The sequence below is a fragment of the Methanocaldococcus sp. FS406-22 genome (assembly GCF_000025525.1).
GTDB lineage: Archaea > AGJL01 > Methanococci > Methanococcales > Methanocaldococcaceae > Methanocaldococcus.
The window spans coordinates 113,381-344,066 of sequence record NC_013887.1; the positions used below are offsets into that span (position 1 = coordinate 113,381).

Here is a 230,686-nt window from a genome sequence, read left to right on the forward strand (position 1 = left end):
AAAAAAGGCAAATAAAGGAGAGGAGCTTATAGTTAAGGAAAAGGCTGAAACAAACTGGGATTATGGCTGTAATCCATATGAAAGAAAGATAGAGGATTTGATAAAATATGGTGTTGTTGTTATTGACAAGCCAAGAGGGCCTACCTCTCATGAGGTTTCAACATGGGTAAAGAAGATTTTAAAGTTGGATAAAGCTGGACATGGTGGAACATTAGACCCTAAGGTTACTGGTGTTTTGCCTGTTGCATTAGAGAGAGCTACAAAAACAATACCAATGTGGCACATCCCACCTAAGGAATATATTTGCTTAATGCATCTACATAGGGATGCTTCCGAAGAAGATATATTGAGAGTTTTTAAAGAATTTACAGGAAGGATTTATCAAAGACCACCATTAAAAGCAGCTGTTAAAAGAAGATTGAGAATAAGGAAGATTCATGAGTTAGAGTTATTAGATAAAGAGGGTAAGGATGTTTTATTTAGAGTTAAATGTCAATCTGGGACTTATATAAGAAAGTTATGTGAAGATTTAGGGGAAGCGTTAGGGACATCTGCCCACATGCAAGAGTTAAGGAGAGTTAAAAGTGGATGCTTTGAGGAAAAAGATGCCGTTTATTTGCAGGACTTAGTTGATGCTTATGTATTTTGGAAAGAGGATGGGGATGAGGAAGAGTTAAGGAGAGTTATAAAACCAATGGAGTATGGATTGAGTCATTTAAAAAAGGTTGTTGTTAAGGATTCTGCTGTTGATGCTATTTGCCACGGAGCAGATGTTTATGTTAGAGGAATAGCTAAATTGAGTAAGGGTATTGGTAAAGGGGAGACAGTTTTAGTTGAGACTTTGAAGGGAGAAGCTGTAGCTGTAGGAAAAGCTTTAATGAACACAAAAGAGATTTTAAATGCAGATAAAGGTATTGCTGTTGATGTTGAGAGGGTTTATATGGATAGAGGAACTTATCCAAGGATGTGGAAGAGGAAGAAGTAGTTTTTAGAATTACAGAAAATTTAACATAATTATTTTTTTGGTGTGATTATGAGAGTTGGGATCACAGCAATAGTTCCACCTGAAATTATTTACTCAACCAATCATATTCCTTTGGATTTAAACAATTTTGTTCCCCAATCTAATGTACATCCTAAAAATAAACTGTGTGCTTGGACTGCTTCATGGAGAGAGTTGATTTTAGAGGATAAAATTAAAATTAATAAATTAATTGTTGTTGCTGGAGGAGATTGTCAAAATTCCCTTGTTGATGCTGAAAAGATAGAATTGAAGAAAAAAATTCCTACGCATTATTTCTTTTATCAATTTGGAGATAAAGAACATTTTGAAAATGAAATAAAAAAACTTATTGATTTTTTAGGAGGGGATGTTGATAAAGATATTTTAAGAGAAGTTTATAAAATAAAAAAACTTGCAAAAAAAGTTGATGAATTGTGCTATAAAGATAAAATAAATGGGAAGGATGCATTTTATACCACAATTTCTGCAAGTGATTTAAAAGGAAACCCAAATGCATACAAAAAAGAGATTGAAAATTTATTAAACAATGAGGAGAATGTTGAATATAGGTATAGAATTGCTTTAATTGGCATACCACCAATTTTTAGTGATTTTTATGAATATCTGAATGAAATAAATGTGCATTGTGTTTATAACGAATTACCTTATGAGTTTGTGAGGATGGGAGGAGACTCAATAAAGAGTATAGTAGACACCTATTCAACATACACGTTTGCCAACCATATAACTAAAAGAATAAAGATTATAAAGAGAGAATTAAAAAAGAGAAAGGTTGATGGAATAATCCACTATACACAAATGTGTTGTCATCATAAGTTAGAAGATGAAATCCTCAGAGAATTTATTGATTACCCTATGCTGACAATAGAGGGAGATATTCCCCAAAAAACACCCGAACAAGTGAAGTTAAGAATAGAAGCATTTATAGAGATGTTGGGATAGCTATGATGGGTATTGACGTTGGCTCAACACACATAAAAATTGCGGATGGGAAAAGTTTTAAAAAATATCCAATAATTAAATTAAATGAAATATTAAAAAAGTACAATAACGATGATGTTTTTGCAACAGGATATTTTAGAAAGAGGTTTAAAAATCACATAACTGAAATTACTGCTGCTATATATGGAGTTGATAAAGAAATTGATGTTATAATTGATGTTGGTGGGCAGGATACAAAGATAATAAACACAAAAACATTAGAGTTTGTGATGAATGATAAATGTGGAGCGGGGACTGGATTATTTTTACAAACCATAGCTATGTATTTGAATGTCCCTATCGAAGATTTTGGTAAGTATTATTCAAAAGATCCCTTAAAGTTAAATAATACTTGTGCTGTTTTTTCGATTTCTGAAATCATCAATTATCTTGTAAATGGTTATAGCATTAAAGATATCATAGCATCTGTAAATTACACTATAGCAAAGAAAATAGCCAATATGAATCCATATGAATGTGAAACTATTGCTCTAATTGGTGGAGTAGCAGAGAATAAGGCATTTGTTAAGTATTTTAAAGAAGTTACTGAGAAAGACGTTTACATTCCTAAAAATCCACAGTTTATAAATGCAATAGGGGCGAGAAAATATGGAATTGAACACTCAGCAAAAAATAATCTTTGAAATTTATGATTTGTATAAGAGATTTGAGTTGATGATAAATAACAATAGAAGCAAAACCAAAAAACAAATAGAAAAGATTAAAAATGAAATTATAGTTAAGGATATTAATGATGTTAGTTATGTTGATAGGGTTCAGGAAATTTTGTTGAATTATAGAGAGATTTGGGGTTTTGTTCATAAATCATCAATAAAACAGTGGATTACAACTTCTAAAACTATAAGTGTAGCTGGAATGTTTCATAAAGACAATTTAATTGGGGTTATGGTTTATGGGGAAAAACCAAGTTACCTCAAAATTAATTATATTGCAGTTAATAAAAGATTCAAAGACAATTCCCTTGGAGGATATTTTATCTCATTTTTAGAGAAAAAAGCTAAAAAATTACAAAAGAAGAAAATATATGCTGAAGTTCCAGGAGATAATGAGGGAGGATTGGGATTCTTCATAAAAAATGGATTTATAATTGAGGGTATTTTGAAAAATCATACAAGAGGTGGTAAAGATTTAGTATTAATGGCTAAATATTTAGAGGGATAAACATGGTAGAATTTTTTGCATCATTAACGATTTCTGCAGGAGAAATTAAAAAAATGGTTGAACTTTTAAAGAAACATGAACCAAAAAAATGGGTTTTTGAAAATGTGATTTTTACACCTTTGGTTTCATCGGAAAGTACTATAAAAGAAATTAGAAATTTAAAGAGAAAGTATAAAACCACTGTTATGTTTGATAGTGGAGGTTATTATGTTCAACAAGAAAAATTTGAAATATCTCAACTATTCTCGTTTTTAAGGGAATTTTATAGAACTAATAAATGGGGAGATTGGTATGTCTTACCAGATTCTCCACCAGTTTCCTCTGATGCTGTAGATACTGCCTGGGGTAAAGTTTATGAAACTGTATATTTTGCGAAAAGTTTTGCTGAAGAATTTAATGGGAAGATGGAGAAAAAGTTTATCCCTGTTGTTCAGGGCGTTAATAGGGATATGATTCATTATTGTGTTAAAAATTATGCTGATTTAAATGTTAGAAGAATTGGCTTTGGAAGTTTTGGAACTTGTGGGAAAAGGAATCAAATTAATAGACTTACAAAAGACAGTTTAGAAAATCTAAGATATTTATCCAGGTTAGCAAAAGAATATGGATTCGAGTTGCATGCCTTTGGTATTGGTGGGGGAAGTTCTGTAAATAAAATTAGGGATTATGTAGATAGCTTCGATAGTAGTAGTTGGGATAAAGCAGGGGGATTTGGGGATATATTTTTCCCAAATTCAAGAACTATTAATATAACTGGAAAATCTCCAAGAACTTCTTCAAAAAATTATATTGGATATAAGTACCTAATTGAAAAATTTAGAAATGGGCATAAATGTTACTTTTGTGAAGATTTAAGTAAGTTAAAAGAGTATAAAATATATAGATCTTTACATAATATTATAGTATTGTATGAAATGGTGAAAGAATGAAAGGGAGTTACCATATTCAGCATAATGCTAAACCAGAAATTATAAGGAAACTAATTGAATATAACCCAAATGCCAAAAAATCAGAACTAAAAAAAGCATTTCCTGAGATAAAATCAAGTATAATTGATGATAATTATACAATTATGAACAAACTCATAAACGTTAAAGATAAAAATGAAATTGAAAATATTTTAAAGATGGATGATGAAATGTTCAATAACTACCTCCATTATAAGCTTTACTCATCTAAACTACCAATTGGATGGTCTTACAGGTGCGTAATAAACATATTGTATGAAGAATATAATGGTAAAAAAATTAACTATAATGATATTGAACAAAAAGTTAAAGAAAAAGCGTTTGATGAAGAGCTAGGAGGAATATCATTTAGTAGTAATAGCGTTCGTGGGGCGATTAACTTTATAAGGTCTTTATCCCCTTCACCAATTGACGATAATAACGTTTTCAATCTTAGAGATTATTGTCAGCCACATCTATTATTGTGGGGGGTGGACTATCTTTATAAAAAACAGTGGGGAGAAGACTATGGATCATTAATGCTTTTGGATGAGGAGAAAGTTGAAGAACTTTCTAAATTTTGTTTAATTAAAGATGATATATTAGATGATTACCTAAAAGAACTTGATTTTATGTATGATTTTGTCGAAATATCTATAAAAGCGTTTGGAAGATATGTGAGATTGAAAAGAACATGGAATTTTAGTGATATTTTATAAAAGGGGGAGGGGTATGGATTACATTACACTAATAAATTACATAAAGAGAAATTATTCCTCTAAATTCTTAACTGATAGTCAAAAGGAAGCATATAACAAATTAAAAAAATTTCTTTTATTTGATAATGTTGTAAATCTTTATGGAAAAAGTGGGGTTGGAAAAACGTTTTTAGGATGGGTGTTTGCAAAAGATAATAACTTTATTTATTTTAAAACTGAAGAAGAGTTCAAAAAATACAAAACAACAAGAAAAATGAATGTAATTATTGATAATGGTGAACTAAATGATGGAAGAAATATTAGGAGGTTAATTTCTCTAAAGGCAAATAAGGCAATTTATATTTCAAAAGGAGAAACTTTAGATTACAGTGTAAAGCTAACATTGAACTGGCGTGATGTTGAACATGTTTTAGAGAATATCTCTCCAATTATTGAGAAAAATAAAAATATATATATTGACAACTTTTTTGATAGTGATTTAAATTTATGGAAAGTATTTAAGGTGATGACATATGGATATTAGCTTATTGGAATACATAATAAATAAGAGTCCTGTTATAGACACCTATTCTGCTGAAAACTTAATAAATGAACCAAATTTAGTTGTGGATAAATATGAAAGCCACTTAAAAACATATATAAAGGTTGATGATGAGGAATTTGATAAAAGATTTATAAGGGAAATTAAAAAAGGAAAAACAGTAAAAGGCTATATTTCAGCTCCTTATGGTTATGGAAAGACAAGTAAAGCCTTGAGTTTGTGGGATTATTGTAAGAAAAATAACATCCTTGCAATTCCTCCATTTAAATTCGATGGAAAACTTGATACAATAATGGATGCAGTTTATGGTTGGACAAGATATGTTTACAAACTTAAATATCCTGAGTATTTAGACAAAATTGAGAAAATTTATAGAAAATATAAGGGTCTAAGTATAGAAAAAGAAATTGAATATTTAATGAAAAATAGAAATTTAACGGAAAATGAAGCTAAAGAGATAGTTTATGATCTTTTAAATAGGGGGAAATTAATTGTATCAATTACACCAAAAGATCTAATGAATTTCTTAAAGGAAATGAATGAAATCATAAAAGAACATTTTGAAGGTATGGCAATTTTCGTTGATGAAGTTCAGGGAATAAAAAATATGGAAATTATAAATAACTTAAGAAACTTTATTTTTGAGTTAAGCATTAACAACATAGGTTTAGGTATTTTGTTTATAATTCCTGATTATCAGGAGGAAGATTTAAACATAAGAGCTGGAGATCTAATTGATAGACTACGAAAAGATGGATTTTATTTAAATTTAGTAAATATATATAGTGTCAATTTCGCAGAGGACTTATGGAAAAAATACGGAGAACTTTTACAATTTAACCCCTATGATATCATAACAGAAGATTGTTTAAGAAGTATTGGAGAGATATCATCAAGAGAAGATTTAGGAAAAGGTCCAAGAACAGTTATAGGAGCGTTTAAATGTGCATGTATGAAATATAAAGAGAAATTTGAACCATATACAGTGTTTGATTTTATTAATGATATCTTAAATGGAGAGATTAAGTTTATACACCAAAAGTTTTTAGATGCTTTAAATGAAGGACTATCATTAAAGAAAGTTGATTCAGACAAAAAGAGAAAGGTTATTAAACTTGTAGGAGCATTTCCAAGAGGAATTTCCGAAGAAAAAATAAAAGATTATGGATTATATGATGAATACGAGGAATTGTCAAGATTTTACTATGGAACAGAAATCGTTTATGCACTTGAAGGATATACTCTAAAAGGTCTTCTAAAAGGTGAAACAGCTACATATGTTGAACAGCATATAAGAAAATTTAGAAGCATATTTAATGAGTCTTGGGAAGGAGAAATGATTGACGCATTCATAACTTATATATTACCTGAGATATTTCCAAGGAAAAAAGGAAGTCAAATCATGGGTTGGAGAATAGATGAAAAGTATCCTATAGTTGGGGGGTATTATCACCAATTAACAGGAACATTTAATCCGAAATATCCATTTAGAACTATTGGAGTTTATTCCTTACGATATGATACTAACGAAAAGGAGAATACATTGGTAGATGTTGAATTTAGGTTTATATTAGATAAAAACTGTAAGAATAATGATTTAGTTATTGATTATAGAAATGGCGAAGTAATTTTTAGATTTAATGTTTTAAAGAAAGTTGGAGAAGATAAACTTCCAGGAGATCTGAAAAAACTCCAACAATATGTTAAACCGCAAGAAGTAACCCCAATGTTTATGCTATGTCTATTAAATTATTTTGACAAGATAAAAGAAAAAGAAGATGAATATGCAAAGCATGAAAGTGAGATTAATGCACTAAAATCAATTCTAATAAGATATTTGAAGAGATTTTTGTTTTCTGATGATTTGGTAGAGAAATATAATTTAAGAAAACGACAGGAAAAAATCGTTGAAGAAGTATTTAACAGAATTTGTGAATATAAATTTAGAGATTACAGCACACTAATACATTCCCCTAACTGGCATAAAGATTTGGAGAGATATAGAATTTTATTAAATTCATTATCAATTTCGAAAAGAAGAGGAGAAGAATTTGAAACCACTAAAAAGAAATTGGTTTCTATATTAACAGGTAGTAAAAATCCAAATGTTGCAGGATTTAAAGAAGAATGTGAATACGGTAAGTGGAAGGATTTAATTAATTTAAAACATTGGGGAAAAGATGAAAAAATTAGAGTAGAGTTGAAGAAACATCCACTTGAAGAAATGATATTAAAAGAATTTATTGAAAAGTGGATACAGCCAATAAGTGTTGATGAAATAGTTAGTTATGGAATGAGTTTAGGATACATCCCAGAAGAAGTTGAAGAAATTTTAAAAATCCTTGAGAGTAGAAGATACATTGAAATTAACAAGGGATATGTCTTCAAATCTAGAGAAATAACAAATACTGATGTTCTAAATAAATTTGATGAAGTAGAAAATCTTGCAAAAAAAGTAGTGACTCTCTATATGAAGTATGGGAAAAACGTTCCTAACATACTTGTTAAACATTCAAAAAGAGAAGAGATCAAACAACAAACTGATCCTGATTTGTTATATAAAGAGCTAGAAATTATTGAGAGTTGGGAGAAGTCATTAAAGGAATATCTTAAAACTATAGAGAATGAAATAAAAAATGATAAAGAAGAATTGATAAATAAAGTGCTAAAAATAGGGGAAAAAATAGATGACCTGAAAAATAAAATAGATAACATAAAAGAAGAGATTATTAAAACTCACTATTCATTGGGAGGAATCGTCAGGCATTTGGAAGAGCAAATAAAAATAACAAAAAAGAAATGCAACAAAATATCAAAAGATCTACTAATACTGAAAGAAAAAATAAATTCTACAAGAGATCTTGAACCTCTTGCTGAATGTCTAAATGAAGCAAAGAAAACATTTAAAAATCTGAATTATGAGTATGAGGATGTTCTTACAAAATACAATAAATTTAAATCATGGTTAGGGATTTTAAGAAAATTGGAAGAATTATATGAAAAAATTGATGTTTATAGAGATTATATTGACATCAAAGAAGAACATGATAAATTCAATGAATTGATAGAAGATATAATCCAAGGATTTGCAAGAGAAGGGGCAGATTATTTAGATATGGATAGAGACGTAGAAGAGGACATAAAGTTAATAGACGAGAATATAAAGAAAAAAGAAAGAAATCTAAGAAATGAATTTAATAAGATACAAGAAGAAATAAGAACGAAAATGAATATATTAGCTCAAACGTTAAAACCATTGAACATTCAGCATTATTCATATAGGGAAGCATTCAGTATTGAAGATAGAGAGACAGCATATCAAAATCTAGTAAGAAATGTAAAATCATATATAAAAGAAGTTGTAGATAAGTTAAATGATCAAGTTAATCATCTAAAAGCAGAAGTTGAACTTAGATTAAATAATAATGAAAACTATATCTCTAAATTGAAAGCAATAGGAGAAGAAGTAGAGAATATAGATATCGAAGTTATAGATAAAGACAACTTAATGGAATCTGTTGAAGAAATAAAATCCAAAATACTTGATATTTGGGAAAATTTAGAAAAAGTTAGAAAAGAAATAAAAAGAGAGATCATTGAAAGAAGTAAATCAGAAAAATCTGAGGAAGAAATAAAAATAATTGAAATATTAAACAAATATGGTGAGATACCAATTGAAAAACTCTCAAAATATTTAAATATGGATATTGAGGGGACTTTAAAATGGTTATTAAAAATGGAAAATGTAGAAATAATTGTAAGGAAGAAATAAAGAAAATAAAAACTCCTTGTTACTTGAAAATAAAACATAAACTTTCTCTTCTATTTTTTGATTTTGAAGAAATATCTTATGATGATTTTTGGAGTATGATTGATGATCCAAATATTGAAATTGAATATAAGAAGTACGTAATATTGGACAAATTTGATGATCGACTACCAATTTATGAAATAGATCATAATCCTTTTACAGGGGAATTAAATAAAATCTTGAAAGAAAAATATCATCTAATTGAAAATTATATCAAGACACAAAAAGATGTTAAAGAGATTATAATCTCTAAAGTAAACAAAAGAACTCCAAAAACAGTTGTTTTATATTTAATAGATGGGTTATCTTATGTTGATTATGTCGAAGCACAAATTCCTTATGAAGGAGAACCAATATTCGTTAATGGAGAAACATCAACTAAAAATGGTTTAATGAATATCATTTATGGAAAAAATAACATTCCAATTGCAAAAGAGCTCCAAAAATTTGGATATAGGTGCTTTGGACAGACATATTGGAATAGGAAAAATGAACTAACAGATATTTTGTTTAGATATTTTAATGAAAAATACATTTTTCACAGTGATGAAGAAATCTACAATGTAATAAATAAATACAGATCATCAAAAAAATATATCCAGATATATAGGGGAGGGTTGGATGAGTATGCACATAAATTGAGAGACATTAGTAAAAAATCCATAATTAACAAAATAAAAGAGATATTTGAAGATATAAATAAGCTAAATGATATTTTAAATAACATAAAAGAACCATATTTAGTCGTAATTACTTCAGATCATGGTATAAAGTGGAATTTTGAAGATCCTCATAAAAAAGGCAACCATAAAGAACTTACATTTGAAACGTGTTTTGTGCCTTTAATTATAATTGAGGGATAGTATGCTATTCATAGGAAGAGAAAAGCTAAAAGACAGATTAGGCAATGATATTTATATAGATGCCTCAAAATCCCATGCAATTTTTATTTGTGGTAAAAGAGGTAGTGGGAAGAGTTACACATTGGGAGTTTTAGTCGAAGAACTTCAAGAAAAGTATCCAGATTATTTAAAAATTATTATCGATCCAATGGGGATATTTTGGACTATGGTAGAACCAAATGAAGAACAAGAAGAAGAACTTTGGGATTGGAATTTGTATGCTGAAGGATATCCAGTTAAACTAATAGTTCCCGGAGAAATAGAGGAAAGGTTTGATGAAGATGTTATAAGAGAGTTAGAAAATAGGGGAATAGAGTTTAAAAAACTTCTTTTAAATCCTTCTGATATCTCAGCAGAGGGGTGGTGTGATTTATTCAATTTAAATATAAACGAAATGATGGGAATAGCCTTGTATAGAGCAATTGATAATATTGAGAAAGATTTTTTCACAATAGACGATATTATTTATGAGGTTGAAAGAGATACAAAATCAAAGGAATCTACAAAAGAAGCATTAATAAATCGTCTAAACATGGCAAAAAAATGGGGAATTTTTTCAGATGAATACATCCCAATAGAAGATATTTTTGAAAGAAATGCAATAAATGTAATTGATTTAAGTGTTATTGAAAGCGGAAGATATGGACTGAGAGATTTAATAGTATCGATAATTGCAAAATATTTATTTAATCAACGATTGAAAGCAAGAAAAAAAGAAATGCTAAATTTACAATCAAAAATGCCAAAAGTTTGGTTATTTATTGATGAAGCCCATAATTTCATCCCTTCTGGGAAATCAACATTATCAAAAGAGATTCTAATAAGATGGGCAAAGGAGGGAAGACAACCAGGATTGAACTTAGTTATAGCTACTCAACAACCATCAGCAATAGATAATGAAGTTTTAAGCCAATGCGACATCATCTTTGCACATAAAGTAACAAATAGAGAGGATATAAATGCATTAAATAAGCTCAATCAAGAGTATATGGGAAAAGAGTTAAAAGTATATATTAAAGATCTAAATAAAGGAGAGTGTGTTTTTATTGATGATGAAAAAGAATTCTTAAAAATTATAAAAATAAGGCCAAGAAAAAGTAAACATGGAGGAGGAGAGAAGTAAAATATATCGGAATTTCTATGAAAAATGCTATTATGTATTATATATGGTGATTAATAATGAAATTCTTCAATAGAGAGAAAGAAATCAAAGAAATTTTATCAATCTTAGAGGGAGAGCCAAATTTAATTTATTTTATCTACGGCTCTATAAATTCTGGTAAAACTACATTAATAAAACATATCATAGAAAATAGACTAAATGATAATTACAAAGTTTTCTACATTAATTTCAGAACCTACTTAATATCAGAAAAGAGGGAGTTTATTGAAGCTATTTTCACCACTAAAAAAGATGATTTCTTTGAAAAAATAAAGGATAAATCAGAGGTTTTAAATTTGATAACCAAAGGAGCTAAGATTCTAACTGGTATTCCAATTCCTGAGATTGAATTTGATAAGTTATTTGAAGAGAAGATAAACGATGTTTTTCAGTATTTAAACAGTTTATTGTTAGCGGTTAAAAAGAGTGGGAAAAAGCCAATCCTAATATTAGATGAATTACAAATGATTAAAGATGTTGTGTTAAATGGGCAGAAATATTTATTAAAAGAGCTATTTCAATTTTTAGTATCTTTAACAAAGGAACAACATCTATGCCATGTTTTTTGTCTAAGTTCTGATAGCTTGTTTATTGAGTATGTTTATAACGCTGGAGAGTTAGAAGGAAGAGCTGATTATATTTTAGTGGATGATTTTGATAAACAAACTGCTTTAAAGTTTATTGATTTCTTAGCAAGGGAGAATAATATGGAACTTTCTGATGAGGATAAGGAATTAATCTACTCTTATGTTGGTGGAAAGCCAATTTTAATAATAAAGGTATTTGATAAGCTAAAAACAGAAAGAAAATTAAAAGATATTTTAGATACTATACTTAAAGAAGAAGCACAAAAATTAAGATACTTTTTAAAAGATCTGGACTATATAAAACCAAAAGTTAATATTGAAGATGAAGTTATTGAAATTAAAAAAGAAGACATAATTGAGGCGTTAAGATTGTTTAAAGATAACTATGAAATTAGCGATGATAAAATTCCAAAACCAGTTTATATTTATTTAATTAAAAGAAACATTTTATTCTTAGACCCTATTGAAGGGACTCTAAAACCGCAATCATTTTTAATCTGGAATGCGATAAAAAGGATTTTATAATCTTAGAATAACTGAGAGGCATTGCCGAGCAAAGCGAGGCAATGCATCGGGAGTATAACAATAGAGGGTTTCCCTCTATGCCTGCGAATGCTATAAAAAGAGTGCTATAATATATCAAAAACGGTTATGGAGGGATAACAATGAAGATAGAAATAAATGAAAACTTCTGTAAGGGATGTGATATATGTATTGTAGTATGTCCAAGAGGAGTGTTTGAGAAATCAAAAAAGTTGAATAAAAAAGGTGTCTATCCTCCAATCCCAGTGAATGCTGAAAAATGCACAAAATGCAACCTCTGTATATTACAATGTCCAGACCAAGCTATATCTATAGAGGAGTAATTAAATTTTTTAATACCCACTACACAAACTTTTTAATGGATAATAATAAATAAAACCATACTGAAGTTAATTATTTACTATACTACTTATACTACTTTTACATAAATTTTGGAAGAGATGGGAAAATGATTCAAATAACAGTAATTCAAATAGACAATTACGGACCTTGGACAGTTACACCAAATCCAAGGAGAGAGAGTGATTTACAAGCTCTGCAGAGCAGATTATATGCTGATTTAAATCTCATGTTTGGGGCTCATAAGGGATTGGTGTTTTATACAAGATTTGATAATTTAATAGCAATAACAAATGGTATTGATTTAATTACACACAAAAGAATTCAGGAGAGTATAAGGAATAGGTATCCATTTACAGTTAGTATGGTTATTGCCTCTGCTGAAACACCTTATGAAGCTCAAAAATTAGCTACTGAAACACTTCAAGAGTATGGAAGTGCCCAGGATGAGAATAGGAAAGAGGTTTTAGATGTTGCCAATGAGTTAGTTGTTGATGGATACGTTCAGATTGCCCACATTGATATAAACAACATTACAGGAACTCTTACAGATATAGTGAGTGCCTATGACACCTATCTAAATGTAAATAAAGTTAAATTAGCATTGATGGAAGAGCTTTTAAAACATAATGCTTTGTTGTTTTTTATAGGTGGAGATAACTTCATGTCTCCATCAAATGGAATGAATGAGGAAGATTTCTTGGATATTTTCAACAGAATCAATAAAAAGTATAAGATAGAGCTAAAAGCAGGAATTGGGATAGGAAGAACTGCTGAAGATGCCTCAAACTTAGCAGATATTGGATTAGAAAAAATTAGAGGAAAGTTGGTTGATAAGAATGTATGCACTTTAAAGCAGGATGACTTTTTAGAGCAAAATATAACAACTGGAAGATTATGTGGATTACAAAGGTGATTACATACTATGAACAAAAAAATAGAAGAATTAAATGAGTTAGATAAAAAAGTTGTCTTAGCTCCAATGGCAGGCATTACTGATGGGGATTTCTGCAAAAAATTTAAGGATTTGTTTGCCATTGTTACCATTGGTGGTTATAATTTAGATACTGCAACTTATAAAGCAAGTAGGGAGATAGAGAAAAGGGGAAGAAAGGAATTTTCTATAAATTTGGAGGAGTTCAACAACTATATAATTGAGCAAATAAAAAAGGCAAGAGAAAGCAATGCCTTAGTTTCAGTTAATGTTAGATTTGTTAATGTTGAAGAAGCTTATGATAAATTATTAACCATTGCCAAACATGCTGATGTCATTGAACTTAACTGCCATTGTAGGCAGAAGGAAATAACTTCATTAGGTATAGGGCAAGAGTTAATGAAAAATAAAAATCTTCTGAAAGAATTTTTGACTAAAATGAAAGAGTTAAATAAACCAATTTTTTTAAAAATAAGGTTAAATTACATCCCATTAAAAGAGTTAATAGATAATTTAAACTATGTGAGAGATTATTTTGATGGATTGCACGTTGATTGTTTTTATCCAGGAAAACCTTATGCTGATTTAAACTCATTAAAAACCTTAGCAGAAGAATTTAGTGATAAGGTAATAATTGGAAACAACTCAATCGATTCATTAGAAAAAGCTAAGGAAATGCTAAGATACTCTGATTTTGTATCTGTTGCAAGGACTGTTTTAAAAGGTAATGTTAAATGGATAAAAGAGCTAAATGAAAGAGACATTTAATTTTTATTTTTACTACCGAGTTTTTTAAATTCTTTGGCTAAGCACTCAAAAACCTCTTTATCTTCCACATTCTCAAATATCTTTATTATATCGTAAATTATCCTTTTACACAATGCCTTTGAAAAATCTTCTAAAACTTCCTCAACAGATTTATTTTTATTCTTTAATATCTTTTTCGCTTTTTCAACTTCCTTTTTTCTTACATTTTCAATATACTGCCCAAGTTCTTTTATTGCAGTCTCAAATTTCATTTTATCAAGAAGTTCTTTTAACTGCTCCATCTCCTCACAAATAATCATCTCAACCTTTGGAATTTCTCCTTTCCTCTTCTTTAAATTTTCCTCAGCAACTAACTTCAAATCATCGATTGTAAATAAAAAAATATCTGGCAACTCTCTAATATCATCAGTTGTATCTCTTGGATTGGCTATATCTATAATAATTGTCTTTCCAGCATTTTTTAATCGCTCTTTATTTAAAATTGGGTGTGGGGCCCCTGTTGCTGATATAACTATATCGGCATATCTTAAGGCTTCTTCCAATTTATCAAACTTTATAGCCATTCCACCAAGTTCTTTAGCCAATTTTTCAGCTTTTTCATAAGTTCTGTTTGCTACAATAATTGCTTTAATGTTCTTTTCTTTTAATGCCTTTATAACTAAATTTGCCATCTCTCCAGCTCCAATTAATAAGACATTTTTCCCTTCTAATCCAAAAATCTTCTCTGCCAATTCAACTGCCGCAGAGCCAATTGAAACTCCCCCCTCATTAATCTTTGTTTCAACTCTTGCCCTTTGTCCAGTATGTATTGCTTTTAAAATAATCTTCTCCAATTTCTTAGAAATTTTCCCTTTCTCTTTTGCTTTTAGATAGGCATTTTTTAACTGCCCAAGTATTTGGTTTTCTCCAACAATCATTGATTCCAAGCCAGAGGCAACTCTAAAAAGATGTTCTATTGCTTCATCTCCAAATAGAATATCAAACTTTTCTAAATCTATATTTTCAATTCCTTTAATCTCTTCTAAGCTATCTGCATCAAAGATTATCTCAACTCTGTTACATGTTTGTAATAATATGGCATTGTCAAATGTCTCATAAAATTTTTCTTCATCCATTCTAAGCTTTTCTAATTCAGAAACGTTGTATTTCTTATAATCAGCTTTTAGTATTATCATTCTCTCCCTTTAGTATATTTTTTAAATATTTTTTGGTTTCGCTTAAAAATATATGTCCTTTGTGAAGTAAATCTTCAGCTTCTTCTTTCTTTATTTCAATGGTTGCGTCATAATCAGCAGTTTGCCCTATAATCATACGCTTCGGTTATATATTCGAACAATTCGACACTTAACTCATTAGTTTTTATAAATTCTTTTGCAAACATTTTTAAAATTCCACTATGTTTTTTAGGGCTAATTTCTTTTGTTAATAATAAAGCCTTAGCACAATAAAACATTGAGTAATATATTCTTGAAACAGCAAAATCATAAAATTCGCATATTATAAAGATTTTCTGATGCTTTTATGGATTTTTCTGCTTTTTCTATCAATTTTTTAATCTCTTTTTTATATTTCAATTCCATAACTTTCAACCTCATCAATAAAAGATGTTCTTATAGTTTTTTTGTAAATTATTGGGCTAATTAAAATATCATATTTTAACGAATATCTTGAAGCAATTTTAATAATTTTTTCTTTTTCTTTAAGAGTAGGCATTTCTTTAACCAAAATTAAAATATCAACGTCACTCTCTTCATCATAATCTCCTCTTGCATAACTTCCAAATAAAATGACTCTATCCAATTTATCTTTTAAAATGGTTAATATATCCTTTTTAAACTCCTTTATAATTTCAATGATTTCCATTTTCCCACTTCTCTATTAATCTTTTTAATTCTTCTCTAAATTTCTTATCTTCAAAAATCTTTTTTAATATTTTTTCTCGGTCTCTCTGTTTAGGAATTGTCTCTTTTAAAAACTCTCTCATATATGCCATCATATTTATGTCAGTTGATTTTAGATAGTTTTCAACAAAAATTCTTATATGCTTAGCTATTAAAGGGCTTTTTCCTTTTGTGTATATGCTAAATATTACCTCATCAACTTCTGTATAGGCAGGGATGATAAAATTAACTCCTTCTGTCTTTGTTGAGGAATTTACAAATTTGTTTAACTCTTTAGCTAATCTAACTATCCTTTTATTAATTTTATCATTGATGGCCGTTACTATGAAATCATAGCCCATTATAATATTTTTTAACTCTTCATCGTCTAAGCTTTCAACATCAATTTCAATTAAATTTAGGTTTTTATTATTTTCTTTTAATTTTTTTATTTCTTCATCAAATTCCTTAGAGTAGATATCAACAATTCCCCCACTTTTTAATATTTTCTTAGCCCTTCTCTTTCCTACACTTCCACAACCAAATACTGCAACTTTTTTTCCTTCAAAAGATAACAAAACAGGAAGCAAATTAATCACCTATAATTTTTCCTTCTAAATACTTTTCATAAGCTTTAATTATTTTAACTTTCTTTGTTTTTCCAATAAATTTAGCTCCATCTTTAACAACAACCATTAATCCGCTATCTGGAAGATAGCCAATAGCATCTCTTTTATTTCTAAAGTGTCTTTCTGATATTATAACTTCTAAAACTTTTCCTACATATTTTTTCTTTATCTCTAAATTTATTTTATTGGCTGTTTCTCTAATTAGTAAAGAATGCTTGGTAATATTTGGCTTAAAATTTTGAAATGCAGACATCGGCAGAGGTCTAAATTTATAGACAGTTATTTTGTCAATATATGGTTTAATCTTATGCATAAAATTAACTGTGTTTTTTGCAGTATCTTTATTTTCTCCAGGTAATCCATAAATTAAATAGACCTGAGCTTTTAAATTATATTTTTTTGCTATTTTAACAGCTTTTAAGACATCATCTGGTGTTGCAGGTCTTCCTAATAATCTGCAATGCTCTTTATCCCCACTCTCACAACCAATATAGATTGGGGTTTTTAGATATTTGCTAAATATCTCTGCCACTCTTTCATCAAACAAATTTGCCTTTATATTCTCAATTAATATGTTTGCATTATATTTATCAGCCAAATCTTTGCAATTTGATAATAAAGATTCAATTGCTTCATAGTTTGGTTCTGGGAAGTTAGGATTTATTAATCTCTCCCCTCTTTCATAATCTAAAAAATCTGGGGCAGAAAGAACTATTCTTTTAACTCCTTCCTCTAATAAAGATTCAACTTCTTTTAATATATCTTCTTCATCTCTACTTCTTGCATATCCAAAGACAGAAGGGACGGAGCAGAAACCACAACCAGGATTTATATTTAAAGGGCATTTTAATGTTCCATTTTCACATAAGTTACATTTTTTGTTAGTGCATAGTAATAGGGGTCTTTTAAAATTGCTACAACCTCTAACAACCTCAACATAAACTCTCGCAGAGAAGTAATTTTTATAGTCTTTAATTTCTGTTGATGGAGTTATTAGCTTTAAATCAGTTAAAATCTCTCTCAAAGGGTTTATTTTTAATTCATCTTCATTATAATCCCAATATGTTGTTCCTTTAACATCTTCAGCATCAAAGTCCTTTTTTATCAATTCCCTTATTGTTATCTCCCCCTCTCCAACTATGCTTATATCTGCCTCTACTTTTTCTAAAAGGTTTATATCATTAGCTATTGGCCCTCCGACAATTATTTTACTGTTAGTTTTTAATCTAATTCTTTCAACTAATTTTTTAACACATTTAAAGTCAGAAGTCATTGCACTAATAAAAATTAGATTGTATTTTTTAGCATCTTTAATATCTAAATCTTCTACTGGTGTTATCTTAGCTTCAACTCCCTCATTCTGCAAAATACCTTTAACTGTTCTCGGCCCAGCTCCAATAACGTCCCTTGCTAAAATTCTTTTTCCATCACCAGAAGCTAAACAATCAATAATTAATGCTTTCATTTTCTCACTTATAAAAAATCTAAGATTTTTTAGAGATAACAATTCATAAATATTCTAACTAACAGAAAATATTATGTAGGCAATATTTAAAATGAAGGGGGAAATTTATGGAAATCATACATCTAAGTGAAATTGATTCAACAAACGACTATGCTAAAGAGTTAGCAAAAGAAGGAAAGAGAAACTTTGTTGTTTTAGCTGATAAACAAAATAATGGGAAAGGAAGATGGGGAAGAGTTTGGTATTCTGATGAAGGAGGGATGTATTTTTCAATAGTTTTAGATTCTAAACTATATAATCCAAAAGTTGTGAATCTATTAGTCCCTATTTGTATCATTGAGACATTAAAAAACTATGTAGATAAAGAGCTTGGGATAAAATTTCCAAATGATATAATGGTTAAGGTTGATGGTGGTTATAAAAAACTTGGAGGAATATTAGCTGAGCTAACTGATGATTATATGATTATAGGAATTGGAATAAATGTGAATAATCAAATAAGGAATGAGATTAGAGAGATAGCAATCTCTTTAAAAGAAATTGTTGGGAAAGAGCTTGATAAGGTAGAGATATTCAATGATTTCCTAAAGACATTTGAAAGTTACTTGGAAAAACTCAAAAATAAAGAGATAGATGATTATGAGATACTAAAAAAATATAAAAAATACTCAATAACCATTGGAAAGCAGGTAAAAATCTTTTTATCAAATAATGAAGTTATTACAGGAAAAGTTTATGATATTGACTTTGATGGTATTGTTTTGGGAACTGAAGAAGGTATTGAGAGAATCCCTTCTGGAATTTGCATCCATGTAAGATAAAAATTACATCAAATTAGGATGGTAACCATGAAAATAATAAAAACTGAATATGACAAAATTAAGCCCTACATTACCAAAGATGGCTCAATAATTAGAGAATTAATGCATCCAAACATTTATAAAAATGTAAAACAAAGTTTAGCGGAGGCAATAGTTCCTGTAGGTTCTAAAACTTTATTACATAAACATCACAAATCTGAAGAGATATATTATATCTTAGAGGGAAAGGGATTAATGACATTGGGTAATGAAAAATTTGAAGTTAAAAAAGGAGATGCCATATTAATTCCTCCTGAAACTCCCCATAAAATTGAAAATATTGGTAATGTCCCTTTAAAGATATTGTGTTGCAGTTTTCCACCATATTCTCATGAAGATACTGAAATATTAGAAAAATAATTTTTATTTTATTCTTATTCCAAAAGCAAATAAAAACATCCAAACAATCATCAATATTGCTATTAATACAGAAAGAATCATCAAACCTGGGGAATTTCCAAAGACTATAGGAATTGGCCCAATCATTATAATCCCAGAATATTCAACATTATTCTCCTCAGTTTCTTGTTTTTTATAATTTTCTTGAGAACTTGGCAGAATCATTCCTAAAGTTATCATAAAAAATCCAATAAACATCAAAATAATGCCTAAAAATATTAATATTGGCTTCATAACCATCCCTTTTAAAAAATAAATATTATTTTCCTAAAGGATAGTTAGGGGGTTCATTGGTAATAATGATGTCATGTGGATGGCTTTCAACGAAAGGGCTTCTCCCCTTTTCAAACCCCAAGGATATCTCCGAGCGAAGCGAGGAGGTATAAAGAAGTTACTTACCTAGTGGGTAATTAGGGGCTTCGTTAGTTATAATAATATCGTGTGGATGGCTTTCAACTTGTCCACTTGGTGTTATAATTACAAATCTTGCCTTTTCTTGCATTTCTTTTAGATTTTTAGCTCCGCAGTAGCCCATTGAAGCTCTTAAACCACCAATTAGCTGGAATATAACCTCACTAACAGCCCCTTTGTATGGGACAGCTCCTTCAACTCCTTCAGGTACTAATTTTACATGTTTCATATGACTTTTTGCTGATTGGAAGTATCTATCAGCTCCTGCTCCAACTCCTCCAGTCATAGCTCCTAATGAACCCATTCCTCTATACTGCTTATACTTCCTTCCATTGATAACCATTAATTGCCCAGGGGCTTCGTCAGTTCCAGCTAATAATGAACCGAGCATAACAGCATCTGCTCCAGCTGCTATAGCTTTAGCAATATCTCCACTGTATCTTATTCCCCCATCTGCTATAACAGGAACTCCACGTTCTTTAGCGACATCAGCCACTTCGGCAACGGCTGTTAATTGCGGAACTCCAACTCCGGCAACAACCCTTGTAGTACAAATTGAACCTGGCCCTATTCCAACCTTTAAAACATCTGCTCCTGCTTTAATTAAATCCTCCGCCGCTTCTTTAGTAGCTATATTCCCAACAATTAATTTTGTGTCAGTTCCCTCCAACATCTCTTTAAATTTCTTTACATTCTCAACAACCCTCATGTTATGAGCATGAGCACAATCAATGGCAATAGCATCGACCTCTGCCTCAATTAATGCCTTAGCCCTCTTAAAATCATGAGGACCGCAGGCAGCTGCAACTAACAATCTTCCTTTTTTATCCCTTGCAGCCTGTGGATACTTTCTCCTCTTTAAAATATCTCTTAATGTTATAATACCAATTAATTTATTTTCATCATCAACTATAGGCAATCTTTCTACTCTATTTGCATACATCAACTCTAAAGCTTCTTCTTCTTCAACATCTTCTTTAGCACAAACGACATCTTTAGTCATCACATCTTTAACCTTTTTTGTCTTGTCTTCAACGGCTTTAACATCTCTGTGTGTTATAATTCCAACTAATTTATCTTCATTATCAACAACTGGCAATCCGCTGATAGAGTATGTTTCCATAACATTTATTGCATCTCCAATAGTATCATCTGGAGATACCGTGATAACATCTTTAATAACTACTTCATCAGCTTTTTTAACTGCCTGAACTTGATGAACTTGCTCCTCTATGGACATGTTTCTGTGTATAACTCCCAAACCGCCTAATCTCGCTAAAGCAATGGCCATCTCTTTTTCTGTTACTGTATCCATTGCCGCAGAGATTATTGGAATATTTAACTTCAAACCTGCTAAATCTGTAGAAACATCAGTATCCTTTGGCTCAACCCATGAGGCATTTGGAACTAATAAAACATCATCAAAAGTATATGCCATCCTTGCCTCTGTTAATTTCTTTAAAAACAAAGTCTCACCTTATAACCTTTTTAACTATATTTAGAAGAGGGGTATTTATACTTTTTACATGATGCCCTTGAGTATATGATTATTTAAATAGTTTTTATGAAACTTACATTTTCAACAAAAATAAAAGTTAATATATAAATATCGATAATAAATATAAAAATAAGAAATAATTAAAAATTGATATTCTTGAAGATTAGGTGATTGGATGACAGATAAATCCTCAGAAATTGCAAGATTTTCAGGAAAAGGAATATTGCTCACACCAAAAACTTTAGAAAAACCATTATTAAAGTGGGAAAAACTGGAAATAATACTTTATAAAGATAAAATTGTATTTGAATTCGTAGATAAGACAATTGAGGTGGGGGTAGAAGATATTGAAGACGTGGGGGCAGAATTACCCAAAAAAGTTCTTGAGATTGCTAAATCTACATTGGAGGACATCACCTACCATTCATCAATAATCATCAAATCTAAAGAGTATGGTAGTGTAATGGTGGGGTTTGCTCCAGAGACATCAATCTATGGTAAAGCTCCAATAGACAATTTTTTAAGGAAATTGTTTTACATCTTATTGAATAAAAAAGAAGTAAAGATATTATACAATGCAGGGGAAGATAAAGATGCTAAATGGGAGGAGGGATTTTTAACATTTATTAAAAAACGTATTAAAGATGGATTGATATCAAAAATAGAATACAGGTTAGTAATAGAGGTATTGGTGAACGGTGACGCTAAAATATACGATATATTTAGTAATATAAAGGATGTTGAAATAGAGGAAAAAGATGTAAATGGAGAAATAGAACCTGTGTTAAAGATACAACAGTTAAAAGAAGGGAAGGATGTGATATCATACTTATACACTAAAGATAAAAGGGTGAGATTATTTATACTCAGATACCTGGTAATATTGTTAGATTATAAGCATGTTGGAATTTTGCGTTATCTTCAGGAAACGGTGGAATAGATGAAAATGGGGGTATCAACAAGCTTGTTTTTAGATACCGATAAAAACTTATCTGATGCCCTTGAGATTTTAGAGAAAAGAGTTAAATACGTTGAAATAGGATGTGACGGGAATCTAAACGTTATGTTAGATGGTAATGTTGAATTAGCTCAATCTTATGATTTAAACTATACCTTACACTGCCCTATAACAGATTTAAATTTATCTTCTTATAGGGAGAAGATAAGAAAGGTTAGTTTAGATTTTGTTAAAGATATTTTAGAGATAGCTACTAAAATTGATGCCAAATTAATAGTTTTACATCCAGGATACTGTGTCTTTAAATATGATTATGAAAAAGCATTGAATTCATTAATTAAGAGCTTAAAAGATTTAAACAATATCCAAGAAGAGTTTAGTATTCAGATAACTATTGAAAATATGCCCTCCTATGATATGTTTATGTTCAGAAAGCCAGATAAGGAGGTTATTGAGAACTTAGATGAGCTAAAAATAACCTTCGATATAGGACACTCTTTTTTAAATAACAATATTGAAGATTTTTTAAAAATCTCTGATATGATAGCTCATATCCATATTCATGACAATAATGGAGAGTTTGATGAACATCTATGCATTGGCAAGGGAAAAATTAACTTTAATAATTTTAAAAAAGATTTAAAAAAGATTAACGCCATAAAGATGATAGAGTTGCAGAACAAGAGCATCAATGATTTAGATTTATGCATAAATAATCTAAGAGAGCTTTTGAGGTAATAGCATGATAGAAAGAGTTTTAGAGATGGATGATTGGAAAGCCTACAAAATCCCTCACACAGTTGAGATTGAAGATGATGTTGAGAACACAAAAACCTTGGTAATAGAGTTTGAAAATAGGAGGAGGGTCTTATCAACAAGAGAAGGGTTTAAAGAGGTCAAATATGTAGGAAATCACTCAATTCCAGTTCCATTTTGGGATAAGGTTCATAACTATAAAGATTATGAAAGCCAAGTTTTAAATAAAATTGGCATTAAAAAAGAGGATATAGCTTTGTTATCAACTGGGGCAAATATGGACAACTTAGCTGTAGCAAAAGAGGAGTTTGATGAGTTTTATGTTGTTGCTTTAACAACTGCTGGAGCTAAGCATAATGCCATAAGGTTGGGAGATGAAGAGGCAGATTATATAGAGAAGGATTTCAAAACCTACAAGATAGTTGATGGAAAGATTGTGCCTAAGGAAGAGGTTGGAACAGTCAATATAATATTAATAACAAACGCTAATCTAACCGATGGAGCTATGGCAAGGGCAATAATAACCATTACAGAGGCAAAAACTAATGCCTTCCAAGAGTTAAATATAAGAAGCACAAAGCATCCAGAACTTCAAGCTACTGGGACTGGAACAGACAATATAGTTGTTGTTAAGGGATTCGGTAGAGGGGTTAATTACACTGGAGGACATACAAAGATTGGGGAGATGATAGCAAAGGCTGTTAAAAGAAGTGTTATCGAAGCTTTGATAAAACAAGATGAAATAAAAATATAAAATTTAAAAATTAAGCACCAAACTTCTCATTTCTTCCAGTTAAATCCAATAATATTTTCATTACATGCTCTCCTCTAATCCAATGCAAAGCCCCTTTAGCACATGCAAATTCATTAAACTCTGTAACGTCATCAACTCTGACACTCTTTCCCCAGATAACTATTGGAACTGGGTCTGCTGAGTGGTCTTTCATCTCTATTGGTGTTGAGTGGTCTCCAGTCAAAACAAAATAAACCTCATCTTTATTTATATGCTCAAACACATAGGCAAGCATTTCATCTATCTTCTCCAAAACCTCTTTTTTGAGCTCATAGTTACCATCATGGCTTGCCTCATCAGCACCTTTAACATTCACTAAGACAAAATCATATTCCTTTAAAGCTTCGACTAAAGCCTTTGCCTTACCCATGAAGTTTGTTTTTGGTGTTCCAGTAGCCCCTTCAACCTCTATAATATCTAAACCAATCATCTTAGCCATTCCCTTTATTAACCCAGTTCCGCAGATACAAGCCCCTTTCATCTTATACTTTTCATAAAACTTCTCTATCTTTGGAACTACTCCAGCACCTCTTGGCAATATTATATTAGCTGGAGGTAGACCTTTTTTCCTCCTCTCCTCATTTATTGGGTGGTTGTTTAATTTCTCATAGACTACTTTTAATAATTTATTTAAAATCTCAGCAGTTCTTTTTGCTTCTTCTGAATCATCTAAAGGTTTTATCTCACTAACTTTAACCCCCTCTTCATGTGGGTCTCCATCGCTAACTCTACATGATAGCCCTTCTCCTCTCAAAACTAAAACTCCTCTATATCCCTTTGAAGATTTAAAGATAACCTTAACTCCATCAATCTCCAAGCCGTCAATCTCTTTCTCCAACTCCTCAGCTTCTTCTGGGCTTATTCTTCCAGCTCTCCTATCTAAAACAACAAAGTTTTCATCAACAGTGGCAAAGTTACATCTAAACGCTATATCTCCCTCTTTCAAATCTAAGCCAACACCATAAGCTTCTAAAGGTCCTCTACCAGTATAAACCTCGTAAGGGTTGTAGCCTAAAATAGCCAAGTGAGCAGTATCGCTTCCTGGTCTCACTCCAATATCTATAGCATTCATTAAACCGCAAATCCCTTCTTTAGCAATTCTATCCATTGTTGGAGTTTTTGCCTCTTTTAGAGGAGTTAATCCCTCCTCGTTAGGCCTATCTCCCAATCCATCTATAATGAATATCACACACTTTCCCTTTCTCATCTTCCTCCCTCATGCAATTATAAATCCTCCAAAAGTATTATATTCTTTATCCTTTTTATCCTCTTCATTTTGACTATAAATACTTTCTGTTTTACTGCTATCGTCGTTTGCAACTATGATATTTGTCTTTATTAAACTTTCCTTTTTTGTCTCATCATTCTTTTCATATTGCTTTTGTTTGTCCTTCCATTTATCATTTTTATCAACATCTGCTTTACTCAACTCTTTCTTTATATAGTATTCAAAATCATATAAGATGTTTAGATAGCTCGCATACGCATCAAAAGGCGTGTCAAAGTGGCTGAAGTAGTTATGGACACTCATATCACTGAGCCCCTTAATGGATTGATAATAGAAATTATCACTTGTTTGTAAAACTTTGTACATCTTATATATTTCATCAAATTTATTAACTTTTTTTAGTTTCTCTGCGTTTTCTTTTATGAATTTTCCAATATCTTTTAACTTTTCAAATGATATTCTTTGCATCTTATTTCCCAGCCATGCACTTACATCTCTTTCAGTATCAGCCCACGAGATTGTGGCAAATTCATGCACATAAATCTCTCCTCTTGGCTCTAATCTATCAACAACCTCACTGACATTAACAACCTCCAAATGCTCATGCTTGGCTATCTCTATAGGAAGATATCTTAAAAATTCAAATATTCCAGTTTCTTCCCAATGATGCTCTCCAAATGTCTCATAATCCATATAGATGTTTATAACCTCTCCAGGGGTTGAAGCTAACCACATAGCATATTTATCAGCCATCAATGGATACTGGTCCCAATCTCTCGCTGAAAATCTAAAACCAATATCGTCACTCAATCTATAATTTCTTAGCATAATTTTCATACCATCTGGAGATTGGTAGAGGTAGTTTGGAGACCTCCAACCTAAAATTTTCTCAATACCTTCTGTAAATATCGCCTTAAATCCTAAATCTTTTGCTATCTTTGCTATTCTGTTGTTGTATATTAGCTCAGTATTTCTAAACACCTTAGCTTTAAAGCCAAATATTTCTTTATACATCTTCCTATGCAACTCAATATCCTCAATAAATTCCTCTTCAGTTTCAAATAGACTTGTTAATGAGTGATGATACGTCTCACCAATCAACTCAACATTTCCAGTTTTTACCAAATCTTTGAATAAATCTAACACGTAATCATTAAACTCCAATGCCTGCTCTATAAAAACCCCAGTAATTGAGTAATTAACTTTAAAATCATATTCATCGATAAGCTCTAATATCAATTCATTCGTAGGAATGTAGCATTTATTAGCCACTTTATTAAAAACCTCTTTATTTAATTTTGTGTCTACATACTTCTCCCAAAGAGAGGCTCCATTTTGGTTTATCTCCTTATTTAGTCTATGTGGTTGATGCACTTCAAAATTAAACGTTATTAGCATGCTATCATCTCAAAAATTTTTAATTTATGGTATTATGACATTATCATTTTCATACACATAGATGAGAAACATTGCATTGCTCCAACCTAAAGGGATGGCGGACATTGGAACCCCTAACTCTTTATGTATCTGTTCTGGAAACAACCCATTAAAGCTGTATTTCATCACCCAGTTAAACAACCTCTTGGATTTTTGTAGATAAATATCTGCCCTGTTATCTTCTTTTTCTTTTAAAACATTATATAACCTTCTATAATACAAAGACAGCCATAATGTAGTTATAATCCATGGATTTCCTCCAAAGTAAATATCTTCTGGATATCTTCCAATCCCTCCAACCTTATATTTGAAAGCTTTTTCAATTGCTTCAGCTGTTTTTATCATCCTTTCATCATCAACATCAATTAAATTGAAAGGATAACTTAAACCTAATATGCTTGTATCTATAGTTTTATCTAAAGGATTTATTGATTTAGCAAACCTTTCCTCATCTTCTAAATAAAATCTCTTTGGAACTTCATGTTTTAAAAATTCTATGGTTTTTCCCCAATCTTTAACTTTATCCCTCTTATTTACTGCCTTACTCATGCTATACGCACATTTTAATCCAGCGTAAATAGCTCCCATTGTATAAGCAAAAACTCCAAACTTTTCCTCCCATAAATCAAAGCAGGGAGTGAAGTTTAAAGCTACCAACCTTAAATAGTTGGCAGCTTTCTCTATCATATTCCAGTATCTTTCAACAAACGTCCTATCCCCACTCAATCTATAATGCACATCCATTGCCCATAATATAGAACCAATCTGGTCAATCTGTATTGCTGTCAATCGTGGCTTTCCATTAACGTAGTAGTTTTGTAGCCATGAACCATCTGCATTCTGAATCTTTGACATGAATTCAAAGAATCTATCTGGAATATTCCTTATACCAAATAAATCTAAGGCAACTGATATATATGCCCCATCCCTTCCCCACACATATCTGTAATCGGGATGTAAAGATGGAGCAGCTATAATCCCCCCTTCCTTATCACATAGCATTAAAAGTGTCATTAAAGCCCTTTTGGTTATAGAGTATATCTCTCTATTTTGCCTAAGTTCAGGATGTATAAATCTCTTTATATCTCCAATAATGTTTTTCCAATAATTCATTGAGAGATTTTTAATGTTTTCACTGTTGTTCATTATAATTCTTAGTTGTTCAGTTATTATTGAAAAATCCCCATCAAATCTTTGTGGAAGTATGTAGATGTTGAATGCTAAACTTCTTTTTTCATCAATTTTAATATTCCATGATATGGCACTGTCAGTTAATAGTCCAGAACTCTCTTTATGCTCTTTTAATATTCCATTTTCTATGTCTATATAAGCACTTGTTTTGCTGTATCTATTTCCACACTGAAATGAATCTATTTTTTTATCACTTCCAATACAGAAAATATATTTCCCATTGTACTTAACAATACATCCATCTTCTAAGAATTTAACGGTATTTGTTATTGGATTTTCACCAATCCTCAAATTTTCGTAAAAAAAGAGCTTGAAATTTAATTTTTTATCGAGTTTATTTTTTATATATACTCTTCTTATAAGAACGTTGTGAGAAATCGGCACAAAATCTTTAATAGTTAATATAATTTTATCATCTTCTAAGATAGTTTTGAATATGTTCGTTTCCTCAATGTATTTTTGAGAGATGTCCCAATCCTCATCCCAATGCCACTTTACTTTTTTGTCATAAACTGCTAATGCAGAGTCAAAGAAATGAGTTTCATAACCAACTTGGGGATAAAAAAGATATTCAATCTCCCCATAATCTCCAATTTTGGCTAATAAACTATTGTTCCCAACGATTCCGCCCATATAAATCACACATGAAGTGCTTTATAACAATCTATTTATTGCATTCCAGATTAAAAAGCTTTGAGGTTTTAAAGTTCCTTTTTGTGGATTTAAGAATAAAACATTATTCCTAATTAAAAACTCTCTAATTTTTTTATTTATTGCAGTATCTTCAACTTCGTAATTATCTTTAAATAATTTTAATGCTTTAACAACTTTTTTATAAAGCTCTTCATCTTCCTCTTTAACATCTTCCAAAAAATACTTTAACTTCTGAGTTTCATCCCTAAGCATTGAATTTAAAATCTCTTTTAACTCTCTATATCTCATCTCATCAATCACATTGTAGATGTATAACGGCTTCCCCCCTACATAGTTATAGATAAGTTCTTTATCTTCATCAGAGAGTTTTTTATTTAAGATTTCTTTAGATAGGAAATCTATAAACTTTAAGGTAGTTTCTTTATCAAAATCATCAACTAAAATGTATTTAGCCCTCCCCTCCAACTCTCCAGCATTATAAACATACTCAATAAATAAGCTATCAGAGCTTAAGCAGAAAACATGGCATAGATGTTGTTCTTTAGTTAGAGATACTAAGAATTGAAATAGTTCTTTTAATAAATATTTCTGCCCATTTAACACAACGTCTTTAATCATCTGCAGTTCATCAAATATTAAAATTGGCTTTTTCCCACTCTTTTTAACCGCTAACAATAAACTGTTTAAGTATTGGAAGGCATCGTTTATCTTCTCCTCAAATAGTTTACCAAATTCAATTTCAGGAATTGGAATACCAGTTAAAATCTTAGCTCCTTTAGTTATTAAGTTCAAAACCTCTGATTTATCCTTTATTTTTTCAAAGAAATCATCTTTTTTAGTGGTGAAAATAGCTTCAATAAACTCCCTCTTTTCTGATATTAAGTAGGTTCTGAAATTAATGTAGAAAACTTTGTAATTATCATTTAGTCTATTTTCTATGATATGTTTTATTAATGTAGTTTTACCAGAATTTATAGAGCCGTAGATAAAATAAATTAAATTTGGCTCTCCCTCTAAGATTGATAAAATTTCTTTGATTTCTTTTTCTCTATTAAAGAATTTCATTTAACCACCAAAAATAGTTAAATTTATTTCAGCTTAATTACCCACTTTTTGTCATCTTTTAGTACAAATATCTTATCTTCCCTTGCTAACCATCCTATAGCCATCTTTACAACATTTGAGTTATAACCCTCTTTTCTTAAGATTTTCTCTATCTGAGAGAGGGATTTTTCTCCTCCCTCTAATAGATGATATATTTTTCCAGCAGTTTCTCCTATTTTTCCCCACATGTCTTCCATATTATCCCTCCAAAAATCTAATAATTATGGTATTCAGATATTAAAATTCTTTTTATTTTATATTATCTTTAAAGCAAACTTAAAAAACAATACCTATCGTCCCATCATTTCCATAGCTATTTTATAGACATTTACTGTCTCTTTAGCTATATTATCCCAACTATATTTTTCATACACATCCTTTTTAGCATTATTGACTATATATTCCTTAAATCCCCAATCCGATAAAACCCTATCCACACCCCAGGCAATTGAATCAGGATTTTTTGGATAGACCCAAACTCCATTGACCTCATGCTGTATAATTTCCATCAATCCTCCAACTGAGCTAACAACAACCGGTGTGCCAGCAGCCATAGCTTCTAATGCTACTATGCCGAAAGGTTCATAAACTGATGGAATTACAACAATATCTGCAGATTTATAGAGTTTTTTTAACATATCTCCATTAACAAATCCTAAAAACACTACCTTATGTCTAACACCAAGCTGATAGCATAAATCTTCCAAATAACTTCTCATATCCCCAGAACCCGCAATAACTAATTTTGCATTATGCCTTTCGAGGATTTTTGGCATTGCTCTTATTAAATACTCAACCCCTTTTTGATATGTCAATCTTCCAACATATAGTATCATCTTTTCATCATCTTGAACTCCTATACTCCTCCTAAAGTTTGTCTTCTCTTCCCAGCTTAAATTAATATCAAACTCCCATGGGTTTATTCCATTGTAGATAACTTTAACTTTATCTTCTGGGGTATTGAATATAGAGCAGATTTCTTCCTTTAAAGATTTACTTACGGTTATTACTTGGCAGGATTCATAAGTTGAGAGATACTCCATTGTATGTATAGCTCTTGAGTCATCTGAATACAACCCCCCGCACCTTCCAATCTCCGTGCTGTGTATTGATTGAATATACGGCATTCTGCAGATATGTTTTAAATTAGCCCCAACAAAGTGTGTCATCCAATCATGGCAATGGATAACGTCATATTTATCAATCCCTAAAATCCCCAACTTTTTTTCCATTTCTTCAGCCATAAATGTAGCCCAGGTTAAAAAATGTGGATGAGTTATTGGCTTAACCCTATAAACATTCACCCCACTTATATTTTCATACTCAGGTAAGTCGTAACCAACGGTTATAACATCTACTTCATGCCCATTCCTAACTAATCCCTCAGCTAACCCTTTACAATGAATTGCCAGACCTCCAACAATCCTTGGGGGGTATTCCCAAGTTATCATAGCAATTTTCATAGTCTCATCATATAATATCTTGTACGTTGTAGTAAGGTTTAAATAATCAATAAGATATTTTAAATTATATAATAGGTAATATAAAAATATTGTGATAAGTATAAAACATAAAATGTGGTAATCATGAAAATAGCCATTCTTGCTCCAACAATAACTCCTATTGTCTCCTATGGAGGATTGGGGGATGTAATGAGAGATTTGCCAAAATTTTTAAAGAAAGGTAATGAAGTAGTTGTTCTAACTTTAAACCATTATAACAGGTATTTTAACATCCCTTATGAAGTTATTAAGAAAATAACTGTAATCTATAAGGGGGCTAAAATTACATTTGATGTTTTGAGAACAAAACATCCGACGACAGGGGTTGATTTAATTGTATTTAGTAATGAAAGTGTCAATAACTTAAACGTTTGGGATCCTATTAAATATGAGATTTTTGCAGATTTGGTTGTTACTTATTTGGATGATGTTAAAGATATTGATGTAGTGTCTGGACATGATTGGATGTGTGGTTTGGCTATAGCTAAATGTAATGATATCTTAGATTTACCAACAACTTTAACTATACACAACGAAGCTTTTAAGGGAGGGGTAGTTGAGTATAAAGGGGAAGTTATGACATTTTTAGAGTTAGGGATTAAACATGCAGATGCTGTTAATACTGTAAGTCCCACACATGCTGAGGAGATAAAGAACTGCCCTTATATAAAAAAATATTTAGATAACAAGCCATTTTGTGGGATTTTGAATGGGATAGATATCGATGAATATGACCCCATGAAAATAATAGAGAGGATGTTTAATCTCTCAAATAACAAACTCGACCCGAGAAATTATGGTTATATATCTCCTTACTCAGCTGAGGATGCTTATGATATAAAGCCAAAGATAAAATATTCATGGTTTTATAGAGAAGGGATATATGAGTATGTAGAAGATTGGAATAAGATTGATAAAGAAATATGGGCTACTGATGTAGAGGTTTATGGTGGAATAAATGGAGGTATAGAAACTCCATTGATTGGTTTTGTTGGAAGGGCAACACATCAAAAAGGTTTTAACACTATGTTTGAGGCCATTCCTGAGTTGTTAGAAAAACATGATATAAGATTTGTATTTTTAACAAAGGGAGATAGGGATATTGAAGAGAGACTAAAAAATCTTGCAAATGAATATGACGGAAAAATCTTGGCGTTGATAGGCTATAGCCTTCCACTTTCGTCTTTGGTATTTGCTGGGAGTGATTGGATAATTATGCCATCATACTGGGAGCCGTGTGGTTTGGTGCAGATGGAAGCTATGGCATATTGTACTCCAGTTATAGCTACAGAAACTGGAGGGTTGAAAGATACCATAATTCCTCTCCATCCAAATCCTTATGAGCACCCAAATTTTGACAAAGCAACGGGTGTTTTATTTAAAGTTCCAGATAAAGCGGGATTTATGTGGGGGGTTGAACATGCACTAAATTGGACATTCTATAAACTCAATGAGATATGTATGTTTATGCAATACATAAGATACAAATGCCCTAAGCATCCTTACGATGAAAATGCCCCTCTCTCTATGATGATGAAAAACTGCTACTACCATGTGCTTAGAAACTTAAGCTGGCAAAACTCTCCATCTATAAGAAAATATAAAGGCTTATTTGGTGGAGCAATTTATAAGCATTTTTTATAAGTTTTACTAAAAAGTTTTGGGGGGAAATATGCTGAGTTATGATTACAAAAATGCGTTAGAAGTTGGAGAAATAAGCTTTGAAGATATCAGTAGAGTAGATTTTACTAATGCATATTCAAAGTTAATGGAGAAATTGGACAATGGAGTTGTAGGATTTAGAGAGGCTATATATGATGAGAGTTTAGATAAATATGAATCACTTAATGGATACAAAAATGTTGTAGTTGTGGGAATGGGAGGTTCTATATTGGGAACAATGGCTATTTACTATGCAATTTCACCATTTAATAATAATGCCTATTTTATAGATAACAGCGACCCTGAAAAAACCCTCTCAATACTAAAAAAAGTTGATTTAAACGAATCTATAATTTATATTATTAGTAAATCTGGAAACACTTTGGAAACTTTGGTTAATTACTATTTAATTAAAAAAAGGATTGAAAAGCTAAATTCATTTAAAGGAAAAGTTGTTTTTATCACCAACGGTGGAAAATTAAAGAGAGAAGCAGATAAAAATAATTATGATACATTTTCAATCCCTGAAAATGTCCCTGGAAGGTTTTCAGTCTTTACTGCTGTTGGATTAGCCCCTCTATGTTCCTTAGGAATTGATATATCAAAAATACTGAAAGGAGCAAGGGAAATGGATAAAATCTGCCAAAATGAAGATATTCTAAAAAATCCTGCACTTTTGAATGGTGTTATACACTATCTGTATGATAAGAGAGGGAAGGATATTTCAGTTATTATGAGCTATGTTGAAAGCTTGAGATATTTTGGAGGTTGGTATAAACAACTTATTGGAGAAAGTTTAGGAAAAAATGGAAATGGGATAACTCCACTATTATCAATTGGAGCTAAAGACCAGCACTCTTTATTACAGTTGTATATGGATGGAAAGAAAGACAAGATTATAACGTTTATAGTCGCTAAAAAATATAGGTTGGATGAGGAAATAGAATTTGAAGACATAAACGATGAGAAAATCTCTTGCAAATATTCAGATATTATTAAACATCAGCAAAAAGCCACAGAAATAGCTTTAACAAACAATGGAGTCCCAAATGTTAGAATAACCCTTGATGAAATAAACGAAATGGCTATGGGAGCTTTGCTATATATGTATGAGATGCAAGTTGGTTTTATGGGGGAGCTTTATAATATAAATGCCTACAATCAGCCAGCAGTTGAAGAAGAGAAAAAAATTTGTTGGAGATTAATCAAACAGCCATAATTATAATTTTTTATTTATTGAGTGTGATAATATGGAAATAAAAAAATTCATTGAGACAATAAAAGAAGCTAAGCTTTTTACAGCATATAACACAAACGTAGATGCAATAAAATATTTAACAGATAATGATGTCCAAAAATTAGTGGATGAATTTAATCATGAAGATATCATAAAAAGGATGGAAGAATATCCGAGAATTATTGAGGAGCCTTTAGATTTCGTTGCAAGATTGGTGCATAGTATAAAGACGGGAAAACCGGCGGAGGTTCCAGTAAAGGATGATAAAAAGTTACATGAGTGGTTTGATAAAATTAAATATGATGAGGAGAGAATGGGGGGACAGGCAGGGATTGTTTCTAATTTAATGGCTACCCTACAGATAGATAAAATAATCGTCTATACTCCATTTTTATCAAAGAAACAGGCAGAGATGTTTGTTGATTATGACAACCTGCTTTATCCTTTGGTTGAAAATGGAAATCTTGTATTAAAAAAGGTTAGAGAAGCATACAGAGATGACCCAATAAAGATAAACAGGATATTTGAGTTTAAAAAGGGGCTAAAGTTTAAGTTGAATGGAGAGGAAATAGTAGCTAAGCAATCTACAAGGTTTATTGTTGCATCAAGACCTGAAGCTTTGAGGATTGAAGTAAGAGATGACGTCAGGCAGTTTTTACCAGAGATTGGAGAGAGTGTGGATTGTGCATTTCTATCTGGCTATCAGGCAATTAAAGAGCTATATAAAGATGGAAAAACAGCAAAATATTACTTTGAGAGGGCTAAAGAAGATATAAAATTATTAAAAAAGAATAAAAACATCAAAACTCACTTAGAGTTTGCATCTATATCAAATGTAGAGATTAGGAAGATGGTTGTTGATTATATTTTGAGTAGTGTGGAGAGCGTTGGAATGGATGAGACAGAGATAGCCAATGTCTTGCATATCTTGGGCTATGATGATTTAAGCAAAAAGATTTTAAAAGATAGTTTAGTTGAAGATGTGATTGAAGGAGCTAAAATTTTACTGAATAAGTTTAAAAACTTGGAGGTTGTCCAAATCCATACTATCTATTATATATTATTTGTTTGTAGGGCTGATAATCCACTATCTAAGGAAGAGCTTGAGGAATGTTTGGAATTTTCTACAATATTGGCATCAACAAAGGCAAAACTTGGGAACATAAAGGTAATAGATGACTTATATGAAGGTTTAAAAATTCCTCACAACAAGTATGGTGATTTATTAAAAGAGATTGCAGATAAGTTTAACGATGATAATTATAAAATAGCCTTATCTCCTTCGAGGTATGTTGAAAAACCAAAATCTACAGTTGGTTTGGGAGACACAATATCAAGTGGGGCGTTTGTTTATTATGTATCTTTATTAAATAAAAAGATAAGGGAAAGCTAAATTAATTTTATTTCTTTAGTGTTTTGACTCCTTTTTTAGTTCCAACTAAAACTTTATCTACTCTTGTAAATATTCCATTTTCAACAACTCCGGGGATGTTATTTATTTCTTTTTCAAGCTCTATGGCATCATCTATATTCATAAACACATCTATAATCATGTTGCCGTTATCCGTTATAACTGGCCCTCTTTTTCTATCTCCTAATCTAATTACTGCCTCTCCACCCATGTTTGATAACGCCCTCATCACAACCCTATAGGCTGAAGGAATAACCTCTACTGGAATTGGGAATTTCTCTCCCAACTTTTTAACTAATTTGCTCTCATCAACTAAAACAACAAACTCATCTGCGTTGTAATCAACTATTTTTTCTTGAGTATGGCATCCTCCGCCTCCTTTTATTAAAAATAGGGTTTTTTCTTCAACTTCATCAGCTCCATCAAATGCAATATCAACATCATACTCATCCAAGGTAACTAAGGGGATTTCATACTGCATGGCTAACATTTTAGCTTCGAATGATGTAGGGATTCCAAAGACTGTTAGCTCTTCCTCTTTAATCCTATTCCCAAGCTCTCTTATAAATAAAGCCGCTGTTGAGCCAGTTCCTAATCCAACAACCATTCCATCTTTAACTAACTTCACGGCTTCCTTAGCTACTTTTAGCTTTAAATCTTCATTTGACACCCTATCCCTCTTCCATGGCTTTGTGGTTTGTTATTGAAATATTAAGAGTGTTATAAAAAGTTTTTGTAATTTATAAATTTGAGAATATAAATTAAAGTAAGCAAAAAGAAATAATCCATATCTTAAAGAGCATGATTATAAAACTACAAAATCTTTTCATCCTCCAAAGAGTTCAGGATTTTTTAATCTAAATTGTAATAATTTTTAATACTGGTCGAAAAATTTTCTCGGGATTTTCTCTCTTTTGGTATTACTAATTTAAATAGTTTGTTGTATATTTAGATGTGTGAGTATTACTGAGTTTAAGAATAAAAATAGCTTTTTACTTTTGATTTTAATGGTTTAAAAAGAGAATAAAACCTCTAAGAGGTCTGATTTTAACCAGAAGTTCCAATAGTAACTCCAGACGGTAACGTTTCCATCCTCCAAGAGGTCTGATTTTAACATGTATAATAGTAGTAATGATGCATTTAGATGCATGTTTCCATCCTCCAAGAGGTCTGATTTTAACAAATCATAAAGAATGTAAAAGCTGAAGTGAAAAAACTCAAGTTTCCATCCTCCAAGAGGTCTGATTTTAACCTAAAGAAATTTTATACTTTGCTGTTTATGATGAAAAGTTTCCATCCTCCAAGAGGTCTGATTTTAACACATCTGTTATACCACTTACATACTTTAGAACATCTTTGTTTCCATCCTCCAAGAGGTCTGATTTTAACCTTAATGGAACAATATATGCAACATTTGTTCCAGCCATTTGGTTTCCATCCTCCAAGAGGTCTGATTTTAACCAGATTTATCATTCGAAACACCAACAATCAAACAATTTTAGTTTCCATCCTCCAAGAGGTCTGATTTTAACAAGAACCCAAAAGGACGGACGCACCAATATTAAAGGTTTCCATCCTCCAAGAGGTCTGATTTTAACTTGCATGATAAGCTCTATTGGGTTTTGATTGTTGTGTTTCCATCCTCCAAGAGGTCTGATTTTAACAGTAGGTATGATGAACCATCATTAAACACGTTGTGGAGGTTTCCATCCTCCAAGAGGTCTGATTTTAACATGCTATAAAATTTCTGATTATCCCTATTCGTTGCTGTTTCCATCCTCCAAGAGGTCTGATTTTAACGTTAAGGTTGTCAGAAGTTGTTGAAGCGGTTGATGCAGGTTTCCATCCTCCAAGAGGTCTGATTTTAACAGGGCAATCATCGACAATATAATTTTAATCACTCTTCTAATATTTAAGCTTTTCGGAGGTATATTTTTCTAAGGGCAAATAACTACCTTTATTTATAAACCCAACGCTATATAAGCTTTTCCATCATCAATAAAATAGAGCATTTTTATCTTTCTAAATTTGAAAATTTAACTTATTAGTTAGAGAAATCCCATTTAGCTAAATATCCAATCTTAATTTCTAAAAATCTAAATAATTCAATAAATCTAAACATTCCAAATAATTAAATCAACAAACCCTTAGAAATTAAATTTAAATCCTCTAAATCCTTAAATACTAATTAATCATTAACCTTATCAAATTCTAAACACATTCAACGAGACAAACATAACAACATATATCCCTAAATAACACAAATAATAAATTTGTAAAGTTATTTAAGCTTTTTGAACAGGACTTTTAAGCGTATATATACATCATTAATTTTTTGGTGATGCAAAATGTTTATTGGTATTGATGACACAGACAGCCCAAATAAATACTGCACTACCTATATAGCAACGTTATTAATAGAGGAGTTAAAAGGCAATGGATATAGCGTAGATATGCCAAAACTCATTAGAATGAATCCAATGGTTAAATATAAAACAAGAGGTAATGGAGGAGTAGCAATACATGTATTAGATGAGCTGTATTCAAAAGATAAGGAAGAGATTAAAAATATAACAATTAGTTTAGTTGAAAAATATACTGATTTTGAATGTGAAAACACAAATCCAGGTATTGTATTTTTGGATGAAACAAAATATAAAGAAAATAGGGAAAAGCTCAACTACTACTATAAAAAAGTTCTCTATGATATTGTTAGCATTGATTATGCTGAAAAATTCATTTTAAAGGTTGGAGGGGAGTTTATAAAGTATAAATTGGGCAGAGGGATAATTGGAGCTTTAGGGGCTATATCATCAACTCCACCTTATACCTACGAGCTTTTAGCTTACAGAAAGAAGGAGATGTGGGGAAAGAAGAGAGAAATTGATGAAAATAGTGTTATAAAAATGGATAAAGAAACATTCCCTTATACATTTGACAACTATGATTATGAAAACAATAAGGTTTTAATAACACCAAATACTCCATGTCCTGTTTTATTTGGAATTAGAGGAATTGATGCTGAAATTTTAATAAAGGCTATGAACATGATTGAAGGAGAAAAACCGGAAAGGTTTATGATTTTTAAAACAAATCACGGCACAGATGTGCATTTGAGAATGATGAATATTAAAGATATTTATCCAAATACTGGAGTTATTGTTTATGGTAAAGTTATAGAAGAGCCAAGAGACATAGAAGGAGGGCATGTAATATTCAGATTATCAGATGGAACTGGAGAAATCGACTGTGTAGCTTACGAGCCAACAAAAGGATTTAGAGACATTATAAGAAAGCTTATAGTTGGGGATTATATAGCTGTCTATGGAACTGTTAGAGAAGAGCCATTAGGAATAAATATTGAAAAGATAAAAATCTTAAGGTTAGAGAAAAAGTTTGTTAAGGATAAGAGATGCCCATACTGTGGAGGAACATTGAAAGCAAAGGGTAAAAAAGCTGGTTACAAATGCAAAAAATGTAAAAAATCTATTGCTTATGATGAAATTAGAAAGATAGAAGTTGAGAGAGATTTGAAACCCGGATTTTATGAAGTGCCAGGTTCTGCAAGAAGGCATTTAAGTAAGCCAATACAGTTGATTGATTTAATTTAAAACTTTTAAGAGGTTTTTAACATGGATATAGCATATACATTAGCAAGTTATAGAATTTGCTCACCAGAAGAGACCTTCGAAAAAATACAGGAGGCATTAAAAAAGATAGAAACAATAGAGATTAAGAATATACAGCATTTAGATAAAGTAAATATCCCTGTTTATTATTTAAAGAGGAGAGTTGTTATAGATGGGAAGGAAGGGATTGCCATACACTATGGAAAGGGAGCAACTGAAATTCAAGCAAAGGTCTCTGCATGCATGGAGGCAATAGAGAGATTTTCAGCAGGTTATGATAAAAATAAAGTTAAAGAAAAGGCAGACAACCCAATAAACATTGAGGATTTAATACTGCCTCAATATGCTGACAAAAACGTTAAGGAATGGGTTGAAGGTATTGATATTATTAATAATGAAGTTGTTGATATCCCAGCAGATGCTGTTTTTTATCCAACATCTGGAAAGCTGTTTAGAGGAAACACCAACGGCTTAGCAAGTGGAAACAACTTGGATGAAGCTATTTTGCACGCCACTTTGGAAGTTATAGAGAGGGATGCGTGGAGCTTAGCAGATTTAGCAAGAAAAATCCCGAGAAGAATAAATCCAGAGGATGCAAAAAATCCATTAATTCATGAGTTGATTGAAAAGTATGAAAAAGCTGGAGTTGAGATAATCTTGAAAGATTTAACATCAGAGTTTGAGATTCCAGTTGTTGCTGCTGTTAGTGATGATTCAAGCAAAAACCCATTGATGCTGTGTGTTGGTGTTGGCTGCCATTTGCATCCAGAGATAGCTATCTTAAGGGCTTTAACTGAAGTAGCCCAAAGTAGAGCCTCCCAATTACATGGATTTAGGAGAGATGCTAAGTTGAGAGAAGAATTTACTTCAAAAATCCCTTATGAGATATTAAAAAGAATACATAGAAAGTGGTTTGAGTATGAGGAGGAGATATCTATATCTGATATGCCAAACAACGCAAGTTATGATTTAAAAAAGGATTTGGAGTTTATTAAAGACAAGATTTCAGAGTTTGGCTTTGATAAATTGATATATGTGGATTTAAATAGGGTTGGAGTTGATGCAGTTAGAGTTATAATTCCAAAAATGGAAGTTTATACTATAGATAGAGACAGATTATCAAAAAATGCCTTTGAGAGAGTTAAGAAATTGTATTATTAAATTTTTTCTTAATGAGAGAAGTGCTTCAATTCAAAAACATTGAGTTTTTTGTTTTTTTCATTAAGAAAATCTTCTAATATCTTTCTCTCTTTTAGTAATCCAACAGCATCGGCTCTACACTGCCTACAAGCTCTAAATTGTGGGATGTATTTTTCACACTCTTCCCTAACCTTTTTTAGCTCTTCACATGTTGGAGGTCTTAGATTGCTCATCTTATACAATGGGATTAAAGGAATGATGTTTTGCATATAAACAAAGTCCTTTAACTCTTTAGCAATATCAACAACATGGTTCATATTTATCTCTGGGATTAGGACAGTATTTACTTTTATTATTAAGTCCTCATCATAAGCCTTCTTTATCCCATCTATCTGGTTCTCTATCAATATCTTAGCCCCTTCAATGCCGTAATGGACTTTTTTGTCATAATAAACCCACTCAACTATATCCTTCAAAATCTCTGGGTCTATGGCGTTTACTGTTACAGTTACAGTCTTTACGTTCAAATCAGCCAATTTTTTGTAGTATTTATTTAACAACAAACCATTTGTAGAGAGGCATTTTATAAGGTTTGGAAACTTCTCATCAATGATTTTTAAGGTTTCAAATGTCTCCTTATTAAATAAACTATCTCCAGGCCCAGCTATTCCAACAACTTTAATGTTTGGCATATCTTTTAATACTCTGTTTAAATAGCTCTCAACATCCTCTGGTTTTAAGACAGATAAAGCTACTCCTGGTCTATGCTCACATGCCTCTTTACCCAAACTCCTTCTACAGAACTTGCATGCAATATTACATTTTGGAGCTACTGGTAAATGGACTCTTCCGACTTTATCATGAATCTTTTCATTAAAGCACGGATGAACCTTTGTTATATGGGCAAATTTTGACATCTTCTTTTTATCCATAGTATCACATTATTCTGTTTAGATTTAATCTATTTTATAATATTAGTTTATATTTAAAACTTTCTTTGAAGCTAAATCAAATTTAAATGTTCTATAATTGGATGGGAGATTGTGTATAATCCAATCAATATAATTATTCCTCCACTTATTAAAGGAAGTTTTGATACCTTTTTATTTCCAATGTATTTTTTAATTAATTCCTTACTTTCAACAAAAGCTACTGCTAAACCAGTTAATGAAATTGCCAATCCAATGCTGAATATTGCAACATAAACTAAACCATCAAATAAATTTCCTGATGCTATTGACAATAACAAAACTGCCAACGCCGCTGGACATGGAACTAAACCAGCCGATAATCCTAAAGCAATAATTCCCTTTTTTGTATCTACTTTATGCTCATGTGGATGGAGATAATTTTTAACTATCCAAATCCCCACAGCAATTAGAATTAATCCTCCAACAACACTCATCATGTCATGAACAACATTTACATTTAAACTTTCTAATAAATAAATTGATAAAATTCCTAATAAGAATATTACTGCTGTGTGAGATATCGTTATAGTTACCCCTAATAAAATAGCATCTTTTAAATCAGCTTTTGTTCCTAAGATATAGGCTGCTACAACACTCTTTCCATGTCCTGGTTCTAACGCATGCAACATTCCGAGTATGAATGCTGTGATTGTGTATATTAGCTCCACGAAAATCACCATAATAACTACTTTTTATATATCTGCTAATCTAGTAATACTTAGTATTATCTAAGATGCCTTACTATTTAAATAGTTTATTACTAAAAAAGAAAAATTAATCAATACTAAAAATGTCTTTAATTAAAAGTAATAATAAAAAATAATAAAAAACTAAAAAATTCGTTAAAAATAATACAATTAAAGCTTATTTTACCACTAATAAAACACCGTTAAATTTATATAAGATAAAGAATACTGTAAAATTGTTAAGTTTCCTTTAATTTTATTTTGGGGTGATAGCTTGCACATAATGGAAGGATATCTTCCCCCAATGTGGTGTGCATTTTGGTGGATTGTCTCCGGGGTTGTAATGGCTTATGGAGTAATTAAACTAAAAAAACTGCTTGAAGAAAGTCCAGAAATGAAGCCATTGGTTGCAATATCTGGGGCATACATGTTTATCTTAAGTTCTTTAAAGATGCCATCAGTTACAGGAAGTTGTTCTCACCCATGTGGTAATGCTTTAGGGGCAGTGTTATTTGGTGTTCCTATAACTGCTGTCTTAGGGGCTATAGTTCTATTGTTCCAAGCGTTATTCTTAGCCCATGGAGGTTTAACAACACTTGGAGCAAATGATTTTTCAATGGCAATTGTTGGACCTACTGCTGCAGTTATCGCATATAGGTTATGTATAAAAGCAGGCTTAAACTCTTCAATTGCAATATTCTTTGCGGCATTGTTTGGAGATTGGCTAACTTACGTTACAACCGCTATTCAATTAGCAATTGCATTCCCAATACCTTCATTCACAGCAGCATTTACTAAATTTATTGTAATTTATGCATACACTCAAGTCCCATTAGCAATTGCAGAAGGTTTATTAACAGTTATAATTTGGGATTACATTAAGAAACTAAGACCTGACTTGTTGTTAAAGTTGGGAGTAGTTCCAGAAGAAGAGTTAAGACCATATTTAAGCCCCTCTCCCGCAGGAGGTGAGTAAATGGAAACAAAACATATAATCTTATTAGGTTTAGTTGCCTTAATTATTGCCTTACCTTTAATAATGTATGCAGGTAAAGGTGAAGAAGAAGGGTATTTTGAAGGTTCTGATGATATAGGTACTGAGACAATAGAAGAGACAGGATATCATCCATGGTTTCATCCAATATGGGAGCCACCAAGTGGAGAAATTGAAAGTTTATTATTTGCCTTACAGGCAGCAATTGGAGCAATAATTATTGGGTACTATGTTGGATATTATAAGGCAAAAAGAGAAATAACTGCTTAAATCTTTTAATCTTTTTTAGCATCTTAAATTTTAATTTTAAAATTTTTAAGGTGAATTTTATGAAGCACAACACCGTTGATAATATTGCTTTTAGTAATAAGTTGAGACATGTAAATCCAAAATTAAAGGTTATATTTTCACTATCCCTACTTTTAATCTCTGTTTTTTCACAGTCAGCAATAGTCCCATTGTTGATATTTTTTATAATCTCTCTCATACTGTTATTTAAGGCAAAAATTCCTAAGAAAATTTATGCCGTGTTTATAGGAGTTCCATTAGGGTTTGGAATATTGAATTTAATAATGTTTGCCTTTTTATTTGGAACAGTTGAGTGGTTTAAAATAAACATCTTTGGATTTGGAATTCCTGTATATAAGGACGGGATTGATTTGGGATTTTTGTTATTGGGAAGAATGCTTGGGGGAGTTAGTAGTATGTTGTTTTTGGCTTTTACAACACCAATGGTTGAGTTATTTTACATATTTAGAGAGTTGAAGATGCCTGATGTCGTTGTTGATATGATGATGCTAATATACAGGTATATTTTTGTTTTATATGAGGAGTATGAAACAATGAAATTTGCCCAAGAGTCAAGATTGGGCACTTCAAACTTAAAATCAGCCTATAATTCACTTGGGGCTTTAGCCGCTCATTTATTTATCAGGGCATGGGAAAAAGGAGAAAAACTAAATATTACAATGATGTCAAGATGTTATGATGGAAAATTAAGATTATTGCATGAGATAGAAAACCCATCAATCAAATATATCTTATTTATTGCAGTATTTGATATATTTTTAATAATATTGGCATATTTAACAAAGGATTTCAATATAACCTCATATATAAAAATTTAAGGTGAAACAAATGTATATGATTGAAACAAGAGATTTATATTTTAGATATCCTGATGGAACAGAGGTTTTGAAAGGCATAAATCTTAAAGTAAAAAAAGGAGAGATGGTCTCTATACTTGGTCCTAACGGAGCAGGAAAATCAACTCTATTTCTACATTTTAATGGAATTTTAAAACCATGGAAGGGGGAGGTTTTAATAAAAGGAAAACCAATAAAATATGATAAGAAAGGCTTAATAGAAGTTAGAAAGACCGTTGGTTTAGTTTTTCAGAATCCTGATGACCAAATATTTGCCCCCACAGTTAAAGAAGATGTAGCTTTTGGACCTTTAAATCTTGGCTTGCCTAAGGATGAAGTTGAGAGAAGAGTTAGAGAGGCATTAAAGGCAGTAGGAATGGAAGGATTTGAAAACAAACCTCCTCACCATTTGAGCGGAGGACAGAAAAAGAGGGTAGCAATTGCTGGCATCTTGGCAATGCAACCAGAGGTTATTGTCTTAGATGAACCAACATCTGGTTTAGACCCTGTTGGAGCATCAAAGATAATGAAACTTTTATACGATTTGAATAAAAAAGGAATGACTATAATAATTTCAACGCATGACGTTGATTTAGTTCCTGTGTATGCTGATAAGGTTTATGTTATGTATGACGGGAAAATTCTAAAAGAAGGAACACCAAAAGAAGTTTTCAGTGATGTTGAGACAATAAGAAAGGCAAATTTGAGATTGCCGAGAGTTGCTCACTTAATTGAGATTTTGAATAAAAAGGATAACATCCCTATTGAGTGGGGCTTTACTATTGGAGAAGTTAGAAGGAATTTAGCTGAATATTTAAAAGAGAAACGTTAATTTATCATCTTACATTTAAAAATTTTTACATTCTCCTTGTTTAGCATCTTTATTAATTCTTTTTCTTTCTCTTCATTAACTAAGATTATTACACAACCCCCTCCTCCAGCTCCAGTTAATTTTGCTCCAAAACCAAATCTATTTCCAATATCAACAACCCTATCAATTTTAGGGGTGGAGATATTTAGCTTTTTTAACAATTCATGGTTTTTAGTCATTAATTTTCCAAATTCTTCTTTGCTATTTACTTTTAGAGCTTTATCAATAATTTTATCAATCTCTTTAAATATCTCATCTTTATTTTCAATTTTGGCAACTTCATTAACTAATTCTGCAGTTTTTTTCTTCCTTTCCTCAACATAAACAATTAAAAATTTACAGCTTTTTAAAAATTCTTCAAAATTTCCTTTTATTTTTTTGGGTTTGTTGTTTTTTATCTCTAAGATACCTCTGTAGGTTATTGTTGAGGTATCTGTAATACTCGCCTTTCCTTGGATTTCTTTCTCCACTGTATAGCCAAGTTTTGCAATCTCATTATCTTTGAGCTCTTTATCATAAAATTCACTAACAGCCCTTATAGTTCCAATTGTTATTGAGGCAGAGCTACCCAAACCACAACTTATTGGAATTTTTGAGCTAATATTTATCTCAAATCCGGTTTTTGGTTCTATATTAATATAATTTAGTGTGTTTTTTATTGCACAAAGGCAGTATTTGAAATCACCAAAGTTATTTGGGTTGATATTTTTTATATCCTCTAAATTCAACCTTAAGCTTTTGTTCAAGTCATTTAAATTCAAAATTATTTCATTTCTATCTATTTCTCTAATTTCTATGGTTGATGTCAAATCAATAGCCATAGATATAGCCCTATAACCATAAACAACTGCATGCTCTCCAAATAGTATAACCTTTGATGGTGTTTCAATTATCATATTAAGCCCCTATTTCAATAACTCATGTTTTAAAATAAACTTATCAATATAGTCTAACAATTTCGGTAAATCTTTTATTAAATCTTTAACCCCTCAAGAATGTTATTAATTTTTTCAATTCAGAGTCAGGATTTTCCCACACTATCAAATCATCCCAAATAGTGTGGTCATCCTCAGGAACGCCCTCTTCTTCAATTTTTTCTTTCAATTTTTTAAACTACCATATTTTATTTCAAATGTTTTAATCATAGCTTCCAATATCTTCTTACGATGATTGAGATATTCTATTAATGAGTTTATTGTAGCAGTGGGAATGGTAGTGTTCAGGATAATCACCTTAATTTTATATATTCATTAAATGCCTCTCTTGTAGTTCCTACAACAACTCTCTTATATTTTTCTCCATTTTTATTAATAACTTCTTCTAACTTCCCTCTTGCTACAATTTCCTCTCCATTAAAGCACTGTCCAGCGTAAGTGTGAGTAAATGAAACAACCTCTTTTATATTCTCATCATCATAGCACTCAATTTTATAAACTGCAGGATTATCAAAGGCAAAATCATCGTTTAAAACCCTTCCCTCTATTTTTATGAAACCTAAGTTTTTGTATCTTTTATCTCCATATTTCTCATCTATTTCTTCCCATTCTCTTGTGAATAATAAGTCAAACATCGTGTTATCTACAATTCCTCTGTTATATTTTCTCCTCTCATAAAATACAAACTCTTCATAGGTTAAAGTTCCATCTTTAATCCTCTTTTTATAGGCTATCTTCCAAAAATTGTCTGACAGAGGTTTTAACTTATTATCTTCAAATGCCTGTTTTAATGCTTCTCTTCCTTTTTTATGCATATCTTTTCCATAAATTACAAAATCAATATCTGAATTTTTGCTATTCAATTTTAATAAGAGAGAGCCACTAACTCCCATACTTTTAATTGGAACCCCATAATCCTCCAAGATTAAAGCCAATTTTCTACACTTCTCTTCTAATTCATTTAAATTATTTTCCTCATTAATAATCTCTTTTAATCTATCTTTTGGTCTTAGTATCCTTTTAACATCTTCTTTTGGGATAGCATGCATTAGAACATTGTTTATTTCATCATAGAATAAATATTTATTGAATTTCTCTTTTAAAAATTTGTAAGCTTTATGAGTTTCAGCCATTTTTACATATCTTTTTCCGTTAATCTCTCTAATGTTATTCCCTTCTATCTCAAAATCTACAAACTCATAAGGAACATATCTTAAAAATGCAAAAACTCTATCTTCTGGATGACAATAAGTATTTACAGCAAAATACAATCCTTCAACTGTTTCTATAAAATCCCTTATCCTCACCTTCATGATACCACATTTGCTTTTATCTTTTCAATTCTTTTTGTAACCAATTCAGTATATAACTTTCTCAATAACTCAATATCCAAATTAATCTCCCCATTTTCAACTGTGAATGGGATAATATACTCTTTAATTTCTCTATGAGATAGTTTTGGGTCTTTTATTACATAATCTTTAAATGAGGCATTGCTTATAACTAAAGCACCAAAGTTTTTGATGTATTCAATTATAAGGCTATAAGCTTCATCTTCTGAATCACTAATTTTGATGTTACATTCGTTAGCTAAAAATCTGCAGATATCTTTTCCTCTGATTTTATAGTATGTTGCCTTATCTATCACTGTAATAATATTCTTAAATCCAGCATTTTTAATCTTTTTGATTAGGCTTTCTACAGAGTTTGGTGAGAGGTTATGCATATTATTTAAAACGCTTATGGCATCTATGATAACGATTCTTCTTGATGGTTTTGGTGGATAAATTCTTCTAAATATTTTTTCCTCTTTAAGATATTCTCCAAGATAAGAGATAATCTCGCTATTTTCTAAATATTCTTCTAAATCATCTACTGTTGTGAATCTTGTGGAATACCATGAAGGTGATGAAATATTGGCAAGCTTATTTAACATATCTTTTTTTATTTTCATCAACCTTTCTTTTTCTTTTAGTTTGTTGTATAAATCTTTTAATGTTATTTCTCCATCAAGCTCCATATCCATCAAAACTTTCAATAAATATCCCTCTTCGAAAGTTTCCAATCCAAAGTTTTCACAAATCCTCTTTAGCTGCATGTATTCTTCAAGTTCCTTTTTGCTACCAACTCCTATAGCTTTTGCTATTCTATACTCTTCTGCATCTTTAAACCCCTTACTTAGTGCATCGTTGTATTCATAAGCATCCTTAAATCCTCTTTCTAAGGCATCTTTATATTCATTAGCATCTCCAAAACCTGCCTTTAATGCATTAAATAGCTCGTCAAAATCACTGAAACCCTTTTCTATTGCAAAATAGTAGAGTTCAGCATCATTTGAAAAGGTCTCTTCCTCTAAAATTCCATAAAAGAGGTATTCTATGCAATATTTATCATCTACTTTTCTTGCAATACCTTCTTTTACAAGTTTTTCAAGCCCACCAATAAATCCAAGTTCTTTAGCTTTTTTATACTCCTCTATAGATTTAAATCCGGATGACTTGTATTTTTTATATTCTTCAATGTCTCCAAGCTCCAAGTATTCATAATACTCCTCAGCACTCAGCCCTAAAGATTTTGCATTAATCAAGTCAAATAATGTTTTAAATCCATCAGAAGGGATGTAAAATATAACTCCATTATCTACAAAGAAAAATATTTGCTCAATATTATCTACATATCTACAAATTACCTGCTTTCCAAGAACTCTAATCGCTTCAAGAAATTCTTCCACACTTTTGACTTTAACTCTTGGTAAATCCTCAATTTCCTCCACATCTACATATTTTATTAGATTTGCCCTTATTTTTAAAATATTAATCTCTTTATTTCCCATAATATCCCAATAAATTTTGTTAATTTGCTTTTTTGTTACTTTTTATTAATTATCTTATCAATTATCGCATTTTTCATAACTTCTATATTTGGCTCTACACCAGTCCATATTTTAAACGCAACTGCTCCTTGATATATCAACATACCCAGCCCATTTATTGTTTTTGCATTAACTTTTTTCGCCTCTTTCAATAAAACTGTTTCTAACGGATTATAGATTAAATCCATAACCACCATATCTTCTCTCAACTTCTCTGCTTTAACTATTGGTTCAACATCAACATTCGGATACATTCCAATTGGTGTTGCATTAATTATTATATCAATTCCATCTAAATCTATATCTAACCCACTAAATTTAACTTCTTCACCAAATTTCTTATTTAATTTTTCAGAAATTTCTTTTGCTAATGCTTCTGCTTTTTCAACTGTTCTATTGGCTATTATAACATTGTTATCTTTTGCTAATTCAAATGCCACAGCCCTTGCAGCCCCTCCAGCCCCAAATATAACTATATTTTTATCTTTAACTTTTCCAATTTCTTCCTCTAAAGCCATTCTCGCCCCAATACCATCTGTGTTGTAGCCAATTGCCTTCCCATCCTCTATTTTTATTGTATTCACAGCTCCTATTAGTTGAGCATCTTTATCTATCTCATCTAAATACTTCATAATCTCTATTTTGTGTGGAATAGTTACATTAAATCCAACTATTCCAAGAGCCTTAGCCCCATCTATCACATACTTTAAATTTTCTGGCAAGACATCAAAGGCAACATAAACATAATTTAATCCTTTATCTTTAAAAGCAGCATTGTGCATAATTGGTGAGAAAGAATGCTCTACAGGATGCCCAATTAATCCAATAACTTTGGTTTTCGCATCTATCATGCTATCACGTAATTTAGTTTTATTTACAAAGAAAAAGAACAAAAATAAAATAAAATTTCAAAAACACTCAAATTATTTTATTTTTTAATTAACTTAACAACTTCAGCTATCTTTTTACCCAAGTTTCTTGCTGTTTCTAATCCAATGTCATCATTTTTACAATCTCCTGGACTTTTTCCTACACCAGTTCCTCCATAATGGGCAGTTGGGTCATTATCTCCAACAACTATCATTGAATGTATTAAGAAAAAGTTGTGTATCTGTTGAATTGTTGTTTCCTGCCCACCATTTCTACTTGCTCCAACTGCTATAGCCCCACCAACTTTATTTCTTAATTGAAAGCCTATTCTTAGAGGCCTTGACCTATCCATCAGCATCTTTAACTGAGCTGAGACTCCTCCGAAGTAAACTGGTGAGCCGAGAATAATTCCATCGGCTTCTTTCATCTTTTCCAATATCTCATCAACATCGTCAATTATTTGGCAGCTTCCTGTCTCTTTGCACATATTACATCCAATACATGGATTTAATTCCTTATCAGCCAATGATATAAATTCTGTTTCAATTCCTTCCTCAGCAATAGCATTTAAAGCCTCTCTAACTAATAAGGTTGTATTTCCCTCTGGTCTTGGACTACCACTTATTCCTATAACTTTCATACTTCCCACCTCATAGCGATATTATTATCAATTTACTTTTATTAAAATAGCTTTAATAATTTTTCTCATTTCTGCTTTCTCTAAAATAGTTAAGCCATTTTTTAACATTCTGATACCAATCATCCAACAACTCTTCAATAATATCGCTCACTTTATCTAACTCTACGGCGTTGTATATATATTTATACCCAACTTTTTCTGTTACTTTTTTTCTACTAACTAAACCACAATTCATTAGGCTTCTCAAAGCCTTCTGCACTGTAGTTCTGTCTCTATTAACTCTTTCAGCTATCTCCAACACACTTCCTTCTCCATTCTCCAAAAGGTCAAAATAAACTCTTATTTCAATCTCCTGCAATCCTAAAATACACCTCATTAAATCTTCGATGGTAAATTTTTTTAGCCTGTTTATGATAAAATCCTTCATAGTATCACAACAATATAGTTATTATTCTTTATCAGCCAATATCTTTACATAAAACTCTCTTCTTCTCGGTCCATCAAATTCAGCAAAAAATATCCCTTGCCATGTTCCTAATAGCGGTTTTCCATCTTTAATAATAACGGTTTGAGAGCATCCAATCAAAGAGCTTTTTATATGGGCGTCTGAATTTCCCTCTAAGTGTGTAAAATTCCAATTTTTTGGGATTAAATGAGAAAGAAAGTTTATTATATCATGCTTCACTGATGGATCGGCGTTTTCATTTATAGTAACTCCAGCAGTTGTGTGAGGGACATAGATAACGGCTATCCCATCTTTAACCTTTGATTCAGAGATTGCTGAAACTATTTGAGGAGTTATATCCACCAACTCTTCTCTTTTATTTGTTTTTATTTGATATCTGAATAACATTTTATCACCATTTGATATAAATAAGGCAATTTTTTATGTTTATAAGATTTTCTTTAAAGAAAGTATGGCTACATCTTTACTAAAATTTTAAATATGATTGTAATTTGAATATTAAATTTAAGGCTATTATAGTTTTTGCAGATATCTTGAATAAGTAGACACTTATGAACGCCATCCAAAGGAGCGTTCAAATTTTCCTTTCTTAATTTTAATAAGTTTTGCAAAAAACTTTTATAGTTTAAAGCAAATATGGAGGGAGATTATGGATATCAAACATAAAATACCAATTTTATTATTAGTTTTATATATTATTCTTGGAGTGTTTATGCAATATAACGGGATTTCGGAGTTTAAATCTCTGCCGTCTCCAATATACGGTGGAGATTATTACTATCAGATGGGGGTTATTTGGCATATTAGGGAAGGAGGAAATCCATTAGAGAGTTCTTCAATGCTTGGAGGAATGCCTGGTTATCTCCCATTGTATGCATATATATGTGCTAAGTTTTGTGATTTATTTAATTTAGATACAATGGAGGGAATGTTTTATTTCTCAATAGTGTTATTTATTGTAGCGAGTGTTATATGGTTCTATCTATTTAGAGTCTTATTTAAAGATGATTGGATAGCTTTAATTGGAGTAGTTTTAGCAAATGGAGTAAGTGCATATCCTATACTAAAATACACAAACTTTACCCATCAAATTATGCTACCGTTATTTATCCTTACTCTATATTTGGCATTTAAAGAAAGAAAAATAATTTATTATGCATTATTAGGATTTATTTATGGATTATTAACATTATCTCACATGGTTGCATTTGTTGGGGCAACTTTAATAATCTTAACCTTTGTTATTTATGAGATTTATAAAAATAAAAATAGAATACTGGATTATCTAAAAGACAATATCAAAAATTGGGGAGTTTTTGGAGCAATTGCATTACCCATATTAATGCTCTATTGGTATAAGCCAATATTTATTTATCATTTGCATAGACCTTATGATAGATTACATATGGATATTATTGACTTTGGGAGATTAGATGTGCAAATAAACTTTTTATTTAATACGATAAAAACATATTTGTTTAATTTTAGCTCAATTGGAGGATTGATTAATTCTATATTAGTGTGGATTGGTTTGTATGCATTTTATACATCAAAAGAAGATACATTAAAAGAATTCATAAAAATATTTGGAATTGGTGCAATATTTGCAACATTTTGCTATTTCATAACTGAGCCATTATTGAAGATAAACTTTATTCCAACTTACATGCATTGGTTCTATTTGTGGGTAACTGCGATAATTGTTGGATTGTATGGATTAAACTACATAAAAGAAAATCTTAACTTAAACGAATTAAATAAAAAAGTTGTAGTATTTGGTTTATTATTCATTATATTATTTGCAAACTCCAGTTATGCATTTGTTAATTATGTAAATAATGATAGATGGGCAAATGTTGGAAAATACCCAATGCCTGAAATGTATGTTTCTTTACAAAATTATCTATTAAAAAATACAAATGTAAATGATGTAATCCTATCTACAAAGGAGTTAAGCTTTGTAATAAATGCAATTAGCGGAAGGAAGGTTATGGTTAATAGATGGGCCCAACAAAATGACCCATATATGAATTTGCCTCAAAGAGATATGGATGCAGCAGTAATATTATATGGAAATGATACAAAGAAAAAATTAGAGTTGATAAAAAAATACCACATAACATATCTGTATTGGGACTATAATTGGATAAATTCAGAGTTCCAATTTGATAATAATGGTAGAATAGTTGGGATTTATGACCCTTTAATGACTTATGATACAAAAGAAAACAGAAAGTATTTGGATAAATATGGCGTGAAATATATCCCAATGTATTTCTGGATTGACCCATCAGCAAGAAATAACTACATTAGAAAATACCACCTCCTTATAATCTCTCCACAAAACTATTACAACTTTACAAATCCTTGGAAGCCTGATTTAAATAAATATTTGGTTGAAGTTTGGAATTATACTTATAATGGACATAAAATAGCTGTGCTATATAAAATCAAGGTGGATTAAATGGGTTCAGACATAAAGAGGGTGTCTATCATAATTCCAGCATACAATGAAGAAAAAACTATAGAAAAAATTTTAAAAAAGGTTTTAGATGTAAAATTACCATTAGAAAAAGAAATCATCGTTGTGAATGATGGTTCAACTGATAGAACGAAAGAAATTGTCGAACAATTCATAAAAAATCATCCTAACGAAAACATTATACTCATAAATAAAAAAATGGGGGAAAGGGGAGTGCATTAAAATTAGGGATTAGACATTCAACAGGGGATATAATAATCATTCAAGATGCGGATTTGGAATATGACCCAAATGACTATCCAAACCTAATAAAACCAATATTAGAAGGAAATGCTAAAGTTGTTTATGGTTCAAGATTAAGAAAAATGGGGAATAAATTTTCACATTTATCATTTTTAATTGGGGGATTGGTAATAACATTAGTTACAAACTTGCTTTATTTTACATTTTTAACTGATGAACCTACATGTTATAAAGTATTTCATAAAGAATTAAAAGATATTTTGATAAATGCTGAAGGAGATAAATTTGATTGGGAGCCGGAAATTACTGCAAAGATTTTGAGGAAGGGCTATAAGATTTATGAAGTGCCGATAAGCTACTATCCAAGAACTTTAAAAGAAGGTAAAAAAATACGATGGAGAGATGGAGTTGATGCAATTTTAACCCTTTTAAAATGGCGATTTAAAAAATTTTAGAATATATCTTATTTTATTTCTATAATTGTGATGTTATTTTTGCTATATATCTTTTCAAAGTAACTATTATTTTCGAAGAATTTATAATTTATTTTAAGATTTTTTGAGATGAAAACATAGCTTATATTATTGGTTTTGCAAAAATGAATAAATTTATTGTAGTTGTTATGCCAAGTATAGTTGATTATTTCATTTGCTGTAACATTATTGAATTTATTATAATTTCCCCAACAAAAAACACATTTATTATTTGTAAATATTGGGAGGAATTGCCCACTATCCTGTCCAAAATTTAAAAATAATTCGTTAGATATGTTGTTTTTATTTATAAAATTGAATGCATCTATTTCATCACTTCCTACTAAATAAAATTTCCAATAGAATTTTGGATGAGTGGAATATATTGTGTAAGCATTATAACCTAACAAAATGATGATACCAGCAATAATTAAAAATTTCTTTTTTGTAGAGGTTGTTCTTTCTGTTATATAATACAAACCACAACCATAAAATACAGGCATTAAGATTTGAAAATTATAGAGCCATCTTATAGAATTGTATAACGCACTGAAAAATGGTATTTTAAATCCTATAAGCTGGTTATTTAGTAACCAAAGTATCATAAGCAAAATATAAAACACAAAATACCCTTTTCTATTTTTTATTAAGAAAATTGTCCCAATGATGAACAATATTATATAGATAGATGAAACTAAAAGATACTTTATAAAAAGGAAAAATGAAATTTGATGATTAGATAATAAAGCTATGGCTATATTAGTAGAAGTGCATGTCCCTACACCACAAAATATTGAAATAATCACAATATATACTTTGTAAAGATTTATATTATTGACAACATAGGAAGTATTAGAGTAGGATATTACATCATTGATAAGCTTGAAGTGTATAATTACAAGAGAGCAAAGTATTGAGATGGAAAAAAATTTAATGTAGTTAAGCATGTCTCTGTATTCTTTATAAATAATGTCCCAGAATATTAATGAAGCTAGGAATAAAATTAACATTAAAAATGGAAATGTATGTGTAAATATTAAGCTAAATACTCCAAAACTGAAGAAATAAAGGTAAATATTATTTTTTGTGCTTTTGTATCTCAACAAAAAGGCAATCAATATCAAAAATATGCAATATCCTAATGCATTTGGATATATCGTTCTTAACAATATTCTATAAAACTCATAGTTTAATGGAACAAATAAAGCAGTATAAACCCCAATCCCCTCTTTTATACATTCTCCAATATAATAATGGGAGAGAACAAACAACATTATTATAAAAATTTCTATAAAGTATATTGTAGTAGGTATATCCTTAACATCAGATGCTAAAAAATAGGCAAAAGAGTGAAATCCTGATGGATAGTGCCAATATCTGATATATTCTTGATTTTTATAGAATATGGAATCTTCTATCATTATAGCTTTAACTTTGAACATATGGAATTGGGAATCCCACATCTCACATGGATATTTTGGAAATATGGCATAACCTATGAATAATGAACATAATAGAGTAAATATTAAAATTAGAGACTTTATTAAATTTAAGTTTAAGTTGAAGAATAACTTTATACTTAGATTGCCTTTCAATATTAACAGTATAATTATTAAAAGTAACGGGAGAATATATAATATTTTATACATTGGAATACTTAAAAATGATAATAAATACGATGTTCCAATTATATAAAAAATAGATACGAATGGAGTTGTGATAATTTTTTCTTCATCTTTTAGTGGATTTATTAGGTAGATTAAAAACAAAACTATTACAAATAAAAGTATGTCCATTTAACTCACCAGTTATTTAACGATTCACATACTTTATAATATTTATAATTAAAATCTTGTTTATATATTTATATACTAACCTATGTTAAAGTTAAAAAATAAATAAGATATAAAATAACCTGAAAGTGATTATAGTAACTAAAAGTATAATAAAAAGTGAAACAATGCTAAACCTTCCATATTTAATTTTGGGCATAATCTGCGGAACTATAACTGGTTTATTTCCAGGCATTCATCCAAATAACATTGTTGCTTTATCATTCTTAATTCTGCCTTATTTTGGAATTAACAATTATGTTCCATTTTTAATTGGTTTAGTTATTGCCCACTATTTCATAAATTTTATCCCATCTGCTTTTTTAGGAGTTCCAGATGATGAAACTGCTGTCTCCGCTCTTCCTATGCATAAATTAACTTTAAACGGAAATGGTTATGAAGGAATAGTTTTAGCAGGATTTGGGAGTTATTTGGGAGTTGTTTTTTCAATAATTATATCTCTATTTTTAATATCAATTTTGCATTTCAATGTTAAAGCATTTTACTGCTCGATTAAAATATTTATTCCTCTTATTTTAATTGCTTTTGTTATATATCAAATTTTTACAGCAAAATCAATCTGGGAGGTTTTAGTTATATTTCTATCAGGAATTTTTGGAATTGCCGTATTATATTGCAGTGAGGCATTTAATATAACCTTAACAGCCATATTTACGGGGATGTTTGGGATTCCTCTACTTATAAATAATTTAAAAATATACAAAATAAAAAGTCAGATAATAACCATCCCAGAATTTGAGTTAAAGTTTTTAAAGTCATCCTTTTTTGCATCTGTGGCTGGATTTTTTAGAATATTTTTACCAGGAATAAGTGGGAGCCAGTTAAATTATATTTTAAGTAAGATTTTAAATGAGAAGGATTTAAAGAACTTTATAGTGTCTCAGGGAAGTATCATCTTATCTAACGAAGTTTTTTCAATTCTATCGGTGATTTTTATCGGAGTTGGAAGAAGTGGAGTTGCGAGGGCAATACAACTTTTAAATGCCAATATTGATATAAACACAGCAATATTTTCTATTTTGGTGTCTTCCACAATATCCTTGATTATCTTGTTAAAGTTATCAAAGTATCTTTTAATTTTTATAAGAAAAGTTAATTTTAAATTCTTATCGTTGTTTTTTATTATGTTCTGCTCACTTGTGGTAGTTATTGGGAGCTACAACACTTATTTAATCCACCATATTGCTGTTTATATAACTTCAATATGCATAGGGCTTTTGGCATTAAAAAGTAACTCCAATTTATCAAATATGATGAACGTTTTAATATTTCCGACGATACTGTATTTTTTAGGGAGATAGGATGGATTTAAAAGGGCAAATTTTAAATAAAAGGACAATAGTTTCTTTTATCCTTTCATTGGGAATAATTCTATATATCTTTTCAAAGATAGATTTGGATAAATTAATATTAATCTTAAAAAACACGAACATTTTTTATTATTTTTTTGCAGTAGCAATGTTTTATCTTTCAATCTTAATTAAAAGCTACCGTTGGAGAATCTTTTTAAAAAATACTGACATTGATTTAAAATTAAAAGATGCATTTGTAATATATTATCTTTCAATGTTCGTAAATTCATTAGTTCCAGCGAAGTTAGGGGACATTTATAGAGGGTATTTATTAAAAAAGAAAACAAATAAATCAATATCATTGGGAGTTGGGACGGTTTTTATTGAAAGAATTTTTGATTTAGTAGCAATGATTAGTTTGTTATTTATCTCTGCTTACTTATCATTTAAGTCAGATATTCCAAAGGAAATTCTTTATTCAATTAAATGGGGAACTATCATCATATTGTTTTTAATCATTTTAATTTTTGGTTTTTTATTAGTTAATAGCAAGATAAATTTAAAAAATAATAAAATAGAGAGAATTTTAATGAATTTTGAAAAAGGTTTAAGGGCTGTTAAACTTAACACCCTTCCTCTCTTAATAATTTTGTCATTTGTTGGATGGTTTATTGAAGGGCTAACTATTTATTTTATATTTTTAGCATTAAATCTAAATTTAGAAATCTTATTTGGAGTATTCTCTGATTTGGCATCTTCATTATTAACAGCAATTCCAATAACTCCTTCTGGATTGGGAATTGTAGAATATGCGTTAATTTATATATTGAAACTAAAAAATATAGATTATAGTGGAGCTTTTGCAGTCCTTATTTTATATCGTTTAATATCATATTTCTCAATTGTTTTGTTTGGGGCGATAATGTTTTATATCGTTGAGGGAAATATTCTAAGAGAATCTAAAAATGGATAATCTTAAATTAAATTACGTTTTCAAAAACACAATATAAAACATAAATACCTAATTATCACCATTCACTATTTAGGATAAAACAATAAAAATGTTATTGCTGACCCCCTCTCCGAGCTGAAGCTCGAGCTTTCATAGCAACAAAAAATGGTGATAGTAAATGAAACTTACCTTTGATTTAGATGGAAAGATAATATTTAGTAAAGAGTTAAGTGAAGAGGCAAAAAAGGTTGTAGAGGAGATTTTAAAAAATGCAGATAGCATATTTTTAAGAGGAGTTCCAAAGGGAAAAGAAGATGAGGCATCAAAAATAAAAAGCTATGAGTTTGAAGGGAACACTTTAAAATTAAAGATTGTCTCTGGGACTTACACAAGAGCCCATGAAGGTTTAATTAGATTAAGAAAGCCATTAGCTGAAAAATTAGGAAGAAACTTTAGAATTGGAGTTAGAGGAATTGAAATAGATAATTATGTAATAACAATTGAAACAGATGAAGATAAAGCTAAAAAATTAGAAGGCATTAAAGTTCCAGAGTGCGAGGCAAAGGTTGAAGGAAACAAAATTATATTGACATTTAAAGACATTGGAGAAAGCGAGCTAAAAAGAAACATTATTGATAGAGCAATAAAGTTTGTAAAAACAGAGTTAGAAAAAGAAGAAGAGGATTTGACATTTAAAGTTTGTAAGATTCCACCAGGAACAATAGTTAGTGAATATAAGGCAAAGAGAAAAATAACCTTTGACAAAGATCCAACAGATGTAGCTGAAAAACTTGGATGGGTTAAAAAATTCCCTGGAAGAGGGCAGTGGTTTTATGCTCCACCAATAACAGCATTATTTAGGGTTTTAGAGGAGTTGATAGTTGAAGAAGTTGTTAAAAAAATTGGATTTCAGGAATGTTTATTCCCAAAACTTATCCCATTGGAAATTATGTATAAGATGAGATACTTAGAAGGTTTGCCAGAGGGAATGTATTATGTGTGCCCACCAAAGAGAGAGCCAGAGCTTTTTAAAGAGTTTGTAAATGAGATGATGATTAAGAAAGAGATTCCAATTGAAAAATTAAAAACTCTACTTAGAGACCCAGGTTATGTGTTAGCCCCAGCTCAATGTGAGCCGTTCTATCAATTCTTTGAAGGGGAGGTTATAGATGTTGATAAACCAATAATGTTCTTTGATAGAAGTGGATGGACATACAGATGGGAGGGAGGAGGAGCGAGAGGTTTAGATAGAGTTAATGAATTTTTAAGGGTGGAGTGTGTTTGGATTGGAAGTCCAGAGTTTGTTGAAGAGACAAGAGATAAAACATTAAAATATGCTGAAAAATTAGCTGAAAAGCTTGATTTAGAATATTGGGTTGAGGTTGGGGATGACCCATTCTATTTAGAGGGAAGAAAGAAAGAGGATAGAGGAATAGAGTTCCCAGATGTGCCAAAGTATGAGATGAGGTTGTGGCTACCACACATAAAGGATGAGAGAAAGGGAGTTGCTGTTACATCAGCAAATGTCCATGGAACACACTTCGTTGAAGGATTTAGAATTAAGGACTATAAGGGTAGGAAGGTTTGGACTGGATGCACTGGATATGGAATAACAAGATGGGTTGTTGGATATTTAGCTCAATATGGTTTTGATTTTGATGACTGGCATCCAATAATAAAGAAAAAGATTGAAAAGCTTCCAGAAGTTCCTCAATTGATAACTTGGCCCAAGAAGGATTAACTAAAGGTGATATGAATGATTGTTATCTTAGACAACGGAGGGCAGTATGTTCATAGAATATACAGGAGCTTAAAATATATTGGAGTTAGCTCAAAAATAATTCCAAACACTACTCCATTGGAAGAGATTGAAGGTAATGAAGAGATTAAAGGTATTATATTAAGTGGAGGGCCAGATATTGAAAAGGCAAAAAATTGCATAGATATTGCCTTAAATGCCAAGCTACCAATATTGGGGATTTGTTTAGGGCATCAACTTATTGCTTTGGCTTATGGTGGAGAGGTTGGAAGAGCTGAAGCTGAAGAATACGCATTAACAAAGGTTTATGTTGATAAAGAGAATGATTTATTCAAAAATGTTCCAAAAGAGTTTAATGCATGGGCTTCACATAAAGATGAGGTTAAAAAAGTCCCAGAGGGCTTTGAAATTTTAGCTCACTCAGATATTTGCAGAGTTGAGGCGATGAAGCACAAAACAAAACCAATCTATGGGGTTCAGTTCCATCCAGAGGTTGCTCACACAGAATATGGAAGTGAGATTTTAAAAAACTTCTGCAAGGTTTGCGGTTACAAATTTGAATAGAAATTTCGCAGAAATATAATAATAATGTTGTTATTGGATATTGATACCTTTAGACATATAATTCTATAAATTTTAATATATAAACTGTGGGAAGTTATTTGGAAAATAAAAGAATAAAGCATTTATATAAGTTGATGGCAAATCTGCTATTATAAAAATTTTAAATTTTTTGGTGAAATTATGTCATTATTACTAATTGTTGTTGGTTTAATTATTATATTGATTGTTTTAGGTATTGTGATTTATGCTATCTCAATATACAACAGATTTCAAACATTAAAAAATGGGGCTGAAGCAACATTGGGGCAGATAAGGGTTGCTTTAAAAAAGAGATTAGACATGATTAATCAACTTGTTGAGGCAGTTAAAAGCTATGCAAGCTTTGAAAAGGAAACCTTAACAAAAATAACTGAGTTGAGAAGTAGTGTTCTAAAAGCCAATACTGCTGAGGATATACAAAATATTGACAGAGAGTCAAGGAATATCTTAGGAAATATCTTAGTTGCTGTTGAAAACTATCCAGAGTTAAAAACCTCTGAGACAGTTAAAGAGCTAATGGATGCAATAAAAGAGATAGAGGATGAGATTGCAAGGCATAGGTACACTTACAACAACATAGTTCAAGAATTTAACACTAAAATAGACACCTTCCCTTCAAACATTATTGCCAGTATGTTTGGATTTGGAAAGATGGATTACCTACAGTTTGAAGAGGAGATATACGAAAGGCCTAAGATTAACTTTTAAATTAATTTTAGGGGATTTTTATGAGAGAAGAGAAGAAAATTATTATTTTTTGTATCTTTGTTTTTGTTGTTGGAGTTGTTGGAGCTTTTTTAGTTACATCATCTAATGGAGTGAACTATACCAATATTGACATTAAAAACTATAAGGCAAATTTGTATATTGAAAAAAATTTAACATTAGAGGAGAGCTATACTTATGAAATCTTGGAAAATAAAAGATATAGAATGTTATATAGAGATTGGAAAGTCCCATTAGTTTATAATAGCAAGTTAGATGTGCCTTATGTGGAGGTTTTAAATCTCTCTGCTTCATCAAAAGATATGATAGGATATGTTGTAGATTATAAGGGAGATATTTTTGTTTTTAGTAATAATACTTGGATAAAAAAGAGTGTAAAAAATCTTGTATATGAATATGGGATAATAAATGAAGTTGGATTTTATAATCCTTATAGATATGATGCTGGAATTTATACAACAAAATACAAATTCATTATATATCCACCAATTGAAACAGATAATAAGGTTTATCATATAAATTTAAAGCTTGCAGATGAGCATCTCCCTTATAAAAACGTTGAAATTAATATAATAGATAGAAATAGTAGCATACTAAACCTATTTGTCTATCCATCAACATTCAAAGTTCATAAAACAGATATTGGATATGTTATTGAGGGAAGTAGCCCAGAGGATGAACCAATTGAAGTTGAAATGCTTTTAAAACCAAATAGCGTTAATGGATTTGTTAAATATATGGAAAATGTTGAAGAAAAGACAATATCTGCCTATAAAAGATATATCCTTATAAACTACATTATAACAGCCCTAAAATATCTATTAATAGCTACAATCTTATTGTTTCCACTGATTGCCTACCTTATCTATCTAAGATTTGGGAAAGAAAAATCTTATATAGTCCCAGAGTATCTAAGCTATGTTCCAAACAAAAATAGAAAGCCATGGATTGTTAATCTTATATTTAACGGAGAAGTTGGGAAATTTGATAAAAATGGATTTTATGCCACTTTGTTAGATTTACACAATAGAGGATACATAAAAATAATAAAAGATGGTGAAGACATAAAAATAAAAATCTTAAAGAGAGATGATAATTTAGATATTTATGAAAAAGAGGTTATGAACTTTTTAATTAGACATTCTAAAAATGGTGAATTTAATCCAAAAGACCTTGAAAATGCTGTTTCTCATTGGACTGATGAATATGAAATTAAAAGATTATGGAATGAGATTAATGGAATTATGAACAATCCTCTGTTTTCCTCAACATTAACAAAAAGATTCTTAGAAACTAAAGGGAAGGATATACTCTGGATATCTTTGGTAATCTTCATAACATTGACATTAATTTTGTTTGGAATATCGATGAATTACTCTAATTATTACCCAACACTTAAGGATGTATTCTATCTCTCAATCATTTTGGTTATACAAAACATAATATTGATATTAACTCCAAAATCTCTATTTGGAAGATGGAAAGATGATTATTATAAAGAAAAACTTGAATGGGAGGCATTTAAAAACTTTTTATCTGATTTAGCAATGATTAAAAAATACTCTCCAGAGGATATATCAATTTGGAAGGAATGGCTTATTTATGGAACTGCCTTAGGAGTTGGAGATAAGGTTGTTGAGGCGATGAAATCATTAAATATAAATATTCCAGAGGTTGATATTGCCCCAGCAGTTTATATTGCATACAATTCAATGTATTCCCATATAAATAACGCTTACAGTTCTGTTGTGGCAAGCTCCTCTATGAGTTCTGGTGGAGGATTTGGAGCAGGAGGAGGTTTTGGTGGCGGTGGAGGAGGAGCAAGGTAAAACAAGAACAAGAGGAGAAATAATGAATAACGATAGAAAAGTTATAATTGTTGGAGCAGGGCCAGGAGACCCAGAGTTGATAACAATCAAAGGAAAAAAAACTATAGAAGATGCTGACGTCATAATATATGCTGGCTCTTTAGTTAATGAAAAGCTCTTAGAATACAGCAAAAAGAACGCTGAAATCTACAACAGTGCAAACATGAACTTAGAGGAGATAGTTGAGGTTATGGTTAAGGCAGTTAATGAAGGAAAAAAGGTTGTTAGGCTTCATACTGGAGACCCTTCTATCTACGGGGCTATAAAGGAGCAGATTGATGAATTGGCAAAGCATAATATAGATGTTGAGATAATTCCAGGAGTTAGTTCTTTATTTGCGGCAACTGCCTCATTGAAGGTTGAGTTAACTCTTCCAGATGTCTCACAGACGGTTATTATCACAAGACCAGAGGGAAGAACTCCAATGCCAGAAAAAGAAAAGCTTAGAGATTTAGCTAACCATCAATCAACAATGGCTATTTTTTTAGGCGTTTCAATGATTGATAAAGTTGTTAAAGAGCTAATTGAGGGAGGTTATAAAGAAGATACTCCAGTGGCTGTTGTATATCATGCCTCATGGTATGATGAGAAAATTATTAGAGGAACTTTGAAGGATATAGCTGAAAAGGTTAAAAAAGAAGGAATTAAAAAAACTGCCCTAATTATTGTTGGAGAGGTTTTAAATCCGAAGTACTATGCATATTCAAAGCTTTATGATAAGGATTTTGAACATGGATATAGGAAAAAGGAATAATTATTTACTCTTTCTCTCCTCAATCTTCTCAAGTAATATCTTTAAATCTGTTTTTTTGGTTATATCAGTTTCTTTTTCCAATAGCTCTTTAGCTTTCTGCTCAAGTTCCTCTAAGCTTTCAACATTTTCAAATAACTCTCTAATAAACTCTATATTTGCCATATAAGGCAGAACATCATACATTAACAACTCAATCTCTTTTCTTTGGTTCATATCTATCCCTTATGGCAATCTCTCTAACTATGTGTGTTATCTGCCTCTCCAAGGCGTCAATCTTAGCATACAATCTATAAATTAAATAGAATAGAACAACTATCGATATATACATAAGTGCATCAACTCCCCTTCCAACACCCAAAAATTCTGCAACATATCCAAAAAATTCTGGGAATATTAAAAATATCACAACTAAACTCCAAATAAAAATCCAAAACAATCCTTCATTAAAGCTTATACTTCTCCTCTTTAATTGCAACACAACTCTTGACAATGCAAATAATGCAAATATAACCCCAACTATTTGGATTAATTCCATAAGTTTTTCCTCCAAAAATTTTTATAAGCATAGGGCTTTGCCCTTATTCCTATGAAACTTTTAGAAAAAGTTTCATCAAAAATTTATATAAATTTACTAATAGAAATTATCATTTTGGTTCGATTTTTTGCTATATCACTAGCACCTCCGAGCATAACGAGGAAGGGTAAATTAACAAATTGTTATTAAGTTATTAATTTGTTATTTTGAAGGACACATAATATTTCTCTCCAAAATTTTTATAAACTTCTTAATTTATTATTACTCTACAAGAGTCATATATATTTTTGGTTAGGGATTGTTATGAGGCATCTAATTTCAATGAAAGATATTGGAAAAGAGGAAATTTTAGAGATTTTAGAAGAGGCTAAGAGGATGGAGGAGTTTTTAAATACAAAGAGGCCTTTGAAGTTATTAGAAGGGAAGATATTAGCAACTGTTTTTTATGAGCCATCAACAAGGACACGATTGAGTTTTGAAACAGCCATGAAAAGATTGGGTGGGGATGTTATAACAATGACTGATTTAAAAAGCTCTTCTGTTGCAAAGGGAGAGAGTTTGATAGACACGATTAGAGTTATAAGTGGCTATGCCGATATAATTGTTCTAAGACATCCATCTGAAGGAGCGGCAAGATTGGCTTCTGAATATTCTCAAGTTCCAATTATAAACGCTGGAGATGGAAGTAATCAACATCCTACACAAACTCTTTTGGATTTATACACAATAATGAGAGAGATTGGCAGAATAGACGGGATAAAGATAGCGTTTGTTGGAGATTTGAAGTATGGAAGAACTGTTCATTCTTTGGTTTATGCCCTCTCTTTATTTGATAACGTTGAGATGTATTTTATATCTCCGAAAGAGTTGAAGATGCCAAGAGATATAATTGAAGATTTAAAAGCTAAAAACATAAAATTCTATGAAAAGGAAAGCTTAGATGATTTAGATGAGGATGTTGATGTCTTATATGTAACAAGAATTCAAAAGGAGAGATTTCCAGACCCTAATGAGTATGAAAAGGTTAAAGGTAGCTATAAGATAAAGAGAGAGTATGTTGAAGGAAAGAAATTTATAATTATGCATCCACTACCAAGGGTTGATGAGATTGACTATGACGTTGATGATTTGCCTCAAGCAAAGTATTTCAAGCAGAGTTTTTATGGAATTCCTGTAAGAATGGCTATTTTAAAGAAGTTAATTGAGGATAATGAAAGGTGAATAATTTTGAAAGATATAAAATATGTTGATGCCCACTGCCATATAGAGGATAAGGCATTCAATAAAAACAGAGATGAAGTGATTGAGAGAGCTAAAAAAGAGAACGTTATAATAGTAACAAGTGGAGCAAGCTTAGGAGGTTGTTTAAGAGCTTTAGAGCTTAGAAAGAAATATGGGATATATTTAACCCTCGGCTATCATCCTTCAAGAGTTAAAGCAGATGATAAGGTTGTGAATAAGGTTTATAATCTAATTAGAGATAATAAGGATGAGATTTTGGCTGTTGGAGAGATTGGAATGGATATTAAAGATGAAAACTATGAGAGGCAAGAGATGATATTTAAAAAGTTTTTATCATTAGCAGAGGAGCTTAACAAACCAATTGTAGTTCATGCAAGGGGCTTTGAGAGGAAGATATTTGATATAGCCAAAAATAAGGCTAACATCATGTTCCACTGCTACAGTGGAGATGTAGAGTTAGCTAAAGAGATTGGGAGAGAAGGGCATTTAATATCTATCTCAACACTTGTGTGCTTTTCAGAGCATCATAAAAAATTGGTTGAGAGCTTAGATTTAGAGTATTTAACAACAGAGACCGACAGTCCTTATCTATCTCCAATCAAAGGAGCTAAGAATGAGCCAAGAAACGTTAAATTAGTTGTTGAAGAGATAGCTAAAATTAAAGAGATGGACATTGAAGAGGTAGCAAATATTATTTACAAAAATACATGTAAATTCTTTAAGAGGAGATTGTGATGTATTATCTAAACCCTATTGGAGTTGTAGAGCAGAATAACGATTATACAGTCCTAAATATATTTGATGAGTTTTTAGATGGGTTGGATGGTTTAAAAGAGGGAGATTATATCATTGTCTTAGTCTGGTTCCATAAAAATGATAGTGAAGAAAGAAGAAAGATTTTGAAGGTTCATCCAAGAGGAGATATAAACAACCCACTAAAAGGAGTTTTTGCTACCCGTTCTCCTTATAGGCCAAATCCTATTGGAAAATACACAGTAAAAACCCATAAAATTGATAAAAATAAGATTTTCATTGATAAAATTGATGCTTATGATAAAACACCAATAATTGATATAAAAATATTTTCAGAAGAGTTGGATTGCCCAACAAGATGATTATTTTCTTTTTCTATTTCACTTTGCCCAATCTTATATTTACAATACGTAATGTATAAATATAGGTTTATATAAAAATAACAATTGTTATTTTTTTATAGATTTAAAAGAAAGGGAAATTATGTTTGATATGGATATATTTGGTAACAGCAAAAGTAAAAAAGGCCCAAAGACAGCACGAGGAATGATAAATAAGATGCTAACTGGAGACGGTAGAAAAAAGCCTACCTTAGAAAGAATACTTGGTCTTGAAGAACCAAAAAAGAAAAAGAAGAAAAGCTCTTCTAAGAAGAAAAAGAAATAAATGCCACCGAATTATTTTCTATTTTTTGGGTGGGAGTGTGTTAGGAAAGCATCATCTAAGCATCACTACTGGATTTTTTATACCCATATTGGTTTTTGGAGTTTATGAACTTCTTAATGGTTCTGTTGAATATTTTTATTATAGTATTTGTATCCTACTCTTTGCATCTATTGGCTCTCTCCTTCCAGATGCAGATTCTGAAGGAAAAGCAACGTTATATTATAGATATAGGTTGATATACTACCCAATGGCTTTAATTCATGAAATAATAATATTGTTATTTAACAATCAGAAGATAAAAGAAAAACTGAAAATAGGTTATACTATCGAAAAAAGACATAGAGGAATACTTCACACACCAATAGGAGCATTTTTATCATCACTTTTATTAACAGCGATATTTTTTATTGCTTATGTGTCTATAGCTATTTATTTAAACATTAATGTAGATTTGCTAATTATATTGTCAGTGTTTTTAGGGTTATTTTTTGGTCAAATAATGCATTTAATTGAGGATTCATTTACAGTTTCGGGCATAAATTGGCTATTTCCGTTTGGAAACAAAACAATAAATGGAAAAATATACACTTTTGAAAAAGTAAAAGGGAAGGTTGATATTAGGCCAGATTTGTATGCTTGGTTTTATCAGCTTAGTGGGGTTATATTATTGGTAATTGTATTGTTTTATAGCAACTATTTGCCTTCAAGCATGATATTTGAAATTATAGGACTTGGTATAGTTATAAATCTTATGGCTTTAATTGGGATGTATTTTATATCAAATACTAACATGAATCTATGGCTTGTAGATAAAAGAACATGGAGAAAAATACAAAAAAACAAGTAATAAATTAATAAAAAATTTTGAAAGAGCAAGCAAATCAAGAAGAAAAGGGTTTTAGATTTATTTTCTATCTCCATAATATATCTTTAAAGCCTCTTCCAAGCTTTTTCCTTCAATGGTTATTGCATATATTGCATTGCACATCCTTACAGCATCATCTAATGGTTTTTGGTGGATATTTCTTCCAGTTGCATTTCCTCTTGCTCCACTGATATTAATTTGCTCCCAAATCTGTTTTAAAAATTTCTCTGGTTCTATGCTCTTTCCTCCAGCACATAAAACTCCAGTTCTTCCAGCGGCTAAAACCGCCTCTTTAAATCTCTCTGCTGGGTTATCACACTTTGGGTAATTAACCTTAACAAAATCTGCTCCTAAGCATGCAGCAACTCCAGCAGCTCCAGCTATTATGTGAGGGTCTTTTTCATCTTTAACATTTTTACCTCTTGGATAGCTCCAGATTATTGCAATTAAGCCATGTTTATGAGCCTCTAAAATAACCCTCGAAGCCTCCTCAAACATGATATGCTCATACTCACTTCCGGGGTATATGGTATAACCAACACCCAATATGTTCAATCCAGAGTTTTCTTTAAGCTCAACAACATCTTTAACTGTAACTAAAGCCCTACTTATAGGGTCTCTTGTTTTAACCAGATGAGTTTTTGAATTAATCTTCACAATATAAGGAACTTTTTTATAATCCATTCCATACCTTGCTATTAAACCGAGTTGTGTAGCAAATCCGCAGATTTTCCCTTTACTTGCTATATTAAATAGATGCTCTGGAGATGCGTCCTCTTTAGCAATCCCCTCCCCAAAGAAATCATCATTTAAATGCTCAATCCTCTGGTCTCCAGCAAATATCATAACATTTCCAGTTCTCTTTGTTAGCTCTAAGTAGTTTTTGATATACTCCTCTTTCATATCCTCTGGAACAGTTAATGGCACTTTCACATCTTTCTTTTTAAGCCTTTTTACCATAAAAATCCCCACAATAAATATATGAAACCAATTACAAAAATAGTTTATGTAAGAAGAGATATTAATAATTTCCTATTTGGTGGGAGTATGGAGCTATTTAGTATTTTAAGAGAAAAAATCAAAGAAAAAGAGGTTATAACACCAAAAGAGATGGCAATTATTGATGATAATGCTGAGTTTTTGGGAGTTCAAAAAATATTGTTAATGGAGAATGCTGGAAAGGCAGTTTATGAAGAGATTAAGGATATTGATGCTGAAGAATATATCATCTTCTGCGGAACGGGAAATAACGGGGGAGATGGGTTTGTTGTTGCAAGACATCTTGGAAAAGGGGAAGTTGTATTGATAGGAAAGGAGACAGAAATAAAAACCTACGAGGCAAGAGAAAACTTTAAAATACTAAAAAATCTGTCAGAGTTTGGAAACATAAAGATTAGAGAGATTAGAAGAGCTGAAGAAGTTGAAGACATATTTGAGAGATTAAAGGATAAAAAAGCCATCATCATAGATGCGATGATTGGAACTGGTGTTAAAGGGGAGTTAAGAGAGCCATTCAAAACTATAGTTGATAAAATCAATGAGTTAAAGAAGATAAACAAAGAAATCTTTGTTGTAAGTGTAGATGTTGAAACTGGAGATTTAAAAAGCGATATAACCATAACCTTCCACAAGAGAAAGACAATAAATAAAGATAACGCCATTGTAAAAGAGATTGGCATCCCAAAGGAAGCAGAATACATAGTTGGTTGGGGAGACTTAAAAGCATTAAAAAAGAGAGACAGCAACAGCCATAAAGGGCAGAATGGAAAAGTTTTGATTATTGGAGGGAGCAGAGATTTTTATGGAGCTCCTATATTGGCTGGTTTAGCAGCTTTAAAAATAGCTGATTTGGTTGGAATCTTGTCAGTTGATAAGGTTATAAATAAGCTAAATCATCCAGAATTTATTTTGTATAAGGTTGAAGGAGATTATCTAAGCTCCCAGCATGTTGATTATGCCTTAGATATAGCTAAAAAATACGATGTTGTCGTTTTAGGAAATGGTTTATCAGCTAATAACAGAACTAAGGCATTTGTAAACGAATTTTTATCAAAATATAAAGGAAAGGTTGTAATTGATGCCGATGCCATTAAAGTTATTGACTATCATGGCTTTGAATTCTCTGAAAATTATATCTTCACCCCACATAAAAGAGAGTTTGAATATATGAATATTGATCTAGATAATATTGAGAAGATAAAATCAACAATCGTGTTAAAAGGAAGATACGACATAATCTTCAATGCCAACAATCTAAAAATAAACAAAACTGGAAATGCTGGTTTAACAAAGGGAGGAACTGGAGATGTATTAGCTGGTTTAATTGGAGCTTTGTTTGCTGTTAATGAGGCATTTTTATCAGCATGCTGTGGAGCTTTTATAAATGGCTATGCTGGAGATTTGTTGCTTAAAGAGAAGGGCTATTGCTACACCCCATTAGATTTGATTGAGAAAATCCCGAATGTTTTAAAAATCTTTGAATGAAACTTTTAGTAAAAGTTAAACAAAAACTCAAATGAGTTTTTGTAGCCCGAAGCTAACGCTTCGGTTAAATAAAAACTCTTCGAGTTTTTATAGCCAGAAAGCTTCGCTTTCTGTTGAACAAATCCTAACGGATTTGTAGCCCGAAGCTAATGCTTCGGTTTCATCAAAACGTGTCCATTTAACCAATTATCAAAGTTTTAATTGTTATAAGGAGATTCTAAATATTCTTTAATAGATAGTATTCCTCTGATAATTGGTTATAAGTTGCTCCTTAACAGGGGCAATTAATGTCTATTCAGGAAAATAAACAGTAATTAGGAGGGATTATGAAGGCAGATTTACACATACACACAAAATATTCGGGCATTGGAAAATTTTGGAAACTTAAATTTCCAGATTCTGTAGAGGAGCCAAGAAATATCTTAAAGGTTGCTAAGAAAAGAGGTATTGATATTATAGCTATAACTGACCATAATACCATTAAGGGAGGGATTGAAACAAAGAAATTAGAAAAAGAGTTTGGAGTTGAAGTTATTATAGGTAGTGAAATTATGACAACTGAGGGAGAAATTATAGGATTATTTTTAAATGAGGATATACCTAAAGGCTTAACTCCAGAGGAAACTATAGAACTAATTAAAGAACAAGGTGGCTTAGCTGTAGCTCCTCATCCTTACAGCCCAATATGTAAAGCTTTAGGGGATAGGATATTTGATTTGGATTTGGATGGAGTTGAGGTTTTTAATGCCTATCACAGAGATGGGATAGTTAATAACATAGCCTTGAATAAGGTTATAAAAAATTATCACAAAAAGCCGTTTGCATTTATTGGAAGTAGTGATGCCCATATAGCAAGAATGGTTGGAAACGCCTATACACTATTTGAGGGTAATTCTGCCGATGATTTATATAAGGCAATAATAAAAAAGAGAACATCATTTAATGGGAAACCAACACCTTTATATCAAGCGATACTATGGAGTTATAACGTTGTTTATGAATCAGAGAAGAAATTAATAAAATCTTTAATCTTTAAGATAGATGATAACACCATAAACTCAATAAAATTTTATAAAAAGATTTTAGGTATTTTTGGTGGGTTTATTTATATATTCACTCCTTTACCAATACTTTCAGGATTTTTAGGAAATTACTACCTTAAAAAGAAAGCAAAGGAAAAAATGAAAGAAGTCTAAGTTTGAGAACATGATGGCTTTACAGATATTTATAAAAATACTTCCATTAATGTTTTTTGGGATTCTTTTGGCAAATCTCATGTATCATCTAAATATTTTATACAAACTTCAAAAATACATAAAAAATAACTACTTCCCTATAATTGCAGTGTTCTTTGTTAGCTCAACATCAGGTAGCTTTTTATTAAAAAATTTACTGAAAAATAATGAAATCTCTGAAAATGATATTATCCCTCTATACTTCTTAGGAATGTTTATCTTTGGAATCCATATAATTTTGTTTTATGCTATACCTATGGCTGTGAGCTTAGGTTGGTATGTTGGAGGCATCTATATCTTAATAAAATTTTTGGTAACTCTCAATTATTTAATTATAAGTGTTTTGATGCTTAAAAGAAGAGGATGTAATATAAGAAATATCGAATTCAAATCTAAATCTGGAGGGTTATATAAAGCTATAAAAGAAACATTTAAGCAGTATTTTAGAGTTTTAGCATCATTTGTTCCTTCTGTTTTGATAATAACTTATCTTATTGAGCATGGTTTATTGGATGTTGTTGAAAATTTTGCTGGCTCTCTATTGAATACTTTAAACCTATCTCCCACAATCTTAGTTATAGTGCTTACTGGGTTAGCTACAATCTCTGGGGCTATAGGTATTGCATCTGGGCTTTTGGATGAAAATATTCTATCTCCAAATGAGATTATATTATCTCTAATTATTGCAGAGTTTTTGAATAGGATAGTTCTTTATTTGAGAAAGTATCTTCCAATACAGTTGTCAATTTTTGGTAAATTTGGGATAAAATTAGCAACTCTACATTTAATTGTTTATGAGATATCTCTTTTAGTTGTAATTGTTATCTGGTATTTCTTCTTCATCCTTTAAGGAATTTTTTCAGGGGCATAAAGATGCCCACTTTAATATATAATACTGCGTTTATAAACCACCATATCAATTTTTTTGATAACTAAATATCCATTAGATTTCTTTGCAAAAAATTTTTTATAAGTAGAAATTTTAAATAAAGCATGATATTTTGCATAGACCATATTAAAAAATCTAAAATGGTGAGGAGATGAGAATCTCTCCATTAATAGCTGGGCTGATAGGAGGTTTCATAGCAGCAATGTTGCAGGCACTGTTTAAGGTTTTCCCACCACCAGCTTATGGTATCTGTATAGCATGCCACACAAGAGATTTGGTGAATTGGATTGTTAATCACTTATTTGGCACTTCATTAGGAATGGCTCCAGTTTCAAAGGCATTTCCAGTTTTAACTGTTGTTGGTATTTTTATTGGAGCTTTGATAGCTGCATTTATGCATAAGGAGTTTAAGATAAAGCAAACTCACAATCCTGCTGTTGGTTTTGTTTTAGGGATTTTGGTTATAAACTTTGCCCTGTTAATGGGGGGCTGTCCAGTTAGAGAGACTTTAAGAACAGCCTATGGGGATATTATAGCGTTTATAAGCTTAATAGCAATGTTTGTTGGTGTAGTTGTAGCAAGTGAGGTCTATCTAAAAAGAAACCTCTAAAAAATTCTAAGGTGATTTTATGGATTATCTTCCAGTGATTGGGACATTCATATTTGGGATAATTTTGGGCTATTTGTTCCAGAGAGCAAGAATGTGTTTCATTGGAGGGATGAGAGATTTTTATCTAATAAGAGATACCTGGCTAATTAAGGGTTTGTTTGGATTCTTTGCTGGAGCTTTAATTGGATTTATAATATTCTCCGCAATTGGTAATATTTCCCTATTTCCATGGCTCGCTGTTAAGGGGGTTTTACCAATTCCAGGAGACCCCTTAGGAGCAAGTGGAACTTTAATGGGACATTTAATATTGGCAATTATTGGTGGGTTTGGAGTTGGATTCTTCTCAGTAGTTCAAGGAGGTTGCCCTCTAAGAAACTATGTCATGGCTGCCGAAGGAAACAAAACAGCTATAGCCTATTTATTCGGTTTGGCTGTTGGAGCAGTTATCTTCCATAAGTTTGTAGCCCCAATGGTTAAGACGATAATGACCTAAATCTTTTTAATAATTTTTATTTTTGGAGGGATAGCATGAGGAAATTTCTGGGAATATTTATTGGAATTTTGGTTGTTCTATGTCTATGCGGTTGTATAAACAGCAATAAAGAGACTGTAAAGGAAGAAAAGATAACCTTGGCTGGAGGAACTGCTTTAGTTCCAATTATGGAAGAGGCAGGAAAGGAGTTTATGAAAAAGCATCCAAACGTTAAAGTTATTGTCTCTGGAGGCGGCTCTGGATTTGGAATTAAGCAGGTTGGAGAGGGTTATGTTGATATTGGTATGGCTGGGAGGGACTTAAAGCCAGAGGAGAAGGAGAAGTATCCAAATCTAAAAGTCTATAGAATTGGTTATGATGGAGTAGCTATTGTTGTAAATCCAAAGAATCCAATTGATGGTCTAACAAAGGAACAGGTTAAAAAGATATTTGCTGGAGAGATAACAAATTGGAAAGAAGTTGGAGGAAAGGATGCTCCAATAAACATTTACACAAGAGACCCAGAGAGTGGAACAAGGGATACATTTTGGAGATTGGTATTAGATAAGGGAAATATAACCAAAAAAGCCATAGTTGTTGCTTCTAATGGAGAGATGAAAGCAAAGATAGCTATGGATGAAAATGGTATTGGTTATTTATCCGTGGGATATGTTGATAAATCAGTTAAGGCTATAAAGCTGGATGGAATTGCCCCTACTCAAGAGAATGTTATGAAAGGCATTTATAAGGTATATAGACCTCTAAATCTAATAACAAATGGAGAACCAAAGGGAGTTGTTAAGGAGTTTATTGACTTTGTTTTAAGTGATGAAGGACAGAAGATTGTTGAAGAGAAAGGGTTTATCCCAGTGAAATAAATGAGGGGAACCAATGAAATCATTTATAAAGTTATTTTTACTAATTTTTTGGTGAATTTATGAGAAAAATTAAAGAAATTATTATAGAGCAAGTTATGAAGATATTTGCAATATTTTCAAGTATTGTAGTTCTTGGAATCATCTTTCTCTTATTGGTTAATGGACTACCTATTTTTAATTATGTAAGTCCTATAAACTTCATTTTTGGAATGAATTGGAATCCAGATACTGGAGATTTTGGAATATTCCCAATGATTATTGGAAGCTTTTGCATAACTATTTTGGCATTGTTATTTGCCGTTCCATTGGGAGTTGGATGTGCAATATATTTAGCTGAAATCGCTTCTGAAAAGGTTAGAAATGTTCTAAAACCAGTAGTTGAAATATTAACAGCTATCCCGTCAGTAGTTTATGGTTTTGTAGGAATGGTTTTGTTAGTTCCTTGGATTAGAGAAATACTCAATGTAAATCCAGGATATAGTTGGTTTGCCGCATCTGTAATATTATCGATTATGATTTTGCCAACAATCACATCGATATCTGAAGATGCCATAAGAAATGTCCCTCAAAGCATAAAAAAAGCCAGTTTTTCATTAGGAGCTACACATTGGCAGACAATAAAATATGTCATCCTTCCACATTCTTTCAGAGGGATTTTGGCGGGAATTTTCTTAGCCATGGGTAGAGCTGTAGGAGAAACGATGGCTGTTTTAATGGTTGCAGGAAACTGCCCACTAATTCCAAAATCCATATTCGACCCCGTAAGACCTTTAACCTCTCACATAATTCTAAACATAAAAGAAGCTTCTGTTGGTAGTCCAGTTTATTATGCTATGTTTGCATGTGGAATAATTCTCCTTTTCATAATCGTTGTACTAAATATCTGTATTAGGATGATTGAGAAATAGTGATACTTATGGTTAATCCAAAATTAGAGGAAAAGTGAGTTTAGTGTTAATTTTAGATATTTGTTTATATAATCGGCGCCACTTTATCATTCTGACTTTAAGAAACTCCCCAACGTAGCCTTGTTGGGACTCCTGTCTTCCTGCTATATTGTCCATATTTGGCTACGTTGGGAGAACCTCGTTAAAACTGTTTAACTGTTCATAGACGATTATGGACATTGGATATTTTTATATTCAAAATTTTTATATATTGCTTTATGTAATATTTTAAATTTGTAGGATGATGCCTCTGATGAGGGTGATACTGAGGATCTAGGGGAGGCAGACTTTTTAGATTTAAACTTGTAGGGGGTTGAGATTCTTTCGGGAGCAAAGCGACGAGAACTTAAAAACCGTTAGATTTTTATGTCCATGTCCATGATAAAGGGGCAAAGACTAATGACCTGCTCCCAATGAACCCAGAGGGGATGAGATTGATGACGCCCAAGTCCAACTAGATGTATAATATATAAAGGGGACTGTATCGACGCACTTGTTAGAGTTTTAAAATGGGATATGCGATATTCCAAATGGTACATCGAAATGGAAATTGATGGGGCTATTAAGTTATATCCCCAACTTGGTAGAAAAAGCCTGTGATTATGTGACAGCCCCAAAAAGAAAGTTATTGGTACAGTAGGGTCACAAAGGGCACATATTACTATGACATAACCCTTAGATAACATCCGCCAGGTGAGAAGCAGATGTCCAGACTGGTAGCTCTTTTTATAATTCCCTTGCTCTTTTTCTGGGCCCCATCGGCCTTCGCTTCCGCCGATTCAGGATACAGAATCATCGGGGCATATCCTCTCAACGAAGAGGTGGCGTTCGTAGTCATGAACGAGTCTTCAAACGTTCTGTACTTGGTGTTCTATAATGGAAGCTCTTTCAGGGCTGAAAAGCTGAATATTTCTGAGGAATACCACATAGTCCACTGGAACGGAAACAGTTGGCTGCTACAGAAGGGAGAAAGGGGAACTGTTGGGCTTTACATCTACAATGGCACTCTCGAACATGTTAAAACGTTCAAGAATGGTAGCCTCTGTACCGACAACGACCTCCAAATCAGATGGAACGGAAAGGAGTACCTGATAACCTTCCTTGGAAAGGGCCGTGAAGACCTATCAACCGGGGAGTGCATATTTAGGTTCAAAAATTACCTACTGTCTGGTGACAGGCTAATTCCCCTAAATGCAACGGGATCAGGGATGTGGGTTCCGGGACTCAACGCTTGGCTGGTTGGGGAATCCCTTGTTGACGAGAACGGGAGGGTGATTGGAAAGTACAACTTCAGCAAAACGGGTGTATACTCGGTAGGTCTGGCGGTTGATGGTAACAAGACCTTGGTTGTGGTATCTTCGGATGGAGGCTGGATTAGAGTGTTTGCCCTTGAGAACTCTTCGCTGATCTTGGTGTATTCCAAGAAGCTCGGAAAATGGGAACTGGGAAATGATCCACGGCCTCCGAACATATGGACTGGAAAGCCTATACTGATTGGATACGAGTCTGGCGACACTCTAGTTCCTACCCTCTGGCTCTTCAACGGCACCGACTTCATGAAGATTAAAACCGAGTTCAAAACTTCTACTTCTCTTGATCCGATTTTCTGCTCCGACCAGGGATACATCCTTGCCAGCACTCCTGTTAACGTCACGAAAAGGGGAGGTTTACTCCACCTTGAGCTGTATACGTTTAAGGACTCTTCACTTTCCAAAGTGAGTTCGCTTGAAGTCAAATGGGGATATGTCAGAGTAATAAATGCGGCAGAGTTCTGGGGATTCCCGGTCCCGGAAATTGAACGGGGAGAGATCCTTGTAGTTTCAAATGGGGACTATATTTTCCTGTTCAATTCCAGTCACGCGGTGAATCTTCTTTCCGGTATGGTCTTCAAGCTTCCAGAACCCCTTCATGATGGGAGATACTGGGTGGCACCTTACTGTGGTGGATGGATTGTCTTCAATGAAGAGAAAGTGTATTTCTTTAAAAATGGTAGATTTAGGGATATAACTCAAGAAATGCTTTCAGCGCTGCATGGAAAGAAGAACAGGGTTTCTTTGACAGCAGTCATTTTGGGGGGCCTTGTTCTCGTGGCAGTCGTTCTGATAGTTGCTCTGAGAAAGCGAGGCTAATATAAGGAGTGGGATTATGAAGGGGGCGAGAGGTAATTTTTTAAAGTTTTCACAGGACTTTTTATTGCTTTCATGATCTTGCTGGTTTTACATGCGGGAAGAGTTGCAGGAACAAGGGTAAGTCTTCTTCTGGAATATGCTCCAATAACTGATGTTGATAGTCACATAATCACATAAAAGAGTATTTAAAGGAACATCCAGATTTAATCCAAGTTCTATAAGGATTTATCTTTATCATTATTATATTCCTGTAGATAAAGTTTATGATGTCAAGGCATTGATTGAAAATAATGATATATGAGTTATTCTCTAAAAATATGGGTTAAACCAGAGCCAAAGATTAATAACATGGAAAGAATAAAATATCTGTATTAGGATGATTGAGAAATAGTGATACTTATGGTTAATCCAAAATTAGAGGAAAAAATTGCATTTGCTTTATTGAAATCTTGTGGGTTAGTGGTAGTGTTAATTTTATTTACTATAGTTGGATATTTGTTTATAAACGGTATTGGTGTCATAAACATTACATTTTTCTTTGGAAATGCAAATCCCATAGATGTTATTCTTGGTAAAGAGGTAGCTTATGATGGAATTTGGTATGCAATATTAGGAACTCTGGCTTTAGTTACATTAGCAGTTTTATTTTCCATACCCTTTGGAATTTTAGGGGCAATTTATCTTCATGAATATGCTGAAGATAGCAAGGTTGTAAAAATTATAAGATTCTCTATTGATTGCTTAGCTGGGATTCCCTCAATTGTTTTTGGTTTGTTTGGATTTTCAATTGCAGTTGCTACAAAACTTGGACCATGTCTGTTAATTGGAGGATTAACTTTATCCTTTATAATACTACCTACCATAATGAGAACTACAGAAGAGGGCTTAAAAACAGTTCCACAAGAATTAAAAGAGGGATGTTTTGCATTAGGGCTACAAAATGGCAAACAATAAGGCATGTTGTGCTACCAATGGCTTTTCCCCAAATAATAACTGGAGTTATTTTAGGCATTGGTAGAAGTGCCGAAGAAACAGCGGCTATTGTGTTTACCGCGGCAACAGCGTTTTCATATTCTATTGGCTTATTTGACCAAATAGAAGCACTACCTTATAAATTATATATCTTAGCAACCGAATATTCTTCTCAGAAAGAATTGCAGATGGCTTATGGAGTAGCATTGGTTTTAATTACCATGATGTTTATTATATTTGGGACCGCAAGTTATCTTAGGAAAAGATACACAATAAAATACTAAAATCTAAAGTTATTAACTCTTTTAATAACTCCTGAGTAATTAAATTTTTTTCCAAATAACTTTATATACTACCATTTTAAGAAAAACCAGTGATTTTATGTAACTTAAATTATTAAAAATACTATAATTATAATTCAATATATATTATTAAATCATTAGTGAGATTATGAAAGGGAAAAAGATAGCTATTGTTGCCCACTGCATATTAAACCAAAATAGTGTTGTTAATGGGTTGGAGAGGGCTGAAGGGGCTTTTAATGAAGTTGTTGAGATTCTTTTAAAGCATAACTATGCGATAATCCAACTTCCATGTCCAGAGCTGATTTATTCGGAGTATAATAGAGAAGGAAAAACAAAGGAAGAGTATGATACAAAAGAATACAGAGAGCTTTGCAAAGAACTTTTAAAACCAATAATTAAATATCTTGAAGAGTATAAAAAATATAACTTTAAATTCATTCTAATTGGGATAGAGAACTCTCCAACTTGTGATATTTTCAAAAATAGGGGAATTTTAATGGAAGAATTATTAAACGAGGTTGAAAAATTAGATATTGATATTAAGATGATAGAATATCCAAAAGAGGAAGGGAATTACAAAGCATTTATAAAAAATTTGAAGAAGATGATAAAATGATTTTGGGAATAGATATTGGCTCAACAACAACAAAAATGGTTTTAATGGAAGATAACAGGATATTTTGGTATAGGATAGAAGATGTTGGGGTGGTTATTGAAGAGGATATCTTATCAAAGATGATTAAAGAGATTGAGCAAAAATATCCAATAGATAAAATCATAGCCACTGGATATGGAAGGCATAAGATTAGCTTTGCAGATAAGGTAGTTCCAGAAGTCATTGCCTTAGGAAAGGGAGCAAACTATTTCTTTAACGATGCAGATGGTGTTATTGATATAGGAGGACAAGACACAAAGGTCTTAAAGATTGATAAAAATGGTAAAGTTGTAGATTTCATCCTATCAGATAAATGTGCGGCTGGAACTGGAAAGTTTTTAGAGAAGGCATTGGACATCTTAAAAATTGATAGAGATGAGATAAATAAGTATAAATCAGATAATGTTGCCAAGATATCCTCAATGTGTGCCGTCTTTGCTGAAAGTGAGATAATAAGCTTACTATCTAAAAAAGTCCCAAAGGAAGAGATTTTGATGGGAGTTTATGAAAGTATAATAAATAGGGTTATCCCAATGATAAATAGGCTTAAAATACAAAACATGGTGTTTAGTGGTGGAGTTGCTAAAAATAAGGTTTTAGTTGAAATGTTTGAGAAAAAATTAAGTAAAAAGCTTTTGATTCCAGAAGAACCACAGATTGTTTGCTGTGTTGGAGCTATATTAGTATAATTTTTATTTTTCACTCATAAATAAGGGTGGAAGTTTATCATCAACTCCCGGAATATAGCCAAAAGTATCTCTAACTTTTAATTGCATTCTGTGGAAGATATAAGCTAGGGGGATGTCCATTGGGCATGCATCCTCACATTGCCCACAGTTTATACAACTCTGTCCGATATGACTTAACCTAACCCCTTGGAATATTAATGGATTTGGTGGGATTTTGCCTTTCTCGTCAATATAATCTTTTTCTAACCTACATTCAACACAGAAGCAGAGTGGGCAGTTATCTCTACAACCGTAGCATTTTATGCATCGGTTCCAATACTTCTCCCATTCTTCTAAACTTGGATACTCTGCCTCTAAGTGCTTCTTCTGGAATTTTTTAGCTAGTTTTATCATTATATTTTCAATCTTTTCTCTAATTTGTATAGCCTTCTCTGAGGGTTGTTTGATTTTGATATATCCCTCTTTTTCGGCATCTTCAACAAGCTTTCTCCCCTTCTCTGAACAAATCTCAACAAAAGTCCAGCCCTTCTCAGCCCCCCAGTTCCCACAGGCTAAATCAGCCATTCTCGGAACCATTACCTCACATCTCTGACAATTCTTCCTCCTACCAAAGCCTTTTTCCTCCAACTCATCTATTTTGATAGCTTTATGCTCCCCACTCTTTAATTCGATAATAAACTTCCCCTTATCAATCTCCTCCTTAACAACATCTAATGGATTGACTTCATAAAATAGTTCAATCATTTTCATAGCCGTAATCGGGCTAATAGTCCCCCCACAATTCAAACCAATCATATAAACGTTATCTAAGTTAATCTGGTTTAACTTAGCTAACTCCCTAATTGCCATTGCATCACACGGTTTTGTTGGAACGGCTATTTTTTTATCAGCTAAGTATTTTGCTATCAACTTTCCAAAGTTTACAGGAGCACAGTGTAAAGACCCAGCAGTTTCTATTAACTCATCAGAATTCGTTATAAACACTGGAATACCATCATAAACGTCCTCACCCCTCTTCAAAGCTAAAACACCATCAACAAGCTTTTTATCTAATAAGTATTTAAATAAAGCAGTAACAGCCCCACCACACTCAGCCTTCTTCAAAATCTCATTATCAGTAGCTTGAATTAGAGCATATTTCATGATATCACCTTAATAACTTCTTTTTGGATATCTTCTAATGAATTAAAGCCTAAATCAATCCCAAGCTTTTCAGCTAAGTTTTTGATTATCATCCAATCGTCCATCGCCTCTCCGGGAGGATTAACTGCCTTATTTATCTTCTGCACTCTTTTATCTGTATTTGTGAATGTTCCTTCTTTCTCAGCCCAGCATGTTGAAGGTAAAACAACATCAGCTAATTCAGCAGTTTCAGTCCTTATAATATCTTGAACAACTAAAAACTCAGCATTTTTTAATGCATCTTTATCAATTAAAGCTGGATTCTCTCCCATTATGTATAAGAACTTTGAGTTTTTCAATAACTCAAAATATTCATCCTTATTCAAAGCAGGGATGCCAATAAGTGTTGCTCCAACTGTATTGCAATGCTTAGCTATAGGCAAAACCTTGGCAGTTTTAGCTAATTCATCAACGTTTATTGGAGCATTAATTATAACTATGGTGTTTTCATCAACATTACCTAAATCAATATTTGAATAATCATCAACCTTCACAAACTCATCAGCATTTAATTTTAGGATTTCTTTTTCTTCTGTATTAAAAATTGTTACCTTAGCTCCTTTATCCTTTGCCCTAATAACCTTTCTTCCAATTAATGCATGCTCAGAAAAGACATCACCAATAATTATAATGTTTTTTGCATCCTCTATGTGATCAATACTTGTAGAGATTTCAGCATAATTAACCTTTGGAGAGTTGCAGATACAATGCCCAATCTTAGCTTTTAAGCTATCAGCCAACTTTTTTAATGCATAGTTATCTTCATTTGTGCATCTTCCAGAGGCAATAAAGGTTATATCATCACCATTATAGCTCTCTATCTTTTCTACAATAAAACTTAGTGCTTCATCCCAAGTAACCTCAACAAACTTTCCATTCTTTTTAATCAATGGCTTTTTTAACCTCTTTTCATGATATATAATCTCATAACACTTCTTTCCATTTATGCAGTTCTTACCCTCATTTATTGGATGTCTCTTGTATGGATATGTGCCAACAACTTTGCTATCTTTAACTATCAAATCTATTCCGCACCCAACACTACAACCCGGGCAAATAGTATGAACAACTCTCACGTTATCACCTTAAATATTCATGCTTTAACAATGATATTAAAAAATCCTGCCATTTTTAAATTGCCTATATTTCATGTATTTCCTGCTCTAATCCATATTCTAACTCTAAGGTTTGATGTTTGGACTCTTTTCCTGTCTTTACTACTTTCAACTTTTGATGCTTATTTTCATATTAATACCAATTATGATATTACCTAAATGTTAATATCATCTTTCATTTTTGTATATAAAATTTACTACTTAATTCAAATTATTGTTATTATAGTAAGATAAAATTTTAAAAAGTATTACCAAATAGGTAAAAAATATAGTGGTAAGTATTAAATTACAAAAACTCTTTAACCTTGCTGATAATTCTCTTTAAAATCTCTCTATCTGGCAACACTCCCTCTGGTGGGTCTATAACCTTCTTCAACTGAATTGGAATTCCATCCATCCTATAGGCAGTCCCCTCTGCCTCTACACCAGCAATTGCTGGGGGAATTATAATGTTTGCCAACTCTGCCGTTGGTGTGTCGTGTGGGTCTATGCAAATTAATGGAATTTCTGCCATTCTTTCAACTGCCTTCTGTGGGAAGTGAGCTCCAGGGTCTGAGGCTATGTTTAGCATGGCATCTGCCTCCTTTCTCATCAACAAATCTGTTACACTCGTATCTCCTGGATTGAATCTTGGATATCCTCTTGAGAAATCTACACACAATGGAAAACCAGTAACCCACGTGCATACCTGGTTAAAGCCATTAACGTTGTAATGCCCTCTCATTGGGATTAGAGTGAATTTAGTATAGGCGTTTAAATCAATAACTAAACAAATGGCGTTATCTATATTCCTATGTTTACTTCCAGATTGAGTAACCCCCATACCAAAGAATAAACATCCAAATTGAGCGTTTTTGCAAATCTCTACTGCCTCATAGATTAAATCAACTGGAACTCCTGCAACTTTATCTACTTGCAATTCAAAGCCTTTTAATACAGCCCTCATTGCACTAATTAACTCATAATCCTTATGAGGCTCAACCTGCAAATGCACGTCTGCCAACTTTGCAGTATCAGTCTCCCTTGGGTCAACGACAATTAAAGTCCTATCCTCTCTACCCCTCTCTCTGAAAAATCCTCTCGCAAATACTGAGTATCTACTCATATGCCTTGGGTGAGCGTGCATTGGATTTGAACCCCAATAAATGATTACATCAGCTCTGTTTTTAACCTCCCCCAATGTGCAGATTGGATAACCAACATCTTGCAATGCCCAAACACTCGGTCCATGGCAAACTTCTGCGGTGTTGCTAACAACTCCTCTAACTAACTCAGCTAACTCTATGCCATAGACATGTGCATGACATTCAGTTGCAGAAAAGCCATAGATTAAAGGCAAATCTGCCTCAACTAATATTCTTGCAGTCTCTTCAATGGCAGTGTCAATATCAACCTTTTTAAAATCATCCTTCTTGTTTTCTCTCATTAATGGCTCTCTCCATCTAACTGCCCCTTCGAAGTGCATAAACTTGGCATGTCCTATTCTACATGCATTTCTTGTTCCTATAATATGCCCCTCATTATCCACAATAACCACAACATCATCACACAATGTTCCACAGAATGGGCAAACTACATTTTTTATCTCTCTCATGCTATCACCCTATAAAAAAATAATTTAGGCAGGGTCTCTGAATGCTCCTTCAATTTGTTTATATAGTTGAATTGTTTTGAAGTGGTTCTGCTCCAATGCTCCACTTGGACATCCAGCGGCACATGTTCCGCATCCTTTGCATAACGCGGCAATAACTTCACAAACCAATCTACCATCTTTCTCGACTAATCTTGGAGCTCCATATGGGCATTGTTTTACACAAACTCCACAACCTCCACAGATTTCTTCATTTACTGTTGCTACAATTGGCTCAACCTCAACCTCTCCTTTGGCTAATGGAATAGCAGCCCTTGCAGCAGCTGCAGAACCTTGAGCTACTGATGCTGGAATATCTTTAGGCCCTTGACAGGCTCCAGCTAAATAAACTCCATCTGTTGCTGTATCAACAGGTCTCAATTTTGGATGAGCTTCCATGAAGAATTGGTCTGGTGTTCTTGAAATTCCCAAAATTCTTTGAATTTCATCAGCTGATTTTGTTGGCACCATTCCAACTGATAAAACAACTAAATCATACTCCTTCTCAATAATCTCTCCTAATAACGTGTCTTCTGCTCTAATGATTAGGTTCTTGGTTTTTGGGTCTTCTAAGATTTGGGCTGGTCTTCCTCTTATGAAGTTAATGCCATACTGCTTTGCACTTCTTTCGTAAAATTCTTCATATCCCTTGCTGAATGCCCTAATATCCATGTAGTAGATATCTATCTCTGTATCTGGAGATTTTTCTTTGATTAACTGGGAGTTTTTCATTGCATACATACAGCACACATTGGAACAGTATTTATTTCCAACTTTAGCATCCCTTGAACCAACACATTGAATAAATGCAATTCTTTTTGGTTTTTTGCCATCGCTTAGCCTAATAACCTTTCCTCCTGTTGGGCCAGAGGCGTTAATCATCCTCTCTAACTCAAGGGCAGTTATAACGTTGTCATAAATTCCATAGCCATATTCTTCTCTAACTGTTGGGTCAAATGGGTCATAACCAATGGCACAAATTATTGTTCCAACCTCAACCTCAATGAACTCTGGTTTTTGATTGAAATCTATAGCTTTGGGGCCACAAACCTTGGCACATAAGCCACATTCTATGCAATGCTCTTTATCAATTGTATATTTTGATGGAACTGCCTGTGGGAATGGTTTATAGATAGCTTTTCTCATCCCTAAGCCCATATCAAACTCATTTGGTACTTCTATTGGGCAGACTTCAGCACATTGCCCACAACCTGTGCATTTTGTTTCATCAACATATCTTGGCTTTTTCATGATCTTGACTTTAAAATTCCCAATGTATCCTTGGACATCTACAACCTCTGAATATGCATAGAGCTTTACGTTTGGATGCTTTGCAACATCAACCATCTTTGGAGCTAATATACAGATAGAACAGTCATTAGTTGGGAAAGTTTTATCTAATTGAGCCATCCTTCCTCCAACAGAAGGAGATTTTTCAACCAATATTGTCTCAAATCCCATATCTGCTAAATCTAAAGCAGCTTGAATTCCAGCAACCCCTCCTCCAATAACCAAAGCCCTCTTTGTAACTCCAACTTTGATAAACTCTAATGGCTCTAACAACCTTGCCTTTGCAACAGCCATTCTAACCAAATCTTTTGCCTTTTCTGTAGCTTTCTCTGGTTCATGCATGTGAACCCATGAACAATGCTCCCTTATGTTTGCAAACTCAAATAAGAATGGATTTAATCCAGCTTCAGCAACACATCTTCTAAATGTTGGTTCATGCAATCTTGGAGAGCAAGCTGCAACAACAACTCTGTTTAGGTTGTATTCTTTAATATCCTTCTTAATCATCTCTTGCCCCGGGTCGGCACACATATACTTGTAGTCCCTTGCAACAACAACGTTTTTTAATGTTTTAGCAAATTCTGCCACTGCTTTGCAATCAACAACTCCTCCAATATTTACCCCACAATGGCACACATAAACACCAATTCTTGGCTCTTCCATATTACCACCCTCGATATGGCAATTAGATTTTCTAATAGGTTAAGGAATAATATTATAACGATACATTTTAATACACAAAATTTACTTCAATGCTAAAACCTTCTTCTCTTTCTCAGCTACACTTAAGCAGAGTAAGCACATTACGCAGTAGCCTTTTAGTGGTAGTTTGCCTCTTGATAGTCTTAAAGTCTTCATTGGGCAGACTTCTACACATTTTCCGCATTTGTCACATAAGTATGGGCTGAATTCGATTCTGTTATACTCTTTACCGTTATGTTCTATCTTACCTAATTTTAAAGCTCCGGTTGGGCAGGCTACAGTACAAGCTCCGCAGACGATGCACATTCTGACTTCTTTTTTATCCTCATCGACTACTATTGCCTCAGTTGGGCAGACTGAGGCACATTTTTTCAAAACCTCATAGTCCTCTTCTACGATGACTAAACCTTCATCGGTTATTGGGTGTGGTGAGCTTAACTTAACCTCTAACTCTAATGCATTGACTGGGCAGGTGTTTACACAGAGTTTACAAGCTGGACATGATTTTGGTGGGATGACAATCATATTTTCTTTATCAACCTTAATCATATTCCCTGGACAGACTTCGACACACTTTAGACAGTAGATACACTTCTCTGCATTGACTTCGAACTTCTTAACCTCCTTCCTCCTCTTCTTAGGTATCTTACCAGCTACGAATATGGCATTCCATGGACATGTTTGAGCACAAATACTACAGTAAATACACTTACTCTTATCAATAACTGCCTTCCCATCCTCTAAGGTTATTGCACTTACAGGACACTCAGGAACACAAATTCCACAACCAACACAAGCCTCTGTAACTACAATCGGTTCCTTCGGAGCCTTAACCTCCCTCTTAGGCTTATCAATAACTCCAGGCAAGGAGATGATTTCAATCGGACAAACTTCAATACATTTTTGGCAAAGGACACAATGTCCTTTTGAGTAAGGGAAGTCATCATCAACCTTCTTTATCCCAATAGGACAAGCCTCAGCACAGTTACCGCATTTCTCACACTTATGAGCCAAATAACTAACCCTCTTCAACTTCTTTCCGTTGATTTCTATTTCTTCCTCAACCAAAGCCCCAGTCGGACAAGCCTTAACACACTCCATACACAAGTTACACACGTTAAAATTATCTATATCTATTGCTTTGGTTGGACACTCCGCCTGACACGCATAACACACCAAACAAGCATCCCTCTGAATTGTTATCCCATTCATGGCTATCCCATTATTTTCTTTGATAATCTATTTCCTTGAAAGATTTCTAAGGTTAAATGACCTTCATTACCAATTATGTGAGTTGCACATGATAGGCATGGGTCGTAGGCTCTGATAACCATCTCCATGTAGTTTAAAACTTGAGGAGTTGCATCTTCTGGAGATTTTATGTATTTTTCAGCAACTTTTCTAACTCCAATGTCCATAGCTGGGTTGTTTTGCACTGTTGCAACAATCAAATTAGCTTCGGTTATTATTCCATCTTCATCTGTTTTGAAGTGATGAATTAAAGTTCCTCTCGGAGCTTCAACACATCCAACTCCTTCTCCCACAATATCTTCTGGCTCTGCTCTAATATCAGTATCAACAATCTTATCGTTCTCTAAAAGCTCTTTTACCTTTTCAGCACTTGATAAAAGCTCTATCAACCTTGCATAGTGGAAGAGCATTGGGTAGTGGCATGGTTTTCCAAATTCTTTAATAAATTCTTCATAATACTTCTGTGCCAATGGTGTTGCCATCTTATCAGCAACATTTAATCTCGAGAGAGTATTTACCCTATAAATTCCTTCTTCAGGGCCTTTATCTTTAAGATATGGGAATTTCAAATAAGAGTAGGGCTTAACACCCTCAGCTATATAGTTTAAATACTCTGATGGCTCAAATTCATACTCAACTTTTCCTTTTGGATTTATTACTCTTAATGTTCCATCATAGAGTTCATGAACTCCATCATTTACCATTCCTAAATGATATGACTCAAAGTAGCCAATATCTAACAAATCATTCTCTTTTAAGTTTTCAAGGAGTTTTTTACCAATTTCAATAGATTTTTCTGACAACTCTATAGCTCTTTCAGATAGTTTTAATAACTCATCTCTTTCCTCTTCTTTCAACGGCTTTGACTGCCCCCCAACAACTGCCGTAACTGGATGTATTGCCCTTCCTCCAACAACTTTAACAATTGTCTGCCCTATCTTCCTCAACTCTATAGCCTCTTTAACAATCTCTGGATGTTCTTTAGCTATGCCTAAGATATTTCTTCTTAAAACATCATCTGTTGTTGGAAACATTAAATCTGGAGCAGCTAAGAAGTAAAAGTGTAAAGCATGGCTGTGGATTGTTGCTCCTTGATGCATTAAATTTCTTAAAAGCTCTGCTGTTTCTGGGATTTTTACTCCAAACACTTCATCAACAGCCTTAGCACTTGCTAAATGGTGGGCTACTTGGCAGATACCGCAGATTCTTGGTGTGTAGATTGGAGCATCCTCTATATACCTTCCTTCTAAAAATTTTTCAAACCCTCTAACCTCAACAACATGAAAATGAACCTTATCCAAATTTCCATTTTCATCAAAGGATATGGTTATTTTTCCATGCCCTTCAACCCTTGTAACCGGCTCAACTGATAATTTTACCATTTTACCACCTAAGTTATCTTAATTTTCCTGGAATTAAGGCACTTGGAAGGGTAAATTTATAAAAACTTCCAATCTTATCTTTTATTGATTTAGGTAGGGCAGTTGGGTCTGTTTCTTTATCTTTGTCTATTCCAAAGTCAGAGCATAGGGCGGAAATCATCTTAGCCCCTTGGTCTATAACCGCATCTGTCGGCCCATTACAGCCACTACATGGCACGCCAGCTCTTGGGCAGAGTGCTCCACAGCCAGCCCTTGTTACTATACCGAGACAGAGATAGCCCTGCTCTAAGAGACATCTTTCTGGGTCTGGTTTCCCTTCAAATTTTCTTTTTATTTTACCTATAGAGATTCCATTAGTGCTTTTCTTCCTTGGACATTCATCACATAGGTTTTTCTTTGGCAATTCTGGTTTTTTTCCTTCTAATAGTGCTTTTAACACTTTAGCTATCATCTCTGGATTTGGTGGGCATCCTGGGATGAAGTAATCGACATCAATAATCTCAGAGAGTGGTTTAACCCTTGAAGTTAATGGAGGAACTTCTTCACTTGGAATAATGCCCTCATCATTCTTTGTTGATAGAGTTGTCTTATAAACTTTCTCTAAAATCTCTTCTTTTGAGTATAAGTTTCCTAAGCCAGGGACTCCTCCAAAAGTGGCACACGTTCCAAAAGCAATAACTATTTTGGCTTTATTTCTCATTTCTTTAGCTATTTCTTCATTTTCTTTATTCCTAATTCCACCTTCAATTAATGCAATGTCTATTTCATCAGGAATCTCCTTAACATCCATTAATACAGGGCAATGGATAAGTTCAACATTCTCCAACAAGTTTAAAAGCTCTTCATGCAAATCTAACAAGCTTATATGGCATCCAGAACAGCAACACAACCAAGTAGTTGCTATTACCATTAAATCACCTTATTCTTTTAATTTTTCATTTAGTTTTAATGGACCTAATGCTTTTATTGTGTTATAGAACTCTATCATTGTCTTTTGGAATTTTTCTCCTTCAGATGCAGAAATCCACTCAAATCTAAATCTCTCTGGCTCAATGCCAAATTCTGGAAGCAATTGCTTTAAAAAGATAGCCCTTCTTTGCCATTTGTAGTTTCCAGAATCATAGTGGCAGTCTCCCAAGTGGCAGCCTCCAACAAAAACCCCATCTGCTCCCTCTCTAAACGCCTTTAAAATTAGGGATGGCTCAATTCTTCCAGAACACATAACTCTAATTATTCTTATGCTTGGAGGATACTGCATCCTTCCAACTCCTGCTGTATCTGCTCCTCCGTAAGTGCACCAGTTGCAACAAAAACCAATGATCTTTGGCTCCCATTCCATCCTCTCACCTATTAGAAAATCTAATATGCATATTGCTTTATCTGATATTTGGTTGGCACAACCAATATTTAAAGCATGCTATTAAACTCAAATAGAAAATTTTATAAAGGATATTAGAAAATTCTATATCATAGATTTAAATATATAGTATTAGTTTTTTTAATATCTATTAGGTAATTAGAAATTCTACAGATAAGGTTATTAACTCCAAAATACATTTTTTAAAGAGAAATAATGGTAAATATTGAAAATATATTAGAAAACCTAATAACTAAATGGCTATTAAGTTTGGTGATATGATGCAATTAAAGGCAATTGAGAAGTTGATGCAAAAGTTTGCAAGTAGAAAAGAACAACTCTACAAGCAAAAAGAAGAAGGCAAAAAAGTCTTTGGAATGTTCTGTGCCTATGTTCCGATAGAGATTATCTTAGCTGCAGATGCAATTCCAGTTGGTTTGTGTGGAGGGAAGAATGATACAATCCCAATAGCAGAGGAGGATTTACCAAGAAACCTCTGCCCCTTAATAAAATCATCCTATGGATTTAAGAAGGCAAAAACTTGTCCATACTTTGAGGCATCAGATATAGTTATTGGAGAAACCACCTGCGAAGGAAAGAAGAAGATGTTTGAGTTGATGGAGAGATTAGTACCTATGCATATTATGCATCTCCCTCATATGAAAGATGATGCCTCCCTAAACATATGGATTAATGAAGTTAAGAAACTAAAGGAATTGGTTGAAAAAGAAACTGGAAATAAAATAACAGAAGAGAAATTAAAAGAGACAGTTGATAAGGTAAATAAAGTTAGAGAGTTGTTTTATAAACTCTATGAGTTGAGGAAGAATAAACCAACTCCAATTAGAGGTTTAGATGTTTTAAAGCTCTTCCAATTTGCTTATTTATTGGATATTGATGATACTATAGAGATTTTGGAGGATTTAATTAAAGAGTTGGAGGAGAGAGTTAAAAAAGGAGAAGGTTATGAAGGTAAAAGAATTTTAATAACTGGCTGTCCAATGGTTGCTGGAAATAACAAGATTGTTGAGCTTATTGAAGAGGTTGGAGGAGTTGTTGTTGGTGAAGAGAGTTGTACAGGAACAAGGTTCTTTGAAAACTATGTTGAGGGCTACAGCATAGAAGATATAGCAAAAAGATACTTCAAAATCCCTTGTGCATGCAGATTTAAAAATGATGAGAGAATTGAGAATATAAAAAGATTGGTTAAGGAATTGGATGTTGATGGAGTTGTTTATTACACTCTGCAATATTGCCACACATTCAACATAGAGGGGGCTAAGGTAGAGGAAGCATTAAAAGAGGAAGGTATTCCAGTTATAAGAATTGAAACTGATTACTCTGAAAGTGATAGGGAGCAGTTAAAAACAAGGTTGGAGGCATTTATTGAGATGATTTAGATTTATTCCTTTTTTTAATTATTAGAAAATCTAATATGCACTTTTATATATTTTAATCTCCTACTATTTTTTGTGGGAGCATGATAGGCATCTGCATGCGTTCTAAGGAGGGATTTATGTTTAACAACAAGTTAATAGATTGGGGCTTGCACTATAACCCAAAAATTGTAAAAGATAACAACATTATCGGCTATCATGCTCCAATTTTGGATTTAGATAAAAAAGAGAGTATTCCAATTTTAAAAAACATAATTAAAGAGATTAGAGGAAAGAGCTATTTAACAATTCACTTACACAATGGAAAAAACAGAGAGATTGATAAAGAGGCATTAATTGAAAATCTATCGATTGTCAATGAATTTGCTCAAGAAAATAGCATAAAATTATGCATAGAGAATTTAAGGCAAGGATTTTCATCAAATCCAAATAATATAATTGAGATAGCGGATGAAATCAACTGCTTTATAACGTTTGATATTGGGCATATTCCTTATGATAAGAGAGTAGAGTTCTTAGAAATCTGCTCAGACAGAATTTATAACTCCCACGTTTATGAGATTGAAAAAGATGGAAGGCATTTACCACCAAAAAATCTCAACAATTTAAAGCCAATACTGGATAGACTCTTAGATGTTAAATGTGAGATGTTTTTAATTGAACTAATGGAGATTAAAGAAATTTTAGCTACTGAAAGAATGTTGAGAGATTATTTAGAAAAATATTGGTGATGGGCTATGATATTTAACCAAAATATCCCAAATTTCATTGATTTTAAGAAGTCATTTAAAGAACTAACCTTATCTGATGAAACATTTAAAATAATTGAAGAACGTGGAATAAAGCTAAATGAGATTGCTATTGGTGAGTTTTCGGGTAGAGATAGCGTAGCGGCAATAATCAAAGCTATGGAAGAAGGTATCGATTTTGTTTTGCCAGTTGTTGCATTTACTGGGACTGATTATGGAAATATAGCAATTTTTTACAAAAACTGGGAAATAACAAACAGAAGAATCAAAGAAATTGATAAAGATAAAGTTTTACTGCCTTTGCATTTCATGTTTGAGCCAAAGCTTTGGAATGCGTTAAATGGGAGATGGGTAGTTTTATTATTCAAAAGATATGGTTATTACAGCCCATGTATTGGATGCCATGCATATTTGAGGATAATTAGAATTCCATTAGCAAGGCATTTAGGAAATAAGATAATCAGTGGAGAGAGGCTCTATCACAACGGAGATTTTAAAATTGACCAAATAGAGGAGGTTTTAAATGTTTATAGCAAAATCTGCAGAGATTTTGATGTTGAGCTAATTTTGCCTATAAGATACATAAAAGAGGGTAAGAAAATCAAGGAAATTATAGGAGAAGAGTGGGAGCAGGGAGAAAAACAATTTTCATGCGTCTTTAGTGGAAATTATAGGGATAAAGATGGAAAGGTAATTTTTGAAAAAATAGGAATTTTAAAGCTGTTAAATGAATTTATCTACCCAGCTTCAATTGAAATTTTAAAAGAAGGCTATAAGGGAAACTTCAACTATCTAAATATTGTTAAAAGAATCATTTAGTGATAGAATGAGAGCTATTTTAATCCTATTGGATGGTTTAGGAGATAGAGGTTCTGAAATCTTAGATAATAAAACTCCATTACAATTTGCAAACACTCCAAATTTAGATAGATTAGCTGAAAATGGAATGTGCGGCTTAATGACAACATATAAAGAAGGCATTCCTCTGGGGACGGAAGTAGCTCACTTTCTACTTTGGGGCTATTCCTTAGAAGAATTTCCGGGAAGAGGGGTTATTGAGGCTTTAGGAGAGGATGTTGAGATTGAGGAAAATGCCGTTTATCTGAGAGCATCATTGGGTTTTGTTAAAAAGGATGAAAATGGATTTTTGGTAATAGATAGAAGAACTAAGGATATTAGCAGAGATGAAATTGAAAAATTAATAAGTGATTTCCCTACTTTTGTAGATGGATATGAGTTTGAGCTTATCTATTCTTACGATGTTCATTTTATATTAAAAATTAAAGAGAAAAATGGCTGGATTTCAGATAAAATCTCTGATTCAGACCCATTCTATAAAAATAGACATGTTATGAAAGTTCAAGCAGTAAAAGAGCTTTGTAAAAGTGAGGTAGAGTATAACAAAGCAAAAGACACTGCAAGGGCTTTAAATAAATATCTTTTAAGTGTATACAAAATCCTACAAAATCATAAAATAAACAGAAAGAGAAGAAAGTTGGAGAAGATGCCAGCTAACTTTTTATTGACAAAATGGGCTTCAAGATATAAAAAAGTAGAAAGCTTTAAAGAAAGATGGGGAATGAACGCTGTTATCTTAGCAGAAAGCTCACTATTTAGAGGATTAGCCAAATTCTTAGGCATGGATTTTATAAAGATTGAGAGCTTTGAGGAAGGAATAAATTTAATTTCGGAGTTGGATTATGATTTCATCCATTTACATACGAAAGCTCCAGATGAAGCCGCACACACTAAAAATCCATTAAATAAGGTTAGAGTTATTGAAAAAATTGATAAACTTATAGGCAATTTAAGGCTAAGGGATGATGACTTATTAATAATAACTGCAGACCACTCAACACCCTCTGTTGGAGATTTAATCCATTCTGGTGAGAGTGTTCCAATCCTATTTTACGGCAAAAATGTTAGAACTGATAATGTTAGAGAGTTTAATGAAATTGCTTGCTCAAATGGGCATTTGAAGATAAGAGGAGATGAACTAATGCCTCTAATTTTAAACTACACTGATAGAGCTTTATTATATGGATTGAGAGCTGGAAATAGGTTAAGGCGTTACATTCCAAAAGATGATGACATAGAACTATTGGAGGGATAGTTTGATAGGAAAACTAAAAAATTTATTTAAATTAAAAAAAGAAACAAAAAAAGAAAAAGAAAGCTTGGAGGGAAAAGGACTAATAATATTTGAAAATACAAAGGATGCCATGAAGGCTGAAAATATATTAAAAGGCAAATATAAGATTAAGGTTGTTGCTCCACCGGCAGAGATTAGAGAGGGCTGTGATTTGGCAATAGAGTATGAGTTAATAGATGAATTTGGGATTAAAAGAGAATTGGAAATTAATGGAATAAAGCCTTTAAAATTTATCTCTTTAAGTGATTATTCTTTAAAACCATTGGAGTTGATAAAGGTTAAAGAAGTAGATGGCTTTATCTTAGTTAGATGTGGAAATATGAAGATAACCATTGATAAAGAGGGAAATATCGTTAATATCTCTGGTGGTGGCTGTCCAGACGTGCCTTATTTAGCATTAAAATTAAAGGGAAAGAATATTAAAGAGATTAAAGAGGAAGAAACTCCAAAAAATTTGGGTTTTACTTTGTGTGCATACACATTACATAAAGCTTATGAAAAGGCAAAAGAGTTGGTTAATGAATAAGTTAAAGGGATTATTATGATTATAGCAGGAACTATGCCAATAAAAGGATTGGATTTGGTTATTGGAAAAGCTACACTAAAAGGGGATAAAATAATAATAAATAACAAAGAGTTTCCAGTGTCCATGGGAACAGGGGCTTTAATAGGGGCAGTTTTAAAAACATTAGAGTATTTTGGTGAAAAAGATGTTAAGATAATAACTGCTGGAGATATTGGAGAAGGAGATGGAAGCTTAAAGATATATAACGCATTGAAGGAGATTGACGATGACTTACTTATAATACATTATATAAAACCAAAGATTTCAAAAATTAAGGAAATTGATTTCTCACCAAAGATTATTGCAGATGCTGGAGGCATGTATGCGGCAAAAGCAGCAAATATAGGGGATAAATTTTACCTATTTCTTCCAGATGTTGGTGAATTGGCATTTTTAGCAGATGAGAAAGCTACACATCCTGCCTATGTGAGAGGATTTATATCTGAGATAGACGATAAAGAAGTACCAAAACTTATTGAAAGAGCTTATAAACTAAAAATGCCTAAATATATGGTTGTTAAAGGGGAAACTGACTATATTGTTAAAGAGGGAGAGATAACTAATACTATAAAAGAACCAAAAATAGAAGCAATGGAGTGTATTGGAGGGACTGGAGATACTTTAACAGGGATAATATCATCTTTAATAAGTGTTGGTTTTAATGCTGAAGAAGCTATGAGTTTAGGGTGTAAAATAAATAGAAAACTTGGAGAAGTAGCTAATGCTAAGCCAAATACACAGGTTATAGAGATTATTAGCACTATCCCAAAAGCTTTAGAGATGACATTGAAACAAATAAAACAATAAGGTATTTATATAATAATCTTCACAAACTTTAATGATGTAAAATGAGAAATATCAAAGGTCGAGAACATGAAGATATCCGTTTATGGAGCGGGGAATCAAAATCTATATATAAATCAATTAAATCTGCCAGAGAAGTTTGGTGGAACTCCTCCTTATGGCGGTTCAAGAATGGCTATTGAGTTTGCACAAGCTGGGCACGATGTTATTTTAGCAGAGCCAAATAAAGATATAATGAGCGATGATTTATGGAAGAAAGTTGAAGAAGCTGGAGTTAAAGTAGTTAGTGATGATATTGAGGCAGCAAAACATGGAGAAATTCATGTATTATTCACACCATTTGGTAAAGCAACGTTTAGGATAGCAAAAACAATTATTGAACATGTCCCAGAGAATGCAGTGATATGTAACACTTGTACTGTTTCACCTGTAGTTCTATATTATTCCTTGGAACCAATTCTAAGGACAAAGAGAAAAGATGTTGGAATTTCGTCAATGCATCCAGCAGCTGTCCCAGGAACTCCACAACATGGGCATTATGTTATCGGTGGGAAAACAACTGATGGAAAAGAATTGGCTAATGAGGAGCAGATAAAAAAAGTTGTAGAACTTGCTAAAAGTGCGGGAAAAGAAGCTTATATTGTTCCTGCTGATGTCTCTTCAGTTGTTGCTGATATGGGAAGTTTAGTTACTGCAGTTGCTTTATCAGGAGTTTTAGATTACTACACAGTTGGGAGAAAAATCATAAATGCTCCTAAGAAGATGATTGAACAGCAAGTTATTATGACTCTGCAAACAATGGCCTCTCTTGTAGAGACATCTGGGGTTGAAGGATTGGTTAAAGCATTGAATCCAGAGTTATTAATAAGAAGTGCTTCATCAATGAAGTTATTAGATAAGCAGAAAGATTTAGATGCTGCTTTAGAAATCCTCAAAAACTTAGACGAAACTTTGAAAAAAGAAGTAGAAAAAGCAGAAATAAAGCCTACAACACTTGTAGCAGCCCAGTCATTAGTTAAAGAGATAAAGACTTTAATAGGAGGGGCTGCTGCTGAAGGGGCAATAAAAAGAAGTGCAAGAAAATTGTTCGAGCATTAATATGGGACTTTTGCAGTTAATTGTATTTTATTATACATTTTTAGGGGAGATTCATGAAAAAAGACGAGATTAAGGTTGTAGTAGTTGGTTCAAGTGATGTGGGGAAAACAACATTGATGGAAAATATGATTGGCAAAATTGGAAAAGTTGAATATAAAGGGATTACAACAGCTATTGACTATGGTTCATTAACAATAAACGATAAGAAAATTCATTTCTTTGGAACACCTGGGCAAAAAAGATTTGAGTTTATGAGAGAATTGGCATTAAAAGGGACGAATTTGGCTTTAGTGGTGTTGGATGCATCAAAAGGAGTAACTAAAGAAGATGAAGAAATAGTAAAATTGTTAGAATCTAAAAAAATCCCGTATGGGATTTTTATAAATAAAACGGATGTTGGAGATATTGATACATCTGAAGTTTATAACTTCTGCAATCCAAAATTCGTTGTTAAAGGTTGTGCAACAAAAAAAGATGGGCTTGATAAGCTTATAAATGAAATTATAGTTTTTTGCAGGTCATGTTAAAATTAAGAAGGAAAATCTGAATACTTTAAAATAGGATAAAATAGGAGATGACCCTATATATATTATTTAATTCCAAGATATTTTAGCAAAAAACTATATATCTCATACCTCAAAAAATTTAAAAAATTATATATAGCAAAAATGCATAATCTACATAAGCCAGAGCATAAGGGTGAAAATATGATTGATAGGGTTTTGTTGGAGTTGAATAAGACTGAGGGTATTAAGGGTTCTATGGTTGTTGGTAAGGATGGTTTGGTTATTGCCTCTCAGTTGCCTGGGAATGTTGATGCTGAGTTAGTTGGGGCTATGGCTTCAGCAGCATTTGGGGCTGCTGAAAGAACAGCAGCAGAGATTGGCATGGGGGCTTTAGAACAAACAATGATTGAAGGAGAACATGGTAAAACCCTAATGGTCGATGCAGGAGAAGGAATCTTAGTAGTCTTAACAGATGCAAAGGTTAACTTAGGATTAATCAGAATAACAATGAAAAGAGCCGCAGAAAAAATAAAAGCAATGTTATCATAATATAGATTGTAATGTCACAATGATTTCATTGATGACTTCTTTGTTTAATTCAGAGACATCAATTTTCTTTGTTTCAAATACAATTCCATTTTTTAAAATCCTCTCGTAGTTCGGGCAGATTGTTGTTATTGATTTTTTGTTGTCTAATTTTATTAAACTGTTGATTTTTTTAGAGGCATTTTTTGGATTATCACATTCGATAAATACTGATATTCCTTCATATTCTTTGAAATAGGCATTTTCAATTTCATTTTTAATTATTTTATTTGCCATAACATATTTTTTATATACTTTTTTGGCATTTAATAACTCTTCTTTTAAAAGACCAAAATAATTTACTGTTTTATATGTTTTAGATAAGATTTTAATATCATTTAAAGCATTGCCGAGTTTTTCTTCAGTTTCTTTACTTATCCCTAAGAAACCACCATATTCACAGTTCAATATCTTTGGGCTTCCTGTGGAACAAACAACAATATCTCCATATCCACAATCTCCCCCAATTTTTCCTGAAATATCCTCAATAAATAAAACCTCCCTCTCCTCACATAATTTTTTTATTTCTTTTAATGGCTGTGGAGCTAAATATCCAGCTAAAGATGTTAAAATAAATGATGAGTTTCTTCCTAAATATTTATCTAATTTTTCCACGTCAATAATTCCCAAATTTGTCTCTACCATATTAGTTTTTAGATTTAATACTTTAGGAAACTTTAAAAATCCCTGCCAACCTCCCATATCTGGGATTAAAATCTCATTGCTATAAATTTTTGCTATCCACATTGATAAAAACACTGCGGAACTTCCAGAAGGGAGGAAAGTTATTTTATAATCCCTATTTAATAAATCGTTAATTATTATTTCAACCTCTTCTTTACTCCCCTCTTTATTCATTAATCCATATATATTTGGTCGTCTATGCCTAAGAATCATTTTATATTACCTCCACTTTTCTGTTAAAGGTGGTTCAGATTACCGCCACTAAAATAAAGTAATCATAATGATATAAATTTGCATAATCGAATAGCTCCCGAGATACCTCACTTCCGAACTCCACAAAATTAGAACTAAGAATATTGATAGAGTAAATTTTAATAAAAATTAAGTTTAAAAAAGAGTTAATATATATTTTCCCCTCCCCAATTGTAGTTTAAATTTTTAGTAAAAATTTAAAAAATTATAAGAAGTTTGAAATTAAATAACAGCCTCTTCTGGATAAGCTGGCATCTTGTGCTCTGCCAAGTCCAATCCCATTTTCTCTTCTTCTTCACTAACTCTTAATCCACCGAGGAGTATTCCTACAATCTTAGTAAGTATGAATCCTAAACCAGTTCCGTAGATGAAGCAGAATATTGAAGCAATTATCTGGTCTATTAAACTTACATCACCAGTTCCTCCCAACGCAGTCATTCCAAAGATTCCTGCCCCTATAGCTCCAACAACTCCTGCAGTTCCATGAACTGGAACGACACCACAGACATCATCTATACCTAATCTTTCTATAAGTCTATATACTATTGGAACCTGTAATCCTGCTGCCAATCCAATTAATAATCCACCAATTGGACTTACAATGTCTGTTCCTGAACAGATTGCAACTAAACCTGCAACAATTCCGTTAGCTGTAAAGAGGACATCCTTTCTTGAAGCAATTAAAGCTCCAATTCCTCCTCCAGCCATTGCTAATGTTGTGGTTGCACAAACAAGTCCTGATATATCTCCTAAAGCCAATGAACTTCCTACGTTAAATCCATACCAACCAATAGCCAATGCAAACGCCCCAAACACAGCCATTGGGATATTGTGCCCCAATATAGGAACTGGCCTACCATCGACAAATCTTCCAATTCTTGGACCTAATGCTAAGATTGCCCCTAAAGCCAAGAATCCTCCTAAACCGTGAACAACTAAACTTCCAGCATAATCATGCCATGGAACAATGCTTGCTCCCCAAGGACCTAAATACACAAATAACGGATACAAGAACGCTGTAATAATCAATGATATCAATACATAAGCACCAAACTTAATTCTCTCCGCAACCCCTCCAGAGACGATTGTTGCTGCAGTAGCACAGAAGACAAGACCAAAGAACCAGTTAGCTAACTCTAAACCATTATCAACTAAGAAAGGTGATGCTGAAAATATCTTACTCCACCAATTAATGAAGTCAGCTGGGTCTATTGAAGTACATAAAATTCCACCAATTAAAAGCCAAGAAACACAACCAATCAACCAATCAACCATGTTTTTCATCATAACATTGTTAACGTTTTTCTTCCTAACTTGCCCACCTTCTAACATTGCAAAGCCCCACTGCATCATAAAGACCAAAACTCCCATCACAACAAGGAAATAAACATCCGAAGCGTTTGCAATTTTTACTAAAGCTTGCACTATGTTAGTGATTCCATCGGTATTTATTCCAACTGAGTGCATTGATGCAATTGTTGCATTTACCAAAGTTTGATTTATCAAATCAGCGGTAGCCATGTTTTTCACCTCACAATTTTATTTCCCTAATTTAGAGCACATCTCTTCCTTCTTCTTTTGTTCTTACTCTTACGACTCTTTCTACTGGTATGACGAAGATTTTTCCGTCTCCTGGGTTTCCTGTTCTTGCATTCTCACAGATAATGTCAATAACATTATCAACATCCTCCTCTCTAACAACCAACTCAATCTTAACTTTTGGAATTAAATCAACAATATACTCTCTTCCCCTATACCTCTCAACTATTCCTCCCTGAACTCCCCTACCCTTAACTTCACTAACAGTCATTCCAACATACCCAGCATCAGAAAGAGCTTTTTTAACAATCTCCAATTTCTCAGGCCTTATGATTGCCTCAACCTTTCTCATTTTTTTCATCCTCCATATACCATACTTGGAAACGGAAATCTTGTTCTTAGGGAAAAGGAAATTACATTCCTAACTACTCTAAAAAATTGTATAAAAACTTTTCGGTAATCTATAAAATAAAATATAAAAATGTAAAATAGATGAATATAGGATTTTCATAATTTTATATATTCTTTAGAAATAAGCAATAAAAGCGCAAATTCACAAATAGATTATATTTTTAATTTTAGGGCTGAATGGATGAGAGTCTCCGCCCTAAAGAGCGGTGCTTTCTTAGCGACGATTAATGGTAAATACTTAATATTTTATGAGGTTACGAAAAGTTTATATCCTACGCTGAAATTTAATTATAATAATTATAGTATATATTAACGAAATTCATAAAATAAGGGGACTAAAATCGCACACTATTAAAATTGGGGGAGGGGGCAGGTATGGAAATGAACAATGAAAGCATTTTATGGGATGAATATTTCAATGCACTTGAAAATAAGAACTACGAAAAAGCTCTTTATTTAATAGATAAAATCTTAGAGATTAGAAAAGCTCCAGACATCTATGTAAGAAAAGCAAAAATATTAAGAACAATGGGAAAAAATGACGAAGCATTAGAGTATTTTGATAAAGCATTAAAAATAAAGCCAAAATATATCTTAGCAAATTTCTTAAAAGGAGCTTTATTGGTAAGTTTAGGTAGATTGGAAGAAGCAAAAGAGATATTTTTAAAATTATATAGATTAAAAAAATCTGATTTATCTGTTAAATATGCAATCGCCTTTATACTAAAAAAACTTGGGGAATACGACTCTGCATTAAAAATCCTTGATGAAGTATTAAAAAAGTATCCACAATCAGCTATTGCTTGGGCTGAGAAAGGAGAGATATTATATAAAGAAGGAAAACTTAAAAAATCTTTAGAATGCTTTGATAACGCTCTAAAAATAAATCCTAATGACTGTCAATCCCTACAATACAAAGGAGAGATATTATTTAAACTTGGAAGGTATGGGGAGGCATTAAAATGCTTTAAAAAGGTTTTTGAAAGAAATGATAAAGATATACGTGCGTTAATGTATATAATACAGATTTTAATTTACCTTGGAAGATTGAGTCAGGCTTTGGAATATACAAAAAAAGCTTTAAAATTGAACCCAGATGATCCATTACTATATTTATATAAAGGAATTATCTTAAACAAACTTGGAAAGTACAAAGATGCAATAAAATATTTTGACAAAGTATTGGAGATTAACCCAAATTTCCCAGAAGCTTGGAATGGAAAAGCTGTAGCTCTCGAAAAACTTGGAAAAATCAATGAAGCTATAGAGTGCTACAATAGAGCACTTGATATCTATGAATAAATTCTTATATTTTAATTTAGGTTTAACATTACCGTAAATTATATATATATGGAAGTAGGAAACTTACTTCCAGAATTATTCAATCAAATTGCATCGGGGGATGGAAATGAACGTCGAACAAGCAATAGAATATGTAAAGAAGAACAATGTTAAGTTCATAAGATTCCAGTTCGTAGATATCTTAGGATTCCCAAAAAATGTTGCATACCCTGTAAAGTCAGGAGAAAAAGGAATTGAGGAATTAAGAGAAATATTTGAAAATGGAGTATGGTTTGACGGTTCATCAATTACAGGTTTCGTTGGTATTGAAGAATCAGATATGTTATTAAAACCAGACTTATCAACACTCTCTGTTTTACCATGGAGACCAGAAGAGAAAAGTGTTGCAAGAGTTATCTGTGATGTTTATAAGGATGAAAAGACACCATTCGAAGGAGACCCAAGAAGCAGATTAAAAGCTATTTTAGAAGAATTAAAGAAGGAAATGAATGGAGAATACTTTGTTGGACCAGAGCCAGAGTTTTTCTTGTTGAAAAGAGACCCACACGACCCACACAAGTGGGTTCCAGTTGATGATGGAGGATACTTTGATGTTGAGCCATTAGATGATGCTCCAGACATTAGAAGAGACATCGTCTTAGCTTTAGAAAACCTCGGTTTCCATGTTGAGGCATCCCACCACGAAGTTGCTCCAGGACAGCATGAGGTTGATTTCAAATTCGACAATGCTTTAAAAACAGCTGACAGTGTTATAACATTCAAGATGACAATTAAAAACATTGCTAAGAAGCACGGTTTAAGAGCTACATTCATGCCAAAACCATTCTTTGGAATGAACGGAAACGGAATGCACTGCCACCAGAGTGTTTGGTTTAACGGAGAGCCATCATTCTACGATCCAAATGGACCTTACAACGGATTAAGTGAAATATGTTTAAGCTACATTGCTGGAATTTTAGAACACGCTAAGGCATTAGTTGCTATAACAAACCCAACAGTCAACTCATACAAGAGGTTAGTCCCTGGTTACGAGGCTCCAGTTAACATTGCATGGGCTAACAAAAACAGAAGTGCTATTATCAGAGTCCCAGCTGCAAGAGGTAAAGCAACAAGAATCGAGTTCAGAGCTCCAGACCCAACATGCAACCCATACTTGGCATTTGCTTGTATGTTAGCAGCTGGATTAGATGGAATTAAAAGAAAACTAACAGCTCCAGAACCAGTTGAGAGAAACATCTTCAGAATGTCAGAAGAAGAGAAAAAGCAGTTAGGAATTGAGTCAGTTCCTGCAAACTTAGCTGCTGCATTGGATGAGTTAGAGTGTGATGAGGTCTTGCAAAAGGCATTAGGTAAGCACATCTACGAAAACTACATGGAGATTAAGAGAGCAGAGTGGGATGATTTCAGAACAGCTGTTACTGACTGGGAGACAGGCAAATACTTAATCTACTAAGTTCCTAACTCTCTTTATTTTTTTATTTTCAGTAAATTCCAAAGATTCCAATTATTCAATGTAAATTGTTTATAAACGATAAAAATTGAAGAGGACGATACTATGAAAGCGATAACTGTTTTAAGTGGGGGATTAGATTCTACAGTAGCTACATTGATAGCTAAGGATTTGGGTTATGAGGTTACAGCAATAACATTTAACTATGGACAGAGAGCGGCTAAGAGAGAGATTAACTCAGCAAAAAAGATTTGTGAGATATTAGGGATTGAGCATATCGTTGTAGATTTGCCATTTGTTAAGCAGTTTGGAAAAAGCTCTTTAGTAACTGAAAAAGAAATCCCTACATTAAAAATGGAGGAATTAGATAGTGAGAAAGCATTTGAGACTATGAAAGCAGTATGGGTTCCAGCAAGGAATGTAATAATGTTTGGTATAGCAAGTGGCTTTGCTGAAGCGTTAGATGCAGAAAAGATATTTATCGGGATAAATAAAGAGGAGGGTGTTACTTTCCCAGACAACACAATAGAGTTCGTTGAGGCATTTAATAAGGTTTTAGAGTATGGAACATTAAATAAAGTTAAAATAGAAGCTCCTCTATATGATAAAACAAAGGAGGAGATTGTTAAATTGGGAGCTGAGTTAGAGAAGAAGCTTGGTGTCGAAGTTTTGAAGTATAGTTACTCATGCTATAGAGATAATGGAGAGGACTTTTTACATTGTGGAAAGTGTGAAAGCTGTATGAGAAGGAAGAGGGCATTTTTAATGGCTGGAGTTGAAGATAAGACAAAGTATATTGAATAATTAGTTATTACAAGTTAATTTTTTTGTTAATTAATTTGTGGTATCATGACAAATAACTGGCTAAATTCTTTATACAAATATTGGCTTAAAGGATGTGAATTTTACAATAAGGGGGATTATGATAAAGCTATAGAGTATTTTAACTTAGTAAATAAGATTTTTAAAGAGAATACCATAGAATATGATTATTATGAGCTTAGAGAAGATGCATATAAAGAGATTTTAAACAACAACATTGAGGAAGGGATTAAAAAGTTTGTGTGGTTTGTTGAGGGAATTTTAGCAGATAGGGATTATTATGATTTAAGTGGAGAGTTATTGACAATTGCATCAATATTTGCAAAGATTGGGAGATTAGATATTGTCAGATGTTTTTTAAATAGAGGAGCGGAGTGGATTTATAATGACGATATTAAAAATGCTAATCCAGAGGAGGTTTTAAAAAGTATTTTAACTGATGCATTTAGTGATGATGAAAGGGAAGAAATATTAAATAAAGAACCAAATTTAAAAAAGCCATTTGAGGATATAACATATTACTTCAATTTAGATTTCTTTGATTTTATGATGAGCTTTTTTATAGGGGCAGGAAATTGGAAGAGATTTTTGAAGGTCTATGAGGAATTTAAAAATAAAATTAAAAACTGCCAAATATCAGAAGAAACTGCCAATAAAATTATTGAAAGATTTGATGAACCAAGAAGTGATTTATTGGCTATTGCCCATTTATTAAAAGGGAACTATGAAAAATGTCTTTATTGTATTGAATTGTTTAAAAAGTCCTTTAATTTGGATGAATTTGATGAAATTTACAAAGAAGAAATTAATTTCATTGAAAATATTGCAAATAACTTAAAAAATGGAGTTATTAAAAAAGAAGAATGGTTAAATAGGTTAAATGAGATTTATGCAGATATTTTAAACCAGCCACTACCAAAAACTTATAAAGAGGCTTATCACAATCATTTTTTAGATGAGATATTAATGTATTGCATTTTAAAGGAATTTATTGAAAAATTATAGTTAGTCCTTCTTAACTCTCTTTCTTTTCAATTCAGCAAGCTTTTTAACAGCATCTAAATCAACGTTCTCATCATAGGTTATATAACCATTATAAACAGCCCTCTTAAAGAATCCTTCTCCCCACTTGTTTCTTATTAAGACAGTTGAATAGCCCTTTTCAGTCCCTACGTTACCAACTGAAATATCTGACGTTAAGCCAGTGAAATCACCACAAACCTTACAACCATTTCTCATTGCAAATTCAACATCCTTAAGCTTATATTCCACAGTGTTTCCATTAATTAGGGTTATCTTTAACTTACTAGCCTCAATATCCATCTTTTTAACTTCCCATGGTTCTATACCATCCTCACTTAATTTTTTAATCATCTTGCTGTAATCATAGGTTTCAAAACAGAACAGGGCAATTTTTAATCTTATTGCCTCTCTAAATGGTTTTAATAGGTCGTTATCTGATGATAATATCTGATATATGGCATTTATAACACATGGAGTTCCAACAACAGCTAATTTTCTTAGCTTTTTCTCCATAACAGCAGTTTTTAAAGCCTTTAATATAGGCCCTTTCCATAAGTATTTGCTACCAGCTGATTTTAAAACATCCTCTTTTGATAATGCCAAATAAGATTCTGGCTCTAAAGTCCATTTATCATCAATCATTACAATAGCCCCATCTATCAACCCTTCATCAAATGCATTTGCCAATATAGCTGTTACAACCCCACCATTTTGGGCATTCTTTATCTCTATTGATGCCTTAGCTCTAACAGCTTTTAATATATTCCCTAATCCCTTTGGTTTAGGAACAGCAGATTTTTTTATCCTTGGACAGGCATCATAGCAAGCTCCGCAAGGGACATCATAAACTACTGTCTTACAAAACTCAGCTGAGATTGGATGCTCCACGATATCTGCTGGGACTATAATACAAGAGCATTCATCGCACTCAAACTTTACCGGACTTTCCTCTCTAAAGTATAGGTTGTTTACTGGACAAACTGCAACACAAGCTCCACAACCACTACATCTATTTGTATCCCAAACTTCCTCTTTTAGATTCTTGTAAGATTTCATTAATCTCACCTAAGACTTATTTTAAGTGTTTCTTCTCAGATAATTTTAAAAAATTAAAAATTGATAAAAATTTGTATTAAATTACATCAGGTCAGGAGTATAGAGTTTTCCGAACGGTCTCTTTGATATTGGAGCAATCTTTGTCCATTTTGAGTTCAACAACTTGTTTTTAACATCCTCCGGCAGATTAAACCACTTGCAGAATTCTTCAATGTGTGGCTTTATCTTCTCTAAATCTTCTTCAGTAAATTCTTTTATATCTGCAGCAACTCCTAATTGGTCTTTATCTATCTCCCCTCTGATATAAATAGCCCCTCCATGGATTCCAGTTCCTATCATTCTGCCTTTAACCTTTCCTAAGTCATTACCCTCTTCATCAATGTTTAAAACAATTATAATACCTCCCGCCATATACTCTCCTAAAAAATCCTTTGCTCTTCCTCCAATTACAAGGACTGGGACTTTATCTTTATAAGCTTTCATGTGAATTCCACTTCTATAACCAACATCCCCTCTAACAAAAACCTTTCCTCCTCTCATTGAATGAGCGGTTACATCTCCACTACTTCCATAGATAACTATTGTCCCATCATCCATAGTGTTTCCTGGGGCAAATTCGGCATTTCCATGGACTATTATTGTAGGGCCGCTCATGAACATTCCTAAATCTCCACCAGGAATGCCGTAAATCTCTATAGTTAAATCCTTCTTCTGCAATCCATTCCCAATAAATCTCTGTCCTAAAACATTTTTTAAGATAATTTTTTTAACATCTGGATTTTCTTTTAAAATTTGATGAATTTTTTCATTTAGCTCTTTATAGTGCATATCCTTTGCATCTATAACAACCTCTTCCATGCCTTTCACCTTTAAAAATTAAAAATTATTCTCCAGCAGCCTTTATTCCTAAGACTCTTAACTCAACTTCATTTAATCCAACTCCCCTCAATCTATCTCTGTTTCCTCTTAAGCTTTCAATTGAGTTAATTCCAGCAGCTCCTAAGAGTTCTTTAATCTCATGTGTCCATGCTTTTATTAGGTTAGCTACCCTCCTTGCCCCAACTTCTGGGTCTAATCTTTTAACTAACTCTGGTCTTTGGGTAGCTATACCCCAAGCACACAATCCAGTGTAGCATCTTCCACAAACTCTACAGCCAAGAGCAACCATTGCTGCAGTTCCAATATATACAGCATCTGCCCCTAAAGCTATAGCCTTAAATACATCAGCCGCACATCTAATTCCTCCACTTGCTATAATGCTTATCTCATTTCTCAATCCTTCCTCTCTCAATCTTTGGTCTACAGCTGCAATAGCCATTTCTATTGGAATTCCAACGTGGTCTCTAAACACTTTTGGAGCTGCTCCAGTTCCTCCCTTGTATCCATCAATAACAACCGCATCTGCATCACTTGTTGCAATTCCTACTGCAATAGCTGGAGCATTATGCACTGCTGCAATTTTAACAAACACTGGCTTTTTCCATCTTGTAGCCTCTTTCAAACTTCTAACTAATTGAGCTAAGTCCTCAATTGAGTAAATGTCATGATGAGGAGCTGGTGAGATAGCATCACTTCCCTCAGGAATCATTCTTGTTGCTGATATCTCTGCTGTAACTTTCTCTCCAGGTAAATGCCCACCAATTCCAGGCTTAGCCCCTTGTCCTATCTTAATCTCTATTGCAGCCCCTTTCATCAAATACTCTTCATTAACTCCAAATCTTCCACTTGCAACTTGAGTGATTATATGGTCAGCATATGGGTAGAGAGCCTTTGGCAATCCTCCTTCTCCAGTTCCCATGAATGTTCCACATTCTTTTACTGCCTTAGCAAATGATAAATGGGCATTTAAAGATAAAGCTCCATAAGACATGTGGGCAATCATTATTGGTGTATCCAACTTCAAGTTTGGAGCAATCTTTGTTTTTAACTTAGCTTTTTTAATCTTCTTACCATCAATCTCTTCTTCAACAAATTCAAACTCTAACTGTTTTGGCTTTTTACCTATATAGGTTCTTAATTCCATTGGCTCTCTCAATGGGTCGATAGATGGGTTTGTAACTTGACATGCATCTAAAACAATCTTATCAAAATAGATTGGATGTTCTTTAGCATTACCCATCCCACTTAGTAAAATACAGCCGGTTTTTGCTTGATTGTAGATATCAACCCTTGCATCAATATCCCATAATGGGTGGGTTCTCCAAGATATTGCATTTTCTTTGATTGTAATGGCATCCCTTGGACACATTACAACACATCTGTGGCAAGCTCCACATCTGTTTGAGTAGCTGATTATTCTATCTCCTTCTCTTCTATGAACTCCCCATGAACATTCTACTGTGCATCTCTCGCATAGCATGCATCTGTTTGGGTCTACCTCAACCTTATACTTTGGTGGAACATAGCTGGGAATCATGATTTCACTTCCTCAGTTTTTTGTTTTATTTACTTCCAAGGTCTTGCTATAACTGGAACTCCAGCATCAGGCATCCAAACTCTGTCTAAGTCAGGACAGATTCTTCTTATAGCAGATTCCTCACTTGAAACAAATATCATATCATCCTTTTCAGCAGCAATTAATGGTCTCAACTTAATCCTATCTGTTAGACCGAACATGGTTGTTTCTTTTTCAATATCTCCATTCATAAAGATTAAACCTTGAGGGGTTCCAACTGCAATAGCAAATGGCCCATTGAGCATAGCTCCTCCATAGGTTAATCTTATTGCAGTATGCAATTCTCTCTCTTCTTCTGGCATCTTATCTATTTCATCCCAGAATCTTGGAGCTAAGGCAGACAATGCATATTCAACAGGGATTTTGTGCTTCCTCATTAGCAAATCCAATATATAGGCAACTACTTCAGTATCAGTTAATAATCTACACTTATAACCAAACATCTCTACAAACCTTTTATTTGTTCCATAGCTTGTTATCTCTCCATTATGCACTACACTCCAATTTAATAAATTGAATGGGTGAGCTCCTCCCCACCATGCTCTTGTGTTTGTTGGGTATCTTGCATGAGCTAGCCACATATAGCCCTCATATTTATCTATTCTATAAAACTCAGCAACTTCATTTGGCCATCCAACGGCTTTAAAAACACCCAAATCTTTTCCACTTGATATAACAAAAGCTCCATCAATCTTGTCATTTATTTCCATAACTATATCTACAACAACATCTTCCTCTCTATCGGCAAATTTTTCATCAACTTCATAGAAGTATCTCCAAGGTATTTGTGTTTTTTCTATAATTCCATCTTCTGTTGGTATTTCCTCATCTTTAACTATAGTTCCATACTGCTCTAAAACATTCTCAACTTCTACCTTTATCTTTTCAAACTTTGGTGTGTTGTCAATTAAAATATGGAAGGCATAACAATCTTTATACTTTGTTGGATATATTCCATAACCAACATAACCAGAACCCTTTCCGTTTCCTCTCTCTTTTAGGCTATCTAATGCTAAAGCTATCTTATCCCCTTTTATCATTCTTTTTTTTCTACTCATAAAACCGATAATTCCACACATAAACAACCCTCCGTAGAGATATAAAAGAGATAGTTTTCTGGGTTTTCTAAATATTGGTTGAAGTTATATTTAAATAATTATGGTTTGAGACTTATGTTTTGGAATATTGTAATAGTTGAATATTATGTAGTTTTGAAAATAGAACTAAAGTATAAAGTATGGTGTTTTCAAAAGTAATTAAAATTTTAATGGAATTTTAATATAAACCTAATTTATGGGCTTATAAATACCTTGTTTCTTCATTTAAGTTTTGAAAAATACTATATAAAAATACTACGGTGTCCCAAAATTTTGTTATTGTATATTGACAACCAAAATTAATGTATAAACTGCAAATTAAATCTCTGGTGTTGGGGGCAAAGTTCTTTTATGCTCATTCTTTTTAATTAAATCAAATACATACTCAATAGTTTCCAATGGAATGTTTGTCTCTTTATGAATCTCCTCTGGAGTTTTACCCTTCTCATAAAGCTTTAATATCTCATCCAATGTCTCATATTTGATACCAAGCTCTCCTTCATCTGTCTGCCCTTCCCATAATCCAGCTGATGGTGGTTTTTCAATAATCTCTTTAGGAACCCCTAAATATTTAGCAAGCTCTCTAACCTCTGTTTTAAACAAATTACCTATAGGTCTTATATCGCATGCAATATCTCCATGTTTTGTCCCATACCCAACATAAATCTCTGATTTATTGGAAGTTCCAGCCACTAATAGGTTGTATTTATTTGCAAAGTAGTAGAGGAGGCACATTCTAATCCTTGCCTTTAAATTTCCGTCAGCCATCTTGTCAAACTCTTTTGTAGGAACATAGCCACCAGCACCAAAGGCTTTTAGAATATCTGTTATATCTGATATGATATATTTTATTCCTAAATTTTCTGCAACCATCTTTGCATGCTCAATATCCCTTGGATTTGTGTGCTTTTCTGGCATTATTAAGCCGAGAACTTTATCTTTCCCAAGGGCTTTAACGCATAGGTAAGCAGTGACAGAAGAATCAATCCCCCCACTTAATCCAACAACAACACCGTTAGCTTTTGCTTCTTCAACATTCTCTTTGATAAATTTTGTAATCTTATTAACAATCTCTTCCATACTCTCACCTCATAATATTAGGAAATATCTTTCCTTTTTTGATATATAAAAATAGCCATTAATGTATTGCAATATAATAGATCCATATATTTAAAATAGTTAGAGTAACTTGATATTAAATAAAAAATAAAAAGATTTACTCTTCACCAGTGAATAAAGGAGGCATTCTGTTGTCGATTCCTGGAATATAGCCAAAAGTATCTCTAACTTTTAATTGCATTCTGTGGAAGATATAAGCTAGGGGGATGTCCATTGGGCATGCATCCTCACATTGCCCACAGTTTATACAACTCTGTCCGATATGACTTAACCTAACCCCTTGGAATATTAATGGATTTGGTGGGATTTTGCCTTTCTCGTCAATATAATCTTTTTCTAACCTACATTCAACACAGAAGCAGAGTGGGCAGTTATCTCTACAACCGTAGCATTTTATGCATCGGTTCCAATACTTCTCCCATTCTTCTAAACTTGGATACTCTGCCTCTAAGTGCTTCTTCTGGAATTTTTTAGCTAGTTTTATCATTATATTTTCAATCTTTTCTCTAATTTGTATAGCCTTCTCTGAGGGTTGTTTGATTTTGATATATCCCTCTTTTTCGGCATCTTCAACAAGCTTTCTCCCCTTCTCTGAACAAATCTCAACAAAAGTCCAGCCCTTCTCAGCCCCCCAGTTCCCACAGGCTAAATCAGCCATTCTCGGAACCATTACCTCACATCTCTGACAATTCTTCCTCCTACCAAAGCCTTTTTCCTCCAACTCATCTATTTTGATAGCTTTATGCTCCCCACTCTTTAATTCGATAATAAACTTCCCCTTATCAATCTCCTCCTTAACAACATCTAATGGATTGACTTCATAAAATAGTTCAATCATTTTCATAGCCGTAATCGGGCTAATAGTCCCCCCACAATTCAAACCAATCATATAAACGTTATCTAAGTTAATCTGGTTTAACTTAGCTAACTCCCTAATTGCCATTGCATCACACGGTTTTGTTGGAACGGCTATTTTTTTATCAGCTAAGTATTTTGCTATCAACTTTCCAAAGTTTACAGGAGCACAGTGTAAAGACCCAGCAGTTTCTATTAACTCATCAGAATTCGTTATAAACACTGGAATACCATCATAAACGTCCTCACCCCTCTTCAAAGCTAAAACACCATCAACAAGCTTTTTATCTAATAAGTATTTAAATAAAGCAGTAACAGCCCCACCACACTCAGCCTTCTTCAAAATCTTACTATCCGTAGATTGGATTAAAGCGTATTTCATAATATCACCTAAAATTTTAGAATTTTATTTAGGCAGTATGCTTTATAGGATGTTTAGCAGAGGATATTTCGCCAATCTTTACTTTTTCAATCTTTACAGCACACACTTTAAATTCTGGAATCTTACAGTATGGGTCAAGGGCTGTGTTTGTTAGCATATTTGCTGCAGTTTCAGCGAAGTGGAATGGCATAAATACCACACCTTCTTTAATATCTTCAGTGATTCTTGCTTTTACAACAACCTCTCCCCTTCTTGAAGCTACTCTAACAAACTCCCCATTTCTAATGCCTAATTTTTTAGCATCCTCTGGATTTATCTCAACAAATCCTTCATTTATCTCTTTTATTATGTGCTTACATCTTCTTGTCATCGTTCCAGTGTGATAGTGGAATATTATCCTCCCAGTGGTTAAGATGAATGGATATTCTTTATCTGGTAATTCTGCTGGCTCTTCATACTCAATTGGAGTTATTTTCCCTAAACCATCTGGTGTTGCAAACCTCTTAACATGCAGTATTGGAGTTCCTGGATGATTTCCATCTGGGCAAGGCCATTGTATTCCATCGACTCCTAATCTATCATAGCTAATGCCAGTATATTGTGGAGTTATCTTCCTAATCTCCTCAAATATATCTCTTGGCGAGTTGTAGTTAAATTTATCTCCATATTCTATTTTTTCAGCTAATTTCTTAATTATCAGCCAATCTTCTAAGGCCTCTCCTGGTGGATTAACTGCTTTTCTTATTAATTGAACTCTTCTCTCAGTGTTTGTAAACGTTCCATCCTTCTCTGCCCAACATGCTGCTGGTAAGACTACATCAGCCAATTGAGCAGTTTCAGTTAGGAAGATATCTTGAACTACCAAAAAGTCCAATGATTTCAAAGCATGTTCAACATGCCTAATATCTGGGTCTGAGACCATTGGATTCTCTCCCATTATGTAGAGGCATTTTATATCCTTTCCAGCCTTTTCAATCATTTCTGGAATTGATAAACCAATTTCATGATTTAATTCAACTCTCCAAGCTTCTTCAAATTTTTCATAAGCAACATTTACCTTTTGATATCCTGGGAATACATCTGGTAGGGCTCCCATATCACAAGCTCCTTGGACATTATTCTGCCCTCTCAATGGATTAACCCCAGTTCCTCTCTTTCCTATATTTCCAGTAATTAATGCTAAGTTACAGCAAGATTTAACGCTATCCACTCCATGAGTAAATTGTGTAACTCCCATACAGTATAGTATAGAGGCTCTATCTGCACTTCCATACATCCTCGCTGCCTCTACAATCAACTCTTTATCAACTTTGCAAATCTTTGAAACATACTCTGCAGTGTATTTTTCAACAACCTTCTTTAGCTCTTCAAATCCTTTTGTTCTCTTTTTTATAAACTCCTCGTCAATTAGCCCTTCTTTTATAATCACATGCATCATTGCATTTATTAAAGCTACATTAGTCCCTGGAACTATCTGGAGATGTAAATCAGCTTGCTTAGCAGTCATCGTCTTTCTTGGGTCTATAACAATAATCTTAGCTCCCTTCTCTTTAGCTCTAATAACTCTTCTTGCAATCAATGGGTGTTGTTCAAATGTATTAGAGCCAATTATTAGTATGCAGTCAGCTTCTTCAATATCTTCAATTGAATTTGTCATGGCACCGGACCCAAAGGCCTCCCCTAAACCTATAACAGTTGCTGAGTGTCAAAGCCTTGCACAGTGGTCTATGTTGTTTGTTTTTATAACAACCCTTGCGAATTTTTGTAGGATGTAGTTGTCTTCATTTGTGCATCTTGCTGATGAGAAGAAGCCAATCTCCTCTGGAGCATATTCTTTCAATCTCTCTGCAATTAATGATAATGCCTCATCCCATGTAGCTTCGACAAACTCTCCATTCTTCTTAATCAGTGGTTTTTTTAACCTATCCTCTCTGTGTATAAACTCATAGCAGTAATTCCCCTTAATACAGAGTTTCCCCTCATTTACAGGATGTCTTTTGAATGGATAAACTCCAACAACCTTTCCATCCTTTACAACTAAGTTGATACCGCAACCCGTCCCACAGTATGGGCAGATTGTATGGACAATCTTAAATTCGCTCATCATCTCACCTTTTCGCTATGATGCAATCTTTTGGGCAGAAACTGTAACTTGTGGGAAATCCTTAAGGTCGATATCCCTATCCCTCGTTAGATTTACCATATTTATTAGAATCTGAGCCATGTTATCTAAGATACACTGCGAGATATCATCTGAGATTGTGGTAATGCCATTTTCAAACTCTATAGTACCTTCAACGGTAAATGATATGGGAAATTCATTATCAGTTTTTAGTTTGCAGGTGTAGTTTAGTGAGTTGTCATCTATCCTCTTATATTCAATGCTCCAAGATAGATTTAACTCTAATTTCATATTTTTTGGGTTTTCCTTTGGTCTTTCAAATTTTAGCCTTTCAATGGTTATTTTTATATTCATAATTATCACTGCTCTTAGTTGGGAGGCCTTTGGGTCTTTTTTCGCCACCTGCTCCCTAAATAAGGGTTCGCAGAATGGCGGGTGCCATATGTTGAAATTTTAAGTATAAAGTTAAACAGGTTGATAATATAAAGTGATATTCAATAAACCGTCCGTCATTTTTTGAATAGTGGATTATATCTGAATTGTAAGTAAAAAATTTAGGTAATATCAATTTTAGTATCAGCCCATAAGGGCCTCATCCAAATAGCTTAATTTAGCTTTTTGACACCTATTCCATAAATTTTTGGTTTCCAGAGTTTTGGAATACCTATGAATCCAAAGAATTTGTAATGTTTTGTTACGACTCCATAAACTTCGACCCTATCTCCTATTTTAACATTATCTGGGGGAGGAACAATCAGATTTACATATATGCTACCGGTGTCATCTTTAACCAATATTGTTGGTTTTGGAGATATTCCATAGATAATTTTTTCAATAGTTCCCATTATCTTAACTCTCTCATTTAATCTATCTTTGGTTATTTCTCCAATTTTTAGTAGAGGAGCTTCTTTTTGATAAATTGGAATCAAAGTTTTTGAAAGATTTTTATTTATTATTGAGATTTTGTATGGAATATACACCAATCCCAAGAGAAATGGAATTGAAAGAACTGCTATCCAAAAGTTTTTTGAGATTAGGGTTGCAAATACTACCATCCCTCCCCAAAAGATTAAAGATATTGTTGCTGAGGGCATAGATCTTGCAAACTTAACTAACTCCTTTATTTTAGACATCTTTACCATAGGCATACCAATACACCATTGCCACGAATATCACTGCCCCAATGATATTTCCAATTGTAGCTGGAAGTTCGTTCCAAAGCCACCAATCGACTGCAGTTACCTTAGCACCCAACAACATTCCTGCTGGGATGAAATACATGTTCGCCACACAGTGTTCAAACCCTGAAGCAACGAATGTCATGATTGGGAACCAAATCATGAAGAACTTTCCAATAACGCTCGATGCCGCGAATGAACCCATGACTGCAAGATTAACGAGCCAGTTACAGCCAATACCTTTGATTAGACATGAAAGCCAACCCATAGCCCCTCCAGATATGTATGGGAGGACTTTTACCTCGGCAATCTTAATTGCCGTCTGTCCAAATGAATTAACGACCCACTCTCCATTTTTAAATGTTCTTAGAGGCCCATAAGCCATGATTAGTGCGTATATTAGAGAGCCAACCAAGTTTCCAATATACACCCAGAACCAGACCTTTAGCAGTTGAGCAAATGTTGCTTTTCTTTTCAATATTGCCAATGGCAGTAGCATCATATCTCCAGTAACAAGCTCCATTCCAGTTAAGATAATTAGAATCAGTCCAACTGGGAAGACAGCTCCTCCAATGAGCTTTGCCACTCCAACACCCAAAGTTTGAGCCACTCCAGTTGAACAGACAGTGCATAACCCAGCTCCCATTGCAATATAGGCTCCTCCCATTATCCCTCTAACAAACAACTGATTCCATGGGAGATTCGCCTTGTATTCTCCAGCATTCGCCGCCATTTCAACAGATTTAGCTGGTGGATTGAACATTGCCATTACCTCCAATGATATTATTGTTTTGTTGGTTGTGGTCTTGTGGGGTTCTAATCTCACATATGTAATTTGTCATTATAAATAATTAACGATTTATCCTAAACAAAAAAGAATAAATATCAAATTACCATGGAAGAGAAAGCTTATCTATTGAGATTAACATAAATGCAATGAAAGTAACCAAAAATAATTACAAAAAGTGACAAAAAAATAAATATATTAATCTTTATAGATTAATATACTGCCCACTGGCTCTTGATAATCTCGAATCCACTTCCATAGCCTATAAGTTTTATCTTCCCCTCTTCAACAACTGAAACAATCCTAAATCCCAATATTCCATCTAAATTTTTTGCTTTAACTTTTTCTTTCATTTTAGCTATAAGTTCTTCAACGTTTGTTCCTTCAATAGCTTCAAAAATAACATCTTTTAGGCATATCTCTATTCCTGGGATTTCGTGTGTTGTTGTTATGATTATTTCTTTGCTCATACTAACACCCCTTTGTGAGGTTCGAACCCCACAAGACCACAAATATAATATTAAATTTGGTGATATATATAATTTGTTATTCCATAGGGAGGAGTATGTGGAAAGCACTTCCTTTTCCTAATTCACTCTCAACCCATATTTTTCCTCCGTGGGCTTCAATAATGCTCTTACATATTGCCAATCCTAAACCAGCACCATCTCTCTTTATCTTTGGGAAATTCACTTGATAGAATTTGTCAAATATCCTCTCCAAGTCTTTCTTGGGAATTCCAGGGCCGTAGTCTTTTATAATTATATGGGCATAGTTTTTATCTCTAAAAGCATGTATCTCAATAACTCCCTTTACTGGAGAGAACTTTATGGCATTCTCAATTAGATTTATTAAAACTTGGATAATTCTATCCTTATCAACCTTTGCAGTTAAATTATCTTCAATATCACATTTCACTTCAATGTTTTTCTCCTTTGTTAATGGTTGTAAGGAGTTTAAGACCTCATTTATCATGTCTTTAACCTTTATATCTTTGATGTCAAATTTTATAGCTCCACTCTCTATCTTCGAGAGGTCGAGCATGTTGTCAATTAATCTTTTCAACCTATCAATGTTATTTTTTGCTATCTCAAGACACCTTCTCTGATTTTCATTTAGCTCTCCCATTAAGCCATCTAAGACGAGTTCTACATATCCCTTTATTGAGGTTAGAGGAGTTCTTAGCTCGTGAGACACTATTGAGATAATCTCAGACTTCAACCTATCAACTTCCTTTAGCTTTTCATAGGATTCCTCAAGCTCTTTTGCATGCTTCTTAAGAGCTTCATGAGATTTCCTTACATCCTCAGCCATTTTGTTAAATGCCTTGGCAAGCTCTCCAATCTCGTCATTGCTATTCACATTCACATAGATATTATAATCTCCAGAGCTAATCTTCTCCGCAGCACTCTTTAGCTTTTTTATTGGGCTTATTATGGTTTCACTCAAAACAAAAGAGACAATCAACGCCAAAAGTATGCTTAAAAATCCAATGAGAATTGTGTGGGATTTAATGTTTTGCTGTAACTCTATGAATGGCTGTTCTGGCGTTCCTACGAATAGCATTCCAATAATCTCTCCATCTGAGTTGTATATTGGCTTGTATGAAGTTAGGTACCACTTATCCACAACAAATGCCCTTCCTTGATAAATCTCTCCCTGCCTAACTACCTTGTTATAAACCTCCTTAGATACAAGAGTCCCTACAGCCCTTGTCCCATTTTCGTTTTTTACATTTGTAGATACTCTAATACCATCTAAAAATATGGTAACAACGTCTCCAGAATGTTTGCTAATCTCATCTACAAGCTTATAGTCTTTATTTAACACATCACAAACTAATATCCCACCTATAACGTTGCCGTTTTCATCAAGTATGGGTTTTGCAGACACCAAACCCAAAGCCCGGGTTTCAATGGTTTTATTAACCTCTATTGAATGCTCAGTAATGGTTATTGGAATAACGGTTTTGTTAAATAAATTTTCGTTTTTTAGGGTAGTTTCATCAATAATTTCAATGCTATTTATCTCTCCCCCAGATAGAACTTTTTTAATTATATGTTTAAGGTCTATATACCCAGTTTTATTGTTGTTTGAGCTTGCCAATACTTTACCATCTTTATCAAATATTATCACAAAGTCAGAGTTTGTCGTGTTTTTCAAATTCAATGCAATGGTTTTTAAATCACTTAAGTTTTTGCTTTTGATTGATAAAGCAATGTTATCAGATACCAACTCCAAAGATTTGGATAAAAAATTTAATCTTTGATTTAAAATGTACTCTGCAATTTGAAGATCGGTGTTTATCTTCTTTTGAGCCTCTTCATCCATAGTTTGTATGGTATTTTCTACAGAAACAGCTCCCAAGATTGCTACTGGGATAATTGAGATTATAATGGATAGTATTAATAATTTTCCTCTAAGTTTGAGCTTTTTCACCATATCTATCACTTAATAATATAGTTAATTTCTCTTATCAACTCCTCCCTTGAAAACGGCTTTGCAATGTAGCTTTCAACGCCCATCTCCTTAGCTTTCTCAATGTCGCTCACTTGTGTATATGCAGTTAATACAATAACTGGGATGTCTTTCCATTTATCATTATTTTTAATTATCTCTAAAAACTCCCAACCGTTCATATTTGGCATCTTAATGTCTAATATTATTAAAGATATATCGTCATTGTCTTCCAATGCCTTAATCCCTTCCTCTCCATCCTTAGTCAATATCGTTGAATGTCCCTCCATGTCTAAGATTATTTTAATGAGATTTAATATATCCTCTTCGTCCTCAACAACCAGAATTTTCGCCATATTCATCCCACCGTAAGACTTAATAATAATTAAGTTTAAACCTAATCTACACATCTAATCTAATACTTTTATACCAATAAATGTTTTTAATATTTTCCATGTGAGTGGTTAATATGAGGTTTATAGAGTTTGGGTGGGGGTATTCTAATGACGACAATCCATTAAAATCTGGGGCATATGCGGTTACAGAGGCGTTAAAAAATATTGAAAATACCAAATATATAAATTTAGCGTTTTTATTTTCATCTCCAGATTATGAGCCGGAGGAAGTTTTAAATGGCGTTAAGCTAATATTGGGCAACAATATTCCCATTGTTGGAGGGAGTGCAAGATACTCAATAATTAACGATGAACTACATAGTGGAGTGTCTGTTGGTATCATATCATCCAAGTATATAGATATTGGGATTGGTGTAGGTTTAGGAGTGTCTATAAACCCAGAGGAGTGCGGAAAAAAGGCTATAGAAACGGCTATAAAAGATTTGGGTATGGCTCCGAAGTTAGTTATGGTGTTCATGGACTGTTGTAACTTTGAAGAGGAGGTTTTGGATGGCATTATTAAAAAGCTTGGGATGAGCGTCCCTATATTTGGGGGGGTAACAAGCGATAACTTTGAGTTTAATAGGGCTTATCAATACTGCAATGATGTCTATGTTGATAGCGTTGTCTGCGTTGCATTTGGTGGAGATATCGTTCCAAAGATAACTGTGGGTAGGTTTAGTGAAAATGAGTTAAAGAGTAAGAGGATGAAGGGGCGAGTTACTGAAGCTAATAAGCGATATGTGAGCAAAATAAACAACATAAATGCCTTAGATTACTACATATCTGTTTTTAACTATGAAAAGTTAGATGAGATAGCAAAGGATAGAGAGTTTTATTTTACACATCAATTTGGAATTTTAGATTTTAACAATAAAAAGATACACATAAAAGGGCCGGTGGCAATAAAGAATAATGTGCTGGTCTTTGGTTCTAATATACGTGAAGGAGTTGAGTTGATTGACTATGAAATAGATAAAGACAAAATAAAGCATATTTTTGAAGAGATTAGCAAAAATATATTAGAGACTCCCCCTTTCTATCCACATGCATTTAGCTTTTTAGCATTACCAGTTTATTTGGCTGAGATTGGAAAAGATAAGGTAAATGAATGGTTAAAAATCTTGGGAGATTTATACCCTCTATTTGGATTTTCCTCTTATGGAGAGATAGTGTTTAGTGAATATAACAATTACACTATTGCCCTATGCTCAATTCTCCCAGATTTGGCTAATATCTGTATAAAAGAAGGTATCTCCATGATTACTAAGTATCCAGCTACAAAAGAGACTATAAAGAAGATTTATGAAATGGGAGGGTCTGTGAAAATAGAAGAACTTGCTGAAAACTTGGGAATACATAGGAGAACTGCCTATGATAGAGTAGAACCATTATTAAAATATGGATTTGCAAAAAAAGATGGGGCTAAGGTAGAGTTGACAGAGTTAGGAAAGCTGCTGTTAAAGAAATTTATTTTAAAGTTTTAAATTTACTTTTTTCTTTATCGCTTTCATGAGTCGATATATTTAAACATTTTTAACTCTTCTCATTTTGTAAAATGCAGCAAAATGTATTTAATCTTAATCTATTGTCAAAATAAAATATTATTGAGGTGTCTATGAGCTTGGAGCATATATTTTATTGATAGTGGCAATAGTAGGGGGATTTTGTTCTTTAGGCTAACCTACAAAATATTGAGATATTTGGCAGTTAATACAATCGTTGGTTTAATTTTGGTAGGGATTTTTAAACCTTCTTGGAGTGGCGCATATTGACTTAAATTTAATAAAGTTGCTAATCATAGCAGTTGGGTATTATTGGAGTTTTTATATTGATTTTGCTTTAAATCTTGTAAGACTTTTAACTATTTTACAACACATAAATTCAAAAATATAAATTAATTGATTATAGAAAAGTTTTTATAGAACTTCATAAACATAAAGAAAGTGAGAACTTTAAGTAATAAAAAATGAATATAAATTAGCAATATTTGAACAAAATGTAGGAGGGGAAATTAATGGACTTTGCCTTAGTTCTTGGAATTCTTTCGGCAATGGGATTTTTAGTATTTTTAGGGATTGGAGGCCATATCCTTTTAGGGTATGAGATAATAAGAAAGATTAGCAAAGCTTATGAAAAAGGGGAAGATGTAAAAGAACTTGAAAGTAAAATAATAAATAAGAGTCACTTAACAAATACATTAGAGAAAATAACAACATTCACACTGACATCAATATTCCTCTTCGAGATGGAAAAGTACAGATATGTGATTGATGTAGGATACATGGTTTTGTTCCTGGTAACTTTAACATTATACTTAGTACCAAATCTCAGCCTACTTGTATGGGCTACGTTCTTTGGAGTAACAATTTTTATGATAATGTTGTGGATTTGGAGATTTATGGCTTTGAAAGAATTCAACAAGGCATTTATTGAAGAGCTTAAATGAGACTTTGCAGTTATATATTAAATTTGGAACTTTGACGCTAAAAGGCGTTATTGTGTCCAATAAAAATTTATTCCCACGAAAGTCCTATTAAATAGAAGAACTTTCACAGACAAAAATCTTAAAGGAATAGCAGATTGAATGCACTTATAACTCTAAATAAAGAATCTTTGAAGCTAAAAGCTTCAATTATTTAATAAAATGTTACTTCTGTATTTTCTGTATTCGACCTGTTAATTGATGCCTAAGGGCATATCTAAGTCATAAAGTAAATATATAAACTGAGAAAATCCAAATAATAAAACAATAAAATATCCAATATAAAATTGAAATGAGGTGATATATTGTTCTTAAAAAAGAGACATTTAGAAATATTAAAGAAGATGAAAGAGACAGAGATGCAGAATGAGATAGAGAAAGCACTACCAGAAGAGTTTAAAACAAGAGCTTTAGAGCTGTTTATCTTAGGATTTGCTGAATTAAAAGAGAATAAGATAATATTCACTGAAGCTGGTAAAAGATTGATGGAGATTGTTGATAAAATTGATTTAGAGAAAATCCCAGATGTGTTTGTTGATTCTGAGATTATAAAAATTATGGAGTTGTTGGAGGAAACTGGAAATGTTCCAGAAGAATGGATGACAATATTAAAAGAGAGATTCTTAGCAGATGAAAATGGATTAACAGATATTGGAAAAGAGATTTTAAAGATATACAGAGAGACACATCCAGTAGTTTATCTAACTCCAGAGATATTGGCATTTATAAAGGACATGCCAAAGATTGGAGTCTATGATGAGCTAATAACCTACAAAAACACCAAAAAATATGGAGACAATATAATCAACGCACTCCAAGCTATGAGATTGCTTTTAATTTCACCAAAAACAGAAAGTGGAAAGGCATTTGCTACAACAAAAGCGTTAAACTATGTTTTAAAAGTAGCTTCATTAGTTCCAAACTTGAGTAGGGCATTGATATTAAGAAAGGAGGACTTTGAGATTTTAGAGAAAGGAGAAACTACTGAAGAGATGACAGAAAGCGGTTTCTATGCTGAAGGAAAAGTTACTGAATTAGGGCAAGCAATGATGGACACATACAAAGAGATGGGTAAAGTTGAGGAAAAAACCCTCCCTATCTACATATTAGATGATGAAATTAAGGTTTTAAAAGCTATTGAAGAAATAAAAGAAAAGTATGAAACAAACCCAGAGATTCTGCCAACCTATGATGAAATTAAAAAGAGAACTAATATTGATGATTTAGGAGCTGTATTACACACACTTGAATCAAAAGAGTTGATAAAGAGGGAGGTTGTTAAAAATAAAGATACATACTGGATGACAGAGTTTGGAGAAAAGGTTAAAGAGTTTGGAGAAGTATCAACGGATGGAATGAAGGCTATAACTTATCCAGAAAGTGGAGACGTTCCAATAGCTGAATGGGTAGTTAAGGGTAAAGAGGAGGGAACTGTAAAGAGAGGAATGACAGAGAAAGGTAAATACCTCATAAAGTTATCAAAAACAATTAAAAGAAAGCCATACTTAACAAAATATGATATTTCCACATTAATTAAAACTCCAAGAAAGAAATACATCCACAGAGATGAGTTAGTTAAGTTAATCCAAAGTCATGTTGGTGGAGATGAGAAAGAAATTATTAAAGCTTTAGGTGAGGCAGAATCAAAAGGATTCATTAAAGAGTTGCAGAACAAGATGATTAAATTAACAGATTTGGGGGAGGATGTTAAAACAGCTATAGAGATGGCAAAGATTCAAGAGCTATTAGCAACAAAGTTTGCTGTAACCCCAACAACATTCAACATATTAAAAACAATCTACGACCATAAAGAAGAGTTTGATAAAGTCTGGAAAGAGAAAAGTGAGGGTAAAGAACATAAAGAAAACGAAATTGTATTGTTGGCTAAATATCTATCCTTAACTCCAGAAGAAATTAAAAAGAACTTGGTTATATTAAAGAATGTTGGATTTATAGGGAAGAAAGGATTAACAGACGCTGGAGTTAAGTTGGTAGAAGCGTATATAACCTTTTATAAATAATAAAATAACTAAAATAACAAGGTATTTATACCACCTCTAAATCACTATATTATTTAGAGTAATTAGATAGTTTTTAGGATATTAGGATATATCGTTTTTTATCATTCTTTTATTTTTATTTTTTATATTATTTTATTGGGGGTGGGAAGGATGAATGTAGGTTTTGATGAAATATATAGTGAAGTTATTGAAAATATGCGCCACTTTGCTTCTGAGGAGAAGGATTTTTCTAAACTAACGCAATATAAGGATATACTAAGCAAAACTATAGATGATGTTGTTAAGGAAGTGTTCGATGATATCTTCTCATACGAAAAAACAAAAACATTATTTGATGAGAGTAAAAGAAATGAACTTGAAGATGAATTCAAGAAGTGGATAAAAAGTTTCTTTGAAATATCCAACAGTGATGATTTAAACGAGTTTTATAAAGAAATCGTAAGAAGGGGTATTAAATATGTTGAAAAGGATTTTCTACCAGAATATTTAACAGCAATAATTATTAAAATTGAAGATAGATTGAAAAATAAATTAAAGGAAGAACTAAAAGAAGATTCTCAAGAAATTATCGACATTTTGGATGACTTGTTGAAGAGAGTTATACTATTAAATGTTGCTGCATATATGAACTTTGAGAGTAAGGTCTTAGACTATATTGGAATTAATCAAAACCTAAAAAAGAACACAGTTAAATTAGGAATAAAAAAGATGGGCTTATAACTTTTTCTTCTTTTTGATAAGATTTTCTAAGTATTTTAAATTTTCTTCAGTTCCAAATGCATATATTATATCCCCAGCTTTAATGATAAGTTCTGGACTTGGATTTATATAAAACTCATTGCCCCTCTTTATCCCCAAGATAGTAGCCCCAGTCCTTCCCCTTATGTTTGCATCTTTTAAACTTTTATACTCAAGCTCAGACCCCTTTTCAACAACAAATTTTTTTAAATCTACATCCTCCTTATATTCATCCTTTGCTATTTTTATAAAGGTGGTAATAAAATCCAAAATTCCAGGCCTAACGGAGACCTCAGCCATTCTTAATCCACCAATTAAGTATGGGGAAACAACCCTATCAGCTCCAGCAATTTTTAATTTTTTTATTGCATCTTTTTCATCCGCCTTAGCGGTAATTAAAATATTTGGATTTAGTTCTCTCGCTGTTAAAGTTAAAAACACATTATCCGCATCAGAAGGAAGCGTAGCAATTAAACCCTTTGCCTTATCAATTTTTGCTTTCTTTAATACCTCATCCTTCTTAGCATCCCCTACAATGTATAAAAACTTATCCGGATATTTTTCGTACTCTTCCTTTAGAACTTCTTCATTAATATCTATAGCAATAAATGGGATATCTTCCTCAATAAATTTTTCACCTACAACCCTCCCTAATCTTCCATAACCACAAATAATATAATGGTCTTTTAAGTTTTTAATTTTATTTTTCATCTTTTTCAGCCTCACAAATTCTTCAAACTTCCCTTCAACAATAAACTCCGCTATTAAGCTAAATAGATACATCACTATACCAACACCAATACATAGATAAACTACAGTTAATGCCCTCCCCAAAAATGTTTTTGGAGTAAAATCTCCATATCCAGTTGTTGTTATTGTAACAACACTAAAATATAAGGCGGTGAAATAATCAACTCCCTCAATTATGCTTATCAAATAGGCATAAGTTAAAATTAATGTAATTGAAAGGACTGCAACAATAACCAACTTTTTTGATGTTTCCATAGTTTCACATAGGGCAGTCAGTATTATTATAAAAATTATATTATAAAATTTTAATTATTCAACCTATTTAGGATTTTCTATTTTTTCTTTTAATTCTTTAACTTTTTCAGCATACCTCTTATTAAATATCCTTGCTATCCTCTCTATAGCGTCTAAGAGATTCAATAACTGTTCTAAGTAGTAGTAAATATCCCCAGAGTATGTTTGTATCTTAAACTCCTCATATAAAGTCTTTGATATCTGTCCAGGAGTTTTTCCTGAAATTCTTAGATTAATAATCATCTCTAAAATTTTCTCCTCAACTTCAACCCCCTCAAATTCCATAATAATTAAAGTCAAATCCTCTTTTAATTTTTTGTCTCTAATTTTTTCCATTCCCTCCTTAATAACCTCTAAAGCATCAAAGAACCTTGAAGGAACATTTATATTCAAAATTTTTGAAAGCTTTATTTTTAAATTGTTTGAAAGATAGACGTTTTCAAAAGGCATAATTTCAGTGATTAATTTAATGAGTTCTTTGTTCTCAATAATTCCCTCCTTAATTTTTTCGGCAATCTTTGGATATAAGAATGAGATAGCAACTGCACTTCCATAATTTGTTAGTTTTATTTCATTCTGGGGTTTTATCATTCCATAATTCTCTAAATTACCTAAAATTTTGTTTAAAGAAAAAGCCCTTCCAATATATGGGACTCTATCTATATCCTGCCTTTTATTTATTCCAGCTGAAATTGTGGCTAATATCTGCTCCTCCTCCTCATCTTCACTATACTCAACTCTAACATCTTCAGGAACTGCATTCAATAGTTTAAAGGCAATCTCATCCTCGGTATTTTCCATCTTTGCATGATACTTTTTCCCAATCTCTACTAAAAGATAAACTTTCCCAATTTCATGCATTCCCTTTCTTCCAGCTCTTCCACACATCTGCTGGAATTCTGCTGGATTTAACCAGTCACCGCCCATAGCTAAGCTCTCTAAGATAACTGTTGAAGCAGGAAAATCAACACCAGCAGATAAAGCGGCAGTTGTAACAATACATTGGATTTTTTGATTTGCAAAATCATCCTCAACTTTCCTTCTTCTTATATACTCCATTCCTCCATGGTAAAACTCTGCTTTAATTCCCTTTGCTTTCAAAGATTTAGCTAAATGCTCAGCTCTCTTTCTTGAATATGTGAAGATTAAGCACTGCCCTCTATATCCAAATTTTGAAATGTTCTGCCATTCTCTTTTAACAATTTCTTTAATGATATTTAATTTAGCAAAGTCATTCTTGCAGAAAATTATATGTCTTTCTAATGGGACAGGTCTTCCATTGTATAAAACTAATTTAGCTCCCAATTGTTTAGCTAATTCCTTTGGATTTCCAATTGTCGCTGATAAATATATTTTTTGAGTATCTTTAAATAAAAATCTTAATCTACCAATTAAACCATCCAATCTTGCCCCTCTTTCCTCTAAATTTAAAGAGTGGATTTCATCAATAACTACCGTTCCAATATCCTTTAATCTTTTAGTTCTAATTAAATAATCAATTCCCTCGTAAGTTCCAACTATGATATCTGCGTCTAATGATGTTTCAACATCAACTTTTTTTCCAATCCTCCCTAATCCAACTCTTAGACTAACTTTAAAACCTAATTTTTCATATCTTTCTTTAAATTCTAAGTATTTTTGATTTGCTAAAGCAACTAAAGGAACTAAAAATAGAAACTTCTTCCCAGTTTCAACTAAATTTTTAATACCTGCTAACTCTCCAATTAACGTCTTTCCAGATGAGGTTGCTGAAACAATTAGTAAATCCTCTCCTTTTAACAAACCTGCCTTAACTGATAGTGTTTGAACAGGTAAAAGCTCATTAATGCCTCTACTCTTTATTATCTCTTTAAGTTCTTTTGGAATATCTAATTCATCTATTTTGTAATTTTCAATCTTATCTTCTTCACTACCTGTTATAATATCATATCTTGTTAATTCCGGTTTATCTAATGGATTTTTTATTCTTAATAAAGAGAGAACTTTATCAACATCTTTAAATCTTCTCAAAAATTTCTCTATAAATTCTTCACTAATTTTTACTTCCTCTTTAATTTCATTAACTCCACAACTTATGCAGATTTCCAAATTTCCATACTTACATCTATTATTTCTTGTTAATCTTTTGTAAATGTTTTTTAATAAGCAAAAGGGACAAAGCTCTATGTATTCAAACTTTAAATTGTATGATTTTAAAATCTCCTCTATATCTCCCTCATTTTCTTTTAATATATATATTTTGTCAGATTTTAACAACTCCAAAACCTTAGAGGGCTGAATTAACTTATCCCCTACTCTACATCTATATAATTTGTATTTATCTCCAACTTTTTTGTAATTTGCAAATATCTTTTGGTTATTTTTAATCTCTATTCCATCCTCTATTTTTCCATCTACTTTAACAATTTCAATTTCATCCTTTTTCTTTTTTGGCTTCCTAACTATAAGCATTATAAACCACCATCCAAATTAAGGTTATGAGTAAAAGAAGTTATAAATAATTATGAGTTTATAATAAATATAATAAATTTAGTAAAATCTTTGGGGATAAAATGATATCTATAAAATCCAATAAAGGGCAGATATCTCTTGAGTTTTCTTTATTGGTCATGGTTGTTGTCTTATCAGCCATAATTGTTTCTTATTACTTAATAAAAACAGCTATCGAAACCAGAGATGCAAATATGGAAGTTATAAATGAAAGTTATACTACCGCTAAAAACGCTCTAAGTAATGTAACATAATATATCTATATAACTTAAAACTTTTTATAAGGGAAAAGTATGTTGCTGATAGGGATTACAGGAATGCCGGGGGCTGGAAAAAGTTCTATTTATGAGGTTGCTAAAAAATACAATCTGCCAGTAGTTTCCATGGGAGATGTTGTTAGATATGAAACAAAAAAAAGAGGTTTTGAATTAACTCCTGAAAATGTTGGAAATACTGCTATAAAGCTGAGGGAGGAATTTGGAAATGAGGCAATTGCAGTTGCATGTCTAAAATATATTGAGGAAAATTTAAAAGATAAAGAAATAGTCATTGTTGAGGGCATAAGGAGCTTATATGAAGTCAACTATTTTAGAAAACACAAACCATTGGTTTTAATAGCCATCCATTCCTCTCCATTAACAAGATTTGAGAGATTGAAAAAAAGAGGAAGAGAGGATGATTCAGCAAGCTGGGAAATATTTGTGGAAAGGGATTTGAGAGAGTTAGGATTTAGTATTGGACATGCTATTGCATTAGCTGATTTTGTAGTGGTTAATGAAAAAAGCTTTGAAGATTGTTTAAATCAGTTAGATAATATTTTGAAGGAAATTTTAAGTAATTTGGAAAAATATAAAAAGTATAATTTTATTTATGAAACTTTAAGATAGATTCGTTTATATAATACACTACTCTATTTCCTTCTTCTCTGGCTTTCACAATTCCAAGATTCTCAAGCTTTTTTAAATTGTATCTTACAGTTTCAACATTTAAATTTAAATCTTTAGCAATCTTTCTTAAGTGTGCTGAATTCTTTGATAAATACTCAAATATGCTTTTTTGTGTTTCATTTTTTAAATATAACAATGGTAAATCCCTTACATCCATATTCGCAGGATAGTAGATTAATTTATTGCCTAATTTTTTGCTTTTAACTAAGTTGGCTTTTTCCAAGATTCTTAAATGCCATGTAAGTGTTGATACGGATTTATTTAAGTTTTTAGAGAGCTCTCTTAAATGGCATCCGGGATTATCTAAGATGTAGTTATAAATCTCCCTCCTTGTATCGTTTAAAAGAACTTTCTCCTCATCAAGAATATTTACACGAGAAAGGATAAATACTTTTACTGATGCTAACGCAGATATTAAATCTAAAAACTTCTTTTTTAGAGTTTCTTGGAAAGTTAGCATTAAAGATACAAGAGTTAGGATAACAGTAAAGAGTATGTAGGGTAGAGGATTTGATGTTCTCTTAACTATATGCACATAAATAAGATTGGCTAAAACTTCTTCATTTGGTTTAAAACCAACATATATCTTATTATTTATCTTTATTGCTGCTGGTTTTCCGTTTTTGTACCTCGCTATGACTTTTCCCTTTTCTGGCAATGTATATAATGCCTCAACCTCCGACTGCTTTAATTTGAGAGGGTCGTTTGTCCAGATAACTGTCTCATTGCCATAAATTCTTTTTGAACCGTTTATTGGAGCAAAAATAATTGCCATTTTGTCTGTATTTACATCTTTCTTAGTGATAATCAGATTATAGGTTTCATTATCTATTTTAAATCCTAATTTTTTAATTAGAGGAGCTATATCATTATCAACTTTTATATATGGAGGGATAATTACAAACTCCTTTTTTTCTCCAACATAGAAACAAGGAATGCCATTCTCATAAGAAAGATAAACAGTGTCTGTATAGAGATATTGGCTAATATTTTCTAAGCTGACATTAATACCATAAACATGAACAAAATAAAATAAAATTAAAGTTATAAGCAATAAGGTAGCCTTTTTCATAGTTTCACTAATCTATAGCTATAGGTGGAAGATGAATAATTAAATAAAGCCCTATGAACAGAAAAATCAGTGAAATGAACAATAATAACAATCCAACACTTATATCTACTTCAAACACTCCAGTAAATACAAACACTGAAATTTCAGACATTATTATAGATGTAGATACCAAAAATGAACCAATGAGTATCCTCTTTCTTCGTATTTCTCTAATTTTTTTTAATTTTATTAATATTTCTTTATCTTCCTCTACCATATACTTCACCTCTTCTCTTTAAAAAGATATGCTTCAAGTCCTATTTTAATTGCCAGTCTCCATGCTTTTTTATTACTTAAAAATACTCTACCTCCATATCTAACACCCAATACAATAGCTTTTGCTGAATTTAGAGGGATGTCGTAAATTTCATGCAAATCTCTCGCAAGTTCCTTCTCTGCATCAGTGAGTTTAATGATAGTTATGCCTCCAGGCAATATCTTCCCCAATTTACAACCTTCTGGAATATACACTGTGCTATTTAACATCTTAAGTTCTTCTATAGTGAAAACTCCTTTATCAGCTATATCTGGACGTCTTCTAAATATTGGGGGCACTAACATTAAAGTTAGTGAAGTAGTTGTAATGGTGGCTACTGTAGCAGCAACCACTTTTTTTATTTTTTCCTCATCTTTTTCTTTAATTATTACAGGATACTTTCTTTCTTCCTGCTGTTCATATCCCTCATTTTTAAAAGATTCTTTCTTATTCTTTGATTGTGGAGTCTCTTCTCTCTCTTCTTCCTGTTTTTGTATTTGTTCTGTAATTTTAGATGATTTTTCTTTTCCTGTTTTTTCATTCCATTTTTCTTTCTTTTCTCCTTTTTTATTTTCTTTTTCTTCTTCGTTTTTTTCAACATAAGGTATGTTAAAACTCAGCCCATCCACTTTTCCTATACCGATAATATACGAATTTCCTACCTTAAGTGCAGGCTTTATTTTTATGTTTTCATAAATATCCCTCCATGCATAAAATCTAAGATAAAAAATAGGAACATCATCTGAAATAAGCTTAAATGACTGTGTGATATTTTCATTAGGACTTAAAGTGTAGGAATAATTCCCAAAATTAATTTTTTTATTATTTATGACAGCCCAATAGCTAACATTTACATTTAAAGGGACAGTCTTATCGTTTTTAATAATATATGTAGCTGTCCATTCAATTGAACCATTATCTAAAATTCTATTTGACTTGATTATAGAAAATGGTATAGGTAAGGAATATCTTATTTTAACTGTTGCAGGAACATCAAAACTTACATTACTTTCTCCAAAATATAAAGTATCCGAATTCAGTGTTTTTGACAGAGTTATTATTTTATAAGAGTTAGCTGGAACCAAAATTGACGTATTTTTTATACTAAACCCATTTGGGAAAGAAACATTAAATAAAATGTTATAAGGGTAGTTGTTATTTATTTTATAATATACTTCCCAATCACTTTTACTAATCCTACTTGCAGATATAGTTATAGCTATTTTAAATTCTTGAGGAGGTAAATCAACAGTTATATTTTTTGGATATGGAAGATAAATAGTAGCGTTTTTATAGAATATATAAATACTGAAAGAATTCGTATTATTATAATCAACATAAAGTTTGGATATATCAACGGTCTGAGAGCCATTTGGATAAAATACAACCCCCCTGTACTCATAAATATTACCATAAGTCAAAGAAAAAAATGCAAAAAATATTATTATTAAAAATATTAAATATACCGACCTCATGCTCTCTATATAAGTTTTATTTGTTAAAGTATTTAAGATTTGTAGAACAATTTTTTGACAAATACAAACTTTTTATTTTGGGTCTATGCCTATAATAAGGCCTTCAATTGTCGTTGTATTAGTTGTTATTGAAATCTTTTTTACTTCATTTGCATTTATTATATTAAACTTGAACCAGTATGTGTTTCCATTTGTTCCATTTTCGTTATAATCTCCTGAAATGTTTATAACTCCAATATCATTTGGCTTATACCAATAAACATAAACATCTCTTGTTGTGTTGTACGACTTTATTGTTATATTGTAGCCGTTTGGAAGCATTGTTATACTTCCAGTTATATTGAAAAACTTTTTAATTAAGAGGTAGTTTCTCCCAAATTCAGAAGTTCCATAACCATTTATTGTAGCTGTTGCAGTTAATATAGAGTCATAATCAACACCTTTTCCAGAGACATTTAAGGTTCCATTGAAAAAGCCATTACTATCAGCTATTAAACTTCCTAAATAAATCCATCCTTCTCCATAGGTGTCGTCTAATGTTGTTCCGTCTGAAGAAATATTATTTCCTATTAAGTTGTCTCCACCAGTTGAATTTTTAACTAAGAAAATCTCAACTATTGCATTTGCAAAGTTTGAACTACCCGTTCCATTTCCAATGTATCCCCTAATTGTTAAGTTATCCCCAACTAATTCAGCATAAGTAATTATTGGATAATCAATACCATAATTTGCCTCATTTGGATTAATTAGACCATCATTTAATGTTACATTATCATCATTTAAGTCAATTCCCAACATGGAGTTGTTGTAAATTGAATTCTTAGATATTATTATGTTATGAGGAGCAGAATCATAAGTTGGAAGGGTTATTCCCTTTTCATTGTTGTATATTGTGTTATTAACTATATTGATGTCTTTACTTGCTGCTACTGAGATTCCATAGGCAGAATTATTTGCTATTATATTGTTGGTTATATTGAACTCTAAGTTAATCCAACTCTCATTTAATCCATAAATCTCAATTCCTCCAACTTTTCCACCATAACTTGGGTTTGGGCAGAGATTGTTGTTTATTATTTTGTTATTTTTAATTATTATGTAACCATCATCTTGGTTGTAGTTTCCATAAGCTCCAATAGTTATTCCTGCCGTTACATTTCCTGCCTCAACCGTTAAACCGTTGTATTGAATTGTGTTATTATCTATTGTTATATTCGTCCCAATCCATGCCCATGTTGCCCATCCATTTGGTTCTTGAATTAAAATTGCCTGAGCATCACTGTACTGCATAATATTGTTTTTAACTAAAACATTCTCTACTCTTCCTCCAATAAAGAGGGCGTTTCCAGCATTTGCCTCAATTCCATTGTTTGATAAATAGTTATTTTCAATTGTTACATTTCTCAAATAATTTCCATAATAATCTTCTACATCAATCCCATTTCCTCCATTGTTTGAACAGTTGTTGTTTTCTATAGTTACATTAGCAGTGTTGTAGCCAATAACTTTAATTCCTGCTCCTGCTGGGTCTCCTCCGATTAATCCATTATTGGTAATGTTGTTATTTAAAATCTCTATATCATTAACTCCAAATATTAAAATTCCATCTCTAAATGAAGCATTTATGAAATTGCCTGAAATATTTAAATTAGAGCTATCTCCTAATGAATAGACATATAAGCCATACTCTCCACTATTCAATATTTTTGAATCCAATATTGTTAAGTTATTTAATACTGAATTTGAAGGCACTTCAATATCTAAACTTTTATTTGTTGAGTTTTCAAATGAAGTGTTGTAGATGAAAACATTAGTGAGATTTCCGTATGATAAGAAAGAGTAATTGTTGTTATAAATTCTGTTATTTGTTATTGTTAAATTATCTCCATTAAATACTGCAATTCCATCGATTGAGTTATTGAATATTTCTGATGAGTTCATTAATATCTTAGAGGAATTAACTACTTCAACACCATAGTTGTTATAAAATATTCTCGACAAACTTATCTTATTGTTCCCAAAACCTTTAATATAAATTCCAATGCTGTTATTTGATACACTCAAATTATATGTTGTTATATTTGAATTCTCTACATAAATTCCTTCAAATCTATTATTAAATACTGTTGAATTTTCCACACTAATGGAGGAGTTATTCGAAAATATTCCAATAGAGTTGTTAATTATGGAAGTATTTAGTATTGATATGTTATTGGAATCTATTATGTAAATCCCTTCATATGCAGAGTTTTCAATTTTTGAGTTAATTATGCTTGCAATATTTCCATTTTTGTAGAAGTAAATTCCATGATTACACTCCTTTATACTTATATTTTCCATTGTTAAGTTTCCATAACCTCCAGCCCAATTTGCCCAATATACTCCAATACCATTGTGCATCTCTATCAATGAATCTTCAAATATTAACCATATCCTATTTAGCATTTCAATTCCATACGCATCTGAAGAATTTATATGTATATTAGTCATATAGGCTGGATACTCCTGCATATTCCAATTATAGTCGAGCAACTCAATACCTGCTTTTAGAATGTTTCCAAAGACACTAACATTCGTAATTTTTAAGTAGTTCAATCCACTTTCGTTTCCGAGGATTGCTACAGATACATTTTCAAAATTGATGTTTGATATCGTTGTATTATATGCTAAATTATTTATTACAGGATTTTTAGAAATTGCATCTAAATTTAGCAATTCATTCCCGTTTTTTGCGTATGTTGGTTTGATGTATTGTAGGTTTTTTGCTCCTCCTGTTCCTCCTGTGAATCCGAAGTATGCGGTGGTTCCAAGTATTTGTGTTATGTCTTTGTTCCAGGTTAATACTTGGCTTCCGTCAAAGTATACGGTTAATTGTTTTGTTGTGGCATTCCATACAATTTTAACTTTATGTTCTGTCCCATCCTCTACATTTCCTAAGTCGTAAGGGTTTGGGGTTAGGAATGTTATGTTGTTGTATGTGTGATTAACGATTCCATCAACGTCTATGGCAATGTGGTCGGTAGTTGCTGGGTAGTCAAAGTCATTAAGCCAAGTGTCTATCTCAACTGCCACACTCGGAGTTATTCCTGCATATCCTAAACCTCCTCCAGCCCCACCCCATTCACTTAACCCATTCGGTTGCAATGTGAAAGTTACACCATCCGCACCATCTGGATTATCCCCCAAATAAGCATAATACTCAATAACAAAATCCTCCGACAAATTAACCGGCTCATAATACCAAACACTACCCACCTGATTATAATCATCAGGAGTTATAATTAAAGTTAAATTTTCAGAGTTGTTTATGTATGAGTCCCCATTAGCAATCCACTGCGATCCAGATAACAATACATCTCCATCTACCTGTGTGCTTCCATTGATTACAGTTAAATTATCCACAATGCTGTTATTGTTTGTATATATTACGTAATATTTTCCATGTAGTTCTGTCTTTGGAATTTTAAAGTAGGCTTTATCTTCACCAACAATAGCATTAGCATTTTTTATAAACTGAGCGAAACTTCCTTGCCCTACAGGATTTGTGTTGGTTATGACGTCAAAGCTAAATCCAAAGGTTATATTCTCTCCATGATAGTTATTTAAATCAACTGTGCAGTAATGCTCATAATCTCCAGTATTCCAATCATCACTTTTGCCAGGATTTCTTCCACCAAACATTGAGACAATACTATAGGTTGGCTTTATTATGTAGGAATTCCCGTTTTTTGCGTATGTTGGTTTGATGTATTGTAGGTTTTTTGCTCCTCCTGTTCCTCCTGTGAATCCGAAGTATGCGGTGGTTCCAAGTATTTGTGTTATGTCTTTGTTCCAGGTTAATACTTGGCTTCCGTCAAAGTATACGGTTAATTGTTTTGTTGTGGCATTCCATACAATTTTAACTTTATGTTCTGTCCCATCCTCTACATTTCCTAAGTCGTAAGGGTTTGGGGTTAGGAATGTTATGTTGTTGTATGTGTGATTAACGATTCCATCAACGTCTATGGCAATGTGGTCGGTAGTTGCTGGGTAGTCAAAGTCATTAAGCCAAGTGTCTATCTCAACTGCCACACTCGGAGTTATTCCTGCATATCCCAAACCTCCTCCAGCCCCACCCCATTCACTTAACCCATTCGGTTGCAATGTGAAAGTTACACCATCCGCACCATCTGGATTATCCCCCAAATAAGCATAATACTCAATAACAAAATCCTCCGACAAATTAACCGGCTCATAATACCAAACACTACCCACCTGATTATAATCATCAGGAGTTAGTAGGAGTTTGTTTGTTGATACAGTTGCATTCCCATTTGCAATCCATTGTGATGTATTTATTGGAGCATATAATGTTTGATATGTTTCTTCTGCCCAAACATCATTTATGTTGTATCCTTGGTTATATCCTCTTGTTGGAGAAATAGTCTTTGAATTTACTGCTACAAAGTAAGTTTTTGATGTGTTATAGACCAAAAACTTGTAATATCCAAATACATCTGTTGTTGTAGAGTTTATCATTTTATCGTTTTTATCAAGAACACCGTTGTTGTTGCTATCTTCAAATAGAGAAACATTCACATCATAAACTCCTTTATCTGAACTGTCTTCAACCCCTAATGTTCCAAAATCCTCTTTAACATATCCTTGAATCTCATAACCCACACATAAAACATAATCTTTTTTATAGATAACTCCATTAGATTCTATTCCTGTTATTGTGATATTGTAGTTTCCAGAGACTGGAACTTTAAATGAGTAATTAAATAATTTCCAAAGTGATGGAGTGTTTGCATCGACCTCTTGCAGATTCATAGAATCATTAATATATAGGGTGCCGTTTGGATAATAAACAGCTATATTTGCCCCTTTTATGTCATAGCTTCCAATTGGGTCTGTAATGTTTACAAATACTGTAGCAGTGTCTCCAGGAATATAAACATCTTTGTCAGCGTATATATTCTGAACTTCTACGTAGGTTGTTGTATTTAGCGTTATGTTTGATACATAAGTGGAATCATGATAGATGTTTATTGAATTTGTTGATTGAAGGTTTTCCACTCTTAAAATTAAGTAGTAATCCTTTGGTATTGTAACTATTGAATTTAAAGGAATATTGAAAGTGTATGGACGTGTTGTGCTATATAGGTTTAAATCTTCTGTATCACTTCCTAAAGTAATTGAATTAACTCCATTAGTGGCTATTAGTGAAACTACTATTTTATGAGTTTCAAATCCTCCCAAAACATCTGGGTCGCTCATATACAGTAAGATGGATATATTACCAACAACAGTAAAGTCGTCTGCAAATCTTGGAATCTGTGTCCATGAAGCTAATGAATTTCCAGTAATTGTTGTATAATTATCTATCTCTGTAGGAATAGATGTGTTTAAAGTTCTTGAAGAATCTCCATGCAAGTAGAAAGTTTTTTGAACTGATGGAGGGAATGGTGTTGATGTTTGGAATGATGCAATATCATATATCGATGGATTATTTGTATTAACAAATTTCAAAGTTGTTAAATCAATCTCTCCTAATGGAGTTGTAGGTGGAATTACCTTTGAAACTGTTAAATTTAATTCTCCATGTGGTACATAAATATCTGGCAAATTATTTGCATTTAAATCATAGTTTGGACTTATATAGTCCCAAATTCCATCTCCATTGGTATCTTCAGCTATTAGAGTGGAGTTATTATATATGCATGTTGTCCAGCCCTTTGTTGAGTTTGTTATATTTATATCAAATCTTTCTCCAGAGCCAAAGTTATATAGAGTTATATTGTAGAATATTTCCTCACCAGCATTTCCAGTTTTTTCTTGATATTCTGGTTCTATTGAGAATGGAGAAATATAAATTATAATGCTTTTTTCATCATTTGATGTATTTTGGTCATTTGGAAGATTTGTTTTTATTGTTATATTGTAAGCTCCATAAGGCATGTTTGAGATATTTATTGGGAAAGATATGGTTTTTTCCTCTTCATAAGGGACTGATAGGTTTATTAGAGTTGAGTTTGTATAAGTGTAAGTCCCATTAATTTGAGTCACATTAATTGAAACATTTAAATTGTATGCATCTACCAACCCATACAAAGCTATTGTTGAATTTACATATATTATTGGTTGAAGATTTGGATTAAATACATCCCCATTATTTGGATAGTTTATAGTTTTAACCCCAGTATCGTATAATTGACTTAATCCCATGTTTATTTCATTCATCATGTCAGTAAAATTATATCCTAATCCCCAAATTATTGGAACTACCCAAATTTCTCCTGGTTTTAATGAGCTCTTAGTCCATGCTAATGCAACTCCCGCGTCCCCATTATATGACGAATAGTTATTTAAATTATCATATTTGATATCGTCCCACATACGCCAATAAGGATTAACATCATGCTCATAACTTGGAAGAATTGATTTAAAACCACCATATTGTATATCTCCCGACGGAGCGTCAGAGTCATACCCATATACAACATCGTTGGCATTGTTGTAATATGCATTGTCCTTCTGATAACTTCCTCTGAAATTCCAATCCATCCCCTGAAAGAACTTTAAATTTGTGTATGTTTTTGTTGTTGGGTTTTTTATGTAGTATATGGTAGCAAACCACTTATTATTTCCTCTAATGATTACTTTTTGAGTAATATTTAACTCATTGTTAGTCCATGGAGCATACATATTCGTTATAATCACGCTTTCTAAAACTCCATTTGGAACAGTATTTAAAGGAACGTCTGTTCTATTTATCTCAGATAAGTAAAACGATGCAGTTTCATAATAGTCTCCACCATTTCCATACTGCCTTGTTCGTATTCCGCTTGTATATTTTATTGCTATCTTAGAACCTGCATCGGCATCAATATTATTTGCATAATCGTAATCTCCAGTTCTCCCTGCATGGTCGTATGTTTCAATTGTTGATATGTTATCTCCTTCACTGTATGGAAATACAATTGCAGATATTTGCCCACATCCACCATTATCTTGCCCATCATAAGACAATTCAACAGCGATTGAATTATTTGGAGCTGGTGGAATTAAAGATATATCATATCCATAAATTGGGTCGTCATAGAAGTATAGTGTGTTGTTTTCAATATACCATCTTACTTCTCCAACAACTTCTCCAGTTAATCTGTTTATTGAAATATTATTTTTTATTATTCTACCATCATCTCCTACAATTTCTTTAACCCTATAACCTTTTGGAATCTTACAGCTAAATCTATACCAAATACCATCTAATTTGTTATTAACTTCAACCCTAATTTTATTATTACTTATTTTCTTTATAGTTTCAGTAGTTTTTATAACATCTACTGGTAGTCCATAATCTTTTAAAATTTCTTCATCTGCTTTAACCCTAATCTCTATTGTTGTATGGTTATTAATGTCCATTATTTTTGAAATGTAGTATTTCCCTTTTTTATATTCCTTTAAAATTTTTTCAACATCTTTTTTATTTCCTTCAATTTTAATAACTACCTCTTTATTAACGGGATCATAAGAAATTAATTTTTTTAGTTTTTCTTTATTTTTAAGTTTGATTTTTATTTTTTCTTCTGCATTTCCACATATTAAAACTATTTTTTTAATTTTTTCAGGTTTTGATATATTTAACTTATTAACCAAATAATCTAAAGGAATATCAAATGTTCCATTAATCAATGGAACATCAATCTCTTTTTTATTTGGATAAATAATGAGGGTTAAAAACTTTGGTTCTTTAACATAGTAAGAGACATTTCCAACGATAAATCTATTGTTTATCAATTTAGCGTTAATTTTATAATAATCAACAGCAAAAGTTTTTTTAATTCCATCAATTACAACTGAATAATTTCCTAATATAACATTCTTTTTTAGTTTTGTGGATAAAACATAAAACTTCCCTTTTTTATGAACTTTTAATCGTATTATTTTATTATCGGGAGTTATTATATATGCAGTATTTGGTTTAAAGTTTGTTTTTACAACTATTTTTTCTGATGGAAAATAAACATCTCTCGTTAATATTGTTTTGTTTGTTAGATTTTCATTTTCACAAGTATAGTTTAAAAATACTGTTTTATTCAATGTTTCATTTTTGAATTTTGCATAAATGATAATTGTTTTGTTTAAAATTAGAGGATAAACTAAATATTCATATTTTTTAATTTTTTTAGTTTTAACTTTTATATTGACATCTAAATATTTAGCATAAGGTTTTCCGTTTGTTTTAACAATCAGCTTAAAATTATCAAATGATACATTTAAATAGTGCAATTCCTTTTTTTTCGTTTCTTCATTTTCTTTTTCTGGTTTTGTGTAATTTAAAATAACTGTTTTATGCAATATTTTGTTACCATCAAATTTTGTGTAAATTTCCATTGGAGTGTTTAAGATTACTGGAGAAATCACATATTTGCTACTATCTATTTTAACAAATTTTAGAGGAGTTCCATTTGCAAACCCAAAAACCTTTCCGTTAGTTTCTACTATAACTTTATAACCATTAACAATAACATTTAAATAACACTCATTTTCTTCTTCATTAGTTACATTTGTTATATTTATCGTTACATTGTTGTCTTTTCCTACACTTTCATTCTTAGTTAAGTTATAGTTTAATGCGTCTATAGAAGAGGGTAGGCTTTTGTTGAATGCCACATCCATATTATTTGAATCTAAACTTTCATTTATTGTAGAAATATTTAATCCTAAACTTACATTTGAAACCAATAAAATAGCTAATACAAATATTGAAATATTCTTTAAATTGAATATCATAATAATCCCATCAATTTTTATATTTTGTCGTCTTACTTTGAAGAAATAATTTTATTCAACTGTCCAAAAGTAAAGTATGTATTGGAAGTATTTAAAATTTATAGAACAGGTCTTAGACAATTTTAGAGATACTTGGATTATTATCTATCCATTATTATCCTTATTTCCTTTATTTCTTCTTCTTAATTCCGTATATACGAAGATTATTACTAATACAGACAGTATACTTAACCAAAACAATACATATCCATAAGTTGGCAATTTTGGTAGTGGCAATATCGAAAACTCTGCCTTTACGATGAATAATGTATTTTTGGGGATTTGGAAACCATTTCCATCTGGTTCTTGATAGGTTAAATGATATGGAGAGATAAAGTTTATATTAAACTTCCTTATATTCAAATCACACCCAACTGGAATTGAGACAGTTTTAAATAAAATTCCATTATCAACAATGTCTGCGTCATATTCAATTATCAAAGTTATATTTTTTCCACTATCTATTGGATCCCATATTTGATACTCAATAACTGAATACGTATCTTTATAAGAGACACTTACATTCATAGGATATTTTTGATGTCCAATTATATAATACCCTTTTAAATTCTCAATCTTTATTGGTTTTTTTTCTCCTGTAAATGGTATTGGGATAAATAGTATTTTTTTTGGCTCTTCTTTCTGTAATCTTAATTCTCCAATTCCTGGAACAAGAGGATACTTAACGAGATTTTGAATGGTTATGATATTTGTTATATGTGCAGGATTTTTTGTTAAATCAACGGTCATATTGTAGTTTGTTATTTCCTCAACATCCGCAAAAGTTGGAGTTATAAGAGCTAAAAAAACAAAGAATAATGCAAATCTCTTCATCATCATTATCCCCCAAACTTTATTTATTGTTTTCTTACTTTTTATATTCTTTTTATTAATATACCTAACCCAAAGATAACATTTATCAGTATTAAAAATGTCTCAAAGTTATTCTCTATGGTTCCGCTTACTGTGGTTATTTTTGGTGAGGTTGTTGGTAGTAGTGAGTTTGTAGGGTCGATACCGACGATGAATGCGTCACTTGGGTAGAATTCTCCTGTTCCGTTTAGTTTGTAGTGTATAACTACTGTTTCATTTGCTGATATTTCACTCCAGTCTGTGTAACTACCATCACCATCTGCTCCAGGATATATTGCATGTAACGCCCACCACATGCTCAAATTATACCTTGGATTTGTTGTAATCGTATGACTACCACTAGCAATCAACATACTTGATTGATTAACCCACTCATCTGAAACAGTAAAGTTCTTTGGCACCAAATCATAAACGTACACATACTCAGGAGTCTTCTCACTACCAATATTCTCAACAACTATGTAAATATCATAAGTCCCATCATCATTCGGAACAATATGCTTAGTCACCTTAACCAAATAACTACCCACAACATAAATTTCCTCAATAACGATGTATGAATTTCCTATTTGGCTTGTCTCATTTAGGAGAATATAGTCTTTTTTTGATACTGTAAATGTACAATTTGCCCAAACGATAGGAACTCCGCTAAATGTGAAGTTGTAGGTTTTAGAGTTCCACACTCCTCCAGGAGGTATATCAATATTTGGAGTTACAGTATAATTACTTCCATCTATCCAGATAGATTCGTTGAACGGATTCCAACAAAACTCATAAGCAGATTTATTCACAGCCCATATATTAAGGTTCGTTAAATTGAAGGAATATGATTTTGCATTATTTTTGAAAGTTGCATTTTCTTTCCAAATATTTATCTCTCCAGTTGTTCCATGAGATGTTGAAATAGCACAACATCCGGATGCATAAACGCCTTTTATAGATGTGTTTGTATTAGTTCCATTGTAGTTAAATAATATCTTGGCAAATCCATATTTTGCTAATATGTTGTCTCTTTCACTATAGGAGTAACTTCCCAATACATTAAATACTAAAGTAGCTTTGTCATTGCTCCAATTTAAAGTGATATTTGACCAATTTATCGCGTTTAGATTTGATGTATTATAATCTTTTTTAAAATAATCCCCATCAAACAACACTGCCACTCCTTCACTTGGATTTGCTGATGTTATTTCAAGATATGTCCAGTTTTTATCCCCATAAAAGTCAAAGTTTTTAGAATTCACTTCTAAGTCATCAACATAATAAACATAACCTCCATGAACAACAACTCTGTCAAATTTTGTGTAGGTATTGTCAGTTGTTGATACAGTTGCTCCTAATGAGCCGTTTTTATAGTAAGTTGAGAATGTTAGTGTCCCATTTGAATAAATATGAAACTCGAAATAATACCATTCATCTTCTGGAGGATTCCATGGAACTTCAATACTAATTTCTTGAGGATTTCCACCAGTTCTTCTATCGATTGATATATAGTTGTTATAGTGATCTACCCTAAACGAATATCCATTAAAGTTCTCGTCCTCTAAACCTATTCTATCTATCGGTCCCCCGCCCCAGTTGCTTGGTCTATATATCCATCCACTTATAACCACATCTCTACCAATTTCTTTTGGAAGTAGTTTAAATCCTCCATTAGGGTCATTATTTAAACTTGTTGAAACTCCATATTTTTCTAAAGAGTAATTTCCAGAATGGGAATAAGACGATGACCATTGAACTATTCCATTTCTATACTGCTCCCAGCCTGTCCAATTTTCAAAGTTATCATAAAACTGCCCATTACTCAGATATTTTATAACCTTAACATTTACATTCTCCCCATTAGGAACAAGATTTTTATTTAAATAGACTGTCAAATTTATAGTCCATTCCGACATTTTATTTGCAGGTATTTTTGTAGCGTCATAGGTTTCATTTACCAATATTGGAAGAGTTTGGGATGCATCGATATCAAACTCATATTCAACATAACTATTATTTGGAAGTATTGGGATGTGTATGTATGTTAAACCACTTGGTAATCCAGTATATGCAGGAGCGGAGTCTTTAATGAAAACTCCTTTTGGGGTTCCATTATAAACTAATCTCAAACCACTCGCATTATTTTTTATATCCACTGCCACCCACACATCATTTAATGTATCTTCCTCATAAGGGGCGGTATTTTCAATAACTATATGTCCTGTTAAACCAGAGGAATAGTCTGTTTTTCCCGTCCCGTCTACAATAGCAGTTGCGTTGTATTCTTCAATATATCTTACTCTTAGTGGAGGGTATAAATCTGAAATCCTCAAATCATCAACATAGTAATCCTGCCCTCCGTGAACAACAACTCTGTCAAATTTTGTGTAGGTATTGTCAGTTGTTGATACTGTTGCTCCCAATGAACCGTTTTCATAATAAACCTCTAACTTCAACGTTCCATTTGAATAAAGATAAAATTTAAAATGATACCATTCATTTTCTGGAGGATTCCAGGTGGCTGTTGCTAATGTGCTACTTGCAATTCCTCCTACTCTCGTTTCTATGGCTATTATGTTATAGTCATGCTCTATTCTTATAGAGTATCCATTGAAATTTTCATCCTCAATCCCTATCCTATCCCATTTACCACTTACATAAGGTGTAGGCCTATAAATCCAACCTTCAACCACAATATTTCTCCCAATTTCTTTCCCAATTAATTTATATCCTCCATTTGGGTCATCATTTAAAAATTTTCTAAGAGAATATGTCCCAGAGTAAGAATAATTAGAGGATTGTTCTACTGCCCCATTACTATAGTTGTACCACCCACTCCAATTTTCAAAATCGTCGTAGAATATTGTTTTTAATCCAGAAACGCAGTTTAACATTAATAAGGGAACTGTTAAAATTAATGTAATCAATACAATACTTGAATTTACAAATCTTAACCTCACATCTGGCATACACTACACCACCCAAAAGTACCTAACACAAATAAAATAATATGTCTAATCCCAAAGGCAAATTAATTTAACAAAATCCGATAAAATAAGTGAATATCCGCAGAAAGCGTAAATTTATAAAGAATTAAAAATTAGGAAAAAGGGGTTTAGTCTTACATTGCCCTTCGTATTATAATTCCTAATCCAGCTAACACGGTTATTAATGCAAGAATTGGTTCCGAATTATTCTCTATGGTTCCGCTTACTGTGGTTATTTTTGGTGAGGTTGTTGGTAGTAGTGAGTTTGTAGGGTCGATACCGACGATGAATGCGTCACTTGGGTAGAATTCTCCTGTTCCGTTTAGTTTGTAGTGTATAACTACTGTTTCATTTGCTGATATTTCACTCCAGTCTGTGTAACTACCATCACCATCTGCTCCAGGATATATTGCATGTAACGCCCACCACATGCTCAAATTATACCTTGGATTTGTTGTAATCGTATGACTACCACTAGCAATCAACATACTTGATTGATTAACCCACTCATCTGAAACAGTAAAGTTCTTTGGCACCAAATCATAAACGTACACATACTCAGGAGTCTTCTCACTACCAATATTCTCAACAACTATGTAAATATCATAAGTCCCATCATCATTCGGAACAATATGCTTAGTCACCTTAACCAAATAACTACCCACAACATAAATCTCTTCCACAACTATGTAGGAACTTCCATACTTTGTTGAGTATTCATGAACGCTCCTATTTATTAAAGTTATGTTAGTATCTGCAACTTTAAATGTGCAGTTTGCCCAAACTACTGGGACTCCATTAAATGTGAAGTTGAATTTCTCTGAATTCCAAATGTCTCCTGGTGCTAACAGCTTATTTGGTGACAGTGCATTTTTTGAACCAGGGATTATTAATGTTGTATTAAATGGATCTACTATTGCTGGATTACTTCCATTTACTGCCCAAATAGTTACATTGGTTAAGTTAAAGTAGTAACTTTCTGCATTGTTTTTAACTGATGCATTTTCATACCATATTTCATACTTACCGCTTGATACATTTAAGAATGGCCCTTCTTTGGTTGCACTTGGTGCTGCATATCCTGCCGCATAAACTCCTTCAATCTCTGTTCCAGACATTGTTCCATTGAATTCAAAGAAAATAACTGCAAAACCATATTTCATCAATGTTCCAGTTCTGTTTGCGTAAGTGTTATTTCCTGTTATGTCGATTGTAATACTTGCATTTTGAGTACTGTTTAATACAACCCCTGTCCAATTTAACGAATCATTTGCAGTTCCTGCAAAATAAGGCCCATTCCAAAGTTCTGTTGAACCTTGATTAGGAATAGCATCTGTTATATTTAAGAAGTTCCAAGTATCACTTCCATAGTTATTTATGTCGTTACTTAGATACTTTGTCATACTAACGGAAACTGCTGTATCTGCTGATGGTAGTGCTGAGACATTCCTACTTATGTTCATATAGACACTCCAGTTTGCTAACTTTCTTGAGGGGATTTTTGTATCACTATAGGTTTCATTTATTAGTAATGGAACACCTGTTATAGCAGGATTTATTCCGAATGATACAATAACGTAAGTCCCGTTTGGAAGTATTGGGATGTGTATGTATGTTAAACCACTTGGTAATCCAGTATATGCAGGAGCAGTATTTTCAATAAAAACACCTTTTGGAGTAGTATTTTTTATAACCTTCAATCCTGTAATGTTGTTTACCACTTTAACAGCAACCCAGACATCTTGTAAAGTGTCGTTTACATCCTTTCCTGTGTTGTTAATTATAATATATCCAGTTATATTGTTTATTTTAGCTGATATTGTTCCTTCACCTGTGGCGTTACCTGTTATATTATACTTTTCATAATATGTTACATACAACGGCCCATTGTTTCCATAACCAAATAGAGTTCCCAAAAATGCTAAGGTTATTAACAAGGTTATCATAAATATTAACTTTCTCATAACCTCACCTCATACACCCCGTGTGAAATAGAGGAACATTTCTAAGTAGGTAAATAATGTAGTCCCTTCTGTCTGTATAAATAATTTATGGAACATTTTTTGGACATTTTTAATTTTTCAAAAATTTAGAAAAAGAACAAAAACTCCAAGATTTCCCAATATGGAGATAATAACAACCAATATATAAACGTTCCGATATTAGAATTACAAATACCCTGAATTAAAATATTTTAATTGGTTATGGTAATAAGCTAATCTAATAGCATATTGATTCCTTCCATTACTGCATCTACGGAGGCTCTTATTATATCAGCGTCTGATTTTCTAACTTCAACAATTTCAGTTCCTTTTCTTAATTTAACCACAACCTCTATTAATGCATCAGTTCCACTCCCAATTGCTTCAACCCTGTACTCTACCAGCCTGATATCTGCAACCCCACTTATTGCTTTTCTCACCGCATTTATTGCTGCATCTACAGGTCCTACTCCATAAGCGGTTTCTATAAGGGTAATATCCTCTCCTTTATAATGAAGTTTAACAGATGCGATTGGAGTTATTTTATTTCCTGAAACTACGGTTAATTCATCTAACTTAATCTTTTCTTCAACTACTCTTCCAGTAACTTCTCTGACTATAGCCAATAAATCAGCATCTGAAATGTATTTACCTAAATCTCCAAATTCTTTGACTCTTTCATATATTATATTCAATTGGTCTTCGCTGACCTCTATACCCATTAAATCAAGTTTGTATTTTAAAGCTTTCCTACCAGAATGTTTTCCTAATATTATTCTTCTTCTATTTCCAACCATTTCTGGTTTAATTGGTTCATAGGTTTCAGTATTTTTTATTAAACCATCGACATGTATCCCTGCTTCATGAGCAAAGGCATTATCTCCAACAATTGCCTTATTTGGGGGAACAGGAATTTTCATTAATCTTGAAACAATCCTTGAAACCTCATATAATTTTTCCATCTTTATCTTAGTGTCATAGCCATAGAGTATTTTTAAGGCAGTAGCAACCTCTTCTAATGAAGCATTTCCTGCCCTTTCACCAATACCATTAACTGTTACATGACACTGAACAGCTCCACCTAAAACAGCTGAGCATGTATTTGCTGTAGCCATTCCAAAGTCGTTGTGACAGTGAACTGATACTGGCAAATTAACATTTTCAGTTATTTTTTTAAATAATTCCTGGCTTTTTTGTGGGGTTAAAACTCCTACAGTGTCACAGACACAAACTCTATCTGCTCCAACCTTTTCTCCCTCATTAAACAATTTTATTAAGAAATTTACATCACTTCTTGTTGCATCCTCCGCTGACAATTCCACAATCAATCCATGTTCTTTAGCATATTCGACTGCCTTTAAAGCGGTTTCTAAAACCTCGTCTGCTGTTTTTCTTAATTTATATTTCATATGTATTGGAGATGTTGGCACTACTAAATGAACACTATCTACATCACACTCTAAAGCTGCATCTATATCTATTGGTAAAGCCCTAACGAATGAGCAAATTTCAGCATTTAACCCCTCTTTTGTTATTAATTTTATTCCTTCCCTCTCTCCTTTTGAGGTTATAGCTGAACCTGCTTCTATAACATCAACTCCTAACTCATCCAACTTTCTTGCTATCTCTAACTTATCATTTGGTGTCAAAGAAACTCCAGGTGTTTGTTCTCCATCTCTTAATGTTGTATCAAATATTCTCACCATCATAACAATCCCTCATAAAAATAATTTGGTAGATAGGTTAGTTGATTTAATGAATTTAATACTAAATAAAAACTGTTTCAAATATTAGCTACAATATATTTAAAATTTTAGGTGAAATATCTAAAAACTAAAATTCTGAAAAATAGATTAGTTTTTAACAACCTTTCCAGTAATCGACCTCCTTCCATAATCAACAATTTCAACATCTACAAATTCTCCAATTTTTAAATTTTTATCAACAATTCCTACTAAAATTGGATAGCTCCCAAACTGCCTTCCAAAATATAAGTTATCCCTCTCCTTAACCTCAATAAATACATCTTTTAGTATAGTTCCTTTTGGCACAACCCTCTTAAGCATTTTGTTATCTATCTCTTCCCTAACCTTCTCTTTAAACCATAAAAATAGCTTCTTTCTCTTTTCTGCCTTTTTTATATCCTTTAGAGTTATATCAGTCCCAAAGAATGGAACTACCTGCCTTATGTTAATCCTTCTAATCATAAAACCTCTATCATAAATCTCCTTTAAATACTCAAAATTTATAGCAAATGTTTCTTTTCTCTCCCCTTTCAATCCAAACAATAGATTTATACCGGGCAATAAATATGGCAATCCTGTTTCTCCTCTTTGTCCTCCAATTTCATTTAAAATTTCCACAGCTTTTAAGACATCTTCTGGTGTTGTTAATAAGTTATTAGCTTTAATTACTTTTTCATCAAAACTTTCAACACCAAAAGCTGCAACATTCCCACTTGTGCAATATTTAACCAATATTTTAGCAACCTCTCTGCTTTCATTCTCATGCCTTGCTATCACTGCAGGATTGGCATTGTCTATATGTAAAACCTTTGGATTTGAAACATTCCTAATACCTTTAAATAGCTTTTCAATTGCCTCAACATTTGGTTTTGGAACCTCTTCCTTTTCTGAATCAATTGATTTATATGATAACATGCATGGTTGTCTTCCAATTCTAAAGTATTTTATTCCCTCATCATACAATGCCTTAATTTCATCAACTATATCTCTCTCATCCCTAAATGTTGGCAGTCCAAACCTCCTTGGCTCTGTGCAGAAAGAACAACCCCCACTTAAAGCCCTTGAGCATCCCCTATAAGTTTCAATCTCAGCTATTATGTATGGATAGTTTGGATGCTTTTTCACAACCTTAGCCCCTCTAATAGCATACTCTCTCAACTCTTCATAAGTTCTATATCTGTTAAAATCAACCTTCTCTAAGCTCCTCTCTCTTAACAAATCATTTAAAACTGCCTCTAAATCACCTTCAGCAACAACATCAAAAAAAGCTTTATATTTGCTCTCATCCTCTATTCTTCCTCCAATCATTGAAGAACCGTATTTTGTAGCTGAAGGCCCTCCTAAAATTTTTAAACCATCGTAGTTATATAGTATAGAGACAAACTCCTTTAATGTAGCCGGATTTGCATTTAAATACTTCCCTGGTGTGTGAAATCCGCAGATACAGATTATAGCATCGTATTTATCTAAGTTAAAGCTCCCTCTAACCTCTCTAAATTTGTCGATAGTTATATAATCCACTTTAACGTTATATTTATCTAAGACTCCATAGGCATATCTTGGATAAATGCCTATATATGGAGGAACTCCTAAACCAGCTGGCTCATCAGTGTAGCCGTCTAATATCAAAGCCCTTTCTATCATAACAAACCCCTGATGATGAAGATTGGCTTTGCTGACAAGTTATGATGAACCGTATGAGCACTGAAGGGGTTATTTTTCTTCAAACAAACTAAATATGTGTTTAGTCCAATTTATCCATAAATCAGTAGCTCTTTTACTTTTTTCATAGGTTTGCATAACTATGTAGTAGTTACCTACCTTTCTGTAATAACAGTAGCTAATTGATAAATTGGTATTTTGTGGAATGAATTCATAATATGTGTAGTTACCAAAAATATCTCTCTGAGGATATTTTTTAACTTCATTAAACGCATATGCATATGAAAAGTCAATTGGCTTTTTGCTAACTGCAAATGTTATGTTTTTATATTTTTTAATAACCTTTCCATCAAAATCCATCTCCTCATTATATGGGAGATTCAAAAACATCTTGTCTATATCAACTGACTTTGAAAAATCATATCTTTTTGTAGTTTTTATGGTATTGTTTGTTGTATTTTCATCATTTGTGATATTTAATTTATGAGATTTCTCTTCTAAATTTCCTACTGATTCATTGTTATAAGTTTTCATATTTTCTTTTTCAACGTCTGTAGAAATGTTTGATTTATACGCTTCCCTTTTTTCATTATTAAAACATCCACAAATTGATATAGCCAAAATTAAAGATAAAAAAATTACAGCCAATTTTTTCATAGCTAACCCCTTTTTCTCTCTTTATGTCCAATCTTCTTCCTTAGAATTTTTAAAAGTTCAGTATCTTTTTTAACCACATATTCTATTTGTGGTCTATATTTAAAAAGTCCCGGTGTCTCCCAATTAAATGTCTCTTCTCTTTTTCCTTTAAGATTTATCTGTATTGAATTTAAAGATACAAAAAACTCTATAACATCATTCCAACTATAGAATTCGTCGTCTATCTTTATCCCATCCTCTAAAATAACTAATTTCTTTGGTTTTAAGAAGAGATAGGCAAAGATTAAGATAATTAAAACATCCACAACTAGAATAACTGGCAATGGTAATTTAAAACTTTGAAGAAGGGTTGAGATATATAAAACAAAAAGAATGCTCGTAGAGAACATAAATGCTCCTACAACCTTGTAGGCGTTATAAACCTTCACAAATAACACCAAATAAAGATTTATTCCAAAACAGCCCTCTCTAACTCCTCTGGTCTATGCAATTCTCCTCCAATCTTATCAACTAAGATTATCTCATCAGCTTTTTTGCAAACCCTCTCAACCTCATAATAAATCTGTCCTAAGTTCATCTCTGGAACTATGACTTTCTTTGCCTTTAATTTTTTTAACAATTCATCTGGGAATGGATAAACTGTTATCAACCTTATGTATCCAACATCTAAGCCTTTTTCCATCAAATTTCTAACTGCATGCTTCACAGTCCTTGAAGGAGAACCATAGCAGATAAACATTATCTCAGCATCTATATTTTCTCCTTCCCATTTAATTATCTCGTCTTTATTCTTTCTAATTTTATTTACTATTCTTCTAACCAACTTATCATGTGTCTCTGGAGAGACATCTGGGTAACCTCTCTCATCATGAGTTAATCCAGTTATATGCACATTATAACCCTCACCAAACACTGGCATCTCTGGAATTAGCTTATCAAAAGGATATGGCTTTTTGCATGGTTTTTCATCTGGTTTTTTTCTATCAATTATCTCAATGTTGTCATGCAAAACAACCTTCTCCCTCATGTGTCCAACTATCTCATCAGCCATTACAAACACTGGAATTCTATATTTTTCAGCATAGTTGAATGCCATTATTGTGAAGTCATACATCTCTTGAACAGAGCTTGGAGATAAGGCTATAACCTCATAATCCCCATGGCTTCCCCATCTACACTGCATCATGTCTCCTTGGGAAGCCATGGTTGGTTGCCCTGTTGAAGGCCCCCCTCTTTGAATATCTACAATAACGCATGGTGTCTCTGTCATATAAGCAAAGCCGATATTCTCTTGCATTAAACTAAAACCCGGCCCTGAAGTAGCCGTCATTGCCTTTAAACCTCCCCAGCTTGCTCCAATAACTGCTGCTATACTCCCAATCTCATCTTCCATCTGTATATAGTAACCTCCAACCTTTGGCAGCTCTCTTGACATTGCCTCAGCTATCTCTGTAGAAGGAGTTATAGGATAGCCAGCAAAAAATCTACAACCAGCCTTTATAGCCCCTTTAGCACATGCCTGATTTCCTTGCATAAATTCTACTTTCATGAACTTTCCCTCCCAGGATTTTAGCTTTAGAAGAGCAAATCTTGATAAAGTTATTAAAGAGATTGAAAAAAGATAATTTAAAACTCTTTAACAGTAGCCATTTCTCTAACCTTCTTAATCTCATCAAACTCTGCCTTTTTAATCTTTGGCTCTACTCTAATTGGTTGAATTATATTTGTTAATCTTCCTCCAGGAGGAACCATTGGCAATGCCTCAGCTGGGTCTATAACAATATCTAAGAGATATGGCTCATTGCTCAATATTGCCTCTTTTAATTTTTCTTTAATCTCATCTGGGCTTGTTATTCTATCAGCTTTGACTCCATAACTTTTAGCTAATTTAACAAAGTCTGGACTCTCTCCTAAATGCACTTCACTCTGCCTCTGCCCATAATAGAGGTTTTGCCATTGATAAACCATTCCTAAGGTTCTGTTATCAAAGATACAAATAACCACTGGTATATCATACTCCCTAATTGTTGCCAACTCTTGGGAGTTCATCAAAAATCCTCCATCTCCTGTAATTGATATAACATTAGCATAGGGTTTAGCTACCTTAGCCCCAATTGCCGCTGGGAATCCAAAACCCATAGTTCCCAAACCACCAGAAGCTAAAAAGCTTCTTGGCATCTTTGTTTTAAAGAAGTGTGCCATCCACATCTGGTTTTGCCCAACATCTGTTGTTATAATTGTGTTTTTTAACATTGGATCAATCTCATTCAAAACTTCCATCAAATCCTTAACAAACCTCTGTGGCTTTATTGGCTTATCATCAAAGTCCATCATTGGGATAGATAGCTTTTTTAGTTCATAAATCCTCTCAATCCATGCATCTTTATTTTTAATTTCCAATGCTATTAATGCAGCTAACAAATCTCTCAAAACATTCTTTGCATCTCCAACTATTGGAATATCCGCCCTAACATTTTTACCTATCTCAGCTGGATCTATATCTATATGTATAATCTTAGCCTCTGGGGCAAAGTATCTAATATCTCCAGTAACCCTATCCGAAAATCTACAACCAATAGCTATTAAAACATCACACTCTGTAACTGCGTAGTTAGCTGCTTTAGTTCCATGCATTCCAACCATTCCTAATGAGAGAGGATGGTCTTCTGGGAAACAGCCTTTACCCATTAAGGTTGTACAAACTGGGATTTTAACAAACTCAGCTAACCTCAACAGCTCTTCTGAAGCTCCACTAATTATGACTCCTCCACCAGCTAGGATAACTGGTTTTTCAGCTTCAGCTATTAATTTAGCTGCCTTTTTTATTTGCAAAGGGTGTCCTACTGTTTTTGGTTTGTAACCTGGCAAATCAACCTTTGCTGGGATTGGATGTTTCTCAATATCAATTTCTCCATCTTGCACATCCTTTGGAATATCTATATGAACCGGTCCAGGTCTCCCAGTTGTAGCAATTTCAAAAGCTGCTCTAAATGTTTCTGGAATCTCTTCTGGCTTCTTTAGTTGGAAGTTGTGTTTTGTTATTGGCATAAATAAGCCAAGAGCATCAATCTCCTGAAATGCATCGTTTCCAATTAACTTGGTAGGAACCTGCCCTGTTAAGGCAATAACTGGAGATGAATCTGCATAGGCAGTTGCTATTCCAGTAACTAAGTTTGTTGCTCCCGGTCCAGATGTAGAGACGCAAACTCCTGCCTCTCCACTTGCTCTCGCAAATCCATCTGCTGCATGTGCTGCTGCCTGTTCATGCCTTGTCAATATGTGGATTAAATCGCTATCATACAATGCATCATAAAATGGGAGCATTGCCCCTCCTGGATAACCAAATATGATCTTAACTCCCTCAGCTTCTAATGCTTTTATAATTGCTTCAGCACCCTTCATCTCATCACCAAAAAATGTTAAAGGTAAAGTAATGATAAAATTGAAATCATATATAAATTTTTATGACTGAGGATTGATATTTAAAAAACTTTTAAAAAATTTTGATATAAAAAAGTATTTGCTATTAATTAATCCTCAAAACTAATAAACTAAAAATAAAAATAGGACAGAAAATTATTATTCTGACTCAGCTGGTTGGACATCGCATATCTTTATTGTAAATGTTAGTTCTTTTCCAGCAAGTTCGTGGTTAAAGTCTAAAGTTACTGTATCGTCTGTAACCTTTATTATCTTTGCAGGGATTCCGCTGGCTAAGATTAGCATCCCTTCCTGTGGCTCAAAGTCAGCATCAGCAAACATTTCTTTAGGAATTTCCTGGATTAATCTTTCATCTCTAAGTCCATAACCTTTTTCAGGTGGAATTGTTACAGTTTTTTCTTCACCAACTTCCATGCCTATAACTGCCTCTTCAAAACCTTCAATTAATTCGCCATTACCTACAATAAAGCCAATAGGTTCATATTCTCTTTCAGGGTAATATATTTTATTTTCTTTAGCTACTTCTTCTATTGATGTGTCAATAACTTTTCCATCTACGACTAAAATGTAATCTACTTTGACATAGTCACCTTTTTTAATCAAGTCAATCAACTCCTAAACCTTTTCAAATACTTTTTGTGAAGGGTATATAAATAGTTTTTTGTTATTATTTGTTTTATGAACAAACTATATTTTGGGGATTTTCATGGAAAAACTAAAAGCTTATTTAGAACTTATTAGAGCTAAAAACTGCATAACTGCATCTATTGGAGGAATTATAGGTTATTTAATCTCATCAAACTTTGAGATTGATATTTTAAAATGTATTTTAGTATTTTTTGTTGTATTTTTTGTTTGTGCCTATGGAAATGTAATAAACGATATCTTTGATATTGAGATAGATAAGATAAATAAACCATTTAGGCCTTTACCTTCTGGAAAGATTAAATTGGAAGAGGCAAAAACATTTTCAGCCATATTATTAATTTTGGGCTTAGCTCTCTCAATATTTATAAATATATATGCGTTAATTATAGCTGTGGTTAATGCCGTCCTCCTCTACCTATATGCAAAAAAATACAAACGATATAAACCAGTTGGGAATTTTATTATTGGTTATTTAACTGGCTCTGTATTTCTATTTGGTGGAGTTGCTGGAAAAAATGTTATGCCAGTTGTTATTTTGTTTTTATGCTCTTTACTTTCAATTTGGGGCAGGGAAATAGTTAAAGATTTTGAAGATATTGAGGGGGATAAAAAAGAGGGAGTTGTTTCACTACCAATAACATATGGTAAAAAAGCCTTATATTTTGCCATATTTTTGGCAATTTTGGCAGTTGTATTGAGTCCTTTACCATATATACTAAAAATATTTGAAATATACTATCTAATCTTGATAGTAATTTGCGATATCTTATTTATCTATGCTATGGCTTTATTATTAAAGAACCCAAATAAAGAAACTGCATCAAAGGTTTCAAAATTTTTAAAAACCATAATGAACATTGTTCTTTTAGCATTCATTGTTGGGGCTATAAAACTATAAAAATATCAACGAGAATAAAAATAGAAACAAACTCTAAAACTTTGGTGAAAAGATGTTTCCAGGTAAAGTAAATCCAAGAATGTTGAAGAAAATGCAAAAGATGATGAAAGATTTTGGAATGGAAACTGAAGATTTGAACCCAAAAAAAGTAATATTCGTATTTGAAGATGAGGAGTGGGTATTTGAAGAACCAAAAGTTCAAGTTATGGACATATTAGGAGTTAAAACCTACTCAATAACAGGAAAGCCAAAGAAGATTAAAAAAGAAAAAGAAGAAGAGGAAGTTAAAGTTGAAATAACTGAAGAGGATGTTGAGTTAGTAGCTAATCAGTGTAACGTTTCAAAAGAAATGGCAAGAAAGGCATTAGAGGAATGTAATGGAGATATCGCCGAGGCAATATTAAAATTAGAAGAAGAAAAAGAAGGAAATTAAATTGAAATGTAAATACCCCTATCCCTTAGCTTTTTTAAGCATTTTTCACAATACTTCCAGTCCTTTAAATCCACATCAATAATAGAGTTTGAAAAACTCATCACACATTCCCTATTTTCACAGTGCATTAATCCCAAAACATGCCCTATTTCATGCATAGCTTCTTTTAAAGCTCTAATTTTTAAGATATCTTTATTTGGTGGCAATCCATAAAATTCAGGTCTCAATCTTGTTAAAGATATTAATGCCCTTCTACCAAACAACTCTGCTTCACCAAATACAAAATTTAAATTATCAGCGTAAATATCAACATCTACAACTCCTAAAATGACATCACATACATTTGGAAGTGATTTTAATATTAATGTAGAGTTAAACTGCTGTCTAATGGAATCATAAGCATAAATAGGAATGTCTATTTTGGGAAGTATTTCACAAATTCCAAAGATGTCTTGAAGTTTTTTCTTTAAAAAATTTAAAATCTCAATATCAACATCTCCAACCGGTTGAATACAAATTCTCATAATCATCACACAATAATACCAATAGCATCATAAAAATAGGACTATTGTTACAATACACCATATATTTTAAATAATTTTGCTAAATTTTCAGCTTCTAAAACATCAATAGGTAAAGAAAATCTTTCTTTATATTTATTAATTGCATTTCTAAGATTTAATGAACATTTTTTAGCTGTTAAAAAAATAACAGCACAATCTTTATAGTGTATAAAAGGTTTCGTTATTTGGTAGATATAATTTTCTGATACTGTTCTGCTCCTTATTTCTCTTCCAGATTTTATTGGAAAACATACATATAGGGATTTATTGTTAATTTTTATTTCTATTTCAAAATCTGAAATTTCAGCACTTGTGTGGGGTTTTTCAGATTCAGTATCTAATTTTTGTTTTACATATTCCGGAATTTTATCACTCATTTTGATTATTTTTGATAAGGATTTTCTAATTTCAGAATCATCCATATTCTGTAATCTCCTCAGATCTTCATCTGAAACATTTATTTTATAAAATTCTTGTTGATATTTAGGGAATAGTATATTATACACATTTTCAAAATCAATTTTCTCAAATTCTATAGGAAAATCAAAATTTAACTTACCATTATATTTATCTGAGAGATAATATGCCAAAACCAAGACTACTTGAGGTAATTCTTGTTTTGGTATTTCTATACGTTTTTGCTCTGATTCTAAAAGTTTTTCTAAGAATAATCTAAATGCTTGGTTAAAAAGTTCTTTATCGAGATCGTATAGATTTATACACATCCAACAAAGATGTTTAAATTTAGCTTTTGAGAATAGTGTTGGTAAATAATCTCTTATTCTTAGTATAGCAGATTGAATAGAGTGATTTCGTGAAACAAACTGTTTATTTGATTCTAAGTTGTATAATATGTAAGTAAGCAATGATGGATATTTATAAAAATACTCAATATTGTGTTTATTAATAAAATCTGAAAGAATAGCGGATATTTTTTTACATAGATTAATTGATTTTTGTCTATATATTCCCCTATTTGTTTGTATATATAGGTTGAGAATCTTATTGGCTGTGCATAAATTATACAGAGCTAAATTCCATAAATATTTTAATTTTTTATTTTTAAGTACTAATTTATCACATTCAATCATATCATCAATTCTTTCAAAAAAATTATTAGATAAAGAATCATCTAAATACTCATAATAATCATATAGTCTTGAATATAGGATTTTTACTCCCATAATTTCCATATCGTAAATGGCTGAATTAATTTGATATTGAAGTTTATAGTAGTTCCTCCTTTTGTAGGATATTAAGGACTGATACAAATATCCAAAGAAATGTCTATAAGTAGTTTCTATTAATTCCTCATGTATCTCAGCAAATACTCGGTGAAGGGTTATATAATCTATTACGTCTATTTTGCTATCGTATATTTTTAAAATTTTAAAAATAACAAAAGCCGTATTTGCAGAATATCTTTTTTCAATTTTAAAGGTCTTTAACTTTAACTTGGATATCATTTTGCGTGTATCCTCAATTAATAGATTGTATAATCTCTGATTTTGAGCCACGTCTTTTGGAACCATTCATCATCCCCTATATACAGAACTTCACATTTCTTTAAAAAAGATTTGAAAGTTTTATTATTAACTAATTTTTCATATTCACTTTTTGATATCCATATTACATCAAAACGTTTATCTGTCAAGTTACAAAATTTATTGAGTAAATAATCTCTTTTTAAAGTTGATACACTTTTCTTTTTTTCATCATCTAAAACTATAATAAGATCTATATCTGAGTATATTTTCCATTTATTTACTTTAGTCTTAGTCACAGTCGAGCCATATATAAACACCACATAAGGGCTAAACAAATATCTTAACATATTTATATCAATAATATGTTTGTAGTTTTCCATTCCCATATATAATGTATATTTACATAATCCCCTAAAAATGTTTTTATTACCATAACATACATAATAAATATAACCAATGCCTAAATATCTGCCTATCAACAAGTTGTGGTGATAGTATGGTAAAGCTAAATGAAGATATGGTTAAATCCTTAGAAAACGAAGTAGTATTTATAGCTACAGCATCAAAGGATGGTATTCCAAATGTAGCAGCTATGAGGGCAGTTAAAGTTTTAGATGCTGAGAAAGGAATTGTTTTGATAGCAGATAACTTCATGAATAAAACCTTAAAAAATATCTTAGAAAATCCAAGAGTTGCTTTAACAACTGCAAACTGCAGAGATATGCCTTATCAATATAAAGGAACTGCTGAATACTACACAGAGGGTGAGTATCTAAAAATAGCTGAAGAAGTTGATAAAGCATTAAAGCCAGAGTTGAAACCAAAAGGAGCTGTTGTTATAAAAATAACTGAAATCTACAACTTAAAATCTGGACCCGATGCTGGGAAGTTAATAGCCAAGGATAAATAAATAGTTAAATTAACTTATTTCAACTTCTACCTCTTTTCATTCTTTATATGGGGGGTAATTTTATATCACATGGAGATAGATAAGTTTATATGCCCTCTTTTATTATTATTTAGTGATTATTATTTTTACTCAAATGAGGTAAAATAGGTGAGACTATGACTGAGTGTGATGGAAATTGCAATAACTGCCCATCAAAAAATACCTGTCCAGATACAAAAAAACTCTTAGCCCAGCAAGATGCAAAAATTAGAGAAAATATGGCTAAGATAAAGCATAAAATAGTTATTTTGAGTGGTAAGGGAGGAGTTGGGAAATCAACAGTAACTGTTAATTTAGCTGCTGCTCTAAATTTAATGGGTAAAAAGGTTGGAGTTTTAGATGCTGATATTCACGGCCCAAACATCCCAAAGATGCTTGGGGTTGAGAATGTTCAACCAATGGCAGGTCCTGCAGGAATATTCCCAATAATTACAAAGGATGGAATAAAAACCATGTCAATTGGTTATCTTTTGCCAGATGACAAAACCCCTGTTATTTGGAGGGGGCCGAGAGTTAGTGGAGCTATTAGGCAATTTTTGGCAGATGTTGTTTGGGGAGAACTTGATTATTTATTGATAGACACCCCTCCAGGAACAGGAGATGAACAATTAACAATCATGCAATCAATTCCAGATATTGATGGAGCTATAGTTGTAACAACACCAGAAGAAGTTTCCGTCTTAGATGTTAAAAAATCCATCATGATGGCTAAAATGCTAAATATCCCAATTATTGGAATCATTGAAAATATGAGCGGCTTTGTTTGCCCATACTGTAATAAGGTTGTGGATATATTTGGTAGAGGTGGAGGGGAGAAAGCTGCCAAAGAGCTTGGAGTTGAGTTTTTAGGAAGAATTCCATTAGATATTAAAGCAAGAGAGGCAAGTGATAAAGGAATTCCAATGGTTTTACTCGATTGTAAAGCAAGTGAAGAGTTTAAGAAAATAGTTGAAAGGATTGTTGAAAAGGTTGAAGGTAAAAAAGAATAAAACTAATTTATTTGATGTATTCCAAGCATTCTGGAAAATATTTTTTAATATAATCCCTGTCTCTATCAATATAAACATGCATGCTAATAGAATGATGCACATATTCCTTTAATTTTGTATTTGTTTTTTCTGCCACCAATTCTCCTAAACTTATTAATCCAAGTGCATTTGCCACAAAGGCAATGAGTGCATCGTTGCTTCTAAAAACTACCGTCATATATAAATTATCGTCTCGAATTAAAAATTGTAGGAGTTGCAAACAGGGGACAGAACCTCTTTCATCCCTACTAATGTCAATATCAATCTTTGGATTCCATGTAATTGCTACAGCCCTCCTACTATTTTTTTGTTGATTTAATTTTTCAATAATATAATTTATTTGGTTGATTTTTTCATTGGCATAAGGATATTTGAACAATCTTTCGTGATAATCATAACTGAATGTATTATTTGAACCATAAAGTAAATTTTTAGTGTATTCTTCAACTGCCATTTTTCCAAGAGGGTATTTTTCTGGAACTTTTTTTAACTTTGGGTTTGTAATTTGTATAATTGTATTTCTAATTTCTTTAGTTCTCTCTCCAAACTCTGTCTCAACTATATCTCCATCTTTTAAAATCTTTGGAATTAACTCATCAAATGCAGAAGCCACTGATGGTTTTTTTATACATAGCATAATCCTACCTCTATGTATTTTGGGTTATAAAAATAAAAGAGGTATTGTTATATAAAAGTGGTATCTAATTTAAAAAAATTTTCTTAATAAAGTAAAAAACTTAAATATCCTCCATTTCGGTTATAATATAATTCCCTTCCTTCCCTTCAAAACCTCTAACTAAGAATGTTTTTCCATTTAATTTTAAGCAGATTTCTCTAATTGTGTCATCAATTCCATATTCTTCAAGCATATCTAAAATTCCTGGCATAAATTGCTCTAATGTTGCTGGTGGAATATAACATCTTTTTGAAGACGTTCCAAAGTGTATCTTTCCAAACACCTTAATTTTTACATCTACATCTTCTGGGTCTATTTCCCCACAATTTCTGCAGATATAAACTAAACCTCTTGGTTTAATCTTAGTATCAACAATTCCCCTACATATTTTGCAGTAATAATTTACAAATATTGTTGATTGAGAAACTTCTAATATAGCTGGTACTTTTACATCTAAAACTTCTCCTCTGTTGTATAACTGCTCTTTAGGTATTTCTGGAATTTCCTTTGGATATTTCACTCCCTTAATAACTTTTTCAACTATTCTGACACTCTTTTCTTCTGTTATTCTACCAAATATCTCATAACATTTTCCCTTTTCCAATGGAATTGTTGTTATAAAATTGGCTACTCCATCCTTATCAACCATAGTTCCAATGTAGAATATAGCCCCTTCTTCACTCTCCTTCTTTCTAATATCTACAATCTTAACTTTTGTTAAAATTTGAGAATTTGGTAATAAAGAGGATATCTTTCCCAATACCATAAAACATCACCTACAAATTTTTAATTTTATTCTTCTTCTGTTTCTTCATCTTCTTTCTCCTCTTCTATCAACTCAGGAGCTACTCTCGGCAAAACAACTTCATCTATAAACTTTTTATGGACAATATATTCCTTTGGCTGGACAATCACTGGCATATCATTTAAAGTTAGGGATATTGCCTTCCTTAGCTCTCCTTCTTCAGTTCTAAATTCAACAGCCCCAAATCTCACAAATCCTCTAATAAACATCCCTGTAAATACCTCTGGATTTGCTTTAATTCCAAACAATCTTAATCTTCCCCATCCATATCCATCAAATATCCTAAATATGGTGTAATCTTTACCTGTGGAAGTTCTTTTATGCTGAACTCCTACAACAATTCCAACTATTATCCCTCTCTGGATAGGAACTCCATTAATATCTAAGTAAGTTATTCTCTCGTCATCTTCATCAATTCTTTTTAAATATTTTGCCCTACATAAAGATAGTGGAATTGGAACGGCAGTTCTCATTTCTTGCCCTTTGACAACCTTTAAATCATCTAAATTACCAACGAACCTCACATCTTTTTTTGGATACGGTTCATATCTTCCTAATATACTCTCATAATCATCTGCTTTAATTTGCAAATAGATTTCCTCTAATTCTTCAACACCTTCATCAGTATAAACTGTTGAATACCTTACAATCTCTACTTTGTCATCTTCAATTTTTATTCCGTATTTAACCATAGTCATCACCCGTAATAATTGGTAATAATAATCTATGTAATTATATGACTATACGAATTTTTATATATGCTCATATATATACCTTTCGGTTAACTCAGCAAAACATACAAAAACAGAAAATTTCATAATTCTAATAAAAAGATTCAAAAATAGCCTTAATAGGACTTTTTCAAGAATAAATGTTTTATTGCACATTGACATCCTTTGAATGTCCAAATTCCTTAACAACAAAAATATAGCTGCGAAAGTCCTATTTATAATGTCTTTCAAAACTCTTTGGAATAGCTAAGGCATAGATGAACGTCTTCCTTTGGAAGGCGTTCAAACTTTCCTCAATCAATTTTATTAATTTTGAAAGACACTATAATATTAGATTTTCTTTTCCCATATTTTTATAGCATTGGCAGGACATACATCTGCACATCTTCCACATAATATACACTTATCTTTATTAATCTTAACCTTATCCCCCTCTTGCTCGATGGCGTTGATAGGACATTCTTCAACACAGACGAAACAGCCAACACATAGATTTTTATCAACTTCAATATCTCTGGTTTTTATCACTTCTCCAAGCTCTCTCTCAACCTTTATACATTTTTTTGGGCAGACCTCAGCACAGGCACCACAACCCATACATAAATCTAAATTAACCTCAATGCTTTTTCTTCTAACTACCTTTATAGCATTTGTCGGACAGAATCTTGCACAAATTCCACATTTTATACATGTATTTTCATCAAGCTCATATCTTTTTAATCTAATCTTTCTATGTGGAATGGATTTTTCTTTTATGGTATAATGGACTTCACTATCTTCAATCTCCGCTCTTCCTTCTATAACATATATTGCTCCAACTGGGCAAGTTTGAGCACAAATCTCACATTTAACACATTTATCTTCAATTATCTTTGCAGATTTTTTAACCTTTGCTTTTTCAATTGCATCTACTGGACATTCTTTGTAGCAAAGATTACATCTTATACACTTGGTTTCGTTGATATATAGCAATTTATAAGTTATAGGGGTTATTTTTTTGGCTACTTCATTGATATACCTCTTATCCCCATCTATCTTTGATAATATCTCATCCAATGACTTTTTTATTTCAATCAATGTAATCACCTTAATATTATGGCATTCAATGGACATAGTTCCTCGCATCTTCCACAGAGCTCACACTTATTTATATCAATTCTTATTTTGCTTCCATATTCTTCAATGGCATTAAATGGACAATTCCTTAAACAAACTAAGCAAGAGGCACATCTCTCACTTATATACTCAATGAATTCATACTTGTCCACTTCAATAATCCTTGCATCTTCATTAATTTCACATCTTAATCTTATTATTACAATTGCGTTCGTTGGGCAAACTTTTTTGCATCTTCCACAAAATACACATTTTTCTTTGTCAATAACTATAAATAAACCATCTTTGCTATAAGTTATTGCATCAACTGGACAAATCTCAATGCATTTTCCACAGCTAATGCATTTGTCCTCTTTAACAATAATTTCCCTTTTATTTAAAATAATATTAAATTTTGGGAGTAATTGAATATTTTTATCAGCCAAATTAAAATGTTTAGCTATTATTTCCTTTATCATACAACTCCCTCTTCATTTCCTTTATTCTTTTGTTTTCCTCATAAACTCTCTTCTTTAACTCTTCTTTTAACTTTTTGAGGGATAGTTTTTCGATTTCTTCCTTAACCTTTCCGTACTTCTCAGTATATAAGATTAAATCTGCTTCAATACTTTCGATTATCTTATCTTCTATTATTCTAACTTTAACTGCCTCTTCTGCCTCTTCTGGCTTGACTATTTTTATAGCCTCAACAGGACACTCCCTTGCACATGCTCCTCCTCTAACACATAATTCAGGAACAATATATGGCAATTTTGTCTCTTTACTGATTTTAATAGCTCCTGCTCCACAAACCTTATAGCAGATTCTACAACCAATACATAAATCTTCATCAATAACATAGCAAATATCCTTCCTCTTTGAGATTATAGGTTTATAAATCCTTATTGCTGTGGTTGGGCAGAGTTCTATGCATAGACCGCATTTCACACATTTAACAACTTTCTTCTCCTTCAAATCAATCTCTCCTACACATACATCTTTACAGATTCCACAACTTATACATAAACCATTAACAATATGTGGAATTTCCTCAATAGCATTTTCCTTAATTTCTAATTTTCCGATAGTTTTCTTGTTTTTAATTTCAAAAGCTTTATCTATTTTTTCTTTCAAAGTTTTTTCGTCAAATATAATTATGGCGTTTTCAATTGGGCAGGCCTTAACACATTCTTTACATGAGATACACAAAGCCATATTTATTACATACTTCCCCTCTTTACGCTCAATTACATTGATTGGGCAAGCTCTTTCACAGTTTCCACATCTAACACACACTTCCTCATCAATTATAAGATTATGATATTTAGGTTTATCAAAAAATAGTCCTTCTGTTTCAATTCTATGCTTATCCATCTCCAAAACTCCGGTTGGACAAACCTCAACACAGTTGGCACAAGCTATACATGAACCCTCATCAAACACTGGGAGATTTTTGTTATACTCCTCACTATATACCATCTCAACTGCAAAGGCTGGACAACTCTCTTTACATGCCTCACAAGATATACATTTCTCAGGAAATTTAACAATTGGAGGGATTTTTCTATATCTCTCTGGAGGGATGTAGGAACTTTTATCTGATTTTGCATCAATAAATCTCTTAATCCACTTTTTCCTTGCAAATTCATAAAGATACCAAAGTGATGATGCCATAAGAATCACCTTATATTAATTTAAGAGGCATCACCGAGCGTAGCGAGGTGATGCATCCCGGGTATACCAATAGGACGAAGTCCTATGGTCTATAAAGATACCATAATGAGGAAGCCATAAGAATCACCTTAATTAAAATATATTGCATTAGGTAATTTTAAAATTTAAGATTAATATTAATTGGAATCTCTTTGCCATCTTTTATTGCAACTATACATCTCTCTGTGCATGAAACACATGGGTCGATACTTGTATAGGCAGAGATTGCATCAGCTACTGTTGGACAGGTCTTTAACATATATTTATATGCTTCTAAGTTCATAACAGTAGGAGTTCTAATCATTATCCTCTTTATTATCCCTCCATCAGTAATTTCCATCCTGTATGTTACCTCCCCCCTTGGAGCTTCATTTCTCCATTCTCCTTTTCCACCTTTAATCTCTGCCTTGACCCTTATATCTCCAGAGCATTCCTCATATAGCTCCAAAGCTTTTCTAATTAATCTAACGCTCTCAATAACCTCCTCATGCCTTACCATCATCCTTGCAAAGTTATCTCCTTCCTCCCTCCACACTGGCTTAAATTTTAGCTCTTGATATGTTGAATGCCTCAATCTCCAATCACTCTCTGGCAATCCAGAACCTCTACAAACCGGCCCTACAGCTCTTGTTCTCATAACTTCATGATATGGTAAAATACCAATTCCTTTACTCCTTAAAGCAATTAACGGCCCTGTTTCAAAAACCTCTATGATATTTTTTAGCTCTTCCTCAAAGATGTCAAGTTTTTTATAGATTTCATTCATCATTTCTCTATTTATATCTCTCCTAACTCCTCCAATAACATTATAACCCATGTTAACCCTATTTCCAGTAATCATCTCCATCAAATCCATAATTATTTCCCTAACATTCAAAAGCCACATAGCAAGTGTTTCATGTTCAATAGATAGATTATAAACAGCTGAAGCAATTAAATGGCTATGTATTCTTTCCAACTCACAGGTAACTACCCTTAAATACTTTGCTTTATCAGGAATCTCTATCTTTGATATATGCTCAATGCATTCAGCAAACGTCATCGTATGAACATAAGAGCAGATGCCACAAACCCTCTCAGCTAAATAAATTCCCTTATGGCAGTGTTTCCCTTCCATAATCTTCTCTATACCTCTGTGCACATAACCCATTTCAATTTCAGCATCAACTGGTCTTTCTCCATCTAAGACAAGTTTAATCCTTAACGGTTCTTTTAATACTGGATGAATTGGCCCTATAGGAATTGTTGCCATATTTTCACTCATCTCTATTTTTTAGTTTTTTCTCTCTCATTGCTATTGCCTTAGGAGCAACTTTTAATATTGTCTCGATAATCTCAGAAGGTCTTGGAGGACAGCCAGGAATCTTTGCATCCACAGGAATTACTTTATCAACTCCTCCAACTACATGCCCCTCCTTAAAAATCCCTCCACTTAATGCACAGGCTCCAACAGCAACAACTATCTTTGGCTCTGGTGTCTTCTCATAAATCTCCTTCAATCTCTCTGCCCATTGTAAAGTTACAGGCCCTGTAATTAGCAAAACATCTGCCTCTCTTGGATTGTTATGCACATAGATTCCATACTGCTCTATATCATATCTTGGAGCTAAGCAGGCGACTATCTCAATATCGCATCCATTACAACCACCAGTGTTAATAACACAAACATGTATTGACCTTTTTCTAAGGAATTCCTTTACCATAGCTACTCCTCCTTTAACAATTTGATAATCATCTGCCTGCCCTCTTCTAAAGCCTCTTTATATGGTTTTTTATACAACAAATGGCTTTCAACAACCTTCTTTCTAATTAAATCTGCCTCTTCCTTTTTTATCAATCCAAAAAAATCACTGAGCCAGCACAACCCTAAATCAATATCCACCTTTCTCCCTAAACAACCCATCTTTGCCTGCTCTGCATAGGCATGAAGTTCATAGCAGGAAGCAAAATCCAACTTTTTGGCAAATATCTCAATAACTTCATCGACATCAATCTTTAATGCCTTGGCTATTGGGATGAATACGTCATCCATTAAAAATCTGTTATCTTTTAGAACATTCATTTTCTGTTTTAATGAATTTTCAACATATTTTTTGTCAATATCAACGATTTCAGCCATAATTACCACCTCAATAGAAGATAAAGCAGTAAAGCTATAATTAGCCCAACAATAAACTCAACTCTTCCATATCCTGGCCTCATTCCTAAAGGAAATCCAATTAATAAGCAGCCAAGCATATAGAGTGGGGAGTTAATTAAAACCCCACCAATTATCGATAAAGTTAAGGCAATCTTGTCAATCTTCCTTTCTACATAAGGGGAAGAGTATTTTCTATAGCTATATTCCAACCCAATAAAGTTTCCAATAATAAACAATATTATAGCCAAATTTAGCTCAAATAATCCCATGATTTCACCATTTACACAGGAATGTAGAGTTTATATAATGTGTATGCAAAGAAAGCTAAAACTAAGAGCATAAATAGAACCTCAATATCTTCCATTTTATGGGCTATTTTTTTGTTTATGATTGAGATTGCCGTTATTAGGATTAAGCCAAATACTAAAACTATTGGGATAACATTAACCTGTAGTAAACTAACCAATATACAGTAAATCACCGCTATAATGCATGCAATTGTAAAGAAATAAACATAACCTTTCATTTTATCCCTCACATTAATAATCTGTATAGAACATCACACAATACGAGCCCAGCAATTGTCATTTGAAGCATAACTGAGTGGTGAGGAGCTAATAATGGTGTTAATCCATTTACAAATGCTAAAATCACTGTCATCACAACCATTACAGCCAGTGTTAATATAGGGCTGTTTATTACGAAAGGGCCGATAAATATGGCTATAAACAGCCAGAGTAATACAAAGTATGCTATTGCCTCAGCAATGTAGATTATTGATGCCAATAAACCATAATGCTCTGTCATGTATCCACTAACTATATCTTTACCCTTAACTATTCCAAATGGACTGTTTGGAGCTTTTGAAACAAGCAATATGAAGAATGCAAACGCACAGATTGGCATTTTAAACAGCAAACTTCCATTTATTTCCTGATAGTTCAATATGTCTGAAATTAGAACTGAGTGTGTTGTTAAATAGATGGCAGCAACAACTGCAAATAAAGGAACTTCTGCAGCTGCTGAGAAGACACTCCTAACCCCTCCTATCTTTCCATAAGGAGAACCAGATGACAAACCACAACCATGCTCCACTATTTTTTGCAATACATAGATTCCTATGATTATGAGGAGAGATGATTTGAAATCAATGGCTATAATTAATGCAGCTAACCAAATAGCAACATCCAACAAAGCCACAAATATATAAAGAGGATTTCCAGCAGTTATTGGAAAAGTTATCTCCTTTACATAGAATTTTAAGGTATGTAATAGATACTGAATTATTGGAGGGCCTGGTCTTCCTTGAATTCTTGCCATTATCTTTCTATGCAATCCAAGTAATAAAGAGCCAACAAGAAATGCATGGATTGTTAGGTTTATAACTCCGATTAGTGAAGTGTCCATATCCTCACCCAGATTTTATTTCTTGTTTAATTTACACCTCCGAGTGTAAGCGAGGAGGTGTTAGTTTTGATGAAACTTTCTTAAAGTTTCATTGATAGCGTTTTATAACTCCGATTAGTGAAGTGTCCATAAGCATCACCTTAATGTCTTAATATCCTCTAAACGGCAATTTTCCAGCATCTTTTCTTCTTGTTTTTGGAATTACAAATGCTCCAATTCCATACAGCAAAGAAGGAACTGCAATAACATACAGTATATAGCAAATTAATCCATTAAGCATAATTATCCCAACAACACACAATAGGCCTATAATTAGCAAATACAATCCATACTTTCTCTCTTCATCCATTATCTTCACCTTAAATTGTCAATAAAATTTCAACAGTCCTTACGATCAACAACAGTGAGGAGAGGTGTATCATCAATATATACGGTGACCCAGGAGCTCTAAACATCTCCGCCTTTGCAGCATAGAAAGGTGCTATTCCAGTCTCTCCAGCCATTCCAGCGGCAAATATGATTTTTTCAAATAATAATGAGGCCTGAGTTTTTGGTAGTTCAAATATTGATAATGTCCCTGTTTTAGCTAATATCATCCCTGCAGACCCAAACAATGGGAGAGTGGCAATCATCGCTATAAGCCCATACTGATATGCAGCATTTAACACCCATTCCCTCTTAACCGCTGAAACAATCCCTATATTTGCAATTCCAACTAAAGTTAAGAACAAAGCATAATCAAACAAATCATAGGTAAGCATTGCACCAGCAGTAGCTATCCCACAAACAATAGCCATCATTCTTCTAATTTTTAATTCTTTTAGAGTAACAAGTTCCAATTTATCTTCAACTTTAAATTTTTGAGCCTCTAACTGCTTTTCTGGCTTTGTTAAATAAACTATGATTGTAAATATTACTGCAGTGATAAACCCAATAATAGAAAATTCTGAAAAGCTAAATACAATGTCTCCAAATGGAACTTTCCCAAATAAGAATCCAGATATTGTTTCAATCATCTTACCTCACCTATATATCCAATAAGTCCTAATTTAGAGCCAACTTTTATAACTAAACCTAAACCAGCCATCAATAAACACAATAACCACTTGTCTGGAAATATAAAGAAACCTAAAAATCCAAACACCCACAAAGCCCATGCAACTCCTGACAACCCAGATATTCCTTCCCACATTGCCTTTAGCTCTTCTGAAATCTCCGCACCAATAACTCTCTGAGATAATGCATAAAACAACAATCCAGTTGCTATAACCGCCCCTCCTGTAAATCCACTTAATATGGCTCCATAAACAATTAAAACTACTGCTAAAAACTTAGGTGAGGTTTTTAAAATTTCCATCTCAATGTTATACTTTAATTCTCCTGTATGCAGTGGGAGTTTAAACTCCTCAAACAACTTATAACTCCTTGGCTTGGGTCTTTTTGATTTTAAATACTTCCTTGTTATTAAAACCTCTGAAACTGCTAAAAGCTCTGCTAAGCTAACAACTAAACCTGGTAAAATTAACGCCTCAGCCAAATCTGTTCCAACACCTGCTATAATTATGAGCATAGCACACTCAATAACATCAGTTAATATTAGAGCATGTAAATCATTCTTTTGAAATCCAATAGCCAATAACGACAAAATTCCAACAGCAAATCCAACCAATATCGTTGGATGATAGAGGGAATAAACAAAGCTATCCATCTTCTCACCTAATCCTTGTTAAAGAACATCCAGCTAAATATCATAAACGATATTAGTAGTATAGAGCTTTCAAGGACTGTATCCATTCCTCTTGTATAATAAAGGATTTCATCTAATATCCCTCCAGGCGTTGAAACAATTGTTGTTCCAAAGTAATAGGTTTTATCTTTAATCCATTCAGCTATTGGTGTTAGATAGGCAGTTATCTTTCCAAGATTTGGTGCATATTGAGGATATTGAGCTTTTAATTCTGCCGGTTCTTTTAATGGAATTCCTCCCCTATCATAAGGTGCTAATGGTGTTTTTAACGTTTGAGAATGAGGAATTGGCTTTGGATACAGTTGATTGGGATTTAAATAATGAGGAGTCAATACTCCAAATATAAAGACTAAGGCTAAGAATACAGAGAATATTCTTGGAACAATTTCTGGCTTTGATAGGTAGTTCCATATTTTCCCCAATTGTTTCATTTTCCCCCTCAACTAATCATTTTCTTTATATTCAGCATCTAATATCACTGCTCTAACTAAAATTAAACTTAAAACTGCATTAACAGCAATAAATGTCATCAGTGCAAGAGCTTCATCATAAGTTAAAAATACCAATGCTACGCCTACTGCAGGAACTTCTACATTTAACATCCTAATTAGAGGATTATCAACCTTCGGTCCTACAACAGTCCCAAGAGCCCCAATAATCAATAATGCATAGCCAATATAGAGGATATACTCAACGAACTCCATAGATATTCACCACATATTCTTTATTTGGACAATATTGGTAGATTTCTGCCGTATCTTTTCTTCTTCTTTACTGTTGTTAGATATTTTAAATATCCAAGCAATAAGATTATTGTGCAGATTGGCTCGCAGAGTGATGAAACTATAGCTATATCTAAATAGTAACAAGAAACAATCAACCCAATCATTCCAATTTCTAATACTGAAAGCATAATAATTTTGTTTATTGGGTTTGTATGTAATATAACTCCAATTCCTCCCAATATACAGCATATTCCTGATATTAATGGTAAAATATCCATAAATAACCCTCCTCTTAATTACTCAAGGTGTTTTGTCTGCTCTATTGTGTAGGCAATTGCATTGGATGATAAAGTTGAGCATATAAAGTATGTTATAGCCGCTATTCCTCCCATCGGTGAATCTACATATAAAGCGATTAATGCAGAGATGCAGAAGCTTAAACAGCAAAGATACAGCAATTTTCTTGCTCTACTTCTTTCTAGGAATATTCTTGCTGTCATCAACAATGCTATAAGTCCAATAATTATCTCCACTGTATCCATCATTCCCCTCTATTCATCTTTTTAGCTATTTTTCCAAGCAATTTTGAAGCCCATTTATGTTCAAGCCCTTGAATTGTGAATATTGCCAAAACCATCCCACCAATAAAATATTTCGCCTCAATTATTGGATTTAGGATATAGATTATAGCAGTTATAGTTAAAGCTCCAATAGTTCCAGCATATCCAGGGTCTGCACATAAACGATTTCCTATCCAAACCAATAAAGCTGCTATAAACCCTCCTTCAATCCCCATTAGGTAGTTCATAATTGAAGCTAAGAGTGTTCCTGCCGAAGCGTCTGGAGAGCACACAATATTTCCCATAAAGTATCCTCCATTTAAATTTCCACCAATATCTCTAATCTTCTCTCCTATTGTCTTAGCTCCCAAAACACCTGGCTTTTCTGGAAGTCCAAAGTAGGTATCAATAAGGACGAAGTTAAGCCAGCATATAATTCCAGCAGTGATAATTTTTACAATCTCAGCAATCTCCATTACGGCTCACCAAATAACTTATCAGCATATTTTGATAATAAAGCCCCAAACAGCCCAGCAAAGAAAGCTAAGCTTATATAGTCTCCAAATAAGTTTCTAAATATTGCTTCAATACCCAAAGCTAAGATTGGTGTTGGAAATATAACCGATGTCTCAAAGCTAAACCTTATAGGCTTTTCTCTTGGAAGTATTGGAAGTTTTAAGATTAATGCAACAATTATTGATGTTACTAAAGCTACTATATACAGTATAGCAATATTCATCATTTCACCAGCAGTGAATTATGATGCAATCTTTGTTTGTTGAATAAATTGGAGGAACTTCATCTTTTGGAAACACCTGAATAATAACTTTCTTTCCAGTTTTTTTCATAAATTTTTTTTCTAATCTCCTGATATCCGAACAATCTAATAATATTTCAACATATTTATTGTCAAGGTGTTTTCCTATTACTTTTATTTTCCCTCTTGATAATTCTATCCTTTCAATGTCCATAACTTCTAATCTATTTTTCATCTCATTTAGTAAATTTTCTTTACTTATGATTAACACAGGGTAGTTTTCGATTAACCTAAGATACCTTTTATCATCTTTTTCAATAATTTCAGATACAAATTCTGCAAAGCTATCTTCAAACTTTAAAAGGGATAAAGCATCTAAAAGCTCAATTATTGGGTTTTCAACATTATTTGAGGAAAAGCATTTTAATAAACCAAGAGTTACTGCAGTTGCTATAAGTTTAGTTGCTGGTCTCTTTCCCTTTTCCAACATACTGAGATGAGATTGGCTAATACCGCTCTCTTTAGCTAATTTTGATTGTGTGATTTTCAATTTCTCCCTAAATGCTTGAATATATTGGGGATTTAATAGTATTGCCCTTTCGATGATCTCTAATTTTTTATACATGTTCTCACGAATGCTTTATGGTGTAGGAAAATATATTCCGCCATTTTTCATAATCAATCATTATATTATCGCCATGGAATAACATTATCCTCTGGGAAATATATAAAAGTTATCTACAAAAAATAAGAAGAAAAGTTTATATAGTATGTTGATTAAAAGTTCCCATAGGTGATAAAATGGAAAGCGTGCAAAGATTGGACTGCCCAGTATGTGGAGGAAAAGGCACTTTTGTAATAACTTCCCATCAAATAGACATCCCTTACTTTGGCCCTGTATTAGAAACAACGATGATTTGTGAGAAATGCAATTTTAGGAGAAGTGATGTTTTTCCATTAGAAGTTAGAGAGCCAAAAAAGTATATATTGAAAATTAAGAGTGAGAGAGATTTAAACAAAAGAGTTGTTAGAAGTTCTTCTGCCTATATTCAAATTCCAGAACTTGGAGTTGAGATTAAACCTGGTCCATTAGCTGAGGGATTTGTTAGCAACGTTGAAGGAGTTTTAAATAGAGTAGATAACATATTACAAACTTTAATTAGATGGGCTGAGACAGAGGAACAAAAAAAGAAAGCTGAAGAACTTAGAGAGAGAATAAAGAAATTAAAAGAAGGTAAGGATGAAGCAACCTTAATATTAATCGACCCGTTAGGACATAGTGCTATTATTGGAGATGGTGTTGAAGAAGAAACATTAAGTGAGGAAGAAGTTGAAAAATTAAAAGAAGGCATTGTTATTGTGGATTTAGATAAAGATAAAGAGAAAGAAAAAGAATAAGAAATAGTGGCTCAGTTCGGGTAAGTATCATCACAAATCAGCTAACCCTCTTTTCATCATTGCCATTTTATATATTATGCCTTAATTGTTTTATCTTTTTTTATGGTAGTATTTATACTTTAAATAATGTTATTTTTAAATATTTAGATAAACACTTAGTTATGAATAAATTCTAAAATTTTCATAATTTTTAACACCGAAAAGTAGATATACCAGTAAATGTAATTTTACAAATTGTAAAATTTCTTGGAGGTGAGGCAATATGTGCACCCCAATATCAGTAACTGCAATGGGGGCTTTACCAACCCTCAGCATGATGGTCCCATATGTTTTAGGGGCTGTTGCATTAATGTTAGCAGCAGCATGGAGCTTCGTAAGTGCAAAAGTTGAAAGCATTGCTAAAACTACAGCTACAGTAACTGAATAAATTTAATTTCCCTCTGTTCTTTAAAGTTCTTATGACCTTTTTAGGAGGTGAGAACTATGTGTGCTCCAGTATCTGCAACTACAAGTGTTGGGGCATCATTAATATCCCAGGCATTAATGATTGGAGAAGTTATAGGATTTGCAGGAATTATTGGAGTTTTACTCTTTGTCTTTAAAGATACAATTAATGCAGTAATAAGCAGGTCATAATATAAAAACCTTAGGTTACTTCTCTTATATTTTTTTATAATTTTTACAATGTTAAGGGGAATAACCATGCTGTCTATATTATCTTCAATGATAAAACCTAAAATTCTGCAGGTAGAAACAACTAACGATTGTAATAGTAATTGTAAGATATGTATGAGGAGATTTTGGAAAAGAGGCGTAGGTTATATGAGCTATGACGACTTTACCAAATTGCCAATTCAAGAATTTGATGAAGTTGCCTTACATGGATGGGGGGAGTGTTTTTTACATCCTGATTTGTTTAAAATGGTCAAATATGTCAAACAACACAATGTCAAAGCAAGTTTATGTACAAATGGGAAATTATTAGGAGAGAGGTTGGAAGAAGTATTGAGTAGTGGATTGGATGAGATAGCATTTGGGATATACACTCTAGATGGAAAAGATGACATTATAAACAACATACAAGCGTTGATTGAAGAGAGAAATAACCGGAATATTAATTTGGCAATATTTTTTGATATAACCGTATTCAAAGAAAATTTAAATGAAATAAAAGATATTGTAGAAAAAGCTATTGAACTAGGTGTTGATGGTGTTGTCTTCCACAGACTATTTGACATATACAACGTTGATGAAGGAGTCAAATACGATTTGACTCCTAAAGAAGAAAAAGAGTTTTTTAGCTTAATAAAAAATAAATATTCTAAGCAAATTCCTTTGTATTTCCCTCTAAAACATACAACACCTTGTAGGGTTTTGTTAAAATGTATGTTTGTAAGATATGATGGATTACAGTCTCCATGTGTATATCTAAGTGATGATGTGCTTGGAGATGCAAGAAATGCATCATACAAAGAAATGCTAAAAAGGCATATATATTTTATAAAAGGGGTGAAAAAAAATGCCATCTGCAGAAAATGTATATGGTAAGTTATACAATGACCTAACAAAATTTGCAATAGTTTATTTTTTAGCTTTAATAGGCTACTTTAGTAGTTTATTCTCAGTCGAAAGTTTATGGTATAATTTATTTCACATAAGAGCTCCTTTCTTAGGTATGGTTTTGTTTGGAGGATTTTATTATATCATTTGGATAGTAATCGCAAAAGAGGTATGTGGGAAGTATTATGGTGTCATGGTTGCTACACTAATAGCATGTTTTGCTTTACTGGCAAGTCCATGGTTTGGAGTATCAAATCCACCATGGTTTGGAGTAGTAGGGTTAATATCATTTATCATAATGGGGTATTTAACGGAAAGATTTAATGGGGCAGTAGGTCTACCAGCGGCAGTAATAATAAACTGGACAGTATTTTGGGCTTTTAATCCAGATGTATTTGCTGCAAGATATAGCATTTCTGCGTTAGTTATTACATTTATTTTATCAATAATCTCTGGATTTATAGGGGACTATATTGGAAAATATCTTGGAAAAGTTTTAAAAAACTATATTAACTTTAAAAACATCCCTTCATCTAATTTAGACCAATAATTGGGTGATAAAATGAATAAAACAACTAAGATAATACTAGGTATATTATGTATAATAGGTGCTGTAGGGTTAGTAGTGTATGGTTACCAAACATACAAGGCAGAATATTTAGCAGCAAAATATACTAATGAAGGAATTCCAATATTGAGAGAAGCAATAGCTGATGGAAATATGTCTGCTTACAAATTGGCAGATCATTATTTCGACTTGGCTATAAAAGCAGATCCTTACTACCCATGGGCATGGTATAACAAAGCAAATGTTTATGCGAATACAGACCACTTTTATCATTATGACAAATATCCAAATGAAACTTATATTCAAGCGGGATTAGCAGACGAACAAAAAAACTATGATATGGCGATGAAATGCGTCCATAGATTTATGGAACTAGATCCAAAAGATGCACCATTAGGCTATCAATTAATAGGAGCTGCAAACTACCTCTACTATGATACTTATAATGATAAAGTAAAGTATGTTTTACCTCCAGATTTTGAGGCATTAAAAGGAATTGATGAGATATATAAAGTTTCTGGAAAAGGAGGAACTGCATCATTATTAGCAAACATTGCTAGAACATACTTATCAATGGGAGAATTTAACGACTCCTATAAATATTATGTATACTCACAAATTACAGACCCTAAAGAAAATCCAATGGCAAAGTATGCAATTCCTGAAGGTCCAGCATTTGAGCACTTAGTATGGTCAGCGATAATTCTTGCAGAGTTGCACGATCCAAAAGTTAATTATGCATTAGCAAACAAATACTGCCACATGTTCGTTGATAATTACGGACCTAAATTAGGGTGGACTATGGATTTAGGTTACATGCCTACAGCAGTTTCAGCATATCAATTAGGAAAATATGATGAAGTTCTAAAATGTTGTAATTTAATCATAAATAAATACTCAAATCCAAAATCAGATGACTTAGATGATTACTCACCATACTACGGAGAGGCTAACAGATACATTGCAATGGTTGATATGAAAAAAGGAGATTTAGAAGATGCTATAAAACACTTAAAAGAAAATATTAGATTTTCTTCAATGATGGTTCCTCCTGCCGATGACTATCCAGCTGACATTCCAGTAGGGTATTATGAACGAGGATTAGCATACTACTTCCTAGGCAAATACACTGGAAACAAATCATACTACGAACTGGCTTTAAAAGACTTTAAATATTTAGTAGATAATCCAAATGTTTCAAATAGAAGTATAGCTCACGAAAACTATTATTTCCTTGGAACAGTTATGACTGGCTGCACATATGCTAAATTAGGAGATTATAACAATGCTCAAAAATACCTAAAAATGGCATTAGATGAACTATCTACAAATGAACAACTAATAGGATACAACAAATACTTTAGAAAAGATACTGAAATGTTATACAATGAAATGAAAAACAAAGATTTCAAAGGAATAGATGCATTCCCATGGCTGTGGGAAATTGAACACTAAAAAAATTTTATTTTTATTTTATTATTTTTTATTCTCTAGTCGTAGTTTTTATCTGCACATAGAAACGATTATTTTGTAGATAGTGCTTTTTATTTTAACATACAAATATGAAATTTATATAAATGGGAGATTTTAACACTTCTAAAATCTCTTGTGGCTGCGATACCTTAGAATAGTTACATAACTATACTAAAATAAAATTATATTAAATCGTAGATATTAATTCATAACGATTCATTAATAATATGACGAAAATTATAAAGAGATTCCTAATTTTTTGTAATATTGACTGAGGTGAATAAAATGAAAAACTTGGAAAAAAATATTGATAATGAACTGGAAGAGCTCGTAAAATTTCATGGACACCTTTGTTTTGGGTTAGCCTTGGGATACAGAGTTGGAAAAGTTGTAAGACAGTATTTTAGTCGAGCTGAAGATGAGGAATTGGTAGCTATTGTTGAAAATGATTCATGTAGTATAGATGCAATACAATATATGTTAGGATGTACATTTGGAAAAGGAAATTTAATATATAAAGATTATGGAAAGCACGTATATATTTTTTATTCAAGAATTCAGAAAAAAGCTATTAAGATTTCAGTTCAAGGAACTCTACTTGAGTATATTGAAAATATGGTTAATACATTTGAGGAATATAAAGAAAAGCTAAAAAAAGAAAATGACGAGAATGAAACCATAAAAGAAAAACTGAAGGACTTTGCAAAAAAATTGAACAACCAGATAATTGAGAAAGTATTAACATCTTCTGATGATGAATTATTTAACATAAGTTGGATTGATATTAAACCTCCAAAAAGAGCTAAGATTTATCGTTTAGTAAAATGTGAAGTGTGTGGAGAATATTTTATAGAAACAAAAGGAAGATTAATAAACAAAAAAATTGTATGCAAAGAATGCTTTGAAAAATTACTAAATCAAGAGGATGAAGATTAAAATTACCCAATACGCATATATAAAAGGAGAATTGTTAGCAAAACTTTATGGGTTAATCTAAGAATTTATATGAATTTATATAAAAATACTAATATTTGGAAATCACTAAATCTTGCAAATTAAACATAAGGTTAAGTATCCCCTATTTTCCTAAAGGTTTTTATTCTATGATGTGCCAAATATTATTATTAAAAATTTATGAACAAAATTATGTACGGTGAAAACTTGTACAAAAAAATAGTTATTCCAACTGATGGCTCAGATGTTTCACTTGAAGCTGCAAAGCATGCAGTCAATATAGCTAAGGAGTTTGACGCAGAGGTTTATGCAATATACGTTGTTGATGTCTCCCCATTTGTTGGTTTACCAGCAGAGGGCACTTGGGAAATGATAAGTGAGCTACTAAAAGAGGAGGGGCATGAGGCATTAAAAAAGGTTAAAAAATTGGCAGAGGAGTGGGGAGTTAAAATTCACACAGAAATGTTAGAAGGAGTCCCTGCAAAAGAAATTGTTGAATTTGCCGAAAAGAAAAAGGCAGATTTGATTGTCATGGGAACTACTGGAAAGACAGGATTAGAAAGGATATTATTGGGAAGTGTTGCAGAGAGAGTTATTAAAAATGCCCACTGTCCAGTTTTGGTAGTTAAGAAGCCAAAGAAAGAAGAATAAATTACAATAAATCCTTAAAGTATTTTAAAAGTGATGGTTTTTTAGTGATTATTCTTTTAACAAATTTTTTCAAATCAATACCATCTAAACTCTCTCCTAAAGCTTCTGCTAAAGCATCTAACTCATCATCACTCATCTTCTCTAAAATTTTTCTATATTTTAGATGATTCATTAAATATTCATAATGCTTCTCTTTCCATCTTCTTTCATATTCTTTTAGGGTTTCTTCACTCCAATCATTTAATTTTATAGCTTTACTTGCTACTTCTCCAGCTATTAATCCACAATCCATAGCTAAATAAATTCCTCCACCAGTTAATGGGCTTATCTGACCAGCAGCATCTCCAACAACTAAAACTCCATCAGTATAGGTTTTTTCTATAGGTCCAGAAACAGGAGCCCCTCCAACTTTAAATTCTATTGGTGTTGCATCCTTTAACCTATCTTTAGCTAAGCCATTTTCTATAAATTCCTCCAAGTAATCAATTGCCTTCTTTTTCTTGTCTCTAACTCCTAAACCTACATTTGCTGTCTCTCCTTTAGGGAATATCCAAACATAACCACCTGGAGCTACTTCATTACCAAAATAGAATTCCATCATATTTTTATCCAACAATTCAACATTTGTCATTTCATATTCTGCACAGGAACAAATCTCTAATGGTTTTTTCTTTGCCTTTAAACCAGCATATTCAGCTATGTTGCTCTCAACACCATCAGCAGCTATAACAACCTTAGTCTTTATAACATATTCTTCTCCCAAAAATTCAACTATAACATTCCAATAATCTCCATCCCTCTCTAAACCAATAGCTGTTGTTTTCACTGCTACTTTAGCTCCTGCTTTAGCTGCTCTGATAGCCAAATACTTGTCAAAAATTTTTCTCTCAACTATATATCCTTGAGCTTTATCTTGAGTTACTGTAACTTTTTTTCCAGATGGGGAGAAGAGAATTCCCCCCTTAATAATGTTTCTAACAAACTCTGGTTTAGGTTTTATTCCAAATTCCTCTATTGAAGGAATTGCCTCAGCACACCTAACTGGCTCCCCAATCTCTTGAGATTTTTCAATCAACAGTGTTTTAGTCCCATTTTTTGCTGATGCATAACTTGCCATACTTCCTCCAGGACCTGCTCCTACAACAACAACATCATATATATCATTTAACTCTCTCATCATTCCCCCTCTAATGCATTTAATGGACATACTATTGTACATAATTTGCAGTTACTGCATTTTTCTTCATCAATAACTATAATATGTTCTATCAAATTGATAGCCAGTTTTTCACAAACTCCAACGCACGCTCCACAATAACCACATTTTTTGTAGTTTATTTTTACCATAATTTCCCCCAATCTATGTTGTTAATCAAACTAAAACATTATTGGTCGCTTGTTGAGTGACTAAAGAGTAACTATTGGTATTTATTATATATTACTTATGCCAAAATATATTTAATGTTGCAGTCTTAGAGTTTTAAGTTCTATAATTAATATTTTTTTGGTGGAGTGCATGGTATTAAAAATAAAAGATAATATTTACTGTATGAGCTTCATAGAATGGAAAGCTAAAGAATATAGAAGCTTAGATATTAACAAAGGGACTACATATAATTCATATCTCATCTCAGATAAAAATAATAATGTTTTGATTGATACTGTTAGGATGAAATCGTTTGATGAACTATTGAGTAATTTGAAAAATATTGTTAATCTGAAATTAGACTATATCATCTCAAGTCATATTAGCTTAGACCACAATGAGTGTATAGGAAAGCTTGTTGAACTCATAGGAGCAAAGGTTATAACTACAAAAATTGGAAAATATTATTTAGATGCTCAATTTGATACAGAAAATTGGGAGTTTGTCATTGTGAAGAATGGAGATGAGATAAATATTGGAAACAGAACATTAAAATTTATAACTGACAGTAAATTTGGGCATATGCTAACATACTGTGTAGAAGATAAAATTCTATTTTCAAATGATTTATTTGGGCAGCATGTGGTTTATAAAGAAAAAATAGATATTGATGTTGGACATAAAATCATGCCTGAAGCTAAAGAATATTTTGCCAACATTTTACTACCTTATAGAAAAAGTATCCTAAAAATTTTAAATATCTTGAAGGATTTGGACTTAGAATATATATGCCCCTCACACGGTGTTATTTGGCATAGAATGGTTGACGAGATTTTAACAAAATACCGCATATGGAGTTCTGATTCATGTAAAAATGTCGCAGTTATTGTCTATGCGACTATATACTACTCAACAGAAAAGATAGCTCGGGCTCTTGGAGAGGGGTTAGTTGAGGGAGGGGTTGATGTAATATACCATAGATTAGACACATCCCCGCTGAATATTATAGTTAGGGATATTTTAGATGCAAAGTATGTGTTAATTGGTTCTCCAACGATAAATATGAATGTACATCCGAAGATTGGAATGTTACTAACCTATATAGAAGGATTAAAGCCAAGTAATAAAAAAATTGGTGTAGCTTTTGGTTCCTATGGATGGAAAGAATGTGCAACTAAAAGAATAATTGATGTTTTTAAAAAATTAGGATTTAAAATTGTTGATGATGAGATATTGACATTTAGGTTTCCTCCAAAAGAAAATGACATTAAAAAAATTAAAGAATTTGGTAGAAAGTTAGCAAAAATTGATGTATAATCAAAAGATATACTCTTTAATCATCCTCTTAACATTTTCAACCATTAATTTGATATCATTAGAAGGAGAGACTAAATATTTTTCATCTAAAGTATCTAATATATCCTCAGCTTTAATGTAACCTTCTAAAAATGCTGGTGGGGCATACTTTAAACCTACTCCATAACCTCCCTCCAAAACTGCTGCAATACTATATTTACTTAGCTTAGCCCCTACAAATCTATAAAAAGTTTCAGTTAAATCCATGCTTGCAAGACCATCATTTATAAAGGCATCAAATCCTGCAGAAACTAAAACAACATCTGGTTTAAAGTAATCCAATATTGGTTCAACAACTTCATTCCAAGCAAATATATAATCGAAATCTGTCGAATGTGATGGGAAAGGAAGGTTTATTTTAGTACCCTCTGCCTTTTCTCCACCAATATCAAATACATCTCCTGTTCCAGGATAGATACCTTTTTGATGGAAATCTATATGGATAACGTTTTCATCATTCCAAAAGATTTCTTGAGTCCCGTTTCCATGATGAACATCAAAATCAATTATTATAACTCTTTTTAAATACTTTTTAGCCAATCCTGCAGCCCCTGCTATATTATTAAAGATACAAAATCCGTTTGACATTGCTCCTAAAGCTTTTCCAGAGATTCCTGCATGATGCCCAGGTGGTCTTGTTAAAGCAAAATATAAATCTTTCTCTTTTAATGCTAATTTTACAGCTTCTTTTGCCAATTTAAAGGCAGTTAATGCAGCATCTAAAGTTCCATGGGATATGTATGTATCGCCATCATAATAATTAAATGAATCATTACAAAGCTTTACTATTGAATTTACATACTCTTTGCTGTGAATTTCCAAAACTTCATCAATAGAAGATTTTCCTTCGATTAAAATTATGTCATTAAATCCTCTCAATTTTAAGCTATTTAAAATAGTCTCAACTCTCTCTGGATTTTCAACATGATAAAATTTTGGTTTATGTTTTAGAACATCTGGATTGTATAAAATTTTTGGCATTATAGACACCTAAAAAATTTGGCTGATTTAGTTATTAGTTAAAATATATTTTACTAAAAAAGGGAATTTATAATTTTCTTTAAGATATTATCACAATTTATAATTTCTCTGCAAACTCATAACCCTTACTAAAAGCCAGTAAGTTTTTCTCTTCAGTTCCCTTTGGAACACTGTCTAAAATTGCCTTTTCCATACTCTCCTTTGAGACGATATTTGTTAATCTTGTTAAAGCTCCTAACATAACTATATTTGCAACAATAGGCAATTTTATTTCCTCTGAGGCAATTCTTGTGAATGGGATTTTATACATCGTTACATCAACCTCTGGCATTTTATCTGTTGAGACCAAATCTTCATCAACCAACAAAACTCCACCTTCTTTAATATCATCCTTGTACTTATCATAAGCCTGCTGTGATAAACAAACCAATATATCTGGCTTTATAACCTTTGGGAAATCTATTGGCTCATCACTAATAACAACCTCTGATTTACTCGCCCCCCCTCTTGCCTCTGGCCCATAAGACTGTGTTTGAACTGCCTCTTTATTATCATATAAAGCAGCAGCTCTTCCCAATATAACCCCGGCTAAGATTATCCCTTGTCCTCCAAAACCAGATAATCTTACCTCCTTTCTCATTTTAACCCTCCTTTATTCATTCTTTAATCTCTCAATTAATTTATGCAATTCTTCAACAAACTCTGGTTTTTCTATATCCAAAAACTCACCAACAACAATCTTTCCATTCAATTCCTCCTCACTCATATTCTTAGCTTTATTTATGTGGATTGAGTTTTCTTTTAAGAATTTAATCATATCAGCTGGCTTTCTTGAGATGTTAAACCTTCCATAGTACGTTGGACATTGAGAGACAACCTCAATAAATGCAAAGCCCTTCTTCTGAATACCTTTTTTAATTGACTTAACGAGCTGAATAGGGTGAGCTGTTGTCCATCTTGCTACATAACTTGCCCCTGCTGCAATTGCCATTTTACACAAATCCATAGCATTCTCTATACTACCATAAGGTGCTGTTGTTGCCTTTTTACCATAAGGTGTTGTTGGTGAAACCTGCCCCCCAGTCATTCCATAGATGTTGTTGTTTATACAGATGACAGTTAAGTCAATATTCCTCCTACAGCCATGGATAAAGTGATTTCCGCCTATAGCCGCTAAGTCCCCATCTCCAGTGAATACAACAACATGTTTGTCTGGTCTTGCTATCTTAATTCCTGTTGCAAATGCTATTGGTCTTCCGTGGGTTGTGTGTAAGGAATCACAATATAGATAGCCAGGAACTCTTGAAGAACAGCCTATCCCTGAAACAGCTATATAGTCCTCTGGCTTTATATTTAGCTCATCAATTGCCTTCAAAAAGCAATTCATAACAATTCCATTTCCACATCCAGAACAGAAGATGTGTGGTAATCTATCTTGCCTCATATACTTTAATGCAGGATGCAAACTACCACCTCAAATAATTTTGTAATTTTTAGACTTATTTTCTCATTACAACAGCGTGGCTAAGCTCAAAGATTGCTCCAGACAGCTCATTACCAATATCTTGAATGTCAGCTAAACTTAATTCAATCTCGTCTCTTTGGATGGATAAAGCAACTGGTAAATACTTATAGGCAATTTCAAACATTTCAAATGGTTTGCATAACAAATCAACAGCTATTAAGCCATTGAAACTTTCATTTTCATTGAAGTTTTTAGTTATAATCTTATTAATTATAATCTCATCCCTATCCAAAGAAATGAGCAGGTTTTTAATAACTTCTTCTTCATTTTTTCCAATTCCTTCAAACACTGCTTTAACTCTTATAAATCCTTCTTCTTCAAAATCAACTATTTCATCTTCATCATATTTACCTTTTTTATATTCTTCAACATCTATATCTTTTTTCTCTTTCACATATACATTGAATCCAATCTTATAAGTATTAACAAATGATTTAAATACACTTATAACTAAAGCTAAAACTTCATTTATTTCATTAGCTTTGAGTTTTAATTTTTCTGGTTTTATAACTTCAATATCTGCCCCATATTTTAAACAGAAGTTTATATAGTCCTTAAAGTTATCAAAATTTATCTCAAATTCCCCAATTTTTGTATAAAACTTTAAATTTCCTTCTTCTTCTATATCTTCATCTACATATCTAAGTTTAGCATTATATTTTTCTTTCAACTCATTAGCTAAGTTTTCAAATTCTTTTTCAACAATTTCTTTAGAATTTCCTTTAACTTCCTCTAATGCATGTATTTTTATCATTTTATCACCAAAAAAGTAAAAATGAGGTTAATAAAATTTTATTCAAACAGTGAATATCTTCTTATAACAAAGTCCTTTCCGAGTGTTGCTAAGAAAGCCCCTAACTTTGGTCCGTATTTTTTACCTAAGAGTATCATATACGATGCTTGAAATGCCTCTCTCGGATTTAAGCCAAGTTCTTTTGCTGTTTGATAAATCAACTCATGCAAGTTTAAAGCATCAAATTCAGTTGTTTTTAATTTTTCAGCAAAGTATTTAATCCATTCTTTTTGCTTATCCTTCAATTTTTCGTATATCTCTTTTGCCTCATTTTCATCAATTATAACCAACTTTTCCCCATATTTTAAAGCCCAGTTTCTTGCCATTAATAACCTATCCTTTAATTTTTTCATGCTGAACTCATCAATATCTTCAATGCTGTAATTATTTCTTCTTAATATTTCAAATACTCTTTCCATATCTACATCCTTCTTTTCTTCATCATAAGTTAGCTGAGCAATGATTGAGCAGAATCTGTATGGTATAACAAACGGCTTGCTTTCAGGAATTTTTGGTGTTGATAACTCATAAATCCTTATCTTTTCCTCTTCTTCTTCACTTAATTCATCTTTATCTTTATTGTTAAAGTAGAAATCCTCTAATCTATCATACTCATCCACTAAGTCAGGAATTTTCTTTAAATCAAAGTCTATATGTTTAGTTGGCTTACTCCTCAACAATAAGAATCTTAAAATCTCTGGATGAGCTATATGAGTCCAATCTTTTACAGCAAACACAACACCTTTTGAAGAACTCATCGGAATTGCTTTATCTCCAACTTTTAATTGAATCCATTCATAAACAACCTTTTTTGGTGGTTCATAATTATAAACTTCTCTTGCAATTAAAACTCCTGTATCGTAAGAACCCCCAGCTGCTGCGTGGTCTTTACCCATTGGCTCAATAGTTACATTAAATATACTCCACCTTGCCGGCCAATCAACTCTCCATGGGAGTTTTGCTCTTCCTTTATAGGGTTTTACCTCCCCTTGATATCCACACATCTCACATCTATAAGTTACTTCCTCCTTCTCACTATCATACGCTATAACCTTTGTTTTTAATTTTCCACAGTTTTCACAAACTATGTTTATTGGCCACCAGTCATCTGGTAGTGGGGAAGCTCTAAATTTATTCAAAATCTCCATAATTTTTTCTCTATTGTCTAAGGCAATCTTTATCTTTTCATCATAAAGCCCTTTTTTGTAATTTTCATCAGCTCTATAGGTAGTTAGCTCAACGCCTAAATCATCTAAACTTTCCAAATATGGATTTAAAAAGTGTTCAGCATAGCTCTCACAACAACCTTCTGGACATGGGATTTCACTTAATGGCATTCCTATATATTGCTCAAACTCTTTTGGTAAAAACGGATAGAGCTTTCTTAATGGGTCGTAGGTATCTGCTATAAAAATTAACTCTGCCTCAACACCTTTATTTATTAATCCCTTATAGATTGCATCTGCTGTCAGTGTTTCCCTTGCATTTCCTACATGGATATGTCCAGATGGTGTTATTCCACTCGCAACGATATATTTATCTGCTTTTCTCTCTTCAATCAATTTTTCAGCTATTACATCAGCCCAATGCATAATTTCCCTCAAAATTTTTGTTTTCTCTATTTTATTGTTAATTTAGAATATAAAAAATCAAAAAATCTAAATCTCTTTAAGAGTTACATAATAATTTGCTAAAATAATAACTACCAAAATAATATAAATAACTTAGTTTTTTAGATAAAAAAGCTAATTATAGTCAATCATCAAAATTTTTTATAGTTAATAATGCATTTATAAAGCCCTTTTTGGGCTTTATATGTCCTTAATAAGCATTATTTATTTGATGATTGACTAATAAAACCTCAACACAACCCTTTTCTCTCCATTACTATGAACTAACTCTAACAAATCATCCAATATTTTCTCAATTTCAACCTCTATAATTCCATATTTTTCATGAACCAACCTTATAAGTCCATCGTTATAATGCATTAATCTACCTTCAACATGAACTCTTCCAAAATATATCTCAACATACTCATCAACATCTATATTGTTAAGGTATTCAATAACCTTTTTTGGGTTTTTTACATCAATGATTTCCTCCATAATATCACTATTTTTATTTTTTTATTTGTCTGTCTGAGCTAATTTTCTAAGCCGTTCAACGCCTTTTATTTCTTTAATAACATCAACAACTGCTTTAGGGACTAAATGCTCCCATTTCTCTCCATTTAACATTCTTCTCCTAATTTCAGTTCCAGAGTATTCTTTCCTGTTAAACATCTCTGGCTTTTTTACCTCATATCCTCTCTCCTCAAACAAAACTCTAACTAACGGGTTTCCACTATACACAATATCAAATGGGGGAGTTAAGGACTCAACATAAGAAACCCAAATAGAGTTGAATTCAATATCTTTTATAGGGATTGGATAGTAGGTTAAATCGTAATCTTTAAGTGACTGAGTAATCATTAAGATTCTCTCACCAGCTGTGAATGGATTTTCTAAGGTATGGCTTTTTTGAGCACTCCCTATCCCAATAATTATTTCATCAACCTCCTCAGCTATCTTTTTTATCACTTCTAAATGTCCTTTGTGGAATGGCTGAAACCTACCAATTATAAACCCTCTCAATGTATCACCAAAAAATAGTAAAGATTTGGATTATTAAAATATATAATGATAAAATAGTCACAAAAAATTAAAAATTTAAAAGGATTTATTCCTTCTCTAAGTATGATTTTCTTATATAGTCCAATATAACCTTCTGCTCAGTTCTTGCTACAACTCTTCTTATTGTCTCTACAGCATCAATGTTTGCTGAAACACTGTCTATTCCCCACTCAACTAACTTCTCAACAATATGTGGCCTACTTCCAGCTTGCCCACAAATTGATGTTTTTATACCATACTTTTTACATGTCTTAATTACATGCTCAACCAATTTTAACACTGCAGGGTGGTCTTCCTTATAATACTTTGAAACCAACTCATTATTTCTATCTATTGCTATTGTGTATTGTGTTAAATCATTTGTCCCCAAGCTAACAAAGTTTATTCCTTCTTTTATGAAGTCTTCAATAATTAAAGCTGCTGCTGGTGTTTCAACCATAATACCAAATGGAATATCTTTACCCAACTCTAAACCAACTTCTCTTGCAATTTCTTTAACCTTTCTAACTTCATCTGGATGAGTTACAAGAGGAATCATAATTTCTATATTTTTATAGCCCTCCTCTCTCAATCTCTTAATTGCTTTTAACTCGCATTTTAAGATATCAACTTCATCTAAGCCCCTTCTAATTCCTCTCCAACCAAGCATTGGGTTGTGTTCTATTGGTTCGTTTTCTCCCCCTTCTAAGCCTCTAAACTCATCTGTTGGAGCATCTAATGTTCTATAAGTTACAGGTCTTGGATAGAATGCATCTGCTACCTTTCTAATTCCTTCCATTAATGCCTCTATTAACGCCTCTTCTCCCTCTTCCTCTAAAATCTTTCTTGGGTGTTTACCTAATCCTAATATCATGTGTTCCGCTCTTAATAACCCAACTCCATCTGCTCCTGTTGCTGCTGCTCTCTCAGCAACTTCTGGCATACTGACATTAACTTTAACTTCTGTAGCTGTTATTATTGGAGCTTGCTGGATAACTGCTGTTACCTCTGGCTTCTTCTCTTCAACTTTTTTAATCTCACCTTCATATACAATTCCCTTCTCTCCATCAACTGTAACAATCATTCCATCCTTTAAAATCTCCGTAGCTTTCTTTGTTCCAACAACACAAGGAGTTCCAAGCTCTCTTGAAACAATTGCCGCGTGGCAGGTCAATCCACCTTCATCCGTTACAATAGCGGCTGCTTTTTTCATTGCTGGGACCATATCTGGCGTTGTCATCTCTGTTACTAATATGTCTCCCTCTTTAACCTTGTCTATCTCACTAACATCGCGAATTATCTTAACAGTTCCAGTAGCTATTCCTGGAGATGCCCCAATACCTTTTAATAATATCTTTGCCTCAATTTCCTCCTCTTTTACCTTCTTCTCTTTTTTACCTTTTTTCAATGTTGTAATTGGTCTTGCTTGGAGCATGTAGAATTTGCCTTTCTCATAAGCCCATTCAACATCCATTGGTTTTCCATAGTGTTTTTCTATATTTAAACCAACTTTAGTAAGCTCTTTAATCTCCTCATCTGATAAAACCTGCTTCTCTTTCATATCCTCTGGAACTTCAACAACCTTAGTTTCTCCCTTCTCATCTTTAACGAACATCGTCTCTTTTCTTGCTATATACTTATCAACAATCTCTAAGGTCTTCTTATTAACTATGTAAGTGTCTGGAGAGACAGAACCGCTAACGACTCCTTCTCCCAATCCCCACGCTGCCTCAATAACTAACTCATCGTAGTTTTCAGTTATTGGATTTACTGTGAACATCACTCCAGCCTTTTCAGCATTAACTAACTTTTGAACGACTGCTGCTAAAGCAACCTTGAAGTGGTCAAACCCTTGCTGTTCTCTATAGAAAATAGCCCTTGGTGTAAATAAGGATGAAAAGCATTTTTGCACATATTTAACTACATTCTCAGCTCCTTTTATATTTAGGTAAGTGTCTTGCTGTCCAGCAAAACTTGCCCCAGGCAAATCTTCAGCAGTTGCAGAACTTCTAACTGCAACAGTTACCTCATCCTCACCGCACATCTCTGATAATTTGTTGTATGCCTCAATAATAGCCAATCTCAAATCTTCTGGCATCTCTGCCTCTTCAATTAACTTTCTGATTTTCTTTGATGCCTCTGTTAAAGCATCTGTATCATTGACATCCAAACCGCTTAAAATCTCTTTTATTTTGTCCATTAATCCAGTTTCTCTTATAAAGTGCCTGTATGCCTCAGCAGTTACTACAAAAGCTGGTGGAACTGGTAATCCAGCGTTCCACATCTCTCCTAATGAAGCCCCTTTACCTCCAGCAATATCAACATCTTCATTTGAAAGCTCATCCAACCATGCGATAAATTTCATTGTTATCCCCTTTTCTGTTTTGGATAATTAACAATATATAGGGAATTATATAAACTTTTTATTTTTTAGATAAATTTGAATATTTGGATATATAATAGTAGCAAAACAGTACAATTAGTTTTGATTATAAAAAATATTATTAAAAGTAGAAAATTTCCAAATTAAAAAAATTAAAAAAAGAGTTTTGTAATTATAATTTAAGCAATTCTTTTCCTTGCTCAATAACAATTCTACATGGAACTGGCAATTTCATTGCTGCTCTTCTTAACGCCTCCTTAGCAGCTGGGAACTTGTCTGGGTTTACCCAAACTGTCATAATTGCCTGTCCTTCTTTAACTCTCGCAGCTGTTCCAATTGGTTTTCCAAATGCTAATCTCATCCCATCTGAAATTCTATCTGCCCCAGCTCCAGTAGCCATCTTGTGCTCTCTTAATATTTGGTGAGGGTATGTTCTAATTTGGAACTTGTAACCCATTCTACCGCACATCTTTGTTAAGTACTTGTTTGCAGCAACTCTTGCAGCCTCTAATGCGTTGTGTCTTATTTGGATTGGTCTTGTAGCTACTAAATTAACTTTAACTGGGAATTCTGCTGATAAATTCCCCATAATAAAATGGACTACTTTTGGCTGAGGAACCCCTTTAACATACTCTTTTCTTGTGTATGGTGGCTTATCAACATCTCTGTAACATCTGTTTGGTCTTAAGGAAGCCATTATCATCACCCAATCTTAATTGTGGCTGTTTCATATAGATAAAGATAATGTCTTAGTGTGTTTGCAATTCCTAACATATATTAAAAATTTATCTTGTTGCTAATATTCCCAACTTACTATTTAAAGCTTACTGTTATTTTTATTGCTCTGAAAAAATGAACTTTATGACCTGCTTAGCAACTTCTAGAATTTTCTTTGTGGTTATATATGAGACTGCTTCATCATGATACTCAACACTCACATATTCTTCAACAATCTTAGCTCCTTTTTTTGCCAACTGCAAAGCAATAAAATGCTCAACTGCATAACCATCTCCAAAATTTATATCCTTTAAAAATTCCGCTTTTATTATTCTAAATCCACATTGAACATCTCTAAAGAAGTAAAACCTTTTCGAGTATATAAACACTGCTAACGATGTAAGAACTGAAGCAAAGAAATTAGAAAACTGCCTGTGTAATGGGATATGCTTATATTTCCTAACACCAAAAACAGCATCTGCATTAGTATCTCTTAATTTTTTTAATAATTTTGGGATATCCATTGGCTTGTGTTGGTAGTCACCATCAATATATATGATATATTTGTATTTATTTAAAGATAGAGCAAATTTTGTCCCCTTCTCTATTGCTTTTGCCTTTCCTTCATTTTTTTCATTTCTTATTAAATATACTTTAATCTCAGAATTTTTTGCAAATTCCTCAACAACTTTTGAAGTATTGTCTTTAGAACCATCATCCACTACTACAGCATCAATCCCCAACTTTTCTAAATCTTTTAAAACCTTTAAAATGTTTTTCTCCTCATTGAATGCTGGGACTATCGCAATCATAGGTAATCACAATATAAAGGATATGTTATTGTTATATTTTTAAAATTTTTCATTGTTAGTAAGCAAAATTAATTTTAATAAGGTTTGAAAAGCACTATAAAATAGGATTAATAATGATTTGCCTTAGATTTTAATGATATACATTACGATAAATCCAAACACTATACCAATTATCAACCCAAGAATTCCATACGTCAGCCAATTACTAGTATTTTGTGTATTTCCAACAGTTTGTGTTGTTGATGTACCATTAGATTTTTGTGTTACTTTTTCTTGGGATGTTGTTGTGCTAGTATTTTTAATATTTTCTGTTTTATTTGTTTCATTTAAGGTGATATTGGTCTCATTTATAGAGATGTTTGTAGTATTTACCGTAGTTATGTTTGTAGTTATATTTTTAAATGTCTTAGTAATATTTTCTGAAGTCGTTGTATTTTCAAGCTTTATTTCCGATATATTTTCAGTTTCATTTTTTATATTATTCGGATATGTAACTTCGGGGAGTGTCAATATGATAATGTTGAATAAAAATTCTTTATTTACATCTATACCATCAACAAAATATTTCATTTGAACTTTAATTGTGTGATTTCCAGGCTTTACGGCTTTACCTTCAAATATATGAAATACTTTGGCATCTTCTGCGACTCCTGCATAGTGTAAGGTAGAGTTTTCAAACTCTACAGCATCTGAAAAAACTGTAACATTAAAGTCTTCAACGGCATATGGTGCTCTCCATTGGAATATAACGTATACTGAGCTATTTACCAAACATTTTTCTGGGGTTATTATAATATCAGGATTGGTGGCATAGTTTGTTGCAAATAAGAAAAATATTAATGGAAGTAGCAAAAAAAACTTTTTCATTTTATCCACCGAGCTTTAGTTTTCTTATTCTTTCATTTAGTTTCTCAACCTCCTCTTTTGTTAGTCTTGTGGCCCTTTTAACTTCTTCTAATTCCTTTTGTAACATGATTACCTTAATACCCAATATTATGTTGAGAATTATGCTAATAGCCACAATCACATACAAAATCATCTTTATCTCCTCCCAAACAATCCTTTAATAAACCTTGATATGAAGGATTCTTTCTTCTTCTTAAGTTGTGCCTCATATTTAACCCCAACCAACTTAGCGGCAATCTCCATAATTGCCTGAGCAGCTGGTGAGTCAGGATACATGATAACAAGAGGAGTCCCAAACGCAGCTGCTTTTCTAACATGAGGGTCTTCTGGAACAACACCTATAACAGGAACCTCTAAGATGGTTTCTATGGCCTTAACTCCCAACTCTGTACTTTCATTAGAAACCCTATTAACAATAGCCCCAATAATGTCAGTTCCCAATCTTTTTGTTATAGCGATAATTTTTAATGCATCTGATATTGAGGATATCTCAGGATTTACAACAACAATTAAACCATCTGCTGATGATATTGCTATCAGTGTCTCTTTTCCAATACCTGCTGGACAGTCAATAATTAAAATCTCAACTAAATCATGTATTGCCTTTAAAACTTCTTCAAGTTTTTCTGGCTTAGCCCTTCTAAATTTTTCTAATGAAACTCCAGCCGGGATAACCAAAACTCCTTCAGGTCCCTCGTAAATTGCATCCTTTATATCTGCTTTGCCAGCTAACACATCGTTCAAAGTTATTGGCTTTCCTTCTAATCCCATTATAAGCTCTAAATTAGCCATTGCTATATCAGCATCTAAAACAGCTACTTTTTTCCCAAATTTTGCAAGAGCCACGGCAAGATTTGCAGCTATTGTTGTCTTTCCAGTTCCCCCTTTTCCAGATGCTATTGCGATAGCTATTGCCATTAATGTCACCATTCAAAAATGTTTCATATTAATTATATGACATCAAGATTATAAAGTTTTAGGTTAAATAAATTACTCTTTGGTTTAGTTATTTATTTATTTGTGAATTATGATGTAATTGGTCGTTAGTTTCTCATTAGTGCCTTTTATTTTCATGTCTCCATTCTCAATGACTACTATATCCCCATCCTTAAAGTTACCTTCTACCTCTACAACTTTAAATACCTTTGGATTTGGGTCTATCTTATCGATAGCTATGTAATTATCATATAAATGAAGCTTTCCATCTTTAATAACCCCAATCTCTCCATTTTTTACGATTTTATTAACTATGCTCATAACCTTTCCAAAATCTATAAGCTGCTTTCTCAACTGTTCCCTATATTTAAATAAACTCTCAATATCTTTTTTAATAACTTCCTCAAAATCCTTTTCATATTTATTCACACTATAAATGTCATATTCTTTACTTATTGTAGGATGCCACTTTAATTTCTCAAAAATTTCTTTTATTGCATCTTCTATTTGTTGTAGAGGCATCATTGGGAATAGCTTTGCAGTTCTTTTTAATTCTTCTTCGGCTTTCTTTTTTAAAAACCTATTTCCAAGAACTACAACTCCAAAACCTTCCTTTATCATTTGATTGGTAACAGTATCGTTTAGTATGTCTATTATAGCACATTTTCCTTTTGTTGCATAAACCCTTCTTCTCCTTGCGTCAATCCCTAAGCTTCTAACTTCCCCAACCACTACTGAATCAGAAATCTTCCTAACTTTTTCCCTGTCATCTTCGATTATAATTTTAATATTGAGTTCTCTGGCTAAGTTATACAATTCATCTTCCGAGGTTATCTCTCCGCTGTATAATTTTTCTTCCAAGATTTTTCTTTTTTGTTCTTCACCTCTAAAAAATATCTGCCTCCTATCTCCTCCAATTACAGCTCCATTTTTACCATAGTAGCAGATAATCAAGCTCATTCTTTCACCTACTTAGACTAATAATATTAGTATTATTATTATCGTTAATCTTATATATTAGTTATTAAATAGTAATATTAATAACCTCAAAAATAAACGGGGGAGAGTATGACAGAAATGGATAGGATAAGCATATCACTACCTTCAAAGCTCTTGAGAGAGTTTGATGAGATAATTGCTGAAAGAGGATATGCAAGTAGAAGTGAAGCAATAAGAGATGCCATTAGAGATTATATAATAAAACACAAATGGATTCACAGCTTGGAAGGGGAGAGAGCTGGAAGTATTAGCGTAATTTATAATCATCACGCTTCAGATGTTATGGAAAAGATAACTGAAATTCAGCATAACTATACAGACATCATTGTAGCAACACTCCATTTACACTTAGACCACGACCACTGCTTAGAAACAATATTGGTTAGAGGAGATGCTAAGAGAATTAGAGAGCTAACAGATAGATTAACTGCCTTAAAAGGAGTTAAACAAGTTAAATTAAGTGTTATGGTTCCAGGAGGACAGATTCCAGAATAATTTTTATAACAAAAGTTTTTTCTCATCCCCCAATGGGACTATATTTTTATTTTCAACTTCAATGTATGCCTCCCATATTTTTTTACATTCACATTCAACATTTAAAATATCAATATCCTGCATTAAAGTGAATCTCTCCAACTTTTCTTTAATCAATTTGTTGCATTTGCAATTGTATAGGTTATGAGCCCCTCTCTCACTACCAACACCAGAAGTATCGCACATAATTAAAGCTTTAGGATTGCTTTTTTTAACTTCTCTCAATATCTCAATTACACTCCACAAGAATGGTGGCCTATATTGATTCTTATTAAAAAAGAACTCCATCACACTTCCTTTATGGACTGTAGCTGGGCAGAAAGATATTCTTGAGCAGCCCAACTCTATACATTTATTTGCTGAGTATATGGCATCCTCAATTGCCTCTTTTTCAGTTATAAATAAAGGTTTTATCAACAAATAAGCTTTTATTCCAACGTTGTAGTTTTTAGATAACTCTATCACTCTGATTATTTGTTCATTTGTTATTCCTTTGTTAATTGCCTTTTCTCTAATTTCTTCATTAAAACTTTCTATTCCTACTCCAATTTCAACATTAACATCTAAATACTTTCTAATCTCATTTAATTTATCTTCATCGATAAATTCAGGTCTTGATTCAATAGCCACTTCTTTTAAATTATCAAATTCACTTAATTTTTTGAAAATATAATCTCTTGCCTCTTTTGGCACTTCCCTATCATCTAAGAAACTTCCAGAAGTGAAGATTTTAACACTAAAATCTTTGAGATTGTTTATTTTTTCTTTATACTTTTCAATTGCATAATTAAACTGATTTATTATATTTTCAGCAGTTATTTTTTCAGGGGAAGAGTCCATTAAATAGGAACACATCAAACAACCTCCTTCTTTTGCATAATAACAGCCCTCTGTCCTTAAAATTATTGTAAGGGATTTCCCTATGCTAAAATCTCTATATATATCATCTTGAATCCACACAGCGATGGGTTTATCCTTATCTCTGGGTTTTCTCTTTTTTAAATGCTTCTCTCTCAATTTCTTTAGAAATTCTTTATAATCATAATTAACAATTTGGTTCATTTTATCAACTCTTTTATGTTATTTTAATATCTAGGATTTTAGCTACTTTATGGCTCATTATTCAAAAATAATTCTATACAAGTCCTGTTTCAATTTTTCAATTCCATAATTTTCTACAAAATCTGCCATTCTACCTTTACCAAACTTTGCATATAAACTTATCAATTCATCAATAACCAATAAAACATCATCCTCAGTTTTTAAATCTATTAGGTGTTTTCCCTCTTTATATATTCTCCCTCCTTTTCCTCCAACGAATATACTGATAACTCTTTCAGCTTCAAAAGCATCACATAATCCAATACATTTCCCTTCTCCAGTGCATGTATCTTTTATTATTTTATTTTCCCAATCTATAGCATCTAAATCACAAAAATCTTTACATTTTCCACAATCCGAGCATTTCTCTTTGTTTATAGTTATTTTGTATCTATAGCATATTCCAATATCACAAAATCTATGAAATGTGCATGAATTTGGGCAACCACTAACATTTATCTTTACCTTTCTTGGAACCCAAACACCTTCAAACTCCTCATGAATCCTCCTTGCCAAAGAAACTGAATCTCCGATAGCATTGTAACACTCTAAGCCAATGCAGGATACAACTTGCCTTACCCTATTTCCAGTTGAACCTAAGCTTAAATTAACACTATTTAAAATTTTTTCAACATCTTCCAAATATTCTGGAGATATCTTAAATTCAATGCCTTGTCTTGTTGTTATATGAGCTCTATTATCACCAAAATTTTCAATAACATAGGCTATTGCCTTTAACTGCTCAGCATTTATAAATCCAGGTTTTAAAGAAATTCTTAATGTATAGTTATCTTTTTTCATTATAACGCCATATTTTAAGTCTATATTGCAGTGCATCCTTTTCACCAAAAAATTATAAAGTTAAATTTTTAATGTAATTAACTAACTCATTTACATCATCAAAACAAATTGGATAATTAATTTTTGGCCTTTCAACAACTATAACCTTAGCTCCAGCTTCTAAAGCTCCATAAACTTTTTCTTTAAATCCTCCACTCTCCCCACTATCTTTGGTTATTATGGCATCGCATCCATAACCCTTAATTAAATATTTGTTAAGCTCCTTGGAAAAAGTCCCATACATAGCTACAATATTTTTTTGTGGCAAAATCTTTAAAGCCTCATTTACAGAGATTGGCAGAACTCTTGCTATAACCTTATCTTTCCCAACGATATCAACAACTGTCTTTAAATTCTTAATTCCTGCCATGTGAAATACTTTATTTGCTTTTTTAGCCAATCTTGCAGCTTCAATAAAATCTTTAACATATATAACATTTGGGTGGTTTATCTTTTCCTCTTTTCTCTCAAATCTTACATATTTTATATCAAGCTCTTTACAAACATCAATAGCATTTTTGCTTGCATTTATTGCAAAAGGATGGGTGGCATCGACTAAGATATCTATATTGTATTTTTCTATAACATCTTTCAGCTCATTTTTATCTAAAGGCTTTGCTATCACCTCATCAGCAAACTCCTCTCCTAATTTTCCACCGTAATCAGTTGTAGAAGTGTATAAAATAAAGACATCTCCTAAATTCTTTAACTTTTTACCAATTTCAACGCTATCTTTAGTTCCTCCCATTAACAATAGCTTCATAACTTCACCATAAATATTTTATTTCTCAATATCATTATCTTTTATTGAGATATTTATTTTATAGGTGAAAGTTATGAGTGTTGTTGAATACTTAAAAAAACTCTCAAAACTACATGGAATATCTGGGAGAGAGGATAGTGTTAGAGAGTTTATGAAAAAAGAGTTGGAAAAATATTGTGATTCTGTAGAGATTGATAATTTTGGAAATTTAATTGCAAAAAGAGGAAATAGTGGAAAGAAAATTATGATAGCTGCCCATATGGATGAGATTGGTTTGATGGTTAAATATATAGATGACAATGGCTTCTTAAAATTCACAAAAATTGGGGGAATTTATGATCCAACAATATTAAACCAAAAGGTTGTAGTTCATGGGAGCAAAGGGGATTTAATTGGTGTTCTTGGTTCAAAACCACCGCACAGAATGAAAGAAGAGGAAAAAACCAAAATAATCAAATATGAAGATATGTTTATAGATATTGGAGCTGAGAGTAGAGAAGAAGCTATAGAGATGGGAGTTAATATAGGAACATGGGTTTCTTTCTTAAGTGAGGTTTATGAGTTAGGGAAGTATAGATTAACTGGAAAGGCATTTGATGATAGGGTTGGATGTGCTGTTCTCTTAGAAATTATGAAGAGGTTATCTGAAGAGGATATCGATTGCCAAGTTTATGCAGTGGGAACTGTTCAAGAAGAAGTTGGATTAAAAGGGGCAAGAGTTTCTGCCTTTAAAATAAATCCAGATGTTGCTATTGCGTTGGATGTAACTATTGCTGGAGACCATCCAGGAATTAAAAAAGAAGACGCTCCAGTTGATTTAGGTAAAGGGCCTGTAGTTGGGATAGTAGATGCATCTGGTAGAGGACTAATAGCTCACCCAAAAGTTTTAGAGATGATTAAAGCTGTTTCTGAAAAGTATAAAATAAATGTCCAGTGGGAAGTTGGAGAAGGGGGGACAACTGATGCAACAGCTATCCATTTAACAAGAGAAGGAATTCCTACTGGTGTTATTTCAGTCCCAGCAAGATACATACACACACCAGTAGAAGTTATAGATAAAAGAGATTTGGAAAAGACTGTTGAATTAGTTTATAATTGTATAAAAGAGGTTAATGGTTTCTTCTAAATATTTTTATTTTGTATTATATAAGGTCGTAAGGATTTTTAACTCTTTTATAACATTTTTATATAGCAGTTTTATAATATCCTCCATAAAAATAATGCCTTCTAATTTTCCAAGAATTTTTTCAGGATATTTTGTATTGATTACTGGAAGTTGGTCTAATTTCTTATCAAATTCTATCATTTTTTCGAAGGCAGTAATTATATCCTCGTCAGCTGTTGTATAAGGAGGATTTTTTAGCATAACCTCCCCCACATTAAGATATGGATGGCTCATCATATATTTTCTAATTTCTCTTAGTGTAATAAATCCAATCATTACTCCCCTATCATCAACTACAGGCATTCCACTAATGTTGTATTTAATCATTTCGTCAAATATCTCCCCTATTGTTTTTTCGGGCGTTGTTGTAATTACATCACCAGATACCATTACATCTTTCACTCTAACTTTTTGTAGCTCTTTATATTTATTGAGGGTTCTTACTAAGTGTAGTTTCACGAATTTTGACATAATATCTACCTACTTTGATTGCCACCCCTTAGATTATAATTTATTTAATGTGGTAAAGACAGTAACAATAATATTTTTGTTATTATGACTTAAATAAGTTAGTGCAATATAAGCCACTTTAAATTTTTAAAGTTACAAAATAGTAAAAATATATAAAAATATATTGAAATATTTTAGAAACTTAATGAATAACAGATTATTCCACAAACAGTCCAAGCCATTAAACCTTTATTGTAAATAGAGATTTCCTCAATATCTCCAAAAACTTTTTCTTTATCGATATTTAACTTCCCATATGGAAAGCCCCCTATTATAAAGGTATCATACCCCTTTAAATGATTTGGATGTGTCAATTTTCCTGTCTTAGTCATTAGAGCTATTTTTTTAGCATTTATTTCATTTAATAAATCCTCCAATGTTTTTTCTTCCATTTTTATTAAATGGTTTCCCTCTCCTTTTAAAACCTTCTCCATAACTCCCAAAAATCTAAAGTAATTCCTCGGTAACCTTGTCTCAGGATTTATTTTTAAAACCTTATCATCGTATGTGTGGATATATATATTTAGCTTTTTTTCATGATTTATTGGACTGTCTAATATATTTAAAAGTGATATGTGGATGATATCTGGCCTACCTCTCATCTCTCTATCTTTTAGCTTTTCCATTGCTCTATAGTGGTAGTTAGAATCTAAAATATCATATTTATAGACTCTGGACTTTTTTATTTTATCTTTTATCTCTTCTGGGATTAACTCAAGAGCTGATTTTGCTAAAATTATATTATACGACATTTTTCCTTCCTCACATGTTTTCTTTAGTTGCATCTAATACAGTATAGCTAATTTTTGCATTATCAAGCTTTTTAATAACTTTTTCAGCCATCTTTCCAGTTATTAAGGCAACAACATTACATCCTCTATTGCATGCATTTACAATAGCTTCAGGCACGGCAAATCTTATATCTGGCTTAAGCCCTAACTTATGTGCAACAACATAAGCAACAGTTCCCATAGTAGCAATCACATAGTCATCTAAATTATTAAGATTATTTTTTATTAAATCAAAGTCCACAGCTCTCGAACCACCAACAACTTCAGGTGGGATTCTAAACACTATTACTTTTCCTTTAGGCACATCAATAATTCCTTTAATTTCACATATTGCTATATCTTCTCCCCTCTTTCCCCCATATAATGCCTTTGCTTTTGCTTCCCCTTTTGGTTCTTTTGATGCATATAGCAAACCATTTTTCATAAATAGATATACTGTTTCTCCATCTTTAATGTCCTCTTCTGCAATAGCAGGCCATATATCTTTGTATCTATAGACAGCAGTGTTTATTTCATCTAAATACTCTCTAAACTCTGATATCCAGTTTTTTAACTTTCTTAAACCTTTTTCAGTTACTACATACTCCCCTCTACCCCTTGATTTCACATAACCCTCTTTAACCAGGTTTCTTATATGCTCTGAAACTGCCTGAACTGTTATTCCTAAATTCTCAGCTATCTCTTTCTGTTTTATATGTGGTTGCTTTCTTATGATTTCAGATAAAACTTGAAATTCAGTTATATTTCTTTTTTTCATTGTGACCCCTCAAAAAGTTTTAATTACCTGTAAGAATAAATATTATCCTTAATGGTATTTAAATGTTAAAGATAACTTTAATTGGTGATATCATGGAAATATTGATAGTTAATGATGATGGAATTTACTCACCTTCATTGATAGCATTATACAACGCTTTAAAAGAGAGATTTGAAGATGCAGAGATAACGATAGTGGCTCCAACAAATCAGCAGAGTGGAATTGGTAGGGCTATAAGTTTATTTGAACCACTGAGGATGACTAAGGTTAAGTTAGCAAAAGATATTATTGGCTACGCTGTTTCTGGAACACCGACTGACTGTGTAATATTGGGAATATATCAAATATTAAAAAAAGTTCCAGATTTGGTTATTTCAGGGATAAACATTGGGGAAAACCTTGGGACTGAAATAATGACTTCTGGAACTTTGGGGGCTGCATTTGAAGCAGCTCATCATGGGGCTAAATCTATTGCATCCTCATTACAAATAACTTCAGACCACTTAAAATTTAGAGAGTTAGAGATACCAATAAATTTTGAAATTCCTGCAAAAATAACTGCAAAAATTGCTGAAAAATATTTGGATTATGACATGCCATGTGATGTCTTAAATATAAACATCCCAGAAAATGCAACCTTAGAAACTCCTATAGAAATAACAAGATTAGCAAGAAAGATGTACACAACACATGTTGAGGAAAGAGTAGATCCAAGGGGGAGGAGTTATTACTGGATTGACGGCTACCCAATATTTGAGGAGGAAGAAGATACAGATGTCTATGTTCTGAGAAAGAAGGGACATATCTCAGTAACTCCTTTAACCTTAGATACAACTATTAAGAATTTAGATGAGTTTAAAAACAAATATGGGAAAATCCTCTGTGAGAAATAGGAATTGTTTAAAGTTAGTATAATCCACTTTTTCTAAGTTTTTGTAGTTTTTCTTGAATAGCTTTTTCTAATTTTGTTAATTCCCCTGTATTGTGAAAATCGGTAATTTTTAAAGTTTTTGGATTAATGTATGTCCAAGCTCCTGCATAGACAATAATATCGTATTTAAGAGGTTTATATCCCCTTTTTTCCATTTCTTTATAGACATTCTTAAAATCTATGCAATCTATTAAATCTAGTCCAAATTCATCATATTCAATAAGTTTTCCCATTAATTTTTCTGATCTTTTTAGTTCTTCCCATTTTATACTTTTTACTATTGCCTCTGCCAAATCGTTTATAAATTTTTCTTCTGTAACATCATCTGGAGCTATAAACTCAAAATCATAAAAATCCTCATAAGAAGAGAACTCTACTCTAACAATCTTCATTAAAAAACCCTTTTTGTATTGTTTAATTAAGAAATATAGAACGAAATAAATAATACTTAAAATTTGTGTTATTATAATTTTTTGATAATTTTAATCTAACCATATTTAAAATCATTAAAATAATTAAAATTAAAAATCTAAAAGAATAAGACCCTATTTCAAAAATAAAAGGTTTTTCTCTGTATATTCTATTAATTAAAAGTTTTAATATTAATTAACTTTAAATATTGTAATTACAAATAGATATAGGGTTTTGAACAGTAGAAAGGGTGGTTTTATTGACTTGCACCATTATTGTTGGAGGACAATGGGGAGATGAAGGTAAAGGGAAAATAATAAGCTATATTTGTGATAAAGACAAGCCATCAATTATTGCAAGAGGAGGAGTAGGACCAAATGCTGGACATACTGTAAATATTGGAGGAAAATCTTATGGAATTAGAATGATACCTACAGGATTCCCATACAAAGAGGCAAAGTTAGCTATAGGAGCAGGTGTTTTAGTAGACCCAGAAGTTTTGTTAAAAGAGGTGGAGATGCTTAAAGACTTTAATGTTAGAGAGAGACTGATTGTAGATTACAGATGTGGAATTATTGAAGAAAAACACAAAATTATGGATAAAAAAGATGAGCACTTAGCTAAAGAGATTGGAACTACTGGAAGTGGCTGTGGCCCTGCAAATGTTGATAGAGTGTTGAGGATTTTAAAACAGGCAAAGGATATTGAAGAGTTAAAAGAATTTTTAGGAGACGTCTCTGAAGAAGTCAATAATGCGTTGGATAGAGAAGAAAATGTTTTAATTGAAGGAACACAAGGAACTTTGCTCTCTTTATATTATGGAACATATCCTTATGTAACATCCAAGGATACAACCGCTTCATCATTTGCTGCTGATGTTGGTATCGGCCCTACAAAAGTTGATGAAGTTATAGTAGTCTTTAAAAGCTTCCCTACAAGAGTAGGAGCTGGGCCATTTCCAACTGAAATGTCGTTAGAAGAGGCAGAGAGTCTAGGAATTGTTGAGTATGGAACAGTTACCGGAAGAAGGAGAAGAGTTGGTTATTTTGACTTTGAATTAGCAAGAAAAGCTTGTAGGTTGAATGGAGCAACACAGATAGCTTTAACTGGTTTGGATAAATATGATAAAGAGTGTTATGGAGTAACCGAATACAGCAAATTAACTGAAAAGGCCAAAGAATTTATAAATAAGATTGAAGAAGCTACAGGAGTTCCAGTAACTATAATCTCTACAGGCCCAGAAATGCATCAAACAATTGATTTAAGAAGTGAGAAATTATAAAAATTCCAAAGAATTTTAATTAAAAAACTTTTTATTTATTTTTTTAGATTCTCCTTAACTTCTTTAGCAATAGCTCTACTTAATATCGGAGGAACACTCTCTGCCGAACCTTTAATAAAGGTTCATCAAAACTAACACCTCCTCGCTTACGCTCGGAGGTGTAAATTCTTATAATCTCTCTTTAACTTCTTTAGCTATAATTTTACTTAATATCGGAGGAACGCTTTCTCCAATTTGATTATATTGAGCATCCCTTCCTCCAAAAAACACAAAATCATCTGGATAACTCATTAATCTTGCCTGTTCTCTTACAGTTAATAACCTATCCTCATAAGGATGAATAAACCTACTTCTTCCTTTAACAGTTGGAGCTAACTTATGGGGATGAAGCCTATACCAATTAAACATCAACTTTTTCTTTCCTCTGTATCTATATAACGCCTCTTCCCATTTTAATTTTGATATCATTTCTACTTTTTCCTTAGAAAGTTTTTTGATTTCATGATTCTTAGCATCTTTTGGAATGTCTTTTAAAGCTTCTTCTACAACAACAATTTTATCAGCTTTCTTTGGTTTTAATTTTATATTTGAAATAAACATCCTCGCTCTTTTTGATGGATTTCCGTAGTCTTCAGCCCTCAATATATTGAAATAAACCTTATGTCCTATGTCTCCAAATAGTTTTTTTAACTCATCCTTAATTTCTTTAATTTGTGGAACATTTTCCATAACAAATATTAAATCATCATTTTTTTGTGTAAAGTAATTGACATAATCTATATAATATAGAACTAACCTACCAACTTTGTCTTTATATAACCTGTCTAATGGATTATCTTTAATTAGTTTATTTGCCTTTGTAAATGGCTCACATGGAGGAGAGCCGATAATGACATCAACTTTCTCATTTTTTATAAATTCATCAAATGCTTTTGGCGGAATCCTCTTTATATCATCCATCCACACTGGAGCTTTGATATTGTATAAATAAGTTTTAACAACTGGCTTAAAGTTCTCTATAGCTCCTAAAATTTTAAAGTTTTCATCTAAAAAACCTTTTGAAAATCCTCCACAGCCGGAGAATAAATCAATGACATTCATACTCTCACCGAAACTTTTAGAAAAAGTTAAACAAAAACTCTTCGAGTTTTTGTAGCCCGAAGCTAACGCTTCGGTTAAATAAAAACTCTTCGAGTTTTTATAGCCAGAAAGCTTTGCTTTCTGTTGAACAAATCCTAACGGATTTGTAGCCCGAAGCTAATGCTTCGGTTTCATCAAAACTAATGAACAAACTCCCAATGATTTTTATTAAACACTTCATACCCATATACCCACCAAAAGAAAAGAAAATAGATTATATTGCTAAAACAAATTTATTTATTTTTAATGAATTCAATAACTTTCTTTTTAATTTCCTCCACATCTCCTTCATATTTTCCTTGAGCTAAATGCTCTCTTCCTCCTCCTTTGGCAATATATCTTATAAGTTCAGCCATATTTATATCAACACTTTCTCCTCTTTTACATAGTATATTGTCCTTATCATTTAATAATACAACTATAGCATTTTCATTAGCTAAGTTATCAGCTATGTTCAACATCTCTTTTGGATTAGCCTCAACTTTCTCAACTAAAACTTTGTAATTTCCAATTGTCTCAAATTTATTCATTAATTCAAATTTCTTGAGTTCTCCTATCTTTTTCTCCAACTCCTCTATCTTCTTTCTCTGCTCTTTCCACTCTTCAAAGAATCTCTTTATAACTTTTGGTAGTTCTTCAGTAGGACATCTCAATATCTCTGCACTCTCCTCTAAAGTATCTTCCATTTCCTGCACTGCTTTTAAAGCACTTAAACCACTTGAGTAAATTAATCTCTCAACACCATCTTGCACTCTTTCAGTTTTAATAATCTTTATAAATCCAACCTCTCCAGTGTTTTGGCAGTGTGTCCCTCCACAAGCTTCAACATCAACTATATTCCCATTTTCGTCCTCAATAATAACTATCCTTAAGATATTGCCTGGAACAACCCCTCCTTGATATATTCTAAATCCAAACTTCTCCTCTGCTTCATTTCTATCCATAAATACACTTTTTACATTGTAGTTATTTAAAACAATTTCATTAGCTACTCTTTCAATCTCTTTCAGCTCTTCTCTGCTTATTCTCTTATAGTGAGTTATATCCAATCTTGCTTTATCTACATCAACATCTGAACCTGCCTGCCAAACGTGTTTTCCTAAAACTTTTTGAGCTGCAGCATTTATTATGTGTGTTGCTGTGTGGTTTCTCATTAAACTTAGCCTTCTATCCCAATCAATAACTCCTTTAACAGTGTCTCCTTCTTTTAGCTCATTATCTAAGTTCTCTATTTTGTGATATACAATATCATTTTCTTTTTGCACATCAATAACTCTAAACTTCTTATCTCCTTTTATTATATATCCTGTATCTGCCTTTTGCCCTCCTCCTTCTGGATAGAATGCAGTTTTATCTAAAATTACATAATCATTAACAACCTTTAAGATTTTTGCCTCAAACTCCTTCATCTTTGGATACTTATAGAATAATAGCTCTGTTTTTTCAACATCAACTTCTGGCAACTTAACTTTCTCTTTAACCTCTTCTTTATTCTCATGTCTTTCAGCAACTATTGTGTAAAAGTTATCTGGAATGCTGATATCTTTCCCTAAGGATTTAGCAACATCCTTAACTATTTCTGGTGGCAATCCATGGCTGTCGTACAACTCAATTAAATTATCTAAATCAATAGATTTTTTGCTCTTTAACAATCTTTCAACAATTCCTTTACCTCTTTCAATTGTCTGTCTATATTTATTTGTCTCAATTTCTAAGATTTCCATAATGTAATCTTCCATATCCAATAATTCTGGATATAAATCTCTCATCTCATTTAACTGCATTGCAACAATCTCAGTTATTGGTATTGAGAGATTTAGCCTATCCATATGCCTTAATGTCTTTCTTATCAGCATTCTAACTAAATAACCATCTTTAACGTTTGATGGAACTATTCCATCCCCCAACATGAAAGCTAAAGCCCTTGTGTGGTCAGCTATTGCATAGATATCTTCATAAGGCGATATTAGCTTGTCCAACTCATCAACTGGGATATTTACTTTCTTAGCTACCTCCTCTCTAAGCTTTCTCAAATCTCCAACATCCTTAACATCCATCAAACCAGCAACTTCAGTTATTTTAGCCAATATCTCTTTATCTATATCTTCAACTCCAGCATCATCCTTCAATTTATTGACGATATTTTTAAATATGGCATCGTATATTGTTGGTTCTCCAGTTGAAGCCCAAACAAATCTCTCAATTCCATATCCAGTATCAACTATTTTTAATGGAATCTCTTTGTAGCTATCTCCAACTTTCTCATACTGCATAAAAACAAGAGTTGCTAACTCAACACCGTGTGTTATTACCTCATAGCAAGGCCCTGCATTACCTCCTCCTTCCCACCAACTCTCAATAAATGTAATTGATTTCTCATCTATCCCTAATTTTTTAAAGAAGTTGAAGCAAAGCTCAACTGTTTCATCTTGCCAGTATTTGAAATCATCTTCTCTGTTAAAAGCATGATGCCCTCCCATTGTAAAGCATGTTAAATGCCTTCCAGTCCTTCCAACATTATCAATGTCATTTAATCTAATACATGGTTGAGCTATAACTAAAGGGTTAGCCTTTGGCTTAACTATCCCTTTAGTAACCCATGGTTGAAATACTGCTATAGAGGCGATTGTTAATAAAATGTCATCTCTCCATCTTCTTGCAGTTACTGGGGCTCTTTTTATTGGTTCATGTCCATGTTCTTTAAAGAAGTTTATGAATTCATTAACCATCTCTTTGTATGTATATGGCTTTTTTGTTATTGGTTTTCCAATGAATGAGTAGATATCGCATGGAGCATCTCCACATGTTTCTCTTTCAGGGTCTAAAGTCCAAAAGTATTGCCCACACTTTTTGCACTGCTTTCTTACAAATCCTAATTCATCAAATAATTTTACTTTATAATTGTGTTCCATCCCATCACCTTGATGATTTTTAATATTAAGTTAGCAATAATCTCGAGGTTATATTTAAATATTAATTTTCATAAGGAAGAAGATAAAAATGCTTATATATGAGTTTGTTGATAATTTTGATTAAGGTGTTTTTAGTGTCTGCTATATTGTTGGAAGTTTGTCTCGTTGAATGAACTTGGAATTTGATAAAGGTAATCATTAGTTGGTATTTGTTAATTTAGAGGATTTAAATTTAATTTCTAAGGATTTGTTGGTTTGATTATTTGAAATATTTATGTCTATTAAATTATTTGGATTTTTAAAAATTAAGGTTAAATAATTAGGTAAATAAAATTTCTCCAACCAATAAGTTAAATTTTTAAATTTAGAAAGATAAAAATACTCAATTTTGTTAAAAAAGAAAGATTTAAATATTAGTAGGTTTATAAATGAAGACAGTTATTTACCCTTAGAAAAATACACCACCAAAAAGTATAAATATAAGAAGAACAATAAAAAATAGGTTGTTGATGACTGCCCTGTTAAAATAAGACCGATTCGGTATGGAAACTATGTTAGAGATGCCATATAACAATATGACACGTTAAAATAAGACCGATTCGGTATGGAAACCCGTATCTACATAATTAGCCCTTGGTATTGTTGAGTTAAAATAAGACCGATTCGGTATGGAAACGTTTTTTCTCTCAAGTGCTCAACAATCTCTCTAGTTAAAATAAGACCGATTCGGTATGGAAACAAACTTCCACCACATCCATTAATGAAATAAAACCCAAGGTTAAAATAAGACCGATTCGGTATGGAAACAATGTAAATGTTTATTTAGATGAGGATTATGTTGGAAGTTAAAATAAGACCGATTCGGTATGGAAACAGTAGTTCATAGCAAAAATGACACTACTGCGGAGAGTTAAAATAAGACCGATTCGGTATGGAAACTTGGGGCAGGCGGGATAATAGGCGGTGTCGACGATAGGTTAAAATAAGACCGATTCGGTATGGAAACAACATTGAGAGTAATAGTTCCAGCTAACGCCCAAACAATCGTTAAAATAAGACCGATTCGGTATGGAAACAATTTCTATTTAATCTCTTTCCTGTATAACCATAATCAATTAGTTAAAATAAGACCGATTCGGTATGGAAACTTATTGCCCCACAAACTGGACATTTAAACTCTTCTGCCGTTAAAATCAGACCGATTCGGTATGGAAACAATTCAACGCCGACAACCCAGAACTTATACTTTAATTTTCTAGTTAAAATCAGACTGATTCGGTATGGAAACAAAATTCTTCAAAATTATTAAATTTCTTTTTCTCCATAGTTAAAATCAGACTGATTCGGTATGGAAACGTGGCTTCGGTGGCTACCAAATTGTCAGTATGAAGGAGGTTAAAATCAGACCGGTTCGGTATGGAAACTTCAAATCTTTATCCATATCGAGAATAAATACTTCTGTTAAAATCAGACCGATTCGGTATGGAAACATGATACTGAACACATCTTACTACATCGAGTTAAAATAAGACCGTTCCGGTATGAAACTAATGCTCTTTTAAAAAATATTATTTTTTATTAAAACTACTTAATATTTTTAATAAAAATAGATTTTTATATTTAAATAAATATACATTTGGTATCTAACCCTCAAATTAATAAGCAATAAAAAGGTTTAATGTGCAATATACTATAATGTGAAACTATGAAAGTGAGAGAGCTAAAAAAGAGGGAAATCGACTTAGTAAAAGAGGAGTTGAGTAAATATGCTAACGAAGATTTTGTTAAAGAGTTTGAATATGAAAATTTAGTAATCTTAGAGGGAAAGTGGCTTACCGTTTGTTATACAAATAAACAAACAATAAGGAATTTGAATAAGTTTCAGGATATATTTTCAGTTGGCAATGTATTTGGTGAAATTAAGAGAAAGTTTCGTTTGTCTTTAGAGGGCTTTACATTAATATCTCCAAATATAATAAACAACTATGCCATTATAAATGAAAAGGGGGAAATGTTATTTTTGTATGGGAGGGATATATTTAAAGAATCAATTATAGAAGTTAAAGGCTCTGGAAGAATTGCTGTTTTTAATAAAAATAGGGAATTTTTAGGAATTGGATTTTGGGACAACAAAATGATTAAAAATATAAAGGATAAGGGATGGTATTTGAGGGAAGGTGGCTAATCGATATTTAAATATGACTTTAATCATGAATAAGTGTTCTATTGATTATAGATATATAAAATGCGAAAGTCCTATTAAAGCTAACTACTAAATTTTTATATTGCTAAAAATTAAATTTAATATTAATTACACTCTTGGAATTTTAATAGGTGGAAACAATGAAAGCAAAAGAATTAGCTCAAAAAATTTTATTAGATATTTACAGAAACTTAGATGAATTTTCTAAAGACATAATTAGGGGAGATTTAGCAGATATTGAATTTAAAGGATTTTATCTAAAAGGAAAAAATGGAGAAAAGGCATATGTTAGAAATTTAGAGGATTTTGAGAACTTAGAAGATTTTGATGTGGAGATGAGAAAATATAGACTAAAAAGTATAAATTTAAAAAACTTAGATGATGGCTTGATGATAATTAATTTATCTTCGAGAGCAAGTAAAGAGTATAAGTTTGAGGCAAATGAATACTCAATAATCTACCCGTCAAACAACACAACCGTAGAGTTTAAAGAGAGAGTATTGAAGTGGATGGAGTTAGAGGATGATGAATTAGATGAAAAAATTATAGAGTTCGATACAAAGATGAATGAGATTCTTGAAGAGTTATTGGAAGAGATTGAAATAGATAAAGAAATTTCCGTCTATATTGATGTATTTATGGATGTAAATAAAATAGAAAACTTTGTAGAAAAGGATGATGAGAGGATAATAATTTGGATTCATCCAGTGTTTTTGTTCTCAAATGATGATGTATTGAGGGGACTTTTAGCTTATGAACTATCAAGATTTAAAAGTAAATTCTTAGAAGTGGGTTATAAGGATATAATAAAATACTGCAAGGAATTGAAAAAACTAACCAACAAAAAACCAAAAGTCCTTGAAAAAATTAAAGATATAGCAAATAGATATGGTGATACTGACTCTTTGAACTTGATAGATGAGATTGAGAATGAATAATTTGAATAACTAAGGCACTGATGAATCCCTTTTTAAGAAGGCATTCAACTATTTCTTATTATTTTAATAAGTTTTGAAAAACACTAAATTAAGTTTCTGATTCTTTATCTTTTAAAAATTCCTTTATAGCAGTTTTTTTAAGGCTTTCCTTTAACTCATCTAGGCCAATACCTTTATCGGCTGAGATTTTTAATATTTCACTTATTCCAAGTTCTTTTAATCTTTCTTCAATCGCTTTAATCCTTTCTTCATCTACTAAATCAATTTTATTTATAGCTACAACAATAGGAACTTTGAACAACTCTTTTATCTCTTTCAATAGATTTATCTGTTCTTCTATAGTATATCCACAAAATTCACTGGCATCTATTACAAATAAAATCAAATTAGCTAAATAGTTTAAAGCCAAAATTGCCTGCAACTCAATATCGTTCCTTTCATATAGAGGTCTATCCAACAATCCAGGAGTATCTACCATTTGAATCTCTTCCATATATCCAACATTTATTCCTTTAGTTGTGAAAGGATAGCTGTTTATCTCAACATCAGCTCCAGTGAGTTTTTTCAATAATGTTGATTTACCAACGTTTGGATAACCTGCTATAACTACTGTTGGTAAATCCTTAAATGTTGGTAAATCTTTTAACTTTTCTCTTGCTACAGCAACAAATGCCATCTCTGGATGAATCTGCTCTAATATAGATTTAACTCTACCAACAAACTCCTTCCTTAATTTTCCCGCCTGTTGGGGAGTTTTAGCTGCCCTAATTTTTCTTGCATATTCATTTCCCAATTTTCTAACCAATTCAGAAGCCCATTTAAATGCCCCCATTGATTTTTTGAAATCATCTATCCCTACTAAAACCTCAACCATCTCCTGATAAAATTTAGGTAGCTTTCTTACTGGAGGGGTCTTATCTATAACCTTTTGTAGGTTATCAGCAACAACCGAGGCAATAGTTCTTACTTTATGTTCTTCTACGAACCTTGCCTTCAATAACCAAGGTAATTCTTTCTTTCTCATCTCACTTGCAACTTTTTCTCCTCTTCTTAAAGCTTTAGCCATCAATTCATCAGGCATTAATATAGTTGGCATTTTTTTGAATGGATTAGCTTCTCTACTCATAAATCATCACCAAAAAAGTTTTTAATCATAGGATAAGATTAATGATAAAAGTAAGATAAAATAAATCTAAAAATAATTTTGATTTTTTATTTATTTAAAATTTTCACCACTCCTGTATTTCCATCAACAACAATTCTATCTCCTGTCTTTATTTTCTCAATATCTATTTTATCAACTAATGGAATCCCTCCTAAAATAGCTCCAGTAGCAACTATTGGCTCACATTCTTTATTAACTATTCCCTTTAAAATCCCTTTCTTTGCTAAACCATATATCACATAAGAACCTACAGTGCTACCTTTACCATAAGGAAAGACAAAGATTTTCCCTTTTAAAGATTGTCCATATAAATCGCTATCTTTATCTATAATGTTGCCTTCTTCATCAACTCCTCCCAAAAAAGAGAATGGTTTTTTTGAGACAATTGCTATTCCTTCAATAAGTCCTTTTGAAATACTCCTTCCTTTTAATTCCATAATAATCCCTCAATTTCAAAAAATTTACACCTCCGAGCGTAGCGAGGAGGTGTTAGGGGATATACCAATAAGGGGTTTCCCCTTATGGTTTGGAATCCTTCTTCCTTTTAGTTCCATAATAATCCCTTTAGATTTCATTCAAAAACAACCTCATTTAAGAACTTCTCACAGTAATAGCATCTAATTTTTAATGGGTTTTTACTTTCAATCTTAAATCTTCCTCTAATTTTTTCTTTATTTGTTATGCAGTTTGGATTTGTGCATTTTAATATTCCCTCAATTTCATCTGGAATTTGTGGTTTAAGTTTTTCAACAACTTTCCCATTCCTAATGATGTTAATGGTTACATCTGGAGAGATTAAAGATATTTTATCAACATCCTCTTTTTTTAATTCAATGCCTTCAATTTTTAAAATATCCTTCTTTCCTTTCTTTTTTGATTGGACATTTATAGCTATCATTACAGATGTCTCTTTTGGGACATTTAAAACCTTAAAAACCATTAATGCCTTTCCGGCATCTATATGGTCAATTACAGTTCCATTTGTAATTTTCTTTACTTTCAACTCCTCCATAAGAATCCCTTATAAATTAAAAATTAAGTGATAAACTTTAAAAGAACATTTAAGAAAAATTAAGAATTTATTCCTCTTTCTTAAACTCTTCTGGATTAAACTCCTCTGGAAACTGTCCCTTAACTATTCTACCAGTGTATTTTGGGTGGTGTTTTTCATAATCAGCTTCTAACTGTCTTAATACTGATTCTAATGACTCTTTCAATATGTCAATAAACTCCCATCTCTCATGCTCTGAAACATAGGCAATGTCTTCCCCTTCAGCTTCTAATTTGTTTGGTAATGATGCCTTTGGTCTTCCTTCTCCAACATACAGCTTATTTGGTGTTTTAACGTATGTTGTTATTCTGTAATATGGAACTCCTCCTTTATCTCTATCTTTTTTGATTGTTATTTTTATCCAGTGTATTCTTCCTGCGTGTTTAACCATCTTCTTAACTTCTGTTGCAATAATTCTCTCAGCGAGGTCTTTAAATTCAGGGTCTAACATGCCATGTAATTCAATTTCAATCATTGCCCCTTTCTTCAAATCAGCGATATATTTAATGATATCCAATCTTGTAACAATTCCTCTCAATGATTTTCCTTTAACTACTGGGACTCCTCTAATGTCATACTCTTGCATAACTCTTGCAGCATCTGCAGCACTTGCATCAACATCAACTGTTATTAATGGGGTGTTCATAATTAATCTAACTGGCTGACCCATTCTTGGAACTTTCTCCCCCTTAAATTCACCAACAGTCATTTTCTTCTTTGGTTTAAAGACTTTTTTCAATATATCTACTTCAGTAACCATTCCAACTGGGTTTCCTTCATCATCTACAACAACCAATCTACCGATATTGTTATCTCTCATTAAAGCTCTCGCTTTACCAATTGAGTCATTTTCGTTGATGGTTATAACGTTCCTTGTCATTATCTTTGTAACTTTTGTATCTTTCATTATTATTGACTTTGATGCTCTTGCCATTATGTCATAGTCAGTTATGATTCCAACCATTTTTCCTACACTATTAACTATTGGAGCCGCTCTCTGCCCACTATCCAACATCTCACACACAGCATCTAAGAATGGAGTATCTTCGTGTATGCAGTGTGCTTTATACATTAATGACCTAACTTCTTCATGTGTCGATGATGCCAACAATAAATCTCTCATGCTTATTAAGTAGTATTCTTCCTTACCATCTTTTTTCTCAACAACTATTAAATGATGGAATCCGTTTTCTTCCATTATACCTAATGCCTTTGAAACTGGTGTGTCAGGTGTTACTGTAACAACATCCTTAGTCATTATCTCTTTTACTGGTTCATTTAACATTAATCTCACCTTTTAACAGAAATTTTTGATGGTTAATATTATATCACATTTAATATTTAAAGTTTAACTGGAGAATGTGGAATTTAACTTTTATGTTTGCATATATTTAAATTTTAAATATTTAAATCTTCAAAAATAGTTAATCATTAACACTTCTTATGAAAATAAAAAGATTATCATAAATTTTTATATATAAATTATTGGAATTATTTTGATAAAAGAAAAAAGAAAAGTTAGGGGATTTATAATCTATCTTTTAATACAATCTTGACATCAACTTGTTTATATGCTCCTTGGTCAGAAACGACTTTTACAGGTATATTTACAGTGGTAACTCCACTTGTTTCCTCTTGGAAGCCCATACTTGAACCAAAGAAGAAATATATATCTTTTGATACTCTTTCTCTAGAGTGTAGTGTTCCAACATCCCATTCTGAAGTATAGAATTTAGCATCGATTGGTGTGATGTATTTATTGAATGCAAATCCTGTATTCCATCCTATGAATTTTGTAGCAGTTAGGGTATCACCACTGTAAGAACCGTTGACTGCACATGCATAGTAGAAATTGTTAAATCCTCCTGCATATAACCTCATAGATTGTCTATGTGTTGAGTCTCCCCATTGACTTACATCAGTTACCGATAAATCTTTACTATCATTAACTGCTGCAACTTTTGTAACTGAGTTTGGTGCGAGTATGTAATAAACGCTTGTATAGTTGTTTCCGTCATCACCGACCCATGTAGCATCTGGATATATTCCAGTTCTATTTAAAATACCTTTAAATGGTGTTCCATCATTTGTACATAGTAAGTATGCATCATAAGATTGTCCATTGTAATTTAAAGTTATTTTCTTTAAAGTTAACCCAGCAACTTCATTAGTTCCATCACTTTCTATTTTGACATTAGTTAATGCAGAGTCGTAGTAATTTTCTAAGGATATTGGAACTGGAACTATAATTCTTTCATCATATAAAGTTCCCCAACTACTATCTTTTGCTAAAGCGTTTAGTTTATATTTTGAAGCGTCAGAGGAATTATATAAAACGCCGTAGTAGTAATATTGTAAGACATCACCTAAATCCAAATCTCCTTCAACATCAATCTCTTTTGGAACTGCAACACCTATTGCTCCAGCATCGTATGCCATTGTTGTTGTAGTCCCCTCTAATGCTGATTCGGTCTTCTGCTGGCTGTTGTTAAATAATCCGCTACCCCATGCATAAAATACTGCTCCGACTACGATTGTAACTCCTAACACGATTAATAAAGCTAATATTGGAGATATTGCTTTTTTATTCTTTAACCAATCTATCATTCTCTCACCTCTCTCTTTCCCTCGAGTATCCCATTACGGGAGACCGTCATCGGGAGTAAAGATTATTTTATATGTTATTAAATTTTCTTTAATGTAGGTTGTTATGTATATACGAACTTCGTCTATATAAAATTTTCTATATGATTCATAAAGAAAACTTTAAATATGAAAATAAAACTTAAAATGTGAAATTTTATGAATAAATATATAATTTCTCATAAATTTTATTATTTTATTTTTGGAAAATAGATTTATATTAAAAATTTAGATTTATAAATATATATGGCAAATAAAAAAGAAGAAAAAGTTAAAGAATTTATTCATCATCATAGACAGTGAATTTAACTTTAACTTCTTTGGTTACTCCTTCGTTTGATACAACTTTTAATGGAACTTCAAAGGTCACATATCCATCGTTTGTGGTTCCTTTGTAGTTTGGCAAGTATAAGCTGTTAAAGAACAAGTATGTTTTTACGGTTTTTTCTGAGTTCTTTGGTAATGTTCCTACATCATATTCTGGGTTGTTGAATAATTTATCCAAGCATGTTGAAGAACTGCAGAACCACTGTGCAACCAATGTTCCAGGACCAAATCCTGGTTTTAACTCTTCTCCAGTAGCTGTGTATAACTTAACATTACTACAGTATGTTCCATAGTACGGCCATCCAGCTTCTACGAGTGGAGCAACTCCGGTTGTTGTATTAACTGAGTCCCAGTCAGATGAAGATATTGCTCCTGTTGTAGAGGATAACTTCCCATAAGTGTCTCTTGTCTGGTTCCATGCAATTGCATATCCAGTTGGGACTTCAAACATTCCTGATGAATTTACATACCCAACGAATAGAGTTCCATTTTTCATTAATAATTGATAATTATCATTAAGGTGTAGCCAGAACGCATAGAACTTTGCACTTATACTTTCAAAAGCATCTGTGTATGTCCCTCCCATATCGACTATTTGTGGAATTCCTCCAATAACTTTAACTCCTGTTAATTCATAACCTTCTGTATCAATTGTTACTGGAATTTCAACAATAAATCTTTCATCGTAGAATACTGTACCATATGTTGAGTTGTAACATCCATTACTTGTAGATGGTTTTGCAATCTTTCCATTACCACTTGGATAACCCAACCAAGAATCACTATCGTCCGCATCTTGGTATCTTATTTTGTCAATGCATGTTGCTGCAACTCTAATGGCCCCGGTATCATAGAACATGTTTGTTGTAGTCCCCTCTAATGCTGATTCGGTCTTCTGCTGGCTGTTGTTAAATAATCCGCTACCCCATGCATAAAATACTGCTCCGACTACGATTGTAACTCCTAACACGATTAATAAAGCTAATATTGGAGATATTGCTTTTTTATTCTTTAACCAATCTATCATTCTCTCACCTCTCTCTTTCCCTCGAGTATCCCATTACGGGAGACCGTCATCGGGAGTAATAACTTTATATGATTTTTATTAATTTATGTAGGTTGTTATGTATATCATATTACTTGTGCCATATATTATGCTAAAATGATATATAAATCTTACGATTTTTTTTAAAATATTATTATTTGATATTAATATTTTGACAAATAATAATAAAAGATATTTTGAAAGTTATTAAAATTTTCTTTAAAAATAGTTAGTTAATAAATATTTGTTTGAACAGTTTTAAACTCCTATAACAATCTCTTTATTGCATTCGCAACCATAGGCTTTGCTTAATTGGTGTGCTCAATAATTAGTTAAAAGTTTTATACTACACCAAATGTATAACAATTTCTATGAAAATCTAAATTCCGATAAAAAGGTGGTAGAATGAGAAGAATTATTTTAATGTTTCTTCTGTTTTTAATATTGACAAATACCTCCGCCTTTGAAAAAACCTACGACATAGACCATGTTAGCTATTACACATTAGCATCTGCTAAATTCCAAAAATTTGTAAAAAATGCAGAAATCATAACTCCATTAAATGCAGATAACAAAACAACAATAACAAAAGACACAATATTAGTAGGTACCCCAAACGACAATCCCTTAATAAAAAAATACATTTGGGCCTTTAAAATAAAAGTAAATGAAACCTTCCCAGGAAAAAATAAAGGAGTTATTGAAAAACAGATAATAAATGGACATACAGTTATTTTACTGGCTGGTTCAGACATACAGGGAACTTACGCATCTATAATAACATTTGCAAATCTAAATGACATTCCAGAAAAACCAATTATATGTGAAACGTCAAATGAAGTTAAAACCTACAGCATATCTCTTAATAGCGAATATTTCAGAGAGTTTGTTGAAGAAGAGATATTAACTCCAGAAGAAATTGAAAAAGTTAAATCCCTATCTAATAAATTAAGAGGAAAAGATAAAAAATCCACTATTGAAAATATAGCAAAATGGGTGGCAAATAATATACATTACGATTATAATAAGCTCCAAAAAATAGAACAGAACAAATATAAAAGTTGGAAAGATATATATAATACACCATTAAAGACTGTAAGCACAAAGAAAGGAGTTTGCTTAGATTATGCCACACTGACTTCTGCTCTATTGCTAAATAATAATATAACACCTTATATACTGGATGTTGCCCTTTATAATCCTTCATCATTAAAAATCTCATCATATCATACATCAGTGGCTGTAAAGATAAATAACACATACTTTGTCATAGACCAACAACCAAATCTTATCCCAATAAATGAATATGTAACAACTACATTTATGAGAAATCAAAAAATTGCCAGTATTGTAATGTTTAAAGTTGTAAAGGAGAGGGATAGCATAAAATTAATAAAAGAAAAGGAAATACCAACTGTTGCAATATATGAAGATTTAATAAAACTCTTAGAAATGAGATTTAACAACTAACTCAATTATTTTAAAAATTGCTGGGAAAGGATATATCATATATAAAACATAAGAAAAACTTATAAAAACCAAAAAAGGGATTTGTGGAGTAACCCAAACTTTTCCTTTGTATATTTTTTTATCTTCTTTTTCTTCATTTATATTAGGAATTAACGAAAAGTTTTCATCATCTCCCATAATGCTCTCAAATTTTTTAACGTCATCTATATCTTTTTTTAATGCTATAAACAATAATGGCAAATTTTTTAACTTTAATCCTTTGTAGCTTTTGTTTTTTATATTTATTAATAGGATAGCCAAGCAGTAGGGAATAACAAACAGTATTGCATTTAAAAAAATAACGAATGTAAAAAACATTCCTTTTAAATATCCCAATCCCATTAAAAATTTACAATCTCCACCGCCCATAAAGTTGAGATAGTATAAAAAAATCCCAATTAAATAAAATATCAAAAAAGATAATGCAAAGTATGATTTAAACAAAATAAATGACAATAAAAATAAAAATATCCCAACATAAACTAACTTATTAAACTTTTCATATCTAACAGATATGGTAATAAATAAAATAGCAAGAATCTCAATAAAAATGGTTAATAAACTTTTATTATATAGAAAATGAACTAAAACCCCTACCCAAAGCATGGATATCCATAAAAAATCGCTGACTTCCCTTTTTTTCCAATCCTCAACTGCTCCATATATCGAACAAATCAATCCATATATATAAGCTAAATCCATACTTTCACCGATTAGCCAATATTCCAGCTTTGATATTCAAAAGAATTATTTAAAGATGAATAAAACATTCTTGGAGTTATTATAGAAATATCAGCTAAAACAAATCCTTTTGAAGAAATTCCTTTTTGTGGATTAAAAATTGTTATATTATGATTGAATTCCTTAGAATGTAAAGAGACATAAAGCATTGATGAATTACCATAAATAACATTGAAATAGTTATTTTTGCAGGATTCATTAAGAATAAAGTAAGAAGTATCGGTAAAATTGTTTATACTCTCATTAAGATTATAATTAAAAACTACATCTGAATAGTTGTTTAACAACTCAATATTAATTGGGGGAATTGTATCATTAAAAATAAAGCTACTGCTACTGTTAATTATTACAGTATAGTTTTTTTGAGAACTTTTAACATATAGTATTCCAGAAAAACTCCCATTTATTGATATATTTATATAGGTCTTATTCAAATAACTGTTAAAGTAGCCACTCGTATTTATAAAAGATACATTTTCTGCCAATGAGTTATTAAAAGTATTTTTTGCCATGATAAATATAGCAAAATCTCCCTCTTTTGATACATTTAAAATATAATAATATAACAATTTCCAGCAATTGGTGTTGTTATAAATGGTCTCATTAAGTATTAAATTTCCAAATCTATCATAAATGAATACCTTAGCATAATCTCCACCACTGATATTAAAACTTCCAGCAACTGAACTATTTTCAGAGATATTTAACGAGAGATTTTTGCTGAATGTGGGATTTGATACATTTAAACTTCCGTTAAACGATTCACCAAATCCATGATTTGAGATATTATATGAGAAATTTCCATTATATAAAGAAAAATTGAATGTCAGATTTTTTGCCTCGTATTTTATGTTGGAATATACTATCTTTTTATAATTAATTTCAATACCTTCATCTTTATAGTTATTTTTTAGCATCTCTAACTTTTCACTTAAATTTGAGTTTGAATTTAAAGAACATACTAAACAACTTTCTATTGAGTTTTTAACATCCTTCATTTTAAATACTGCTAAATAAGAGTTGTCAGAAACTTGAGAGCTAAAACCAAGTAAGAAAAACAATATTAACCCAATAGATAAAATAACTCCACCAATGATAAAAAACTGTCCTTTTTTATTCATCTCCACCATAGTATCAACCTTAACTTATAGAAATTTACTGAGGTGTTATTTTCAAATATAAAATTTCTCTCAACAATAACCCCACTCTTTGCATCAGAATACATTAACTTCCCATTTTTATAAATCTCAAAACCATAACCAATGTTGCTTGGTAACTCTATTTTTTTGTAGAGAGAGGAGATATTTTCAAAATCTCCCTCTTCAATATATGCAGAGTATAACGCATTATATCCAATAAATTTTAGAGAGAGGTTGTAGTCAAAATTCTGAGATGCTACCAAATAGGAAAAAATAAATATAACCATAATACTTGCAACTGTTGCCTCTATGATTCTAATAAATCCTTTATTGTTAAATATCATCTTCCCACATCCAGCATTCCGTAGTATTTAACTGATATATTCTCATTTTTATCAACTATACAGAATGGAACTTCAAACAACTTATTACAATTAATTGTCTGAAACTCTCTATATTCAATAGAGTAATTTTTTGGATAAATTATCTTAATATCCTCATACTCCCCCCTTTTATATTCTGCAGAGACATTATAATTCCCAACGATTTTCAAGAACTCATAATTTTTTGTTACAATGAATTCATCCTTGGGTGGGGAGTATGCAATAATATATGAACCGTTTAAGCTTTCAAGATATCTTACTAATTCTCTACTTTCAGATGTATTTTTAAGCACAAATCCCTCGATAATATAGCTTATTTTATTAACTTTAAAGTTAAAAATTAGATCTCCCTTTACAGGAGAAAAATTATATTTTAAATCGTTATAATACATCAAAAACTCTTTTCTTGCGTCTTCAACATCATAAACGCCACTATATAAATTAACAACTTCAGCTACAACATAGGCAGATACAATTAAAAATATAACTGTTGCAAGCAAATAATCTAATTCCATTTTTATCCCCCAATATAGAGCTTGAACAGCAAATATCCAACAATTAACATTACCAATATATGCTTTATTCCAGCAATAACTGACCTTTCAGTTAATATCCCCAAAGATGCTCCAGAGAATATGGAATATATCAAAATCCCCTGAAACAAATAGTTCTTATAAAACTCAATACCTAAACCTTGAACATTTTTTAGTAAAGTTGGTAGAAGAGAATGAATCATAATATAGGACGTTCCAAGGTATAGGAAAAATGAGAGATAGATAACAACCACATATATAAACTGCCTTGCACTTATTTCCCTCTTCATTTCACTCAATCTATATGCATGAACTGTTACTGAAGTTAAGATATCCTTTATATCTCCACCTGAAACAGCACACTCTTTTAATATAGATGCAATTCTTTTGGCAATGAGAGACCTCTCTGTTCTTTCTAAATCAGCAAATACCTCATTTACAGGTCTTCCCCAAGACATCTGAATAGCCATTTTTTTAATAATTTTTGTTAAAGGACCGTAATTTGTTCTTGCACAAACCTGCATCGCCCTAATTATATCCATTCCACTTCTCACAGCCATGGTTAAATCATTTAAAAATATGGGGTAGTATCTTTCCTTTTGATTTTCAATGATAAAACGCCAATAACTTGTTAAAATAAATGGGAGAATAAGAAACAAAATTCCAAACATTAAGAAGTCAGTTCTATGGAGTGTAAAGATTGACTTACCAATAAAAAATAGGAGAAAGAAAATCATAGATAGCATCCAAAAAAATAAGGTAATAAAATGAATTGGCTTCCATTTAAATTTCATTTTTATGCCTTCTATTTCTGGTTCATCAAATTCTTTCAAGACATCCAACAAAGATATGTTTAACTTAAAATCTTTTGGTAGTATCCCATAAACCAATCCCATATATATTATTGATGCTATTGGTACCCACAGATAAAACGTTAGTGGAAGTAACCTTGGGTCTCCAAAAAACGACATTGTTTGCAAGATTGCACTAATCGATGAAGCTACAGGAACTGTCATAACTACAAATAGAGGAATCATACCACACGCTATCACATAAAACTCAGATAGTATTTCAACTTTTTCAATAGCTTCCAACAACTCTAACTTTCTCTCTTCCATCAATCTCTCGTATATTTCATAAAAAATGGTTTTCATCTCTGCTCCAACTATTAATGAGGCTACTATGTTATAATAAACTGCTGACAATTTTTTGCTTGGTGTTATCCTTGCCCTTCTTAAAAACGTTGTTATAATATCGTAATTAAATACTTTCGTATCTTTAACTATTTCTTTTGCCTCTTTGCTCATTCCTCCGTAGATATCTTCTTTTGACAGAGAACTAAATATTTCAACTACAGGAATATTTGCTGAAGATAAGGCAGAAATAAAGGCAAATGCATATGGTAGATTTTCATCTATACTCTTGGCTTTTTCTTCAGCTAAGATATATGGATATAGAACTCCAAGAAAAATGGTAACAAAAACTCCACCAAGAAGTGCAAATATTGCGTAAAATATATTGAACAATATTAGAAAAAGGATAAACATTATAAAACCTACAATAATAGAAGTTAAAAACACCACAGGCAAATATGTAGATGATACTGCATTTATTCCCGCCTTTAACAAGATTTCATCAAATTTTTCATCCTCTATCTTAAAAATTTTTATAGCCAATTTATAGTATTTTAGTTTTAAATTGGCAAAAAAACCCAAATTTAATCACCTTTGTGATATTTTTTATACTCACATATCTTTTTAACAAATTCTTCAAAATTTGGTCTTGTTTCACATAAATTCCTCAAAAACTCTGCCCTATTATAAAGCTCATTAATAATTTCTTTTTCTGAAATTCCAATGAATTCAGCTATTCTTCTTAATAGATAACTTTTTCCAGAAAATTCAAATGTATCTTCTTCAGGATTCCACCAAAAAACGTCATGTAATATAATATCATCAATTTTTGGGTCGTATTCAACAATTTCTGTTATACTTTTAGTTCTTCTAACAAATTTTCCTTTATAAATTAGTCTAACTTGCATACATATGGCATTTAGTTGTTCAAGCATAATCTTTGGGATATTCATCGGCTCTGCGTTCAACCTTCTTATAACCGCCTCTGGAGATTTAGCATGTATCGTTGATAACGCTAAATGTCCTGTGGTTATTGCTTGAAATAATATTTTTGCCTCTTCCCCCCTAACCTCTCCAACAATTAAATAATCGGGTCTCTGCCTTAACGCTGCTTTTAGCAAATCCATCATTGTTATTTCATACTCTTTCCCACCAAAACCTCCTCTTGTAGTTCCAGCAATCCAGTTTTCATGATATAACCTAATTTCTGGAGTATCTTCAATGGAAACAATTTTCATCTGTGGAGGGATAAAAAGGGAGAAAGCATTCAACAATGTAGTTTTTCCAGTAGCAACTTCTCCAGCAACCATAACTGAATTTTTATATTCAATAAGTAACCAAAGATATGCAAGCATCTCTGGAGAAATACTGCCATATCTTATTAAATCTGTTGGTAGTATAGGAGTGTGGGTAAATTTCCTTATTGTAAATGTCGAACCGTATCTTGATATGTCCTTTCCAAGAGTTACATTTAATCTGCTACCATCAGGAAGAGAACCATCAACTATTGGATTAGCTAAAGTTAAAGATTTTCCACATCTTTGAGCCAAGGATATACAAAATGAATCCAACTCTTCATCAGTTTCAAATTTTATATTCGTCTTTAAATGCTCATATTTTCTGTGAAATACATATACTGGTTTTCCAACTCCAGTACAACTAATATCTTCTAAGTTTTTGTCTTTCATAAGAACATCTATCTTCCCATATCCAATGAGATATTTAACTAAATAGTAAATTAGCTTATGTCTTGTTACCTCATCCAATGTTAATTTTAAATCATCGAAGATTTCATTAATCCTTTCTTTTAAATACTCTTCTAACTTTTCTTTTTCTATCTCTTCAACTGGGATGTCTAATAATACTTGCACGACTTTTCTTAATTTTAGAAATAATTCTATTTCTTCTTTGGTTAAAATTGGTTCAATAACAATATATTTTTTTAATTTTTCCACCCTATCATAACCAATTACAACATCAGCCATACCAATTGTCATTTTTTCATAGATTTCAAGGTTTTTAATTTCTTCATAAACTTCTTTTAGTAGGTTTATATAATTCTCATCTCCCTTTTCATCTTTTTTTGCATCTTTTTCCAACTTAAAAATTCTTTTGATATTATTGATATTAAAATCAATCTTTATGTTTTTCTCTGAACCCTTACTAACTAATTTTTTTAGAGCTTTTATTTCCATAATTATCACTTTACATAAATCATGTAGGTGTTATTAACTTTTTCACATGAGATTTTGGAAATTTCAGAAAGCTTATTTTTTGCAAATTGGATGTTGTTGCTAAACTTATGAACATAGGTTTTATTTTGGAAAATTATGGTAAATGAATTATTTTCAAATACAACCTTACAATTTAGCTTTATTTTTTTGTATAGCGTTATATTTCCCTCATTTGCCAAAACTACTGCATTCATGACTTCTGAGGATATTTCCCTATCTACTTTATTGATATACCTATACTCCCCAACTTCAGCTAGCTCATAATAAATTGTAGAGGCAAATAGAATAACTAAAACTGAAACTCCCATGAGAAGGATAGCTTTTACAACAATATGCATATTTATCCCATTAATATATCATAGACATAAACTTTTGAGCGATTAACGTAGTAGTATCTTATGTTGTTGGAGTAGTTTATTGTTACATTTCCTCCAAAATCATAAATCGATGAATTTATATATTTTATATAATAAACATCTGAATATGGGGCTGAAATGTTATAAATAAAGATATATAATGTCCCTCTTTCAAGATAAACATCATAATCAATTCCTTCAATAGTAGTTACCTTAAATGATACATAATCTGTTCCATTGGAGATTTTAACACTCTGTTCTTTTAAAATAATCTTAGTTTCATCAAATGTTCTTTCTGAATTTACTCCACTACATATCACGTCATTTATTAAGTTTTTTATAATTTCAATGTTCTTTTCCTCTTTTTCTTTTGAAACATGACTTAAAGTTGTGTCTATTATATTATTTCCCCATTCATACGCAATAATGGAGAATGCAAAAAGAGTTGTTATAACTAAAATAGTGGATATGTAGGTGTTCATCTTCTTCCCCTTCTACTTAAATAGATAGCTAATCCTATCATTCCAAAGCCAATGATAATTCCAATAAAACACAGCAAATATCCAGTTATAGGCTTTGTGGAGTTTTCAGAGTTTTCTTCTCCCAATACTATTACATCGTTAAGTGTTGAATCATAAAGTTTTACATACAAATATGGTTCTTCTAAGTAGGCAGTTTTATTTGAGATAAAAACATTATATCTTTTTTTAAATGTAAATGTCCCTTTTGGATTTTTGATAATGTAGGAGGTTTCATTTTCATTAATTGATGTGACGTTCATAATAGAGTATCCACAAAACTTAGATGCATTAAAGAATTTTGTATAGTAAATATTACAAATTGAAGAAATATCATCCAAATAAATCAAACTTATGACTTTTTTATCTGTTTTATTATACTCCAAGATATATTTTCCATTTGTCTCAGCCAACTTATCTTCTGCCATTATAGCTATTTTTACATCAGATGGCGGGATTCTCATTCTGATTGGTCCTCCAAGGGAGCCTATATAATCTTCAAGTTGTGGAATTGTTATGTTTATTGTATTATTGACTTTTTCAAGAGTAAAGTTGTAGTAAAATACAACAGAATTTGAGGAATTGCTGTATAACAGATTAGAGTAGTTGTATCCATATATTTTCTCATACAAAATGATTCCAGCAGATTTTACATAATAAGGGTTGTTTGTTCCATTTATTATGTCTTTAACATAGGCAGTATTGTTTTTTACTGTAATATACAGTATTTCGTTGTAGTTTATACTTTCATAAGGGACACTTACACTTGAAGTGTTCTTATAGGTTGTATTTGAGATATCTGAAATATTCTCGGCATAAATAAAAGATAATCCAAAAACACATAAAATTAATAAACCAATTATCTTTTTCATAGTCTTCCCTCCTATTAGCTAATTTCAAATGTTATTTTTTTCTCAACATCTCCATACTTCGTTGAAGCAACAATCTTAAATATTATTGTATTTGGAACTTTTGTATTATTTATTAGGATGTAGTAGCTTATACTTTTCTTAGAATCTCCTTTCAGTAAAAAACTCTTTGTTGGGCAGTTTAAATCAATTAAATCGAGTAAATTTGAGGTGTTTAGTGCATTTCCGTTAGATGCAGCAGCATAATATAACTTTCCATTTTCATCATAAAATTTCATTGAAGAGTAATATGTTGTTCCATTAAAATAAACATAATATCCACTATAATTGTAAGGATTTCCATCCCTATCCAATAACAGGCTGTTATTGTTCTCATCTATATTTACTGATGCCCATGAAACATTTGGAGTTAGGCAATATATTCTTGTATTCACAATTAAATCGTCTTTAATATTATTAATGAACTCTAATCTTATCGTTTCTATAAACCTTTCTTCCGGATTATTTGTTATCTGATTATCTCCATTTAAGTCAAGGTTTGTAAAATAGTAGGTATCAATCGTGGAAATTTCTATAGGCTTTATAACCTCTCCTATGGATGATGTTATTGTAGGGGTTATTTTTTCGGTTGCATCATTAAATACGTTGTTGCTCCATAGATAATACGCAGTGCCGATAACTATCGCTGTTCCTATTAATAACAACATAGTTATTATTAGAGACATTCCAGAGTTGTTCATATAACCACCATTAAGTTTATGTAGGTAGTTGTGTATATCTATTACAGGCAATATTTGTGATAAAATAAACTTTATGATATTTAAGATTATCCTTATCTATATTTTATAGAACAACTTTTGACATCATCCATAAAAACGTTTCACCATAATTTATGAATTATGTAATGACATTTCTATCGATATTAATAATAATATTTATACTTTTATTATGATATATACCTTTTCGTAGATTGGGTGTTAAAATATGAAACTTAAATTCATAATTTTATTATTTGCATTATGCTTAGCAATATTTACAGTAAACGGGTTGGAAATAAAGGATGTCGATTACTACGACAGTTCTCAATATTTGGTGATAACTGTAAGTAATCCAGATAACAATATAAATGCAAATATATCAATAATTGGGTATATAAATAACAAAATAGATACACAAATCTGCTTATATAATTACACTATTCCAAAAGAAAGTATCTATTTTATAAGTAAAAAAGTAATATTTAAAGAAAAAGGGATGCATATTATACAAATATTAATTAAAGATTCCAAAGGAAACGTATATGTTTTTTCTAAAAAAATTAACATAACTTGGGCATATAATAGTAAAGTCCCAGTATATCCTGAAGAAATTCCAACTCCTATAATTGAAATAGAAGGCATATCTTTTGGAATATCTCCTACATATAATGAGCTTCCATTCTATGACATAATGTATGTTACTGTAAGGAATAATGACATAATTCCACATTATGTAAATGTATATGTCAGTGGTAGTGTTATTGGAAAAGAGTATGCTGTTCAAAATGATAAAATAGTGGAAATCAATTATCAAAATAACTCAGCATTAATTTCATGGTCACCACATGTTTATGTTCCACCAAAATCTAAAGTGGTTGTTCCTCTTAAAGTAAATTTTGAGTATTCAGGAGAATACAAAATTATAGTTAAAGCTACTGATGAAAACAATAATCACATAGAAAAAACTATAGAAAATACATCTCCAGAGCTTGTAAGCCTTACAAATAATACGGATGTAAAAATTTATAAAATAAACATTCAAAATCCCTTAGATGTTTATGATATTGAATGTGAAAATGGTTATGAAGATTATTGTTACTCAAACTGGTTTGATATTAAAGTAAATAATACAGTTGATTACGATGTGTATGGAACGTTGCGAATATTCTTATGTGAAAAAGAAGGAAATTATTACAAGATTTTTGATAATGTTACGATATCAAAATATTTTCTTGGAAGAGGTCTTGGAGAAGGATACGTTATTCCAATTAAATTAGACACGTCAAAACTAAACCCTTATAATAAAAATTTTGTAGTATTTGTTTTGTATAATACAGGTGGATTCAAAAGCTATTTTTATAAAACATTTAAAAAACCTATAACAATCAATGGATTAGAAGTAAAAAACTATCCTAAGCATTACTATTTTGTTGATGAAAATATCTATTATGATGTCTATGTTAATATAACTAACAATTTAAGTAAACGTATATATGCGAATATCTCAATAACAGACATCTATAACAAAACATATTCTATGGAAGTAAAACTTAATAGAAGTTATAACATAGTTAAATTTAGAGGGTTAAAGATTAATGCAAAAGAGTTATCTCATAATGGAAAAATTAGACTGAAATTTATAATCACTGCTATTACTCCACCTTACGAAAAATATTACATAATAAAAAAGAATGAAACTCCAGAACTGTCTTTGATACCTACTCCTCCAGTCTGTGTTCAAGATAATTTAAATGATGAAATATTTGCTGGATACTATCAAAATATTTCATTTGTTCTTAAAAAACTTGTTGGAAAAACAGTTTATGCAAGGGTATATATAACAGTCCCCAAAGAAATAAAAAATTCAGCATTTTTTGATGAAAAATATTTAAAAATTGGAACAATGAAGGAGATTCCTGTAAATATAAAAACCATATTTTTAAAAGAGTATAATGGTCCAATATATATTCATGTAGATACAGAGGGAGGAGTTAGAGAGTGTGTTGTAACGAGAATTATTAAAGTAAGGCCAATAGTCTCTTGTTATGATGTATATTTAAATAATTATTCAGTCTATATAAAAATAAGGAATAGAACACAGGGTTTTGTTAGTAATGAACCTATTGTAGGATATCCTGTCAATGTTACAGTATATTTAAAGAGTGCTGTTCCAAATTTGAAGGGTATTGAGATATGGGCTGTTGCAATGGATAAAAATGGAAAATTAATAAACTGTAGTAAAAAAAAGAAAATTAACATTTATGGAACTTACAAAAAGGTCAATATTAGCGTTTTATTTAATGATTCATTAGAAGGTTATCTAATAATATACGCAAAGACGGGTGAAGTAGTTATCCCACTGTATTATGAGCCAATTTTAGTTACGTACCCTGTAAAATTTAACTTAAAATATAACGTTTCTTATCCGTGGGCAAAATTAATTCTATCTCATAACTATCCCGTTCCAATAAAGGTTACCGCCACAGTGGGGAAATTTTCAAAAAACATAACAATATATCCATTTAAAGAAGAAACAGTTCCATTTTATGTTGGAAAAAATAGGGATAACATAACAGTAAGTATTGAAGTGTTAAATAATATTTCAACAATAAAAAAGTTTAAAAAGACATTTTATTTTAGAAAATATGCGTTTATTAACATAAGTAATAATTCTGCAAATAATGAGACTATAATTAAAAACATAATCAAAACTCTTAATATCACAAATGCAAGTAAAAGTGAAAATAGTACAACACAAATTCAAAAGAATAAAACAAATAGAACTAAGAATACTATAACTCCTCCACCAAATATTGTAACAGAAAACACATCTCCTAAAAAATATAACATATCTAAAGAAGAGTGGGAATTATTCTGCAATATTACTGGAATCACCGCTCTTAAAGAGTTCATATTCACACTTAAAGGTTTATTATATTTAATATTAATTGGATTAATTATAATTGCGATAGTTTCTTTAATATACGAACCTACACGTTCAAAAATACTCTCTATCATTGCATTCATTCTCTACAAATTAAAGGGTACTCATGAAAAACATGAGAAACCAGAAACTATAAAATTACCAGAACCTCCAAGAGTTTATGTATTTGATGTAATTTATTTATTGGGAGACACTGTAAAGATGGAGATATACTCTGAAGTGGATGTTAGCAAGGATGTGTATATACTATCTCCAACAAATAAGAAATATAGAATAGAAATAATAAAAACTGAAAAGAATAAATACCTTGGGATATTTAAAATACCAGAAAACGAAGTTCCAGGACAATATTTCATTGTGTATAAGCCAGAAAATTTATCAATTGGTGGATTTTTGGTAGTTGATATTAAAAAGAATATGTAATTTATTATTCCAATTTTATTCTTTTACTTGCTCTTCTATCTGCCCAGCATTGAATACAAATTCCCACTGGTAGAGAAGCTGTGTGACAGCCAGCAACTTCAATAAAAACGTCTAAGGCAGTTATATCTCCACCTAAACCCATTGCCCCAATTCCTAAACTATTTATCTTCTCTAACAACTCTTTTTCAAGATTAGCTATTTCTTTATCTTTGTGTCTCTCTCCTATTTTTCTTAGCAGTGCTTTTTTAGCTAATTTTAATGCTACATCAGCAGTTCCACCAATGCCTATTCCAACAACTATTGGTGGGCATGGT

At 32.0% G+C, this 230,686-nt stretch carries 226 protein-coding genes, 2 pseudogenes and 2 CRISPR repeat arrays (2 of these 230 cut by a window edge); of the genes and pseudogenes, 93 read left to right on the forward strand and 135 right to left on the reverse strand.

Going from position 1 to position 230,686, the window contains the following annotated elements; all coding sequences use genetic code 11:
• From MFS40622_RS00650 to MFS40622_RS00715, 14 genes are all read left to right on the forward strand, one after another.
• A protein-coding gene (locus tag MFS40622_RS00650; RefSeq protein WP_012979737.1) for an RNA-guided pseudouridylation complex pseudouridine synthase subunit Cbf5 crosses the window boundary here: on the forward strand, window positions 1-985 show its 3' portion. Its footprint begins 26 nt before the window's first position; the window shows 985 of its 1,011 coding nt (coding positions 27-1,011); its start codon lies off the left edge, out of view; the stop codon is at window positions 983-985.
• Window positions 986-1,033: 48 nt separating this feature from the next.
• A complete protein-coding gene (locus MFS40622_RS00655; RefSeq protein WP_012979738.1) occupies window positions 1,034-1,966 on the forward strand; it encodes a 2-hydroxyacyl-CoA dehydratase family protein in 933 nt (310 codons plus the stop codon).
• 2 nt (window positions 1,967-1,968) lie between these two features.
• Window positions 1,969-2,649, forward strand: coding sequence for an acyl-CoA dehydratase activase (locus tag MFS40622_RS00660; protein ID WP_052292121.1), 681 nt, complete (start codon window positions 1,969-1,971; stop codon window positions 2,647-2,649).
• Complete coding sequence (locus tag MFS40622_RS00665) at window positions 2,615-3,187, forward strand: GNAT family N-acetyltransferase (protein ID WP_012979740.1); 573 nt, start codon at window positions 2,615-2,617, stop codon at window positions 3,185-3,187. Before MFS40622_RS00660 ends, MFS40622_RS00665 begins: the two co-directional genes overlap by 35 nt.
• 2 nt (window positions 3,188-3,189) lie before the next feature.
• Window positions 3,190-4,116 carry a hypothetical protein gene (locus MFS40622_RS00670; RefSeq protein WP_012979741.1) on the forward strand — a complete coding sequence of 309 codons (927 nt, stop codon included), beginning with the start codon at window positions 3,190-3,192 and terminating at the stop codon, window positions 4,114-4,116.
• The gene (locus MFS40622_RS00675) at window positions 4,113-4,853 is read left to right on the forward strand and encodes a hypothetical protein (RefSeq protein WP_012979742.1); all 741 of its coding nucleotides are present in this window, start codon (window positions 4,113-4,115) and stop codon (window positions 4,851-4,853) included. The genes MFS40622_RS00670 and MFS40622_RS00675 overlap by 4 nt, the downstream gene beginning before the upstream one ends.
• 13 nt (window positions 4,854-4,866) lie before the next feature.
• Window positions 4,867-5,376 (forward strand): hypothetical protein, encoded by a 510-nt coding sequence (locus MFS40622_RS00680; RefSeq protein WP_012979743.1) that lies wholly within the window; start codon window positions 4,867-4,869, stop codon window positions 5,374-5,376.
• Window positions 5,366-9,166 carry a hypothetical protein gene (locus MFS40622_RS00685; protein ID WP_012979744.1) on the forward strand — a complete coding sequence of 1,267 codons (3,801 nt, stop codon included), beginning with the start codon at window positions 5,366-5,368 and terminating at the stop codon, window positions 9,164-9,166. The genes MFS40622_RS00680 and MFS40622_RS00685 overlap by 11 nt, the downstream gene beginning before the upstream one ends.
• The gene (locus MFS40622_RS00690; protein ID WP_012979745.1) at window positions 9,118-10,068 is read left to right on the forward strand and encodes a hypothetical protein; all 951 of its coding nucleotides are present in this window, start codon (window positions 9,118-9,120) and stop codon (window positions 10,066-10,068) included. The genes MFS40622_RS00685 and MFS40622_RS00690 overlap by 49 nt, the downstream gene beginning before the upstream one ends.
• A gap of 1 nt (window position 10,069) precedes the next feature.
• Window positions 10,070-11,230, forward strand: coding sequence for an ATP-binding protein (locus MFS40622_RS00695; RefSeq protein WP_012979746.1), 1,161 nt, complete (start codon window positions 10,070-10,072; stop codon window positions 11,228-11,230).
• A gap of 56 nt (window positions 11,231-11,286) precedes the next feature.
• Window positions 11,287-12,381 carry an ATP-binding protein gene (locus tag MFS40622_RS00700; RefSeq protein WP_012979747.1) on the forward strand — a complete coding sequence of 365 codons (1,095 nt, stop codon included), beginning with the start codon at window positions 11,287-11,289 and terminating at the stop codon, window positions 12,379-12,381.
• Between the two features lie 140 nt (window positions 12,382-12,521).
• On the forward strand, window positions 12,522-12,722 hold the full coding sequence (locus tag MFS40622_RS00705; RefSeq protein ID WP_012979748.1) for a ferredoxin family protein: 201 nt from the start codon (window positions 12,522-12,524) through the stop codon (window positions 12,720-12,722).
• 125 nt (window positions 12,723-12,847) lie between these two features.
• Window positions 12,848-13,654, forward strand: coding sequence for a GTP cyclohydrolase III (locus MFS40622_RS00710; protein WP_012979749.1), 807 nt, complete (start codon window positions 12,848-12,850; stop codon window positions 13,652-13,654).
• 9 nt (window positions 13,655-13,663) lie between these two features.
• On the forward strand, window positions 13,664-14,440 hold the full coding sequence (locus MFS40622_RS00715; RefSeq protein ID WP_012979750.1) for an MJ0144 family RNA dihydrouridine synthase-like protein: 777 nt from the start codon (window positions 13,664-13,666) through the stop codon (window positions 14,438-14,440).
• On the opposite strand, the gene hemA is transcribed toward MFS40622_RS00715, so the two are convergent.
• The 5 genes from hemA to MFS40622_RS00740 all read right to left on the reverse strand — a co-directional run bounded on the left by hemA (window position 14,437) and on the right by MFS40622_RS00740 (window position 18,414).
• On the reverse strand, window positions 14,437-15,615 hold the full coding sequence (gene hemA, locus MFS40622_RS00720; RefSeq protein WP_012979751.1) for a glutamyl-tRNA reductase: 1,179 nt from the start codon (window positions 15,613-15,615) through the stop codon (window positions 14,437-14,439). The two genes, MFS40622_RS00715 and hemA, sit on opposite strands and share 4 nt — an antisense overlap.
• 113 nt (window positions 15,616-15,728) lie before the next feature.
• Window positions 15,729-15,893: a HEPN domain-containing protein gene (locus MFS40622_RS09665; RefSeq protein WP_232217813.1), complete on the reverse strand. Its 165-nt coding sequence runs from the start codon at window positions 15,891-15,893 to the stop codon at window positions 15,729-15,731.
• 110 nt (window positions 15,894-16,003) lie between these two features.
• Complete coding sequence (locus tag MFS40622_RS00730; RefSeq protein ID WP_012979752.1) at window positions 16,004-16,303, reverse strand: nucleotidyltransferase domain-containing protein; 300 nt, start codon at window positions 16,301-16,303, stop codon at window positions 16,004-16,006.
• Window positions 16,290-16,910, reverse strand: a complete 621-nt coding sequence (locus MFS40622_RS00735; RefSeq protein ID WP_048197352.1) for a bifunctional precorrin-2 dehydrogenase/sirohydrochlorin ferrochelatase — start codon at window positions 16,908-16,910, stop codon at window positions 16,290-16,292. The genes MFS40622_RS00730 and MFS40622_RS00735 overlap by 14 nt, the downstream gene beginning before the upstream one ends.
• Window position 16,911: 1 nt before the next feature.
• Window positions 16,912-18,414, reverse strand: a complete 1,503-nt coding sequence (locus MFS40622_RS00740; RefSeq protein ID WP_012979754.1) for a B12-binding domain-containing radical SAM protein — start codon at window positions 18,412-18,414, stop codon at window positions 16,912-16,914.
• Between the two features lie 107 nt (window positions 18,415-18,521).
• Here MFS40622_RS00740 and MFS40622_RS00745 point away from each other — a divergent pair, with 107 nt between their 5' ends.
• Window positions 18,522-19,235 (forward strand): biotin--[acetyl-CoA-carboxylase] ligase, encoded by a 714-nt coding sequence (locus tag MFS40622_RS00745; protein WP_012979755.1) that lies wholly within the window; start codon window positions 18,522-18,524, stop codon window positions 19,233-19,235.
• A gap of 18 nt (window positions 19,236-19,253) precedes the next feature.
• A complete protein-coding gene (locus MFS40622_RS00750; RefSeq protein WP_083771400.1) occupies window positions 19,254-19,634 on the forward strand; it encodes a cupin domain-containing protein in 381 nt (126 codons plus the stop codon).
• A 3-nt stretch (window positions 19,635-19,637) separates the two neighbouring features.
• Here MFS40622_RS00750 and MFS40622_RS00755 read toward each other — a convergent pair whose 3' ends face one another.
• The gene (locus tag MFS40622_RS00755; RefSeq protein WP_012979757.1) at window positions 19,638-19,907 is read right to left on the reverse strand and encodes a TIGR00304 family protein; all 270 of its coding nucleotides are present in this window, start codon (window positions 19,905-19,907) and stop codon (window positions 19,638-19,640) included.
• A gap of 157 nt (window positions 19,908-20,064) precedes the next feature.
• Window positions 20,065-21,522 (reverse strand): IMP dehydrogenase, encoded by a 1,458-nt coding sequence (guaB, locus tag MFS40622_RS00760; RefSeq protein WP_232217831.1) that lies wholly within the window; start codon window positions 21,520-21,522, stop codon window positions 20,065-20,067.
• A 235-nt stretch (window positions 21,523-21,757) separates the two neighbouring features.
• Between guaB and MFS40622_RS00765 the strand changes: the two genes are divergently transcribed.
• The 3 genes from MFS40622_RS00765 to MFS40622_RS00775 are packed head-to-tail and all read left to right on the forward strand — an operon-like array spanning window position 21,758 to window position 24,050.
• Complete coding sequence (locus tag MFS40622_RS00765; protein WP_012979759.1) at window positions 21,758-22,522, forward strand: CheF family chemotaxis protein; 765 nt, start codon at window positions 21,758-21,760, stop codon at window positions 22,520-22,522.
• Window positions 22,523-23,278: a sugar phosphate isomerase/epimerase family protein gene (locus tag MFS40622_RS00770; RefSeq protein ID WP_012979760.1), complete on the forward strand. Its 756-nt coding sequence runs from the start codon at window positions 22,523-22,525 to the stop codon at window positions 23,276-23,278. It abuts the gene before it with no gap.
• Window positions 23,279-23,282: 4 nt separating this feature from the next.
• Window positions 23,283-24,050, forward strand: a complete 768-nt coding sequence (locus tag MFS40622_RS00775) for an adenosylcobinamide amidohydrolase (protein WP_012979761.1) — start codon at window positions 23,283-23,285, stop codon at window positions 24,048-24,050.
• 10 nt (window positions 24,051-24,060) lie between these two features.
• Here the strand turns inward: MFS40622_RS00775 and MFS40622_RS00780 are convergent, their stop codons facing one another.
• From MFS40622_RS00780 to MFS40622_RS00805, 6 genes are all read right to left on the reverse strand, one after another.
• A complete protein-coding gene (locus tag MFS40622_RS00780) occupies window positions 24,061-25,296 on the reverse strand; it encodes a 2,3-bisphosphoglycerate-independent phosphoglycerate mutase (protein WP_012979762.1) in 1,236 nt (411 codons plus the stop codon).
• Window positions 25,297-25,305: 9 nt separating this feature from the next.
• A complete protein-coding gene (locus tag MFS40622_RS00785) occupies window positions 25,306-26,715 on the reverse strand; it encodes a glycoside hydrolase family 57 protein (protein ID WP_012979763.1) in 1,410 nt (469 codons plus the stop codon).
• 24 nt (window positions 26,716-26,739) lie between these two features.
• A complete protein-coding gene (locus MFS40622_RS00790) occupies window positions 26,740-28,578 on the reverse strand; it encodes a glycoside hydrolase family 15 protein (protein WP_012979764.1) in 1,839 nt (612 codons plus the stop codon).
• A gap of 21 nt (window positions 28,579-28,599) precedes the next feature.
• Window positions 28,600-29,664 (reverse strand): ATP-binding protein, encoded by a 1,065-nt coding sequence (locus MFS40622_RS00795; protein ID WP_012979765.1) that lies wholly within the window; start codon window positions 29,662-29,664, stop codon window positions 28,600-28,602.
• 23 nt (window positions 29,665-29,687) lie between these two features.
• A complete protein-coding gene (locus MFS40622_RS00800) occupies window positions 29,688-29,900 on the reverse strand; it encodes a winged helix-turn-helix domain-containing protein (protein ID WP_012979766.1) in 213 nt (70 codons plus the stop codon).
• A gap of 93 nt (window positions 29,901-29,993) precedes the next feature.
• Complete coding sequence (locus MFS40622_RS00805) at window positions 29,994-31,166, reverse strand: glycosyltransferase family 4 protein (RefSeq protein WP_012979767.1); 1,173 nt, start codon at window positions 31,164-31,166, stop codon at window positions 29,994-29,996.
• Between the two features lie 123 nt (window positions 31,167-31,289).
• Here MFS40622_RS00805 and MFS40622_RS00810 point away from each other — a divergent pair, with 123 nt between their 5' ends.
• Genes MFS40622_RS00810 through pfkC form a run of 3 tightly spaced genes read left to right on the forward strand, consistent with a single transcriptional unit; the run spans window position 31,290 to window position 35,497 of the window.
• On the forward strand, window positions 31,290-32,849 hold the full coding sequence (locus MFS40622_RS00810) for a glycogen synthase (RefSeq protein ID WP_012979768.1): 1,560 nt from the start codon (window positions 31,290-31,292) through the stop codon (window positions 32,847-32,849).
• Window positions 32,850-32,877: 28 nt separating this feature from the next.
• Complete coding sequence (pgi, locus tag MFS40622_RS00815) at window positions 32,878-34,086, forward strand: glucose-6-phosphate isomerase (protein ID WP_012979769.1); 1,209 nt, start codon at window positions 32,878-32,880, stop codon at window positions 34,084-34,086.
• A 31-nt stretch (window positions 34,087-34,117) separates the two neighbouring features.
• A complete protein-coding gene (pfkC, locus tag MFS40622_RS00820) occupies window positions 34,118-35,497 on the forward strand; it encodes an ADP-specific phosphofructokinase (protein ID WP_012979770.1) in 1,380 nt (459 codons plus the stop codon).
• Between the two features lie 7 nt (window positions 35,498-35,504).
• On the opposite strand, the gene rpiA is transcribed toward pfkC, so the two are convergent.
• Entirely contained in the window at window positions 35,505-36,185 is a 681-nt protein-coding gene (rpiA, locus tag MFS40622_RS00825; RefSeq protein WP_012979771.1) for a ribose-5-phosphate isomerase RpiA, read from the reverse strand.
• Between the two features lie 351 nt (window positions 36,186-36,536).
• Window positions 36,537-37,384: a CRISPR direct-repeat array (repeat unit 31 nt; unit sequence GTTTCCATCCTCCAAGAGGTCTGATTTTAAC).
• Window positions 37,385-37,863: 479 nt separating this feature from the next.
• Between rpiA and MFS40622_RS00830 the strand changes: the two genes are divergently transcribed.
• Window positions 37,864-39,126, forward strand: coding sequence for a tRNA(Ile)(2)-agmatinylcytidine synthase (locus MFS40622_RS00830; protein ID WP_012979772.1), 1,263 nt, complete (start codon window positions 37,864-37,866; stop codon window positions 39,124-39,126).
• Between the two features lie 21 nt (window positions 39,127-39,147).
• Window positions 39,148-40,305: a YcaO-related McrA-glycine thioamidation protein gene (locus MFS40622_RS00835; protein ID WP_012979773.1), complete on the forward strand. Its 1,158-nt coding sequence runs from the start codon at window positions 39,148-39,150 to the stop codon at window positions 40,303-40,305.
• Between the two features lie 8 nt (window positions 40,306-40,313).
• On the opposite strand, the gene nifB is transcribed toward MFS40622_RS00835, so the two are convergent.
• Together nifB and MFS40622_RS00845 are read right to left on the reverse strand one after the other, a co-directional pair.
• Window positions 40,314-41,216 (reverse strand): FeMo cofactor biosynthesis protein NifB, encoded by a 903-nt coding sequence (gene nifB / locus MFS40622_RS00840; protein ID WP_048197356.1) that lies wholly within the window; start codon window positions 41,214-41,216, stop codon window positions 40,314-40,316.
• Window positions 41,217-41,287: 71 nt separating this feature from the next.
• Window positions 41,288-41,935 carry a sulfite exporter TauE/SafE family protein gene (locus tag MFS40622_RS00845; RefSeq protein WP_012979775.1) on the reverse strand — a complete coding sequence of 216 codons (648 nt, stop codon included), beginning with the start codon at window positions 41,933-41,935 and terminating at the stop codon, window positions 41,288-41,290.
• Between the two features lie 280 nt (window positions 41,936-42,215).
• Between MFS40622_RS00845 and cbiM the strand changes: the two genes are divergently transcribed.
• From cbiM to MFS40622_RS00865, 4 genes are read left to right on the forward strand one after another with little or no spacing between them, the layout of a single operon-like run.
• Window positions 42,216-42,917, forward strand: a complete 702-nt coding sequence (gene cbiM / locus MFS40622_RS00850) for a cobalt ECF transporter S component CbiM (protein WP_048197358.1) — start codon at window positions 42,216-42,218, stop codon at window positions 42,915-42,917.
• Complete coding sequence (locus MFS40622_RS00855) at window positions 42,918-43,205, forward strand: energy-coupling factor ABC transporter substrate-binding protein (RefSeq protein ID WP_012979777.1); 288 nt, start codon at window positions 42,918-42,920, stop codon at window positions 43,203-43,205.
• A 59-nt stretch (window positions 43,206-43,264) separates the two neighbouring features.
• Window positions 43,265-44,062, forward strand: coding sequence for a cobalt ECF transporter T component CbiQ (gene cbiQ / locus MFS40622_RS00860; RefSeq protein ID WP_012979778.1), 798 nt, complete (start codon window positions 43,265-43,267; stop codon window positions 44,060-44,062).
• Window positions 44,063-44,072: 10 nt separating this feature from the next.
• Entirely contained in the window at window positions 44,073-44,912 is an 840-nt protein-coding gene (locus MFS40622_RS00865; RefSeq protein ID WP_012979779.1) for an ATP-binding cassette domain-containing protein, read from the forward strand.
• Here MFS40622_RS00865 and mvk read toward each other — a convergent pair.
• From mvk to MFS40622_RS00900, 7 genes are all read right to left on the reverse strand, one after another.
• A complete protein-coding gene (gene mvk, locus MFS40622_RS00870) occupies window positions 44,909-45,847 on the reverse strand; it encodes a mevalonate kinase (RefSeq protein WP_012979780.1) in 939 nt (312 codons plus the stop codon). The genes MFS40622_RS00865 and mvk overlap by 4 nt on opposite strands.
• A 332-nt stretch (window positions 45,848-46,179) precedes the next feature.
• A complete protein-coding gene (locus MFS40622_RS00875) occupies window positions 46,180-47,199 on the reverse strand; it encodes a nucleotidyltransferase domain-containing protein (RefSeq protein WP_012979781.1) in 1,020 nt (339 codons plus the stop codon).
• Window positions 47,196-48,719: a hypothetical protein gene (locus MFS40622_RS00880; protein WP_012979782.1), complete on the reverse strand. Its 1,524-nt coding sequence runs from the start codon at window positions 48,717-48,719 to the stop codon at window positions 47,196-47,198. The genes MFS40622_RS00875 and MFS40622_RS00880 overlap by 4 nt, the downstream gene beginning before the upstream one ends.
• 35 nt (window positions 48,720-48,754) lie before the next feature.
• Complete coding sequence (aroE, locus tag MFS40622_RS00885; protein WP_012979783.1) at window positions 48,755-49,609, reverse strand: shikimate dehydrogenase; 855 nt, start codon at window positions 49,607-49,609, stop codon at window positions 48,755-48,757.
• Window positions 49,610-49,686: 77 nt separating this feature from the next.
• Window positions 49,687-50,268 carry a flavodoxin family protein gene (locus tag MFS40622_RS00890; protein WP_012979784.1) on the reverse strand — a complete coding sequence of 194 codons (582 nt, stop codon included), beginning with the start codon at window positions 50,266-50,268 and terminating at the stop codon, window positions 49,687-49,689.
• A gap of 52 nt (window positions 50,269-50,320) precedes the next feature.
• Window positions 50,321-50,695 (reverse strand): helix-turn-helix domain-containing protein, encoded by a 375-nt coding sequence (locus tag MFS40622_RS00895; protein WP_012979785.1) that lies wholly within the window; start codon window positions 50,693-50,695, stop codon window positions 50,321-50,323.
• Between the two features lie 21 nt (window positions 50,696-50,716).
• Window positions 50,717-51,121, reverse strand: a complete 405-nt coding sequence (locus MFS40622_RS00900) for a secondary thiamine-phosphate synthase enzyme YjbQ (RefSeq protein WP_012979786.1) — start codon at window positions 51,119-51,121, stop codon at window positions 50,717-50,719.
• Window positions 51,122-51,383: 262 nt separating this feature from the next.
• Between MFS40622_RS00900 and MFS40622_RS00905 the strand changes: the two genes are divergently transcribed.
• Together MFS40622_RS00905 and MFS40622_RS09790 are read left to right on the forward strand one after the other, a co-directional pair.
• Window positions 51,384-53,198 (forward strand): glycosyltransferase family 39 protein, encoded by a 1,815-nt coding sequence (locus MFS40622_RS00905; RefSeq protein ID WP_012979787.1) that lies wholly within the window; start codon window positions 51,384-51,386, stop codon window positions 53,196-53,198.
• Window positions 53,199-53,536: pseudogene (locus MFS40622_RS09790) on the forward strand (glycosyltransferase family 2 protein); the annotation flags it as partial. It abuts the gene before it with no gap.
• A gap of 386 nt (window positions 53,537-53,922) precedes the next feature.
• Here the strand turns inward: MFS40622_RS09790 and MFS40622_RS00915 are convergent.
• A complete protein-coding gene (locus tag MFS40622_RS00915; RefSeq protein WP_012979788.1) occupies window positions 53,923-55,728 on the reverse strand; it encodes a hypothetical protein in 1,806 nt (601 codons plus the stop codon).
• Between the two features lie 164 nt (window positions 55,729-55,892).
• On the opposite strand from MFS40622_RS00915, the gene MFS40622_RS00920 reads away from it, so the two are divergent.
• The 7 genes from MFS40622_RS00920 to cobM all read left to right on the forward strand — a co-directional run bounded on the left by MFS40622_RS00920 (window position 55,893) and on the right by cobM (window position 63,739).
• A complete protein-coding gene (locus MFS40622_RS00920) occupies window positions 55,893-57,086 on the forward strand; it encodes a tripartite tricarboxylate transporter permease (protein ID WP_048197361.1) in 1,194 nt (397 codons plus the stop codon).
• 1 nt (window position 57,087) lies between these two features.
• Complete coding sequence (locus MFS40622_RS00925) at window positions 57,088-58,050, forward strand: UPF0104 family protein (protein WP_012979790.1); 963 nt, start codon at window positions 57,088-57,090, stop codon at window positions 58,048-58,050.
• A 157-nt stretch (window positions 58,051-58,207) separates the two neighbouring features.
• Window positions 58,208-59,770 carry a serine--tRNA ligase gene (gene serS / locus MFS40622_RS00930; protein ID WP_012979791.1) on the forward strand — a complete coding sequence of 521 codons (1,563 nt, stop codon included), beginning with the start codon at window positions 58,208-58,210 and terminating at the stop codon, window positions 59,768-59,770.
• 15 nt (window positions 59,771-59,785) lie between these two features.
• The gene (locus MFS40622_RS00935; protein WP_012979792.1) at window positions 59,786-60,352 is read left to right on the forward strand and encodes a GMP synthase subunit A; all 567 of its coding nucleotides are present in this window, start codon (window positions 59,786-59,788) and stop codon (window positions 60,350-60,352) included.
• A 180-nt stretch (window positions 60,353-60,532) separates the two neighbouring features.
• Complete coding sequence (locus MFS40622_RS00940; RefSeq protein ID WP_012979793.1) at window positions 60,533-61,099, forward strand: LemA family protein; 567 nt, start codon at window positions 60,533-60,535, stop codon at window positions 61,097-61,099.
• A 20-nt stretch (window positions 61,100-61,119) separates the two neighbouring features.
• A complete protein-coding gene (locus MFS40622_RS00945; protein ID WP_012979794.1) occupies window positions 61,120-62,946 on the forward strand; it encodes a DUF2207 family protein in 1,827 nt (608 codons plus the stop codon).
• A 22-nt stretch (window positions 62,947-62,968) separates the two neighbouring features.
• Window positions 62,969-63,739 (forward strand): precorrin-4 C(11)-methyltransferase, encoded by a 771-nt coding sequence (gene cobM / locus MFS40622_RS00950; RefSeq protein ID WP_012979795.1) that lies wholly within the window; start codon window positions 62,969-62,971, stop codon window positions 63,737-63,739.
• On the opposite strand, the gene MFS40622_RS00955 is transcribed toward cobM, so the two are convergent.
• Together MFS40622_RS00955 and MFS40622_RS00960 are read right to left on the reverse strand one after the other, a co-directional pair.
• On the reverse strand, window positions 63,740-63,952 hold the full coding sequence (locus tag MFS40622_RS00955; protein ID WP_012979796.1) for a hypothetical protein: 213 nt from the start codon (window positions 63,950-63,952) through the stop codon (window positions 63,740-63,742).
• Window positions 63,930-64,274 carry a DUF2304 domain-containing protein gene (locus MFS40622_RS00960; RefSeq protein ID WP_012979797.1) on the reverse strand — a complete coding sequence of 115 codons (345 nt, stop codon included), beginning with the start codon at window positions 64,272-64,274 and terminating at the stop codon, window positions 63,930-63,932. Before MFS40622_RS00960 ends, MFS40622_RS00955 begins: the two co-directional genes overlap by 23 nt.
• Before the next feature lie 303 nt (window positions 64,275-64,577).
• Between MFS40622_RS00960 and pyrB the strand changes: the two genes are divergently transcribed.
• The 5 genes from pyrB (at window position 64,578) to MFS40622_RS00985 (ending at window position 67,782) form a co-directional block, all read left to right on the forward strand.
• Entirely contained in the window at window positions 64,578-65,495 is a 918-nt protein-coding gene (gene pyrB / locus MFS40622_RS00965) for an aspartate carbamoyltransferase (RefSeq protein ID WP_012979798.1), read from the forward strand.
• Window positions 65,496-65,501: 6 nt separating this feature from the next.
• On the forward strand, window positions 65,502-66,251 hold the full coding sequence (locus tag MFS40622_RS00970) for a TatD family hydrolase (protein WP_012979799.1): 750 nt from the start codon (window positions 65,502-65,504) through the stop codon (window positions 66,249-66,251).
• Window positions 66,251-66,631: a tRNA (N6-threonylcarbamoyladenosine(37)-N6)-methyltransferase TrmO gene (gene tsaA / locus MFS40622_RS00975; RefSeq protein ID WP_012979800.1), complete on the forward strand. Its 381-nt coding sequence runs from the start codon at window positions 66,251-66,253 to the stop codon at window positions 66,629-66,631. The genes MFS40622_RS00970 and tsaA overlap by 1 nt, the downstream gene beginning before the upstream one ends.
• Window positions 66,632-66,752: 121 nt before the next feature.
• On the forward strand, window positions 66,753-66,935 hold the full coding sequence (locus tag MFS40622_RS00980) for a hypothetical protein (RefSeq protein ID WP_012979801.1): 183 nt from the start codon (window positions 66,753-66,755) through the stop codon (window positions 66,933-66,935).
• 37 nt (window positions 66,936-66,972) lie between these two features.
• Window positions 66,973-67,782 carry a metal-dependent hydrolase gene (locus MFS40622_RS00985; protein ID WP_012979802.1) on the forward strand — a complete coding sequence of 270 codons (810 nt, stop codon included), beginning with the start codon at window positions 66,973-66,975 and terminating at the stop codon, window positions 67,780-67,782.
• Window positions 67,783-67,839: 57 nt separating this feature from the next.
• Here MFS40622_RS00985 and MFS40622_RS00990 read toward each other — a convergent pair whose 3' ends face one another.
• Complete coding sequence (locus tag MFS40622_RS00990) at window positions 67,840-68,760, reverse strand: aldolase (RefSeq protein ID WP_012979803.1); 921 nt, start codon at window positions 68,758-68,760, stop codon at window positions 67,840-67,842.
• An 87-nt stretch (window positions 68,761-68,847) separates the two neighbouring features.
• On the opposite strand from MFS40622_RS00990, the gene MFS40622_RS00995 reads away from it, so the two are divergent.
• The 11 genes and pseudogenes from MFS40622_RS00995 to MFS40622_RS01045 all read left to right on the forward strand — a co-directional run bounded on the left by MFS40622_RS00995 (window position 68,848) and on the right by MFS40622_RS01045 (window position 80,065).
• Window positions 68,848-70,284 carry a bifunctional ADP-dependent NAD(P)H-hydrate dehydratase/NAD(P)H-hydrate epimerase gene (locus MFS40622_RS00995; protein ID WP_012979804.1) on the forward strand — a complete coding sequence of 479 codons (1,437 nt, stop codon included), beginning with the start codon at window positions 68,848-68,850 and terminating at the stop codon, window positions 70,282-70,284.
• A 326-nt stretch (window positions 70,285-70,610) separates the two neighbouring features.
• On the forward strand, window positions 70,611-71,480 hold the full coding sequence (locus MFS40622_RS01000) for a PHP domain-containing protein (protein WP_012979805.1): 870 nt from the start codon (window positions 70,611-70,613) through the stop codon (window positions 71,478-71,480).
• 67 nt (window positions 71,481-71,547) lie between these two features.
• Entirely contained in the window at window positions 71,548-72,369 is an 822-nt protein-coding gene (locus tag MFS40622_RS01005) for a hypothetical protein (protein ID WP_232217814.1), read from the forward strand.
• A gap of 190 nt (window positions 72,370-72,559) precedes the next feature.
• Window positions 72,560-73,018: a cytochrome c gene (locus MFS40622_RS01010; RefSeq protein WP_012979807.1), complete on the forward strand. Its 459-nt coding sequence runs from the start codon at window positions 72,560-72,562 to the stop codon at window positions 73,016-73,018.
• Window positions 73,019-73,037: 19 nt separating this feature from the next.
• A complete protein-coding gene (locus MFS40622_RS01015; protein ID WP_012979808.1) occupies window positions 73,038-73,511 on the forward strand; it encodes a YeeE/YedE thiosulfate transporter family protein in 474 nt (157 codons plus the stop codon).
• A 35-nt stretch (window positions 73,512-73,546) separates the two neighbouring features.
• On the forward strand, window positions 73,547-74,368 hold the full coding sequence (locus tag MFS40622_RS01020; RefSeq protein ID WP_012979809.1) for a phosphate ABC transporter substrate-binding protein: 822 nt from the start codon (window positions 73,547-73,549) through the stop codon (window positions 74,366-74,368).
• A gap of 59 nt (window positions 74,369-74,427) precedes the next feature.
• On the forward strand, window positions 74,428-75,276 hold the full coding sequence (pstC, locus tag MFS40622_RS01025; protein ID WP_012979810.1) for a phosphate ABC transporter permease subunit PstC: 849 nt from the start codon (window positions 74,428-74,430) through the stop codon (window positions 75,274-75,276).
• 743 nt (window positions 75,277-76,019) lie between these two features.
• Window positions 76,020-77,444 (forward strand): hypothetical protein, encoded by a 1,425-nt coding sequence (locus tag MFS40622_RS01030; protein ID WP_012979811.1) that lies wholly within the window; start codon window positions 76,020-76,022, stop codon window positions 77,442-77,444.
• 399 nt (window positions 77,445-77,843) lie between these two features.
• Window positions 77,844-78,700, forward strand: a pseudogene (pstA, locus tag MFS40622_RS01035) (phosphate ABC transporter permease PstA).
• Window positions 78,701-78,866: 166 nt separating this feature from the next.
• Entirely contained in the window at window positions 78,867-79,337 is a 471-nt protein-coding gene (locus MFS40622_RS01040) for a CD3072 family TudS-related putative desulfidase (RefSeq protein ID WP_012979812.1), read from the forward strand.
• On the forward strand, window positions 79,334-80,065 hold the full coding sequence (locus MFS40622_RS01045) for an acyl-CoA dehydratase activase (RefSeq protein WP_012979813.1): 732 nt from the start codon (window positions 79,334-79,336) through the stop codon (window positions 80,063-80,065). The genes MFS40622_RS01040 and MFS40622_RS01045 overlap by 4 nt, the downstream gene beginning before the upstream one ends.
• A gap of 3 nt (window positions 80,066-80,068) precedes the next feature.
• On the opposite strand, the gene MFS40622_RS01050 is transcribed toward MFS40622_RS01045, so the two are convergent.
• From MFS40622_RS01050 to MFS40622_RS01085, 8 genes are all read right to left on the reverse strand, one after another.
• Window positions 80,069-81,208, reverse strand: coding sequence for a Coenzyme F420 hydrogenase/dehydrogenase, beta subunit C-terminal domain (locus MFS40622_RS01050; RefSeq protein WP_012979814.1), 1,140 nt, complete (start codon window positions 81,206-81,208; stop codon window positions 80,069-80,071).
• Window positions 81,205-82,323, reverse strand: a complete 1,119-nt coding sequence (locus MFS40622_RS01055; RefSeq protein ID WP_012979815.1) for a molybdopterin oxidoreductase family protein — start codon at window positions 82,321-82,323, stop codon at window positions 81,205-81,207. Before MFS40622_RS01055 ends, MFS40622_RS01050 begins: the two co-directional genes overlap by 4 nt.
• A gap of 325 nt (window positions 82,324-82,648) precedes the next feature.
• Window positions 82,649-83,956: a formylmethanofuran dehydrogenase subunit B gene (locus tag MFS40622_RS01060; protein ID WP_012979816.1), complete on the reverse strand. Its 1,308-nt coding sequence runs from the start codon at window positions 83,954-83,956 to the stop codon at window positions 82,649-82,651.
• 24 nt (window positions 83,957-83,980) lie between these two features.
• Window positions 83,981-85,945, reverse strand: coding sequence for a CoB--CoM heterodisulfide reductase iron-sulfur subunit A family protein (locus tag MFS40622_RS01065; RefSeq protein ID WP_012979817.1), 1,965 nt, complete (start codon window positions 85,943-85,945; stop codon window positions 83,981-83,983).
• Window positions 85,946-86,026: 81 nt separating this feature from the next.
• Window positions 86,027-87,196: a F420-non-reducing hydrogenase associated-polyferredoxin VhuB gene (gene vhuB / locus MFS40622_RS01070; protein WP_012979818.1), complete on the reverse strand. Its 1,170-nt coding sequence runs from the start codon at window positions 87,194-87,196 to the stop codon at window positions 86,027-86,029.
• 2 nt (window positions 87,197-87,198) lie between these two features.
• Window positions 87,199-88,617, reverse strand: coding sequence for a Ni/Fe hydrogenase subunit alpha (locus tag MFS40622_RS01075; RefSeq protein WP_012979819.1), 1,419 nt, complete (start codon window positions 88,615-88,617; stop codon window positions 87,199-87,201).
• Window positions 88,618-88,630: 13 nt separating this feature from the next.
• Complete coding sequence (locus MFS40622_RS01080; RefSeq protein WP_012979820.1) at window positions 88,631-89,527, reverse strand: NADH ubiquinone dehydrogenase; 897 nt, start codon at window positions 89,525-89,527, stop codon at window positions 88,631-88,633.
• Window positions 89,528-89,536: 9 nt separating this feature from the next.
• On the reverse strand, window positions 89,537-89,956 hold the full coding sequence (locus MFS40622_RS01085) for a hydrogenase iron-sulfur subunit (protein ID WP_012979821.1): 420 nt from the start codon (window positions 89,954-89,956) through the stop codon (window positions 89,537-89,539).
• A gap of 296 nt (window positions 89,957-90,252) precedes the next feature.
• On the opposite strand from MFS40622_RS01085, the gene MFS40622_RS01090 reads away from it, so the two are divergent.
• The 9 genes from MFS40622_RS01090 (at window position 90,253) to MFS40622_RS01130 (ending at window position 97,794) form a co-directional block, all read left to right on the forward strand.
• Window positions 90,253-91,374, forward strand: coding sequence for a double-cubane-cluster-containing anaerobic reductase (locus tag MFS40622_RS01090; protein WP_198003846.1), 1,122 nt, complete (start codon window positions 90,253-90,255; stop codon window positions 91,372-91,374).
• Window positions 91,375-91,454: 80 nt separating this feature from the next.
• Window positions 91,455-92,102, forward strand: a complete 648-nt coding sequence (locus MFS40622_RS01095; protein WP_012979823.1) for a sugar phosphate isomerase/epimerase — start codon at window positions 91,455-91,457, stop codon at window positions 92,100-92,102.
• 6 nt (window positions 92,103-92,108) lie between these two features.
• On the forward strand, window positions 92,109-92,939 hold the full coding sequence (locus MFS40622_RS01100; protein WP_012979824.1) for a hypothetical protein: 831 nt from the start codon (window positions 92,109-92,111) through the stop codon (window positions 92,937-92,939).
• Between the two features lie 7 nt (window positions 92,940-92,946).
• Window positions 92,947-94,233 (forward strand): 2,3-bisphosphoglycerate-independent phosphoglycerate mutase, encoded by a 1,287-nt coding sequence (gene apgM / locus MFS40622_RS01105; RefSeq protein WP_012979825.1) that lies wholly within the window; start codon window positions 92,947-92,949, stop codon window positions 94,231-94,233.
• A 1-nt stretch (window position 94,234) separates the two neighbouring features.
• Window positions 94,235-94,798, forward strand: a complete 564-nt coding sequence (locus tag MFS40622_RS01110) for a DUF3343 domain-containing protein (protein ID WP_012979826.1) — start codon at window positions 94,235-94,237, stop codon at window positions 94,796-94,798.
• Window positions 94,799-94,813: 15 nt separating this feature from the next.
• Entirely contained in the window at window positions 94,814-95,644 is an 831-nt protein-coding gene (locus MFS40622_RS01115; protein WP_012979827.1) for an NAD(P)H-hydrate dehydratase, read from the forward strand.
• A 66-nt stretch (window positions 95,645-95,710) separates the two neighbouring features.
• Window positions 95,711-96,739: a H(2)-dependent methylenetetrahydromethanopterin dehydrogenase-related protein gene (locus MFS40622_RS01120; RefSeq protein ID WP_012979828.1), complete on the forward strand. Its 1,029-nt coding sequence runs from the start codon at window positions 95,711-95,713 to the stop codon at window positions 96,737-96,739.
• A 53-nt stretch (window positions 96,740-96,792) separates the two neighbouring features.
• Window positions 96,793-97,266, forward strand: a complete 474-nt coding sequence (locus tag MFS40622_RS01125; RefSeq protein WP_012979829.1) for a GTP-binding protein — start codon at window positions 96,793-96,795, stop codon at window positions 97,264-97,266.
• Between the two features lie 180 nt (window positions 97,267-97,446).
• Complete coding sequence (locus tag MFS40622_RS01130) at window positions 97,447-97,794, forward strand: roadblock/LC7 domain-containing protein (RefSeq protein ID WP_048197371.1); 348 nt, start codon at window positions 97,447-97,449, stop codon at window positions 97,792-97,794.
• On the opposite strand, the gene MFS40622_RS01135 is transcribed toward MFS40622_RS01130, so the two are convergent.
• From MFS40622_RS01135 to glnK1, 3 genes are all read right to left on the reverse strand, one after another.
• Window positions 97,789-98,727, reverse strand: a complete 939-nt coding sequence (locus MFS40622_RS01135) for a hypothetical protein (protein ID WP_012979831.1) — start codon at window positions 98,725-98,727, stop codon at window positions 97,789-97,791. The two genes, MFS40622_RS01130 and MFS40622_RS01135, sit on opposite strands and share 6 nt — an antisense overlap.
• Window positions 98,728-98,988: 261 nt before the next feature.
• The gene (locus tag MFS40622_RS01140) at window positions 98,989-100,233 is read right to left on the reverse strand and encodes an ammonium transporter (protein ID WP_048197539.1); all 1,245 of its coding nucleotides are present in this window, start codon (window positions 100,231-100,233) and stop codon (window positions 98,989-98,991) included.
• A gap of 85 nt (window positions 100,234-100,318) precedes the next feature.
• Complete coding sequence (glnK1, locus tag MFS40622_RS01145) at window positions 100,319-100,657, reverse strand: P-II family nitrogen regulator GlnK1 (protein ID WP_012979833.1); 339 nt, start codon at window positions 100,655-100,657, stop codon at window positions 100,319-100,321.
• A gap of 434 nt (window positions 100,658-101,091) precedes the next feature.
• Between glnK1 and MFS40622_RS01150 the strand changes: the two genes are divergently transcribed.
• The 4 genes from MFS40622_RS01150 (at window position 101,092) to MFS40622_RS01165 (ending at window position 105,295) form a co-directional block, all read left to right on the forward strand.
• Window positions 101,092-102,018 (forward strand): tetratricopeptide repeat protein, encoded by a 927-nt coding sequence (locus tag MFS40622_RS01150; protein ID WP_012979834.1) that lies wholly within the window; start codon window positions 101,092-101,094, stop codon window positions 102,016-102,018.
• Window positions 102,019-102,124: 106 nt separating this feature from the next.
• A complete protein-coding gene (gene glnA, locus MFS40622_RS01155) occupies window positions 102,125-103,471 on the forward strand; it encodes a type I glutamate--ammonia ligase (RefSeq protein ID WP_012979835.1) in 1,347 nt (448 codons plus the stop codon).
• A gap of 84 nt (window positions 103,472-103,555) precedes the next feature.
• On the forward strand, window positions 103,556-104,272 hold the full coding sequence (gene queC, locus MFS40622_RS01160) for a 7-cyano-7-deazaguanine synthase QueC (RefSeq protein ID WP_255348622.1): 717 nt from the start codon (window positions 103,556-103,558) through the stop codon (window positions 104,270-104,272).
• A 45-nt stretch (window positions 104,273-104,317) separates the two neighbouring features.
• On the forward strand, window positions 104,318-105,295 hold the full coding sequence (locus MFS40622_RS01165; RefSeq protein WP_012979837.1) for a tetratricopeptide repeat protein: 978 nt from the start codon (window positions 104,318-104,320) through the stop codon (window positions 105,293-105,295).
• Here MFS40622_RS01165 and MFS40622_RS01170 read toward each other — a convergent pair whose 3' ends face one another.
• From MFS40622_RS01170 to MFS40622_RS01235, 13 genes are all read right to left on the reverse strand, one after another.
• Window positions 105,296-106,369: a Coenzyme F420 hydrogenase/dehydrogenase, beta subunit C-terminal domain gene (locus tag MFS40622_RS01170; protein ID WP_012979838.1), complete on the reverse strand. Its 1,074-nt coding sequence runs from the start codon at window positions 106,367-106,369 to the stop codon at window positions 105,296-105,298.
• An 81-nt stretch (window positions 106,370-106,450) separates the two neighbouring features.
• Entirely contained in the window at window positions 106,451-107,227 is a 777-nt protein-coding gene (locus MFS40622_RS01175) for a hypothetical protein (protein WP_012979839.1), read from the reverse strand.
• 25 nt (window positions 107,228-107,252) lie between these two features.
• Window positions 107,253-108,785 carry a glutamate synthase-related protein gene (locus tag MFS40622_RS01180; RefSeq protein ID WP_012979840.1) on the reverse strand — a complete coding sequence of 511 codons (1,533 nt, stop codon included), beginning with the start codon at window positions 108,783-108,785 and terminating at the stop codon, window positions 107,253-107,255.
• 29 nt (window positions 108,786-108,814) lie between these two features.
• A complete protein-coding gene (locus MFS40622_RS01185) occupies window positions 108,815-109,903 on the reverse strand; it encodes a glutamine amidotransferase family protein (RefSeq protein ID WP_012979841.1) in 1,089 nt (362 codons plus the stop codon).
• A gap of 336 nt (window positions 109,904-110,239) precedes the next feature.
• The gene (locus MFS40622_RS01190) at window positions 110,240-111,001 is read right to left on the reverse strand and encodes an NAD+ synthase (RefSeq protein ID WP_012979842.1); all 762 of its coding nucleotides are present in this window, start codon (window positions 110,999-111,001) and stop codon (window positions 110,240-110,242) included.
• A 136-nt stretch (window positions 111,002-111,137) separates the two neighbouring features.
• The gene (locus tag MFS40622_RS01195) at window positions 111,138-112,277 is read right to left on the reverse strand and encodes a Coenzyme F420 hydrogenase/dehydrogenase, beta subunit C-terminal domain (protein WP_012979843.1); all 1,140 of its coding nucleotides are present in this window, start codon (window positions 112,275-112,277) and stop codon (window positions 111,138-111,140) included.
• Window positions 112,278-112,305: 28 nt separating this feature from the next.
• On the reverse strand, window positions 112,306-114,381 hold the full coding sequence (locus MFS40622_RS01200; RefSeq protein WP_012979844.1) for a formate dehydrogenase H subunit alpha, selenocysteine-containing: 2,076 nt from the start codon (window positions 114,379-114,381) through the stop codon (window positions 112,306-112,308).
• 15 nt (window positions 114,382-114,396) lie between these two features.
• Entirely contained in the window at window positions 114,397-114,801 is a 405-nt protein-coding gene (locus tag MFS40622_RS01210) for a hypothetical protein (protein WP_012979845.1), read from the reverse strand.
• 203 nt (window positions 114,802-115,004) lie between these two features.
• A complete protein-coding gene (locus MFS40622_RS01215) occupies window positions 115,005-115,547 on the reverse strand; it encodes a hypothetical protein (RefSeq protein WP_048197378.1) in 543 nt (180 codons plus the stop codon).
• Window positions 115,525-116,340 (reverse strand): formate/nitrite transporter family protein, encoded by an 816-nt coding sequence (locus MFS40622_RS01220; protein WP_012979847.1) that lies wholly within the window; start codon window positions 116,338-116,340, stop codon window positions 115,525-115,527. The genes MFS40622_RS01215 and MFS40622_RS01220 overlap by 23 nt, the downstream gene beginning before the upstream one ends.
• Before the next feature lie 236 nt (window positions 116,341-116,576).
• Entirely contained in the window at window positions 116,577-116,834 is a 258-nt protein-coding gene (locus MFS40622_RS01225; RefSeq protein ID WP_012979848.1) for a selenium-binding protein, read from the reverse strand.
• 76 nt (window positions 116,835-116,910) lie between these two features.
• Window positions 116,911-118,806, reverse strand: coding sequence for a cache domain-containing protein (locus tag MFS40622_RS01230; protein WP_012979849.1), 1,896 nt, complete (start codon window positions 118,804-118,806; stop codon window positions 116,911-116,913).
• Window positions 118,807-118,811: 5 nt separating this feature from the next.
• Window positions 118,812-119,177, reverse strand: coding sequence for a response regulator (locus tag MFS40622_RS01235; RefSeq protein WP_012979850.1), 366 nt, complete (start codon window positions 119,175-119,177; stop codon window positions 118,812-118,814).
• A 113-nt stretch (window positions 119,178-119,290) separates the two neighbouring features.
• Between MFS40622_RS01235 and MFS40622_RS01240 the strand changes: the two genes are divergently transcribed.
• The 4 genes from MFS40622_RS01240 (at window position 119,291) to MFS40622_RS01255 (ending at window position 124,442) form a co-directional block, all read left to right on the forward strand.
• Complete coding sequence (locus MFS40622_RS01240; RefSeq protein ID WP_012979851.1) at window positions 119,291-120,703, forward strand: FIST signal transduction protein; 1,413 nt, start codon at window positions 119,291-119,293, stop codon at window positions 120,701-120,703.
• A 530-nt stretch (window positions 120,704-121,233) separates the two neighbouring features.
• Entirely contained in the window at window positions 121,234-121,665 is a 432-nt protein-coding gene (locus MFS40622_RS01245) for a hypothetical protein (RefSeq protein WP_012979852.1), read from the forward strand.
• A 341-nt stretch (window positions 121,666-122,006) separates the two neighbouring features.
• Entirely contained in the window at window positions 122,007-123,722 is a 1,716-nt protein-coding gene (locus MFS40622_RS01250; protein WP_012979853.1) for a DUF505 family protein, read from the forward strand.
• Between the two features lie 150 nt (window positions 123,723-123,872).
• On the forward strand, window positions 123,873-124,442 hold the full coding sequence (locus MFS40622_RS01255) for a protoglobin domain-containing protein (RefSeq protein WP_012979854.1): 570 nt from the start codon (window positions 123,873-123,875) through the stop codon (window positions 124,440-124,442).
• Here MFS40622_RS01255 and MFS40622_RS01260 read toward each other — a convergent pair.
• Both MFS40622_RS01260 and MFS40622_RS01265 read right to left on the reverse strand, forming a co-directional pair.
• Window positions 124,437-125,465 carry a TrkA family potassium uptake protein gene (locus MFS40622_RS01260; protein WP_012979855.1) on the reverse strand — a complete coding sequence of 343 codons (1,029 nt, stop codon included), beginning with the start codon at window positions 125,463-125,465 and terminating at the stop codon, window positions 124,437-124,439. The genes MFS40622_RS01255 and MFS40622_RS01260 overlap by 6 nt on opposite strands.
• A 63-nt stretch (window positions 125,466-125,528) precedes the next feature.
• Window positions 125,529-127,955, reverse strand: a complete 2,427-nt coding sequence (locus tag MFS40622_RS01265; protein ID WP_012979856.1) for a DUF5814 domain-containing protein — start codon at window positions 127,953-127,955, stop codon at window positions 125,529-125,531.
• Between the two features lie 101 nt (window positions 127,956-128,056).
• Between MFS40622_RS01265 and MFS40622_RS01270 the strand changes: the two genes are divergently transcribed.
• Both MFS40622_RS01270 and MFS40622_RS01275 read left to right on the forward strand, forming a co-directional pair.
• Window positions 128,057-128,248, forward strand: a complete 192-nt coding sequence (locus MFS40622_RS01270; protein WP_012979857.1) for a class III signal peptide-containing protein — start codon at window positions 128,057-128,059, stop codon at window positions 128,246-128,248.
• A 39-nt stretch (window positions 128,249-128,287) separates the two neighbouring features.
• Window positions 128,288-128,881, forward strand: coding sequence for an AAA family ATPase (locus MFS40622_RS01275; RefSeq protein ID WP_012979858.1), 594 nt, complete (start codon window positions 128,288-128,290; stop codon window positions 128,879-128,881).
• Here the strand turns inward: MFS40622_RS01275 and MFS40622_RS01280 are convergent.
• From MFS40622_RS01280 to MFS40622_RS01345, 14 genes are all read right to left on the reverse strand, one after another.
• Window positions 128,859-130,013 carry a winged helix-turn-helix transcriptional regulator gene (locus MFS40622_RS01280; RefSeq protein ID WP_012979859.1) on the reverse strand — a complete coding sequence of 385 codons (1,155 nt, stop codon included), beginning with the start codon at window positions 130,011-130,013 and terminating at the stop codon, window positions 128,859-128,861. The two genes, MFS40622_RS01275 and MFS40622_RS01280, sit on opposite strands and share 23 nt — an antisense overlap.
• Before the next feature lie 7 nt (window positions 130,014-130,020).
• Window positions 130,021-130,269, reverse strand: a complete 249-nt coding sequence (locus MFS40622_RS01285) for a hypothetical protein (RefSeq protein WP_012979860.1) — start codon at window positions 130,267-130,269, stop codon at window positions 130,021-130,023.
• Window positions 130,270-130,274: 5 nt separating this feature from the next.
• Window positions 130,275-131,729, reverse strand: a complete 1,455-nt coding sequence (locus MFS40622_RS01290) for a hypothetical protein (RefSeq protein WP_232217815.1) — start codon at window positions 131,727-131,729, stop codon at window positions 130,275-130,277.
• 126 nt (window positions 131,730-131,855) lie between these two features.
• The gene (locus MFS40622_RS01295; protein ID WP_012979862.1) at window positions 131,856-140,561 is read right to left on the reverse strand and encodes a right-handed parallel beta-helix repeat-containing protein; all 8,706 of its coding nucleotides are present in this window, start codon (window positions 140,559-140,561) and stop codon (window positions 131,856-131,858) included.
• A gap of 144 nt (window positions 140,562-140,705) precedes the next feature.
• Window positions 140,706-141,437 carry a hypothetical protein gene (locus tag MFS40622_RS01300; protein ID WP_012979863.1) on the reverse strand — a complete coding sequence of 244 codons (732 nt, stop codon included), beginning with the start codon at window positions 141,435-141,437 and terminating at the stop codon, window positions 140,706-140,708.
• Between the two features lie 38 nt (window positions 141,438-141,475).
• Window positions 141,476-144,424, reverse strand: coding sequence for a hypothetical protein (locus tag MFS40622_RS01305; RefSeq protein ID WP_012979864.1), 2,949 nt, complete (start codon window positions 144,422-144,424; stop codon window positions 141,476-141,478).
• 152 nt (window positions 144,425-144,576) lie between these two features.
• Window positions 144,577-146,406 carry a hypothetical protein gene (locus MFS40622_RS01310; protein ID WP_012979865.1) on the reverse strand — a complete coding sequence of 610 codons (1,830 nt, stop codon included), beginning with the start codon at window positions 146,404-146,406 and terminating at the stop codon, window positions 144,577-144,579.
• Between the two features lie 251 nt (window positions 146,407-146,657).
• Window positions 146,658-148,133, reverse strand: a complete 1,476-nt coding sequence (locus tag MFS40622_RS01315; protein WP_012979866.1) for a (R)-citramalate synthase — start codon at window positions 148,131-148,133, stop codon at window positions 146,658-146,660.
• A 144-nt stretch (window positions 148,134-148,277) separates the two neighbouring features.
• Entirely contained in the window at window positions 148,278-149,813 is a 1,536-nt protein-coding gene (locus MFS40622_RS01320; RefSeq protein WP_012979867.1) for a radical SAM protein, read from the reverse strand.
• A 69-nt stretch (window positions 149,814-149,882) separates the two neighbouring features.
• On the reverse strand, window positions 149,883-150,488 hold the full coding sequence (locus MFS40622_RS01325; RefSeq protein WP_012979868.1) for a hypothetical protein: 606 nt from the start codon (window positions 150,486-150,488) through the stop codon (window positions 149,883-149,885).
• Between the two features lie 2 nt (window positions 150,489-150,490).
• The gene (locus MFS40622_RS01330; protein ID WP_012979869.1) at window positions 150,491-150,916 is read right to left on the reverse strand and encodes a hypothetical protein; all 426 of its coding nucleotides are present in this window, start codon (window positions 150,914-150,916) and stop codon (window positions 150,491-150,493) included.
• A 20-nt stretch (window positions 150,917-150,936) separates the two neighbouring features.
• Window positions 150,937-152,037, reverse strand: coding sequence for a 2-oxoacid:acceptor oxidoreductase subunit alpha (locus tag MFS40622_RS01335; protein WP_012979870.1), 1,101 nt, complete (start codon window positions 152,035-152,037; stop codon window positions 150,937-150,939).
• A 77-nt stretch (window positions 152,038-152,114) separates the two neighbouring features.
• Complete coding sequence (locus MFS40622_RS01340; protein WP_012979871.1) at window positions 152,115-153,890, reverse strand: acetolactate synthase large subunit; 1,776 nt, start codon at window positions 153,888-153,890, stop codon at window positions 152,115-152,117.
• Window positions 153,891-154,067: 177 nt separating this feature from the next.
• Window positions 154,068-154,532, reverse strand: coding sequence for a peptidylprolyl isomerase (locus MFS40622_RS01345; protein WP_012979872.1), 465 nt, complete (start codon window positions 154,530-154,532; stop codon window positions 154,068-154,070).
• Between the two features lie 103 nt (window positions 154,533-154,635).
• On the opposite strand from MFS40622_RS01345, the gene MFS40622_RS01350 reads away from it, so the two are divergent.
• Window positions 154,636-155,475 (forward strand): UbiA family prenyltransferase, encoded by an 840-nt coding sequence (locus MFS40622_RS01350; RefSeq protein WP_012979873.1) that lies wholly within the window; start codon window positions 154,636-154,638, stop codon window positions 155,473-155,475.
• Between the two features lie 52 nt (window positions 155,476-155,527).
• Window positions 155,528-155,908, forward strand: a complete 381-nt coding sequence (locus tag MFS40622_RS01355; protein WP_012979874.1) for a nascent polypeptide-associated complex protein — start codon at window positions 155,528-155,530, stop codon at window positions 155,906-155,908.
• Here the strand turns inward: MFS40622_RS01355 and MFS40622_RS01360 are convergent.
• The 3 genes from MFS40622_RS01360 to MFS40622_RS09795 are packed head-to-tail and all read right to left on the reverse strand — an operon-like array spanning window position 155,905 to window position 158,344.
• Window positions 155,905-156,438, reverse strand: coding sequence for an archaemetzincin family Zn-dependent metalloprotease (locus MFS40622_RS01360; RefSeq protein WP_012979875.1), 534 nt, complete (start codon window positions 156,436-156,438; stop codon window positions 155,905-155,907). The two genes, MFS40622_RS01355 and MFS40622_RS01360, sit on opposite strands and share 4 nt — an antisense overlap.
• A 41-nt stretch (window positions 156,439-156,479) precedes the next feature.
• Window positions 156,480-158,003 (reverse strand): hypothetical protein, encoded by a 1,524-nt coding sequence (locus MFS40622_RS01365; RefSeq protein WP_048197384.1) that lies wholly within the window; start codon window positions 158,001-158,003, stop codon window positions 156,480-156,482.
• Window positions 157,955-158,344, reverse strand: a complete 390-nt coding sequence (locus MFS40622_RS09795; RefSeq protein WP_012979877.1) for a nucleotidyltransferase domain-containing protein — start codon at window positions 158,342-158,344, stop codon at window positions 157,955-157,957. The genes MFS40622_RS01365 and MFS40622_RS09795 overlap by 49 nt, the downstream gene beginning before the upstream one ends.
• Before the next feature lie 110 nt (window positions 158,345-158,454).
• On the opposite strand from MFS40622_RS09795, the gene MFS40622_RS01375 reads away from it, so the two are divergent.
• Together MFS40622_RS01375 and MFS40622_RS01380 are read left to right on the forward strand one after the other, a co-directional pair.
• Entirely contained in the window at window positions 158,455-158,868 is a 414-nt protein-coding gene (locus MFS40622_RS01375; protein ID WP_012979878.1) for a pyridoxamine 5'-phosphate oxidase family protein, read from the forward strand.
• Window positions 158,869-159,023: 155 nt separating this feature from the next.
• Window positions 159,024-159,896: an Mrp/NBP35 family ATP-binding protein gene (locus MFS40622_RS01380; protein WP_012979879.1), complete on the forward strand. Its 873-nt coding sequence runs from the start codon at window positions 159,024-159,026 to the stop codon at window positions 159,894-159,896.
• A gap of 7 nt (window positions 159,897-159,903) precedes the next feature.
• Here the strand turns inward: MFS40622_RS01380 and MFS40622_RS01385 are convergent, their stop codons facing one another.
• The 22 genes from MFS40622_RS01385 to MFS40622_RS01490 all read right to left on the reverse strand — a co-directional run bounded on the left by MFS40622_RS01385 (window position 159,904) and on the right by MFS40622_RS01490 (window position 172,916).
• Window positions 159,904-160,572 (reverse strand): thymidylate synthase, encoded by a 669-nt coding sequence (locus MFS40622_RS01385; RefSeq protein ID WP_012979880.1) that lies wholly within the window; start codon window positions 160,570-160,572, stop codon window positions 159,904-159,906.
• Between the two features lie 100 nt (window positions 160,573-160,672).
• Window positions 160,673-161,377, reverse strand: coding sequence for a hypothetical protein (locus MFS40622_RS01390; RefSeq protein WP_012979881.1), 705 nt, complete (start codon window positions 161,375-161,377; stop codon window positions 160,673-160,675).
• A gap of 26 nt (window positions 161,378-161,403) precedes the next feature.
• Window positions 161,404-162,108, reverse strand: a complete 705-nt coding sequence (locus MFS40622_RS01395; protein ID WP_012979882.1) for a hypothetical protein — start codon at window positions 162,106-162,108, stop codon at window positions 161,404-161,406.
• Window positions 162,109-162,477: 369 nt separating this feature from the next.
• A complete protein-coding gene (locus MFS40622_RS01400) occupies window positions 162,478-163,260 on the reverse strand; it encodes a 4Fe-4S binding protein (protein WP_012979883.1) in 783 nt (260 codons plus the stop codon).
• Window positions 163,230-163,721, reverse strand: a complete 492-nt coding sequence (locus MFS40622_RS01405) for a 4Fe-4S binding protein (protein WP_012979884.1) — start codon at window positions 163,719-163,721, stop codon at window positions 163,230-163,232. Before MFS40622_RS01405 ends, MFS40622_RS01400 begins: the two co-directional genes overlap by 31 nt.
• Window positions 163,699-164,916 carry a 4Fe-4S binding protein gene (locus MFS40622_RS01410; RefSeq protein ID WP_012979885.1) on the reverse strand — a complete coding sequence of 406 codons (1,218 nt, stop codon included), beginning with the start codon at window positions 164,914-164,916 and terminating at the stop codon, window positions 163,699-163,701. The genes MFS40622_RS01405 and MFS40622_RS01410 overlap by 23 nt, the downstream gene beginning before the upstream one ends.
• 157 nt (window positions 164,917-165,073) lie before the next feature.
• Window positions 165,074-166,207: a nickel-dependent hydrogenase large subunit gene (locus MFS40622_RS01415; RefSeq protein WP_012979886.1), complete on the reverse strand. Its 1,134-nt coding sequence runs from the start codon at window positions 166,205-166,207 to the stop codon at window positions 165,074-165,076.
• 4 nt (window positions 166,208-166,211) lie between these two features.
• The gene (locus MFS40622_RS01420) at window positions 166,212-166,658 is read right to left on the reverse strand and encodes an NADH-quinone oxidoreductase subunit B family protein (protein WP_012979887.1); all 447 of its coding nucleotides are present in this window, start codon (window positions 166,656-166,658) and stop codon (window positions 166,212-166,214) included.
• 2 nt (window positions 166,659-166,660) lie between these two features.
• Window positions 166,661-167,074, reverse strand: coding sequence for a DUF1959 family protein (locus MFS40622_RS01425; protein WP_012979888.1), 414 nt, complete (start codon window positions 167,072-167,074; stop codon window positions 166,661-166,663).
• A 2-nt stretch (window positions 167,075-167,076) separates the two neighbouring features.
• Window positions 167,077-167,364 carry an energy-converting hydrogenase subunit EhaL family protein gene (locus MFS40622_RS01430; protein ID WP_012979889.1) on the reverse strand — a complete coding sequence of 96 codons (288 nt, stop codon included), beginning with the start codon at window positions 167,362-167,364 and terminating at the stop codon, window positions 167,077-167,079.
• An 11-nt stretch (window positions 167,365-167,375) separates the two neighbouring features.
• Window positions 167,376-167,621: a hypothetical protein gene (locus tag MFS40622_RS01435; RefSeq protein ID WP_012979890.1), complete on the reverse strand. Its 246-nt coding sequence runs from the start codon at window positions 167,619-167,621 to the stop codon at window positions 167,376-167,378.
• Between the two features lie 8 nt (window positions 167,622-167,629).
• The gene (locus MFS40622_RS01440) at window positions 167,630-168,502 is read right to left on the reverse strand and encodes a respiratory chain complex I subunit 1 family protein (RefSeq protein WP_012979891.1); all 873 of its coding nucleotides are present in this window, start codon (window positions 168,500-168,502) and stop codon (window positions 167,630-167,632) included.
• Between the two features lie 148 nt (window positions 168,503-168,650).
• The gene (locus tag MFS40622_RS01445; protein ID WP_012979892.1) at window positions 168,651-168,851 is read right to left on the reverse strand and encodes a hypothetical protein; all 201 of its coding nucleotides are present in this window, start codon (window positions 168,849-168,851) and stop codon (window positions 168,651-168,653) included.
• 10 nt (window positions 168,852-168,861) lie between these two features.
• On the reverse strand, window positions 168,862-169,518 hold the full coding sequence (locus MFS40622_RS01450; RefSeq protein WP_012979893.1) for a membrane protein: 657 nt from the start codon (window positions 169,516-169,518) through the stop codon (window positions 168,862-168,864).
• Complete coding sequence (locus MFS40622_RS01455; RefSeq protein WP_012979894.1) at window positions 169,515-170,210, reverse strand: EhaG family protein; 696 nt, start codon at window positions 170,208-170,210, stop codon at window positions 169,515-169,517. The genes MFS40622_RS01450 and MFS40622_RS01455 overlap by 4 nt, the downstream gene beginning before the upstream one ends.
• 8 nt (window positions 170,211-170,218) lie before the next feature.
• Entirely contained in the window at window positions 170,219-170,680 is a 462-nt protein-coding gene (locus tag MFS40622_RS01460) for a DUF2106 family protein (RefSeq protein ID WP_012979895.1), read from the reverse strand.
• A 12-nt stretch (window positions 170,681-170,692) separates the two neighbouring features.
• Complete coding sequence (locus MFS40622_RS01465) at window positions 170,693-170,953, reverse strand: EhaE family protein (protein WP_012979896.1); 261 nt, start codon at window positions 170,951-170,953, stop codon at window positions 170,693-170,695.
• Window positions 170,954-170,973: 20 nt separating this feature from the next.
• A complete protein-coding gene (locus MFS40622_RS01470; protein WP_012979897.1) occupies window positions 170,974-171,252 on the reverse strand; it encodes a DUF2108 domain-containing protein in 279 nt (92 codons plus the stop codon).
• An 18-nt stretch (window positions 171,253-171,270) separates the two neighbouring features.
• The gene (locus tag MFS40622_RS01475; RefSeq protein WP_012979898.1) at window positions 171,271-171,516 is read right to left on the reverse strand and encodes a DUF2109 family protein; all 246 of its coding nucleotides are present in this window, start codon (window positions 171,514-171,516) and stop codon (window positions 171,271-171,273) included.
• Complete coding sequence (locus MFS40622_RS01480; protein ID WP_012979899.1) at window positions 171,516-172,010, reverse strand: hypothetical protein; 495 nt, start codon at window positions 172,008-172,010, stop codon at window positions 171,516-171,518. Before MFS40622_RS01480 ends, MFS40622_RS01475 begins: the two co-directional genes overlap by 1 nt.
• A complete protein-coding gene (ehaA, locus tag MFS40622_RS01485; protein WP_012979900.1) occupies window positions 172,010-172,273 on the reverse strand; it encodes an energy-converting NiFe hydrogenase A subunit EhaA in 264 nt (87 codons plus the stop codon). The genes MFS40622_RS01480 and ehaA overlap by 1 nt, the downstream gene beginning before the upstream one ends.
• Before the next feature lie 4 nt (window positions 172,274-172,277).
• Window positions 172,278-172,916, reverse strand: coding sequence for a helix-turn-helix domain-containing protein (locus MFS40622_RS01490; RefSeq protein ID WP_012979901.1), 639 nt, complete (start codon window positions 172,914-172,916; stop codon window positions 172,278-172,280).
• 176 nt (window positions 172,917-173,092) lie between these two features.
• Between MFS40622_RS01490 and MFS40622_RS01495 the strand changes: the two genes are divergently transcribed.
• The 8 genes from MFS40622_RS01495 (at window position 173,093) to MFS40622_RS01520 (ending at window position 178,895) form a co-directional block, all read left to right on the forward strand.
• A complete protein-coding gene (locus MFS40622_RS01495; protein WP_012979902.1) occupies window positions 173,093-173,689 on the forward strand; it encodes a ZPR1 zinc finger domain-containing protein in 597 nt (198 codons plus the stop codon).
• 262 nt (window positions 173,690-173,951) lie between these two features.
• The gene (locus MFS40622_RS09545; RefSeq protein WP_012979903.1) at window positions 173,952-174,116 is read left to right on the forward strand and encodes a hypothetical protein; all 165 of its coding nucleotides are present in this window, start codon (window positions 173,952-173,954) and stop codon (window positions 174,114-174,116) included.
• Window positions 174,117-174,172: 56 nt separating this feature from the next.
• Complete coding sequence (locus MFS40622_RS09550) at window positions 174,173-174,325, forward strand: hypothetical protein (protein ID WP_012979904.1); 153 nt, start codon at window positions 174,173-174,175, stop codon at window positions 174,323-174,325.
• A gap of 66 nt (window positions 174,326-174,391) precedes the next feature.
• Window positions 174,392-175,237, forward strand: a complete 846-nt coding sequence (locus tag MFS40622_RS01500) for a radical SAM protein (RefSeq protein WP_012979905.1) — start codon at window positions 174,392-174,394, stop codon at window positions 175,235-175,237.
• Complete coding sequence (locus MFS40622_RS01505) at window positions 175,209-175,799, forward strand: hypothetical protein (protein ID WP_012979906.1); 591 nt, start codon at window positions 175,209-175,211, stop codon at window positions 175,797-175,799. The genes MFS40622_RS01500 and MFS40622_RS01505 overlap by 29 nt, the downstream gene beginning before the upstream one ends.
• A gap of 75 nt (window positions 175,800-175,874) precedes the next feature.
• Window positions 175,875-177,272, forward strand: coding sequence for a hypothetical protein (locus MFS40622_RS01510; protein ID WP_232217817.1), 1,398 nt, complete (start codon window positions 175,875-175,877; stop codon window positions 177,270-177,272).
• Window positions 177,273-177,575: 303 nt separating this feature from the next.
• A complete protein-coding gene (locus MFS40622_RS01515) occupies window positions 177,576-178,226 on the forward strand; it encodes an FmdE family protein (RefSeq protein WP_012979908.1) in 651 nt (216 codons plus the stop codon).
• 210 nt (window positions 178,227-178,436) lie between these two features.
• Window positions 178,437-178,895: a universal stress protein gene (locus MFS40622_RS01520; protein ID WP_012979909.1), complete on the forward strand. Its 459-nt coding sequence runs from the start codon at window positions 178,437-178,439 to the stop codon at window positions 178,893-178,895.
• A 1-nt stretch (window position 178,896) separates the two neighbouring features.
• On the opposite strand, the gene MFS40622_RS01525 is transcribed toward MFS40622_RS01520, so the two are convergent.
• Both MFS40622_RS01525 and MFS40622_RS01530 read right to left on the reverse strand, forming a co-directional pair.
• Window positions 178,897-180,072, reverse strand: coding sequence for an NAD(P)/FAD-dependent oxidoreductase (locus tag MFS40622_RS01525; RefSeq protein ID WP_012979910.1), 1,176 nt, complete (start codon window positions 180,070-180,072; stop codon window positions 178,897-178,899).
• Window positions 180,072-180,242 carry a 4Fe-4S binding protein gene (locus tag MFS40622_RS01530; protein WP_012979911.1) on the reverse strand — a complete coding sequence of 57 codons (171 nt, stop codon included), beginning with the start codon at window positions 180,240-180,242 and terminating at the stop codon, window positions 180,072-180,074. Before MFS40622_RS01530 ends, MFS40622_RS01525 begins: the two co-directional genes overlap by 1 nt.
• A gap of 169 nt (window positions 180,243-180,411) precedes the next feature.
• On the opposite strand from MFS40622_RS01530, the gene MFS40622_RS01535 reads away from it, so the two are divergent.
• Window positions 180,412-181,578 (forward strand): FprA family A-type flavoprotein, encoded by a 1,167-nt coding sequence (locus MFS40622_RS01535; RefSeq protein WP_012979912.1) that lies wholly within the window; start codon window positions 180,412-180,414, stop codon window positions 181,576-181,578.
• On the opposite strand, the gene MFS40622_RS01540 is transcribed toward MFS40622_RS01535, so the two are convergent.
• The 14 genes from MFS40622_RS01540 to MFS40622_RS01600 all read right to left on the reverse strand — a co-directional run bounded on the left by MFS40622_RS01540 (window position 181,579) and on the right by MFS40622_RS01600 (window position 194,284).
• Window positions 181,579-182,598 (reverse strand): histone deacetylase family protein, encoded by a 1,020-nt coding sequence (locus MFS40622_RS01540; RefSeq protein ID WP_012979913.1) that lies wholly within the window; start codon window positions 182,596-182,598, stop codon window positions 181,579-181,581.
• A gap of 97 nt (window positions 182,599-182,695) precedes the next feature.
• Window positions 182,696-183,238 carry a 2-oxoacid:ferredoxin oxidoreductase subunit gamma gene (locus tag MFS40622_RS01545; RefSeq protein ID WP_012979914.1) on the reverse strand — a complete coding sequence of 181 codons (543 nt, stop codon included), beginning with the start codon at window positions 183,236-183,238 and terminating at the stop codon, window positions 182,696-182,698.
• Between the two features lie 12 nt (window positions 183,239-183,250).
• Window positions 183,251-184,063, reverse strand: a complete 813-nt coding sequence (locus tag MFS40622_RS01550) for a 2-oxoacid:ferredoxin oxidoreductase subunit beta (RefSeq protein ID WP_012979915.1) — start codon at window positions 184,061-184,063, stop codon at window positions 183,251-183,253.
• A gap of 34 nt (window positions 184,064-184,097) precedes the next feature.
• The gene (locus MFS40622_RS01555) at window positions 184,098-184,877 is read right to left on the reverse strand and encodes a hypothetical protein (RefSeq protein WP_012979916.1); all 780 of its coding nucleotides are present in this window, start codon (window positions 184,875-184,877) and stop codon (window positions 184,098-184,100) included.
• 38 nt (window positions 184,878-184,915) lie between these two features.
• Complete coding sequence (lysS, locus tag MFS40622_RS01560; RefSeq protein WP_012979917.1) at window positions 184,916-186,508, reverse strand: lysine--tRNA ligase; 1,593 nt, start codon at window positions 186,506-186,508, stop codon at window positions 184,916-184,918.
• A 258-nt stretch (window positions 186,509-186,766) separates the two neighbouring features.
• Window positions 186,767-187,024, reverse strand: a complete 258-nt coding sequence (locus tag MFS40622_RS01565) for a DUF2097 domain-containing protein (protein WP_012979918.1) — start codon at window positions 187,022-187,024, stop codon at window positions 186,767-186,769.
• 21 nt (window positions 187,025-187,045) lie between these two features.
• Window positions 187,046-187,552 (reverse strand): nicotinamide-nucleotide adenylyltransferase, encoded by a 507-nt coding sequence (locus MFS40622_RS01570; RefSeq protein WP_012979919.1) that lies wholly within the window; start codon window positions 187,550-187,552, stop codon window positions 187,046-187,048.
• Window positions 187,553-187,637: 85 nt separating this feature from the next.
• Window positions 187,638-189,935, reverse strand: a complete 2,298-nt coding sequence (gene ppsA / locus MFS40622_RS01575) for a phosphoenolpyruvate synthase (protein WP_012979920.1) — start codon at window positions 189,933-189,935, stop codon at window positions 187,638-187,640.
• Window positions 189,936-190,125: 190 nt separating this feature from the next.
• Window positions 190,126-190,650 (reverse strand): 50S ribosomal protein L16, encoded by a 525-nt coding sequence (gene rplJ, locus MFS40622_RS01580; RefSeq protein WP_048197387.1) that lies wholly within the window; start codon window positions 190,648-190,650, stop codon window positions 190,126-190,128.
• A gap of 139 nt (window positions 190,651-190,789) precedes the next feature.
• Window positions 190,790-191,482, reverse strand: a complete 693-nt coding sequence (locus MFS40622_RS01585) for a glycosyltransferase family 2 protein (RefSeq protein ID WP_012979922.1) — start codon at window positions 191,480-191,482, stop codon at window positions 190,790-190,792.
• Between the two features lie 123 nt (window positions 191,483-191,605).
• The gene (locus tag MFS40622_RS01590; protein WP_012979923.1) at window positions 191,606-192,349 is read right to left on the reverse strand and encodes a hypothetical protein; all 744 of its coding nucleotides are present in this window, start codon (window positions 192,347-192,349) and stop codon (window positions 191,606-191,608) included.
• A 1-nt stretch (window position 192,350) separates the two neighbouring features.
• Entirely contained in the window at window positions 192,351-192,521 is a 171-nt protein-coding gene (locus MFS40622_RS09555) for a hypothetical protein (RefSeq protein WP_012979924.1), read from the reverse strand.
• Between the two features lie 2 nt (window positions 192,522-192,523).
• On the reverse strand, window positions 192,524-193,306 hold the full coding sequence (locus MFS40622_RS01595; protein ID WP_198003849.1) for a septum site-determining protein MinD: 783 nt from the start codon (window positions 193,304-193,306) through the stop codon (window positions 192,524-192,526).
• Between the two features lie 96 nt (window positions 193,307-193,402).
• A complete protein-coding gene (locus MFS40622_RS01600; RefSeq protein WP_012979926.1) occupies window positions 193,403-194,284 on the reverse strand; it encodes a DUF2121 family protein in 882 nt (293 codons plus the stop codon).
• 108 nt (window positions 194,285-194,392) lie between these two features.
• On the opposite strand from MFS40622_RS01600, the gene nikR reads away from it, so the two are divergent.
• Window positions 194,393-194,818, forward strand: a complete 426-nt coding sequence (nikR, locus tag MFS40622_RS01605) for a nickel-responsive transcriptional regulator NikR (RefSeq protein ID WP_010870053.1) — start codon at window positions 194,393-194,395, stop codon at window positions 194,816-194,818.
• Between the two features lie 3 nt (window positions 194,819-194,821).
• Here the strand turns inward: nikR and MFS40622_RS01610 are convergent, their stop codons facing one another.
• From MFS40622_RS01610 to cobK, 3 genes are read right to left on the reverse strand one after another with little or no spacing between them, the layout of a single operon-like run.
• A complete protein-coding gene (locus MFS40622_RS01610) occupies window positions 194,822-195,919 on the reverse strand; it encodes an archaeosine biosynthesis radical SAM protein RaSEA (protein ID WP_012979927.1) in 1,098 nt (365 codons plus the stop codon).
• A 57-nt stretch (window positions 195,920-195,976) separates the two neighbouring features.
• Window positions 195,977-196,795, reverse strand: coding sequence for a hypothetical protein (locus MFS40622_RS01615; RefSeq protein WP_012979928.1), 819 nt, complete (start codon window positions 196,793-196,795; stop codon window positions 195,977-195,979).
• A 16-nt stretch (window positions 196,796-196,811) separates the two neighbouring features.
• Window positions 196,812-197,561 (reverse strand): precorrin-6A reductase, encoded by a 750-nt coding sequence (cobK, locus tag MFS40622_RS01620; protein WP_012979929.1) that lies wholly within the window; start codon window positions 197,559-197,561, stop codon window positions 196,812-196,814.
• 73 nt (window positions 197,562-197,634) lie between these two features.
• Between cobK and MFS40622_RS01625 the strand changes: the two genes are divergently transcribed.
• A complete protein-coding gene (locus MFS40622_RS01625; protein ID WP_012979930.1) occupies window positions 197,635-198,687 on the forward strand; it encodes a M42 family metallopeptidase in 1,053 nt (350 codons plus the stop codon).
• A gap of 6 nt (window positions 198,688-198,693) precedes the next feature.
• On the opposite strand, the gene MFS40622_RS01630 is transcribed toward MFS40622_RS01625, so the two are convergent.
• The 3 genes from MFS40622_RS01630 to MFS40622_RS01640 form a co-directional block, all read right to left on the reverse strand.
• Window positions 198,694-199,197, reverse strand: a complete 504-nt coding sequence (locus tag MFS40622_RS01630) for a CBS domain-containing protein (protein WP_012979931.1) — start codon at window positions 199,195-199,197, stop codon at window positions 198,694-198,696.
• 173 nt (window positions 199,198-199,370) lie between these two features.
• The gene (locus tag MFS40622_RS01635) at window positions 199,371-199,988 is read right to left on the reverse strand and encodes a 16S rRNA (pseudouridine(914)-N(1))-methyltransferase Nep1 (RefSeq protein WP_012979932.1); all 618 of its coding nucleotides are present in this window, start codon (window positions 199,986-199,988) and stop codon (window positions 199,371-199,373) included.
• A 10-nt stretch (window positions 199,989-199,998) separates the two neighbouring features.
• Complete coding sequence (locus MFS40622_RS01640; RefSeq protein ID WP_012979933.1) at window positions 199,999-200,784, reverse strand: winged helix-turn-helix transcriptional regulator; 786 nt, start codon at window positions 200,782-200,784, stop codon at window positions 199,999-200,001.
• Window positions 200,785-200,876: 92 nt separating this feature from the next.
• On the opposite strand from MFS40622_RS01640, the gene surE reads away from it, so the two are divergent.
• The gene (gene surE / locus MFS40622_RS01645; protein ID WP_012979934.1) at window positions 200,877-201,677 is read left to right on the forward strand and encodes a 5'/3'-nucleotidase SurE; all 801 of its coding nucleotides are present in this window, start codon (window positions 200,877-200,879) and stop codon (window positions 201,675-201,677) included.
• 13 nt (window positions 201,678-201,690) lie between these two features.
• On the opposite strand, the gene MFS40622_RS01650 is transcribed toward surE, so the two are convergent.
• A complete protein-coding gene (locus tag MFS40622_RS01650; RefSeq protein ID WP_012979935.1) occupies window positions 201,691-202,107 on the reverse strand; it encodes a hypothetical protein in 417 nt (138 codons plus the stop codon).
• Between the two features lie 278 nt (window positions 202,108-202,385).
• Here MFS40622_RS01650 and MFS40622_RS01655 point away from each other — a divergent pair, with 278 nt between their 5' ends.
• Window positions 202,386-203,408: an adenylosuccinate synthetase gene (locus MFS40622_RS01655; RefSeq protein WP_012979936.1), complete on the forward strand. Its 1,023-nt coding sequence runs from the start codon at window positions 202,386-202,388 to the stop codon at window positions 203,406-203,408.
• A 168-nt stretch (window positions 203,409-203,576) separates the two neighbouring features.
• On the opposite strand, the gene MFS40622_RS01660 is transcribed toward MFS40622_RS01655, so the two are convergent.
• The 3 genes from MFS40622_RS01660 to alaS form a co-directional block, all read right to left on the reverse strand.
• The gene (locus MFS40622_RS01660) at window positions 203,577-204,509 is read right to left on the reverse strand and encodes a DNA cytosine methyltransferase (RefSeq protein WP_012979937.1); all 933 of its coding nucleotides are present in this window, start codon (window positions 204,507-204,509) and stop codon (window positions 203,577-203,579) included.
• A 97-nt stretch (window positions 204,510-204,606) separates the two neighbouring features.
• Complete coding sequence (locus MFS40622_RS09765; protein WP_012979938.1) at window positions 204,607-204,735, reverse strand: hypothetical protein; 129 nt, start codon at window positions 204,733-204,735, stop codon at window positions 204,607-204,609.
• A 46-nt stretch (window positions 204,736-204,781) separates the two neighbouring features.
• Entirely contained in the window at window positions 204,782-207,460 is a 2,679-nt protein-coding gene (alaS, locus tag MFS40622_RS01665; RefSeq protein ID WP_012979939.1) for an alanine--tRNA ligase, read from the reverse strand.
• A gap of 520 nt (window positions 207,461-207,980) precedes the next feature.
• Window positions 207,981-209,009: a CRISPR direct-repeat array (repeat unit 30 nt; unit sequence GTTAAAATAAGACCGATTCGGTATGGAAAC).
• A gap of 156 nt (window positions 209,010-209,165) precedes the next feature.
• Here alaS and MFS40622_RS01670 point away from each other — a divergent pair.
• Both MFS40622_RS01670 and MFS40622_RS01675 read left to right on the forward strand, forming a co-directional pair.
• Window positions 209,166-209,645, forward strand: a complete 480-nt coding sequence (locus MFS40622_RS01670; RefSeq protein ID WP_012979940.1) for a PUA domain-containing protein — start codon at window positions 209,166-209,168, stop codon at window positions 209,643-209,645.
• Between the two features lie 158 nt (window positions 209,646-209,803).
• Window positions 209,804-210,601 carry a hypothetical protein gene (locus tag MFS40622_RS01675; protein ID WP_012979941.1) on the forward strand — a complete coding sequence of 266 codons (798 nt, stop codon included), beginning with the start codon at window positions 209,804-209,806 and terminating at the stop codon, window positions 210,599-210,601.
• An 88-nt stretch (window positions 210,602-210,689) separates the two neighbouring features.
• Here MFS40622_RS01675 and MFS40622_RS01680 read toward each other — a convergent pair whose 3' ends face one another.
• From MFS40622_RS01680 to MFS40622_RS01705, 6 genes are all read right to left on the reverse strand, one after another.
• Window positions 210,690-211,727: an NOG1 family protein gene (locus MFS40622_RS01680; protein WP_012979942.1), complete on the reverse strand. Its 1,038-nt coding sequence runs from the start codon at window positions 211,725-211,727 to the stop codon at window positions 210,690-210,692.
• Window positions 211,728-211,813: 86 nt separating this feature from the next.
• A complete protein-coding gene (locus tag MFS40622_RS01685) occupies window positions 211,814-212,203 on the reverse strand; it encodes a DUF126 domain-containing protein (RefSeq protein ID WP_012979943.1) in 390 nt (129 codons plus the stop codon).
• Window positions 212,204-212,337: 134 nt separating this feature from the next.
• Window positions 212,338-212,778: an aspartate carbamoyltransferase regulatory subunit gene (gene pyrI, locus MFS40622_RS01690; protein ID WP_012979944.1), complete on the reverse strand. Its 441-nt coding sequence runs from the start codon at window positions 212,776-212,778 to the stop codon at window positions 212,338-212,340.
• A gap of 67 nt (window positions 212,779-212,845) precedes the next feature.
• A complete protein-coding gene (locus tag MFS40622_RS01695) occupies window positions 212,846-214,102 on the reverse strand; it encodes a CBS domain-containing protein (RefSeq protein WP_012979945.1) in 1,257 nt (418 codons plus the stop codon).
• Window positions 214,103-214,344: 242 nt separating this feature from the next.
• Window positions 214,345-215,424 carry an archaellin/type IV pilin N-terminal domain-containing protein gene (locus MFS40622_RS01700; RefSeq protein WP_012979946.1) on the reverse strand — a complete coding sequence of 360 codons (1,080 nt, stop codon included), beginning with the start codon at window positions 215,422-215,424 and terminating at the stop codon, window positions 214,345-214,347.
• A gap of 316 nt (window positions 215,425-215,740) precedes the next feature.
• Window positions 215,741-216,814 (reverse strand): archaellin/type IV pilin N-terminal domain-containing protein, encoded by a 1,074-nt coding sequence (locus tag MFS40622_RS01705; RefSeq protein ID WP_012979947.1) that lies wholly within the window; start codon window positions 216,812-216,814, stop codon window positions 215,741-215,743.
• Window positions 216,815-217,237: 423 nt separating this feature from the next.
• Between MFS40622_RS01705 and MFS40622_RS01710 the strand changes: the two genes are divergently transcribed.
• Window positions 217,238-218,302: a transglutaminase-like domain-containing protein gene (locus MFS40622_RS01710; protein WP_012979948.1), complete on the forward strand. Its 1,065-nt coding sequence runs from the start codon at window positions 217,238-217,240 to the stop codon at window positions 218,300-218,302.
• On the opposite strand, the gene MFS40622_RS01715 is transcribed toward MFS40622_RS01710, so the two are convergent.
• From MFS40622_RS01715 to MFS40622_RS01760, 10 genes are read right to left on the reverse strand one after another with little or no spacing between them, the layout of a single operon-like run.
• Entirely contained in the window at window positions 218,279-219,043 is a 765-nt protein-coding gene (locus tag MFS40622_RS01715; RefSeq protein WP_012979949.1) for an A24 family peptidase, read from the reverse strand. The two genes, MFS40622_RS01710 and MFS40622_RS01715, sit on opposite strands and share 24 nt — an antisense overlap.
• Before the next feature lie 11 nt (window positions 219,044-219,054).
• Window positions 219,055-220,203: a hypothetical protein gene (locus MFS40622_RS01720; protein WP_232217818.1), complete on the reverse strand. Its 1,149-nt coding sequence runs from the start codon at window positions 220,201-220,203 to the stop codon at window positions 219,055-219,057.
• Window positions 220,200-220,565, reverse strand: coding sequence for a hypothetical protein (locus MFS40622_RS01725; RefSeq protein WP_012979951.1), 366 nt, complete (start codon window positions 220,563-220,565; stop codon window positions 220,200-220,202). The genes MFS40622_RS01720 and MFS40622_RS01725 overlap by 4 nt, the downstream gene beginning before the upstream one ends.
• Window positions 220,562-221,119, reverse strand: a complete 558-nt coding sequence (locus tag MFS40622_RS01730; RefSeq protein ID WP_012979952.1) for a hypothetical protein — start codon at window positions 221,117-221,119, stop codon at window positions 220,562-220,564. The genes MFS40622_RS01725 and MFS40622_RS01730 overlap by 4 nt, the downstream gene beginning before the upstream one ends.
• A 2-nt stretch (window positions 221,120-221,121) precedes the next feature.
• Entirely contained in the window at window positions 221,122-222,852 is a 1,731-nt protein-coding gene (locus MFS40622_RS01735) for a type II secretion system F family protein (protein WP_012979953.1), read from the reverse strand.
• A gap of 2 nt (window positions 222,853-222,854) precedes the next feature.
• A complete protein-coding gene (locus MFS40622_RS01740) occupies window positions 222,855-224,465 on the reverse strand; it encodes a type II/IV secretion system ATPase subunit (protein WP_012979954.1) in 1,611 nt (536 codons plus the stop codon).
• 5 nt (window positions 224,466-224,470) lie between these two features.
• The gene (locus MFS40622_RS01745) at window positions 224,471-224,842 is read right to left on the reverse strand and encodes a hypothetical protein (protein ID WP_012979955.1); all 372 of its coding nucleotides are present in this window, start codon (window positions 224,840-224,842) and stop codon (window positions 224,471-224,473) included.
• 2 nt (window positions 224,843-224,844) lie between these two features.
• Window positions 224,845-225,342, reverse strand: a complete 498-nt coding sequence (locus tag MFS40622_RS01750) for a hypothetical protein (protein ID WP_012979956.1) — start codon at window positions 225,340-225,342, stop codon at window positions 224,845-224,847.
• Window positions 225,339-226,250, reverse strand: a complete 912-nt coding sequence (locus MFS40622_RS01755; RefSeq protein ID WP_012979957.1) for a hypothetical protein — start codon at window positions 226,248-226,250, stop codon at window positions 225,339-225,341. The genes MFS40622_RS01750 and MFS40622_RS01755 overlap by 4 nt, the downstream gene beginning before the upstream one ends.
• A 14-nt stretch (window positions 226,251-226,264) precedes the next feature.
• On the reverse strand, window positions 226,265-226,987 hold the full coding sequence (locus MFS40622_RS01760; protein WP_012979958.1) for a hypothetical protein: 723 nt from the start codon (window positions 226,985-226,987) through the stop codon (window positions 226,265-226,267).
• A 244-nt stretch (window positions 226,988-227,231) separates the two neighbouring features.
• Between MFS40622_RS01760 and MFS40622_RS01765 the strand changes: the two genes are divergently transcribed.
• Window positions 227,232-230,372, forward strand: coding sequence for a hypothetical protein (locus tag MFS40622_RS01765; protein WP_012979959.1), 3,141 nt, complete (start codon window positions 227,232-227,234; stop codon window positions 230,370-230,372).
• Between the two features lie 4 nt (window positions 230,373-230,376).
• On the opposite strand, the gene MFS40622_RS01770 is transcribed toward MFS40622_RS01765, so the two are convergent.
• Window positions 230,377-230,686: the 3' portion of a fumarate hydratase gene (locus tag MFS40622_RS01770; protein ID WP_012979960.1), read on the reverse strand. 539 nt of this gene lie beyond the right edge of the window; 310 of the gene's 849 nt are visible here — the last part of the coding sequence; its start codon lies off the right edge, out of view — the gene reads right to left on this strand; its stop codon occupies window positions 230,377-230,379.

What these genes read in the sequence shown, in the direction of transcription:
- MFS40622_RS01390 (WP_012979881.1), bottom strand. Translation starts at nt 161,377, where the DNA reads ATGGTATTGGGAAAGATATCCTCTTTATTACCAAATTCTCAAATTTTA.
- MFS40622_RS01125 (WP_012979829.1), top strand. Translation starts at nt 96,793, where the DNA reads ATGAAAAAAGACGAGATTAAGGTTGTAGTAGTTGGTTCAAGTGATGTG.
- MFS40622_RS01600 (WP_012979926.1), bottom strand. Translation starts at nt 194,284, where the DNA reads ATGAGCTTGATTATCTGCTACTATGGTAAAAATGGAGCTGTAATTGGA.
- MFS40622_RS00890 (WP_012979784.1), bottom strand. Translation starts at nt 50,268, where the DNA reads ATGAAAGTTATAGGAATAAGTGGTAGTCCAAGACCAGAGGGAAATACA.
- MFS40622_RS01030 (WP_012979811.1), top strand. Translation starts at nt 76,020, where the DNA reads ATGTCCAGACTGGTAGCTCTTTTTATAATTCCCTTGCTCTTTTTCTGG.
- MFS40622_RS01240 (WP_012979851.1), top strand. Translation starts at nt 119,291, where the DNA reads ATGAGGTTTATAGAGTTTGGGTGGGGGTATTCTAATGACGACAATCCA.
- MFS40622_RS00685 (WP_012979744.1), top strand. Translation starts at nt 5,366, where the DNA reads ATGGATATTAGCTTATTGGAATACATAATAAATAAGAGTCCTGTTATA.
- MFS40622_RS00855 (WP_012979777.1), top strand. Translation starts at nt 42,918, where the DNA reads ATGGAAACAAAACATATAATCTTATTAGGTTTAGTTGCCTTAATTATT.
- MFS40622_RS00865 (WP_012979779.1), top strand. Translation starts at nt 44,073, where the DNA reads ATGTATATGATTGAAACAAGAGATTTATATTTTAGATATCCTGATGGA.
- MFS40622_RS01590 (WP_012979923.1), bottom strand. Translation starts at nt 192,349, where the DNA reads ATGAAAAAGTTTTTTTTGCTACTTCCATTAATATTTTTCTTATTTGCA.
- surE (WP_012979934.1), top strand. Translation starts at nt 200,877, where the DNA reads ATGGAAATATTGATAGTTAATGATGATGGAATTTACTCACCTTCATTG.
- MFS40622_RS01120 (WP_012979828.1), top strand. Translation starts at nt 95,711, where the DNA reads ATGAAGATATCCGTTTATGGAGCGGGGAATCAAAATCTATATATAAAT.
- MFS40622_RS00755 (WP_012979757.1), bottom strand. Translation starts at nt 19,907, where the DNA reads ATGAAGCCAATATTAATATTTTTAGGCATTATTTTGATGTTTATTGGA.
- MFS40622_RS00835 (WP_012979773.1), top strand. Translation starts at nt 39,148, where the DNA reads ATGGATATAGCATATACATTAGCAAGTTATAGAATTTGCTCACCAGAA.
- MFS40622_RS01355 (WP_012979874.1), top strand. Translation starts at nt 155,528, where the DNA reads ATGTTTCCAGGTAAAGTAAATCCAAGAATGTTGAAGAAAATGCAAAAG.
- MFS40622_RS00745 (WP_012979755.1), top strand. Translation starts at nt 18,522, where the DNA reads ATGGAAATCATACATCTAAGTGAAATTGATTCAACAAACGACTATGCT.
- MFS40622_RS01350 (WP_012979873.1), top strand. Translation starts at nt 154,636, where the DNA reads ATGGAAAAACTAAAAGCTTATTTAGAACTTATTAGAGCTAAAAACTGC.
- MFS40622_RS01455 (WP_012979894.1), bottom strand. Translation starts at nt 170,210, where the DNA reads ATGGATAGCTTTGTTTATTCCCTCTATCATCCAACGATATTGGTTGGA.
- ehaA (WP_012979900.1), bottom strand. Translation starts at nt 172,273, where the DNA reads ATGAATATTGCTATACTGTATATAGTAGCTTTAGTAACATCAATAATT.
- pyrI (WP_012979944.1), bottom strand. Translation starts at nt 212,778, where the DNA reads ATGGAGGAGTTGAAAGTAAAGAAAATTACAAATGGAACTGTAATTGAC.
- pyrB (WP_012979798.1), top strand. Translation starts at nt 64,578, where the DNA reads ATGAGGCATCTAATTTCAATGAAAGATATTGGAAAAGAGGAAATTTTA.
- MFS40622_RS00790 (WP_012979764.1), bottom strand. Translation starts at nt 28,578, where the DNA reads ATGGGCGGAATCGTTGGGAACAATAGTTTATTAGCCAAAATTGGAGAT.
- MFS40622_RS01760 (WP_012979958.1), bottom strand. Translation starts at nt 226,987, where the DNA reads ATGAACAACTCTGGAATGTCTCTAATAATAACTATGTTGTTATTAATA.
- glnK1 (WP_012979833.1), bottom strand. Translation starts at nt 100,657, where the DNA reads ATGAGAAAGGTTGAGGCAATCATAAGGCCTGAGAAATTGGAGATTGTT.
- MFS40622_RS01100 (WP_012979824.1), top strand. Translation starts at nt 92,109, where the DNA reads ATGATATTTAACCAAAATATCCCAAATTTCATTGATTTTAAGAAGTCA.
- cbiQ (WP_012979778.1), top strand. Translation starts at nt 43,265, where the DNA reads ATGAAGCACAACACCGTTGATAATATTGCTTTTAGTAATAAGTTGAGA.
- MFS40622_RS00800 (WP_012979766.1), bottom strand. Translation starts at nt 29,900, where the DNA reads ATGGAAGACATGTGGGGAAAAATAGGAGAAACTGCTGGAAAAATATAT.
- MFS40622_RS01630 (WP_012979931.1), bottom strand. Translation starts at nt 199,197, where the DNA reads ATGTCAAAATTCGTGAAACTACACTTAGTAAGAACCCTCAATAAATAT.
- MFS40622_RS01360 (WP_012979875.1), bottom strand. Translation starts at nt 156,438, where the DNA reads ATGATTATGAGAATTTGTATTCAACCGGTTGGAGATGTTGATATTGAG.
- MFS40622_RS01085 (WP_012979821.1), bottom strand. Translation starts at nt 89,956, where the DNA reads ATGGAATGGGAGCCAAAGATCATTGGTTTTTGTTGCAACTGGTGCACT.
- MFS40622_RS01115 (WP_012979827.1), top strand. Translation starts at nt 94,814, where the DNA reads ATGATTATAGCAGGAACTATGCCAATAAAAGGATTGGATTTGGTTATT.
- MFS40622_RS01015 (WP_012979808.1), top strand. Translation starts at nt 73,038, where the DNA reads ATGGATTATCTTCCAGTGATTGGGACATTCATATTTGGGATAATTTTG.
- MFS40622_RS01495 (WP_012979902.1), top strand. Translation starts at nt 173,093, where the DNA reads ATGGAAAGCGTGCAAAGATTGGACTGCCCAGTATGTGGAGGAAAAGGC.
- lysS (WP_012979917.1), bottom strand. Translation starts at nt 186,508, where the DNA reads ATGCATTGGGCTGATGTAATAGCTGAAAAATTGATTGAAGAGAGAAAA.
- cobK (WP_012979929.1), bottom strand. Translation starts at nt 197,561, where the DNA reads ATGAAGCTATTGTTAATGGGAGGAACTAAAGATAGCGTTGAAATTGGT.
- MFS40622_RS01445 (WP_012979892.1), bottom strand. Translation starts at nt 168,851, where the DNA reads ATGGATGAAGAGAGAAAGTATGGATTGTATTTGCTAATTATAGGCCTA.
- MFS40622_RS01670 (WP_012979940.1), top strand. Translation starts at nt 209,166, where the DNA reads ATGAAAGTGAGAGAGCTAAAAAAGAGGGAAATCGACTTAGTAAAAGAG.
- MFS40622_RS01165 (WP_012979837.1), top strand. Translation starts at nt 104,318, where the DNA reads ATGACAAATAACTGGCTAAATTCTTTATACAAATATTGGCTTAAAGGA.
- MFS40622_RS00695 (WP_012979746.1), top strand. Translation starts at nt 10,070, where the DNA reads ATGCTATTCATAGGAAGAGAAAAGCTAAAAGACAGATTAGGCAATGAT.
- MFS40622_RS01065 (WP_012979817.1), bottom strand. Translation starts at nt 85,945, where the DNA reads ATGGAAGAGCCAAGAATTGGTGTTTATGTGTGCCATTGTGGGGTAAAT.
- MFS40622_RS09795 (WP_012979877.1), bottom strand. Translation starts at nt 158,344, where the DNA reads ATGGGAATGGAAAACTACAAACATATTATTGATATAAATATGTTAAGA.
- MFS40622_RS01730 (WP_012979952.1), bottom strand. Translation starts at nt 221,119, where the DNA reads ATGGAATTAGATTATTTGCTTGCAACAGTTATATTTTTAATTGTATCT.
- MFS40622_RS01750 (WP_012979956.1), bottom strand. Translation starts at nt 225,342, where the DNA reads ATGAACACCTACATATCCACTATTTTAGTTATAACAACTCTTTTTGCA.
- MFS40622_RS01190 (WP_012979842.1), bottom strand. Translation starts at nt 111,001, where the DNA reads ATGGAAGAGATTGTTAATAAGATTACAAAATTTATCAAAGAGAATGTT.
- MFS40622_RS01255 (WP_012979854.1), top strand. Translation starts at nt 123,873, where the DNA reads ATGAATGTAGGTTTTGATGAAATATATAGTGAAGTTATTGAAAATATG.
- MFS40622_RS01685 (WP_012979943.1), bottom strand. Translation starts at nt 212,203, where the DNA reads ATGGAATTAAAAGGAAGGAGTATTTCAAAAGGACTTATTGAAGGAATA.
- MFS40622_RS01295 (WP_012979862.1), bottom strand. Translation starts at nt 140,561, where the DNA reads ATGATATTCAATTTAAAGAATATTTCAATATTTGTATTAGCTATTTTA.
- MFS40622_RS00690 (WP_012979745.1), top strand. Translation starts at nt 9,118, where the DNA reads ATGGTTATTAAAAATGGAAAATGTAGAAATAATTGTAAGGAAGAAATA.
- MFS40622_RS01045 (WP_012979813.1), top strand. Translation starts at nt 79,334, where the DNA reads ATGATTTTGGGAATAGATATTGGCTCAACAACAACAAAAATGGTTTTA.
- MFS40622_RS00670 (WP_012979741.1), top strand. Translation starts at nt 3,190, where the DNA reads ATGGTAGAATTTTTTGCATCATTAACGATTTCTGCAGGAGAAATTAAA.
- MFS40622_RS00995 (WP_012979804.1), top strand. Translation starts at nt 68,848, where the DNA reads ATGGAGCTATTTAGTATTTTAAGAGAAAAAATCAAAGAAAAAGAGGTT.
- MFS40622_RS00795 (WP_012979765.1), bottom strand. Translation starts at nt 29,664, where the DNA reads ATGAAATTCTTTAATAGAGAAAAAGAAATCAAAGAAATTTTATCAATC.
- MFS40622_RS01380 (WP_012979879.1), top strand. Translation starts at nt 159,024, where the DNA reads ATGACTGAGTGTGATGGAAATTGCAATAACTGCCCATCAAAAAATACC.
- MFS40622_RS00805 (WP_012979767.1), bottom strand. Translation starts at nt 31,166, where the DNA reads ATGAAAATTGCTATGATAACTTGGGAATACCCCCCAAGGATTGTTGGA.
- MFS40622_RS01765 (WP_012979959.1), top strand. Translation starts at nt 227,232, where the DNA reads ATGAAACTTAAATTCATAATTTTATTATTTGCATTATGCTTAGCAATA.
- MFS40622_RS01215 (WP_048197378.1), bottom strand. Translation starts at nt 115,547, where the DNA reads ATGCCTATGGTAAAGATGTCTAAAATAAAGGAGTTAGTTAAGTTTGCA.
- vhuB (WP_012979818.1), bottom strand. Translation starts at nt 87,196, where the DNA reads ATGAATGGGATAACAATTCAGAGGGATGCTTGTTTGGTGTGTTATGCG.
- MFS40622_RS01515 (WP_012979908.1), top strand. Translation starts at nt 177,576, where the DNA reads ATGAAAAACTTGGAAAAAAATATTGATAATGAACTGGAAGAGCTCGTA.
- MFS40622_RS01090 (WP_198003846.1), top strand. Translation starts at nt 90,253, where the DNA reads ATGATGCAATTAAAGGCAATTGAGAAGTTGATGCAAAAGTTTGCAAGT.
- MFS40622_RS00900 (WP_012979786.1), bottom strand. Translation starts at nt 51,121, where the DNA reads ATGTTATTCAGATATCAAATAAAAACAAATAAAAGAGAAGAGTTGGTG.
- MFS40622_RS01050 (WP_012979814.1), bottom strand. Translation starts at nt 81,208, where the DNA reads ATGAAATATGCTCTAATTCAAGCTACTGATAATGAGATTTTGAAGAAG.
- MFS40622_RS01420 (WP_012979887.1), bottom strand. Translation starts at nt 166,658, where the DNA reads ATGGTAAAGGAATTCCTTAGAAAAAGGTCAATACATGTTTGTGTTATT.
- pfkC (WP_012979770.1), top strand. Translation starts at nt 34,118, where the DNA reads ATGGAAATAAAAAAATTCATTGAGACAATAAAAGAAGCTAAGCTTTTT.
- MFS40622_RS00740 (WP_012979754.1), bottom strand. Translation starts at nt 18,414, where the DNA reads ATGAAAGCATTAATTATTGATTGTTTAGCTTCTGGTGATGGAAAAAGA.
- MFS40622_RS01000 (WP_012979805.1), top strand. Translation starts at nt 70,611, where the DNA reads ATGAAGGCAGATTTACACATACACACAAAATATTCGGGCATTGGAAAA.
- MFS40622_RS01060 (WP_012979816.1), bottom strand. Translation starts at nt 83,956, where the DNA reads ATGAGAGAGATAAAAAATGTAGTTTGCCCATTCTGTGGAACATTGTGT.
- MFS40622_RS01325 (WP_012979868.1), bottom strand. Translation starts at nt 150,488, where the DNA reads ATGAAAAAATTGGCTGTAATTTTTTTATCTTTAATTTTGGCTATATCA.
- MFS40622_RS01305 (WP_012979864.1), bottom strand. Translation starts at nt 144,424, where the DNA reads ATGCCAGATGTGAGGTTAAGATTTGTAAATTCAAGTATTGTATTGATT.
- MFS40622_RS01435 (WP_012979890.1), bottom strand. Translation starts at nt 167,621, where the DNA reads ATGAAAGGTTATGTTTATTTCTTTACAATTGCATGCATTATAGCGGTG.
- MFS40622_RS00680 (WP_012979743.1), top strand. Translation starts at nt 4,867, where the DNA reads ATGGATTACATTACACTAATAAATTACATAAAGAGAAATTATTCCTCT.
- ppsA (WP_012979920.1), bottom strand. Translation starts at nt 189,935, where the DNA reads ATGAAATTTATCGCATGGTTGGATGAGCTTTCAAATGAAGATGTTGAT.
- MFS40622_RS01440 (WP_012979891.1), bottom strand. Translation starts at nt 168,502, where the DNA reads ATGGACACTTCACTAATCGGAGTTATAAACCTAACAATCCATGCATTT.
- aroE (WP_012979783.1), bottom strand. Translation starts at nt 49,609, where the DNA reads ATGATAGATGCGAAAACCAAAGTTATTGGATTAATTGGGCATCCTGTA.
- MFS40622_RS01520 (WP_012979909.1), top strand. Translation starts at nt 178,437, where the DNA reads ATGTACGGTGAAAACTTGTACAAAAAAATAGTTATTCCAACTGATGGC.
- MFS40622_RS01310 (WP_012979865.1), bottom strand. Translation starts at nt 146,406, where the DNA reads ATGAGAAAGTTAATATTTATGATAACCTTGTTAATAACCTTAGCATTT.
- MFS40622_RS00730 (WP_012979752.1), bottom strand. Translation starts at nt 16,303, where the DNA reads ATGGAAATCATTGAAATTATAAAGGAGTTTAAAAAGGATATATTAACC.
- guaB (WP_232217831.1), bottom strand. Translation starts at nt 21,522, where the DNA reads ATGGCATATACTTTTGATGATGTTTTATTAGTTCCAAATGCCTCATGG.
- MFS40622_RS00990 (WP_012979803.1), bottom strand. Translation starts at nt 68,760, where the DNA reads ATGGTAAAAAGGCTTAAAAAGAAAGATGTGAAAGTGCCATTAACTGTT.
- MFS40622_RS00920 (WP_048197361.1), top strand. Translation starts at nt 55,893, where the DNA reads ATGCTAAACCTTCCATATTTAATTTTGGGCATAATCTGCGGAACTATA.
- MFS40622_RS00780 (WP_012979762.1), bottom strand. Translation starts at nt 25,296, where the DNA reads ATGAGAAAGGGAAAGTGTGTGATATTCATTATAGATGGATTGGGAGAT.
- MFS40622_RS01610 (WP_012979927.1), bottom strand. Translation starts at nt 195,919, where the DNA reads ATGAACCAAATTGTTAATTATGATTATAAAGAATTTCTAAAGAAATTG.
- glnA (WP_012979835.1), top strand. Translation starts at nt 102,125, where the DNA reads ATGAACGTCGAACAAGCAATAGAATATGTAAAGAAGAACAATGTTAAG.
- MFS40622_RS01660 (WP_012979937.1), bottom strand. Translation starts at nt 204,509, where the DNA reads ATGAATGTCATTGATTTATTCTCCGGCTGTGGAGGATTTTCAAAAGGT.
- MFS40622_RS01010 (WP_012979807.1), top strand. Translation starts at nt 72,560, where the DNA reads ATGAGAATCTCTCCATTAATAGCTGGGCTGATAGGAGGTTTCATAGCA.
- cobM (WP_012979795.1), top strand. Translation starts at nt 62,969, where the DNA reads ATGAATAACGATAGAAAAGTTATAATTGTTGGAGCAGGGCCAGGAGAC.
- MFS40622_RS01280 (WP_012979859.1), bottom strand. Translation starts at nt 130,013, where the DNA reads ATGAAAAAGGCTACCTTATTGCTTATAACTTTAATTTTATTTTATTTT.
- MFS40622_RS01680 (WP_012979942.1), bottom strand. Translation starts at nt 211,727, where the DNA reads ATGAGTAGAGAAGCTAATCCATTCAAAAAAATGCCAACTATATTAATG.
- MFS40622_RS00715 (WP_012979750.1), top strand. Translation starts at nt 13,664, where the DNA reads ATGAACAAAAAAATAGAAGAATTAAATGAGTTAGATAAAAAAGTTGTC.
- MFS40622_RS01725 (WP_012979951.1), bottom strand. Translation starts at nt 220,565, where the DNA reads ATGATATTTAACAATAAAGGATTTATTAGAATCATAGAGGCAACAGTT.
- MFS40622_RS00665 (WP_012979740.1), top strand. Translation starts at nt 2,615, where the DNA reads ATGGAATTGAACACTCAGCAAAAAATAATCTTTGAAATTTATGATTTG.
- MFS40622_RS01710 (WP_012979948.1), top strand. Translation starts at nt 217,238, where the DNA reads ATGAGAAGAATTATTTTAATGTTTCTTCTGTTTTTAATATTGACAAAT.
- MFS40622_RS00845 (WP_012979775.1), bottom strand. Translation starts at nt 41,935, where the DNA reads ATGGTGATTTTCGTGGAGCTAATATACACAATCACAGCATTCATACTC.
- MFS40622_RS00945 (WP_012979794.1), top strand. Translation starts at nt 61,120, where the DNA reads ATGAGAGAAGAGAAGAAAATTATTATTTTTTGTATCTTTGTTTTTGTT.
- MFS40622_RS01400 (WP_012979883.1), bottom strand. Translation starts at nt 163,260, where the DNA reads ATGTCCATTGAATGCCATAATATTAAGGTGATTACATTGATTGAAATA.
- MFS40622_RS01505 (WP_012979906.1), top strand. Translation starts at nt 175,209, where the DNA reads ATGCCATCTGCAGAAAATGTATATGGTAAGTTATACAATGACCTAACA.
- tsaA (WP_012979800.1), top strand. Translation starts at nt 66,251, where the DNA reads ATGTATTATCTAAACCCTATTGGAGTTGTAGAGCAGAATAACGATTAT.
- MFS40622_RS01740 (WP_012979954.1), bottom strand. Translation starts at nt 224,465, where the DNA reads ATGGAAATAAAAGCTCTAAAAAAATTAGTTAGTAAGGGTTCAGAGAAA.
- MFS40622_RS01385 (WP_012979880.1), bottom strand. Translation starts at nt 160,572, where the DNA reads ATGCTATGTATAAAAAAACCATCAGTGGCTTCTGCATTTGATGAGTTA.
- MFS40622_RS01230 (WP_012979849.1), bottom strand. Translation starts at nt 118,806, where the DNA reads ATGGTGAAAAAGCTCAAACTTAGAGGAAAATTATTAATACTATCCATT.
- MFS40622_RS01225 (WP_012979848.1), bottom strand. Translation starts at nt 116,834, where the DNA reads ATGAGCAAAGAAATAATCATAACAACAACACACGAAATCCCAGGAATA.
- MFS40622_RS01340 (WP_012979871.1), bottom strand. Translation starts at nt 153,890, where the DNA reads ATGAAGGGTGCTGAAGCAATTATAAAAGCATTAGAAGCTGAGGGAGTT.
- serS (WP_012979791.1), top strand. Translation starts at nt 58,208, where the DNA reads ATGAAACTTACCTTTGATTTAGATGGAAAGATAATATTTAGTAAAGAG.
- MFS40622_RS00770 (WP_012979760.1), top strand. Translation starts at nt 22,523, where the DNA reads ATGAAAATGGGGGTATCAACAAGCTTGTTTTTAGATACCGATAAAAAC.
- MFS40622_RS01540 (WP_012979913.1), bottom strand. Translation starts at nt 182,598, where the DNA reads ATGCCAAAAATTTTATACAATCCAGATGTTCTAAAACATAAACCAAAA.
- MFS40622_RS00660 (WP_052292121.1), top strand. Translation starts at nt 1,969, where the DNA reads ATGATGGGTATTGACGTTGGCTCAACACACATAAAAATTGCGGATGGG.
- MFS40622_RS01080 (WP_012979820.1), bottom strand. Translation starts at nt 89,527, where the DNA reads ATGGTAATAGCAACTACTTGGTTGTGTTGCTGTTCTGGATGCCATATA.
- MFS40622_RS01150 (WP_012979834.1), top strand. Translation starts at nt 101,092, where the DNA reads ATGGAAATGAACAATGAAAGCATTTTATGGGATGAATATTTCAATGCA.
- MFS40622_RS09765 (WP_012979938.1), bottom strand. Translation starts at nt 204,735, where the DNA reads ATGGGTATGAAGTGTTTAATAAAAATCATTGGGAGTTTGTTCATTAGT.
- MFS40622_RS00880 (WP_012979782.1), bottom strand. Translation starts at nt 48,719, where the DNA reads ATGGGAAATAAAGAGATTAATATTTTAAAAATAAGGGCAAATCTAATA.
- MFS40622_RS00830 (WP_012979772.1), top strand. Translation starts at nt 37,864, where the DNA reads ATGTTTATTGGTATTGATGACACAGACAGCCCAAATAAATACTGCACT.
- MFS40622_RS01140 (WP_048197539.1), bottom strand. Translation starts at nt 100,233, where the DNA reads ATGCACTCAGTTGGAATAAATACCGATGGAATCACTAACATAGTGCAA.
- MFS40622_RS00935 (WP_012979792.1), top strand. Translation starts at nt 59,786, where the DNA reads ATGATTGTTATCTTAGACAACGGAGGGCAGTATGTTCATAGAATATAC.
- MFS40622_RS00810 (WP_012979768.1), top strand. Translation starts at nt 31,290, where the DNA reads ATGAAAATAGCCATTCTTGCTCCAACAATAACTCCTATTGTCTCCTAT.
- MFS40622_RS01260 (WP_012979855.1), bottom strand. Translation starts at nt 125,465, where the DNA reads ATGGAAACATCAAAAAAGTTGGTTATTGTTGCAGTCCTTTCAATTACA.
- MFS40622_RS01395 (WP_012979882.1), bottom strand. Translation starts at nt 162,108, where the DNA reads ATGGTTAAATACGGAATAAAAATTGAAGATGACAAAGTAGAGATTGTA.
- pstC (WP_012979810.1), top strand. Translation starts at nt 74,428, where the DNA reads ATGAGAAAAATTAAAGAAATTATTATAGAGCAAGTTATGAAGATATTT.
- alaS (WP_012979939.1), bottom strand. Translation starts at nt 207,460, where the DNA reads ATGGAACACAATTATAAAGTAAAATTATTTGATGAATTAGGATTTGTA.
- MFS40622_RS00875 (WP_012979781.1), bottom strand. Translation starts at nt 47,199, where the DNA reads ATGAAGGTGAGGATAAGGGATTTTATAGAAACAGTTGAAGGATTGTAT.
- MFS40622_RS09665 (WP_232217813.1), bottom strand. Translation starts at nt 15,893, where the DNA reads ATGTTTTATTGTGCTAAGGCTTTATTATTAACAAAAGAAATTAGCCCT.
- MFS40622_RS01315 (WP_012979866.1), bottom strand. Translation starts at nt 148,133, where the DNA reads ATGATGGTGAGAATATTTGATACAACATTAAGAGATGGAGAACAAACA.
- apgM (WP_012979825.1), top strand. Translation starts at nt 92,947, where the DNA reads ATGAGAGCTATTTTAATCCTATTGGATGGTTTAGGAGATAGAGGTTCT.
- mvk (WP_012979780.1), bottom strand. Translation starts at nt 45,847, where the DNA reads ATGATAATTGAAACACCATCAAAGGTTATACTATTTGGAGAGCATGCA.
- MFS40622_RS01715 (WP_012979949.1), bottom strand. Translation starts at nt 219,043, where the DNA reads ATGGATTTAGCTTATATATATGGATTGATTTGTTCGATATATGGAGCA.
- MFS40622_RS01720 (WP_232217818.1), bottom strand. Translation starts at nt 220,203, where the DNA reads ATGAATAAAAAAGGACAGTTTTTTATCATTGGTGGAGTTATTTTATCT.
- MFS40622_RS00700 (WP_012979747.1), top strand. Translation starts at nt 11,287, where the DNA reads ATGAAATTCTTCAATAGAGAGAAAGAAATCAAAGAAATTTTATCAATC.
- MFS40622_RS00750 (WP_083771400.1), top strand. Translation starts at nt 19,254, where the DNA reads ATGGTAACCATGAAAATAATAAAAACTGAATATGACAAAATTAAGCCC.
- MFS40622_RS09550 (WP_012979904.1), top strand. Translation starts at nt 174,173, where the DNA reads ATGTGTGCTCCAGTATCTGCAACTACAAGTGTTGGGGCATCATTAATA.
- MFS40622_RS01640 (WP_012979933.1), bottom strand. Translation starts at nt 200,784, where the DNA reads ATGAAAAAAAGAAATATAACTGAATTTCAAGTTTTATCTGAAATCATA.
- MFS40622_RS01565 (WP_012979918.1), bottom strand. Translation starts at nt 187,024, where the DNA reads ATGGAGGAAATCATTGATGTAAAAAACCCAAAAAAGGTTATTGAATAC.
- MFS40622_RS01490 (WP_012979901.1), bottom strand. Translation starts at nt 172,916, where the DNA reads ATGTATAAAAAATTAGAGATCATCGAAAGGGCAATACTATTAAATCCC.
- MFS40622_RS01465 (WP_012979896.1), bottom strand. Translation starts at nt 170,953, where the DNA reads ATGGAGTTCGTTGAGTATATCCTCTATATTGGCTATGCATTATTGATT.
- MFS40622_RS00960 (WP_012979797.1), bottom strand. Translation starts at nt 64,274, where the DNA reads ATGGAATTAATCCAAATAGTTGGGGTTATATTTGCATTATTTGCATTG.
- MFS40622_RS01075 (WP_012979819.1), bottom strand. Translation starts at nt 88,617, where the DNA reads ATGGTAAAATTATCAGTTGAGCCGGTTACAAGGGTTGAAGGGCATGGA.
- MFS40622_RS01275 (WP_012979858.1), top strand. Translation starts at nt 128,288, where the DNA reads ATGTTGCTGATAGGGATTACAGGAATGCCGGGGGCTGGAAAAAGTTCT.
- MFS40622_RS00655 (WP_012979738.1), top strand. Translation starts at nt 1,034, where the DNA reads ATGAGAGTTGGGATCACAGCAATAGTTCCACCTGAAATTATTTACTCA.
- MFS40622_RS01270 (WP_012979857.1), top strand. Translation starts at nt 128,057, where the DNA reads ATGATATCTATAAAATCCAATAAAGGGCAGATATCTCTTGAGTTTTCT.
- MFS40622_RS00710 (WP_012979749.1), top strand. Translation starts at nt 12,848, where the DNA reads ATGATTCAAATAACAGTAATTCAAATAGACAATTACGGACCTTGGACA.
- MFS40622_RS01585 (WP_012979922.1), bottom strand. Translation starts at nt 191,482, where the DNA reads ATGATTGCGATAGTCCCAGCATTCAATGAGGAGAAAAACATTTTAAAG.
- MFS40622_RS01020 (WP_012979809.1), top strand. Translation starts at nt 73,547, where the DNA reads ATGAGGAAATTTCTGGGAATATTTATTGGAATTTTGGTTGTTCTATGT.
- MFS40622_RS00925 (WP_012979790.1), top strand. Translation starts at nt 57,088, where the DNA reads ATGGATTTAAAAGGGCAAATTTTAAATAAAAGGACAATAGTTTCTTTT.
- MFS40622_RS01365 (WP_048197384.1), bottom strand. Translation starts at nt 158,003, where the DNA reads ATGGTTCCAAAAGACGTGGCTCAAAATCAGAGATTATACAATCTATTA.
- MFS40622_RS01650 (WP_012979935.1), bottom strand. Translation starts at nt 202,107, where the DNA reads ATGAAGATTGTTAGAGTAGAGTTCTCTTCTTATGAGGATTTTTATGAT.
- MFS40622_RS01245 (WP_012979852.1), top strand. Translation starts at nt 121,234, where the DNA reads ATGGACTTTGCCTTAGTTCTTGGAATTCTTTCGGCAATGGGATTTTTA.
- MFS40622_RS01700 (WP_012979946.1), bottom strand. Translation starts at nt 215,424, where the DNA reads ATGATAGATTGGTTAAAGAATAAAAAAGCAATATCTCCAATATTAGCT.
- MFS40622_RS01535 (WP_012979912.1), top strand. Translation starts at nt 180,412, where the DNA reads ATGGTATTAAAAATAAAAGATAATATTTACTGTATGAGCTTCATAGAA.
- MFS40622_RS01265 (WP_012979856.1), bottom strand. Translation starts at nt 127,955, where the DNA reads ATGCTTATAGTTAGGAAGCCAAAAAAGAAAAAGGATGAAATTGAAATT.
- MFS40622_RS01300 (WP_012979863.1), bottom strand. Translation starts at nt 141,437, where the DNA reads ATGATGAAGAGATTTGCATTATTCTTTGTTTTTTTAGCTCTTATAACT.
- MFS40622_RS01180 (WP_012979840.1), bottom strand. Translation starts at nt 108,785, where the DNA reads ATGATTCCCAGCTATGTTCCACCAAAGTATAAGGTTGAGGTAGACCCA.
- MFS40622_RS01525 (WP_012979910.1), bottom strand. Translation starts at nt 180,072, where the DNA reads ATGAGAGAGTTAAATGATATATATGATGTTGTTGTTGTAGGAGCAGGT.
- MFS40622_RS01425 (WP_012979888.1), bottom strand. Translation starts at nt 167,074, where the DNA reads ATGGCTGAAATCGTTGATATTGACAAAAAATATGTTGAAAATTCATTA.
- MFS40622_RS01415 (WP_012979886.1), bottom strand. Translation starts at nt 166,207, where the DNA reads ATGGCAACAATTCCTATAGGGCCAATTCATCCAGTATTAAAAGAACCG.
- MFS40622_RS01220 (WP_012979847.1), bottom strand. Translation starts at nt 116,340, where the DNA reads ATGTTCAATCCACCAGCTAAATCTGTTGAAATGGCGGCGAATGCTGGA.
- MFS40622_RS01555 (WP_012979916.1), bottom strand. Translation starts at nt 184,877, where the DNA reads ATGATAAAAATACATGCATTAGAGGAAGTTAAAGGAAATTCTAAAGAA.
- MFS40622_RS01500 (WP_012979905.1), top strand. Translation starts at nt 174,392, where the DNA reads ATGCTGTCTATATTATCTTCAATGATAAAACCTAAAATTCTGCAGGTA.
- MFS40622_RS00675 (WP_012979742.1), top strand. Translation starts at nt 4,113, where the DNA reads ATGAAAGGGAGTTACCATATTCAGCATAATGCTAAACCAGAAATTATA.
- MFS40622_RS00775 (WP_012979761.1), top strand. Translation starts at nt 23,283, where the DNA reads ATGATAGAAAGAGTTTTAGAGATGGATGATTGGAAAGCCTACAAAATC.
- MFS40622_RS01320 (WP_012979867.1), bottom strand. Translation starts at nt 149,813, where the DNA reads ATGATAGAAAGGGCTTTGATATTAGACGGCTACACTGATGAGCCAGCT.
- MFS40622_RS01450 (WP_012979893.1), bottom strand. Translation starts at nt 169,518, where the DNA reads ATGATTGAAACAATATCTGGATTCTTATTTGGGAAAGTTCCATTTGGA.
- MFS40622_RS01530 (WP_012979911.1), bottom strand. Translation starts at nt 180,242, where the DNA reads ATGGTAAAAATAAACTACAAAAAATGTGGTTATTGTGGAGCGTGCGTT.
- MFS40622_RS01405 (WP_012979884.1), bottom strand. Translation starts at nt 163,721, where the DNA reads ATGATAAAGGAAATAATAGCTAAACATTTTAATTTGGCTGATAAAAAT.
- MFS40622_RS01375 (WP_012979878.1), top strand. Translation starts at nt 158,455, where the DNA reads ATGGTAAAGCTAAATGAAGATATGGTTAAATCCTTAGAAAACGAAGTA.
- MFS40622_RS01635 (WP_012979932.1), bottom strand. Translation starts at nt 199,988, where the DNA reads ATGTCGTATAATATAATTTTAGCAAAATCAGCTCTTGAGTTAATCCCA.
- MFS40622_RS00905 (WP_012979787.1), top strand. Translation starts at nt 51,384, where the DNA reads ATGGATATCAAACATAAAATACCAATTTTATTATTAGTTTTATATATT.
- MFS40622_RS01625 (WP_012979930.1), top strand. Translation starts at nt 197,635, where the DNA reads ATGAGTGTTGTTGAATACTTAAAAAAACTCTCAAAACTACATGGAATA.
- MFS40622_RS01095 (WP_012979823.1), top strand. Translation starts at nt 91,455, where the DNA reads ATGATAGGCATCTGCATGCGTTCTAAGGAGGGATTTATGTTTAACAAC.
- MFS40622_RS01175 (WP_012979839.1), bottom strand. Translation starts at nt 107,227, where the DNA reads ATGGAAGAGGTTGTTATAGATGCAAAGGATATGCACTATAAAGAGCTA.
- hemA (WP_012979751.1), bottom strand. Translation starts at nt 15,615, where the DNA reads ATGATAATACTAAAAGCTGATTATAAGAAATACAACGTTTCTGAATTA.
- MFS40622_RS00785 (WP_012979763.1), bottom strand. Translation starts at nt 26,715, where the DNA reads ATGCTAATAACGTTTAATTTTGAAGTGCATCAACCACATAGACTAAAT.
- MFS40622_RS00765 (WP_012979759.1), top strand. Translation starts at nt 21,758, where the DNA reads ATGACAGATAAATCCTCAGAAATTGCAAGATTTTCAGGAAAAGGAATA.
- MFS40622_RS00940 (WP_012979793.1), top strand. Translation starts at nt 60,533, where the DNA reads ATGTCATTATTACTAATTGTTGTTGGTTTAATTATTATATTGATTGTT.
- pgi (WP_012979769.1), top strand. Translation starts at nt 32,878, where the DNA reads ATGCTGAGTTATGATTACAAAAATGCGTTAGAAGTTGGAGAAATAAGC.
- nifB (WP_048197356.1), bottom strand. Translation starts at nt 41,216, where the DNA reads ATGGATAAAAAGAAGATGTCAAAATTTGCCCATATAACAAAGGTTCAT.
- MFS40622_RS00705 (WP_012979748.1), top strand. Translation starts at nt 12,522, where the DNA reads ATGAAGATAGAAATAAATGAAAACTTCTGTAAGGGATGTGATATATGT.
- MFS40622_RS01410 (WP_012979885.1), bottom strand. Translation starts at nt 164,916, where the DNA reads ATGGCATCATCACTTTGGTATCTTTATGAATTTGCAAGGAAAAAGTGG.
- MFS40622_RS00915 (WP_012979788.1), bottom strand. Translation starts at nt 55,728, where the DNA reads ATGGACATACTTTTATTTGTAATAGTTTTGTTTTTAATCTACCTAATA.
- MFS40622_RS01135 (WP_012979831.1), bottom strand. Translation starts at nt 98,727, where the DNA reads ATGATTCTTAGGCATAGACGACCAAATATATATGGATTAATGAATAAA.
- MFS40622_RS01235 (WP_012979850.1), bottom strand. Translation starts at nt 119,177, where the DNA reads ATGGCGAAAATTCTGGTTGTTGAGGACGAAGAGGATATATTAAATCTC.
- MFS40622_RS01475 (WP_012979898.1), bottom strand. Translation starts at nt 171,516, where the DNA reads ATGGATACAGTGGAGATAATTATTGGACTTATAGCATTGTTGATGACA.
- MFS40622_RS01480 (WP_012979899.1), bottom strand. Translation starts at nt 172,010, where the DNA reads ATGGAGATTGCTGAGATTGTAAAAATTATCACTGCTGGAATTATATGC.
- MFS40622_RS01695 (WP_012979945.1), bottom strand. Translation starts at nt 214,102, where the DNA reads ATGTTAAATGAACCAGTAAAAGAGATAATGACTAAGGATGTTGTTACA.
- MFS40622_RS01040 (WP_012979812.1), top strand. Translation starts at nt 78,867, where the DNA reads ATGAAAGGGAAAAAGATAGCTATTGTTGCCCACTGCATATTAAACCAA.
- MFS40622_RS01130 (WP_048197371.1), top strand. Translation starts at nt 97,447, where the DNA reads ATGATTGATAGGGTTTTGTTGGAGTTGAATAAGACTGAGGGTATTAAG.
- MFS40622_RS01335 (WP_012979870.1), bottom strand. Translation starts at nt 152,037, where the DNA reads ATGAAAGTAGAATTTATGCAAGGAAATCAGGCATGTGCTAAAGGGGCT.
- MFS40622_RS01745 (WP_012979955.1), bottom strand. Translation starts at nt 224,842, where the DNA reads ATGCATATTGTTGTAAAAGCTATCCTTCTCATGGGAGTTTCAGTTTTA.
- MFS40622_RS00980 (WP_012979801.1), top strand. Translation starts at nt 66,753, where the DNA reads ATGTTTGATATGGATATATTTGGTAACAGCAAAAGTAAAAAAGGCCCA.
- MFS40622_RS01595 (WP_198003849.1), bottom strand. Translation starts at nt 193,306, where the DNA reads ATGGCAATAGCTATCGCAATAGCATCTGGAAAAGGGGGAACTGGAAAG.
- MFS40622_RS01430 (WP_012979889.1), bottom strand. Translation starts at nt 167,364, where the DNA reads ATGGGATTATTTGAGCTAAATTTGGCTATAATATTGTTTATTATTGGA.
- MFS40622_RS01185 (WP_012979841.1), bottom strand. Translation starts at nt 109,903, where the DNA reads ATGTGTGGAATTATCGGTTTTATGAGTAGAAAAAAAAGAATGATAAAA.
- MFS40622_RS01675 (WP_012979941.1), top strand. Translation starts at nt 209,804, where the DNA reads ATGAAAGCAAAAGAATTAGCTCAAAAAATTTTATTAGATATTTACAGA.
- MFS40622_RS09555 (WP_012979924.1), bottom strand. Translation starts at nt 192,521, where the DNA reads ATGATTTTGTATGTGATTGTGGCTATTAGCATAATTCTCAACATAATA.
- MFS40622_RS01755 (WP_012979957.1), bottom strand. Translation starts at nt 226,250, where the DNA reads ATGAAAAAGATAATTGGTTTATTAATTTTATGTGTTTTTGGATTATCT.
- rplJ (WP_048197387.1), bottom strand. Translation starts at nt 190,650, where the DNA reads ATGGCTTCCTTAAGACCAAACAGATGTTACAGAGATGTTGATAAGCCA.
- MFS40622_RS01460 (WP_012979895.1), bottom strand. Translation starts at nt 170,680, where the DNA reads ATGAAACAATTGGGGAAAATATGGAACTACCTATCAAAGCCAGAAATT.
- MFS40622_RS00955 (WP_012979796.1), bottom strand. Translation starts at nt 63,952, where the DNA reads ATGAACCAAAGAAAAGAGATTGAGTTGTTAATGTATGATGTTCTGCCT.
- MFS40622_RS01615 (WP_012979928.1), bottom strand. Translation starts at nt 196,795, where the DNA reads ATGCACTGCAATATAGACTTAAAATATGGCGTTATAATGAAAAAAGAT.
- MFS40622_RS09545 (WP_012979903.1), top strand. Translation starts at nt 173,952, where the DNA reads ATGTGCACCCCAATATCAGTAACTGCAATGGGGGCTTTACCAACCCTC.
- MFS40622_RS01170 (WP_012979838.1), bottom strand. Translation starts at nt 106,369, where the DNA reads ATGAAATCTTACAAGAATCTAAAAGAGGAAGTTTGGGATACAAATAGA.
- MFS40622_RS01545 (WP_012979914.1), bottom strand. Translation starts at nt 183,238, where the DNA reads ATGAGAAAGGAGGTAAGATTATCTGGTTTTGGAGGACAAGGGATAATC.
- MFS40622_RS01470 (WP_012979897.1), bottom strand. Translation starts at nt 171,252, where the DNA reads ATGGATATTTTACCATTAATATCAGGAATATGCTGTATATTGGGAGGA.
- nikR (WP_010870053.1), top strand. Translation starts at nt 194,393, where the DNA reads ATGACAGAAATGGATAGGATAAGCATATCACTACCTTCAAAGCTCTTG.
- MFS40622_RS01285 (WP_012979860.1), bottom strand. Translation starts at nt 130,269, where the DNA reads ATGGTAGAGGAAGATAAAGAAATATTAATAAAATTAAAAAAAATTAGA.
- MFS40622_RS01705 (WP_012979947.1), bottom strand. Translation starts at nt 216,814, where the DNA reads ATGATAGATTGGTTAAAGAATAAAAAAGCAATATCTCCAATATTAGCT.
- MFS40622_RS01195 (WP_012979843.1), bottom strand. Translation starts at nt 112,277, where the DNA reads ATGAAATACGCTTTAATCCAATCTACGGATAGTAAGATTTTGAAGAAG.
- MFS40622_RS00895 (WP_012979785.1), bottom strand. Translation starts at nt 50,695, where the DNA reads ATGAAGGATTTTATCATAAACAGGCTAAAAAAATTTACCATCGAAGAT.